At 57.6% G+C, this 223,138-nt stretch carries 229 protein-coding genes and 2 pseudogenes (2 of these 231 running past the window's edge); 104 read left to right on the top strand and 127 right to left on the bottom strand.

Annotated features, from left to right (window positions below):
• Positions 1-891 carry the 3' portion of a 2'-deoxycytidine 5'-triphosphate deaminase gene (locus tag ACR0DH_RS02560; protein ID WP_480546920.1) on the top strand. The gene continues 189 nt to the left of window position 1, outside the view, so only the last 891 of its 1,080 coding nucleotides appear in the window; its start codon lies beyond the left edge, outside the window; it ends in the stop codon at positions 889-891.
• 3 nt (positions 892-894) lie between these two features.
• Here ACR0DH_RS02560 and ACR0DH_RS02555 read toward each other — a convergent pair whose 3' ends face one another.
• The 6 genes from ACR0DH_RS02555 to argS all read right to left on the bottom strand — a co-directional run bounded on the left by ACR0DH_RS02555 (position 895) and on the right by argS (position 6,481).
• On the bottom strand, positions 895-1,122 hold the full coding sequence (locus ACR0DH_RS02555; RefSeq protein WP_480542578.1) for a hypothetical protein: 228 nt from the start codon (positions 1,120-1,122) through the stop codon (positions 895-897).
• Between the two features lie 64 nt (positions 1,123-1,186).
• Complete coding sequence (gene scpB, locus ACR0DH_RS02550) at positions 1,187-1,837, bottom strand: SMC-Scp complex subunit ScpB (protein WP_480546918.1); 651 nt, start codon at positions 1,835-1,837, stop codon at positions 1,187-1,189.
• The gene (locus ACR0DH_RS02545; protein WP_480546916.1) at positions 1,830-2,624 is read right to left on the bottom strand and encodes a segregation and condensation protein A; all 795 of its coding nucleotides are present in this window, start codon (positions 2,622-2,624) and stop codon (positions 1,830-1,832) included. Before ACR0DH_RS02545 ends, scpB begins: the two co-directional genes overlap by 8 nt.
• Positions 2,614-3,621 carry a beta-N-acetylhexosaminidase gene (gene nagZ, locus ACR0DH_RS02540; protein ID WP_480546914.1) on the bottom strand — a complete coding sequence of 336 codons (1,008 nt, stop codon included), beginning with the start codon at positions 3,619-3,621 and terminating at the stop codon, positions 2,614-2,616. The genes ACR0DH_RS02545 and nagZ overlap by 11 nt, the downstream gene beginning before the upstream one ends.
• The gene (locus ACR0DH_RS02535; RefSeq protein WP_480546912.1) at positions 3,618-4,649 is read right to left on the bottom strand and encodes an SPOR domain-containing protein; all 1,032 of its coding nucleotides are present in this window, start codon (positions 4,647-4,649) and stop codon (positions 3,618-3,620) included. The genes nagZ and ACR0DH_RS02535 overlap by 4 nt, the downstream gene beginning before the upstream one ends.
• A gap of 86 nt (positions 4,650-4,735) precedes the next feature.
• Positions 4,736-6,481, bottom strand: coding sequence for an arginine--tRNA ligase (gene argS / locus ACR0DH_RS02530; protein WP_480546910.1), 1,746 nt, complete (start codon positions 6,479-6,481; stop codon positions 4,736-4,738).
• Between the two features lie 133 nt (positions 6,482-6,614).
• Here argS and ACR0DH_RS02525 point away from each other — a divergent pair, with 133 nt between their 5' ends.
• Positions 6,615-7,166: a putative pterin-binding protein gene (locus ACR0DH_RS02525; protein WP_480546908.1), complete on the top strand. Its 552-nt coding sequence runs from the start codon at positions 6,615-6,617 to the stop codon at positions 7,164-7,166.
• Here ACR0DH_RS02525 and ACR0DH_RS02520 read toward each other — a convergent pair whose 3' ends face one another.
• Complete coding sequence (locus ACR0DH_RS02520; protein WP_480546906.1) at positions 7,167-8,309, bottom strand: deoxyguanosinetriphosphate triphosphohydrolase; 1,143 nt, start codon at positions 8,307-8,309, stop codon at positions 7,167-7,169.
• 76 nt (positions 8,310-8,385) lie between these two features.
• On the opposite strand from ACR0DH_RS02520, the gene ACR0DH_RS02515 reads away from it, so the two are divergent.
• Both ACR0DH_RS02515 and xth read left to right on the top strand, forming a co-directional pair.
• Positions 8,386-8,709, top strand: a complete 324-nt coding sequence (locus ACR0DH_RS02515; RefSeq protein ID WP_170530516.1) for a HesB/IscA family protein — start codon at positions 8,386-8,388, stop codon at positions 8,707-8,709.
• A gap of 206 nt (positions 8,710-8,915) precedes the next feature.
• Positions 8,916-9,695, top strand: a complete 780-nt coding sequence (gene xth / locus ACR0DH_RS02510; RefSeq protein WP_480546904.1) for an exodeoxyribonuclease III — start codon at positions 8,916-8,918, stop codon at positions 9,693-9,695.
• Positions 9,696-9,699: 4 nt separating this feature from the next.
• Here the strand turns inward: xth and ACR0DH_RS02505 are convergent, their stop codons facing one another.
• Complete coding sequence (locus ACR0DH_RS02505; RefSeq protein ID WP_480546902.1) at positions 9,700-10,851, bottom strand: FAD-dependent monooxygenase; 1,152 nt, start codon at positions 10,849-10,851, stop codon at positions 9,700-9,702.
• Positions 10,852-10,921: 70 nt separating this feature from the next.
• Entirely contained in the window at positions 10,922-11,344 is a 423-nt protein-coding gene (gene dksA, locus ACR0DH_RS02500; RefSeq protein ID WP_170450050.1) for an RNA polymerase-binding protein DksA, read from the bottom strand.
• Positions 11,345-11,722: 378 nt separating this feature from the next.
• On the opposite strand from dksA, the gene ACR0DH_RS02495 reads away from it, so the two are divergent.
• The 5 genes from ACR0DH_RS02495 to ACR0DH_RS02475 all read left to right on the top strand — a co-directional run bounded on the left by ACR0DH_RS02495 (position 11,723) and on the right by ACR0DH_RS02475 (position 15,846).
• Complete coding sequence (locus ACR0DH_RS02495) at positions 11,723-12,568, top strand: AAA family ATPase (protein ID WP_480497664.1); 846 nt, start codon at positions 11,723-11,725, stop codon at positions 12,566-12,568.
• Positions 12,569-12,726: 158 nt separating this feature from the next.
• On the top strand, positions 12,727-13,116 hold the full coding sequence (locus ACR0DH_RS02490) for an N-acetyltransferase family protein (RefSeq protein WP_480547300.1): 390 nt from the start codon (positions 12,727-12,729) through the stop codon (positions 13,114-13,116).
• Positions 13,116-14,480, top strand: a complete 1,365-nt coding sequence (locus ACR0DH_RS02485; protein WP_480547298.1) for a DUF2927 domain-containing protein — start codon at positions 13,116-13,118, stop codon at positions 14,478-14,480. The genes ACR0DH_RS02490 and ACR0DH_RS02485 overlap by 1 nt, the downstream gene beginning before the upstream one ends.
• 7 nt (positions 14,481-14,487) lie before the next feature.
• Positions 14,488-14,658, top strand: coding sequence for a hypothetical protein (locus ACR0DH_RS02480; RefSeq protein WP_480546899.1), 171 nt, complete (start codon positions 14,488-14,490; stop codon positions 14,656-14,658).
• Positions 14,659-14,661: 3 nt separating this feature from the next.
• Entirely contained in the window at positions 14,662-15,846 is a 1,185-nt protein-coding gene (locus tag ACR0DH_RS02475; RefSeq protein ID WP_480546897.1) for a vWA domain-containing protein, read from the top strand.
• An 86-nt stretch (positions 15,847-15,932) separates the two neighbouring features.
• Here the strand turns inward: ACR0DH_RS02475 and ACR0DH_RS02470 are convergent, their stop codons facing one another.
• A complete protein-coding gene (locus tag ACR0DH_RS02470; protein WP_480546895.1) occupies positions 15,933-17,063 on the bottom strand; it encodes a tetratricopeptide repeat protein in 1,131 nt (376 codons plus the stop codon).
• Positions 17,064-17,483: 420 nt separating this feature from the next.
• Here ACR0DH_RS02470 and ACR0DH_RS02465 point away from each other — a divergent pair.
• The 3 genes and pseudogenes from ACR0DH_RS02465 to ACR0DH_RS02455 form a co-directional block, all read left to right on the top strand.
• Positions 17,484-17,648: pseudogene (locus ACR0DH_RS02465) on the top strand (VWA domain-containing protein); the annotation flags it as partial.
• A 164-nt stretch (positions 17,649-17,812) separates the two neighbouring features.
• Entirely contained in the window at positions 17,813-18,526 is a 714-nt protein-coding gene (locus ACR0DH_RS02460; RefSeq protein WP_480546893.1) for an FkbM family methyltransferase, read from the top strand.
• Between the two features lie 103 nt (positions 18,527-18,629).
• Positions 18,630-19,325 carry a M48 family metallopeptidase gene (locus tag ACR0DH_RS02455; protein ID WP_480542552.1) on the top strand — a complete coding sequence of 232 codons (696 nt, stop codon included), beginning with the start codon at positions 18,630-18,632 and terminating at the stop codon, positions 19,323-19,325.
• A 63-nt stretch (positions 19,326-19,388) separates the two neighbouring features.
• Here the strand turns inward: ACR0DH_RS02455 and ACR0DH_RS02450 are convergent, their stop codons facing one another.
• The 5 genes from ACR0DH_RS02450 to ACR0DH_RS02430 are packed head-to-tail and all read right to left on the bottom strand — an operon-like array spanning position 19,389 to position 24,653.
• Entirely contained in the window at positions 19,389-19,931 is a 543-nt protein-coding gene (locus ACR0DH_RS02450; protein WP_480546891.1) for an RSP_2648 family PIN domain-containing protein, read from the bottom strand.
• Entirely contained in the window at positions 19,928-21,130 is a 1,203-nt protein-coding gene (locus ACR0DH_RS02445) for an RSP_2647 family RNA methyltransferase (RefSeq protein ID WP_480546889.1), read from the bottom strand. The genes ACR0DH_RS02450 and ACR0DH_RS02445 overlap by 4 nt, the downstream gene beginning before the upstream one ends.
• Positions 21,131-21,168: 38 nt before the next feature.
• Positions 21,169-21,441: a hypothetical protein gene (locus tag ACR0DH_RS02440; protein WP_480546887.1), complete on the bottom strand. Its 273-nt coding sequence runs from the start codon at positions 21,439-21,441 to the stop codon at positions 21,169-21,171.
• Positions 21,425-24,220, bottom strand: coding sequence for a [protein-PII] uridylyltransferase family protein (locus tag ACR0DH_RS02435; RefSeq protein ID WP_480546885.1), 2,796 nt, complete (start codon positions 24,218-24,220; stop codon positions 21,425-21,427). The genes ACR0DH_RS02440 and ACR0DH_RS02435 overlap by 17 nt, the downstream gene beginning before the upstream one ends.
• A 49-nt stretch (positions 24,221-24,269) precedes the next feature.
• Entirely contained in the window at positions 24,270-24,653 is a 384-nt protein-coding gene (locus tag ACR0DH_RS02430; RefSeq protein WP_480542542.1) for a DUF4440 domain-containing protein, read from the bottom strand.
• Between the two features lie 188 nt (positions 24,654-24,841).
• Here ACR0DH_RS02430 and ACR0DH_RS02425 point away from each other — a divergent pair, with 188 nt between their 5' ends.
• From ACR0DH_RS02425 to ACR0DH_RS02405, 5 genes are all read left to right on the top strand, one after another.
• Positions 24,842-25,519, top strand: a complete 678-nt coding sequence (locus ACR0DH_RS02425; RefSeq protein ID WP_480542540.1) for an SOS response-associated peptidase — start codon at positions 24,842-24,844, stop codon at positions 25,517-25,519.
• 235 nt (positions 25,520-25,754) lie between these two features.
• Positions 25,755-26,177: a DUF2852 domain-containing protein gene (locus ACR0DH_RS02420; protein ID WP_170530529.1), complete on the top strand. Its 423-nt coding sequence runs from the start codon at positions 25,755-25,757 to the stop codon at positions 26,175-26,177.
• Between the two features lie 65 nt (positions 26,178-26,242).
• Positions 26,243-26,674, top strand: coding sequence for an RDD family protein (locus ACR0DH_RS02415; protein ID WP_480542538.1), 432 nt, complete (start codon positions 26,243-26,245; stop codon positions 26,672-26,674).
• A gap of 75 nt (positions 26,675-26,749) precedes the next feature.
• Positions 26,750-27,574, top strand: a complete 825-nt coding sequence (locus tag ACR0DH_RS02410; protein ID WP_480542536.1) for an arginyltransferase — start codon at positions 26,750-26,752, stop codon at positions 27,572-27,574.
• A gap of 6 nt (positions 27,575-27,580) precedes the next feature.
• Positions 27,581-27,970: a VOC family protein gene (locus ACR0DH_RS02405; RefSeq protein WP_480546883.1), complete on the top strand. Its 390-nt coding sequence runs from the start codon at positions 27,581-27,583 to the stop codon at positions 27,968-27,970.
• 138 nt (positions 27,971-28,108) lie between these two features.
• Here the strand turns inward: ACR0DH_RS02405 and ACR0DH_RS02400 are convergent, their stop codons facing one another.
• The 3 genes from ACR0DH_RS02400 to ACR0DH_RS02390 all read right to left on the bottom strand — a co-directional run bounded on the left by ACR0DH_RS02400 (position 28,109) and on the right by ACR0DH_RS02390 (position 32,610).
• Positions 28,109-30,463: a TRAP transporter large permease subunit gene (locus tag ACR0DH_RS02400; protein ID WP_480546881.1), complete on the bottom strand. Its 2,355-nt coding sequence runs from the start codon at positions 30,461-30,463 to the stop codon at positions 28,109-28,111.
• A 17-nt stretch (positions 30,464-30,480) separates the two neighbouring features.
• The gene (locus ACR0DH_RS02395) at positions 30,481-31,407 is read right to left on the bottom strand and encodes a TRAP transporter small permease subunit (protein ID WP_170530534.1); all 927 of its coding nucleotides are present in this window, start codon (positions 31,405-31,407) and stop codon (positions 30,481-30,483) included.
• Between the two features lie 120 nt (positions 31,408-31,527).
• Positions 31,528-32,610: a TRAP transporter substrate-binding protein DctP gene (locus ACR0DH_RS02390; protein ID WP_170530535.1), complete on the bottom strand. Its 1,083-nt coding sequence runs from the start codon at positions 32,608-32,610 to the stop codon at positions 31,528-31,530.
• 250 nt (positions 32,611-32,860) lie between these two features.
• On the opposite strand from ACR0DH_RS02390, the gene ACR0DH_RS02385 reads away from it, so the two are divergent.
• Together ACR0DH_RS02385 and ACR0DH_RS02380 are read left to right on the top strand one after the other, a co-directional pair.
• Positions 32,861-34,294: a cache domain-containing protein gene (locus ACR0DH_RS02385; protein ID WP_480546879.1), complete on the top strand. Its 1,434-nt coding sequence runs from the start codon at positions 32,861-32,863 to the stop codon at positions 34,292-34,294.
• The gene (locus ACR0DH_RS02380) at positions 34,291-34,929 is read left to right on the top strand and encodes a response regulator transcription factor (protein ID WP_170530537.1); all 639 of its coding nucleotides are present in this window, start codon (positions 34,291-34,293) and stop codon (positions 34,927-34,929) included. The genes ACR0DH_RS02385 and ACR0DH_RS02380 overlap by 4 nt, the downstream gene beginning before the upstream one ends.
• 80 nt (positions 34,930-35,009) lie before the next feature.
• Here the strand turns inward: ACR0DH_RS02380 and ACR0DH_RS02375 are convergent, their stop codons facing one another.
• Positions 35,010-35,393: a bleomycin resistance protein gene (locus tag ACR0DH_RS02375; protein WP_170530538.1), complete on the bottom strand. Its 384-nt coding sequence runs from the start codon at positions 35,391-35,393 to the stop codon at positions 35,010-35,012.
• Positions 35,394-35,439: 46 nt separating this feature from the next.
• Positions 35,440-36,285, bottom strand: a complete 846-nt coding sequence (locus ACR0DH_RS02370) for a HalD/BesD family halogenase (RefSeq protein WP_480542526.1) — start codon at positions 36,283-36,285, stop codon at positions 35,440-35,442.
• Positions 36,286-36,705: 420 nt separating this feature from the next.
• Here ACR0DH_RS02370 and ACR0DH_RS02365 point away from each other — a divergent pair, with 420 nt between their 5' ends.
• The 4 genes from ACR0DH_RS02365 (at position 36,706) to ACR0DH_RS02350 (ending at position 40,103) form a co-directional block, all read left to right on the top strand.
• Positions 36,706-38,457, top strand: coding sequence for an acetolactate synthase 3 large subunit (locus tag ACR0DH_RS02365; RefSeq protein WP_480546877.1), 1,752 nt, complete (start codon positions 36,706-36,708; stop codon positions 38,455-38,457).
• Positions 38,458-38,523: 66 nt separating this feature from the next.
• Entirely contained in the window at positions 38,524-39,084 is a 561-nt protein-coding gene (gene ilvN / locus ACR0DH_RS02360; protein WP_170530541.1) for an acetolactate synthase small subunit, read from the top strand.
• A gap of 72 nt (positions 39,085-39,156) precedes the next feature.
• Positions 39,157-39,453: a hypothetical protein gene (locus ACR0DH_RS02355; protein ID WP_480542524.1), complete on the top strand. Its 297-nt coding sequence runs from the start codon at positions 39,157-39,159 to the stop codon at positions 39,451-39,453.
• Positions 39,396-40,103, top strand: a complete 708-nt coding sequence (locus ACR0DH_RS02350; protein ID WP_480546875.1) for a helix-turn-helix domain-containing protein — start codon at positions 39,396-39,398, stop codon at positions 40,101-40,103. The genes ACR0DH_RS02355 and ACR0DH_RS02350 overlap by 58 nt, the downstream gene beginning before the upstream one ends.
• Before the next feature lie 31 nt (positions 40,104-40,134).
• Here the strand turns inward: ACR0DH_RS02350 and ACR0DH_RS02345 are convergent, their stop codons facing one another.
• From ACR0DH_RS02345 to prfB, 3 genes are all read right to left on the bottom strand, one after another.
• On the bottom strand, positions 40,135-40,911 hold the full coding sequence (locus ACR0DH_RS02345) for a DUF2189 domain-containing protein (RefSeq protein WP_480546873.1): 777 nt from the start codon (positions 40,909-40,911) through the stop codon (positions 40,135-40,137).
• Positions 40,912-40,936: 25 nt separating this feature from the next.
• Positions 40,937-42,337: an amidase gene (locus tag ACR0DH_RS02340; protein WP_480546871.1), complete on the bottom strand. Its 1,401-nt coding sequence runs from the start codon at positions 42,335-42,337 to the stop codon at positions 40,937-40,939.
• Positions 42,338-42,524: 187 nt separating this feature from the next.
• Positions 42,525-43,649: a peptide chain release factor 2 gene (gene prfB, locus ACR0DH_RS02335; RefSeq protein WP_480546869.1), complete on the bottom strand. Its 1,125-nt coding sequence runs from the start codon at positions 43,647-43,649 to the stop codon at positions 42,525-42,527.
• A 77-nt stretch (positions 43,650-43,726) separates the two neighbouring features.
• Between prfB and ACR0DH_RS02330 the strand changes: the two genes are divergently transcribed.
• Positions 43,727-44,560: an aminoglycoside phosphotransferase family protein gene (locus ACR0DH_RS02330; RefSeq protein WP_480546867.1), complete on the top strand. Its 834-nt coding sequence runs from the start codon at positions 43,727-43,729 to the stop codon at positions 44,558-44,560.
• Here the strand turns inward: ACR0DH_RS02330 and ACR0DH_RS02325 are convergent.
• From ACR0DH_RS02325 to ACR0DH_RS02315, 3 genes are all read right to left on the bottom strand, one after another.
• Positions 44,554-47,043, bottom strand: a complete 2,490-nt coding sequence (locus ACR0DH_RS02325) for a penicillin-binding protein 1A (protein ID WP_480546865.1) — start codon at positions 47,041-47,043, stop codon at positions 44,554-44,556. The genes ACR0DH_RS02330 and ACR0DH_RS02325 overlap by 7 nt on opposite strands.
• A 94-nt stretch (positions 47,044-47,137) precedes the next feature.
• On the bottom strand, positions 47,138-48,358 hold the full coding sequence (locus tag ACR0DH_RS02320) for an N-acetylmuramoyl-L-alanine amidase (protein WP_480546863.1): 1,221 nt from the start codon (positions 48,356-48,358) through the stop codon (positions 47,138-47,140).
• Positions 48,359-48,424: 66 nt separating this feature from the next.
• Positions 48,425-49,588, bottom strand: coding sequence for a pyridoxal phosphate-dependent aminotransferase (locus ACR0DH_RS02315; protein WP_480546861.1), 1,164 nt, complete (start codon positions 49,586-49,588; stop codon positions 48,425-48,427).
• Here ACR0DH_RS02315 and ACR0DH_RS02310 point away from each other — a divergent pair.
• Together ACR0DH_RS02310 and ACR0DH_RS02305 are read left to right on the top strand one after the other, a co-directional pair.
• Positions 49,587-50,972: a M48 family metalloprotease gene (locus ACR0DH_RS02310; protein ID WP_480546859.1), complete on the top strand. Its 1,386-nt coding sequence runs from the start codon at positions 49,587-49,589 to the stop codon at positions 50,970-50,972. The genes ACR0DH_RS02315 and ACR0DH_RS02310 overlap by 2 nt on opposite strands.
• On the top strand, positions 50,969-51,727 hold the full coding sequence (locus tag ACR0DH_RS02305; protein ID WP_480542505.1) for a DsbA family protein: 759 nt from the start codon (positions 50,969-50,971) through the stop codon (positions 51,725-51,727). The genes ACR0DH_RS02310 and ACR0DH_RS02305 overlap by 4 nt, the downstream gene beginning before the upstream one ends.
• 55 nt (positions 51,728-51,782) lie before the next feature.
• On the opposite strand, the gene ACR0DH_RS02300 is transcribed toward ACR0DH_RS02305, so the two are convergent.
• The 4 genes from ACR0DH_RS02300 to hemA all read right to left on the bottom strand — a co-directional run bounded on the left by ACR0DH_RS02300 (position 51,783) and on the right by hemA (position 56,414).
• Positions 51,783-52,628: an SDR family NAD(P)-dependent oxidoreductase gene (locus tag ACR0DH_RS02300; RefSeq protein WP_480546857.1), complete on the bottom strand. Its 846-nt coding sequence runs from the start codon at positions 52,626-52,628 to the stop codon at positions 51,783-51,785.
• Between the two features lie 32 nt (positions 52,629-52,660).
• The gene (gene ispG / locus ACR0DH_RS02295) at positions 52,661-53,782 is read right to left on the bottom strand and encodes a flavodoxin-dependent (E)-4-hydroxy-3-methylbut-2-enyl-diphosphate synthase (protein WP_480546855.1); all 1,122 of its coding nucleotides are present in this window, start codon (positions 53,780-53,782) and stop codon (positions 52,661-52,663) included.
• 71 nt (positions 53,783-53,853) lie between these two features.
• Positions 53,854-55,059 (bottom strand): helix-turn-helix domain-containing protein, encoded by a 1,206-nt coding sequence (locus ACR0DH_RS02290; protein WP_480546853.1) that lies wholly within the window; start codon positions 55,057-55,059, stop codon positions 53,854-53,856.
• Between the two features lie 131 nt (positions 55,060-55,190).
• Positions 55,191-56,414, bottom strand: coding sequence for a 5-aminolevulinate synthase (gene hemA / locus ACR0DH_RS02285; RefSeq protein WP_170531660.1), 1,224 nt, complete (start codon positions 56,412-56,414; stop codon positions 55,191-55,193).
• Between the two features lie 331 nt (positions 56,415-56,745).
• Here hemA and ACR0DH_RS02280 point away from each other — a divergent pair, with 331 nt between their 5' ends.
• On the top strand, positions 56,746-58,131 hold the full coding sequence (locus ACR0DH_RS02280; protein ID WP_480546851.1) for a dipeptidase: 1,386 nt from the start codon (positions 56,746-56,748) through the stop codon (positions 58,129-58,131).
• Positions 58,132-58,263: 132 nt separating this feature from the next.
• Here the strand turns inward: ACR0DH_RS02280 and lpdA are convergent, their stop codons facing one another.
• Positions 58,264-59,658 carry a dihydrolipoyl dehydrogenase gene (gene lpdA / locus ACR0DH_RS02275; RefSeq protein WP_480546849.1) on the bottom strand — a complete coding sequence of 465 codons (1,395 nt, stop codon included), beginning with the start codon at positions 59,656-59,658 and terminating at the stop codon, positions 58,264-58,266.
• Between the two features lie 215 nt (positions 59,659-59,873).
• On the opposite strand from lpdA, the gene ACR0DH_RS02270 reads away from it, so the two are divergent.
• Positions 59,874-60,308, top strand: a complete 435-nt coding sequence (locus ACR0DH_RS02270) for a hypothetical protein (protein WP_480546847.1) — start codon at positions 59,874-59,876, stop codon at positions 60,306-60,308.
• Here the strand turns inward: ACR0DH_RS02270 and ACR0DH_RS02265 are convergent.
• From ACR0DH_RS02265 to ACR0DH_RS02250, 4 genes are all read right to left on the bottom strand, one after another.
• Entirely contained in the window at positions 60,305-60,880 is a 576-nt protein-coding gene (locus tag ACR0DH_RS02265; protein WP_353006581.1) for a DUF924 family protein, read from the bottom strand. The genes ACR0DH_RS02270 and ACR0DH_RS02265 overlap by 4 nt on opposite strands.
• A 109-nt stretch (positions 60,881-60,989) precedes the next feature.
• The gene (locus ACR0DH_RS02260) at positions 60,990-62,261 is read right to left on the bottom strand and encodes an MFS transporter (protein WP_480542489.1); all 1,272 of its coding nucleotides are present in this window, start codon (positions 62,259-62,261) and stop codon (positions 60,990-60,992) included.
• Between the two features lie 113 nt (positions 62,262-62,374).
• Positions 62,375-63,421, bottom strand: coding sequence for a tRNA preQ1(34) S-adenosylmethionine ribosyltransferase-isomerase QueA (queA, locus tag ACR0DH_RS02255; RefSeq protein WP_480546845.1), 1,047 nt, complete (start codon positions 63,419-63,421; stop codon positions 62,375-62,377).
• 44 nt (positions 63,422-63,465) lie between these two features.
• A complete protein-coding gene (locus ACR0DH_RS02250; RefSeq protein ID WP_480546843.1) occupies positions 63,466-66,852 on the bottom strand; it encodes a YhdP family protein in 3,387 nt (1,128 codons plus the stop codon).
• A 68-nt stretch (positions 66,853-66,920) separates the two neighbouring features.
• Between ACR0DH_RS02250 and ACR0DH_RS02245 the strand changes: the two genes are divergently transcribed.
• From ACR0DH_RS02245 to ACR0DH_RS02215, 7 genes are all read left to right on the top strand, one after another.
• Positions 66,921-67,382, top strand: a complete 462-nt coding sequence (locus ACR0DH_RS02245; protein ID WP_480546841.1) for a peroxiredoxin — start codon at positions 66,921-66,923, stop codon at positions 67,380-67,382.
• Positions 67,383-67,469: 87 nt separating this feature from the next.
• Positions 67,470-68,288 carry a ferritin-like domain-containing protein gene (locus ACR0DH_RS02240; RefSeq protein WP_480547296.1) on the top strand — a complete coding sequence of 273 codons (819 nt, stop codon included), beginning with the start codon at positions 67,470-67,472 and terminating at the stop codon, positions 68,286-68,288.
• A 175-nt stretch (positions 68,289-68,463) separates the two neighbouring features.
• Entirely contained in the window at positions 68,464-69,792 is a 1,329-nt protein-coding gene (locus tag ACR0DH_RS02235; RefSeq protein ID WP_480546839.1) for a DUF5930 domain-containing protein, read from the top strand.
• Positions 69,782-70,282, top strand: coding sequence for a bactofilin family protein (locus ACR0DH_RS02230; protein ID WP_170530561.1), 501 nt, complete (start codon positions 69,782-69,784; stop codon positions 70,280-70,282). The genes ACR0DH_RS02235 and ACR0DH_RS02230 overlap by 11 nt, the downstream gene beginning before the upstream one ends.
• A 110-nt stretch (positions 70,283-70,392) precedes the next feature.
• Positions 70,393-71,202, top strand: a complete 810-nt coding sequence (locus ACR0DH_RS02225) for a M90 family metallopeptidase (protein ID WP_480546837.1) — start codon at positions 70,393-70,395, stop codon at positions 71,200-71,202.
• Positions 71,203-71,316: 114 nt separating this feature from the next.
• Complete coding sequence (gene aqpZ, locus ACR0DH_RS02220; RefSeq protein ID WP_170530563.1) at positions 71,317-72,006, top strand: aquaporin Z; 690 nt, start codon at positions 71,317-71,319, stop codon at positions 72,004-72,006.
• Between the two features lie 148 nt (positions 72,007-72,154).
• Entirely contained in the window at positions 72,155-73,444 is a 1,290-nt protein-coding gene (locus ACR0DH_RS02215; RefSeq protein ID WP_480546835.1) for a hypothetical protein, read from the top strand.
• 36 nt (positions 73,445-73,480) lie between these two features.
• Here the strand turns inward: ACR0DH_RS02215 and ACR0DH_RS02210 are convergent, their stop codons facing one another.
• A complete protein-coding gene (locus tag ACR0DH_RS02210) occupies positions 73,481-74,038 on the bottom strand; it encodes a peptidylprolyl isomerase (RefSeq protein ID WP_480542476.1) in 558 nt (185 codons plus the stop codon).
• A complete protein-coding gene (locus tag ACR0DH_RS02205; protein ID WP_480546833.1) occupies positions 74,031-74,537 on the bottom strand; it encodes a peptidylprolyl isomerase in 507 nt (168 codons plus the stop codon). The genes ACR0DH_RS02210 and ACR0DH_RS02205 overlap by 8 nt, the downstream gene beginning before the upstream one ends.
• A gap of 135 nt (positions 74,538-74,672) precedes the next feature.
• Here ACR0DH_RS02205 and ACR0DH_RS02200 point away from each other — a divergent pair, with 135 nt between their 5' ends.
• The 6 genes from ACR0DH_RS02200 to ACR0DH_RS02175 all read left to right on the top strand — a co-directional run bounded on the left by ACR0DH_RS02200 (position 74,673) and on the right by ACR0DH_RS02175 (position 80,672).
• Complete coding sequence (locus ACR0DH_RS02200; protein WP_480546831.1) at positions 74,673-75,863, top strand: phosphoglycerate kinase; 1,191 nt, start codon at positions 74,673-74,675, stop codon at positions 75,861-75,863.
• A gap of 149 nt (positions 75,864-76,012) precedes the next feature.
• Positions 76,013-76,312, top strand: a complete 300-nt coding sequence (locus tag ACR0DH_RS02195; protein WP_480546829.1) for an FtsB family cell division protein — start codon at positions 76,013-76,015, stop codon at positions 76,310-76,312.
• A gap of 176 nt (positions 76,313-76,488) precedes the next feature.
• Entirely contained in the window at positions 76,489-77,478 is a 990-nt protein-coding gene (gene pdhA / locus ACR0DH_RS02190) for a pyruvate dehydrogenase (acetyl-transferring) E1 component subunit alpha (RefSeq protein WP_480546827.1), read from the top strand.
• 15 nt (positions 77,479-77,493) lie between these two features.
• Entirely contained in the window at positions 77,494-78,867 is a 1,374-nt protein-coding gene (locus ACR0DH_RS02185; RefSeq protein ID WP_480546825.1) for a pyruvate dehydrogenase complex E1 component subunit beta, read from the top strand.
• Between the two features lie 3 nt (positions 78,868-78,870).
• Positions 78,871-79,356 (top strand): hypothetical protein, encoded by a 486-nt coding sequence (locus tag ACR0DH_RS02180; protein WP_480497565.1) that lies wholly within the window; start codon positions 78,871-78,873, stop codon positions 79,354-79,356.
• A 14-nt stretch (positions 79,357-79,370) separates the two neighbouring features.
• Positions 79,371-80,672, top strand: a complete 1,302-nt coding sequence (locus ACR0DH_RS02175; protein WP_480546823.1) for a pyruvate dehydrogenase complex dihydrolipoamide acetyltransferase — start codon at positions 79,371-79,373, stop codon at positions 80,670-80,672.
• 70 nt (positions 80,673-80,742) lie between these two features.
• On the opposite strand, the gene cysE is transcribed toward ACR0DH_RS02175, so the two are convergent.
• Positions 80,743-81,552, bottom strand: coding sequence for a serine O-acetyltransferase (cysE, locus tag ACR0DH_RS02170; protein ID WP_480542464.1), 810 nt, complete (start codon positions 81,550-81,552; stop codon positions 80,743-80,745).
• A gap of 84 nt (positions 81,553-81,636) precedes the next feature.
• On the opposite strand from cysE, the gene ACR0DH_RS02165 reads away from it, so the two are divergent.
• Positions 81,637-81,975 (top strand): TraR/DksA family transcriptional regulator, encoded by a 339-nt coding sequence (locus ACR0DH_RS02165; protein ID WP_480546821.1) that lies wholly within the window; start codon positions 81,637-81,639, stop codon positions 81,973-81,975.
• On the opposite strand, the gene ACR0DH_RS02160 is transcribed toward ACR0DH_RS02165, so the two are convergent.
• The 19 genes from ACR0DH_RS02160 to ACR0DH_RS02070 form a co-directional block, all read right to left on the bottom strand.
• On the bottom strand, positions 81,956-82,252 hold the full coding sequence (locus ACR0DH_RS02160) for a DUF7742 family protein (protein ID WP_480546819.1): 297 nt from the start codon (positions 82,250-82,252) through the stop codon (positions 81,956-81,958). The two genes, ACR0DH_RS02165 and ACR0DH_RS02160, sit on opposite strands and share 20 nt — an antisense overlap.
• 9 nt (positions 82,253-82,261) lie before the next feature.
• Positions 82,262-86,206 carry a baseplate multidomain protein megatron gene (locus ACR0DH_RS02155; protein WP_480546817.1) on the bottom strand — a complete coding sequence of 1,315 codons (3,945 nt, stop codon included), beginning with the start codon at positions 86,204-86,206 and terminating at the stop codon, positions 82,262-82,264.
• Positions 86,206-86,649: an NlpC/P60 family protein gene (locus ACR0DH_RS02150; protein WP_480546815.1), complete on the bottom strand. Its 444-nt coding sequence runs from the start codon at positions 86,647-86,649 to the stop codon at positions 86,206-86,208. The genes ACR0DH_RS02155 and ACR0DH_RS02150 overlap by 1 nt, the downstream gene beginning before the upstream one ends.
• Positions 86,649-87,536, bottom strand: a complete 888-nt coding sequence (locus ACR0DH_RS02145; protein WP_480546813.1) for a DUF2163 domain-containing protein — start codon at positions 87,534-87,536, stop codon at positions 86,649-86,651. The genes ACR0DH_RS02150 and ACR0DH_RS02145 overlap by 1 nt, the downstream gene beginning before the upstream one ends.
• Positions 87,536-88,168: a phage distal tail protein, Rcc01695 family gene (locus ACR0DH_RS02140; RefSeq protein ID WP_480546811.1), complete on the bottom strand. Its 633-nt coding sequence runs from the start codon at positions 88,166-88,168 to the stop codon at positions 87,536-87,538. The genes ACR0DH_RS02145 and ACR0DH_RS02140 overlap by 1 nt, the downstream gene beginning before the upstream one ends.
• 15 nt (positions 88,169-88,183) lie before the next feature.
• Positions 88,184-88,846, bottom strand: a complete 663-nt coding sequence (locus tag ACR0DH_RS02135) for a phage tail tape measure protein (protein WP_480546809.1) — start codon at positions 88,844-88,846, stop codon at positions 88,184-88,186.
• Positions 88,833-89,042, bottom strand: coding sequence for a rcc01693 family protein (locus tag ACR0DH_RS02130; RefSeq protein WP_480546807.1), 210 nt, complete (start codon positions 89,040-89,042; stop codon positions 88,833-88,835). The genes ACR0DH_RS02135 and ACR0DH_RS02130 overlap by 14 nt, the downstream gene beginning before the upstream one ends.
• Positions 89,039-89,359 (bottom strand): gene transfer agent family protein, encoded by a 321-nt coding sequence (locus ACR0DH_RS02125; protein ID WP_480546805.1) that lies wholly within the window; start codon positions 89,357-89,359, stop codon positions 89,039-89,041. Before ACR0DH_RS02125 ends, ACR0DH_RS02130 begins: the two co-directional genes overlap by 4 nt.
• A gap of 4 nt (positions 89,360-89,363) precedes the next feature.
• A complete protein-coding gene (locus ACR0DH_RS02120) occupies positions 89,364-89,777 on the bottom strand; it encodes a phage major tail protein, TP901-1 family (RefSeq protein WP_480546803.1) in 414 nt (137 codons plus the stop codon).
• A gap of 20 nt (positions 89,778-89,797) precedes the next feature.
• On the bottom strand, positions 89,798-90,211 hold the full coding sequence (locus ACR0DH_RS02115; protein ID WP_480546801.1) for a DUF3168 domain-containing protein: 414 nt from the start codon (positions 90,209-90,211) through the stop codon (positions 89,798-89,800).
• Positions 90,208-90,546 (bottom strand): phage head closure protein, encoded by a 339-nt coding sequence (locus tag ACR0DH_RS02110; protein ID WP_480546799.1) that lies wholly within the window; start codon positions 90,544-90,546, stop codon positions 90,208-90,210. Before ACR0DH_RS02110 ends, ACR0DH_RS02115 begins: the two co-directional genes overlap by 4 nt.
• Positions 90,543-91,142, bottom strand: a complete 600-nt coding sequence (locus ACR0DH_RS02105) for a head-tail connector protein (RefSeq protein WP_480546797.1) — start codon at positions 91,140-91,142, stop codon at positions 90,543-90,545. The genes ACR0DH_RS02110 and ACR0DH_RS02105 overlap by 4 nt, the downstream gene beginning before the upstream one ends.
• 175 nt (positions 91,143-91,317) lie before the next feature.
• Complete coding sequence (locus tag ACR0DH_RS02100) at positions 91,318-92,496, bottom strand: phage major capsid protein (RefSeq protein WP_480546795.1); 1,179 nt, start codon at positions 92,494-92,496, stop codon at positions 91,318-91,320.
• 34 nt (positions 92,497-92,530) lie between these two features.
• A complete protein-coding gene (locus ACR0DH_RS02095) occupies positions 92,531-93,076 on the bottom strand; it encodes an HK97 family phage prohead protease (protein WP_480546793.1) in 546 nt (181 codons plus the stop codon).
• A gap of 26 nt (positions 93,077-93,102) precedes the next feature.
• The gene (locus ACR0DH_RS02090; protein ID WP_480546791.1) at positions 93,103-93,321 is read right to left on the bottom strand and encodes a GTA head formation protein, RCAP_rcc01685 family; all 219 of its coding nucleotides are present in this window, start codon (positions 93,319-93,321) and stop codon (positions 93,103-93,105) included.
• Complete coding sequence (locus ACR0DH_RS02085; RefSeq protein ID WP_480546789.1) at positions 93,314-94,474, bottom strand: phage portal protein; 1,161 nt, start codon at positions 94,472-94,474, stop codon at positions 93,314-93,316. The genes ACR0DH_RS02090 and ACR0DH_RS02085 overlap by 8 nt, the downstream gene beginning before the upstream one ends.
• A gap of 168 nt (positions 94,475-94,642) precedes the next feature.
• The gene (locus ACR0DH_RS02080; protein WP_480546787.1) at positions 94,643-95,293 is read right to left on the bottom strand and encodes a hypothetical protein; all 651 of its coding nucleotides are present in this window, start codon (positions 95,291-95,293) and stop codon (positions 94,643-94,645) included.
• A gap of 88 nt (positions 95,294-95,381) precedes the next feature.
• Positions 95,382-96,668, bottom strand: coding sequence for a DNA-packaging protein (locus ACR0DH_RS02075; RefSeq protein ID WP_480547294.1), 1,287 nt, complete (start codon positions 96,666-96,668; stop codon positions 95,382-95,384).
• A 535-nt stretch (positions 96,669-97,203) separates the two neighbouring features.
• Positions 97,204-97,671 carry an Lrp/AsnC family transcriptional regulator gene (locus tag ACR0DH_RS02070; protein ID WP_480542428.1) on the bottom strand — a complete coding sequence of 156 codons (468 nt, stop codon included), beginning with the start codon at positions 97,669-97,671 and terminating at the stop codon, positions 97,204-97,206.
• Positions 97,672-97,780: 109 nt separating this feature from the next.
• Here ACR0DH_RS02070 and phhA point away from each other — a divergent pair, with 109 nt between their 5' ends.
• On the top strand, positions 97,781-98,581 hold the full coding sequence (gene phhA / locus ACR0DH_RS02065) for a phenylalanine 4-monooxygenase (RefSeq protein WP_480546785.1): 801 nt from the start codon (positions 97,781-97,783) through the stop codon (positions 98,579-98,581).
• Between the two features lie 331 nt (positions 98,582-98,912).
• Positions 98,913-100,175, top strand: a complete 1,263-nt coding sequence (locus ACR0DH_RS02060) for a DEAD/DEAH box helicase (RefSeq protein ID WP_480546783.1) — start codon at positions 98,913-98,915, stop codon at positions 100,173-100,175.
• A 49-nt stretch (positions 100,176-100,224) separates the two neighbouring features.
• Here ACR0DH_RS02060 and mltG read toward each other — a convergent pair whose 3' ends face one another.
• The 7 genes from mltG to fabD all read right to left on the bottom strand — a co-directional run bounded on the left by mltG (position 100,225) and on the right by fabD (position 106,478).
• On the bottom strand, positions 100,225-101,382 hold the full coding sequence (gene mltG / locus ACR0DH_RS02055; RefSeq protein WP_480546781.1) for an endolytic transglycosylase MltG: 1,158 nt from the start codon (positions 101,380-101,382) through the stop codon (positions 100,225-100,227).
• Positions 101,383-102,648, bottom strand: coding sequence for a beta-ketoacyl-ACP synthase II (gene fabF / locus ACR0DH_RS02050; RefSeq protein WP_480546779.1), 1,266 nt, complete (start codon positions 102,646-102,648; stop codon positions 101,383-101,385).
• A 123-nt stretch (positions 102,649-102,771) separates the two neighbouring features.
• A complete protein-coding gene (locus ACR0DH_RS02045) occupies positions 102,772-103,515 on the bottom strand; it encodes a 1-(5-phosphoribosyl)-5-[(5-phosphoribosylamino)methylideneamino]imidazole-4-carboxamide isomerase (protein WP_480542418.1) in 744 nt (247 codons plus the stop codon).
• A gap of 121 nt (positions 103,516-103,636) precedes the next feature.
• Entirely contained in the window at positions 103,637-104,176 is a 540-nt protein-coding gene (locus ACR0DH_RS02040) for a GNAT family N-acetyltransferase (RefSeq protein WP_480546777.1), read from the bottom strand.
• Positions 104,177-104,315: 139 nt separating this feature from the next.
• Positions 104,316-104,549 carry an acyl carrier protein gene (locus tag ACR0DH_RS02035; RefSeq protein ID WP_008756330.1) on the bottom strand — a complete coding sequence of 78 codons (234 nt, stop codon included), beginning with the start codon at positions 104,547-104,549 and terminating at the stop codon, positions 104,316-104,318.
• 210 nt (positions 104,550-104,759) lie between these two features.
• Positions 104,760-105,497 carry a 3-oxoacyl-[acyl-carrier-protein] reductase gene (gene fabG, locus ACR0DH_RS02030; RefSeq protein ID WP_480542415.1) on the bottom strand — a complete coding sequence of 246 codons (738 nt, stop codon included), beginning with the start codon at positions 105,495-105,497 and terminating at the stop codon, positions 104,760-104,762.
• Between the two features lie 42 nt (positions 105,498-105,539).
• Entirely contained in the window at positions 105,540-106,478 is a 939-nt protein-coding gene (gene fabD, locus ACR0DH_RS02025; RefSeq protein WP_480546775.1) for an ACP S-malonyltransferase, read from the bottom strand.
• 166 nt (positions 106,479-106,644) lie between these two features.
• On the opposite strand from fabD, the gene ACR0DH_RS02020 reads away from it, so the two are divergent.
• The gene (locus tag ACR0DH_RS02020) at positions 106,645-107,871 is read left to right on the top strand and encodes a cytochrome b/b6 domain-containing protein (RefSeq protein WP_480546773.1); all 1,227 of its coding nucleotides are present in this window, start codon (positions 106,645-106,647) and stop codon (positions 107,869-107,871) included.
• Between the two features lie 64 nt (positions 107,872-107,935).
• Here the strand turns inward: ACR0DH_RS02020 and ACR0DH_RS02015 are convergent, their stop codons facing one another.
• Together ACR0DH_RS02015 and ACR0DH_RS02010 are read right to left on the bottom strand one after the other, a co-directional pair.
• Positions 107,936-108,508: a YceI family protein gene (locus tag ACR0DH_RS02015; RefSeq protein ID WP_480542409.1), complete on the bottom strand. Its 573-nt coding sequence runs from the start codon at positions 108,506-108,508 to the stop codon at positions 107,936-107,938.
• 129 nt (positions 108,509-108,637) lie between these two features.
• Positions 108,638-109,156 (bottom strand): hypothetical protein, encoded by a 519-nt coding sequence (locus ACR0DH_RS02010; protein ID WP_480546771.1) that lies wholly within the window; start codon positions 109,154-109,156, stop codon positions 108,638-108,640.
• Between the two features lie 282 nt (positions 109,157-109,438).
• Between ACR0DH_RS02010 and rpsF the strand changes: the two genes are divergently transcribed.
• From rpsF to ACR0DH_RS01980, 6 genes are all read left to right on the top strand, one after another.
• Entirely contained in the window at positions 109,439-109,792 is a 354-nt protein-coding gene (gene rpsF, locus ACR0DH_RS02005; RefSeq protein ID WP_170530602.1) for a 30S ribosomal protein S6, read from the top strand.
• Positions 109,793-109,819: 27 nt separating this feature from the next.
• Complete coding sequence (rpsR, locus tag ACR0DH_RS02000) at positions 109,820-110,047, top strand: 30S ribosomal protein S18 (protein WP_005608650.1); 228 nt, start codon at positions 109,820-109,822, stop codon at positions 110,045-110,047.
• A gap of 12 nt (positions 110,048-110,059) precedes the next feature.
• A complete protein-coding gene (gene rplI, locus ACR0DH_RS01995; protein ID WP_480546769.1) occupies positions 110,060-110,683 on the top strand; it encodes a 50S ribosomal protein L9 in 624 nt (207 codons plus the stop codon).
• A 150-nt stretch (positions 110,684-110,833) separates the two neighbouring features.
• Positions 110,834-111,319, top strand: coding sequence for a transglycosylase SLT domain-containing protein (locus ACR0DH_RS01990; RefSeq protein WP_480542404.1), 486 nt, complete (start codon positions 110,834-110,836; stop codon positions 111,317-111,319).
• Between the two features lie 237 nt (positions 111,320-111,556).
• Positions 111,557-112,258 (top strand): LuxR family transcriptional regulator, encoded by a 702-nt coding sequence (locus ACR0DH_RS01985; protein WP_353006449.1) that lies wholly within the window; start codon positions 111,557-111,559, stop codon positions 112,256-112,258.
• A 107-nt stretch (positions 112,259-112,365) separates the two neighbouring features.
• Positions 112,366-113,220, top strand: coding sequence for an acyl-homoserine-lactone synthase (locus ACR0DH_RS01980; RefSeq protein WP_480546767.1), 855 nt, complete (start codon positions 112,366-112,368; stop codon positions 113,218-113,220).
• 99 nt (positions 113,221-113,319) lie between these two features.
• On the opposite strand, the gene tig is transcribed toward ACR0DH_RS01980, so the two are convergent.
• The 3 genes from tig to ACR0DH_RS01965 all read right to left on the bottom strand — a co-directional run bounded on the left by tig (position 113,320) and on the right by ACR0DH_RS01965 (position 117,965).
• Positions 113,320-114,651: a trigger factor gene (gene tig / locus ACR0DH_RS01975; protein WP_480546765.1), complete on the bottom strand. Its 1,332-nt coding sequence runs from the start codon at positions 114,649-114,651 to the stop codon at positions 113,320-113,322.
• Between the two features lie 185 nt (positions 114,652-114,836).
• The gene (locus ACR0DH_RS01970) at positions 114,837-115,961 is read right to left on the bottom strand and encodes a porin (RefSeq protein WP_480546763.1); all 1,125 of its coding nucleotides are present in this window, start codon (positions 115,959-115,961) and stop codon (positions 114,837-114,839) included.
• Positions 115,962-116,258: 297 nt separating this feature from the next.
• Positions 116,259-117,965 carry an NAD(P)H-hydrate dehydratase gene (locus tag ACR0DH_RS01965; protein ID WP_480546761.1) on the bottom strand — a complete coding sequence of 569 codons (1,707 nt, stop codon included), beginning with the start codon at positions 117,963-117,965 and terminating at the stop codon, positions 116,259-116,261.
• A 169-nt stretch (positions 117,966-118,134) separates the two neighbouring features.
• Between ACR0DH_RS01965 and ACR0DH_RS01960 the strand changes: the two genes are divergently transcribed.
• From ACR0DH_RS01960 to ACR0DH_RS01940, 5 genes are all read left to right on the top strand, one after another.
• Positions 118,135-118,473 (top strand): P-II family nitrogen regulator, encoded by a 339-nt coding sequence (locus ACR0DH_RS01960; protein WP_050602105.1) that lies wholly within the window; start codon positions 118,135-118,137, stop codon positions 118,471-118,473.
• 33 nt (positions 118,474-118,506) lie between these two features.
• Positions 118,507-119,913: a type I glutamate--ammonia ligase gene (glnA, locus tag ACR0DH_RS01955; protein WP_170530610.1), complete on the top strand. Its 1,407-nt coding sequence runs from the start codon at positions 118,507-118,509 to the stop codon at positions 119,911-119,913.
• Between the two features lie 102 nt (positions 119,914-120,015).
• Positions 120,016-120,660: an MSMEG_1061 family FMN-dependent PPOX-type flavoprotein gene (locus ACR0DH_RS01950; RefSeq protein WP_480546759.1), complete on the top strand. Its 645-nt coding sequence runs from the start codon at positions 120,016-120,018 to the stop codon at positions 120,658-120,660.
• A 63-nt stretch (positions 120,661-120,723) separates the two neighbouring features.
• Positions 120,724-121,515 carry a lytic murein transglycosylase gene (locus ACR0DH_RS01945; protein ID WP_480546757.1) on the top strand — a complete coding sequence of 264 codons (792 nt, stop codon included), beginning with the start codon at positions 120,724-120,726 and terminating at the stop codon, positions 121,513-121,515.
• A 199-nt stretch (positions 121,516-121,714) separates the two neighbouring features.
• Positions 121,715-122,638, top strand: a complete 924-nt coding sequence (locus ACR0DH_RS01940; protein WP_480542389.1) for a hypothetical protein — start codon at positions 121,715-121,717, stop codon at positions 122,636-122,638.
• 36 nt (positions 122,639-122,674) lie between these two features.
• On the opposite strand, the gene ACR0DH_RS01935 is transcribed toward ACR0DH_RS01940, so the two are convergent.
• Positions 122,675-123,418: a heme-dependent oxidative N-demethylase family protein gene (locus ACR0DH_RS01935; RefSeq protein ID WP_480546755.1), complete on the bottom strand. Its 744-nt coding sequence runs from the start codon at positions 123,416-123,418 to the stop codon at positions 122,675-122,677.
• Positions 123,419-123,541: 123 nt separating this feature from the next.
• Between ACR0DH_RS01935 and dddP the strand changes: the two genes are divergently transcribed.
• Positions 123,542-124,882 carry a dimethylsulfonioproprionate lyase DddP gene (gene dddP / locus ACR0DH_RS01930; protein WP_480546753.1) on the top strand — a complete coding sequence of 447 codons (1,341 nt, stop codon included), beginning with the start codon at positions 123,542-123,544 and terminating at the stop codon, positions 124,880-124,882.
• Between the two features lie 8 nt (positions 124,883-124,890).
• Here dddP and ACR0DH_RS01925 read toward each other — a convergent pair whose 3' ends face one another.
• Positions 124,891-125,085, bottom strand: coding sequence for a hypothetical protein (locus ACR0DH_RS01925; protein ID WP_480546751.1), 195 nt, complete (start codon positions 125,083-125,085; stop codon positions 124,891-124,893).
• Between the two features lie 250 nt (positions 125,086-125,335).
• Here ACR0DH_RS01925 and ACR0DH_RS01920 point away from each other — a divergent pair, with 250 nt between their 5' ends.
• Positions 125,336-126,553: a bifunctional alpha/beta hydrolase/OsmC family protein gene (locus tag ACR0DH_RS01920; RefSeq protein WP_480546749.1), complete on the top strand. Its 1,218-nt coding sequence runs from the start codon at positions 125,336-125,338 to the stop codon at positions 126,551-126,553.
• A 50-nt stretch (positions 126,554-126,603) separates the two neighbouring features.
• Complete coding sequence (locus ACR0DH_RS01915) at positions 126,604-127,413, top strand: glycosyl transferase (protein ID WP_480542379.1); 810 nt, start codon at positions 126,604-126,606, stop codon at positions 127,411-127,413.
• 101 nt (positions 127,414-127,514) lie between these two features.
• Here the strand turns inward: ACR0DH_RS01915 and ACR0DH_RS01910 are convergent, their stop codons facing one another.
• From ACR0DH_RS01910 to ACR0DH_RS01900, 3 genes are all read right to left on the bottom strand, one after another.
• Positions 127,515-128,102 (bottom strand): biotin transporter BioY, encoded by a 588-nt coding sequence (locus tag ACR0DH_RS01910; RefSeq protein WP_480542377.1) that lies wholly within the window; start codon positions 128,100-128,102, stop codon positions 127,515-127,517.
• A gap of 75 nt (positions 128,103-128,177) precedes the next feature.
• Positions 128,178-128,600 carry a DUF6314 family protein gene (locus ACR0DH_RS01905; RefSeq protein WP_480542375.1) on the bottom strand — a complete coding sequence of 141 codons (423 nt, stop codon included), beginning with the start codon at positions 128,598-128,600 and terminating at the stop codon, positions 128,178-128,180.
• Positions 128,597-128,929, bottom strand: coding sequence for a hypothetical protein (locus ACR0DH_RS01900; RefSeq protein ID WP_480546747.1), 333 nt, complete (start codon positions 128,927-128,929; stop codon positions 128,597-128,599). The genes ACR0DH_RS01905 and ACR0DH_RS01900 overlap by 4 nt, the downstream gene beginning before the upstream one ends.
• Before the next feature lie 89 nt (positions 128,930-129,018).
• On the opposite strand from ACR0DH_RS01900, the gene purB reads away from it, so the two are divergent.
• From purB to ACR0DH_RS01880, 4 genes are all read left to right on the top strand, one after another.
• Positions 129,019-130,323, top strand: a complete 1,305-nt coding sequence (gene purB, locus ACR0DH_RS01895) for an adenylosuccinate lyase (RefSeq protein WP_480546745.1) — start codon at positions 129,019-129,021, stop codon at positions 130,321-130,323.
• Between the two features lie 370 nt (positions 130,324-130,693).
• Entirely contained in the window at positions 130,694-131,233 is a 540-nt protein-coding gene (locus ACR0DH_RS01890) for a tetratricopeptide repeat protein (RefSeq protein ID WP_480546743.1), read from the top strand.
• Between the two features lie 154 nt (positions 131,234-131,387).
• A complete protein-coding gene (locus ACR0DH_RS01885) occupies positions 131,388-132,482 on the top strand; it encodes a flagellar motor switch protein FliG (RefSeq protein WP_480546741.1) in 1,095 nt (364 codons plus the stop codon).
• A 126-nt stretch (positions 132,483-132,608) separates the two neighbouring features.
• Positions 132,609-133,532, top strand: coding sequence for a lysophospholipid acyltransferase family protein (locus ACR0DH_RS01880; RefSeq protein WP_480546739.1), 924 nt, complete (start codon positions 132,609-132,611; stop codon positions 133,530-133,532).
• On the opposite strand, the gene ACR0DH_RS01875 is transcribed toward ACR0DH_RS01880, so the two are convergent.
• Positions 133,533-134,234 (bottom strand): DUF1223 domain-containing protein, encoded by a 702-nt coding sequence (locus ACR0DH_RS01875; RefSeq protein ID WP_480546737.1) that lies wholly within the window; start codon positions 134,232-134,234, stop codon positions 133,533-133,535.
• Between the two features lie 227 nt (positions 134,235-134,461).
• Between ACR0DH_RS01875 and acnA the strand changes: the two genes are divergently transcribed.
• Positions 134,462-137,152, top strand: coding sequence for an aconitate hydratase AcnA (gene acnA / locus ACR0DH_RS01870; protein ID WP_480546735.1), 2,691 nt, complete (start codon positions 134,462-134,464; stop codon positions 137,150-137,152).
• 150 nt (positions 137,153-137,302) lie between these two features.
• On the top strand, positions 137,303-137,995 hold the full coding sequence (locus tag ACR0DH_RS01865; protein WP_480546733.1) for an SDR family NAD(P)-dependent oxidoreductase: 693 nt from the start codon (positions 137,303-137,305) through the stop codon (positions 137,993-137,995).
• On the opposite strand, the gene ACR0DH_RS01860 is transcribed toward ACR0DH_RS01865, so the two are convergent.
• The 10 genes from ACR0DH_RS01860 to yajC all read right to left on the bottom strand — a co-directional run bounded on the left by ACR0DH_RS01860 (position 137,990) and on the right by yajC (position 144,984).
• Positions 137,990-138,532 carry a DsbE family thiol:disulfide interchange protein gene (locus ACR0DH_RS01860; protein WP_480542359.1) on the bottom strand — a complete coding sequence of 181 codons (543 nt, stop codon included), beginning with the start codon at positions 138,530-138,532 and terminating at the stop codon, positions 137,990-137,992. The genes ACR0DH_RS01865 and ACR0DH_RS01860 overlap by 6 nt on opposite strands.
• A complete protein-coding gene (gene ccmD, locus ACR0DH_RS01855; RefSeq protein WP_480497463.1) occupies positions 138,525-138,683 on the bottom strand; it encodes a heme exporter protein CcmD in 159 nt (52 codons plus the stop codon). Before ccmD ends, ACR0DH_RS01860 begins: the two co-directional genes overlap by 8 nt.
• On the bottom strand, positions 138,680-139,453 hold the full coding sequence (locus ACR0DH_RS01850; protein WP_480542355.1) for a heme ABC transporter permease: 774 nt from the start codon (positions 139,451-139,453) through the stop codon (positions 138,680-138,682). The genes ccmD and ACR0DH_RS01850 overlap by 4 nt, the downstream gene beginning before the upstream one ends.
• 61 nt (positions 139,454-139,514) lie before the next feature.
• Positions 139,515-140,171, bottom strand: a complete 657-nt coding sequence (gene ccmB, locus ACR0DH_RS01845) for a heme exporter protein CcmB (RefSeq protein WP_480542353.1) — start codon at positions 140,169-140,171, stop codon at positions 139,515-139,517.
• Positions 140,168-140,782 (bottom strand): heme ABC exporter ATP-binding protein CcmA, encoded by a 615-nt coding sequence (ccmA, locus tag ACR0DH_RS01840; RefSeq protein ID WP_480547292.1) that lies wholly within the window; start codon positions 140,780-140,782, stop codon positions 140,168-140,170. Before ccmA ends, ccmB begins: the two co-directional genes overlap by 4 nt.
• Positions 140,783-140,929: 147 nt before the next feature.
• Complete coding sequence (locus ACR0DH_RS01835; RefSeq protein WP_480546731.1) at positions 140,930-141,283, bottom strand: Mth938-like domain-containing protein; 354 nt, start codon at positions 141,281-141,283, stop codon at positions 140,930-140,932.
• Between the two features lie 9 nt (positions 141,284-141,292).
• Positions 141,293-142,039 (bottom strand): TSUP family transporter, encoded by a 747-nt coding sequence (locus ACR0DH_RS01830; RefSeq protein ID WP_480542349.1) that lies wholly within the window; start codon positions 142,037-142,039, stop codon positions 141,293-141,295.
• A complete protein-coding gene (secF, locus tag ACR0DH_RS01825; protein WP_480542348.1) occupies positions 142,032-143,000 on the bottom strand; it encodes a protein translocase subunit SecF in 969 nt (322 codons plus the stop codon). The genes ACR0DH_RS01830 and secF overlap by 8 nt, the downstream gene beginning before the upstream one ends.
• 1 nt (position 143,001) lies before the next feature.
• Positions 143,002-144,663 carry a protein translocase subunit SecD gene (gene secD, locus ACR0DH_RS01820; RefSeq protein WP_480546727.1) on the bottom strand — a complete coding sequence of 554 codons (1,662 nt, stop codon included), beginning with the start codon at positions 144,661-144,663 and terminating at the stop codon, positions 143,002-143,004.
• A gap of 33 nt (positions 144,664-144,696) precedes the next feature.
• Complete coding sequence (gene yajC, locus ACR0DH_RS01815) at positions 144,697-144,984, bottom strand: preprotein translocase subunit YajC (protein ID WP_170449793.1); 288 nt, start codon at positions 144,982-144,984, stop codon at positions 144,697-144,699.
• 200 nt (positions 144,985-145,184) lie between these two features.
• Between yajC and ACR0DH_RS01810 the strand changes: the two genes are divergently transcribed.
• Both ACR0DH_RS01810 and serS read left to right on the top strand, forming a co-directional pair.
• On the top strand, positions 145,185-146,846 hold the full coding sequence (locus ACR0DH_RS01810) for a mechanosensitive ion channel family protein (protein ID WP_480546725.1): 1,662 nt from the start codon (positions 145,185-145,187) through the stop codon (positions 146,844-146,846).
• An 86-nt stretch (positions 146,847-146,932) separates the two neighbouring features.
• Complete coding sequence (gene serS / locus ACR0DH_RS01805) at positions 146,933-148,225, top strand: serine--tRNA ligase (RefSeq protein ID WP_480546723.1); 1,293 nt, start codon at positions 146,933-146,935, stop codon at positions 148,223-148,225.
• Positions 148,226-148,279: 54 nt separating this feature from the next.
• Here the strand turns inward: serS and ACR0DH_RS01800 are convergent, their stop codons facing one another.
• The 5 genes from ACR0DH_RS01800 to ACR0DH_RS01780 form a co-directional block, all read right to left on the bottom strand.
• Positions 148,280-148,867, bottom strand: a complete 588-nt coding sequence (locus ACR0DH_RS01800; RefSeq protein WP_480546721.1) for a helix-hairpin-helix domain-containing protein — start codon at positions 148,865-148,867, stop codon at positions 148,280-148,282.
• Positions 148,868-148,953: 86 nt separating this feature from the next.
• A complete protein-coding gene (locus ACR0DH_RS01795) occupies positions 148,954-149,940 on the bottom strand; it encodes a fatty acid desaturase (protein WP_480546719.1) in 987 nt (328 codons plus the stop codon).
• Between the two features lie 162 nt (positions 149,941-150,102).
• Positions 150,103-151,566, bottom strand: coding sequence for a ribosome biogenesis GTPase Der (der, locus tag ACR0DH_RS01790; protein ID WP_480546717.1), 1,464 nt, complete (start codon positions 151,564-151,566; stop codon positions 150,103-150,105).
• A gap of 48 nt (positions 151,567-151,614) precedes the next feature.
• Positions 151,615-152,937, bottom strand: coding sequence for a PQQ-like beta-propeller repeat protein (locus ACR0DH_RS01785; RefSeq protein ID WP_480546715.1), 1,323 nt, complete (start codon positions 152,935-152,937; stop codon positions 151,615-151,617).
• Between the two features lie 39 nt (positions 152,938-152,976).
• Positions 152,977-153,648 (bottom strand): hypothetical protein, encoded by a 672-nt coding sequence (locus ACR0DH_RS01780; protein WP_480546713.1) that lies wholly within the window; start codon positions 153,646-153,648, stop codon positions 152,977-152,979.
• 226 nt (positions 153,649-153,874) lie between these two features.
• On the opposite strand from ACR0DH_RS01780, the gene ACR0DH_RS01775 reads away from it, so the two are divergent.
• On the top strand, positions 153,875-155,101 hold the full coding sequence (locus ACR0DH_RS01775; protein ID WP_480546711.1) for an efflux RND transporter periplasmic adaptor subunit: 1,227 nt from the start codon (positions 153,875-153,877) through the stop codon (positions 155,099-155,101).
• Positions 155,098-158,865, top strand: coding sequence for an efflux RND transporter permease subunit (locus ACR0DH_RS01770; RefSeq protein ID WP_480546709.1), 3,768 nt, complete (start codon positions 155,098-155,100; stop codon positions 158,863-158,865). The genes ACR0DH_RS01775 and ACR0DH_RS01770 overlap by 4 nt, the downstream gene beginning before the upstream one ends.
• 63 nt (positions 158,866-158,928) lie before the next feature.
• Here the strand turns inward: ACR0DH_RS01770 and ACR0DH_RS01765 are convergent, their stop codons facing one another.
• Together ACR0DH_RS01765 and ACR0DH_RS01760 are read right to left on the bottom strand one after the other, a co-directional pair.
• On the bottom strand, positions 158,929-160,734 hold the full coding sequence (locus ACR0DH_RS01765; protein WP_480546707.1) for an ABCB family ABC transporter ATP-binding protein/permease: 1,806 nt from the start codon (positions 160,732-160,734) through the stop codon (positions 158,929-158,931).
• A 74-nt stretch (positions 160,735-160,808) separates the two neighbouring features.
• A complete protein-coding gene (locus tag ACR0DH_RS01760; protein ID WP_480546705.1) occupies positions 160,809-162,125 on the bottom strand; it encodes a LysM peptidoglycan-binding domain-containing protein in 1,317 nt (438 codons plus the stop codon).
• A gap of 127 nt (positions 162,126-162,252) precedes the next feature.
• On the opposite strand from ACR0DH_RS01760, the gene ACR0DH_RS01755 reads away from it, so the two are divergent.
• Entirely contained in the window at positions 162,253-162,801 is a 549-nt protein-coding gene (locus ACR0DH_RS01755; protein WP_480852335.1) for an LOG family protein, read from the top strand.
• 43 nt (positions 162,802-162,844) lie between these two features.
• Here ACR0DH_RS01755 and ACR0DH_RS01750 read toward each other — a convergent pair whose 3' ends face one another.
• Together ACR0DH_RS01750 and ACR0DH_RS01745 are read right to left on the bottom strand one after the other, a co-directional pair.
• Positions 162,845-163,306: a baeRF12 domain-containing protein gene (locus ACR0DH_RS01750; protein ID WP_480546701.1), complete on the bottom strand. Its 462-nt coding sequence runs from the start codon at positions 163,304-163,306 to the stop codon at positions 162,845-162,847.
• Positions 163,307-163,575: 269 nt separating this feature from the next.
• Positions 163,576-164,175 carry a superoxide dismutase gene (locus tag ACR0DH_RS01745; RefSeq protein WP_480546699.1) on the bottom strand — a complete coding sequence of 200 codons (600 nt, stop codon included), beginning with the start codon at positions 164,173-164,175 and terminating at the stop codon, positions 163,576-163,578.
• 101 nt (positions 164,176-164,276) lie between these two features.
• On the opposite strand from ACR0DH_RS01745, the gene ACR0DH_RS01740 reads away from it, so the two are divergent.
• Together ACR0DH_RS01740 and ACR0DH_RS01735 are read left to right on the top strand one after the other, a co-directional pair.
• Complete coding sequence (locus ACR0DH_RS01740; RefSeq protein WP_480546697.1) at positions 164,277-165,038, top strand: FkbM family methyltransferase; 762 nt, start codon at positions 164,277-164,279, stop codon at positions 165,036-165,038.
• A gap of 99 nt (positions 165,039-165,137) precedes the next feature.
• Positions 165,138-165,530 (top strand): hypothetical protein, encoded by a 393-nt coding sequence (locus ACR0DH_RS01735; protein WP_480546695.1) that lies wholly within the window; start codon positions 165,138-165,140, stop codon positions 165,528-165,530.
• A 42-nt stretch (positions 165,531-165,572) separates the two neighbouring features.
• Here the strand turns inward: ACR0DH_RS01735 and ACR0DH_RS01730 are convergent, their stop codons facing one another.
• The 4 genes from ACR0DH_RS01730 to ACR0DH_RS01715 all read right to left on the bottom strand — a co-directional run bounded on the left by ACR0DH_RS01730 (position 165,573) and on the right by ACR0DH_RS01715 (position 170,849).
• Positions 165,573-166,139, bottom strand: coding sequence for a sarcosine oxidase subunit gamma (locus tag ACR0DH_RS01730; protein WP_480546693.1), 567 nt, complete (start codon positions 166,137-166,139; stop codon positions 165,573-165,575).
• Entirely contained in the window at positions 166,132-169,146 is a 3,015-nt protein-coding gene (locus tag ACR0DH_RS01725) for a sarcosine oxidase subunit alpha family protein (RefSeq protein WP_480546691.1), read from the bottom strand. Before ACR0DH_RS01725 ends, ACR0DH_RS01730 begins: the two co-directional genes overlap by 8 nt.
• 67 nt (positions 169,147-169,213) lie before the next feature.
• Positions 169,214-169,543 carry a sarcosine oxidase subunit delta gene (locus ACR0DH_RS01720; RefSeq protein WP_480546689.1) on the bottom strand — a complete coding sequence of 110 codons (330 nt, stop codon included), beginning with the start codon at positions 169,541-169,543 and terminating at the stop codon, positions 169,214-169,216.
• A gap of 61 nt (positions 169,544-169,604) precedes the next feature.
• Complete coding sequence (locus tag ACR0DH_RS01715; protein WP_170530698.1) at positions 169,605-170,849, bottom strand: sarcosine oxidase subunit beta family protein; 1,245 nt, start codon at positions 170,847-170,849, stop codon at positions 169,605-169,607.
• A 176-nt stretch (positions 170,850-171,025) separates the two neighbouring features.
• On the opposite strand from ACR0DH_RS01715, the gene ccmI reads away from it, so the two are divergent.
• The 3 genes from ccmI to ACR0DH_RS01700 are packed head-to-tail and all read left to right on the top strand — an operon-like array spanning position 171,026 to position 172,967.
• The gene (gene ccmI, locus ACR0DH_RS01710; RefSeq protein WP_480546687.1) at positions 171,026-172,255 is read left to right on the top strand and encodes a c-type cytochrome biogenesis protein CcmI; all 1,230 of its coding nucleotides are present in this window, start codon (positions 171,026-171,028) and stop codon (positions 172,253-172,255) included.
• Positions 172,252-172,716: a Holliday junction resolvase RuvX gene (gene ruvX, locus ACR0DH_RS01705; protein ID WP_480546685.1), complete on the top strand. Its 465-nt coding sequence runs from the start codon at positions 172,252-172,254 to the stop codon at positions 172,714-172,716. The genes ccmI and ruvX overlap by 4 nt, the downstream gene beginning before the upstream one ends.
• 17 nt (positions 172,717-172,733) lie before the next feature.
• Complete coding sequence (locus ACR0DH_RS01700; RefSeq protein ID WP_480542303.1) at positions 172,734-172,967, top strand: DUF1289 domain-containing protein; 234 nt, start codon at positions 172,734-172,736, stop codon at positions 172,965-172,967.
• Between the two features lie 4 nt (positions 172,968-172,971).
• On the opposite strand, the gene ACR0DH_RS01695 is transcribed toward ACR0DH_RS01700, so the two are convergent.
• The 6 genes from ACR0DH_RS01695 to ACR0DH_RS01670 all read right to left on the bottom strand — a co-directional run bounded on the left by ACR0DH_RS01695 (position 172,972) and on the right by ACR0DH_RS01670 (position 177,627).
• The gene (locus ACR0DH_RS01695; protein ID WP_480546683.1) at positions 172,972-173,193 is read right to left on the bottom strand and encodes a hypothetical protein; all 222 of its coding nucleotides are present in this window, start codon (positions 173,191-173,193) and stop codon (positions 172,972-172,974) included.
• 302 nt (positions 173,194-173,495) lie between these two features.
• On the bottom strand, positions 173,496-174,224 hold the full coding sequence (locus ACR0DH_RS01690) for a SpoIIAA family protein (protein WP_480546681.1): 729 nt from the start codon (positions 174,222-174,224) through the stop codon (positions 173,496-173,498).
• A gap of 35 nt (positions 174,225-174,259) precedes the next feature.
• Positions 174,260-175,045, bottom strand: a complete 786-nt coding sequence (locus tag ACR0DH_RS01685; RefSeq protein ID WP_480546679.1) for a hypothetical protein — start codon at positions 175,043-175,045, stop codon at positions 174,260-174,262.
• On the bottom strand, positions 175,039-175,863 hold the full coding sequence (locus ACR0DH_RS01680) for a sulfite exporter TauE/SafE family protein (protein ID WP_480546677.1): 825 nt from the start codon (positions 175,861-175,863) through the stop codon (positions 175,039-175,041). Before ACR0DH_RS01680 ends, ACR0DH_RS01685 begins: the two co-directional genes overlap by 7 nt.
• 37 nt (positions 175,864-175,900) lie before the next feature.
• A complete protein-coding gene (gene dusA, locus ACR0DH_RS01675) occupies positions 175,901-176,998 on the bottom strand; it encodes a tRNA dihydrouridine(20/20a) synthase DusA (RefSeq protein WP_480546675.1) in 1,098 nt (365 codons plus the stop codon).
• Between the two features lie 20 nt (positions 176,999-177,018).
• Positions 177,019-177,627: a TetR/AcrR family transcriptional regulator gene (locus ACR0DH_RS01670; protein WP_480546673.1), complete on the bottom strand. Its 609-nt coding sequence runs from the start codon at positions 177,625-177,627 to the stop codon at positions 177,019-177,021.
• A gap of 136 nt (positions 177,628-177,763) precedes the next feature.
• On the opposite strand from ACR0DH_RS01670, the gene ACR0DH_RS01665 reads away from it, so the two are divergent.
• From ACR0DH_RS01665 to ACR0DH_RS01635, 7 genes are all read left to right on the top strand, one after another.
• On the top strand, positions 177,764-178,228 hold the full coding sequence (locus ACR0DH_RS01665) for a (2Fe-2S)-binding protein (RefSeq protein WP_480546671.1): 465 nt from the start codon (positions 177,764-177,766) through the stop codon (positions 178,226-178,228).
• Positions 178,229-178,230: 2 nt separating this feature from the next.
• A complete protein-coding gene (locus ACR0DH_RS01660) occupies positions 178,231-180,417 on the top strand; it encodes a xanthine dehydrogenase family protein molybdopterin-binding subunit (protein WP_480546669.1) in 2,187 nt (728 codons plus the stop codon).
• Between the two features lie 150 nt (positions 180,418-180,567).
• Complete coding sequence (locus tag ACR0DH_RS01655; protein ID WP_480546667.1) at positions 180,568-181,887, top strand: glutamine synthetase family protein; 1,320 nt, start codon at positions 180,568-180,570, stop codon at positions 181,885-181,887.
• Between the two features lie 60 nt (positions 181,888-181,947).
• Entirely contained in the window at positions 181,948-182,628 is a 681-nt protein-coding gene (locus ACR0DH_RS01650; RefSeq protein WP_480542285.1) for a type 1 glutamine amidotransferase, read from the top strand.
• A complete protein-coding gene (locus tag ACR0DH_RS01645; RefSeq protein ID WP_480546665.1) occupies positions 182,628-183,986 on the top strand; it encodes a glutamine synthetase family protein in 1,359 nt (452 codons plus the stop codon). Before ACR0DH_RS01650 ends, ACR0DH_RS01645 begins: the two co-directional genes overlap by 1 nt.
• Positions 183,987-184,005: 19 nt before the next feature.
• Positions 184,006-185,310, top strand: a complete 1,305-nt coding sequence (locus ACR0DH_RS01640; protein WP_480546663.1) for an NAD(P)/FAD-dependent oxidoreductase — start codon at positions 184,006-184,008, stop codon at positions 185,308-185,310.
• 116 nt (positions 185,311-185,426) lie between these two features.
• Positions 185,427-186,641 (top strand): DegT/DnrJ/EryC1/StrS family aminotransferase, encoded by a 1,215-nt coding sequence (locus ACR0DH_RS01635; RefSeq protein WP_480546661.1) that lies wholly within the window; start codon positions 185,427-185,429, stop codon positions 186,639-186,641.
• A 48-nt stretch (positions 186,642-186,689) separates the two neighbouring features.
• On the opposite strand, the gene phaR is transcribed toward ACR0DH_RS01635, so the two are convergent.
• From phaR to ACR0DH_RS01620, 3 genes are all read right to left on the bottom strand, one after another.
• A complete protein-coding gene (gene phaR, locus ACR0DH_RS01630; protein ID WP_170530730.1) occupies positions 186,690-187,241 on the bottom strand; it encodes a polyhydroxyalkanoate synthesis repressor PhaR in 552 nt (183 codons plus the stop codon).
• Positions 187,242-187,377: 136 nt separating this feature from the next.
• Positions 187,378-187,824, bottom strand: coding sequence for a phasin family protein (locus tag ACR0DH_RS01625; RefSeq protein ID WP_170530732.1), 447 nt, complete (start codon positions 187,822-187,824; stop codon positions 187,378-187,380).
• A 130-nt stretch (positions 187,825-187,954) separates the two neighbouring features.
• Positions 187,955-189,757, bottom strand: coding sequence for a PHA/PHB synthase family protein (locus ACR0DH_RS01620; RefSeq protein ID WP_480546659.1), 1,803 nt, complete (start codon positions 189,755-189,757; stop codon positions 187,955-187,957).
• Between the two features lie 112 nt (positions 189,758-189,869).
• On the opposite strand from ACR0DH_RS01620, the gene phaZ reads away from it, so the two are divergent.
• Entirely contained in the window at positions 189,870-191,141 is a 1,272-nt protein-coding gene (gene phaZ / locus ACR0DH_RS01615; RefSeq protein ID WP_480542275.1) for a polyhydroxyalkanoate depolymerase, read from the top strand.
• Positions 191,086-191,730, top strand: coding sequence for a DUF6151 family protein (locus ACR0DH_RS01610; protein WP_480542273.1), 645 nt, complete (start codon positions 191,086-191,088; stop codon positions 191,728-191,730). The genes phaZ and ACR0DH_RS01610 overlap by 56 nt, the downstream gene beginning before the upstream one ends.
• Here ACR0DH_RS01610 and ACR0DH_RS01605 read toward each other — a convergent pair.
• From ACR0DH_RS01605 to ACR0DH_RS01585, 5 genes are all read right to left on the bottom strand, one after another.
• Positions 191,721-192,437 (bottom strand): alpha/beta fold hydrolase, encoded by a 717-nt coding sequence (locus ACR0DH_RS01605; protein WP_480546657.1) that lies wholly within the window; start codon positions 192,435-192,437, stop codon positions 191,721-191,723. The two genes, ACR0DH_RS01610 and ACR0DH_RS01605, sit on opposite strands and share 10 nt — an antisense overlap.
• Before the next feature lie 85 nt (positions 192,438-192,522).
• Positions 192,523-193,137, bottom strand: coding sequence for a hypothetical protein (locus ACR0DH_RS01600; protein WP_480542984.1), 615 nt, complete (start codon positions 193,135-193,137; stop codon positions 192,523-192,525).
• A gap of 20 nt (positions 193,138-193,157) precedes the next feature.
• Positions 193,158-193,583, bottom strand: coding sequence for a VOC family protein (locus ACR0DH_RS01595; RefSeq protein WP_480542269.1), 426 nt, complete (start codon positions 193,581-193,583; stop codon positions 193,158-193,160).
• Positions 193,583-194,575 carry an alpha/beta hydrolase gene (locus tag ACR0DH_RS01590; RefSeq protein WP_480542267.1) on the bottom strand — a complete coding sequence of 331 codons (993 nt, stop codon included), beginning with the start codon at positions 194,573-194,575 and terminating at the stop codon, positions 193,583-193,585. Before ACR0DH_RS01590 ends, ACR0DH_RS01595 begins: the two co-directional genes overlap by 1 nt.
• The gene (locus tag ACR0DH_RS01585; protein ID WP_480546655.1) at positions 194,575-195,318 is read right to left on the bottom strand and encodes an alpha/beta hydrolase; all 744 of its coding nucleotides are present in this window, start codon (positions 195,316-195,318) and stop codon (positions 194,575-194,577) included. Before ACR0DH_RS01585 ends, ACR0DH_RS01590 begins: the two co-directional genes overlap by 1 nt.
• A gap of 125 nt (positions 195,319-195,443) precedes the next feature.
• Here ACR0DH_RS01585 and ACR0DH_RS01580 point away from each other — a divergent pair, with 125 nt between their 5' ends.
• From ACR0DH_RS01580 to ACR0DH_RS01550, 7 genes are all read left to right on the top strand, one after another.
• Entirely contained in the window at positions 195,444-196,187 is a 744-nt protein-coding gene (locus ACR0DH_RS01580; RefSeq protein ID WP_480546653.1) for an ArsR/SmtB family transcription factor, read from the top strand.
• The gene (locus ACR0DH_RS01575; protein ID WP_480546651.1) at positions 196,187-196,597 is read left to right on the top strand and encodes an MAPEG family protein; all 411 of its coding nucleotides are present in this window, start codon (positions 196,187-196,189) and stop codon (positions 196,595-196,597) included. The genes ACR0DH_RS01580 and ACR0DH_RS01575 overlap by 1 nt, the downstream gene beginning before the upstream one ends.
• Before the next feature lie 160 nt (positions 196,598-196,757).
• Positions 196,758-198,701, top strand: coding sequence for a threonine--tRNA ligase (gene thrS, locus ACR0DH_RS01570; RefSeq protein ID WP_480546649.1), 1,944 nt, complete (start codon positions 196,758-196,760; stop codon positions 198,699-198,701).
• Positions 198,702-198,922: 221 nt separating this feature from the next.
• Positions 198,923-199,225 carry a BufA1 family periplasmic bufferin-type metallophore gene (locus ACR0DH_RS01565; protein WP_480542258.1) on the top strand — a complete coding sequence of 101 codons (303 nt, stop codon included), beginning with the start codon at positions 198,923-198,925 and terminating at the stop codon, positions 199,223-199,225.
• Between the two features lie 71 nt (positions 199,226-199,296).
• Positions 199,297-200,154, top strand: coding sequence for an MNIO family bufferin maturase (gene bufB / locus ACR0DH_RS01560; protein WP_480546647.1), 858 nt, complete (start codon positions 199,297-199,299; stop codon positions 200,152-200,154).
• Positions 200,151-200,912 carry an HvfC/BufC family peptide modification chaperone gene (locus ACR0DH_RS01555; protein ID WP_480546645.1) on the top strand — a complete coding sequence of 254 codons (762 nt, stop codon included), beginning with the start codon at positions 200,151-200,153 and terminating at the stop codon, positions 200,910-200,912. The genes bufB and ACR0DH_RS01555 overlap by 4 nt, the downstream gene beginning before the upstream one ends.
• On the top strand, positions 200,909-201,427 hold the full coding sequence (locus ACR0DH_RS01550; RefSeq protein ID WP_353006255.1) for a DoxX family protein: 519 nt from the start codon (positions 200,909-200,911) through the stop codon (positions 201,425-201,427). Before ACR0DH_RS01555 ends, ACR0DH_RS01550 begins: the two co-directional genes overlap by 4 nt.
• 1 nt (position 201,428) lies before the next feature.
• Here the strand turns inward: ACR0DH_RS01550 and ACR0DH_RS01545 are convergent, their stop codons facing one another.
• Positions 201,429-201,797: a hypothetical protein gene (locus tag ACR0DH_RS01545; RefSeq protein ID WP_480546643.1), complete on the bottom strand. Its 369-nt coding sequence runs from the start codon at positions 201,795-201,797 to the stop codon at positions 201,429-201,431.
• Positions 201,798-201,838: 41 nt separating this feature from the next.
• Positions 201,839-202,156, bottom strand: coding sequence for an ArsC/Spx/MgsR family protein (locus ACR0DH_RS01540; RefSeq protein ID WP_480546641.1), 318 nt, complete (start codon positions 202,154-202,156; stop codon positions 201,839-201,841).
• A 214-nt stretch (positions 202,157-202,370) separates the two neighbouring features.
• On the opposite strand from ACR0DH_RS01540, the gene ACR0DH_RS01535 reads away from it, so the two are divergent.
• Entirely contained in the window at positions 202,371-202,577 is a 207-nt protein-coding gene (locus ACR0DH_RS01535; protein WP_008758035.1) for a cold-shock protein, read from the top strand.
• Positions 202,578-202,662: 85 nt separating this feature from the next.
• Here the strand turns inward: ACR0DH_RS01535 and ACR0DH_RS01530 are convergent, their stop codons facing one another.
• Together ACR0DH_RS01530 and thyX are read right to left on the bottom strand one after the other, a co-directional pair.
• Positions 202,663-202,971, bottom strand: coding sequence for a hypothetical protein (locus ACR0DH_RS01530; RefSeq protein WP_480546639.1), 309 nt, complete (start codon positions 202,969-202,971; stop codon positions 202,663-202,665).
• A gap of 56 nt (positions 202,972-203,027) precedes the next feature.
• Positions 203,028-203,939 (bottom strand): FAD-dependent thymidylate synthase, encoded by a 912-nt coding sequence (gene thyX, locus ACR0DH_RS01525; RefSeq protein ID WP_480546638.1) that lies wholly within the window; start codon positions 203,937-203,939, stop codon positions 203,028-203,030.
• Positions 203,940-204,115: 176 nt separating this feature from the next.
• Between thyX and ACR0DH_RS01520 the strand changes: the two genes are divergently transcribed.
• Both ACR0DH_RS01520 and ACR0DH_RS01515 read left to right on the top strand, forming a co-directional pair.
• The gene (locus ACR0DH_RS01520) at positions 204,116-204,544 is read left to right on the top strand and encodes a VOC family protein (RefSeq protein ID WP_480546636.1); all 429 of its coding nucleotides are present in this window, start codon (positions 204,116-204,118) and stop codon (positions 204,542-204,544) included.
• Positions 204,541-205,344 carry a DUF1194 domain-containing protein gene (locus tag ACR0DH_RS01515; protein WP_480546634.1) on the top strand — a complete coding sequence of 268 codons (804 nt, stop codon included), beginning with the start codon at positions 204,541-204,543 and terminating at the stop codon, positions 205,342-205,344. The genes ACR0DH_RS01520 and ACR0DH_RS01515 overlap by 4 nt, the downstream gene beginning before the upstream one ends.
• Here ACR0DH_RS01515 and ACR0DH_RS01510 read toward each other — a convergent pair.
• The 3 genes from ACR0DH_RS01510 to ACR0DH_RS01500 all read right to left on the bottom strand — a co-directional run bounded on the left by ACR0DH_RS01510 (position 205,283) and on the right by ACR0DH_RS01500 (position 206,505).
• Positions 205,283-205,780, bottom strand: coding sequence for a MarR family winged helix-turn-helix transcriptional regulator (locus ACR0DH_RS01510; RefSeq protein WP_480542239.1), 498 nt, complete (start codon positions 205,778-205,780; stop codon positions 205,283-205,285). The genes ACR0DH_RS01515 and ACR0DH_RS01510 overlap by 62 nt on opposite strands.
• Before the next feature lie 78 nt (positions 205,781-205,858).
• Positions 205,859-206,116, bottom strand: a complete 258-nt coding sequence (locus ACR0DH_RS01505; protein ID WP_480546632.1) for a succinate dehydrogenase assembly factor 2 — start codon at positions 206,114-206,116, stop codon at positions 205,859-205,861.
• The gene (locus ACR0DH_RS01500; RefSeq protein WP_480546630.1) at positions 206,113-206,505 is read right to left on the bottom strand and encodes a helix-turn-helix domain-containing protein; all 393 of its coding nucleotides are present in this window, start codon (positions 206,503-206,505) and stop codon (positions 206,113-206,115) included. The genes ACR0DH_RS01505 and ACR0DH_RS01500 overlap by 4 nt, the downstream gene beginning before the upstream one ends.
• 90 nt (positions 206,506-206,595) lie before the next feature.
• Here ACR0DH_RS01500 and ACR0DH_RS01495 point away from each other — a divergent pair, with 90 nt between their 5' ends.
• Positions 206,596-207,798, top strand: a complete 1,203-nt coding sequence (locus ACR0DH_RS01495; RefSeq protein ID WP_480547290.1) for a pyridoxal phosphate-dependent aminotransferase — start codon at positions 206,596-206,598, stop codon at positions 207,796-207,798.
• Between the two features lie 12 nt (positions 207,799-207,810).
• On the top strand, positions 207,811-208,212 hold the full coding sequence (locus ACR0DH_RS01490; RefSeq protein WP_480546628.1) for a hypothetical protein: 402 nt from the start codon (positions 207,811-207,813) through the stop codon (positions 208,210-208,212).
• 3 nt (positions 208,213-208,215) lie between these two features.
• Here ACR0DH_RS01490 and ACR0DH_RS01485 read toward each other — a convergent pair whose 3' ends face one another.
• Together ACR0DH_RS01485 and ppk2 are read right to left on the bottom strand one after the other, a co-directional pair.
• Positions 208,216-209,580 carry an MATE family efflux transporter gene (locus tag ACR0DH_RS01485; RefSeq protein ID WP_480547288.1) on the bottom strand — a complete coding sequence of 455 codons (1,365 nt, stop codon included), beginning with the start codon at positions 209,578-209,580 and terminating at the stop codon, positions 208,216-208,218.
• A gap of 121 nt (positions 209,581-209,701) precedes the next feature.
• Positions 209,702-210,622 carry a polyphosphate kinase 2 gene (gene ppk2, locus ACR0DH_RS01480; protein ID WP_480546626.1) on the bottom strand — a complete coding sequence of 307 codons (921 nt, stop codon included), beginning with the start codon at positions 210,620-210,622 and terminating at the stop codon, positions 209,702-209,704.
• 123 nt (positions 210,623-210,745) lie between these two features.
• Here ppk2 and ACR0DH_RS01475 point away from each other — a divergent pair, with 123 nt between their 5' ends.
• Positions 210,746-211,621: an alpha/beta fold hydrolase gene (locus ACR0DH_RS01475; RefSeq protein ID WP_480546624.1), complete on the top strand. Its 876-nt coding sequence runs from the start codon at positions 210,746-210,748 to the stop codon at positions 211,619-211,621.
• A gap of 4 nt (positions 211,622-211,625) precedes the next feature.
• Here ACR0DH_RS01475 and ACR0DH_RS01470 read toward each other — a convergent pair whose 3' ends face one another.
• Positions 211,626-212,234: a carboxymuconolactone decarboxylase family protein gene (locus ACR0DH_RS01470; protein ID WP_480546622.1), complete on the bottom strand. Its 609-nt coding sequence runs from the start codon at positions 212,232-212,234 to the stop codon at positions 211,626-211,628.
• 168 nt (positions 212,235-212,402) lie between these two features.
• Between ACR0DH_RS01470 and ACR0DH_RS01465 the strand changes: the two genes are divergently transcribed.
• From ACR0DH_RS01465 to ACR0DH_RS01455, 3 genes are all read left to right on the top strand, one after another.
• The gene (locus tag ACR0DH_RS01465; protein WP_480546621.1) at positions 212,403-213,395 is read left to right on the top strand and encodes a Hint domain-containing protein; all 993 of its coding nucleotides are present in this window, start codon (positions 212,403-212,405) and stop codon (positions 213,393-213,395) included.
• Between the two features lie 160 nt (positions 213,396-213,555).
• A complete protein-coding gene (parE, locus tag ACR0DH_RS01460) occupies positions 213,556-215,514 on the top strand; it encodes a DNA topoisomerase IV subunit B (RefSeq protein WP_480546619.1) in 1,959 nt (652 codons plus the stop codon).
• A complete protein-coding gene (locus ACR0DH_RS01455; protein WP_480546617.1) occupies positions 215,511-216,383 on the top strand; it encodes a hypothetical protein in 873 nt (290 codons plus the stop codon). The genes parE and ACR0DH_RS01455 overlap by 4 nt, the downstream gene beginning before the upstream one ends.
• A gap of 128 nt (positions 216,384-216,511) precedes the next feature.
• Here ACR0DH_RS01455 and ACR0DH_RS01450 read toward each other — a convergent pair whose 3' ends face one another.
• Complete coding sequence (locus tag ACR0DH_RS01450) at positions 216,512-217,351, bottom strand: EamA family transporter (RefSeq protein WP_480546616.1); 840 nt, start codon at positions 217,349-217,351, stop codon at positions 216,512-216,514.
• Positions 217,352-217,442: 91 nt separating this feature from the next.
• Complete coding sequence (locus ACR0DH_RS01445) at positions 217,443-218,213, bottom strand: alpha/beta hydrolase (RefSeq protein ID WP_480546614.1); 771 nt, start codon at positions 218,211-218,213, stop codon at positions 217,443-217,445.
• 104 nt (positions 218,214-218,317) lie between these two features.
• Here ACR0DH_RS01445 and ACR0DH_RS01440 point away from each other — a divergent pair.
• A pseudogene (locus ACR0DH_RS01440) lies at positions 218,318-219,064 on the top strand (hypothetical protein); the annotation flags it as partial.
• 7 nt (positions 219,065-219,071) lie between these two features.
• On the opposite strand, the gene ACR0DH_RS01435 reads toward ACR0DH_RS01440, so the two are convergent.
• A complete protein-coding gene (locus tag ACR0DH_RS01435) occupies positions 219,072-219,746 on the bottom strand; it encodes a TIGR04283 family arsenosugar biosynthesis glycosyltransferase (RefSeq protein WP_480546612.1) in 675 nt (224 codons plus the stop codon).
• 73 nt (positions 219,747-219,819) lie between these two features.
• Here ACR0DH_RS01435 and ygfZ point away from each other — a divergent pair, with 73 nt between their 5' ends.
• Positions 219,820-220,557, top strand: a complete 738-nt coding sequence (ygfZ, locus tag ACR0DH_RS01430; RefSeq protein ID WP_480546610.1) for a CAF17-like 4Fe-4S cluster assembly/insertion protein YgfZ — start codon at positions 219,820-219,822, stop codon at positions 220,555-220,557.
• A gap of 111 nt (positions 220,558-220,668) precedes the next feature.
• Positions 220,669-221,610, top strand: a complete 942-nt coding sequence (locus tag ACR0DH_RS01425; protein WP_480546608.1) for an ABC transporter transmembrane domain-containing protein — start codon at positions 220,669-220,671, stop codon at positions 221,608-221,610.
• 62 nt (positions 221,611-221,672) lie between these two features.
• Here the strand turns inward: ACR0DH_RS01425 and efp are convergent, their stop codons facing one another.
• The gene (gene efp, locus ACR0DH_RS01420) at positions 221,673-222,236 is read right to left on the bottom strand and encodes an elongation factor P (RefSeq protein WP_480542209.1); all 564 of its coding nucleotides are present in this window, start codon (positions 222,234-222,236) and stop codon (positions 221,673-221,675) included.
• A 218-nt stretch (positions 222,237-222,454) separates the two neighbouring features.
• Here efp and ACR0DH_RS01415 point away from each other — a divergent pair, with 218 nt between their 5' ends.
• A complete protein-coding gene (locus ACR0DH_RS01415) occupies positions 222,455-222,775 on the top strand; it encodes a DUF6280 family protein (RefSeq protein ID WP_008757056.1) in 321 nt (106 codons plus the stop codon).
• 78 nt (positions 222,776-222,853) lie between these two features.
• Here ACR0DH_RS01415 and ACR0DH_RS01410 read toward each other — a convergent pair whose 3' ends face one another.
• Positions 222,854-223,138 carry the end of a cobalamin biosynthesis protein CobQ gene (locus tag ACR0DH_RS01410; protein ID WP_480546606.1) on the bottom strand. 285 nt of this gene lie beyond the right edge of the window, so 285 of the gene's 570 nt are visible here — the last part of the coding sequence; its start codon lies off the right edge, out of view; its stop codon occupies positions 222,854-222,856.

The raw sequence follows: 223,138 nt of genomic DNA, 5'->3' as shown, positions 1-223,138 counted from the left end.
GAGTTCGAGATGCATCGGATCGACATCACCAACGGGGCCGTTCTGGAAAAAGGCTGCGTCTATCTGGTGCCGCTGATGGAATCACTGGACCTGCCCGGCCATACCAGCGCCGTGGCCAATGCCAAAAGCTCGACCGGGCGGCTGGACCTGCTAACCCGCACCATCACCGATGGCGGGACCGAGTTTGACCGTATTCCGGCAGGTTATACCGGGCCTCTTTATGCCGAGATTTGCCCTCGTTCCTTCTCGGTCCTGGTCCGCCCAGGCATGCGTCTGAACCAGATCCGATTTCGTCACGGTCAGGCGGTTCTAACCGACGCCGAACTGAACGATCTGCATGCTGAATCGCCGCTGGTCGATGGCTCTGCTGTCATCCAAGATGGGCTGGGTTTCTCGGTTGATCTGCAACTGCCGGATACTGATCTGGTCGGCTATCGTGCCAAGCCGCATACGGGCGTTATCGATCTGGACCGGATCGGCGAATACGACCCGCAGGAATACTGGGAAGAGGTGCGCACAAAGGATGGCCGCATCATTCTGGATCCCGGTGCCTTTTACATCCTTGTCAGCCGCGAAGCGGTGCATATCCCACCAATGTACGCCGCCGAGATGGCCCCTTATCTGGCCATGGTCGGAGAGTTCCGTGTGCACTATGCAGGCTTCTTCGATCCCGGTTTCGGCCATGCCGAGGCTGGCGGTGCCGGATCACGCGGTGTGCTTGAGGTTCGCTGCCACGAGGCGCCCTTCGTGCTGGAACATGGGCAGGTCGTCGGTCGATTAGTCTATGAGAAAATGACTGAGATGCCCACACAGCTATACGGCGCTGGCATCGCATCGAATTATCAGGGACAAGGCCTGAAACTGTCCAAGCATTTCAAGGCGATAAGCTAGACTTCAGAACTTCATGAACCGGCGCATCTGGCGCGTTACCCGATGTGCTTGCCTTAGGTTCTTCGCGTGACGCGGCGCACTGGCATTCTTCGGCGCGCCCGTATTCGAGGGTGCCTGATCCGGGTTCCCGCCACGACGACTGGCCATATCGATGCCCTTGTCGATTCCTTTGTTCACTAGGCGCCGCATGACCTGTCGCACGATCATGTCGATGATCCGATTGGCGTTCATTGCTCAACTCCGTTTCTTCTGCCTCAAGATAGCGTTCATCTGCGGCAACAAAAGGGCCGCTTGATCAATCTTCCTCGAACAGTTCGGTTTGATCCTCGTCTTCTGCCTCGTCCTGCCCCTCGCCCAGTGGCATTGCACTCGGTGGTGGGCGGTTTTCGAGCAGCCCGGCGGCGCGCAATTCCTTGAGGCCTGGAAGATCACGGGCGTTTTCCAACCCGAAATGGTCCAGAAACTCTGGGGTCACCACAAAGGTCACCGGACGGCCCGGCGTCATGCGCCTGCGACCCAATCGAATCCACTCCATCTCTAGCAGTTGATCAATCGTCCCGCGCGATACGGAAACCCCGCGAATCTCTTCGATCTCGGCCCGAGTGCAGGGCTGGTGATAGGCCACGATGGCCAGCGTCTCAATCGCAGCGCGGCTCAGCTTGCGGGTTTCAACCGTTTCCTTCTGCATCAAAAATCCGAGGTCGGGAGCGGTGCGGATCGCCCAGGCCTCACCCACCTTGACCACGCGCACGCCGCGCCCTTCGTACCGTTTCTGAAGCAGTTCAACCGCCTGCGCCGCATCGCTGCCATGCGGCATCCGCGCTTCGAGATCGGCAACCGTCACTGGCGCGGCGCTGGCAAACAGCACTGCTTCGACCATGCGTTCCTGCTCGGCCAGCGGGGGCGCTTCAAACAGGGTACCGGTCTCTTCGGGTGTGTCAGTCACGTGTTTCGGTCCTCTTGCGCAATTGGATCGGAGCAAAGGTCTCGCTTTGCTTCATTTCCATGTGTCCTTCTTTCACCAATTCCAGCGAGGCCGCAAAGGTCGCCGCTGTGGCCGAGCGGCGGCGAACTGGATCAGCCTCCCACCCCTCCGGCAGGTAGGTCTCCATATCGGTCCAAGCCCCGGCGAACCCGATCAGCGGGCGCATCCGTTCCAATGCTTGTTCCATGGTAAACACGGCATCACGGTCCATTACAAAGGGCCGGAACTCGTCCCGTGTGCGGATACGGGCATAACCCTGCATCAGGTCCAGCAGCGTCGCGGAATAGGTCACCGTGCGGATGCGGGTGACGTCCTCGCTCTGCCCGCGCTTGAAGAAATCACGCCCCAATTGGTCTCGTGCCATCAGACGTGCAGCAGCATCTCGCATGGCTTGCAAGCGTTCCAACTGGAACGCCAGATGCGCGGCCAGTTCCTCGCCCGAAGGGCCTTCGTCATCCGGGTCCGGTGGCAGCAACAAGCGGGATTTCAGAAAGGCCAGCCAAGCGGCCATGACCAGATAATCCGCCGCAAGTTCGATCCGTAGCGCGCGGGCCTTTTCCACGAAGGCAAGATATTGCTGCGCCAATGCCAGAACCGAGATTTTCCGCAGATCCACCTTTTGAGTGCGCGAGAGGGTCAGCAGCACGTCCAACGGGCCTTCGAACCCGTCGACATCAACGATCAACGCCTCGGCTGCCAGTCGATCGGCGACCGAGACCGGGTCTTCGCTGAAAAGGTTATCGTTCATATACCTGCCCGCCCATTAGGGCAGATAGTTCCGCTTCGGTGGCCTCGATGTCAAGTTCCTGCGGGGGTTTGCGCATCGCCAATGCCCGATCGGCACGGGCCTGAGCAAGATCGGTCATCTGGCCGGCGGCCTTAAGCACCTCGGCGCGTTCCATCAAGCTGGCATTGCAGTGCAGAACCACGTCGCACCCGGCCTCTATCGCCTGACGCGACAGCTCAGCCGCCGAGCCGCTCAGCGCCTTCATCGAGATATCGTCGGTCATGATCAGACCATCAAAACCAATAACGTCTCGGATCACCGTCATCATTTCGGGCGAGATGGTCGCCGGGAGCGGGTCAATCTGCCCGAACACCAGATGCGCGGTCATGCCCATCGGCAGATCGTTCAACGCGCGAAACGGTGCGAAATCAGTCTCTTTCAGCTCCTCCAAAGGCAGATCGACCAGAGGCAATTCAAAATGAGTGTCCAGCGTTGCACGTCCGTGACCCGGCATGTGTTTAACCACGGGCAGAACACCGCCATCCAGATGCGCCTGCGCCACGGCACGTCCGATCTTGCCGATGGTGTCCGCATCTTCGCCGTAACACCGGTTGCGCAGAAACGCATGAGTCTCAGCCCGGGCCAGATCCAATGTGGGTGCGCAGTTGCTATCGATCCCGAGCTCGAACAGCTCATGTGCGATCAGGCGATAGCGCAAATACATGGCCCGATCAGCCTGTTCTCCGGCCCGCTCTGCATGATCCAGCGGAGGCATCCACTCGCGGGCCAGAGGCGCGCGCAGGCGCTGAACGCGCCCGCCTTCCTGATCTATGGTGATCAGACAATTACGTCCGACCGCCTCGCGGAAATCATCGCATAAAGCCCGGACCTGATCGGCGCTGTCGATGTTACGGGTAAACAGGATGAACCCAAACGGGTTCATCTCGCGGAACAGGGCCCGTTCGTCGTCGGTTAGCCGCAGTCCCTCAGCATCGGTGATCGCAGCGCCAAATGTCACCGGACGGCGACCGGGATGCAGTCAGCACCTTGTGCAACGAGTGCGGCACAGAACTGACGAGAATCGCTCAGATCCTCGAACCCCAGAACGCGCAGCCGATAGAAGGTGCGTCCTCCGCTTGAGGTTTTCTGGATAACACGCTGTTTTCCATCCATATACTCACCAAATTGGCCGCTCAGACGCTCCCATTCGGCTTTTGCCACATCCGGGCTTTCAAAGGCGCCCAACTGGGCCAGACGGGTTCCTTTGCTCAGCGTATCGGGGTCGATATCCAGGCCAACAGCCGCCTTCACAGCCGCATTGATCGACGCCTCGGAGGTATCGACAGCAGGCGCGCGACGCGCCGGGCGCGTATGCGGGCGCAATGACCGGCGCACACCGGGCAGTTCCGCAATCGCCGGGTCCGGCAGTGCAGCGGCCAGATCGGCCGGGTCGATGGCGGGTTCTTCCTCGGGCGCGGCAAGGGATGCAACCTGCACACCCGGTGCGGCCTCTTGATCGGCACGGGCCGCCTCGCCTGCCAGTTCCGCCACCAGAGCATCAACCGCGTTTTGCCGTAGCGCTGCAGCCTCTTGGTTCGAGATCGGTTCTTCCACCACGTGAAGTGCCGGAGTGGGCTTCAATTCGCCTGCCGGTAGGTCTTCGTCCGTCAACGAGACTGGACGCGGTGCAAGGATCAGGCGATCCGCAGGGGCCGCAGCCGTACCTTCGGCAGCCACGGCGTTCACCGCAAGCCCCTGATGATCGGCAGGTCGTCCGCCTGGATTTTCAGGCTGGATACGCATCGGACCTTCAGCGGCCCGCACGACCGGTACACCGCTGACATCGCGCATCACCAGCTTGTAGCTCCAGACACCAACACCGGCGACCAAGGCCAATGAAGCCACCGCCCCCAGAACATTCACCATCCGCGCGAGGCCGAAGGCGCCACGTGGTTCATCCTCGAGATAGACATCCTGAGCCTGTGATTGATTCGGATAATGCATATGCTCGGGGTCGTGATGCCCCGAGTAATCGTAACTCGCCATGTTGCCTCACCGCCCGATTGCGCCTGAAATCAAAGCGCGCGGGTCATTTCTTGTCTGCCTCAGACCGGCGGTTCGGGCGGTATTGATTACCGCATCTCCTGCGCCGGAGTAACGCCAAGAATACCCAAGCCCGCTGAAATCACAACAGAAACGGCACGGGCCAGTGCGATTTTCGACTGGCTTGTGGCAACATCGCCATCCTGAATGAAGCGCAGTTGGGTTTCTTCGTTGCCCTTGTTCCACAACGCGTGGAAATCCCCAGCTAATTCATAGAGATAGAAGGCAACCCGGTGCGGCTCATTGGTCCGCGCAGCAATCTCGATCAGCCGTGGCCATTCCGCCAGTTTCTTGGCGACGGTCAGCTCGGAGGCGTGATCGTTTTTGCTAAGATCCGCGTTCGACAGCGCCGCATCATCAGCAGCAATCTCGGCCTCGGCGGCGCGACGCAGCACGCTCATGACTCGGGCATGCGCGTATTGCACGTAGAACACCGGGTTCTCGCGGCTCTGCTCCAGCACCTTGTCGAAATCGAAATCCAGAGGCGCGTCGTTCTTGCGGGTCAGCATCACGAACCGGGTCACATCCGGTCCGACCTGATCGACCACATCGCGCAGGGTTACAAAGTTCCCGGCCCGTTTGGACATCTTGAACGGCTCGCCATTTTTCCACAGCTTCACCAGCTGGGTCAGCTTGATATCCAGGGGCACTTTACCGTCAGACAGTGCCGAGACGGCTGCTTTCATCCGCTTGACATAGCCACCGTGGTCCGCACCAAACACGTCGATCAGCGCGTCAAAACCACGGCTGACCTTGTCGTAGTGATAGGCGATATCCGGGGCGAAATAGGTCCAGGCGCCATCCGATTTCTTGACCGGGCGATCGACGTCATCGCCATGCTCGGTCGATTTGAACAGGGTCTGCTCGCGCGGCTCCCAATCCTCGGGCTTTTTGCCTTTGGGCGGCTCCAGCACGCCTTCATAGATCAGACCCTTGTCGGTAAGCGACTGCAGTGCGGCCTCGATCCGGCCTGTGCCATAGAGCGATTTCTCCGAGAAGAACACGTCCATCTCGACGCCCAGCGCCTTCAGGTCAGCGCGGATCAGGTCCATCATCGCGTCGGTCGAAAACTCGCGCAGATCTTCCAGCCATTCGCTCTCGGGCTTGTCGATCAGGCTGTCGCCGTATTTCTCTTTCAGCGCCTCACCGATCGGGATCAGATAGTCACCGGGATAGAGCCCCTCAGCAATTTCGGGGCTCAGACCATTGGCTTCGCGGTAGCGTTCGTAGGCCGAGCGCGCTAAGACATCCACCTGCGCGCCACCATCGTTGATATAGTACTCACGCGTCACGTCATGACCTGAATAGGCCAGCAGGCTCGCCAGAGCATCCCCGAACACCGCGCCCCGCGTATGGCCCACATGCAGCGGGCCGGTCGGGTTGGCGGAGACATATTCCACGTTGACCTTCTGCCCCTGCCCCATGCTCGAGCGACCATAGTCAGTGCCCATCTCCAACACGCGCGCAAGCACACCCTGCCAGACACTCGCAGCCAGACGCAGGTTTAGGAACCCTGGCCCCGCAACTTCGGCGCTGGTGATCCGGTCATCGGCGGCCAGCTTGACCGCCAAAGCATCCGCAATGTCACGCGGCTTCATCTTCGCCGGTTTCGCCAGCACCATCGCCGCATTGGTCGCCATATCGCCATGCGCGGCATCGCGCGGCGGCTCGACCGCCACGTTGTCAAAGCTCAGCCCTTCGGGCAGCGCGCCTTCGGACTGCATCTGCGCCAGCGCGTCCAGTACCAGGGCGCGGATCTCGGAAAACAGGTTCATTACGGATGTCCTTTTGCTTGCCGGGCGGTTTACCACGCAAGGCGTGAACGTCAATGGATCGCACAAGTTTGCGCTTGGCTTCAATCCATAGCCCGCTAGTCTCGATAGGGCCTGATCAACCGGAGACTACCTTATGCGCCTTGCCTTGCCCCTTGCCCTGCTGCTGACAACCTCGCTGCCTGCGGTGGCTGAGATGCCCAGCCCCACCGGTCACGTCCTACTGACACTTGGTGGCGCGGTGACCGAAACCAATCTGCCACCCCGTGGCGAGAATGACGGCGGTCTACTCGGCTTTCTCGATGTTCAGCACGACGGCGCCGCCGGGTTCGACGCAGTGACACTGGACAGCATGAAGCAGGTCGAGATCACTATCCCCTATGGCCCCGAAGGCAATCAGAGAGAGATCGCTTTTTCCGGACCTCTTTTGGCGGATGTCATGACATTAGCAGGCGCCGTCGGCAAGACCGCAAAACCCATGGCTATGGACGGCTATCAGGCAGAGATTCCGTGGGACAGCATCACCACACATCAACCCATCTTGGCCACTCATGCTGACGGGTCCCCAATGGGGATCGGCGGCTATGGCCCGACAATGATCGTGTTCCCTCCGACAGATGATGAAGATCTCGCGCAAGAACAAGCCGGGCAACAGGTCTGGGCGCTGGCTTACATCGAAGTTGAATAATCAACGCCCGGTCAGCCGGGCGTGATCTTGCAGCGCGAACCGATCCGTCATCCCGGCGATGTAATCTGAAACGATCCGGGCCAGAGCTGTTTCATCCTGCGCAGCCTCGATATCCCCATGCCAGCGCAAAGGCATCTGCTTGGGATCGTTGAGATAAATGGGGAACAGATCCTCCACGACCGCGCTGACCTCGGCCCGAACCTGCATCACGCTGGAGGCGCGGTACATGCGCGCAAACAGGAAGGCGCGGATCTCTTTCAGTTGCGCCCAGAGCGCAGTCGAGAACTGGACAACCGGATGGCCGAGATGGCGGATATCTTCAACCATTTGTGCCCCGGACTTGGCGATCAGGTCCCGCGAGGTGTCGATCACATCCGAGACCATCACCCCAAACACCCGCCGCAATGCCTCGTGCCTGCGGCGATACGGGTCCAGACCCGGATATTTGCGATCCACCTCAGCATAGCAATCCCCCACGATGGGCAGTTGCTGAATGTCCTCATCCTTGAAGAGATCAGCTCGTAAGCCATCCAGAAGATCATGATTGTTATAGGCGATGTCGTCTGACAACGCGGCGACCTGTGCTTCGGCACTGGCATGAGTGTGCAGTTCCAGATCGAAACCGGCATTGCATTCTGCTAAGGCCCAGGGCAGCTCTCCAACAACCGGCCCGTTATGTTTGGCAATGCCTTCCAGACATTCCCAAGTCAGATTACAGCCATCAAACTCAGCATAGTGCCGCTCCAGCCGTGTGACGATCCGAATGGCCTGCGCGTTGTGGTCAAAACCGCCATAAGGCTGCATCAACGCATGCAAAGCGTCTTCGCCGGTATGCCCAAACGGTGTATGGCCCAGGTCATGGGCCAGCGCCACCGCCTCGGTCAGTTCCGGGTTTAGACCAAGCGCACCGGCAATCGTACGCGCCACCTGGGCGACTTCGATGGAATGCGTCAACCGGGTGCGATAGCTATCGCCTTCGTGTTCAACAAAGACCTGCGTCTTGTGTTTCAGCCGCCGAAAGGCGCTGGCATGAATAATCCTGTCCCGATCACGCTGAAAGCATGATCGGAAACTGCTTTCTTCCTCTGGCACAAGCCGCCCCCTGGCGCGGCCTGGATCCGAGGCAAAACCCGCTCTGTCCAAAGGTCTTGTCCTTGTCGCCCGTCCTTTGGTTGCATATATTGCAGCGCGAGAAGGAAATAAACCTTTGGAGTCTGGCATGAATCTGCCCCCAACAGTGACTGAACGCGCCTTTGAGCGCCTCGCCGAAATCGGCGCGGCGGATCAGGGGCAAGCATTGCGCGTCGCAGTGGAAGGCGGCGGATGTTCCGGTTTTCAATACGAAATTGCGCTGGACCAACCCAAAGAGGACGATCTGGTGCTGGAAGGCAAAGGGCAAAAGGTGATCGTAGACTCGATCTCTCTGCCGTTTTTGGAAAACGCTGTCATCGATTTCACCCAGGAACTGATTGGCGCGCGGTTTGTGATCGAAAACCCAAACGCAACCTCCTCTTGCGGATGCGGCACATCATTTTCGATGTAACTTAACATATGGGGGCTCTGCCCCCGCCGCGGCAAGCCGCGCCTCCCCCGAGGTATTTTCAAACAGAAGAAGTATGAGAAACCGCCCACCTTCTTCTGTTCCCAAATACCTCGGAGCGCGAGGCAGAGCCTCGCAACCCTACCCTCCATCTTGCCGTTGGGCCGGTTCTGCGCGATAGGTTGCCCTGAGGCATCGGAGGACCGCGTATGAAAATCGCCACGTTCAACATCAACGGCATCAAAGCGCGGGCCGAGGCCCTGCCCCGCTGGCTGGATGACGCGCAGCCCGATGTGGTTCTGTTGCAGGAAATCAAATCCGTCGATGAGAACTTCCCGCGCGAGATGTTTGAAGACCGGGGGTACAACGTCGAAACCCATGGCCAAAAAAGCTTTAATGGCGTTGCCATTCTGTCCAAGCCACCGCTCGAGGACGTCTCGCGCGGCTTGCCTGGCGATGAAGAAGACGAACAGGCGCGATGGATCGAGGCCACTGTTGTCGGCAAGCAGGCGATCCGGATTTGTGGGCTCTACCTGCCGAATGGAAATCCGGTGCCGGGGCCTAAATACGACTATAAGCTGGCCTGGATGGAGCGTCTCTATGCGCGCGCCAAAGACCTTATGGCAAGCGAGGAGCCCGCATTGATGGCGGGCGACTACAATATCATCCCGCAGGACGAGGACGCCAAACGCCCCGACGCGTGGCGCGAGGATGCGCTGTTTCGTCCAGAAAGCCGCGCGGCGTTTCGCAAAATTCTAAATCTTGGATTTACCGAAGCCTTTCGCGCCCGCACGCAAGGTCCCGGGCATTATTCATTTTGGGATTATCAGGCCGGTGCTTGGAATCGAAATGACGGCATCCGGATCGATCATTTCCTGCTCACCCCGCAAGCGGCTGATCTAATGCGCGATTGCCAGATCGACACCGATATACGCGGGCAGGAAAAACCATCAGATCATGTTCCCGTCTGGGTGGATCTGGACATTTGACCGCTCAGGTCGTCACATCGTGGCTGTAAACCCATTCATATCGGCGTGACAGATGCAGGCCGATCACTGAAAGCGCTAGCTGCGCAGTGATCCTTTTGGGGCCTTTAAGGTGAAAGTTGCGGGCATTTGCAGCTGCAGCCGCAACGACGCGCTCAGCGCGCGGCAGACGCGCCGCCTCATAGGCCGCCAGAGCGCTGCTCATCTCTGAATGATCGTCAAAGCACCGGGCCAAAACCCATGCGTCTTCAAGCGCCAAGCACGCCCCTTGCGCCATGAAGGGCAGTGTTGGATGCGCGGCATCGCCCAACAGAGCCATGCGGCCGTCCTGCCATGTGCGTGCAACCGGTCGCAGGTAAAGCGCCCAAAGATGTGCCTCTGTCACGTCGGCGAGTATGTCGCGCACCGGCCCTCCAAAATCCGCGAAACGGGCGCGCAGATCATCTGGATCGCCTTGCCTGCGCCAACCTTCTTCTTGCCAGTCTGATCGCTCTTCGATCGCAACAATATTCATCAAGCTCTGGTCGCGCAGCGGATACGTCACCACATGGCGGCCTGGGCCCATCGTGAGTGTGGCGCGCGGTTGGGCCTCGGCCCCCTTCCATGGAACTGTCGCGCGCCAAGCAATCTGATGAGTGAATACGGGTGTCTCTGGCCCGTTCAAGCTGGGCCGGAGCGTACTGTGCCCGCCATCGGCGGCGATGACGCAATCGGCGCGCAGATGCGCGCCGCTTTCAAATACAAGTTCGACCTCTGTCGGGTTTTTGCGCAACTCAACGACACATGAGCCCAAACGGATATCGACCCCGGCGGTTTGGACAGCTTGAAGTAGCAGCCCCAAAAGATCGGCGCGATGATAGTAAAAGGTTGGCCCGGCCTTCGGACCCGGCAAACGGCTGATCACTCGACCCTTGCGGTAGTCGCGAAGCACGGTTCCGTAGGACCTTTGGCCCAATGCCGGTGTATCGGACACGACACCCAATGCGCGCAGTACACACATCCCGTTTGGGCTGATCTGCAAACCCGCACCCACCTCAGATAGGGCGGCGGCCTGCTCAAATACGGTTACCCGCGCCCCGCGTTGCTGCAAGGCAAGCGCGGCGGCCAGACCACCTATGCCACCGCCCACAACGCAGAATGTCAGCCCGTCGAGTTTCATCCCTAGGGCTTAACGCAAAAACGCCGAGGCGACAGGCCCCGGCGTTCCGATTTTTTGCGATTTTCAGCGATCAATCGTCGCGGTGAACCTTCTCGCGGCGCTCGTGACGCTCTTGCGCTTCCAGTGTCATGGTTGCGATGGGTCGCGCATCCAGACGCTTCAACGAGATCGGATCACCGGTCTTTTCGCAATACCCATACTCACCCTCGTCGATACGGCGCAGGGCCGAGTCTATCTTGGCGACCAGCTTGCGCTGGCGATCCCGTGTGCGCAGTTCCAGCGCGCGGTCGGTCTCCTCGCTTGCGCGATCAGCGACATCGGGAATGTTTCGGGTATTGTCCTGCAGCCCTTCGATCGTGTCGCGGCTGCCTGCAAGTAACTCTGTCTTCCAATCCAGCAGCTTGCGTCGAAAATACTCAAGCTGACGATCATTCATGAAAGGCTCATCTTCGGCCGGGCGGTAATCATCCGGCAGAAAAACTTCCTGCTTCATATCTGCTCCCTCGGTATGGCCAGAAACGTCGGTCGCGGTTGTATCACCTGACATTTGGCACCCCCTTCTGCGCAGCGTTTATCCGACGGGCACGGGATTGTCACTACACAAACTTAGGTCAGGCGCGCCCAACGCTTGACTGGTCTAAATGTGATACTTGAAACGGAAAAAACGCGTTTTTCGGTGAACTTCTGTGGGTGATTTTGTGGCAGTTCACAATCAGTGAAGCAGAAATATCGCCGCGAATCGCGTTAGGCGATGGCGTTTGCACGGCAAATTGCGGTTGAGTCGACGCAGCGACCCGGGTTGTCAAAATCACTGGCTCTCTGTAACCGGGATTGCACCACGCGCAGCCGCGCGCAAGAGCTTGAGGGGCCCATGACTGCACGTTTCCAAGGCACAGCCGAATATGTTGCCACCGACGACCTGACCATCGCTGTAAACGCGGCCGTGACGCTGGAACGCCCCTTGCTGGTCAAAGGTGAACCCGGCACCGGCAAGACCGAGCTGGCCAAACAGGTTGCAGGTGCTTTGGGCCTGACGATGATCGAGTGGAATGTGAAATCCACCACCCGCGCACAGCAGGGCCTGTACGAATATGACGCCGTCAGCCGACTGCGCGACAGTCAGTTGGGCGATGAGCGTGTGCATGATGTGTCGAACTATATCCGCAAGGGCAAGCTTTGGCAGGCCTTTGACGCCGATGAAAAGGTCGTGCTGCTGATCGATGAGATCGACAAGGCCGATATCGAGTTTCCCAACGACCTTTTGCAGGAACTCGATAAGATGGAGTTCCACGTCTACGAAACCGGTGAAACGATCCGGGCCAAGCATCGCCCGATCGTCATCATCACGTCGAACAACGAAAAGGAACTGCCCGACGCCTTCCTGCGCCGCTGTTTCTTTCACTATATCCGCTTCCCGGACGAGGCGACGATGCGCCGGATCGTCGAAGTGCATCATCCCGGGATCAAAGATGCCTTGCTGACCACGGCCCTGACCCAATTCTACGAAATCCGCGAGACTCAAGGCTTGAAAAAGAAACCTTCAACCTCTGAGGTTTTGGATTGGCTGAAATTGCTGTTGGCCGAGGATCTGACACCTGAGGATCTGAAGCGCGACGGGGCAAATGCGTTGCCCAAGCTTCATGGGGCGTTGCTGAAGAACGAGCAGGACGTTCATCTGTTCGAGCGGCTGGCCTTTATGGCACGCAGCAAACGTTAGCCTGCTGTTGAATAGGTTGTGAACGCGGCTTGCCTTGGGGCGGGTCGGATGTCAGCATCGGGCAACCGGGGCTCAGTTTATCAATAGGGACGTATCGCTTGGCCAATGCAGCAGAAATTCGCCCCTTGCGGGCCGCGGACAAGGATCAATGGGCCGAGATGTGGCAGGCCTATCTGGACTTCTATGAAACGACTCTGCCTGCTGAGATTTATGAATCGACTTTTGCACGGTTGCTTGGGGACGATCCGCAGGATTTTTCCTGTTTCGTTGCCGAACAGGACGGCGTGTTGGTTGGGTTAACGCACTATCTGTTTCACCGCCATGCCTGGAAAGTGGAGCGGGTCTGCTACCTGCAAGACCTCTATGCCCGCCCCGAGGCGCGCGGGACCGGTGTAGGGCGCGCATTGATCCAGGCGGTGTATGACGAGGCCGACCGGCAGGGTGCGCCAACGGTCTATTGGTTGACGCAGGATCATAACCAGACAGCACGCCAGCTCTATGACCGGATCGGCACGCTGACGCCCTTTATCAAGTACAACCGCTCATGATGCGATGGGGCGCCCTTGCCGCGGTATGCCTGCTCTCGGCCTGCGCATCGGTCGAGCGGATTGAACTGCCGGGCAATGTGACAACCATTGAACAGGCCTTGCCCCCGGTCAACAGCTTTACGACGTCTCGGCCGACCCCTCCGGCCAGGTCCAACACGAACATAGCAGCAGATTTCCTAGATCTGCACTTTGCCCTGGAAAGTGGCACACAGCTGCCCGTTTTCACCCGATTTGAAACCCCGGTCACGGTGCGGCTGACGGGCAAACCCACCCCCAGCATGCAGAGCGATCTCGCCCGATTGCTGACCCGATTGCGGCGCGAAGCGGGGATCGATATCCGGCAAGTTTCCGAAGGTCAGGCCAATATCACCATCGAGGCCGTCAGTCAGCGCGACATTCACCGTATCTTGCCGAATGCTGCGTGCTTTGTGGTGCCTAATTCCTCCAGCCTGGAAGAATACCGCCGGGATCGTCGCAAGGCAAAAAGCAGCTGGACCGAACTGCGACAACGGGAACGCCTGGGCATATTCATTCCCTACGATGTCAGCCCACAAGAAATGCGCGATTGCCTGCATGAGGAGCTGGCGCAGGCGCTGGGGCCGCTGAACGACCTGTATCACCTGCCCGATTCCGTGTTCAACGACGATAACATCCATACAGTCCTGACCGGCTTTGACATGTTGATCCTGCGGACGGCCTATGCGCCCGAGTTGAAAACAGGCATGACGCGCGAACAGGTTGAAGCCGCCCTTCCCGCAGTGCTGAGCCGCCTGAACCCGCGTGGAGACAGGTTGCCAGCTCAACCCTTCACGACAACACCTCGCGCGTGGATTGACGCGATCAACAAAACGCTTGGCCCCGGCCCCGGATCACCCCGACAATTCCGCTTTGCGCAGAAGGCCGCAGAGATTGGCCAGCAACAGGGTTGGACCGACCACCGCCGTGCCTATCCGCACTATCTGATGGGGCGCATGATCCAGTTCCGCGATCCCGCAGCAGCCCTCCAGCAATATCAGATCGCCCTACAATTCCTGAATGCAACGCCGGGAACCGAGGTACATCGCGCCCATGTCACAGCACAAACCGCGTCTTTCGCGCTGGCTCAGGATCAAGGCCCTAACGTGTTGCCTGATCTGGATAAGGCCATAGATGTAATGACGCGAGCCGAAAACGCTTCGCTTTTGGCGACGCTCCTCTTGTTGAAATCCGAAGCGCTAATGCAGGCCGGGCAGGTTCAGCAGGCACGTGCCGTCAGACTGGACAGTCTGGGGTGGGCGCGATACGGGTTTGGCGCAGATGTGGTGGTGAAATCCCTGGCAGAAAGCCGCGCGACCAGATCAGCCGGTAACAATATAGGCGGATGACAAATATATGCTGGTAGTTCTGGGAATGGCTGTTTTGGGTGCGTTACTTGGCGCTTGGAACGCGCGCAAACGCAACGGGAACGGCGCCGATATCGCTCAGTATGCAGCTGTTTACGGCATTGCCTTTGCCTTGCTGGGACTTGTGATTTCGCTGATCCTGGTCCGACTGGTGATCTGACCGATGTTCCTGCCCTTTTATGAGAACCTTCGTAAGGCTGGCATACCCGTTTCTCTGCGGGAGTATCTGACCTTTCTGGAGGGGATGAAAAAGGGTCTGGCCACCTATGATGTCGAGGCGTTCTACTACCTCGCCCGTGTGTCGATGGTGAAGGATGAGCGCAATATCGACAAGTTCGACCGTGCCTTTGCCGCCAGTTTCGAAGGGTTGGGTGAGATCAGCTTTGATCAGGTTCTGGAGGCGGTCGACATTCCCGCCGACTGGCTTGAGAAAATGGCCGAAAAGCACCTGTCTGAGGAGGAAAAGGCCGAGATCAAAGCGCTTGGCGGGTTCGACAAGCTGATGGAGAGTCTGCGCGAGCGTCTGAAGGAACAACAAGGCCGTCATCAGGGAGGCAATAAGTGGATCGGCACCGCCGGAACCTCTCCGTTTGGGGCCTACGGTTACAACCCCGAAGGGGTGCGGATCGGCCAAAAGGAAAGCCGCCATCAGCGCGCAGTCAAGGTCTGGGACAAGCGTGAATTCAAGAACTTGGACGACACAGTTGAACTGGGTACGCGCAACATCAAGGTCGCCCTGAAACGCCTGCGCCGCTGGGCGCGCGAGGGCGCTGCCGAAGAACTTGATCTCGACGGCACGATCCGCGCCACGGCGGAACATGGCTATCTGGACGTCAAGACCCGGCCCGAACGTCACAACGCGGTCAAGGTTCTGCTGTTTCTGGACGTTGGCGGGTCAATGGACCCACATATCAAAGTGGTCGAGGAACTGTTTTCCGCTGCGCGGACCGAGTTCAAGCATCTGGAGTACTACTACTTCCACAATTGCCTCTATGAGGGCGTGTGGCGCGACAATCGCCGCCGCTGGGACCAGCAGACGCCCACACATGAGGTACTGCGGACCTACGGCCCCGACTACAAATGCATCTTCGTCGGCGACGCCTCGATGAGCCCTTACGAGATCGCCTATCCTGGCGGGGCCAATGAGCATTGGAATCAAGAGGCGGGTCAGGTTTGGTTGCAACGCGCACGCGAAAAATGGGCGTCAAACCTGTGGATCAACCCGGTGCCCGAGAAATACTGGGAATATACCCATTCCATCGGCATGATCCGCGAGATTTTCGAGGATCGAATGGTGCCGATGACTTTATCCGGCCTAGAACAAGGCATGCGCGAGTTGACGCGGTAGGCCGCAAGATTTGCTTCGAGACTAAAGCCATCTTCACTGGCATGCATTACGATAGAACGACATTTCTTAGCCGGTGTTTTTTGTGTTCAGTCAAGGCACTCAGGGTCTGACGCGCATTTTGACAGCCCATCCAGCAACGCATCACCGATTTCACCATCTGGCCCGCCCGCATAGTGACCGGCGGATTGAAGGCGAAGCTGCCAGAGCGAAATGTCTTCTGAACTTGCGCTTTCCAAACCTCTGTGCCATGCGGCAAGCGCAGCTTGCGGGTCCCCAAGACGATGGTGAGAAAAGCCGAGTTTCGTGTATTGACGATCAATCACCTCGTCCGAGATTTCATTGCCCTCTTCCCGTTTCGATGCAACTTCAAAGAAATCATTAAGTGAGCTGATTGCCGCTTCGTCGTCCCCGAGATCAAAATAGACATCTGCTTTCCCGGCATGTGCAAAAGCATTGTCCGGCAGATTCGCAAGAACCGTGTCGAATTCGGCAAGCGCGCGCTCCGGCTCATCAAGATCTGCAAAGCTTCGAGCCAGCAGTGTACCAAAAGAAGGCCCAGCAATCTCGCGAGCAGCGGGTGTACTCAGCCTTTCGCTCCTTGCTATTGCTTCGTCAGTTTCCCGTACAAACCGCTCTGCAGTACGGAGCGCGAAGTCGTATTCCGGTTTGATTGCCAAAGCACGTTCAATCGCCGTCTCAGATTCTGCGTATCGACCAAGTCGCAGCAGGACATCACCAAGGACGGCCCATGCAACGTGGTCATTTGGGTATAGAGCCAAAACATGATTCAGGTCGACTTCTGCGTGATACGGCAGTTCAAGATGCTGGTAGTATAGCCAGGCGCGATCCAGTCGCACTAGAGCGTAGTTGGTGTCGAGCAAAACGGTTCTGGAGTATGCCTCAAGCGCCGCATCATAATCCTCAAGCTTATCCAGAATTCGCCCTTCGCGATGCTGATTTAACACTGAGTTCGGAACGGACGCGAGAACAAACCTCGTATCTGCCAACGCTTCCGAATACCGCTTCATTTCATAGTATGTGCTCGCCCGACTGCTGTGGCCAAAATCAGATGCCGGGTCAACCTCCAGAAGATGATTGAACAACGACAAGGCTTTATCATACTCATCCCTTTTCAAGTAGATCAGACCCAGATTGTGTAGAGGCGCTGTCCAATCTGGCGTGATTTCAAGAGCTGCAAGATAGTCGACCTCGGCCAAACCGGGATCTTGTTTTGCCAGAAACAGAGCGCGGTGAAACAGGGCCTGCGATCGAGTGTGTTCTGGAATATCGTCATAGGACAGAAGCGATGTGCAACCAGCGATGCGCTGCGCATCGGATTTGCCTTTCGAGAAGCATTTCTTGGCTTGCGCTTCAACGCCAAAAGGCGCGGAAACCACTAGAACAACGGCGGCCAGAGCGATACCGACAGCGGCCAGTCGAATTTTGTTCATGAGAGACTTTCAAAATATCGGATGCGGTAGAATAACCTTTTAGAGTTACATACATTCTCAGTATCGCGCGTCAATCACGAGAGGCAACCTGCGTTACTTCATGCGTCCCTAAACAAGGGACCTTGCAGTGCCTAACAATCAGAGCAGCCGTTTGTTGCCTCCGTAGCCTTCTCTTTTCAGGAGTGCAAAACACACCAACAATGGGCGTCAAACCTGTGGATCAACCCGGTGCCCGAGAAATACTGGGAATACACCCATTCCATCGGCATGATCCGCGAGATTTTCGAGGATCGAATGGTGCCGATGACCTTGTCCGGCCTGGAACAGGGCATGCGGGAACTGACTCGGTAGGAGATGCTCCTTGAGGTCATCGCGCTGATGGTTCGAGGGCTAAAGGCCGTTGATCTTTAAGGTTTTACAACCCGGCCACTCCGACTAATGTGCATTCGGAAAAGTGGAACTTACGCCTGCGTTTCTGGGCGTTCGATACTCCAAACCAGATCTGAGGTTTATTGATGTCAGAAGAGTTCTTTGAAGACGATGGCTCGGTGTCTTATCGCGGGGTCTGGATTCAAAAGGCGCCCGGATTGTTCACACGTCGAATTTTGAAATCTATGAGGTTGGGGCGGTACGAAACCGCAGAATTGCGTCATGCCGAGCGGTGCATCGAACAAGGCGAGCGTGTTCTGGATATCGGGGCTGGAGTTGGTTTCTTGTCGACCAAGATCGCGCAGATCGAAAAGGTGGATAAAGTTGTATCAGTCGAAGCAAACCCCGCATTGATTGACGTAATACGCACGACGTTTGAAGGAAACGGGGTTTCCCTTAAGGCCGAGTGTCTTCATGGCATTCTGGGTCAATCCTCAGATGGCGACACAGTCGATTTCTATATTAGAAAGAACTTCTGGGCGTCGTCGCTGAATGGTGACGAACGCGCCTTCATTGACAAAGTCGAAGTACCGATTTTGGATTTCGATGCGTTAATTGCAAGGTTTGCCCCGACGATGATCATTTGCGACATCGAAGGTGGTGAGTTGGAGCTTTTCCAGAAATGTCACCTCCGCTCTGTACCTCGCCTTGTGATTGAAGTTCATCCGGGAATTTACGGTCAAACCGGACTGGCCAAGGTGTTTCAGGCCGTGATGGATCAGGGGTTTGTTCTGGATATCCGTGCTCCACGTGCCGGTGATGTACTCACATTTCTGAACATGGATCACTTGGCGGAGTGAGACCGAGGGATCCGGGTGATGGGCCTGTGTATCTGTTTCTCGGGCATTTGATCTGCTGAAGAATTATGTTGCCCTGCTGCTGCGGCGCCCCCATATCTGAGCCATGTTGCGTTTCACCCCGATCCTGCTGGCCATTGCTTATGGCCTTGTGATGTACCGGATTTCCGTCTGGCGCACCCATCGTGAGCTGGATCAGAAATCAACCGAACTGGCCGATCCTGTATTGAAGAGGATGACCGACCGGTTGGCCGCCGCTTTGGATATCGCGCGGGTTCCGGTTTATATCTATGAGATCGATCCTGTGAATGGGTTGGCCGCACCCGATGGGCGCATTTTCATCACCCGCGGGTTTTATCGCAAGTTTCGAAATGGAGAGGTTTCAGCCGAGGAAATGGCCAGCGTGATCGCGCATGAGCTGGGGCATGTGGCATTGGGTCATGCCAAGCGGCGGATGATTGATTTTTCCGGCCAAAACGCGATGCGTACAGCGCTGATTATGGTGCTGAACCGGTTCATTCCCTTTATCGGCGCGATGATCGCCAATGCGCTGACCTCATTGCTGGCTTCGCGCCTGTCACGCCAGGATGAATATGAGGCCGATGAATACGCCGCCGCTTTGCTGACCAAGGCTGGGATCGGGATCGAACCGCAAAAGTCCTTGTTTCACAAGTTGGAGGACCTGACCCAGCAAAGGGCTGGAATGGTGCCAGCCTGGTTGATGAGCCATCCGAAGACACGAGAGCGGATTGCAGCGCTGGAAGCACTAGAGCAGCGTTGGAGTGCGGGCGGCCAGGCTTAGGCAGCGAGGGGCCAGCCCCTCGCGCTCCCCGGGATATTTGTAGCCAGGTGAAGGGGATCGCGCCTATTGGGAAAGGGCTTTGCCCAGGCGTGGGAGGCGCGCCTTTTTCATCAACGCGCGCAGGGTCCATTGGTCGCCAGAGAGGCGGTTGGCTTCATCAAGAACGCGGTTGGCGATGGTGGCCATACCGTTGGGGTCCGAGAGCCAGAAACCGTGCAGCAAGCCATCGGGATCACGGCGGTCGAGCCCCTCTTCTGCCAGGATATTTTTCGGGAAATCCTTTGCGTTGACCGTCACGATAATGTCGGCTGAAGCGGCTATCGCGGTTGCCAGAACGTGGATATCTGCAGCATCAGGCAGCCAAAGGCGGTTTTCGAGCCCTTGTGAGGTCGCGCGTTCGGCTTGTGGCCAGTGCGCCTGCGTCAGCGCGATTTCAGCGCGGGCTTGCGCCTCACCCTCGGGACCCAGCTTGCGGGCGGCGCGGGCCCATTCTTCGAGAATACGGGCGGACCAGATCGGGGTGAAATGACCCAGGCTGGCTGCGCCCAGCAGCATCTCTCGCATCACTGTCGGGTAGATGACGCAGGTATCGAGAACCGCCCTCACAGACGGTAGAACACGGCTTTGAGGTAACCGCTTTCTGCCAGCTGTGGCAGTTGTGGGTGATCGGGACCTGCGAAACCAGTGTGGATCAGCTGTGCCTGCCGGCCAGCGCGGCCAATCCCACGCGAGGACGCATCACGAAACCGGCCCAGATCGGCAGCGTGTGAGCAGGAGCAGAGGCCCAGATAACCACCGGGTTTGACCAGCGGGGCCGCCAGACGTGCGATACGTTCATAGGCGCGAAGGCCTGCATCTAATGCTTGTTTTGAGGGTGCAAAGGCGGGCGGGTCGCAGATGACCACATCGAATAGTGCGCCCTCATCGCCCAGCTGGGTCAGCACATCGAAAGCGTCGCCTTGGCGAGCCTGAAAACGGTCGGCGCAGCCTGTGGCTTTGGCCCCTTTGCTTGCCAAATCCAAAGCGGCGGCAGAGCCATCGACGCAGGTTGCTTGTGCAGCCCCACCGGCCAACATGGCAAGACCAAAGCCGCCCACATGGCTGAACACATCCAGCACTTGCGCGTCTGGATGGACCAGACGGGCCGCAAAAGCGTGGTTGGGGCGTTGGTCATAGAACAGGCCGGTTTTCTGGCCGCCGGTCAGATCGGCCATATAGCTCGCACCATTCATCGGCACCGGCAGCGGCGCGTCCGGCGCTGTTCCGCGCAGGGTTTGGTTCACGTCATCCAGCCCCTCCAGCCCGCGGGTGCGACCTGAGGCGTTTTTGAGGATAGTCGCTACTCCGGTAACGCTGACCAAAGCGTCGGTGAGCGCGTCCAAATGCGCTTCTGCCCAGGCGGCGTTGGGCTGGATCACGCAGGCATCGCCGAAACGGTCGATGATCACGCCGGGAAAGCCATCGGCCTCGGCATGGATCAGGCGGTAATATGGCGCCTCGAACAGGCGCTCGCGCATCTCAAGCGCGCGTTGCAAACGGGTTTCGAACCAGTCGGCGTTCAGATCGGCATCAATGTCGCGATCCAATACGCGACATATGATTTTTGAGTCGGGGTTCACCGCGACCAAAGCGATAGGTGCGCGCTTTTCATCCTCAAGCACGGCCAGCGCTCCGGCCGGGATTTTTCGAGTGCGGCGGTCGGTGACGATGTCATTCGCATAGACCCAGGGAAACCCATGTCGCAGGCCGCGCGCATTGGCTTTGGGTTTCAGACGGATACGTGGGTGATCAGTGGTATTGGTCATGGCCCTCTATTAGTGATGCACGCGCCGGGGGAAAAGCCCTAACGCGGGCGCGAGCGCCAACCGCCACGTCGTTTAGGCGCTTGTGAAGCTCGCAGCCCCTCGGCCATGACCTGAGTCATCGGGTGGTCGGCATCCTGCGCAGCATAGGTGGCGTGCAGGGTGGTCAACGCCTGCTTCTGGTCCTGCCCCTCCGGCAGGCTGAGCGCCCAATCGAGGAAGATGCTGCGGCATTCCTGCAAAGCGATGCCCTCGATATTATAGGCTTCGCGGATCAGGCCCTTGGGGTCGTTGGGATCAGTGCTGCGTGCCATCTTCGCCCTCTTTGATGACGCTGCCGATGATTTCGGCAGCGGTCGCGTAAGTGTCTTGTAGCGCGGATTGCAGTTGCTCAACCTGTTCAAACCCAGTGGCCCTGCACAGGAACGCCGCACCTCCCTCACCAATCTTGTCAGCCTCGATCACCTTGCCCGAAAGCAGCCGCGCTGCGCATTGCACGGACCAGCATAGATCGTAGCTGTCTTTCAGAGTTTGCGCCTGCGCGACATCCAGCAACTCGGCAACGACGGCGCCATCAAGGCCGGAGGGCACATCGCGATCCGCGAGACCTGCCATCAACGCGCCGGTTTGCGCCATCAGTTCGATATCCATCAAACGGCCGGGGCCATTTTTGGCATCCCAAACTCCGGCAGGGGCTTTCGCGGCGGCAAGCCGCGTGCGCATTTCGGCCACTTCGTGCAAAACCTTCTTCATATTGCGCGAACGCGACAGGAAATCAGCCCGAAAGGCTTCGATATCCATGGCCAGCCCCGCGTCACCCGCCACCAAATGCGCGCGTGTCAGGGCAAGGTGCTCCCAAACCCAGGCTTCGTTCTGCTGGTAATTGGTGAAGCTGGCCCAACTGGTCGCCACCGGCCCCTGATTGCCTGACGGGCGCAAACGCATGTCGACTTCATAGAGCCGCCCCTGAGACATCGGGGCCGAAAGTGCCGTGATCAGTGCTTGCGTGAACCGCGCATAGTAGGTGCGGGTAGCCAGTGGGCGCGGACCTTCGGACATCTCCTGTTCCAGCGGGTCGTAGATCACGATCATATCCAAATCGGATTGCGAATTGATCTGCCCTGCCCCAAGCGACCCCATACCCAGAATGGCAGCACCACGCCCCGGAGCGGGGCCATGCTTGCGGGCGAAATTCTCGGTCACATGAGGCAGGATCGAAGCGATAACAGCCTGCGCCAGTTCTGCATATTGGCGACCCGCTTGTGCGCCGTTGATCAGCCCGCGCAAATGGTGCACCCCGACCCTGAAATGCCATTCCTTACACCAGTGCCGCGCCAGATCAAGCTGGGTTTCGTAGTCCGACTCGGCCGCCAAAGCCTGTTCCAGCTCGGCCTGCAGATCTTGCTGCCCGGGCCAGTCAGCAAAGAAACTGCCGCCTATGACCGCATCAAAGACCGAGGCATTGCGGGACAGATGCGAGGCCAGCGCGTGGGACGTGCCCACGATATCAATCAACAAATCGATCAGCTGCGGATTGGCCTCGAACAGGGAAAACAGCTGCACCCCGGCGGGCAGCCCGGCCAGAAACCCGTCAAGCGCCACCAAGGCCTCTTCCGGTTGTGCTGTCTTGGCGAGGCGCGACAGGAGTTCAGGTTTGAGCCGGTCAAAGATGCGCCTGCCCCGTTGCGAACGCAGCGCCGGGTAAGAGGCCCAGCGGGCCAGGATGCTTTTGTCGAACGTAACCTCTTGCTCGGGCGTCGGGGTCGCACCAGGACCGGGGGCAAAGAACCCCTCGGTCAAGTCATGCACCTCGGTCAATCGGCGGGTCAGGTCGGTCGTCAGCTCGGTACTACTGATCCCCATCAGGCAGGCCACACGTTCGATACCGTCCTGGGATTGCGGCACTTTGTGGGTCTGAGCATCATGGATCATCTGAATCCGATGTTCGACCTCACGATGCGCGCGATAGTGGTCGGTTAGCTTTTGTGCGACCTCTTCGGGCACCCAGCCTTTTGCAGCCAAAGCAGCCAAACCGGGAACCGTTCCGCGCACGCGTAGGTCCGGGTCGCGCCCACCGGCGATTAATTGGCGGGTTTGGGTGAAGAACTCAATCTCCCGAATACCGCCCTGCCCCAGTTTCATATCATGGCCAGGGATTGAGAGGCTGCCACCCGTCCCCTTATTCTCACGAATGCGCAGGCGCATGTCATGGGCGTCCTGAATGGCGGCAAAATCCAGATGCCGACGCCAGACAAAGGGGCTCAAAGTTTCCAGAAACCGCTCTCCGGCAGCGATATCGCCCGCACAGGCGCGCGCCTTGATATAGGCGGCGCGTTCCCAAGTTCGGCCAAGGCTTTCATAGTACCGCTCGGCCGCTTCCATCGCCATACAGACCGGTGTCACCGCCGGATCAGGGCGCAGGCGCAAATCGGTGCGAAAGACATAGCCATCAGCGGTTTTGTCGCTGAGCGTTGCGCAGAAGTTGCGCGTGGCGCGGACCATCCCATGCCGTGCATCGTAGAAGTCATCCGGGTCATAACGTGTTTCATCGAAAAGCACGATCAGGTCGATATCCGAGCTGTAGTTCAGCTCATGCGCCCCCATCTTGCCCATCGCCAAAATGACCATCCCGGCAGCGGTTTCGACATCATCTTCGATCATTCCGGGCAGTTTCTTGCGTCGAATCAAGGCGGTGATCTCAGCCTTGGCCGCGACATCCGCCGCCAACGCTCCGAAATCAGTCAGTGCGGCGGTCACTTTTTCCAAAGGCCACGCGCCCGAGATATCGGCCAGCGCTGTCAGCAACGCCATTCGGCGCTTGGCGAGCCTCAGACCCCGCTTCAGCTGATCTGGGGCCAAAGCCCGCGCCACATCCATAAGCTCAACCATGGCCTGATCCGGCCCGGACAGCGCTTGTGGCAGCCAGTCTCTCTCGCGCTCAATCAACCCTTTCAGATAGGGACTGGTTCCGGCGGTTCCGGCGATCAACTCCCCTTGTTCAGGCGTCAAATCCGCCAGCAAATCACGTGTTTCATCGCCCAAAGACGGGTCGAACGCGCGTGGCAAACGGGTGATGGCCAAACTGTCACTCATATCGCGACCCTGCGCATTGCCTCACCCCAAGGTCAATGGGTCAAACGCATCACGCGTTCTGAACCGGCGTGTCCTGACTGAAACTGTTGACCCACTTGTCATGCCGACGCTCCCACAGCGAGGAAATCAGCATCGCCTCCCACCTGGCTGCACCAGGCCGCACGTAGTCGGCGCGATAGGATAGCAAGACGATGTCCGCCGTCAGAACCCGCAGCTTTTCCTCGCTCAGTCTGAATTCAGCCATCGTCGGCGCATCGGCAAATTGACCAACGTGATCGTCCCGATTGGCAAAGCCCGACGGGTAGACACCCAGAAAGTCGGCGCTCAGAAGCGCGCGATCCGCGCTGGCATCCCCGACAACCAGCGCAGTCCAAACCTGCTTTTCCAGATCCAGTATTTCGGCAATCGAAGGGGCGGTGTTGTTTTCATCCATAGTCATAATCGTTTGTTACGCTAATCTGCGGCTGCACGAAAGAAGGCGAATGTGCAGCTACGAACAGCGATCAAAGATATTTTTTAGGCAACATGTCAAAGGTCACAAGCCTGAAGAACGATCAACAAAGCCCGATGCGGCATACGCTCAACCTTGCCTCGGTTTTTGAACCAAAATAGGCTCATTCCATGTGTGGTAAGTTTGCAGCCGGTCACCTAACGCAGAAACAGATGCTCGCGACTCTGGAGTACTTTCTTTATGGAAAAGTCTCTCCCGATCTACCCAAGCCGCTGCCCTCTGGGGGCTATAACGTCTCACCGACCGATCAGGTCAATATGATCCGCTGGGATGGCGACACTGCCGAACTCACGTCCGCCCGCTGGCAGCTAAAGGATCCGCGCAGTCAAAAGCCCATGATCAATTCCAAGATCGAGAATGTCGCGTTCTGGCAGGACTATTGGAACAACGGCCGGTGTCTTATCCCGGCGCTTGGATACTATGAATGGCAAAAGGATCAGGGGCATGGCTGTCCGACCTATGTCACAGTCAAACGTAATGAACCGCTTATGTTCTTTGCCGGGTTCTATCGAACGCAAGATGGGCGGCACAGCTGCACCATCATGACACGTAAACCAAGCCCCCAGATAGCGCACATCCATAATCGGATGCCGGTCATTCTGACCCCTTCAGAGATCGAGACTTGGTTAAACGGCATCACAACACCACAAGAGGCGCAAGAGACGCTTGGTACGGGATATGAGGGGCGATTTGAATATCATACTGTGAAGCCGATCAAACGCGCATCCGACGGCGAAGACCTAATCGAACCCTACACGCCCCCGATCCAGAGCAAGTTCGACTTCTGAAAACGATAGAACGCGCACGCTGCTCAGCCCTGTTCTGTCGATGCTGCAAACATCCGTTCAATAAATTGAATAAAACACTGGCGCGCTACAATAGCTGCGTTCTGTGAGGGTACAGGTTCCCGGTCATCCGACTCGAAAAAATGTAAATCTTTTTCACATCGCCCCTTGCAACCATCTGTAGGCTTCCCATCTAGACAATGTGAAAGGAATTTACATCAACCCCTGGAGAGACCAAATGACCGCATTGTCCGAACCTACCGTCCCTGCAAACCCGGGATGGCTGCACCGCGCCGAGGCCTGGATGGACGACAAAGGCAAAGGTGCCTGGATCGCCGCCATGGTCCTTGGTTTCATCTTCTTCTGGCCTGTGGGCCTGGCCCTTCTGGCCTATATGATCTGGAGCAAACGCATGTTCAGCAAATCTTGCAGCCGCCGCAAATCCTGGCACAGCCACATGAGCGCAATGAAACCTTCGGGCAACACAGCATTCGACGCCTACAAGGCCGACACGCTGGCCCGCTTGGAACGTGAGCAGCAAGATTTCGAAGCCTTCCTGCATCGCCTGCGCGAAGCCAAAGACAAGGCCGAGTTCGACCAGTTCATGGATGAACGCGCCCGCGACAACCACGAAGAGGACGGTAAAGGCGAACCTGCCTGATCCCCCTTGCCCTGTCCCGACCTTCGGGACAGGGTAACGCGACCTTCATTTTCGGAAATCTGTTTATGACCCACCTGCCCAACCCTGACACACAACCCGAGTTTTATCAGTCCGTCACATCCAAACGCTTTGTCGCCTGGCTGTTCGATATCGCGCTGATCTCGCTGCTGTGTATTGTTCCCGTCTTTTTGACCTTTGGCGCAGGGCTGTTTTTCCTGCCCCTGATCTATGCGGTCATCAGCTTTGTCTATCGGGTCATCACCATCTCAAACGGCTCGGCCACGCTGGGCATGCGTTTCATGGGGATCGAATTGCGCGATGCATTTGGCGAACGTATGGATATGGGCAAAGCCCTTGCGCATACCGCCGGGTATTTCATCAGTATGGCGTTTTTCGTAGTCCAGATCATCTCGATCATCATGATGCTGACCAGCGCGCGCTGTCAGGGTCTGACAGACGCCTTCCTCGGCACCGTCATGATCAATCAACGGGCCTGACCACCCATCGCGTGAATCACTTGGCGGCGCCAAAAACCGTTGCTATCATCAGGTCCGAGGCTACATGGGACCTTCATGCGACATACGCTGCCAATTGCGCCACAATTCTATGTGACGGCCCCCCAACCCTGCCCTTACCTTGAGGGCAGGCTGGAGCGTAAGCTGTTCACCGCCCTGCAAGGCGAAGGTGCAGACCAGCTGAACAATTCCCTGTCCCAACAAGGGTTTCGCCGGTCTCAAAACGTACTCTATCGCCCGTCCTGCACTGATTGCGCGGCCTGCCTGTCCGCTCGGATCGATGTTGCTGCCTTCCGCCCAACCAAAAGCCAGAAACGCGCCGCAAAACGGAATTCCTACCTGCAGCGGCGCGCCACATCGCCCTGGGCTACGGACGAGCAGTACGAGCTGTTCCGCCGCTACCTCGACACCCGCCACGCCGATGGCGGCATGGCCGATATGGATGTGTTCGAATTTGCCGCGATGATCGAGGAAACCCCCATCCGCAGCCGCGTGGTGGAATATCTGGACCCCGAAACCGGTGACCTGATCGCCGTCAGCCTGACCGATGTGCTCGATGACGGGCTCAGCATGGTCTATTCCTTCTACGACCCGCAGCAACCGCAGAACTCTCTGGGCACCTATATGATCCTGGATCACATCGACATCGCGCGCGAGGCGGGCCTGCCTTATATCTACCTGGGCTACTGGGTGCCCGGCAGCCCGAAGATGGGGTACAAGGCCAAATTCTCAGGCCTCGAAGCCTATGTTCAAGGGCAATGGCAAAAGGTTCAGGACCCTGCAACGTTCTCTGATGAGTCGCATCATCCGCTCTCTGCGGCCCCTATCGCGGAACAGGTTGCCAATATTCAGTTACCCGACCGCCACCCCACCAAGGGTTGATCTGATATGAAACAAAGCCTGCATGCCGTCACTCTTGTGGTGCCGGATTATGACGCGGCGATCGCCTTCTACACCGAAACGCTCAGCTTCACGCTGGAGCAAGATATCGATCTGGGCGGAGGCAAACGCTGGGTGCGGGTGGTCCCACCCCGCAGCAACGGCGCCTCGCTTCTGTTGGCCAAAGCCGTTGGTCCTGATCAAAACGCCGCCATCGGCAACCAGACCGGAGGCCGCGTCGGCTTCTTCCTGCAAACCGATGACTTCCAGCGCGACCATGCCGCGATGCGCGCAAACGGTGTGCACTTCGAAGAAGAACCTCGCACCGAACCCTATGGAATTGTCGCCGTCTGGCGCGACCCGTTCGGCAATCGATGGGATCTGATCCAGTTCACCTGATCCACTCTTCATCTGGCCAGAAAATATCCCGGGGATGAATTGGCCGCAGGCCAAGAAGGGGCTGGCCCCTTACCCCCCAACATAAAAAGCAAAAGGGGGCCATCAGGCCCCCTTTTTCAATTTGATTACTCAATCCGATCAATTCGGAATCAAATCCGGGACAATGGTTACAATCGCCGGGAAGAACCACAGGATTGCGATCCCAACCACCTGGATGACCACAAAAGGTGCAACCCCTCGGTAGATATGTCCGGTCGTCACCTCTTTTGGCGCGACACCCCGCAGATAGAACAGCGCAAACCCAAAGGGCGGCGTCAGGAACGAGGTCTGAAGGTTCACCGCCACCATGATCGTCACCCATTTCGGATCAAACGACCCGCCATAGATCACCGGGCCCACAATCGGGATCACAATGTAGATGATCTCGAGGAAATCCAGCACAAAGCCCAGAATGAACAGCACCAGCATCACGATCAGGAAGACCGTGAACTCGTTGTCAAAGCTCTTCAGGAACTGCTGGATATAGTGCTCACCCCCGAACGAGATCACCACCAGGTTCAGCAACTGCGAGCCGATCAGGATGGTGAACACCATCGAGGTCACCTTGGCCGTTTCCCGTACCACAGGGGTCAAAACCCCGCTCGAAAACAGCACCCAGCAGCCATACAGCAGGCCAAACAGCGCATAGAGATAAGCCGAATAGGCCAGACCAAAGGCGATCCAGGTTTCGGCGTTTGCTCCGCTCTGGCTCACCCGCAGGTCAAAGTTCACACCCAGCAACAGGCAGATAATGACAGCGAAGGTAGACCAGATGATCACACCGCCTGACTGACCCTGCTCACGCAATTTACGATAAGCAGCCAGCATGATCGCGCCACCGGCGCCAAGCGCGGCCGCCGGTGTCGGGTTGGTGATCCCGCCCAGGATCGAGCCAAGAACGGCAATGATCAAAACCAGCGGCGGAAAGACCACGCGGATCAGATCATTGGTCGCGCAACGCGCAGCCGCTTCCTTACAGCCATAAATCGCAATAGCAAACGGGATGGCCAAGAGCAGGAAGGTGGCGCCGGACGAGGTGATTGGTGAGATCAGCAGGATATCAACCAGCAACATCAGCAACAGACCGATCGCCCCAACGATCAGGGGCTGAGGGGAACGCGATGGCGCAATACCGCGACCCAGAACCAGGGTCAGGGCCAGCAGCACAACGATGATCGTGACACCGGTCCCAATCGGCGCGGCACCGGCAATCTTGGCCTCACGCGCCGCGGCGATTTCTTCCTCGCTCAGACGTTCGGCATTGGCAATTCCACCGGCTGCATCAATCTCCTGTTGCTCGATCACAGCCTGATCCCAGGCCGCCTGACCATGCAGGTCGATCATCGAGGCTTTGCATTCCTCCGACACATTTGTCCTCAGCGATGCATCCTGCCCCACATCCGAGAAGGCCGAGACCGAGATATTCTGGCTGCCAATGATCCCGGCACTGCCCAGAAGCATTGCGCCAACAATAATAGCAACCGGCGAGCCCAGCAGCCATGTCAGACCTTCGGATCGTGTGATGGTCTCACCTGACCCGCCCGACAGTTCGACGGCAGGTGCCTTGTCCGGATTCAACAGCGCATAGCCAAAGGCGTAAAGCGCATAAAGAAGTGCCAACATGATCCCCGGCAGCAGCGCGGCCTGGAACAATGTCCCCACCGAGACCACCGCTGGCTCACCCAGATAGGTCAACGCATCGGTACATCCCGCTGCAACAGCTCGACTTTCCTGAGCTGTGGAATACAGATCTCCTGCCAGTGTGCCCAAAAGGACAATCACAATCGAGGGCGGAATGATCTGCCCCAAAGTGCCCGACGCAGCAATCACACCGGTCGCAAGCTCTGGCGAATAGTTGTTTCGCAACATGGTCGGCAGTGCCAACAATCCCATGGTCACCACGGTCGCACCAACAATCCCGGTTGAGGCCGCCAGAAACGCGCCAACAACCACAATCGAAACCGCCAAACCACCCGGCAGAGGGCCAAAAACGCGCGCCATCGTGGTCAGCAGATCATTGGCAATCTTGGACCGCTCCAGCGTAATGCCCATCAGAACGAACATCAGCACCGCCAGCAGGGTCTCAATCGACTGCCCCGCCAACACACGCTCGTTCATACGGTTCACGATGAACGAGACGTTGCGATCCAGCGCGGTTTCCCAACCCGAGGGGAAGACCGGCTCGCCGATCCTTGGCAAATCCGGGTATCGGAACACCGAAACTGAATCGGGTTTCACCCCCGTCGCAACCAGATCCCGGTACATTTGCGAACTGGTATCGATTGCCTGATGGATCAATAGCCCGGCACTGTCCAGCGCGGCAATGATCCCGAAGGATATGACCCCGGCCCCACCAATGGCAAAGGCCACCGGGAAACCAGAGAGGATGCCTCCGAAAAGGCAGAAAAATACGATAATGAGGCCTATCTCGACGCCATCAAGTCCGAATAGCATTGTCTGGGTCTCCGTCCCTAATGTGCGCCTTCATAGGCTTCTTCACCTGCGCCAAGGCTGTCCTTGTCGAGGTATTTTCCGGCGCTCTCGGGCCCTTCCACATATTCCAGATACGATCGGTAAAGGAACGCAATCGCATGCAGGAACACCATGCCTGCAAATAGGACAAGCAGGATTTTGAACAGGAAATATGCGTTGAAACCGTTGGGGCTGAAGCCGATGGTTTCCACATTCCACCGCAGCGCGCGTGATTTGGCAACCAACCGGTCCAGAGTATCACTGGCCGATGGTTTCGGCACGATCAGATGCCGCCACATGAAATACCAGCCATACATCCAAGTCAGCACCGCCATCGGCATCATGAACAATAGCGCACCGCACATGTCGACCACACGCTTGGCGCGGTGGCTTATGCCTGCGTAGATCAGGTCAACCCGCACATGTCCGCCTTGCACAAATGTGTAGGTACAGCATAGGCAGACCACCATGGCGTTATATAGTTTAAGTTCTTCTGCGAACCAACTGATATCCTTTTGAAAAGGAATACCAAACCCGAACGCCATATCCGCGCGCGTAAAGACACGCTGCATGAAAACGATGATGATCTGCTGAAGCACCATCAGCAAACCGGCCCAGGCAAAGAACCGCCCGGTGATGTTTGCGAACCCTTCCAGCCCGCGAACCATGCCCCACATGAAATTCCGGTAGTAGAGGCCAATGGCCGTCAGCACCAGAAACAGGGCAAAAATCACAAAGAAGAACTCGACCGACCCGCCATAGTAGACAAAGCGCATCACAGCTTCATTGTCCGACCAGTTCAGCCACAGTTGCGGATGCGTGATCGCATATCCAAAATTATAGAAGGCTTCGGCAATGCTCTGAATGAACCAGATCAGTCCATTCCACAGGGCGCCGAAGAACGAGATACCGTTTTCGTCCTGCATGTTGTCCCCAGGTCGCGTCGGTTGCACTGCCTATTGGTGCGGCATGATGGGTCCGCGCATGTGCAACAGGAAAGGTTTCCCCGCGCCTGCGGGGAAACCGTTTGGTCTGATGATCAGGGCTTAGCCGCGCACGCGGTCGCGCTGAGCGGTGTAAGCACCAGACGACAGGTTCAGCCAGGCCGAGGACGATGCCATCGACGCCATCGCGCTGTCGTGGATCTTCTTGAACAGCTCGTCGCCCATGTTCTCGTCCAGAACTTCTTGGCTGGCCTGACCGAAGGCATCCCAAACGCTGTCCGGGAATTCCATGACCTTGACGCCACCCGACTGCAGACGCTGCAGGGCTGCACCGTTGTTGGCCAGGAATTGCGCCAGGTTCCACTGGTGCGCTTCGGCAGCTGCGATCTCGATGATCTTCTGCTGGGCCGGTGTCAGCTCGTCAAACACGTCGCGGTTGGTCGCCAGCGACAGACCTGCGCCCGGCTCGTGGAAGCCCGCGGTGTAGTAGGTCTTGGTGATTTCCTGGAAACCAGCTTTTTCGTCCGCCCAGGGGCCGATCCACTCGGTGCCGTCAATCGCACCCGAGGACAGCGCCTGATACACCTCTGAGCCCGGAATGTTCTGAACGGATGCGCCCAGTTTGCCCAGCGCCTGGCCACCCAGACCCGGCATACGGAACTTCAGACCCTGGAAATCCTCGGGGCCGTTGATCTCTTTCGAGTACCAGCCACCAGCCTGCGCACCAGTGTTACCGGCCAGGAAGGATTTCAGGCCGAAGATCGAGCCCAGCTCGTCATGCAGCTCCATACCGCCATCGTGGTAGTACCAGTTCACCAATTCCTGCGCGGTCATGCCGAAGGGAACAGCCGTGAAGAAGGCATAGCCAGGATGCTGACCCACAAAGTAGTAGTCTGCTGCGTGGTACATGTCGGCCTGACCCGAAGATACAGCGTCAAACACTTCAAACGCGCCAACCAGCTCGCCTGCGGCCTTGATGTCGACATTCAGGCTGCCGTCGGACATCGCATTGATGCTGTCGGCGCAGCGCTGTGCGCTGTCAAATACGCCGGCCAGACCACGACCCCACGAGGTTACCATCGTCAGGGTCCGCTGACCCTGCGCATAGGCCGGTGCCGCCAACGCGGTTGCCGCAGCTGCCGAGCCGCCCAGAGCAGATTTCTTTAGAAATGAACGACGATCCATATGAGTGTTCCTCCCCTTACATAGTCGTAACCCGGAAACACTCCGGGCCTGTCGCATTCAGTAGGCCGCAGGGTAATGCCGAAGATGTGAAAAGGAATACCTAGTACTGCGTAGAAACGCAGGTTTCTGACGGGTTTTTAAAGGAAAACAACCAACAAAAACGGCTCGAACCCCGGATTTTCGGTCGTTCCGGCCCTTAAGATGTCCATTCTTTTTGCATTTCTGCCGCCTGTTGCGTATCGATTCGACAATGCAGAGATTAAGAAATCTGGTTTCGCTGACCTATGCGCAGAAGCTGTCCCTTGTCGCCGCGATCCCCTTGGTTGTGGCCGTGGCAGCCATTGCCGTGCTGGTAGCCTACGAAGCGCGTGCGACAGCCGAGCGCGAAATCGAAGCGTTGGAGCGCAGCCTGATCGAGGCCAAGAAAGAAGAGTTGCGCAACTACGTCACGCAAGCCCGCAACGGATTTGCTTACATCTATGGTCGGGCGACACCTGATGACGAGGTGGCCAAGAACCTCGTGTCTCAGATCCTGTCGGCCATGATCTACGGGCAGGACGGGTTCTTCTTTGTCTATGACTATGACGGCAACAACCTTGTCAGCCCCAGGCAGACCGAATTCATCAACCGAAACTGGGAGGGCCTGACCGATAGCGATGGCACACCTGTTGTTGATGAGTTTATTCGCCTCGCCCGCCAAGGCGCAGGGTGGCACAGTTTCATGTGGCAAAAACCGTCTACCGGAGAAGAGGCGCAGATGATCGCCTATGTGGTCGGGCTGCAGGATTGGCGCTGGGTGGTCGGTACGGGCGTGTTCATCGACGACATCGTTGCCGCTGTTGCGAATGCACGCGCCGAGGTCGAAGCCCGCGTGCAGCGTACCTTTATGTATATCGGCGCCATTGTTGTGGCGGCTGTCCTGATCGTGTTTGCCTCGGGTATGTTGCTGAACATCCGCGAACGGCGGCTGGCTGACGCAAAGCTGAAAGAGCTGACGCAGCGTGTATTTGATGCACAGGAAGAAGAACGCGGACGAGTTGCGCGAGAATTACATGATGGGATCAGCCAGATTTTGGTCGGCGTCCGCTATGCGCTGGACACCGCCCGGCGGCGGGTATCTCGTGGGGATTTTTCAAATGCAGAGGACCCGCTGGACAAAGGGATCGAACATTTGGGCACCGCCATAACCGAAGTGCGCCGGATCAGTCGCGACCTACGCCCTGGTGTGCTGGATGATCTGGGTTTGGGCCCTGCTCTTAAATCGCTGACGGATGATTTTCGGGACCGCACCGGGATCGAGACCGAGTTCTCGACCGTTGTATTCCGCAACCGGCTGGATCAGGACAGCAAGATCGCGCTCTATCGAATTGCGCAAGAAGCGCTGACCAATATCGAACGTCATGCCGATGCGTCGCATGTTACCATCGATCTGCGTGGCCACAAGAAAGGTGCGACGATGCGGATCACCGACAATGGGCGCGGGTTGCGAAACGAACCGGGCCGTGTGGCCACCGGGATCGGGCTGCGCAACATGCAGGAGCGCATCGAACAGCTTGACGGAGCGCTGCGTATTCTGTCATCACGCGGCCCGCATGGCGGCACGGTGATAGAAGCCAGCTTGCCGCTGAGCCACCTGCTCCCACCGCAGGAAGACGCAACACCAAAGCGAAAGGCCGGGACATGACCATCCGAGTCCTTATTGTCGACGATCACCCGATGGTGGCCGAGGGCATTCAGTCGATCCTTGAAAGCTATGACGAGATTGAGGTGGTCGGTACGCTCAGCAGCGGTCAGTCTGCTGTGGATCAGGCCGCAAGCCTATCCCCCGATGTGATCCTGATGGATCTGAACATGCCGGGCCTGGGCGGCCTAAGCGCAACGGAAATGATCCTTGAACGTTTGCCTCAAACGCGCATCTTGATCCTGTCGATGCATGACAGCCCAGAATACATCTCAACCGCGCTCAGCCATGGGGCCAAAGGCTATCTGCTCAAAGACGTCCCAACAGACGAAATCAAACAGGCCATTGATGCCGTCATGGCAGACGAGCAATATCTTTGCACCGGAGCAAGCGGGTCGCTGAAACCCAAAGGCGACAGCACCCGAGAGGCCCTGACCGGCCGGGAACAGACGATCCTTCTGGAACTGGCGCAGGGCAAATCCAACAAAGAAGTCGCCCTGGCCTTGGATATCTCGGTTCGCACGGTCGAAACCCACCGCAAAAACATCAAGCGTAAGTTGGGTATTTCCTCCACCGCTGGGCTCACCCGCTATGCGCTGGAACATGGGGTTTTGCAGGGAACCGGCGTGGGGTTCTAACCCGACCGCGGCGTGGCACGCGCCGCCCGGCCCAACCAGACAAGACGCGCTAAAGACGCGTTGCCGAGGGGCGGGAGGCTTTAATTTCGAGGGCGAATATCTTCCCCGAAAAAGATCAAGGTCCCGTCCTCATCCAGGACGTGAAACTCGCGCTGTAGGTAGGGCTGATCAAAAGGTGGCCGCACGCGTCCCTCGGGCAGGTCGCTCAAACCATCTTTCAAACTGTCATAGAGCGCATCAATACCTTTCACATCGATGTAAAAGGACTGGTTATCACCCAAAGGTTTGCCATCGGTGCGTGGCGGGCATTCCAGCAACCGGACAGCAACTGACCCCCGCGACAGAAAGGCATAGTTATCCTGCTTGAATCCGCACTCAAACCCCAAACGTCGGCAATAGAAATCAATCTGCGCCTCCAGTGACGCGCAGAGAACAAACGGCGTAATCTGTAGCACTTCGGGCATTGGAACCTCCGGCCTGCTTCAGGATCATGCTACATGTTCTGCTGGCTCAATCCAGCAATTGATCCTGCCGTGTGCCTTCACGCTCATAATGATGCGGCAGGACGCGACCGTATAGCTGCCGGGTGCGCTCGACCCCGCCGCACATTCCTTCGGTTTCCACAAAGGAAAAGATGCCGACATATCTTTGGCGGGTCCCAAAAACCGGCGCGACCCGGTGCAGGGAATACCGCCCCTTGAAGATTTGCAGATCGCCTGGCTGCAGTTCCAACCGGCGCACGCGCGACATGTCGCCATCCAGAACGGCAGAGACTGCACCGAAATTCTCATCCTCCGAAGTCCGCAGGTTCGGCGCATATTCGAACGCACCCCCGTCTTCACCATTTTGAATGGCCAGAGTCACCGTGAAGTTGTTTGTGTCGAAATGCCAGGGAAAGCCCTGCCCCGCTTCCACGACATTGATGATCACATCCGCCAGCGGGTCGTCATAGCGAAAGAACCGATCCGCAGGCTCCTCCAGCGCGGTCCGGATGAAGGGCATGAACCCGTCAAACTCATAAATCCGTCGCAGGGGTCCGGATTTAGGGAAATTGTCCGCCGGGACAAAGGCATTCGATCGTTCATAGAAGCGGCGGATGGGATGGCCGATTCCGAACCGCGGATCATCTTTAGTGAAATAGGCGTTCGTTCGGTTGAAGGAGCGATGGGCCTGCGGCGACACCGCGTCGGCCTCTTTCACCAACAATTCGAGCCCGCCGGGATGCACAAAACCCGGCAATACCGCACAGCCATCTTCGCTCAGTTCGCGCTGAACATCATCAATCATCCGGTCATAAGCCTGTGAACCTGGCCGGTCGATGGGATAGCGGCCCAAATCCACCAGATCATGCAGCATGACATACCTCCCTCGTAGTCCCGTCTCTGTCAGCGTGACTCAGTTAAACCGCCCGATCATGCCCATTTTGGACATTTGCTTGACGCATTCAGACTGGCGAATATCCATCCCAACCGGCGCCCAAGACATCATTTTTCGCTAAAATTCCCAGCCTGCGGCAATCTGCGCAATAAAATGTCGCAAAATAACTTCTTGAAGATAGAAAATTGGTGCAATTGCCTGTTGACGCCCTTGCGCGCCGCTCATAATGTCCCTGCACGCAAAAAGGAGCCTCTGGCGATGAGAACGCTAGTCGTAATCGTGGGAAACAAGCGCATGGGCCGGTAACGGTAAACCATAATCGAACCCATGCGCCTCCGAAAACATCGGGGGCTTTTTTTTGTCAAACGCAAGACACATGTCGCGAACGGAGCAAAGCAGATGACACGTGAGATGACCGGCGCAAAGATGGTGGTTCAGGCCCTCAAGGATCAGGGCGTGGACACGGTATTCGGATACCCCGGCGGCGCCGTGCTACCGATCTATGATGAGATTTTTCTGCAAAACGACATTCGCCACATTCTGGTGCGCCATGAACAGGGGGCAGTGCATGCCGCTGAAGGCTATGCGCGGTCGACCGGCAAACCCGGCGTTGCGCTGGTGACATCCGGACCAGGCGCGACCAACGCCGTAACTGGTCTGACCGACGCGTTGATGGATTCGATCCCGATCATTGTCCTGACCGGCCAGGTCCCGACCTTCATGATCGGCTCGGACGCGTTTCAGGAGGCGGATACAGTTGGCATCACCCGCCCCTGCACCAAGCATAACTGGCTGGTGAAGGACACGGATTCGCTGGCTGCAACCATGCACGAGGCCTTTCATGTCGCCACCTCCGGCCGCCCCGGCCCGGTGCTGGTCGACATTCCGAAGGACGTGCAGTTTGCATCGGGTGAATACAGCGCACCTAAGCCGTCAACTTCGCACTACCAACCGGTTTTGAAGGGCGATCTGGAAGAGATCACCGAGTTGGTTGCGGCGATAGAGACGGCGAAAAAACCGGTGTTCTATACCGGTGGTGGCGTCATCAACTCGGGTCCTGCAGCCAGCCAGCTGCTGCGCGAGTTGGTCGATGCGACTGGCTTTCCGATCACCTCGACCCTGATGGGTCTTGGTGCCTATCCGGCTTCGGGCAAAAACTGGCTGGGTATGCTTGGGATGCATGGTCTCTATGAGGCCAATATGGCAATGCATGATTGCGATCTGATGATCAATATCGGCGCGCGGTTTGACGACCGGATCACCGGACGGATCGACGCGTTCTCGCCCAATTCAAAAAAGGCGCATATCGATATCGACCCATCCTCGATCAACAAGGTGATCCGTGTGGATATCCCGATTGTGGGCGATGTGGCCCATGTGCTTGAGGATATCCTCAAGATCTGGAAAGCACGGGGTCGCAAGACGGATGCGGCGAATGTCAAGCAATGGCAGGCGCAGATTGCGGATTGGCGCAAGGTGAACTGCCTGGCCTTCACCGCCAGCGAAAAGACCATCAAACCCCAGCATGCGCTGCAACGGCTTGAAGAACTGACCAAAAAGCATGACCGCTATATCACCACCGAAGTGGGCCAGCACCAGATGTGGGCCGCACAGTATCTGGGCTTTGAAGACCCCAACCGCTGGATGACATCCGGTGGTCTGGGCACGATGGGCTACGGTTTCCCCGCGTCGATTGGCGTTCAAATGGCGCATCCCGACGCGCTGGTGATCAACGTTGCCGGTGAGGCATCGTGGCTGATGAATATGCAGGAAATGGGCACCGCCGTTCAGTACCGCCTGCCGGTGAAGCAGTTCATCCTGAACAATGAACGCCTCGGCATGGTGCGCCAGTGGCAGGAGCTGCTGCATGGCGAGCGCTATTCGCATTCCTGGTCCGAGGCCCTGCCCGATTTCGTCAAACTCGCCGAGGCCTTCGGGGCCAAGGGTATCCTGTGTTCCGACCCCGCCGATCTGGATGACGCGATCATGGAGATGATCAACTACGACGGCCCGGTGATCTTTGACTGCCTTGTTGAAAAGCACGAGAACTGCTTCCCCATGATCCCGTCGGGCAAAGCCCATAACGAGATGCTGCTGGGCGAGGCCGAAACGCAGGGCGTGATCGATTCCAAAGGTTCGGTTCTGGTTTAACAACATTCGTCGGAATTGACCGGGCGCCCGACGCCCGGTTTTCGCAAGGTGATGAAAGGGACATAAATGTCTGCCCTACATATCAAAAAAGGCTCTACCCGCCATTCGGCCTATAACCTACGGCCCACATTTTCGGACGTGCAGGAACGGCACACAATCGCGGTTCTGGTCGAGAACGAGCCGGGCGTACTGGCCCGCGTGATCGGCTTGTTTTCGGGCCGTGGATACAACATCGAAAGCCTGACCGTGGCCGAGGTCGACCACACCGGCCACCTCAGCCGCATCACAATCGTCACCACCGGCACCCCGCAGGTGATCGAACAGATCAAGACACAGCTGGGCCGGATCGTGCCGGTTCATGATGTTCATGATCTGACGGTTGAGGGCCCCTCGGTCGAGCGCGAACTCGCGATCATTAAAGTGGTCGGAGAAGGTGACAAACGGGTCGAGGCGCTGCGTCTTGCCGATATCTTCCGCGCCAATGTGGTCGACAGCACGCTGAATTCATTCATTTTTGAGATCACCGGCGCACCCGACAAGATCGACGCCTTTGCCGATCTGATGCGCCCGCTGGGACTGATTGAAATTGCCCGCACCGGTGTTGCCGCCCTGCTGCGTGGCGATTGATTTTTCTTAAGCCCCGACCCTGCCTCCGAAAACTTCGGGCGGGGTCGATCTGAAATTGGTCGATTTCCACAGATGCTGGCAATCGAGTGGCTTTATGTGCGTTATTTTTACCATAACGCCCCTTCTCCTGAGAAAAACCTCAAACAAATTAAGATAAAGCCTATTGCTTTTGGCTTACGGCGCGTTAGCTTCGGCCCGCAACGCGATTTGGGGATGCGTTGTTTTGGTGATTTTTGTGATTTCTCAGTGCCTGCGGTGATCCGTAAGCCTGAACTTTTAACACGTGAAGCAATAAAGCGCCGGGGAAAAACATGGCCGATGACATTCGCAGCCCTGCTGAGCTTCGGGCTATGTTCGGCTCGAACCTAAGGCACCTTGCGCGCGACTACCCATCTGTCTCGGCCTTGTGCCGGAAGCTCGGCATCAATCGGACGCAGTTCAATCGCTACCTCGCAGGCGAGAGCTTCCCGCGCCCGGATGTTTTGGATCGGATTTGTCGGTTTTTTGATGTTGATGCAAGGATTGTCCTAAGCCCCTTAGGTGAAATTCCCGCTGTGACAGAACATCCTGCAAGTTCAATTCTGACACAGTTTCTAGGGTCCGGGTCTGAAGTTCGAGGACCAAAGAACTTTACATCCGGTTTCTACGCGGTCGCCGAAAGCCAGCCCTCGGCACCACAAGTGACATTGCTTTACGCCAAACGGCGACCTCAATGCACCTTGATACGGGGTTATACCCCCCGAGCCCACATGCCCGGCACATCACCTCAAGCGCGTGAAATTCAAGGAATTGCAGCGACCACTGGCGATCATGTCTACATTCTGACCTCACAACGCGGTGGCCATAACAGTAAGATATACTTGCTGAATCAGGATGCCGAAATTTGGCGCGGAACGGTTATTAAACCCTCTGAACCGCATCAGCCAAAGCCGGTTGTTCTGCGCCATCTCAAACAGAACGCCGAAACCGTGTTCCAAGCCGCGCGACGATCTGCAAAAACCGGTGGACCATCAGTCTAACACTCGCGAAACGGCGCTTATGCCAGATCGATCAATCTGGTGCGTCGTCACTGCAAATCCCTCGGTACAAATGCCAGCTTGCATGGCCCAACAAAGGCAGCACGATCAACAGGCCCAAAAACCAGGGAAGCATCGCAACAAAGGTCAAAACCGCGATAAACAGCCCCCAAGCCAGCATCACGACTTTATTTTGTGAGACATATGTAAAGCTGGCGATCATGGCGGTGACAAAATCGAGCTCTCGATCCAGCAGCATCGGGATCGACAGAACCGAAATCATGTAAAGCAGCGTTGCAAAAACCGCACCAACAGCCGTGCCGACAGCCAACATCATCAACCCGTTGGGGGTCAGAAAAACCTCCAACGAACTGGATATGTTCGTCATCGTCGAGAGCCCCATGAACAGGGCAAATATCATGTGGCCCAAAAAGAACCAGAACAAAAACACCACAACGATGATGGCGCAGATCGAGGGCAATTGGCGGCGGCTTTGCTGCAGCACCACGCCAAACACGGCAGGCATATCAAGGGGTTCCCCCTGTTCTAACCGACGAGAGACCTCGTAGAGGCCGACAGCCGCAAACGGCCCGATCAGCGGAAAGCCGATCGCGGCCAGAACCAGCCAGAAACTTGTACCAGTTTGCACGGTGATCCAGGCCATGGCCCAACCGGCCAGAACATAAACCCCCGCGAAGATCAGACCGAACACCGGCGCGCGGCGCAGATCAGCCCAGGCCTGATGCAGTGCCTGCCGTATCATCACGCGGTTCACCGGGCGCAGGTTCGGTACACCAAAGGGTCTATCCATCTCAACTCCTCCTCGCCATGAGGCGTTACTGCAAGGCGGGCCGCCTTTGGGGCCACTCTGTTGCCGCATGATAGGCCGCGCCAATGGACAACAGGCGGGCATCCGACCCACGCGGCCCGAACAGTTGCAGCCCCATCGGCAATCCTTGCGCCCCAAAACCAGCTGGAACCGCCAGGCAGGGCAGACCGATCAGGCTGACGGGCACGGTCACATGCATCCAGCGGTGATACGTATCCATGGCCCGCCCAGAGATTTCGGTCGGATATGGCAGGTTGACATCAAAAGGCCAGACCTGCGCCGCCGGCAGGATCAGGGCATCGTAGTGGTCAAAAACCTCGACTGCCTTTCGGAACCAATCGGACCGTACCACGCTCGCCTGATGCACTTGCAACGCCGACAGTGCCAGACCTCGATCCAGCTCCCACTGCGCGCTGTCTTTTAGGGCATCGCGGTTCTGGGACAACGGCTCCAGACCCGACGCAACAGACCAAGATCGCAACGTGATCCAACTGTCCCACATGGCTTCCGCATCAAAAGGCGGCGGTATACGCTCGATATGGGCCCCCAACTGCCCGAACACACCCAAAGCCGTTTCGCAAAGGTCCAGGACCCCCGCGTCCATCGGAAAGGCGCCTCCCCAATCCGCCAGCCAGCCAATACGCATCCCCGTCAAATCCAGGGGCTCAACCGGCGACACAGACCTATGGGGCGCGTTCAAGGGCAATCGCGGATCAGACCCCGCGATCACATCCAGCAACAGGCCAATATCCTCGGGGCTGCGCGCCATTGGTCCAAGCGTCGACAACTGGTGCAGAAAGCTGTCCCCAACCGGGTCTGAAGGCACAAGGCCCCAACTGGGCCGAAACCCGTAGACGTTGTTCCAGGCGGCCGGGTTGCGCAAGCTGCCCATCATGTCCGATCCATCGGCCAGAGTCACCATCCCGGTCGCCAAGGCCACCGCCGCCCCGCCCGAAGACCCACCGCAGGTCCGTGCGGCGTCGTATGGATTGCGCGTCGCCCCGTAGACCGGATTGAACGTATGTGATCCCAACCCAAACTCGGGCGTGTTGGTCTTGCCAATCAGGATCGCGCCTGCCGCCCGCATCCGCGCCGCGATCAGATCATCTGTTTCGGGCACAAACCCATCAAACAGAGGTGACCCCTGAGATGAGACTACACCCGCCACATTCACTAGATCCTTTACAGCCACTGGCACCCCATGTAGTGCCCCGCGTATTGGCCCGGTATCCATCGCACGGGCCTCGGCCAACAGCGCCTCTTCATTCCGTATCGCCACGATGGCGTTTACCACGCCGTTGACCTGCCCGATCCGCTCCAGCGTCGCGCGCATCACGCCTTCCGCAGATACCCGCCGCTCCGATAAGTCCGCGATCAGCATCCGCGCAGAATATTCTGTGATGTCCATTTAGGCTCCAGCGGCAGGGGTCGTGAATGTCACATCCAGCCTAGCCGGGCCACCAGATCATTAAAACCCACTGTTTCAATACATCTTTTCGGCCCGCGGACACGCACACCGGATCCACTTCATCTGGCCAAAAAATATCCCGGGGGAGCCGCGGCCTGCCGCGGCGGGGGCAGAGCCCCCTGCCGACTTACTCGCCTTGCGCCTCGGACCGGCTCTTGCCCGCCACGTTCAACGCCAGCGTCGCCGCCATGAACCCATCCAGATCCCCGTCCAACACCCCTTTGGTGTCCGAGGTCTCATGGTTTGTCCGCAGGTCTTTCACCATCTGATAGGGCTGCAACACGTAAGATCGGATCTGATTGCCCCAGCCCGCATCACCTTTCGCCTCATGCGCGGCGTTGATGTCGGCGTTCCGGCGATCCAGCTCTTGCTGATAAAGCCGCGATTTCAGCGCCTTCATGGCGATATCGCGGTTCTGGTGCTGGGATTTCTCGGACGAGGTCACAACAATTCCGGTCGGGATGTGCGTGATCCGCACTGCCGAGTCCGTGGTGTTCACGTGCTGACCACCCGCACCGGATGATCGGTAAGTATCGATCCGAATATCCGACGGGTTCACCTCAATCTCGATATTGTCATCCACGACCGGATAGACCCAGACCGAACTGAAAGACGTATGCCGTTTTGCCGCCGAATCGAACGGAGAAATTCGCACCAGTCGGTGCACGCCGCTTTCCGATTTCAGCCAACCATAAGCATTATGACCGGTGATTTTATACGCCGCAGACTTAATTCCAGCCTCTTCACCCGCCGTCTCCGATTGCAGCTCGACGGTATAGCCCTTTTTCTCTGCCCAGCGCACATACATGCGCGCCAGCATCGAGGCCCAGTCGCAGCTTTCCGTGCCACCCGCACCTGAATTGATCTCAAGAAAAGTGTCGTTGCCGTCAGCCTCGCCATCCAACAGCGCTTCAAGCTCTTTCTTGGCAGCCTTCGAGCCCAGCTTGGCGATGGCTTCTTCGGCGTCCTGAACAACCTCGTCATCCTCTTCCATCTCGCCAAGTTCGATCAGCTCAATATTGTCGCTAAGGTCAGTTTTGATGGATTCGTATGTCTCAATGGCGTCGACCAGCATCTGCCGCTCGCGCATCAGTTTCTGCGCGTTTTCAGGGCTGTCCCACAGGTTGGGGTCTTCGACCCGCGCATTGAACTCCTCAAGCCGGTGAGGCGCGGTTTCATAGTCCATACGCTGCGCCAACAGCTCCAGCGACTTTTCGATTTCCGCCACGATATTTTGGGTTTCGGCGCGCATGGTGTTGTCCCAACTTGCTCAATCAGGCCTGCGTGATAGCAAGAGGTGGAGGCCACCACAAGACAGGCGCATCGGGAATGCAGGACCCACCACAAGAGATTCTGGATCAATGGCAGCTGACCTTGATTGCGCAGGTTGCTGAAACCGGCGCGGCCCGTGTTTGGAAGGTTCTGGATGTCGAAGGTATAGCAGCCGCCCTGAAGCTCTATCACCGCCCGGATCGCGGCAACGAAGCGCCGGGAACCAAAATCCTGAGTGCCTGGCAAGACCGGGGTGCCGTCAGGATTCTGAAAGAAACCGAAACCGCGATCCTGATGGAGTGGCTCGAAGGCCCCACGCTCGGGGACATCGCGCGGCGGGGAGAGTATGATCGGGCCCTGATCACCCTGGCAGAGACGGCCAAACGCCTGCACGCCAAGCCCACCTTGCAGATTTCGGGGTTGCGCCCACTGACCGAGGTGTTCGGCCCCTTGCTTGAATGCCAGTTCGCCCCCTCCTGCCCGACCGATCTGTTTCGGGATATGCAACAGGCCATTGGGTTGGCGCGAAGCCTATTGGACAGTCAGACAGCGATGACCCCGCTGCACGGCGATCTGCACCCCGACAATGTCATCCTCAGCAGCGCGGGTCCGCGTGTCATCGACGCCAAAGGCTATCTGGGCGATCTTGCCTTTGAATTGGCCAACACAATCCGGCATCCCAAGGGTATGCCAGAGCTCGTGCGCCAACCGGATCACATGAACAAATGCCTTTCACTCTATGCAGATACTCTCGGCGTTGACCGAAAGCGCCTGGCCCAATGGGCCGCCGCCAAATGCGCGTTGTCGATCTACTGGAGGGCAAACGGCCCCCTTGCACAAGACAAAGAGGCCGATTTGTTGCGCTTGCTGCTTAACGCAGCAAATCAGTAAAGACCGCCCGTGCTCAAATCGCCTTGCGAGGCTTTTGGGCCGACGGTGACCGTTTCACCTGTTGAAGTTTGCACCTGTACACCTGCGCGCTGAACCTCTTCGAACAGCGGCAAATCTGATCCGATGGCAAAGCCGCCATCATAAATCCGGTCGATAAAGCCATCGACACCATCGCGGAAGTATTCAGCCACGACATAATCGCCAGTCGCCTCTGCGGGCAGACGCGCGCCGCTGAACCGGTCAATCTTGATAAAGTGACCACCGGGCGGCACGTCGAACGGGCCCCCGCCATATTTCTCAACCGCTTTTTCCATGAAGCTCTGGAACACCGGGCCGCACATGGTGCCACCATAGGCCCCCCGGCCCATCGGGCGCGGACGGTCATAGCCGATATAGCAGCCCGCCACGATGTTCGAGGTAAAGCCGATGAACCAGGCGTCTTTCGAGTCGTTGGTCGTTCCGGTCTTACCCGCGGTCGGCACCGGAAGGTTCACAAAGCGCGAGGCCGTACCCCGGTCGACAACGCCCTTCATCATTGAGGTCAACTGATACGCCGTAATCGCATCCATCACCTGCGAGCGGTTGGTCTCAATCGTGGGCGATTCATCCGGCTCCAGCCAGCTGGAGTTACAATCCAGACATTGCCGATCATCATGGCGATAGATCGTCTTGCCGAACCGGTCCTGAATACGATCGACCAGCGTGGGCTCTACCCGTTCACCTCCATTTGCGAACATCGCGTAAGCCGCGACCATCTTGTAGAGCGTCGTCTCTTCGGACCCAAGCGAGCTGGCAAGGAAAGCGCCCATGCGGTCATAGACGCCGAATCGTTCTGCGTAACCCGCAACAACGGGCATCGTCACCTCTTGCGCCAGACGGATGGTCATCAGATTTCGGGATTGTTCGATCCCGGTGCGCAGCGGCGTCGGGCCATAGAACTTGTTGGACGAGTTCTTGGGCCGCCACAGACCCTGCGGCGTGTTCACCTCAATCGGCGCGTCCACAACGATGGTTGCCGGGCTATAGCCGCTGTCCAGCGCAGCCGCATAAACAAAGGGTTTGAATGAAGACCCCGGCTGACGCTGCGCTTGCGTCGCGCGGTTAAACACCGTGTCCTGATACGAGAACCCGCCCTGCATCGCCAGAACGCGGCCCGAGTTTACATCCATCGCAACAAAGCCGCCTTGCACTTCGGGCACCTGACGGGCGGACCACTGCCCCTCTTCCCCGGCCATCACAAGGATCACGTCACCGCGTTTGAAATTGTCGAAGAAATTGCCCTGCATCCACTTGATGTCAGAACGCGGGATGATGCCGTCGGACGGACCATCCTCGATCCCGACGGTCAATTGCTGCTCGGCCACGTCCAGCACCACAGCCGGATACCATTTGGTCGGCAGCACCACGTCGCGGGGGATTTCCATCAGCGAAAGCGCCTCGCGCCACTGCGCCTCATCCGCCAGCGCATCTTCGGCGATCACCTCACCGGTTCCGCGCCATTTGCCACGGGACAGGTCGTATTTCTGCAATGCGGTGCGCAGGGCCTTGGCGGCCTCGACCTGCATTTCCTCATCAACCGAAGCACGGACGGTGAAACCGCCGGTAAAGAACTCGCCCTCACCGAAATCTTCGCTCAACTGACGGCGGATTTCATCGGTGAAATAGTCGCGCGGTGGCAGCGCGGTGCGGAAGCTTTCGAAATCGCCGTTCTGCACCGACCGCAGCGGCATCTCAACCTCGGCCTCATAGGTGGCCTGATCAATATAGCCGTTCTGGTTCATCTCACGCAGCACATAGTTGCGGCGTGCAAGCAGGCGTTCTTTTTGCCGAACCGGGTGATAGTCAGACGGCGCCTTGGGCATCGAGGCCAATGTCGCGGCCTCATGTGGGGCCAGTTCCTGTAAGGTCTTGTTGAAATAGGTCTGCGCCGCCGCCGTCACGCCATAGGAGTTCTGACCCAGGAAAATCTCGTTCATATAAAGTTCGAGGATTTGCTCCTTGTCCAATGTATCCTCAAGCCGGGTGGCGAGGATGATCTCTTTGATCTTGCGCTCGGCCCGACGGTCGCCCGACAACAGGAAGTTCTTCATCACCTGCTGCGTAATGGTCGAGGCCCCGCGCACGGTTTCACCCTTTGACCGCACCGCCTCAACACCCGCTGCTATGATCCCGCGCGGGTCATAGCCCTGATGGCTGTAGAAATTCTTGTCCTCGGCGGAGATAAAGGCCTGCTTCACCAGATCCGGGATCTCCTCTGACGGGGTGAACAGACGACGTTCCTGCGCGAACTCGTCGATCAGCTGGCCTTTGCCGGAATAAATCCGGCTGATCGTCGGGGGCTTGTATTGGGCCAATGATTCATGGCTGGGCAGGTCGCGGCCATACATCCAGAACACGGCACCAACCACCAGCGCCGCCATAAAAATACCCAAAGTCACGAGGCTGAAAATCGCCCCGAAAATCGAAAGAACAAACCGGATCACGTTACTGCCTTTTTTTCGCGCTGCCGCCTATATAGGGGCGCACCGCCCAAGGGTCAAAACCACAGGCGCATTCTAGCCGTTTTGAGGCGTTAGGTCACTGTCCAATCAGGGACCGCCTGATCACATCCTGCTGGTTCCAGTCCTCAAGCCCCTGATAAATCCCAAAGGCCATCTTGGCGCGCCAATCGGGGTTCTTGATGTTTTCCAGGTCTCGGGGGCTCGACAAAAACCCCAATTCCACAAGAACCGAAGGTATATCTGCGGCCTTCAGCACTGAAAAGGACGCGGTGCGCAAGGGCTTGCGATTCATCGGCCCCCCCTGCTGCGCCATACCGTTGACCAGAGCTTGCGCCAGCGCGTCTGTGCGGGGTTCTGTCTCTTGCCGAGCCAGATCCAGCAGGACGTCCGTGACCTCATCATCCGCACCTTTCAGATCGACGCCCGCCAGCAAATCCGCGCGATCGTGACGTTCGGCCAGCTTTGCACTGGCCACGTCCGAGGCCTCATCCGACAGGGTATAAACTGCCGCGCCATGCGCCTGCCCCTCGGACAGCGAATCCGCATGCAGCGAGATGAACACATCTGCGCCCGCCCGATGGGCCAGCGCGATGCGACGTTCCAGCGAAACAAACTGATCGTCAACGCGGGTCATCACCACCTCATACCCGCCTGAACGCAACAGCATTTCCCGTAGTTCGCGCGCAAAGGTCAGCATCATGTTTTTCTCGGTGATCCCCCCAACCTCGGCCCCCGGATCGATACCGCCATGTCCGGGGTCCAGCATCACGCGTAATGGTCCATCTGACTTGCGAGGAGTCGCCTGACCGGTCAGCGAAGGTTCGGGAAGATCCCAACCCGGATTCTTGGGCTCACCTGCCGAGGCGTTGAACACGTCGAAATCAACGCCCTTGAGGTTGAGCGTCAGCAAGGCCGTGCCAGCATTCGGATCGATCTGCATCTCGGCGGTGTCCACGGCCATCGGTGCACCAAGTTCCAGCACCAATCGAGACCAGCCAGGAACATAAGCGCCAAACCGAACGCCGCTGATCAGCTCGGATTGCAGGAAGTCTGAACTGCTCAGGCCACTCCAGTCGACCTCTTGGAAATCCATCACCATCCGGTAGGGATCGCGCAGAGTGAAGATGCGGTACGGCACCCCCTGGCTAAGGCCAAGATCGACCTGCACACCGGTGCGTCCCGTGTCGACAATGCGGCTTTGATCCGGCTGAATGCGTGCAAGGGCGCTGAAATCCTGCGCGACAGCAGCACAAGACAGCGCCCAGATCAGCGCGATACAATAGAAAATCCTGCTCATGGCCTCAAGTTATCCCGAGATCGTTTGGCGGGCAGCCTATACCAATCCGCAACTTTTGTGAACGGGTCAGGCGCGCTGATCCAGCCCGTGACGTTCCGACATGAAAGCCCGCAGTCGCTTCAATCCCTCTTCGATATCGGCCGTGGCGCGCGCGTAAGAGAACCGCAGGGTCGTGTGTCCACGCACTGGGTCGAAATCCAGCCCCGGCGTGACTGCAACGCCCGCTTTATCCAGAATCTCAGCCGCAAAGGCGCGACTGTCATCGGTCAGATCCGAGACATCGGCGTAGACGTAAAACGCCCCATCAGGCGGGGCGATATTGGTGAAGCCAGCGCTGGGCAGACCGTCCAGCATCAAAGCCCGGTTCCGGCGATAGACATCCAGATTGGCTTGTAGCTCATCCTCGCATTCCATCGCAGCCAAGGCTGCCACCTGACTGGCATGGGGGGCGCAGATGAACATGTTCTGGGCAATGCGTTCGACCACGCGCACCTGATCCTCGGGCACCACCATCCAACCGACCCGCCAGCCGGTCATCGAGAAATACTTGGAAAATGAGTTGATCACATAGCACTCATCCGTCAGTTCCAATGCGGTGACGGCTTTGGCCTCATATTCCAGCCCGTGGTAGATTTCATCGCTGATGAAGGATGCGCCCTGCCGGCGCGCTGCATCGATCAGCGCGCCCATGGCTGCGCGATTCAACATGGTACCGGTCGGATTGGCGGGTGACGCCACCATCAGACCCTGCAGGTCCAGCCCTGCGAAATCGGATGGCACAGGCTGCAATCGGTTCTCGGGCGCGGTTGGCAGATCAACGGGAACCAAGCCCAGCGCTTTCAGAATCTGTCGGTAAGACGGATAGCCCGGCGCGCCGATACCCACACGGTCGCCGCTGTCGAACAGCGCCGTGAAAGCCAGCAGAAACCCGCCCGAGGAGCCGGGTGTGATCAGCACCCGTTCGGGGTTCAGATCGACATTGTACCATTCGCCATACATCTGCGCGATCCGCTGGCGCAGTGCGGGCAGGCCCAAAGCCACCGTATAGCCCAACGGGCCCTGCTGCATCGCGTGGGCCAAAGCCTCGGTCGCGCCTTTCGGAGCGCCGGTTCCGGGCTGGCCGACTTCCATATGAATGATGTGACGTCCGGCCTCTTCCGCCCGACGCGCGGCCTCCATCACGTCCATCACAATAAAAGGATCGACCCCGGATCGGGTTGAGTTTCTCATGCCCATCTCCCATGTTGCAGCCATGGCTTTTGAACGCGTATCCCGGCTGGCGTCAATCCCAGCCCTGATACTGGCGGCTGTCCTGTGGCTGACGGCGGCGGTGCAGAGCCATGCGCAAAGCCTGATCCGCGACCCCGATATCGAATACGGCCTGCGAGAACTGGCCTTTCCCGTGCTCCGCGCAGCCGGGCTGAACACCAACCGGGTTCGAATCCTGGTGGTCAATGACAGCACGTTTAACGCCTTTGTGATCGACTATAACGCGATCTACTTGAACTATGGCCTGATCCTGGGCGTCGACAGCCCCGAAATGCTGCAGGCGGTGATCGCACACGAAGCCGCGCATATCGCCAACGGGCATCTGGCGCGGCGTTCAGAGAATCTGCGTGCGGCGAACCGCAATGCAGGCCTTGGCACCGCATTGGCGCTGATCGCAGCTGCGGCGGGCGGCGGAGAAGCCGCCGCCGGGATTGCCGCGGGTGTACAGGGCTCTGCGCTGCGTAGCTTTCTGGGGCATACACGGGCCGAAGAGGCCTCCGCCGACCGCAGCGCAGCCAGCTACTTGCGATGGGCCGGTATCTCTCCCAGCGGGATGGTCACGCTTCACCGCAAATTCGCTGGGCAGGAACTGCTGAGCACGGTAAATCAGGACCCCTATATGCGGTCGCATCCCACCAGCCGCGAACGCCTGCGCGCCGCCGAGGCGTTTCTGGAGGAATTCGGCGACAGGGCCCAGCCCAACGCAAATGCCGACTACTGGTTTGCGCGTGTCAAAGGCAAGCTGTCGGCCTTTTTGCGCACCCCATCCTGGACCCTGCGCCGCGCCAAAGAAGAGACCGATCGCGACATCCGCATGATGCGAGAAGCCTCGGCCCACCACCAAAACCGCAATCTGGCCAGTGCGCGCGCCGCGATTGACGAGGCGCTGGCCATCCGCCCGGACGATCCGTTCTACTATGAGCTCAAAGGTCAAATCCTGTTGGAAAACAGACAACTGGCTGAGGCAGTTCAAGCATATGGTCAAGCGGTTGAAATGGCACCGAATGACTCGTTGATCCTGGCAGGCTATGGGCGTTCCCTTTTGGCGCAAGGCAAAACCAAAGACGCCCTGCACGTGCTTGAGAAGGCACGCGCCCGCGATTTTCGCAATGCCCGCCTGATGCGGGATTTGGGACTGGCCTACGCACAGGTCGGCAACAATGGGATGGCCTCGGCCGTCACCGCTGAACGATATGCCCTACAAGGCCGGCTGGCAGATGCAGGGATCCACGCAAGGCGCGCAGTCGGGCAATTGCCCGAAGGATCTCCGGGTTGGCAAAGGGCACAGGATGTGTTGATTGCGTCGGAACGCGCAAAGAAGAACTCAAAAAGGAAACGGAAATGATCCTCAGACATGCAGCCCCCGCCCTTCTGGGGCTTTCCCTGATTGCAGGCCCAGTACAAGCACTGGACCTGAACGCCATGAGCGATGCGGAACGCGCCGAATTTGGTGCGCAGGTGCGCGAATACCTTCTGGAAAACCCCGAGGTTATTCTGGAAGCGATCAATATTCTGGAACAGCGCAACGCCGCGGCCGAAGCCGCCGCAGACAAGGATCTGGTCGCCGCAAACGTGGATGAGCTGTTCGATGACGGCTACAGCTGGGTCGGCGGCAACCCGGATGGCGATATCACCCTAGTCGAATTCATGGACTATCGCTGTGGCTATTGCCGCCGCGCGGTTCCTGAGGTCGCGCAATTGCTGGAAGCCGACGGAAACATCCGTTTGGTGATCAAGGAATTCCCGATCCTTGGCGATGCCTCGGTACTATCGTCGCGCTTTGCAGTGGCCACCAAACATGTGGCCGGGGATGATGCGTATAAGCAGGTGCATGACGCCCTGCTGGAGTTCACCGGAGAACCCAGCGAAGTCACCCTGCGCCGCATCTCGGACGGTCTGGGCCTTGACAGCGACGCCATCATCGCCGCGATGGAAAGCGAGCAGGTCACCGATGAGATTACCCGCACTCGCGCGCTGGCGCAACGGATGCAGATCTCGGGCACACCGTCTTTTGTTCTGGGCACCGAGATGCTGCGCGGCTTCCTGCCTGCGGATCAGATGCAGCAGATTGCGGACGGGGTACGCGCGGATCGGGGCTAAACCTCGGGCGTGATCATCAGACACGAAAAAGGCCGCATTTGCGGCCTTTTTTGGTCTATTTGCCGGTCTTCTCAAAAATGGCAAACTTCGCTTCATAGTCCGGATGCCAGCGAGAAAGCGGAGGCCGATTTTCTATCAGATCAACTGCATTCCACTCGATCCGTCGGTTGTCGCGCGTGCTATCCACGTCATTGTCAGGACAAAGAATATAGAACTCACCCTTCGACATGCGATCAACGAAATGGTCAACTGTCTGTTCGCTCGTCCAAGCAGCTGCAGGCTTCTCGGGAAAGAACGAAGCAGTCATACCAGTGTAGGTGAAGCCGGGAACGAACAGGTGAACCGAGATTGGAGCCTCCGCCTGCCGCAGTTCATGGGCCAATTGTTCACTGAGTACGCGCACCGCTGCTTTGCTGACGTTGTAACCCGGATTACCAGGCGGTGTAGTGATGCCCTGTTTGGAACCTGTATTGATCACCACAGCAGGGCGATCTGCCTTTATCATGCGTGGTACAAACGCTTGAACGCCGCGGAGAACACCGAGCAAATTGACGTCTAATATTTTTTGCCAATTCTCCCATTCGGACCAAGTATTGGTCGGCAGACTGATCCCAGCATTGTTCATAAGAACGGCGACAGGCCCTGCTGCGAATGCCTTGTCTGCCAACGCATAGATATCTTCCTGTTTAGTGACATCGGTAGGAACGCCAAAGACTTCAGCACCGCCTTTTGCTTGAGCCCGAACCTCTTCAATTGCCTCTTCCAAAGCAAGACCGTCAAGGTCGGCAAGAACAACGCTCAGTCCCGCCTGCGCAAACCGGTTCGCCGCGACGCGACCTACGCCGCTGGCAGCTCCGGTGACAACGGCGACACCGCCTTGTTCGATTGCCTTGAGATACATGCCGAGCCTCCCCAAGTAGGTTTAGTGTGGTGTTACTCTGCTGCCTCAGCCGCGGCGTCCAGTTCCGCCGCTTTCTTTTCGACCTCTTCCACGATGTGATCGATCATCTGGTCGTTCGACATCTTGTGGCTGGCCTTGCCCGCCAGATACACCATACCGGACCCGGCCCCACCGCCGGTAAAGCCCACATCGGTCATCAGCGCCTCGCCTGGGCCGTTAACGACGCAGCCGATGATCGACAGGGACATCGGCGTCTTGATATGTTCCAGCCGCTGTTCCAGCGCTTCAACCGTCTTGATCACGTCAAACCCCTGCCGCGCGCAGGACGGGCACGAGATGATGTTCACGCCGCGATGGCGCAGGCCCAGAGATTTCAGAATCTCGTAGCCCACCTTGACCTCTTCCACCGGATCGGCAGACAGGCTGACGCGGATTGTGTCGCCGATCCCCATCCAAAGCAGGTTGCCCAGACCAATGGCGGATTTGATGGTGCCGCTGACCAGCCCTCCGGCCTCGGTGATGCCCAGATGGATCGGCGCGTCGGTGGCCTCGGCAATGCCCTGATAAGCCGCCGCCGACAGGAACACGTCGCTGGCCTTTACGCTGATCTTGAAATTATGAAAGTCATTGTCTTGCAGAATGCGGATATGCTCCAACCCGCTTTCGACCATCGCCTCGGGGCAGGGTTCGGCATATTTCTCAAGCAGGTGCTTTTCCAGACTACCCGCATTCACGCCGATCCGGATGGAACATTCGTGGTCGCGCGCGGCCTGAATGACCTCTTTGACGCGCTCTTCATTGCCGATATTGCCCGGGTTGATCCGCAGGCAGGCGGCACCTGCCTCTGCTGCCTCGATCCCGCGACGGTAGTGAAAGTGGATGTCGGCCACAATCGGCACAGGGCTTTCGCGTACGATCTCTTTCAGAGCTTTTGATGATGCCTCATCCGGTACCGATACGCGCACGATATCGGCCCCTGCCTCAGCCGCCGCCTGAACCTGCGCCACCGTCGCCGCCACATCCGTGGTCAACGTGTTGGTCATGGTTTGAACCGCAATCGGGGCATCGCCGCCAACCGGCACGTTCCCCACCATGATCTGACGAGATTTACGACGATAGATGTTCCGCCAGGGGCGTACATGATTGAGGGACATGGGGATCGGTCCGCATCTGCCTGAGTTGCGTCTTTAGATAGTCCGCCAACAGGGGTACCGCAATGGCTAGATCACTCAGAGGGCTTTTCTGTGACGTCTGTCTGCAGCTCAGCGACCAACTGCTTAAGGGCGCTGTTCTGTTCCGCCTCAAGATCGGCCACGGCATAGGCTTCTGACACGGCATCCTTGGACAGAACCACACCCTTGGCAACTGTTCCGGGGGCACCTGCCGGGCCAAAATGCTGGCCATCCATCGAGAAATACACCGAACCAGACGCCCCGGCCCGCAGTTGCGGCGGTTCTTCGGTCAATGGAACCTCGAACACGTTTCCCTGTTCGACTGTGCCCAGCGTGCCTTCGAAGATCACGCTGCCATCGGCCGCCGTAACGCGCATCCAAGCTGGATCAACGGCCACGATTTTCAGAGTTGTGTCGATCTGTTCAACAACCTGCGGCAAGCTTGGGCGTTCAACGGTATGAATGTCTGCCACGACAACTTCGGGCAATTCCGGTGGACGGAAGGTTCCCACATCACGCGGGTCGAGCGTTGATATAGGCGCATCGCGCGCAACCAGAACAGGGACATCCAAAGCCTGTGGGCGATACAAACGGTCCAGCGCTTCGGTGTTGGCCGCCGCCGTTTCAATCTCGGCTGTATTGGTCCGGGCCGCATCCAGAGGATCCAGATCTGACAGAACGACCGGTGCCTGTTCAACCGGGCTGACCTGGACCTGTTGAATCTTGTTCAAAACAGACCAGCCGCCATAGCCGATGCCGGCAATCACAGCCAACAGCACCAAAGACGAGCCAATCGCGCGCGGTTCAATCTGGCTGACCAGAGATTCCTTGCCCGGAATATATGGGGTGTTTGGCGAAATGAACGGGTCGCGTCCCATCGGACCGCGCGACAGCACATCACCTGAAGGCTTGCGTACAACTGAGGCCTCAGCCGACATCCCATGCGCGACTTCAAAACCGCTTTCTTCGCAGAAGCTGGCAAAAGTCTCATCCGGGTTCATGCCAAGATAGCGAGCGTAGGAACGCACATACCCGGCGATGAAGCCGGGTGTATCAAACGCGTCAGGATCGGCGTTTTCGATGGCAGCGATGTAGTTGGCCTTGATCCGCAGCTCTCGCTGCACATCTAGAAGCGACTTGCCCATGGTGGCGCGCTCACCGCGCATCTGGTCACCCAGACGCACTTCGTAGTCGTCAAAACCCTTTGGTCTGAACTCCAAGCCTTCTTCAGATTCGCGCTGTGATCTGCGCCCAATCATGCCTGCCGCCCCATTCTGCCTGTCACGCGTTTTGCGCTAACGCCGAATCGTCCCCCATAGACGATTCGTCCGCTTCTTTTGTTAGCGTAAGCTTAACACGTGGCAAATAAGTTGCACACTTTAGCGTAAGGTTATCCGGCAAGTTCGGCGCGATTTAGCGCACAATGTGACCAAAGTTCGTCCATCGCCTGAACCAAGCGGTTCATTTCGCCCGGTCCATGCACCGGAGACGGCGTAAACCGCAACCGCTCGGTCCCGCGCGGAACGGTCGGGAAGTTGATCGGTTGCACATAAATGCCATAGTCATCCAGCAACCGGTCGCTCAGAATTTTCGTATGGACCGGGTTGCCCACGATCACGGGCACAATATGGCTGCCATGATCAATCAGCGGCAGCCCCATCCCCTTTAGACGCAGTTTGAGGATCTTGGCCTGGGTCTGATGCTGCTCGCGCAGCTCGGGCGCCGTTTTCAGATAGGCCACCGAGGCAGCAGCCCCCGCGGCAACTGCAGGCGGTAGTGACGTGGTAAAGATGAAACCCGGTGCATAAGAGCGCACCGCATCACACATCTTTTCGCTGGCGGCGATATAGCCGCCCATCACGCCATAGGCCTTGGCCAGCGTGCCGTTGATAATGTCGATGCGATGGGCCAGACGATCCCGCTCGGTCACGCCACCGCCACGTGGGCCATACATGCCAACCGCATGCACCTCATCAATGTAAGTGAGCGCACCGAATTCATCGGCCAGATCGCAAATCTGTTCGATGGGTCCAAAATCTCCATCCATCGAATAGACCGATTCAAACGCGATCAGTTTGGGTGCTTTGGGATCGTCGGCTTCCAGCAACTCACGCAGATGTTCCACATCATTGTGGCGGAAGATGCGCTTAGACCCACCGTTGCGGCGTACGCCTTCGATCATCGAGGCATGGTTCAGCGCGTCGGAATAAATAATGAGGCCCGGGAATAGCTTTGGCAAAGTGCTGAGTGTTGCGTCATTTGCAATATAGGCACTGGTGAACAGCAGCGCCGCTTCTTTGCCATGCAGATCGGCAAGCTCGGCTTCAAGCCGCTTGTGATATACGGTGGTGCCCGAGATATTGCGGGTGCCACCTGAACCTGCGCCAGCAGCATCGACGGCTTCGTGCATAGCATCCAAAACCACCGCATTCTGCCCCATGCCGAGATAGTCATTGCCACACCAAACAGTGATATCCTGCGTTGACCCATCCGGACGCGTCCGCACCGCATGGGGGAAGTGCCCCTTGCGACGTTCGATGTCGATGAAAGTCCGGTAACGTCCTTCGTCATGCAGCCTGGCAATCGCTGTATCGAGCTGAGCAGTATAGTCCAAAGGACCCTCCTTGGCCGCCCGGCAAACGGTCTGGGAACCGGGCTATTCTTTCCAGCGTCACAGCTTTCACTGTTTAAGACGCGTATGCATTCACCTGTTATTCGGCCTATCGCCAACGGGTAAACCCAACTTTGATTTGCATCAAATACAGCCTTGTTCCCGCCCCGACAAGTAAAGTTGCGGATATCTGGCGCGAGGAAACGACGCAGGCGAAAGTCGATGTTTCAAATAAGTTCCAATACAATACTCAGTTTACTAACTCCGCCGACTGGACCTTGGCGACAACGCTGATAGGTTTCGGCCAACACAGTCTACCACAAAGGAATCCTTCATGTCTTTAGACCCTGTGCTCAGTCGGATTGATGATGACCTGCAAAGCGCGATCGACCGTTTGATGGAGCTGCTGCGCATCCCGTCGATCTCAACCGATCCTGCCTACAAGGAACAGGTTGATCAGGCCGCCGATTGGTTGGTCGGGGATTTGCAAAGCATTGGTATTCAGGCCGAAAAACGCGAAACACCAGGCCATCCGATGGTTGTGGGCCATGTGGGCGAAGGCCAAGACGGACCCCATGTTTTGTTCTATGGCCACTACGACGTGCAGCCTGTCGATCCGCTGAACCTGTGGAATCGTGATCCGTTTGATCCGGCAATCGAGGATACCGAGCATGGGCAGGTCATTCGCGGGCGCGGGTCCTCGGACGACAAGGGCCAGTTGATGACATTTGTCGAGGCCTGCCGCGCCTGGAAAGCGGTTCACGGCACCCTGCCTTGCCGCATCACGTTTTTCTTCGAGGGTGAAGAGGAATCCGGTTCACCCTCTCTGGTGCCGTTTCTGGAGGCCAACAAAGACGAATTGCGGGCCGATCTGGCGCTGGTCTGCGATACGTCGATGGTGTCGCGGGGGGTGCCGTCGATTGCTTCGCAGTTGCGCGGTATGCTCAAGGATGAGTTCACCATCGTCGGGCCGCGCATCGACTTGCATTCAGGCCACTATGGCGGCCCAGGCCTGAACCCTCTGCGTGAGCTTTCGAAAATTGTGGATTCATTCTACGACGATGAAACCGGCCGCGTTGCCGTGGAAGGCTTCTACGAAGGCGTCCACGAAGTGCCTGCCGAGCAGTTGCGCCAATGGCAAAATTGCGGGTTTGACGAAGCCGAGTATCTGAATTCGGTCGGCTACAGCCAGCCGCATGGGGAAAAGGGCTATTCCACACTTGAACAGCAATGGGCCCGGCCAACGCTCGAGGTGAACGGGCTCTGGGGTGGCTACAACGGTGCAGGGTCGAAAACGGTTATCCCATCCGAGGCGCATTGCAAGATAACCTGTCGCCTTGTGGGTGACATGGACCCGGACGCGCTGCGTGACAAAATCCGCAAACATGTGGAAGATCACCTGTCACCAGATGCCAAAGTCGTATGGGACAACGACCTAGAAGGATCGCCAGCCTCGGTCATGAATCTGAACCGGCCTGAATTCGAAGCAGCGCGCGGTGCGCTATCTGACGAATGGGGCCGCGAGGCGGTGTTTACCGGCATGGGCGGCTCTATCCCCGTTGTCGGTTACTTCAACACCGTGCTTGGGCTGGATTCCATGCTGGTGGGTTACGCCAATGACGATGACGCCATCCACTCGCCCAACGAAAAGTATGACGTCAAAAGCTTCCACAAGGGCATCCGTTCCTGGGCCCGCATTCTAGACGCTTTGAATAAGTAAGTCTTTTGCGAGGCTCTGCCTCGCGCTCCGAGGTATTTGGGAACAGAAGAAGTTCGGATGCCCTGCTTCTTCTGTTTGAAAATACCTCGGGGGAGTTGCGGCTTGCCGCGACGGGGGCAGAGCCCCCTAACCTTACATGTGGATTACGCGCCCATAGGCATCCAGAACGGCTTCGTGCATCATCTCTGACAGGGTCGGATGCGGGAAGACGGTGTTCATCAGGTCCTCTTCGGTGGTCTCCAACTGGCGGCCAACCACATAGCCCTGAATCAGTTCTGTCACTTCCGCACCTATCATGTGCGCACCCAAAAGCTCTCCGGTCTTGGCGTCAAAGACGGTTTTGATCAGACCTTCAGGCTCGCCCAGCGCTATGGCCTTGCCATTGCCGATGAAGGGGAAGCGACCGACTTTGATATCATAGCCAAGTTCCTTTGCCTTGGCTTCGCTGTACCCGACTGAGGCGACCTGGGGCTGGCAATAGGTGCAACCTGCGATGCTCTCGGGCTTGACTGGATGCGCGTGTTTCCCGGCGATCAGATCCGCGACCATGACGCCTTCGTGGCTGGCCTTATGCGCCAGCCAGGGGGCGCCTGCGATATCACCAATGGCATAGAGCCCATCGACGCCGGTATGGCAATATTCATCCGTGACTACATGGGTTCGGTCAATTTTCACGCCCAGAGCCTCAAGCCCCAGGTTTTCGACATTGCCAACGATGCCGACAGCGGAAATCACGGTATCGAAGTCGTGTTTTTCGATTTTGCCCTTCACCTCGATATGCGCGGTGACTTTGCCCTTGGCGCGGTCCAGTTGTTTGACCATCGCCTTTTCCATGATGGTCATGCCTTGTTTGGTAAAGGCCTTCTTGGCAAAGGCGCTGATCTCTGCATCTTCGACAGGCAGCACGCGGTCCATGACTTCGACCACGGTCGTATCCGCGCCCAGCGTGTTGTAGAAACTGGCGAATTCGATACCAATTGCACCCGAGCCGATCACCAATAGCTTCTTGGGCATCCGCGGCGGTTGCAGCGCGTGTTTATATGTCCAAACCAGATCGCCGTCAGCTTCCAGCCCCGGCAATTCACGCGCCCGCGCGCCGGTGGCCAGAACGATGTTCTTGGCGGCCAGTTCTTCGGTGCCTTTGTCTGTTTTGACCGTAACCTTGCCTTTGGCCGGGATCGTTGCCTCGCCCATCACCACGGTCACTTTGTTTTTCTTCAGCAGGTGTCCGATGCCACCCGAAAGCTGCCCTGCTACACCGCGTGAGCGTTTGACGACCGCGTCCAGATCATATCCGACCTTATCCGCCTTCAGGCCGAAATCCTTGGCGCGCTCCATCAGGTGGAACACTTCGGAAGAGCGTAGCAGTGCCTTGGTCGGGATACAGCCCCAATTCAGGCAGATCCCGCCCAGATGCTCTCGTTCAACCACACAGGTTTTTAACCCCAATTGCGCGGCGCGGATTGCAGCGACATAGCCCCCCGGACCAGCCCCGATAACGATCAGATCAAAAGATTGTGCAGCCATGTGTCCCTCTCGGCGCAGGTCGAACGAAATTTAGTTTACCATTAAACTACTTTTCAGAGCGCATCAACACAGCACATCCGCGACAAAAGCGACGCGAGGAACCAGCAGCGAAAAGGCGCTGTTTTCAACCTATACCCGGGACTGCCCAAAGGCTAGAACAGAAGAGCCTTAGGCGATTTCATAGTCTCAACCCCAGTTTATTCGAAAGGCTTACCATGGCCAAAACATTGAAAGATCTTTTGCTCGCGCTGCTCAATGCCACCCTGATCCTGGTGGCCCTTTGCCTATTTCTTGGCTGGAAACTAGGGTCGAGTGTGGAGAGTATCTCGGCTAATTTTTCGAATGTCATTCAAGTCGTTGCCCCCCTGCGCGACGAAGCCCAAGGCATTCGCGGAGAGCTGACTGCCCTGCGTAGCGAACTGGCTTCTCTGCCAACCGATGGCAGCGCATTGGATACGGCCACCGCGCAGCGTATTTCCATGACGCTGAATCGTTTGGACGCGATTGAAGACAGTTTGAAATCTGCTCAGACCCGGTTCTCCGACCTGGCCGAAGAGCCTGATGTGTTGGTGGAGACGGCCATCACCACCGCTGGCGATGTGATCGCCGAGAAGGTTCTGGCCATTCGCGGATGCGTGCCCGAGGTTTAACCCCCGGCCTGCAATTCCCGCACCGTCGAGCCATAGCCGCCCATGCTGACATACGCCATTTCATGTTCGGTGGAATGGCGTGACAAAGCCTCATTCCGGTAGGGGAACCGGCCGAATTTGCGGATCACCTCACGGTGGGCGCGTGCATGTAGCAGGTTGCTGGGCTCGCTGCTGAGGTTTTGGCAAATCAAGCGGACACAGCGTTCCTGATCGCACAGGTTTTCTGAATGCATCATCGGCAGATAGAAGAACTGCCGCGCCGGTTCATCGATCTTAAGGTCCCAGCCTTTGTCGACCGCACATTTAGCTGCGGCCAGCGCAGCCCGGTCAGTTGAGAATGCCCGCGCACTGCCCCGGAACATGTTGCGTGGAAATTGGTCGGTCAGAATGATGTATGCCAAGGCACCGCTGGGATATGTCAACCAAAGCGAGAACTTGCCTTCGGTCGATGCTTCCCAGGTTTTCAGAAAACGATCACGGATTTTTGCATCCAAGGCATCATCCTGCAGATACCAACCGTCTGGACCAACTTCATCCAACCAAAAACTCAGTACGTCTTCAGGCCCTACCATTGCCCTAAACTCCGTCTTGTGCCCTCCCCAGGGACGTAACGTCATTTATTGCCATTTTACAGATTTGTTACAGTAAAATATTGCAACAATATCGACATATTTTCGTGTCTTAAGCCGTTTCCTGCGCATCCTGCTCGGCTTCGGCCGCCTCGATAGCAACTTCCTGCGCCACCTCAAACGCCACAGGCGAGGCTGTGGGGTAAAGCGGCGACATCGTACCGGTCTCGTCAACAGGAACCGTCGGACGCTGCGTGGTCCGATACAGCGCATAAATCGCAGTCATGAACAACAATGCGGCGAGGAACAGGAAAAAGCCCTGCGGGCCAAAGACCTCATCGCCCATTAACCAACCCGTGATCAGTGGACCCGCAATGGCGCCCAAGCCGTTGATGAACACCAATCCACCTGAGGCTGCGGCCATATCCTCGTGATCAAGAAAGTCGTTCGCATGCGCAATCAGCAATGAATAGAGCGGGTTCGACAGACCTCCGATGACAAAAGCTGACCCCAGCAAAACAGGATAGGTCACGCCATAGATCATCCCGACCACGGCACCAACGCCACCTGCGACCGAGACCAGCGTGATCAGCAGGCGGCGGTCCATTCGGTCCGAGAACCAACCCAGCGGATATTGAAAGACAACCGCTCCGATATAAAACGCGGCCACAAAGGTCGAAATCTCGAACAGCGACAACCCGGCCCGGGCGCCGTAAACCGCCGACATGCCGAACTGAGCCGAGAACACACCGCCCAGAAAGAACATACCAACGCAAGCCAAGGGCGATTTATCCAGCAACTCGCGCAAAGTCATCGGCTTGGTTGAATCGAATGCTGGGGTTGGCGAGATGGACAGCAAAATCGGCGCGAATGAGATCGAAACCAAAATCGAAGCAATGACAAAGGTCTGATAGCCAGCCGGGTCCCCGAGCAAAACCAAGCCCTGCGCGCTGATGATCCCGGTCATCTGAACGATCATATAGAGCGATAGAGCCTGGCCGCGGTTTTCATTGCTGGCTGCGTTATTCAGCCAGCTTTCTGCGGTCACGTATACGCCCGAGAAACAGAATCCGATCACGACACGACCCAGCACCCAGGCTATCGGGTCGGTCAGCATCGGATACATGATCATGACAGCCGAGATGAACGAAGCCAGCGCCGCAAAGACGCGTACATGGCCAACGCGGCGGATCATCTCGGGTGCCAGACGTGATCCGCCCAGAAAGCCGACGAAATAGGCAGACATCACAAAGGACATCTCAAGCGTCGAGAACCCTTCGATTTCACCACGCACACCCAGGATAGTGCCCTGCAGGCCGTTGCCGACCATCAACAGCCCCATTCCCAGCAACAACGCCCACGCGCTGGACAGAACCTGAATCATTGGGGCCTCCGGTGAAATGCCGATCAGAATACGGATTCGTTGGTGCGATCAAAAACCGCCTCGGTCGCGCTTGTCTACGACATTCCTGTCGTTCGCCGCCTGAAACGCGGCCCTCACGGGATCAAAAGCGACGAATCTCCATATGAGAAGAAGCGATATTTTTGAGCGATTGCATGATCATAGAGCTGCCGCATCCGGTCCTGCCCCATCAGGGCGGACACCAGCATCAACAAGGTGGATTTGGGCAGGTGGAAATTGGTCATCAACGCATCGGTTACGTGGAACTGAAAGCCGGGATAGATGAAGATATCAGTTTCACCTTCCCAGGCTTCGATCTGCCCCCCGCGCGCAGCGCTTTCGATCAGGCGCAGCGCTGTGGTGCCAACCGGGATGACGCGTCCGCCTGCGGCTTTGGTCGCCCTGATCTCAGCAGCGGCTTCGGCGCTGACCCGGCCCCATTCAGCATGCATTTTATGAGTGGTTACATCTTCGACCTTCACCGGCAGAAATGTGCCTGCGCCCACATGTAATGTCACATGGCTGAAGGTGACCCCGCGCGCGGCCAAGGCCTGCATCAGCGCGTCGTCAAAATGCAGCGACGCCGTTGGTGCGGCCACAGCACCTGCGTTTTGGGCCCAGATGGTCTGGTAGTCGGTCTTGTCCTGTTCGTCCGCAGGGCGTTTGGCGGCAATGTAGGGCGGCAAAGGCATCGCGCCTGCCTGTTCCAACGCCGCATCGAAATCATCACCAGTCAGGTTGAAGCGCAGAAAAGCCTGACCGTCCTCGACCCGATCCAATACTGCTGACAGATCATCTGAGAAGACAATATCCTCCCCTGGCTTCACCTTTTTCAAAGGTTTGACCAAGGCGGTCCAACAGCCATCTGACTGCGGCTCTAGCAAGGTTGCTTCGATCGCGGCAGAGACTGGGCCCTGCGCGCTGTTACGGTGTCTGCGTCCGCTCAACCGTGCTGGGATCACCCGTGTGTCGTTCAACACAAGGCGGTCGCCGGGTCGCAACCAATCGGGTAGATCGAAAACGTTGCTGTCGGTGACCCGATCCCCGTGCGCGACCAGTAAACGAGCCGAGGATCGCGGATTGGCGGGCCGCGTGGCAATCAGCTCTTCGGGCAGATGGAAATCAAAATCGCTGAGTTTCATGGCCGCGCCTTACAAGGCTAGGATAGATTCGGCCATATCCCGGTTCAATTGTCCCGAGGCGGTGATCCAAAGGTCCGCTTTGGCTCATCCGGTTTCTGGCGCTGCGCATTCGGCCCATCCGAGACGGTGGGTGCCGGTGGGCGCAACAGATTGCGCAGGAACAACGGGGCCAATCCGGACAGAGGGTTCACCGATACTTTAGGTGCGCTCAGTGGGCCAGTGAGAGAATAGTTAAAGCCGATGATCCCCTCACCCTTGCGGGTCAGCACGCTGCCGATGGCATTCACCAGGTAGATTGGCGAGATCGCACCACGTAGATCGAGCCTGCCGTTCACCGTATCAATAATGCCGTCGAAAGACAGACCCATCGACGGGCCAACGGCGCTGCCGCTTAGCACTTTGATTTCGGTCGGTGTGAGCCTCATGCGGCTGTCGATGGATGAGAAAAAGATCCCCTGCCCAGCCATCTCATCCAGTAGACCCACAAGGCTGATGGCATTTAACAACGCCGCCATGGCCGGAGCGTCGGTAATGCGGGTATTTATGATCTTGAGGATCACGTCATAGCTGTCGGGCGCGGTTACTGGCTCAAGTTGCAAATCCAGATCGCCCCCTTTTGCCTGTGTCAGCACCCCGGCAGCGCGCAAAACCGCCCCTGCGTCGCCAGAGGTCAGGCTCACAGCGCTGCGATTGCCACGCGGCGTCACCTGACCCTGAACCGCAGCCTCCCCATTCACGCGCGCCCGAAAGCTTCCATTGACCCCGCCCGTGGTTTGAAACACCCCCTGAAATCCCGTCAACGCTACGGTTTCGGTGACCTGCAGCCGATCCAGCGTCACGTCCACCTGCGATCCTTGGCCCGAGCCGCCTGCGCCCCCGTCGCCCTCGCCAAATTGCGCGCGGCCCAGGTTCAGCACGCCCCCCAGCACGCGAATATCGGGCGGTCCCGACTCGCGCCCAATCAATACTGCCGGGACGGCCAGCCAATCGCCCAGATCAAATGAGCTAAAGCTGACGCGATCAAACGCCCCGTCTTCGCGGAAGGAAATCGCGCCTTTGGCCCGCAATCCAGCCACGTTCAACTGTAAGCTATCGACACTGATCTGATCTCCCAAGGTTGCTTCTGCACTCAGCGTACCAGTGCTGCCCGCAGCTTTGCGCCAACTGAGTTCCGGGATGGCGAGTGCAACCCCCCGCAAATCAGACTGGGCCGATAGATTCGGCGGTTCCCCTGCACCGATCCCCAGCGTGATATCGGCCGTGCCTTTCCCCGTTAGCATCCCGCGCGGTAGACCCGCCTTCAGCGTTTCCATCAGCTTGGGGGATAGTTCAATCTGACCGGTCAATTCGCCGCGCTGCGCCGTTTCTCCATCGATGGGTTGCCGCCAAGTGGCCTCGATGGGCACATCACCGAAAAGGCCCTGCCCTGCGATCTGCACGCCGGTTTGATCGCCGCTCAGGCGCAGGGTGTCAGCGGTAACGGAAAATCCGGGTACCAGCCTGTCGCTGCTTAGGTTGTCTAGATCGCCATCAAAATGGAACTGGGTCTCCTGAAACTTCAGCTTTTTCTTTAGCGGCAAGGATAACGTGCCACTCAGTGCAACGGTACCATCAGCCAGATCAACTGGCAGATTGGCTTTGCTAAGCAAGGATAGCGGCGGTCGATCCAGCAGCGACAGCGCGGCTGTCACACTGCCTGATGCCTTGATCCGGGCAATGGCCGGGGCGGATTTCTTGATATCCGTATCCGGGATAATGAAGGACGTCCCCGACGCGTCCACCGGACCGCCAGCATCTGCAACAACAATCCCGTTCTGCGCCGTTGCCGTGAACCTGTTGTTGATCAGGCTGGCCTGACCTTGCGCGTTTTCAATCGGGGGCAGCGTTTTGACAAACCGGATCGTTGCGTCTTCGAACCCGAAATCCAGATAAAGATCGGGTTTCGATCCGGGCCGCAGGCGCAAGGCGAAATCCATGTCCGACAGTTTGCCCTGATAGAGGTTCTTCGTGACCCATTCGCGCGGCTTCGGGGCCAGTCGTTCAGGCCAATAGCCAAGCACCTGATCTGAGGTCATGCGATCCAGATGGGCATCCAGATCGACGGACCAACCGTCTTCCAGCCCGAGCAACTCACCCGATGCGCTTACACGATGTTCGCCGTCTTCGACGGTTATCTGCCCAAGGCGCAGCTTGAACGGAGCAAAGGTCATTTTGAAATCAAGATCCGCCTGCCGCAGCTTCAAAGCCTCGGGGAACAACCCCGCCGGATTGGCATCGATACCGGTGAATCGAAGCTGCGCGTCAAGGCTGTCCAGCGTTCCATTTTCGACGCCCTGCAAATAGGCTTTACCGGACGCCTGCACCGCCCCCCAAGCCGAGACAACCGATACTTCGTTAAAATCGATCTCCTGACGTGTGGGCTCATAGGTGAAATAGGTCCGAGCCGAATCAAACGGCACCGGGCGCGTCTCGGGCGTCGGCTGCACCACACCGGCCCCCAGATTGAGCGTTGCAAACAGCGGACCGACCGCGCCTTCGCCATCGATGCTGCCCCGCAACGCGCCAGAGATTGGCGTACGCAGAACTTGCAACCATGCCAACGCAGGGCTTTGGCCGTAGACATCCTCGGCAGGTAAATCCGTGATCGTGACCCCGAACCGCGCCTCGGGCGTGCCCAGAACGCTGGTGTAATTGGCCTCGATCCCGCTGACAAAATCGCGCCCCGAGAGGACCGAGAAGCCGGTTGCCAGTCGCATTTCGTTGTCGTTACGTGTGATCTGGATATGCCCGCCATCCATGATCCATGACCGACCCAGTCGCAGATCGCGGTAGTCCAGCGTGATCGCGTCCAGCCGGACGGATGTCAGCGCCGAGAGCATCGGAGACAAAAAGATATCATCCGAGGTTTCGATCAGCTGCGCCAGGTTGGGGGCCTGTTGAACCGGCGAACTGTCAGTGCCAACCGTGAGGGTCAGCGCCCCGTCCAGGCCCCGGGTCAACGAAATCTGGGCACCGCTCAGCAGGATGCGCTTGGGGCGTACGTTGCCGCGCAGCAAGGGGCGCATCGCAAGGCTCGCCCGCATGTCCGACACCTGCGCGATTTGCTGGCCCGCAGCATCCGCGATGCTGACATCTGTCAAACGCAAGCGTGGGCGCCAGCCTTCATTGATGATAAAACTGACATCGCCAAACCGAACCTGTAGCCCGCCAAAGCTCTGTTCCAGCCGCGCCTCGACCCGATCCCGCACCCAGGCCGGGGCATGCATGCGCTGGCCGATCAGCATGAAACCCGCAATCAGCGCCAGCACCACCAGCAACACGGCCCCGCGCATGGCCCAGAGCCCTGCAACCCGGCGGCGCGAGCGGCGACGCGGGGCAGGTTCCGGCGGATCGCCCCCTTGCTGTTCCTGCTGCGCCAATTTGCTGTCCACGCCTTTTAACCCGCTGATATCGCCCTATGATGTCGGGCAGCCCTTAAAACCCTATTGCGGAGTATCCAATGCCCGACATTTCAGACATGGCCCCCGATTTCACCCTGCCTCGTGACGGAGGTGGCGAAGTCACCCTATCGGACCTGCGTGGCACAACCGTCGTTTTGTTTTTCTATCCCCGCGATGATACGCCGGGCTGTACCAAGGAATCCATCAGTTTCTCGGAACAACTTCAGGCCTTTGCCGATGCAGGCGCTCAAGTTTTCGGCATCTCGCGCGACAGCGTTGCCAAACATGACAAGTTTGTCGCCAAGCATGGGCTGACCACGCCGCTTTTGTCAGATGAAAACTCGACCGTCTGCGAAGACTATGGCGTCTGGGTCGAAAAGAACATGTATGGCCGCAAGTCGATGGGAATCGAACGGTCCACTTTCATCATCGACGGCGAAGGCCGCATCGCGCAGCTTTGGCGCAAGGTCAAGGTGCCTGGCCATGTTGATGCCGTGCTGGATGCTGTGAAGGCGATGTAAACCCCTCGACCCCGGCGTCCATCCGGTTTATTCCGCAGCCTTGCATTAAACAGGCGGAGCGTATCTGTGCCCACAACACTGACCCAGATGGCCACCGAGGTTCTGACAACAGCGGACGGGCGGGAAAAAACCGCCCTTTCGAAACGCCACTCCGCCGCATGGTTTGCCGCCCGCAAAGGTGAAGCCGAGGCGATCGAGATCGGCACCGCGACGCCCCCCTTGCAACCCGCGCGCCCGGACAAACCCGAGCTGCTGTCGCCGCGCGAAGTGCCCAAGCGCAAACCGGGAACCGAGGCTGGGCGGATCGCTCTGCTGCACGCCGTTGCCCATATCGAACTTAATGCGGTCGACCTGCATTGGGATATCATCGCCCGGTTTGGGCATGTCCCTATGCCCATCGGATTCTATGACGACTGGGTTAAATGCGCCGAGGAAGAGTCGCGCCATTTTGAGATGGTCTGCGACTGCTTGGAACAGATGGGCAGCTCTTACGGTGCCCTGCCCGCACACGCAGGTATGTGGCGTGCGGCCGAAGACACGGCAGAGGACTTAATGGGGCGTCTGGCCGTCGTGCCTATGGTACTGGAGGCCCGCGGGCTGGACGTCACACCCGGCATGATCAACATTTTTCGGAAGGCCAAGGCCGATCAGGCCATTGCGGCGCTGGAAGTCATCTACGCAGAAGAGGTCGGGCACGTGGCCTACGGGTCCAAATGGTTCCATTTCCTGTGCGGACGCGAGAATGCCGATCCCAAGGATGTATTCCACGACTTGGTGCGGCGCTATTTCCATGGCGTCCTGAAACCGCCCTTTAACGAAGAGAAACGCGCCGAGGCCGGATTGCCGCCAGATTTCTACTGGCCCCTCACCGAAGACCTACCACAGCCCGGCACCGTCTCAGATTGATCCAAATAGGTTAATTTAGGCGAATTCCTGCCGATGACACAGGGTAATTTCGCAAGCTTCGCGTCAAATTGGTCAGCAAACTTGCCCGATGTCCCAGTCCGCTTTATGAAATCCCCCCAAGGGACGGAGATTGCACCACGACCGGTCCCGATCTTGGGGATGAGAGGTAAGACGCGTGAGAACACGTCTGGCAATAAAGTTTCACTCATGGCTTGAACGCCGTTTCCCGGAACGCCGGGTTTTTCTTAAATCAGATCAGGACACCCGGTTCATCCGGCTCAGCTCCGAGACGCAAGTGGTCGCTGTTGCCGGTGTTGCGGTGATTGTTGGCTGGACCGCGCTTTCGACCGCGATCCTGCTGATGGACAGCATTGGGTCAGGCAACTTCCGGGAACAGGCGAAACGCGATCAGGCGACCTATCAGGAACGGCTAAACATATTGTCTGCCGAACGGGACGCCCGCGCGCAGGAAGCGCTGGCCGCACAGGATCGGTTCAATGCAGCCCTTGCGCAGATTTCGGCAATGCAGTCGGAACTGCTGGCCTCGGAAAACCGCCGCCGCGAGTTGGAAACCGGGATCGAGGTGATCCAGACCACGTTGCGCACAACCATGAAACAACGCGAAGAGGTCCGCACCGAACTGACCGAGCTGAAGCAGGACAGCGACGGATCGGGCATGTATCTGGCGTCGGTCGGCGATACGGCGCAGATGGAGTTCATGACCGACGCATTGGCGCGCACCGCCGAAGAACGCGACCAGATCGCCGCCGATGCGCAGACCGCGCTGGATCAGCGCGACGAATTGGAGCTTGAAATCCGCCTGATGCAGGAACGTAGCGACGAGATCTTCCGGCAATTGGAAGAGGCGATGGTGATCTCGGTCGAGCCATTGGACAAAATGTTCCGTCAGGCAGGTATGCCAACAGATCGTATCATCGAAGAGGTCCGGCGCGGATATAGCGGTATGGGCGGTCCGCTGACCCCTTTATCCTTCAGCAGCCGCGGCGATGAAGAGCTGACGGCTGACGAAATCAGGGCCAACAAACTGCTGCAGCAGATGGATCAGCTGAACCTGTACCGTCTGGCTGCCGAAAAGGCCCCCTTTGCCAATCCTGTGCATTCTGCCGTGCGTTTTACCAGCGGCTTCGGCTCGCGCCGCGACCCGAAAACCGGCGGTCGCCGGATGCATAACGGCGTCGATTTTGCGGGTCCGCAAGGCACCGATATCTTTGCAACTGCCGATGGTGTGGTCAGCCATGCCGGGTGGCAATCCGGCTTTGGTCGCCTTGTGAAGATCAAACATGCCTTCGGGATTGAGACACTTTATGCTCATAACACCAAGATCAACGTAAAGGTCGGCCAAAGGGTCTCGCGCGGGGATCATATTGCTGATATGGGTAGCACCGGACGGTCCACCGGCACGCATTTGCACTATGAGGTGCGCGTGAACGGAAAACCCGTAAACCCAATGACTTACATCAAGGCTGCGAGAAATGTTTTCTAAGAGCAAAATGAACGAGCCCGGATCCAAGGAAACTGAGGCGGCAAAACCTGCTGCTCCGGCGACTCCGGCGGCCCCTGCCCCATCCGAGACCAAGGCCAGCACCGCGCCCAAGCCAAAGCCGCCCGCATCGGTTCTGTCTTCGGACTTGCACATCACCGGCAATATCAAGACCACTGGCGACATTCAGGTTGAAGGCACTGTCGAAGGCGACATTCGCGCGCATTTGCTGACCATCGGCGAAACCGCCACGATCAAGGGTGAAGTTACCGCCGATGACGTTGTGGTCAATGGCCGTATCGTGGGTCGTGTGCGTGGCCTGAAGGTGCGCCTGACATCGACCGCACGTGTCGAAGGCGACATCATTCACAAGACCATCGCCATCGAAAGCGGCGCCCATTTCGAAGGCTCGGTCCAACGTCAGGACGATCCGCTGAACCCCGGTCGCAGCGGTAAATCCGGCGGCAACCCTGCGGCGGACGTCAAGCAGTAAGCCAAACGCGAAGCAGATTTCTGAAACGCCGCAGGACAATCCTGCGGCGTTTTTCTTTCGACACTCGATTTGCGTTTCCCGCCAGGCAGGAACTGGCATAGGGTCGGATCATGTTGATATTCCTCAGCCTTGTCGCCCTGATCGCCTGTGCCATCGCCTACTACCTGTGGTCGCGCCGTCAGGCCCGCGCCCGGTTGCTGGCCACCACGCTAAAAGCTTCGGAACGTCAGGTGGTCGAGACCATGGTGCCGATCGTTCGGCGGTTGCCACCCGATTTGCGCAGCAAGTTGGACGGTAAGATGACCCTGTTTCAGGATCAGGTCCGCTTCTTTGGCTGTGATGGGCTTGAGGTCACAGAAGAGATGCGCCTTTCGATCTCGGCTCAGGCCTGCCTTCTCGTTGTGAACACGGACATGTGGTTCGACAATCTGACGACCATTCTGATCTATCCGAACGCGTTCAAATCCCGCCAACAAAGGCGAAGCGGCTATGTGGTGACCGAAAAGGAAATCATCCGCACCGGAGAAAGCTGGAACCGAGGCCCGGTGATCCTATCCTGGGCGCATAGTCGGCAAGGGGCCCTGAACGACCACGACGGGCACAATGTTGTCTTTCATGAGTTTGCGCATCAGATCGATGATCTGTCCGGCGGCACAGATGGCGTACCCGTCTTGAATCGAGCGCAGAGCTATGCCGATTGGGAGCGCGTTTTTGTCGCCGCTTACGATGCCCATGTCCATGCAGTTGAAACCGGTAGACCCACTGTCATCGATCCCTACGGCGCCGAAGGACATGAAGAGTTTTTCGCCGTCTCAGTCGAGGTGTTCTTTGAACGCCCAAACGCGCTGAAAGACAGTGTGCCCGAAGTTTATGAACAGCTCTCACTGCTGTTTCAACTGGACCCGGTCAGCTGGACTTAACGCAATACGCGTTAGCTGTGACACGTCCCACGGAAAACTCCCCGTGCCTGCAAATTTAACAAAAGGCATCTTCTGAACTAAACTCAAACCCATTGGTTTATCGGAGGAGTTTTCATGTCATCAAAACTTATGGCCGAGTTTTTCGGCACATTCTGGCTGGTTCTGGGCGGATGCGGCAGTGCGGTTCTGGCCGCTGGTGTGGCAGATGTGGGCATCGGATGGCTGGGTGTATCCTTCGCCTTTGGCCTGACTGTCCTGACCATGGCTTATACGGTTGGCCATATCTCGGGCGGGCATTTCAACCCGGCGGTCAGCCTGGGGCTGATGATCGGCGGGCGGTTTCCAGCCAAAGACCTGTTGCCCTATTGGGTCGCTCAGGTCATCGGCGCCATCGCGGCAGCCGTGGTCCTTTATCTGATCGTCAGCGGAGCGCCCGGCTTTGAGGGCGTCGGTGGATTTGCCTCAAACGGATATGGCGACGCCTCACCTGAGGGATACTCGCTGATGTCCGCTTTGGTGATCGAAATCGTGCTGACCGCGTTCTTCCTGCTGGTCATCCTGGGTGCGACCTCAAGCGGCGCCCCGGCCGGGTTTGCCCCGATTGCGATCGGTCTGTGCCTGACGCTGATCCACCTGATCTCGATCCCGGTGACCAACACATCAGTGAATCCGGCACGGTCGACCGGTGTTGCGCTGTTTGCCGATGGCCCGGCCCTTGCTCAGTTGTGGCTGTTCTGGGTGGCGCCGCTGATCGGTGCTGCAATTGGCGCACTGATCTGGAAAGTGATGTCTCCCGACGATTAACCTGATCAAAACGGCGCAGCCAAAGGGTTGCGCCGCTTGATCCGATACAAGACACACATTCCGTCGGAATTCCCGCCCTGATAACTGCCAGGTTGAATTCCGCCCGAAAGCCGCGAATATCGCTGCGCATGTGTAAGAGTTTTTGTTCATGACCTCGCGAACCGGCTTTAAGCGTCCTGCATCGGCCATCCCGGCCTCAACCGGGTTGGTCGCGATCTTCAGTATCCCGATCCTGCACTACCTGTGGCCCGCGATGCCCGGTGTTTCAGACCGCGATCAAACCGTGCTGTTCGCCCTGACCGTATTTGGTTTGATGGTCGCGTCAGAATTCGCCTTTGCCAAGCTTCACCGCATGCCCGGCAGCGGGCTGGTTTTTAAGGCGCAGAACTTTCGTGATGCCTCCTATATTCAAGATTTTCAGGTCAAGCTGGTTGGGTTGGTCGCAAGTGCGGGTCTACTTGCGCTGTTCTACTGGTCGGCAGACCTCTATCGCGGGGATTGGTATTCACCCTTCTTTTCGCTGCTCGCCGACTACTGGTGGCAAATATTGGCCATCGTTCTGGCGGTCGTGACTTCGGTGCATTTCATGATGCGGCATCCGCGGGATGGGATGTGGCATCTGGGGCGCGTGGTTATGACCCTTGGACACCACTCCACCCGTGCGCGTGGGCTGAAGGTCTATCTGCTGGGTCTGCTGGTCAAAGGCTACTTTCTGCCCCTTATGTTCTGTTATCTGGTCTATGACTGGACGTTCTTTCAGTCGCGATCCTTGTGGGAGATGACAAGCTTCCCACAGGTCTATGAATACCTGTTCCGCTTCTCCTTCTTCCTTGATCTGACGGTTGTTGTCATCGGCTACGCAACGGCCACCCGGCTGCTGATGTCCCATATTCGTTGGACAGAAACCACCGTCAGCGGCTGGCTGGTCTGCCTGGCCTGTTACGCGCCGTTCTGGCAGGTGCTGTCGCGGGACTACTTCAACTACACCCAAGAGGGCTTCGCCTGGGGTGCGTGGCTGTGGGATTATCCGGTTCTCTACACGATCTGGGGCTGCACGATCCTGTTTTTCCTTGGGATATACTGCCTAACAGCCGCCCGTATGGGGTTAAGGTTTTCGAACCTCACCTATCGCGGGTTGGCCTGTGATTTCCCCTATAATCTAAGCAAACACCCCTCGTACATCAGCAAGAACATCAGCTGGTGGCTTGTCTCGATCCCGTTCATCGCGGTGGATTTCTGGACCGGAGTGGCCAATTGCATGGCTCTGCTGGGGGTGAACTTCATCTATTTCATGCGCGCCTGGCATGAAGAACGCTGCCTGTCGCAGTCGCCATCCTACAGGGCCTATCAACAGCATATCAGGGAAAACGGGTTGCTGGCCCGGATCAGGCGCGTTGTATTCACAACAACGCAGCGGGCGTCAGAAAAGCTGAACTAGGATGGACCCGGCGCTTTGGCGCGCCGGGCGAAACGTTTATTCGGTTACAGTGACGGTTTTCATCACATCCGGTTGGCCGGAAACAGCACCCGATTCAGGATGACCACGCTTGATCGCATCAACCACATCCATGCCTTCGGTGACCTGACCGACAACCGTGTACTGACCATTTAGAAACGGCCCCGGTTCGAACATGATGAAGAATTGCGAGTTTGCGCTGTTGGGGTCCTGCGACCGTGCCATGCCAACGACACCACGATCAAAGCTGACATCCGAGAACTCTGCCGGTACGTCCGGGCGATCCGACCCGCCACGGCCCGCATAGCGCATGTCAAACGCCTCATCGCTTTGATCGCCATATTGCACATCGCCGGTTTGAGCCATGAATCCATCGATCACGCGGTGAAACACCACACCGTCATATTGGCCTTCGCTGGCCAGAGCGGTGATCTGTTCAACATGTTGCGGGGCGACGTCTTCGAACAGGTCGACAAGAATGGTGCCGTTGGCCCCTTCCCCTTCGACCTCGATCTGCAGGCCTGTGGCCAAGGCCGGGCTGGCCAGCAAAGTGAGAGCGACTGCCAGCTTACGCATCTGCGGCCACTTTCACGCTGATCATGCGATCGGGCTGCATCGGCGGCTCACCCCGCACGATGGCGTCCACATGTTCCATACCGTCAATGACACGGCCATAGACGGTGTACTGGCCGTTCAGAAAATGATTGTCCTTGAAGTTGATGAAGAACTGCGAGTTTGCCGAGTCCGGATTCTGCGACCGCGCTGCACCCAGAGTACCCCGGTCATGCGGCAGCTTCGAAAACTCTGCCGGAACGTTCGGCAACGACGAACCGCCGGTACCTGCCATACGCAGGTTGAACCCGTCTTCCATATCGCCATGCTGCACGTCGCCGGTTTGTGCCATGAAGCCGTCGATCACACGGTGGAAGGCCACGTTGTCATACTCGCCACCACGAGCCAGTTCCTTCATCCGCGCGCTGTGTTGCGGGGCGACGTCGGGCAGCAATTCGATGACTACGTTGCCGTCTTTCAGCTCGATGATGATGGTGTTTTCGGGATCCTTGATTTCGGCCATCTGGCCCTCCTGTCGTTTTGTCTTGCGCAAATACCTATGCGCAGGGCGCGTGAAAGCCAAGTGACGCATTGACCTGAGGGCAAAATGAAGGAAAGAACCGCCTAAATCGGTAACAAACGCATGAAGGAATGCACGATGGGCTGGAAAACGCTGGACGATATGGACCTGAACGGCAAACGCGTTCTGGTGCGCGTGGACATCAACGTGCCCGTCGTGGACGGTGTCGTGACGGACGCCACCCGCATTGAGCGGATCGTGCCCACCGTGCGCGATATTCTGGCTGCGGGTGGTAAGCCGATCCTGCTGGCGCATTTCGGGCGACCGGGCGGCGAGCGGCGCGAGAACCTGTCGCTGAAACAACTGGTGCCAACACTGGAAAGCGCCTTTGGGACATCGGTTCTGTTTGCCGCTGATTGCGTCGGCACCGAGGCCGAACTGGCCGCAGAGGCCCTGCAACCGGGTCAGGTCTTGCTGCTGGAAAACACTCGCTTTCACGCAGCAGAGACAAAGAATGACGCTAGTCTGGCCGCGGGTATGGCCAAGCTGGGCGACATCTATTGCAACGACGCGTTTTCAGCCGCACACCGCGCCCATAGCTCGACCGAAGCGCTGGCCCGCCTTCTGCCCGCCTGCGCAGGCCGCCTGATGCAGGCCGAGTTGCAGGCACTGGAGGGCGCTCTGGGTGCCCCGAAACGGCCCGTGACGGCGGTTGTAGGCGGCGCGAAAGTGTCGACCAAGCTGGAACTGCTGGGCAACTTGATCGACAAGGTAGACTATCTGGTGATCGGTGGCGGCATGGCCAACACCTTCCTCGTCGCCCAAGGGATCAGTGTCGGCAAATCACTGGCCGAGCGCGATATGAAAGACACCGCAGCTGAGATATTGGCAAAGGCCGAAACCTCGGGCTGCACCATCGTCCTACCCACTGACATCGTTGTGGCGGAAAACTTCGCGGCCCATGCGCCGCATCAGGTGCTGCCCGCCGATCAATGCACCAAAGAGGGCATGATCCTGGATGCCGGTCCCGAAAGCGTTGCGGCTATTTCCGAGATCTTCGCCAACAGCCAAACCTTAATCTGGAACGGCCCACTTGGTGCGTTTGAACTGGAACCGTTTGATATGGCCACAAACGCAGCCGCACTGAAAGCGGCCGCGCTAACACGCGCAGGCCAGTTGGTGTCGGTTGCAGGCGGGGGCGATACGGTTGCCGCCCTGAACGCTTCCGGCGCTGCCGCGGATTTCTCGTATATCTCGACAGCAGGTGGCGCGTTTCTGGAATGGATGGAAGGCAAAACCCTGCCTGGTGTTGCCGCGCTGGAGCAATAACGCGGTTTGGCGGCAGTCGTATAATCTAGCCCGTCCGCAAGATTTTGCGAATCAGGGGATTCACAAGCCGAATCACCTGTGACATAGTGCTGCCAGAGGTTCGCAAAGGACCCGTTATTGAGGCAAGTTTTCATACGGCGGTAAACAGAGTGTCCCGTTCCAATCGCCCCGGTTTGGGCTCAGTCGCATTTTTCTCGGTGGCTTTCATGCTGGGTGTCTATTTCACCTTTGCCGCCGTGCAGGGCGACTATGGCCTGTTCCGACGGGTCGAGATTGCAGCGGAACGTGACGCTCTGTCACGCGACTTGGTCAAGCTTGAAACCGAGATCGTCGAGATGGAAAACCTGACGCGTCGCCTGTCAGATACCTATCTGGATCTTGATCTGCTGGATCAACAGGCACGGTCAATCCTGGGCATGATCCGCGCAGATGAGATTGTCATCCGCTAAGGCGGACCAAGCTATCGTCAAATTCCCTGTCTTTCTCCGCAAACAAACCGGTTACGCCCTAGCCGGTCGCTACGCCGTGCGATGCTGCGTCAGATTTCCCCTCGCCAGAAAGCCCGAAATGCTTTAAGAGATAGTTTAACGCTAAACTATCTGTCCGAAAGGGAGAGGTCGCCAAGATGGCTGCGCGAAAAACCACAAAGAAACCAAATGTTTCTGCGGAAGAACTCAAGACTTACTACCGCGAGATGCTTCTGATCCGCCGATTCGAAGAAAAGGCTGGTCAGCTTTATGGAATGGGTCTGATCGGTGGGTTCTGCCACCTCTATATCGGACAGGAAGCGGTTGTTGTCGGTCTGGAAGCAGCGGCCAAGGAAGGTGACAAGCGGATCACCTCGTACCGCGATCACGGTCACATGCTGGCATGTGGCATGGAACCGGGCGGCGTGATGGCCGAACTGACAGGGCGCGAGGGCGGTTTGTCCAAGGGCAAAGGCGGCTCGATGCATATGTTCTCGAAAGAGAAGCATTTCTACGGCGGCCACGGTATCGTTGGCGCGCAGGTGCCGCTGGGTGCGGGTCTGGCTTTCGCAGATAAGTACAAGGAAAACGGCGGCGTCACTTTCACCTATTTCGGTGATGGCGCAGCCAACCAAGGTCAGGTTTATGAGACGTTCAACATGGCGGCCCTCTGGGAACTTCCCGTTGTATTCGTGATCGAGAACAACCAATACGCCATGGGCACCGCGCAGGCGCGCTCGACCTCGTCTGCTGACATCTACCATCGCGGTCAGGCCTTTGGCATTCCCGGTGAAATGGTCAACGGTATGGATGTTCTGGCGGTCAAGGAAGCGGGTGAAAAGGCTGTTGCCCACTGCCGCGCCGGCAAGGGGCCTTACATCCTCGAGGTCAAAACCTACCGCTATCGCGGCCATTCAATGTCTGACCCGGCAAAGTACCGCACCCGTGAAGAAGTTCAGAAGGTCCGCGAACAAAGCGACCCGATCGAACATGTGCGCGAGTTGCTGCTGACCGGCAAACACGCGACCGAGGACGACCTGAAGGCGATCGACAAAGAGATCAAAGAGGTCGTCAACCAGGCCGCTGAATTCTCGAAAGAAAGCCCCGAGCCGTCGCTGGACGAGCTCTGGACAGATATTTACGCCTGAGAGGACGAATAAGACATGGCAACCGAAATTCTCATGCCCGCCCTTTCGCCCACAATGGAAGAGGGCACGCTGGCCAAATGGCTGGTCAAGGAAGGCGACACCGTATCCTCGGGCGACATCATGGCCGAGATAGAAACCGACAAGGCGACGATGGAGTTTGAGGCCGTTGACGAAGGTATCGTTGGCAAAATCCTGATCGCCGAAGGCACCGAAGGGGTCAAGGTCAACACCCCCATCGCGGTGCTGGTGGAAGAGGGCGAAGACGCCTCCTCCCTGCCCGCGGCTGCGCCCGCAGCCGCAGCGGTGGCAGAGGCCGCCCCTGCGGCGGTTGAGGCCCCCGTTCCCGCAGCTGCCGCCCCGGCCGCTCCGGTTGTGGACCTGTCGCCCGATTGGCCAGCCGACGCGGAAATGAAAACCGAGACTGTCCGCGAAGCCCTCCGCGATGCGATGGCCGAGGAAATGCGCGGTGACGCAGACGTTTACCTTATGGGCGAAGAAGTCGCCGAATATCAGGGCGCATATAAAATCAGCCAAGGTCTTCTGGACGAGTTTGGCCCCAAGCGCGTGATCGACACCCCGATCACCGAGCATGGCTTTGCTGGTATCGCGGTTGGTTCAGCGTTTGGTGGCTTGAAACCCATCGTCGAGTTCATGACCTTCAACTTCGCCATGCAGGCGATTGACCAGATCATCAACTCCGCCGCCAAGACGCTCTATATGTCTGGCGGTCAGATGGGCTGCCCAATCGTGTTCCGTGGCCCCAACGGTGCCGCCGCCCGCGTGGCCGCGCAGCACTCGCAAGACTACGCGGCATGGTACATGCAGATACCGGGCCTCAAGGTCGTCATGCCCTATTCGGCGGCCGACGCCAAAGGCCTGCTGAAATCGGCAATCCGAGACCCCAACCCGGTGATCTTCCTGGAAAACGAAATCCTCTACGGCCGGTCCTTCGACATGCCGCAGGTGGATGACCTGACCATCCCACTGGGCAAGGCCCGCATCTGGCGCGAAGGCTCGGATGTGACCATCGTCAGCTTCGGCATCGGCATGCAATATGCACTCGAAGCCGCCGACAAACTGGCGGAAGAGGGCATCAGCGCCGAGGTCATCGACCTACGCACCATCCGACCGATGGACACAGGCGCGATCATCAACTCGGTGATGAAGACCAACCGTCTCGTGACCGTCGAAGAAGGCTGGCCACAGGGGTCAGTCGGCAGCTACATCAGCTCGGTCGTGATGCAAGAAGCGTTCGACTATCTCGACGCCCCTGTCATCAACTGCACAGGCAAGGATGTTCCGATGCCCTATGCCGCGAACCTGGAAAAGCTGGCACTGATCACCACCGATGAGGTCATCGCGGCGGTCAAACAAGTGACCTACCGATAGGCAATGACCCCCGGGAACGTACATAATCCTGCGGGTGTGGACTGGCTTTTCGAAAGCCTCGTCTCCGCGCGCAAGGATAACAACCGCAACCTGCTTTATGTCTGTGCGGCGTTCCTGGTGGTTTCCTTTGTCAGCATCGCGTTCAATCTGGAGGCCTTCGACCAGATCTCGTTCGATCTGTTATCGGTCGAAGGCAGCCTGACAAGCGCCTGGCCCATCCGAGCCATGCTGTGTGTAGCCTGCGTCGTCTCATACGCTTCGGTCATTTACATCGTGCTCGAGCAGCAACGCCTGCAATTGGGTATGGATTATCTGGCCGCAGTGGAACACAGCGATGCCGCTGCCCTGGGCCAGTTCACCGAGTGGCTTGAAAAGAACCATCCGCGTGTCTCAAAGGCGCGCTCTGTGGTCGTGGGGGTGTTCGTCACCTTTTGCGCGGCCATCCTCCTGATCGATATCGCAACGCTGATTTACTCATTTTCGAAGTAAGAGGACATGAAGACATGCCCACCGAAATCCTGATGCCCGCCCTTTCGCCAACCATGGAGGAAGGCACCCTTGCCAAATGGCTGGTCAAGGAAGGCGACACCGTGTCGTCCGGCGATCTGCTGGCCGAGATCGAAACCGACAAAGCCACGATGGAGTTCGAAGCCGTTGACGAAGGCACCATCGGCAAGATCCTGATCCCCGAAGGCTCCGAAGGGGTCAAGGTCAACACTGCCATCGCCGTTCTGCTGGAAGATGGCGAAAGCGCGGATGATATCGCCGCTGCGCCTGCCAAGGCCCCTGAGGCGGCCCCAGCCGCCGCGGGCAACGAGGCTGCCGCGCCAGCGGCATCCGAGGCGCCCGCCCCTGCCCCGGCAGCACCGATGAAGGCCGAAGGCGGTCGTATCTTCGCTTCGCCCTTAGCCCGTCGGATCGCTGCACAAAAAGGTCTGGATCTGGCGCAAATCGCTGGCTCGGGCCCGCATGGCCGCATCGTCAAGGCGGACGTGGAAGGTGCTACCGCGACGGCTCCGGCTGCTGCACCTGCGCCTACGGCCCCTGCAGCCCCAGCTACTGCTGCTCCGACCGGCCCATCCGCCGATATGGTTGCGCGGATGTACGAAGGGCGCGAATACGAAGAAATCAGCCTCGACGGAATGCGCAAAACCATCGCCGCGCGCCTGTCCGAAGCCAAACAGACCATCCCGCATTTCTACCTGCGCCGCGATATCAAACTGGATGCACTCCTCAAGTTCCGCAGCCAGTTGAACAAGCAGTTGGAAGGCCGAGGCGTCAAGCTCAGCGTCAATGACTTCATCATCAAAGCCGTCGCCAACTCACTGCAACAGGTTCCGGCTTGTAATGCGGTCTGGGCAGGTGATCGTGTGCTGCAGTTGAAACCCTCGGATGTGGCCGTTGCGGTTGCCATCGAAGGCGGTCTGTTCACACCCGTCCTGCAGGACGCCGACACCAAGTCGCTGTCAGCGCTGTCGACCGAGATGAAAGACCTCGCCGGTCGCGCTCGAGAACGCAAGCTGGCACCGCATGAATATCAGGGCGGAACTTTCGCGGTTTCTAATCTTGGCATGTTCGGCATCGATAATTTCGACGCCATCGTGAACCCGCCGCATGCTGGTATTCTGGCCGTCGGTTCGGGCGTCAAGAAACCAGTTGTTGGTGAGGACGGAGAGCTAGCGGTTGCCACCGTCATGTCGGTAACCATGTCTGTCGATCACCGGGTCATCGATGGGGCGCTTGGGGCAGAGCTGTTGCAAGCTATCGTCGACAATCTGGAAAATCCGATGGTCATGCTGGCTTAAATACAGCCAACCACAAAAACAAAGGCCGCCTCTGTAACCGAGGCGGCCTTTTGCGTTTATCTATATCCAACTACTGATCTTTGCCGAGCATGTGATCCATCGAGATCGAAGGTTGATCACAACCAGCCTCGCCTACGATCTTGGCAGGTATGCCAGCAACGGTTTTGCAGGATGGAACAGGCTGCAGAACCACAGACCCGGCAGCAATGCGGCTGCAATGTCCGACCTCGATATTACCCAGAACCTTGGCCCCGGCACCGATCAGAACGCCATCACCAATCTTGGGATGGCGCTGCTCCTCTTCCTTGCCGGTCCCGCCCAGCGTCACCGAATGCAGCATCGAGACGTTGTCGCCAACAATCGCAGTCTCACCAATGACGATCGAATGGGCATGATCGATCATGATCCCTTTGCCGATTTTGGCGGCCGGATGAATATCGATCCCGAATATCTCGGATGACCGCATCTGGAAGAAATACGCCAGATCATGCCGCCCTTTCCGCCACAGCCAATGCGCCACGCGATAGGCCTGCATTGCCTGATAGCCTTTGAAATACAAGATCGGCTGCAACAAGCGGTGGCAGGCCGGATCACGTTCATAAACCGCCATCAGGTCGGCCCGCGCGGCCTCAAGCAGAGACGGATCATCGGCATAAGCCTCATCCACGATCTCGCGCAGCACCATCATCGACATCTCGTTCGAACACAGTTTGGCCGAGATACGATAGGACAAAGCCCGCTCAAGACTGCGGTGATGCAACACACAAGCATGGACGAGCCCGCCCATCAGCGGCTCTTTTTCCACGGCCTCGGTCGCCTCTGAGGTGATGCGGGTCCAAACCGGATCGACCGGCGTTACATGGCTGCGCTTTTCAAACATGGCTTTTGATCCTCTGCTGCGCCTAGAATGCCATTTAGTGACAAAAACACCAAACGCAAACCCGTGATCGGGTCATCAACAAAAATGAATGAAACAGAACGAAGCGATTTCGACACCCTGATCCGCGCCCGTTTAGAGGAGCTTACGGCGCTATCTGCCTCCGCTGAGCAGTCGCAGGCTGTGGTCGAATTAGATCAACAGGCCGTGGGACGCCTCAGCCGCATGGATGCCTTGCAAAATCAGGCGATGGCCAAAGCGCAGCAAACGAACCGGAGTATCGAAACGCACCGCCTCAAAGCGGCGTTGCAACGTTTGGAAGACGGCGAATATGGATATTGCGAGGATTGCGGCGACCGAATTCCCGATGGCCGTCTAAAACTGGACCTTGCGGCCAGCAAATGCGTCAGCTGCGCCTCTGGCTAAGGTGAAAGCGGACCAGTTGACGCAGAACCAATTCAAAACATTGGCAATAGTTCACGTCGTCAAAGCCGGGCTCGCCCACCAGTTTTCGCTTTCGCGCGGCCGCAATCAGCGAGCCATTGCCATACAGCGGATGCAAGCGACCGGAGGCTCTGACATGCGCGTCGGCCAGTTCCGCCTCTGCGATCATCTTCAAACACAGGCTCTTTCGCTGAGACTGCGGCACCGCCAACAAGGCGCGTGCCGCAGCGCTAAGGTCCCCATGAAACAAAGATCGCATCGGAACGGCCTACCCGACCATCACACGGGCCGAAGCACCCGGTCCGTAGATGGCGGAAACCTGAGCGACTTCTACGTCAAACGGACCGGATACCCCATCTGCCACCTGCATCGCGGCTGTGTAGGCCCAGCTTGGTTGGGTCACCACCTCTTCGCGCAGAACCGTTGAGCCGGACCATGCCCGCAACAGATACGCTTCCGCTTCTTCACCGAGCGGTACATCCAGACCGGACCAGTCATCGCCATCTACACGGGTGCGACGCACCCAGCTGACTGCATAACCATCGGTAACTGCCCTTGCCGTCAGATGTGCCGGCGCATACGGTCGAAGCCCATTGCCCTCAAATGCCTGCACCAGATGCGTATAAGATGGATCGTCATACCCTCGGGTCGCGGGTCCGATGCGATAGTGCTTGTCTATCCGCCGCTCAGTCCGCAGCAGGTTGATCTGCGAGACACTGGCGTTCAGCAGCACAAAAACCGATCCGTCTGGCCAGGCATCGGGCATCAGGGCATCCGTCCCTAACTGCCCGCGCAGTCGCCCTGACAGCGCGTAGACACCGGGGCTTTCCAGCATCGCATTCGAAAACTGAAACACTTCCCAATTGCCGGTTGTTCCATCGCCAATGGCCGCAAGGTTCAACCCGTTCAACAGCGCCTCGCGCGGTTGCGATTCCAGCTGACCCTCAATCAACCTGACCCGAAGGATCGGGCCATCGTCCCAAAGCCCAGTGCTGGCGCGCAGCAGTGGCGTTTCGGTTCGGCCAATGGTCGCAGGTGCGGTGATCACATCGCTGAGCGTATAGCCCTGATCCGTCGTCGAACTATAGACCACCGCGTTGCCCGGCCATGGATCAGCCGAAACAGCCAGATAAGGCGCATGCGGCACCTCCGCCCCTGTGATCAACGGCAAATCCATAAAGACCGGCAGTACCGGAACAGGCGCTAGATAGGGCTTTACCGAGATAGGATCTTCTTCGATATCCGACAGTTTATAGACCCCAGGCTCAACCCGAATTGCGTCTGCAAGTTGCAGTTCTGCCGTCTCCATCCGGTCAATCCGATAGAGCGCACCTTTGGCCTCACCCGACAGGCGCACGACATCCCCGGCCCCCAGATGCAGCATAGACGGGGGCAGCGCAAACCGGGTGCTGTCGCGCGACACGCGCGCCTCGCTGAGCCAGCGTTCTGCTGTTTGCCTTCCCTCACCGCGCGTCATCGACAGGGGCATCTCATTGACCGAAACGGAATGGGTACTGACATCGGGCAACACAGCCTCTTCGGCGACGAAGTCGTGGTCTGCATCGGACTGGACAAAGCGCAGGCGCACGCGCCCGGTCATCTCGGCTTCGGCCTCACGACGGTATTCGACAGTGCCGTCCAGATCGGGGCTGACCGCCAGACGATCCGGGTTCAGATCAACAGCGCCATAGCCATCCCGCATCTGAAACCGCAACACACCGTCACGTTCGATGGCGTCGAACCCGTAGCGCAGCATCAGTGGTTGCAAGGCGGACCGCGCATTGGTGACGTCTTCGATGACATAGCCGCGTACAACGCCATATAGGCCCGATACGTCGATATCAGTCACCCCGGCGCCATAGCAGATTTCAGTCACGACCGAGGCCAGCGTGCGTGCGCCTGATCGCCCGTTCAGCCAGTGACCGCGCGCATAGTTGCCGCCGTCACTCCATTTAACGCCCTGGTTCGGGAACGCCGGAAACGGCCGCGCATCCCAGGCCCAGACATAGGCGTTGGACATATCCAACATCGGACCGCCGTAGACTGTTGAGGTCGGGTTGATCTGCGGATCACACCAATAGCTCAGCATCGCCCTAAGATACTGAACCTGAATGAAATCATCACGCATGCCGTTGGAATAGGCAGGCAGCTGGGACTCAGACGATTTGGGATCCAGAAACTTGTTTGGCTGATTGGTGCCCTTGTCGATGGCCGCACAGCCCAGTTCGGTGAACCAGATCGGCTTGGACCCGGGTATCCAATCCGTCGGATTGGCCTGCCGCACGCCGCCTATCCGATCGTGATGGGTGTTCAACCACCAATTCCGCAGGTCTTTGTAGCGCCAGATCCAAGGCTCGTCATACGCGCCATCTTCGATCGGAGCTCGGATCTGCGCCTCTGCTTCCTCGGGTGAGGCATAGTACCAGTCATACCCTTCACCGCCCTCGATGTTGCTGCGCAAATAGTCCAGATCATAGATCGAAGGTGCGCCCGCGGCGGCATCCAGATGAACCTCGCCATCGCGCCAATCGGACAGGGGCATGTAATTGTCGATACCGATAAAATCGATATTCCCATCGGCCCATAATGGATCGAGGTGGAACAGCCGATCATTGGTACCGGACGGTTGATAGCCGAAATATTCGCTCCAATCCGCTGCATAGCCGATTTTGGTATCGGGCCCCAAAATGCTGCGCACCTCAGCCGCCAGCGCCCGCAGACGTGCAACAGCCGGGAAACCGTTCGCACCGCGTATTTGCGTCAACCCGCGCATCTCGGATGCGATACAAAACGAGCTGACCCCACCCGCAGCCTTGCACAAGGCGGCATAATGCAGAATGAACCGGTTCAACCCCCATTCTTGCGGGCCCGTATAGCTGACAGTGCCATTGCCGATCACAAAGTCACTGGCCTTTGCAGTCCCAAAAAACGCAGTAACCTGCGTGTCGGCATCCGCAGTGCCATCGGGGGAACCCGTGCGCCCGGGGGCCTCGCTCAACGTGATCCGTCCACGCCAGGGCAGATGCGGCTGATCGGCTGCATCAGACCAAGGGTCAGGCAACCCGTTGCCAGCCAATTGCTCCATCAGGATGAACGGGTAAAACATGACCCGCTTGCCCCATAGCTTCAGATGCCGGATCGCCTCGACTACCGAGGCATCCGTGGGCGTCCCGCCATAGACCGGGCGATCATCCTCTCGCGCTACCAGCTGCGCCTGACTGCGCGACAGCCCGGACACGTTCCAAGGCATCCCCTGTCCATCCGCGTCGCGGCGTTCAACCTTGGGGCGGATATCACAGGACCCGCAGCGCAGATCATCGCCGAACCATGACACGATCAACGAGGTTGCATCGCAGTGCGGCAACTCCCAAGACAACGCGCGGGTCGAGGTCACCAGATCCGTCCAGCCCGAGGCTGAGCTGGCATTGGCCGGAGCGCTTTTGCCATAGCCAAGCGCATAGTTCACCTGTGAGCTGGCCAAGGCGTATTCACCTGATCCAGGCATAATGGCGACGCCCCGCACCAATTCCTGGACCGAAGTTTCGCGATCGGGCAGGTCTTTTTGCGGTGGGCGCACGACTTCGAAGGAAAACTGCGGAACGCGATTTCCGAAGTTCCCAAGCTGGAAGTCTTCGATTACCACGTAGGCCGTACCACGATAGCCTGGCACCTGACCCGCACCTTCGATGGATTCGATCAGAGGGTCCGGCAATTGATCATCCGATCCATGATAGATGCGCATGTTCAGGCTGCTCAGTTCCTGTTCTTCCCCATCGGCCCAGACGCGGCCAACATCCGCGATCTGACCCGAGCCAACGGCAATCGCCAGCGAGATGGAGTAGCTGTAGGTAACAGTCGTCACCTTGGGAGTCTTCGGCTTGCCTTTGCCGCCTCCGCCTTCGGTGGTCTCACTGCGCGTTTCTAGGAAGTCCGAGGCCCAGATCACCTGCCCTCCGACCCGCATCCGCCCAAATACCGTCGACACCGGCGCGCCTTCGCCCGTCTCTGTCAGACGGAACCGGTCCATCCGCCCGGTTTCGACAACGTCACTGCCGCCGCCCATCACGGATTGGCTGAGAAGACGCTGGTCAATTACCCGCCCGATGGTCGCACCCACCGCGCGACCGATAATGGCGGTCGACAGGCCAGCAATCGTGCCACCGATTGATCCACCCAGTGCAGCACCGGCTGCAGAAAGAACTATCGTCGCCATCAGCGGACCTCCAACGGGAATTCAAAACAAGCCACAATCCGGCGGCGCCACGGCTCGCTCAGGGCGTTTTCGACAACGCCGTGCCCGCTATAGGCATGCACAAAACGCGGGACTGCACCGATGCTGGTCACAATCCCCAAATGCTTGGCGATGCCGCTGTCGCGCATGCGAAACAAAACGACATCACCCGCCGAAAGATCCGCGCTTGGCTTTTCGATCAAATGACGTTGCGCAGCGGCCCACATTCGCTCCTCGCCCTGAGGTTCGGACCAATCCATCGTATAAATGGGCACTTCTTCGGGTTCGTGACCGATTTGCGCGCGCCAAACGCCGCGCAGCAGACCCAGGCAATCCGTGCCTGCCCCCTTGGTCGAAGCCTGATGGACGTAAGGAGTGCCGAGCCAACTGCGCGCCTCGTCCACGATATCCTGTCTGCGTGGCATCACCGTCTGCTTCCCCCGTTGTTCGGATTGGTTTTCTTAGGCACCGCCATCATCCAATCTTCACCCGGAAGATCGGGGAAACCCTGAAAATTCAACAGATTGTTAAACTTTTCTCGACAGGTCGACATGCGCTTGTCGCAGCCTGCGGTCAGCCGAACCCGGTCGCCAACCGACAGCCCTCCGCCAATACCGGACCACAAGGTGACCTTGCGCCCGCCATCATCCCTGTGATCCGCTTTGATCGAAGACCAAAGCCCGCTGGCCGAGCCGGACAGCACGTCCAGACGACCCCGCTCAAACCAAGCCGCAGCCGCGTTTTCACCACCGTCCACATGGATCAATGTGCTACCGTCAAACGCCACGATCTCAGCCTCGACCGAGAACCCTTCGGCATTTGTGTCGAACTGGCACACCTTGTCGCCCAGAACTGCAGTACAGGGTTTCTGATAGATACGCCCAAGCGGACGGTTCAGCAGATCGGTCAGCCCGCGCAGCTCGGCGTGAAATGCACCGCCCGAGCGGCGCAGCTCTCCAATCGATCCGCGAAACTGCAGGATACGCTGATCCAGATCGGCCCAGTTGACCAACCAAGCCCGCACCTTTGCGCCATCGAACCGGCCCGCTTCGATATCTTCCTCGCGCACGGCGGCGTCAGACAGCGCGCCCATTGCTTCGGTGTTATCAATCGACAGCCCGGTGGCCTGTTCAATCGCCGCAGCGGTCAGGCCGGTACTGGCCTTGAAGGTCACGCCTTCGAATTCCAGTTCCCGGTCGTGATCCGTAAAGCCATATTCCTGCCCATCCGCGCGCGTGATCGCCCAACAACGGCATACAGTGGTCAGACCGGTCTGAAGATGGGCGTGCAGCCCCTGAACATCCCCGGCCATCAGACACGCACCTCGACCACTGGAACACTTGGCGCGTCACCGGCCTGAAAGCTGGCAACACTGGTCTGAATCTTGTCGGTATCGAACCGCACTGGCACGTCGAACTCGTACCCGGCTGTAATCTCGACACCTTCAGGCGGCGGATCCGCGAACACGACTGCGCCTGTGGTCAGATCAACCTCAAAATCTACGCCTTCTCGGATTTCATCCTGATCTAGCCCCAAGACCACCGTGCCCAACGCTGGCTTGGTAATCGGGCGCACATAGCTGACACCGCCCGATGTGTAGGTCTTGACCAGCTGAAATTCAGTGCGCACACCATCGCCCAGCGCTATGACCTGATCCCCACGTTCCACATCGGCCGAAGCCAGACCCGATTTGAAATCAGACCAATCCTTCCAGCGGAAACCGAACATCTGCCCCTGCCGCGCCTCGAAGAATGAAATCAGCGTCTCAATATCGTCCAGCGACCGCATCCCGAGCCCCGCGTCATAGCGACGGCGCGAATGGGCCCAAGGGGTGTTGCGTTCTTCGAACCCGTTGGCCAGCGTCACGATATCCGTGCGCCGCTCGGGACCGCCGACCGAGCCAAAACTCAGGCTGGCCGGAAATCTGACCTCGTGAAAATTCATGACCTGCTCCCGGTTTTATCTGTTGCGATTGCCGCGCCCCAAAGCACGGCTCATCTGTGCTGCGATCTGGCCCTGGCTGCGGCGGAACCCTTGAACATCGGGTGTTGAGATGTTCATGACGACGTTGACCGCACCCCCGCCGCCCGAACTGCGAACCCCCAGTTTTCCATCCGCCCCGCGTGCCAATGGCATGATCGCCTCGGGGCCCGCCTCGCCCATCAGGCCGGTGCCGCCGCGCATCGGAAAGGTTGTGGGGCCGCTGATCACACCGCCATTGGCAAAGGGCATCACGCGCCCTTGGCTGAAACTGCCGCCATCGGCAAACGGCAGAAGACCCTGCACAAGACCACCAACCGTACCGGACAACAGCCCACCAAAGTGATCCGTTACCGGCTTGATCGCAGCCGAATAGGCCGTCTGGATCAGCGAGTTCTTCAGAACGTCCAGCGCATCAGACAGGCTCTTCCCATCCAGCACCACACCGTCGAAGGCTTTGCGCAGCCCACTGGACATTCCCCGCTCCAGCGTGGCGACATCCTTGCCCGTTTCCTCAAACGCAGCGCCGATCCGCTTCATCTGACTGTCAAAAGCCGCCGCCATGCTGGCCGCATCACTTAACGAGTCGCCCAGCGCCTCGCCCCGCTCCTGCAGGTCGTCAAACCCATCACGATCCGTCATCACGCTCTCCTTGTTCTGTGTCCGGATATGCTGCCAACAGCGCATCCAGCCCGGCCCGGTTCATCGCCGGTATTCCGGCACTCTGCCCCAGCAGCAGCCGCAACTCGGCCGGGGTCAGACGCCAGAACTGATCCGGCGTTAGGCGCAGCCCGAGGAACCCGGCCCGCATCAAAGCAGGCCAGTCGAACCCGCTCATGCGCCACCCGGCACCATGAAGGCCCGCGCCAGCAACTCAGCCGCAGCCCTTGCACCGGCCAAAGGGCCCCCTTCGATCTCCGCATGCATCACGTCAGTACGGGACACATCCGCCCCGCCGCCCCGCAGTCCCGCCACGATCAGCGCAAGCACATCGTTGCTGGAATAGCCGCCACCTTCGAACCGCTGGACCAGCTCAACCAATGACCCGGTATCCAGTTCCTGTTCCAATTCCGCCAAAGCACCCAACGTTAGCTTGAGTACCCGCCGCTCCCCATCGATGGTCAATGCCACCTCGCCCGTCCACGGATTGGCCATCGGATTACAGCGCGGTAAAGGTCAGCGCACCGGCGCTTGCCAAGCTCATCTCATAGGTCGCCTCGCCATTGTGCGAGCCCGCATATTCAATGCCGGTCACCTGAAACGGCCCCTCGACAATGCCGAAATCGGGGATGATCACCTGAAAGCCCGGTGTCTCGCCATCAAAGAACAACTGCCGCGCGCGCTCGTCGGTGCCTTCGTCCTTGAATACGCCCGAGCCCGAGATCGCGGCCGATTTGACTCCTGCCCCTGATAGCAGCTCGCGCCAGCCTCCCTGGCTCTCCAGGGTGGTCACATCCACGCTTTCGGCGTTGAAACTGATCCGCGTGGCGCGCAGGCCAGCGATGGTTTCGAACAGGCCCGTGCCGTTCATATCAACTTTGACCAAAAGGTCTTTTCCGTTCTGGGCAGCCATGTGCTCTCTCCGTTGATTGCTTAGTCGTCTTCCACGCGGGCGCGGAATCTCAGGTCGATCTGGCGGATTGCACCGCCGGTTCCGGTGCGCCGGGCGCTGGCGCGTTCGAACCAAAGCCCCACTAGGCGGCCCCGATCCAAACTCAGCCCCACGCCGTCCAGCGCGTCACACACGGCACCGGCCAGTGATTTTGCGGCGCCAAATCCTGCGGCCTCGGACACAACCGAGATCGTGAACCGATGCAGCGCACCTGCGCCGGACCTGTCCGACGCTTCGCGGACCTCTTCCGGGCCCAGCGTCACATAGGTGGTTGGAACCGGCCCAGTCGGCACCGCATCAAAGATTGCGCCACCAGATTGCGCGCTGACATCAGCGTCAGCTGAAAGCCGCTGAAACACCGCCGCCTGCAACGCGGCTGCTACGCCATAGCTCATGCCGCCACCTCTTCATCTGCGAAACAGGTCAGATACTGACCGCGCGGATCGCGATCCGCGACAGCGCGGATTACGAAACGCCGCGTGCCTTCGACAAAACGCTGATCCGGTGTTGGCCTCATCGACGATCCCTCGGGCGCGCCCCGCACCACAATGCGATAGCCCACCCGTGATACCGGCACCCCTGCGATGGCCCGCTCGGACCCGCTGCGCGCCGTAACCTCTGCCCAAATCGTGCCCAGCACCGCCCAGGTCTCAACGAACCCGCCCGCACCATCGGCCGAACGATCCGGCGTTTCCAGCACCAGCTTGCGGTTCAAACGGGGCGCCTTCATTGCGCCATTCCCGAACCAAAACGCACCATACGGTAGCGCTGAATCAGGCTGGTAACCCCAAAGGGCATGCATCCATCGCTCAGCGACGTCTCATCGCGATATTCGTAGTAATGTGCCGCCAGCAGCAGCACAGCCTGTCCCAGATCGGCAGGCAGACGATCCCAACCCGCGGCCATACCGGCGGTAAAGGCAATCTTCACTGATCCGCCCGTTGGAACATTTGGTAAAGACACTATCACAGGCCGCAACCGCGGGCGCTGACTATCACGCTCCAACCGATAGGTGCTGACATCAAGATCAGTGTCCGCCCCCGTCGCATCTGTCATCGTGACCGTATCAATTGCTGAAACCGGGGCCACAGGCAGTACTTCACCCGCCGGGTCGCGCCAACAGCTGAGGCTCCAGGAAAAGGCCCGCTCGATCAGCACTTTGCCGGTTCTGGCCTCGATTGCCGCGATGGCGGCACGCAAGAAGCCTTTCAGCACCTCATCCTGCACATCACTCTCGGCAAACCCCGTGCCCATCCGCAAATGCGCTTTGAACTGATCCACCGGCAGCGTCGCATCCGCGATGGCGGTTTCTTCGATCAACATCATCCATTCACTCCGCAATCTCGGACCCCTCCGGGGCCGTAGTCTTGAAAATGACGGGCACGCGCCGCCCCACGTTGCTCGGACGGAGGGGAGCAGCTAGACAACGCGGGGGATCTCACCCCGGCCCGTACCCGCCGCCCGAAGGACCGGTCTCCCGGCCCCTCGGATCCGTCACCGCTTAGGCGGTGCCGAATTTCAGAAGCTTGATCGCCGCAAAGTCGCTGACGTCGCCGCCCACCCGCTTGGTCGCGTAGAACAGAACATGCGGCTTGGCACTGAACGGATCACGCAGCACACGCAGATCGGGGCGCTCGGCAATCGTGTAGCCAGATTGGAAATCGCCAAAGGCGATCGAGAAGCTGTCCGATGCTGCGTCTGGCATATCCTCGGCGATCAGAACCGGATAACCCATCAGGCGCGCAGGCTCACCCGCGGCCAGACCATCCGACCACAGGAAGCGGCCATCGCTGTCTTTCAGCTTGCGGATCAGGCCAGCGGTTTTCGAATTCATCACGAAGGTGCCGTTGACGCGGTACTGTGCGCCCAGCGCATAGACCACATCGACAATCGCATCCGCGTCTATACCACCATCGATACCGGTGGCGACGTAACCAAGGCTGCCCCAGGACCAGCCATCATCCGGCACCGCGCGGTGGATCATCAGCCCCTTGGGCTTGTCTACACCATCGCCATTGATAAACGCCGCCGCTTCGGCGCGCGCGAATTTGTCGGCGATACGACCGGCCAGCCAGCCTTCGACATCAAACGCACTGTCATCCAGCAAGCGCTGCGAGGCCTTGGGCAACGCGCTCAGCTCGTGCAGCGGGATCGAGATACGGTCAATCGACGGGGTGCTGGTTTCTGCCGTGGCCGAATTCTCATCGGCCCAACCCGCGCCCACATCCGTATGGTCGATCAGCACGTCAAACGAGTTCGCCTCGACATTCACAACCGAAGCAATCGAACGGATCGACGCGGTTGAATTCAGAACCGACTTGATCGCCTCCGCAGTCTGCGGATCAACCAGGTACCCGCCTTCGCTGTTCACAGCGGTCGACAGCGATTTGGCCTCGATCTCCAGCCCGCGCAGCCCGTCATCCTCGCCCGAACGCACGTAAGCATCAAAAGCTTTCTGATGCGGGGCACCGTCCTCGTTCGAGGCTGCAAGATGCGGGCGCGCCGCGATGGTTGATTTACGATCCAGCATGGTCAGTCGCTCTTCTGTCTGTTGCAATTTGGTTTTCACTTCAGCCTTCAGGCCCTTGAATTCATTCACGAAGCCAGCCATCGCCTGCTTCACCTCCTGAACCAGGGGCGCACCCTCTCCGGTCAAGGCCGGGGTCTCGGTCTTGCTCATCAGCTTGTCCTGTTCTGAGTGGGTTTGAGGCGCGCTAGGTCCGCGCCAGCTCCTGCCGGGCATGGTCAAACACCTCGGCAATACTGCGCCAGGTGTTCTCGGCCTCAGGGTCCACACCCTTGGCCGCCACCCGCGCACTGGGCAGCATCGGGAAGGTCACCAAAGACACCTCCCACAGCTCCAGTTCGGTCAGGACCCGCTGGCCCTTATCATTCTTCACGGCGCGCTTGGTGCGATAGCCGATCGACAGGCCATCCATGGCCCCCGCCCGGATCAGCTCGGCCGCCTCTCGGCCCTTCTGCGTGCTTTCCAGCAGACGGCCCTTGACCCACAGGCCCTTGTCGTCTTCACGGACCTCATCCCAAACACCGATAGGCTGCGCCGGATCGTGCTGCCACAACATCTTGACCCGTTGGCCCAGCTTGGTCAGCCCAGCCAGCGAACCGCGATACGCGCCGCGCTGCACCACATCGCTACCCTGATCGACCTGACCAAACAGGCTGGCATAGCCTTCGATCACAGCATCCTCGGATACCGACAAACCATCTCCAAACCGCGCGAATTTATGTTCCAAATCCATGAACTTCTCCATGTAACTAACTGAAATCAAGGCGTTACCACCAAAAGAGACTGAAAGGCTTGCGCCAGGATCACCGCCGCCACGCCATAAACGGTCAACCACAACCGTTTCTCCAGCCGCTCCATCATCTCTTCAATCTGGTCCAGCCGCCTGCACAGATGCGCATGCTGGATCTCGGCCACCCGCTCATGCGCGGCCAGCCGCAGGCCCGGCGCACATTCGAACGGAGGATACGGATCAGCCATCCGCACGCTCCGGCAGCCCCAACAACGCGCGCTTCTCGGCATCACTCAGGAAATCGGCCCCATTGACCCGCGCCCATTGCGCATCCCGTTCCGCCGACAGAGCCGGGACCTGATCCAGATCGGGCTTCAGCACCAGTTCCTCGCCGGTAAAGCCCATCAGCCAATCCGACACCGCCGCCGCCACCCGCGTCACCAGGGGCAATACAGTCAAGCGATAGAACGCCCGGTTGGCCTCCTGATAGTTCGAATAGGTCGCATCACCTTGGATTCCCAGCAGCATCGGCGGGACCCCAAAGGCCAGCGCGATCTCGCGGGCGGCGGCTTCCTTGGTCTTTTGAAACTCCATATCGGACGGAGAGAACCCCATCGGTTTCCAATCCAGCCCCCCTTCCAGAACCATCGGACGGCCAGCATTCCGCGCCCCGCGATAGTTCTGCTCGATCTCATCGGACAGGCGGCGGAACTGATCCTCGGCCATCACCCCATGGCCATCACCCTTCCAGACCAAAGCGCCAGAAGGCCGCGCGGCATTGTCCAGCAGCGATTTCGACCATCGAGACGCGCTGTTATGCACATCAATCGCCATCGCCGCCGCCTGCATCGGCGAGAACCCATAATGATCATCCTGCGGGTGGAACGACTTGATATGGCAGATATTTTCCGCCGCAAACCGGTGCTTCTTGCCGCCGACCGCATAGTCATACGCCTTGGGCCACCCATCCGCCCCCGGCACCACGCTCATCCGGTCTGATCGCAGCACATGCAACTCAACCGGCAGGCCTTCCTCAGCCTGAACCGCCTCGACATAAGCGTTGCCCGACAGTAGCAACTGCCCGAACAGAGCCTCCATCAACTCCGCCCGCCCCTGCGCCGCATTTGGACGGCGCATGAGGCTCAGGATCGGATGCACATCAAACCGCTGCGCCTGATCCTGCAACACCAAGGGCAACGCCGCCGCCGCCTCGGCAATCAGCTTGACGGACCGAAACCCCACCGGGTTCCCCGAAAACCCCGTCCGCGTCAGCGACACCGCATCCCGAGGGCTCCACGCCACACGCCCGCCCGTCTGCCACGCCACCACAGGCCCCGCCGCGCTCGCCTTCGCCTCGGGCGCTGCCTCAGCCGATCCACGACGCAAGAAATCGAATACCATCTGTGCTCCTTTCTGCCGCCGCTCTGCCCGGCTTGTTGAAAGGAGTTATGACGGAAAGAAGTTTAAGGCTTGGGAATGGGGCGTACGGGGGGTGGGCAACGGTGGTAACAGGACGAGCAACAAACCCCTAAAATTCCAACGGCCCTCTAACAGAAATGACCTTGGAGATCAGGCGTCGTTAGCCGCCTTTCGATCCTCTGCACAAGACCTTATCATCACAAGCAACTGTTCTGAGTTTGCCAGATAGTCCAGGAAAATCGGTTGAACACCACGATCAAACCGTTCCGGATGACCTGGATGCGACAAACCAAACCCTAGGAATTGAACCTGTTGTTCTGAAAGCAGGGTTCCTACCCTTAGGGACGGATAAGGCCGGGTAGGTAGAACCTCGTATGGAAATGTTTTTGAATGTTCGCACGAAACGACAAATAGCCGGGTGCCAAGCCTCCAGTTTCTTCCCAAACGACAGATGATTACACGTGTATCGGTCACGTAGTAGATTAAATTGCTCAAAACGAACTGGCGCTGAGAGGCGAGGTAGGCCGAAAACGAAAGCAAGGCTACCGTTGCAATGCCATACACAAACAGCGCCTTAAATCGACCGAAGCGTGCATCTGGGTCAGCATCAATTAATGGTAGCGTTGCCCAAAGCGCAATAAGTGCCACCAGAATAAACACTTGCAACTTCTGTTCTTCGCCTACAGCTTGAAAAAACTTCAAGCCAAAACCCGGACGTCCTGACCAAAGCAAGCGCTCTTTTGGAGTCAGAATTTCTTCCAGATCAGGCGCACGAAGAGCAGTAACTGAAACGAATGACATGCGATTTTCCATACCGCGCGTAAGCCCCTGAAACCAGATAAAATTGGTGTAAGACGCATCAGCAACCACCCACCAAAGAAGTAGCGTTTCACAAACTCCGCACCCTCGGCCTTCTAAACACCCCCGCAGGCCCCACGACCAGTTCATGCAGCGCCCAGACCAGAGCATCAACCCGGTCGGGCGAGCCCTGCCCCTCGAACCCGCGCGCGGTCATCTGGCACATCTGCTCCTCCAGCGCGTCCAGCCCGGCCACATGGCTCACCCGCCCTTGCTCATATAAAGCCGCCACAGGCTCGGCCCGCGCGACCTTGCCGCGTGAGGCCCTCACCGCGCGATAAGGGACCAGAGGGTCCACCTGCCGCACCACCTCTTCCACCAGTTGCCCGCCCTGATTGACCTCGGCCACCAGCCGCTCGGCCCCAAACTTGTCCATCGCGTCAATTGCCGCCTGCGCCCAGCCCGCCGGGCCAACGCCCTGCACCGTCCGGTCAGCCAGCACATAGGCCCGCCACGCCTCGGGCGGCCCCTGTAGCTGAGCACCCACGACCACGATCCCGCAAGCATCCGCATCCGACCCCGCCGTCACCGCCGGGTCCAGCGCCACCACGACGCGATCCAACGCGGGCACCTGCGCACAGCGCGCCGCCTCTAGCATCGAACCGGTCCACAGCGCGCCTTCGGCATCCGACAGCAGCACCCCGTCCAATTCCTGCCGTCCCAGCCGCGTGCCCGCATAGCGCGCACGGACCTCCTGCAAGAACGACTCCGCCAGATTGGCCCGGTTCGCTTCGGTCGGCGCATGGGTCTGCACGGTGGACGGAGACGCCAGCAAGTCCTTCAAAACCTTCACATTGCGCGGCGTGGTCGTCACACAGACCCGAGGACGATCCCCCAACCGCAACGCAAATTGCAACATATCCCAGGTCTCGCCCGCCTTCTTCCACTTGGCCAACTCATCCACCCAGGCCGCATCGAATTGAGGGCCGCGCAACCCCTCAGGATCATGCGCCGAAAACGCCTGCGCCTCGGCCCCGTTGGGCCATATCAGCTTGCGTTCCGATGCCTTCCACGTAGGTCGCCGATCCGGCGGCGAGCACTGCAATATCCCGCTATCGCCAAAGATCATCACATCGCGTACCTGATCAAAGGTCTCACCGACCAATGCCACACGACAGGTCTCGCCGCGCTCCAGCGGCAAAGATCCTTCAACCATCGACCGCACCCATTCCGAGCCTGCGCGCGTCTTGCCCGCCCCGCGCCCGCCCATGATCACCCAGGATCGCCAGTCGCCCTCGGGCGGCAACTGATGCGGCAGCGCCCAGAACTCGAACAGGAAAGGGAGGGCACACAGCCCCCCCTCCCCGATCTCACTCAGAAATCTGTCCTGCACCGCAGCAGGCGCGGAGGCGAGCCAGCCTGCACCCGATCTCAGATCGTGCCCGATCAAGGTCGAGCGCGTACCCTCCTTGGGCAATACCGGCTTGTCTGTGATTTTGTTCGACAAAGCTTGTCTCCACTTTCTGACAACTGCGGATCAGCCCCTCTAACTGCCCGAGTTGCTTAGCTGAACCAGCAAGATCTGCATCCTCCCCGGCCCCAATTTGCTTGCGCAGGTCTTCCGCCGCTTGCCGCAAACTGCGAATGGACGCCTCAAGCGACCGCAACAAATCGGCCGTTTGGGAGATCCGCTCTTCCGGGGTAATTAACGTCATGTTTGCTTGTGACCTCATGCGTGAGTTTTCTCCGCACGACAGAAACGAAAAACGGCCGCCGGGTCGCCCCGGGGCCGTTGCCCACTTCTTCTAGCATGACACAACTAATACGCGATACCGCGCGCAAAGTCAATGTTGCACGCAACGGCCCGCAACACCTAACGCACGGAAATTGTTAATTTTTCTTAAGATTTAGACTTACAAGATCGGTAGAGGCCCACGCGTTTTGGTCTGACGCAAAACAAAGTTGCTGCGCGTGTCGCGTACCAGCCCTGATTTCAAAAGCCGCTGCATGATAAAATGCTCCAGATCTTCGGGCGTCTTCGCGTAAACCTTGAGAATGAAATCATGATCCCCTGTAATCGAAGCGCACTCAACGATCTGCGGCTCTGATTCAACCAGGCGCAGGAACGAGGAGATGCTGTCTTCCTGATGATCCTGCAAGGCAACATGTATATAAGCAATCGCGTTCAGACCCACCGCCTTGGCTGTAACTTGCGCGCGATACCCCGATACGACACCCGCAGCTTCAAGATCACGAACCCGCCGCCAGCATTGCGACGCGGACAGGCTGGTTCGTTCCGCCAATTCCTGCATCGACAGACGGCCACTGACCTGCAGCTCCCGCAGGATTGAAATGTCCGAGGACTGAAGTGTTTCTTTCACTTTTGGCTCTCTTCTGAATTGTTCATCTCAATTCTGGCGAGATTTCCACGAATTTCAAAGATTTTTCTTGGCACGACACCTCTAGACTCGTTGTAGGAGGATGCCCGAGATGCCCAAATCAACCAAGTACACTGCAAAATGCGCCGATGCGCAGGGTCACATTGACTATTCCGCAGAAGAAGACGCTGTCTGGGCCGATCTCTATGCCGCTCAAGAACCGAACATTCGCAGCTTCATGGCCCGGGAATATCTGGATGGTTTGGACCGTTTGAACCTTCCCAAAACCAAAGTCCCCTCATGTGCAGACGTCTCGGACCGACTGCTCGACTTGACCGGCTGGCAGGTTCAACCCGTTCCGGCCTTGATCGGTTTCAAAGAGTTCTTTGGAATGTTGGCTAACAAGGTCTTTCCTGCCGCGTCTTTCATCCGCTCTCGCGAAGATTTCGACTACATCGAAGAACCAGATATCTTTCACGAAATCTTCGGACACACTCCCCTTCTCAGCGACCCGCGCTTTGCAGCGTTCAGTCACGCAATCGGAGCGGCCGGAACACGGGCAGATGCCTCCGACTACATTTGGTTGATCCGCCTCTACTGGTTCTCGATCGAGTTTGGCTTGCGCCGCCAGAACGGGCAAATCAAAGCGCTCGGATCTGGTCTTGCATCCTCGCCAACCGAACTGATTTATTCTGTGTCCAGTGATGTTCCCGACCGCGATCCGTTTGATGTTCTGACTATTCTGCGCACACCATATCGAATTGACATGCATCAGATGGGATATTTCGTTTTGGACGATCCCGAAGAACTCTTCGCCGCTGCAGAACGTGATCTCCTTGCCGATGTGCATCAGGCGCGTTCGTTGGGCCTGTTACCAAACAAGTTCCCACCAAAGGCCACGGCTGCCGAATGAAGCATCAAAATCGATTTGTCACCTGCGGTCAAACGGCCACTGGCCGGTAGTTCGCATGGTTCATGGCTTGACAATCCTCTCTCGACACCGCATGTGCCCCTCAAACAGCGCTGATGCGTGAGCACAGGCGGGCCTCACCCGCCTCACAGCGCCCTACAAACACTTCTCCAGTTCCCCTTCACGCAGGGTTCTTGATGCGACGGCCAGATAGTACAGGGTGCGCCTGTATATCCCGAGGTCACGCAAAACCCCTGCCGGTTGCGCGGTTGCCGCGCGACCTGTTTCAATTGCGCTCCTGCCAATGTGGCCCGGGGCCAAAAAAGGATAGACATTGTTCGACTTCGATATGCTGGGCCTGGCGCCCGCGCTGAACGACGCGCTGAAACGCGCAAACTTTTCTGAACCGACCCCGATCCAGAATCAGGCCATTCCATTGGCCCTGAACGGGCATGACATCCTCGGCCTGGCTCAAACGGGAACCGGCAAAACGCTGGCGTTTGGCCTGCCTTTGATCAATCAACTCTTGGCCCAACCGGGCAAGCCCGACCCCAAAACCGCCAAGGCCCTGATCCTTGCCCCGACGCGCGAGCTGGTAAACCAGATCGCCGACAGCCTGCGCAATCTGACCAGAAAGACAAAGCTGCGCGTCGCCACTGTTGTGGGCGGCCAATCGATCAACAAACAGATCGCCTTTCTGGCTCGCGGCACAGACATTCTGGTGGCGACCCCCGGTCGTCTGATCGACCTGATGGAGCGTGGGGCCGTAGATCTTGGCGCTGTGCGCCATCTGGTACTGGACGAGGCCGACCAAATGCTGGACTTGGGCTTTATCCACGCACTACGCAAGATCGCGCCTGCTCTGGGCACTCCGCGCCAGACCATGCTGTTCTCGGCCACCATGCCCAAGCAGATGGAAGAGCTTAGCCGAGCGTATCTGACCAACCCGCAGCGTGTGCAGGTGTCGCCTCCGGGCAAGGCCGCAGACAAGATCACCCAATCGGTCCATTTCGTCAGCAAGCCGGAAAAGCCCCGAAAGCTGCGTGAAATCCTGTCGCAGGATACTGATGCGCTGACGCTCGTCTTCTCGCGCACCAAACACGGGGCCGAGAAGCTGATGAAAGGCCTTGTCGCAGATGGCTACAACGCGGCCTCGATCCATGGCAACAAAAGTCAGGGGCAACGAGATCGCGCGATCAAGGCCTTCCGCGCTGGTGAAATTACGGTGCTCGTCGCAACGGATGTGGCCGCACGCGGGATCGACATTCCCGGCGTGGCTTATGTTATCAACTACGACTTGCCCGAGGTACCCGACAACTATGTCCATCGCATCGGGCGCACCGCCCGCGCCGGACGCGAAGGCGAGGCTATTGCCTTCTGTTCCCCGGAAGAGGTTGACCTGCTGCGCCAGATTCAGAAGCTCATGAAAATCGACATCCCCTTCGCCAGCGGTGAGATGCCCGAGGCCGTCCAAATGGAACGCCCCGGTCGGCGACAAGGCAACAGACGCCGCAGCTTCAAGCCGAAACCAGCAAACGGGACGTCAAAGCCTTCGCAATCCAAGCGTCGGCGCCCCCGCCGCAAACCGGCAGCTTGATCGAGACAAAAAAACAGCGCCCTAATCGGCGCTGTTTTTTCTTCTTAGTTTAGTTGCCCGAATTCCGCTCGGCCTCAATCTCGCGCCATTTGGCGACATTGCGGTTATGTTCTTGCAACGTCTCAGCAAAGGCATGACCACCTGTTCCATCGGCAACAAAGAAAATGAAATCCGTGTTGTCCGGGGACACGGCTGCCTCAAGGCTCGCCTGACCGGGGTTCGCAATCGGTGTAGGTGGCAAACCATCAATCTGATAAGTGTTCCACGGCGTTGGGCGGTTCAATTCGCTGCGACGCAGCCCACGTCCCAACGTCCCCTGCCCCTTGGTGACACCATAGATCACAGTCGGGTCCGTTTGCAGCCTCATGCCCTGATTCAAACGGTTTACAAACACGCTCGCCACCTGCCCGCGTTCACCGGCGACGCCGGTTTCCTTCTCGATGATCGACGCTAGGATCAGCATCTCTTCGGGGCTTTGCAGCGGCAGACCATCCTGACGGCTCTCCCAGGCTGCATTGATACGCAGCTGTTGCTTGTCTTGCATCGCCTTAAGGATTTCGTTCCGGTCCTGCCCGGCGTCAACATCATAGCTGTCCGGCGCCAACGATCCTTCGGCAGGAATTTCAGTCACCTCACCGCTCAGCGCTTCAAAACCCTTCAATGCCTCGACCACCTGCCACGAGGTCACACCCTCGGCCAGCGACACACGATAGCGAGTATCCGCTTCGCCACGTTTCTCAGTGTAAGCCTCAGGCGTTTCTTCTTCCGCAGCATCAAATGACGCGATTTCGTCGAAATCCAGCGTTGCCGGATTCAGTTCACGCACCCGCGTCTGGGCACGGGTCACACCGATCCGGTATTCTATCTCAGACCCACAGGTGCTGGCGCCGCTGCTGGTGATTTCGTCGATGATCTCCTCCATCGACGCACCTTCGCGCACCAGAAAGCTACCAGCCTTCAACTGTTGCGACCGGTCGGTGTAATCCGCCGCCATACGAAAGATCGTGGCACTGCTGATGGCGCCCTGATCCTCTAGCTCACGGCTGACGCGGGTCATGTTCGATCCGCCTGCAACCTGCAGACAGATCGCAGTTTCTAACGGGCCTTCGGCCTTATACTGGCTCTGGCCCCACAGGATCAGACCGCCCATCAGAAACAGGCCGACCACCAGAATGGTCAGCGCGTTTGATGCAATGGCCCGCCACATTTAACTGACTTTCCCGAAGATCACGCTGGCATTGGTGCCGCCAAACCCGAACGAGTTCGACAGGGCTACATTGATCTCACGCTCACGCTTGGCATTCGGTGCCAGATCAATCGCGGTTTCAACCGCAGGGTTGTCCAGGTTGATCGTCGGCGGGGCCACCTGATCCCGGATCGCCAGGATCGAGAAGATCGCCTCAATCGCGCCTGCAGCGCCCAACAGGTGCCCTGTGGCCGATTTAGTCGAGGTCATCGTGGCATTCGCGGCATGCTCACCCAATAGCCGCTCAACCGCGCCCAGTTCGATTGTGTCCGCCATGGTCGAGGTGCCATGTGCGTTTATATAGTCCAAATCCTTCGGCTCAAGACCTGCGCTGCGTAGCGCGGCCTTCATCGAACGCTCGGCACCGTCTCCATCCTCGGACGGTGCTGTGATGTGATAGGCGTCACCCGACATGCCATAGCCCAGCACCTCGGCATAAATCTTGGCACCGCGCGCCTTGGCGTGTTCATAGTCTTCCAGCACCACGATGCCCGATCCTTCGCCCATGACAAATCCGTCGCGGTCGATGTCATAAGGGCGGCTGGCTTTCTTCGGATCGTCGGCATATTTGGTCGACAGCGCTTTGCACGCGTTAAAACCCGCAATTCCGATCTCACAGATACAGCCTTCGCCGCCGCCTGCGATCATCACATCCGCATCCCCTGCGCGAATGATCCGGCTGGCATCACCAATTGCATGAGCCCCGGTCGAACAGGCTGTCACAACGGAATGGTTCGGCCCCTTGAACCCAAACCGGATCGATACCTGCCCCGAAGCCAGGTTGATCAGAGCACCCGGAATAAAGAAAGGCGACACGCGGCGCGGTCCCTTGTCACGGATCAGATTGGCGGTTTCGGCAATCGAGCCCAGACCACCAATTCCGGACCCAATCAGAACCCCAGTCCGCAGGCGATCTTCCTCACCTTCCGGGGTCCAGCCTGCATCCTTGCACGCCATTTCGGCTGCAGCGATGGAATACAGGATAAAATCCTCGATCTTGCGCTGTTCTTTCGGCGGCATCCAATCGTCAGGATTGAATGTGCCGTTTGTTCCGTCGCCACGGGGAACTTCGCATGCATATGTCGTGGTGACACCGCTTGCTTCGGCATCAAACAACGTGATGGGGCCTGCGCCGGACTCACCGTCCAACAGGCGCGACCAGGTTTCTTCGACCCCGCTGGCCAAAGGAGTGACCAATCCCAGACCGGTTACGACGACTCTGCGCATGTAGTGCCTCTTGCCTGCTTGCTGTTATGAGAAACGCTCATACCCCGGCCCGGGGTCCGGGGGCAAGAGCAAGGCGATAATCGGCGCAAGCGACTTACCGCCTTGCTGTCAATCTTTGCGGTACTACTGAAACTGCGCGACGGGTTCCCGCGCCGAGGCGGCAACGTCAAGCACATCGGACAGATCCACGGTCTTGCGGAACAATGCGCGGCCCACCAAGGCCCCCGCGATGTTAGGTATATAGCTAAGGCGCGAGATATCGTCGGCCGTGCGTACAACCCCACTGGCAATGACCGGTGTCCGAGAATGCTGCGCCAGCCCAGAGATTAATCCAAGCTGCGCCTCGACATCTTCCACATCGCTGTCAATATCGGTGACGAGAATGGCGGCAAAAGGTGTGCCATCAAACGCGTCGATGAACGCCTCAGGCGTGAATGCACTTTGGCTGCGCCACCCTTCGGTCATGACGAACCCTTTCCAGACATCCACCGCCAGAACGATCTGGTCCGGATAAAGCTTCGCCAGTTCCTTGACAAGGTTCGGGTCCCGGGCTGCTAGGGTTCCGATAACGATCCGACCGGCCCCTTTGTCGATCCAGTTTTCAACCTGCTCGCGGTTTCGCATGCCACCGGCCAGTTGCACCGGCATCTCTGCGGTACGGATCAATTCTTCGACCAGGTCGAAATTGGTATCGCGCCCTTCGATCGCATCGAAATCCGTCAGATGCATCCACTCAGCACCCGCTGTTGACCAGCCGCGTGCCGTTTCAACCGGATTCACATGCCAGATCATCGCCTCATCCAGACGGCCCTTGTCCAGTGTCACACACCGGCCGTTCTGCAATTCCATAGTGGGGTAAATCCTCATGAGCACGCTCCTTCGCCCAATCGCTCTAAAACACAGTGTAGCATAAAGGCAGGAACCGCGCCGGTTCGACCGGGATCGGCAAAGTTTGGTCGATTTGCGGCATCTGTGGTTTTCGGCGTATTTACGCCCGCGCAGGAGGGCCGTTGCGGCGCAGCAGATGAACATCGGCGCCGTTGAACTGCGCCGCGCGCATCCGCACATATCCAAGCTTCTTAGCCAGCTTCTGCGAGGACTCATTGGCGGCATTCACCATGGCCACCAACGGGCCCGGCATAATCCTGTCAAACCAGTCATGTGCGGCCAAAGCCGCCTCATATCCCAATCCCTGCCCTTGGGCCTCGGTGGCCAAAACCCAACCTGCTTCGGGACAGGCATCGAAATCCTCACCGAGCCCGCGATTTCCATAGAAAAACCCGGCCTGACCAATCAGCTTACGATTCGATTGCTGCAGAATGCCCCACTGGCCAAAGCCAGCCATCTGCCAATGCCCGGCGTTTCGTAAAAACGAATCCCAAGATTCCCCACGTGAGCGCGGCGAGCCGCCGATATGTTCGACCACACAGGGATCACGCCAGATTTCGGCAAAGCGCTCAAAATCCTCAGGCCGCATCGCACACAATGTCAGCCGCGCTGTATTGATCATAGGAGTGGATCTTATCATAGCCTGCCCACTTGGAATTATGCCTCAGTGGAAACAGTGATCAGCGAATGGCACTGGCGCAAGACAGAATTGCTGGCAGACAATAAAAAACGGCGCCTCCGTTGCCCGGAAGCGCCGCTTTTGATCAGAAATGAAACGCTTAGGACGCTTCGCTGATGAATTTGACCGCGTCGCCGAAGGTCTGAATGGTCTCGGCTGCGTCATCAGGGATCTCGATGCCGAACTCTTCTTCGAAGGCCATAACCAGTTCAACAGTGTCCAGGCTGTCTGCGCCCAGATCGTCGATGAAGGACGCGTTTTCCGCAACTTTGTCCTCTTCAACACCCAGGTGCTCAACAACGATCTTTTTAACGCGATCTGCGACGTCGCTCATGTCTATTCCTCATTCCTATTCAGGGCGGTTTGCCCGGTTCTGCCCTTGCCCGCTCAGGCTGGCCTTAATTTGCCCATTCCGGGCGGTTTGGGTCCCGGTGCACCGGGAAAGTAGAAGGCCGATCTGAACAACCGGCCTCTGCATAGATGCGCCGCCTATAACATAGTCGGCGCACAAGGCAAACGCTTTCGCGCCTGTCCTGTTATGCGCTCACAACATGGCCATACCGCCATTCACATGCAAGGTGCTTCCCGTGACATAGCCCGCTTCGGGGCTGGCTAGGTAAAGAACCGCCGCCGCGATTTCCTCGGGATCGCCCATCCGACCAGCCGGAACCTTAAGCAGCAGCCCCTTTTTCTGCTCCTCGGTCAGCTTCTCGGTCATGGCCGTGGTGATAAAGCCCGGGGCCACCGCGTTTACGGTAATACCGCGCGTTGCAACTTCATGCGCCAAGGCCTTGGAAAAGCCGATCATTCCGGCCTTCGACGCTGCATAGTTGGCTTGCCCCGGATTGCCGATCGCAGCCACAACGGACGAGACATTCACGATCCGGCCCCACCGCGCCTTCATCATGCCCCGGATAACGCCTTTGCACAGTTTCATGGTCGAGGTCATGTTCACGTCGATGACGCTCTGCCATTCCTCATCGGACATACGCATAAACAGATTGTCCCGGGTGATCCCAGCGTTGTTGACCAGAATATCCACCGATCCCATGGCCTCGGCTGCCTGTTTCGGCAGGGCCTCTACGGACTCGGGGTCACTCAAGTTGCAAGGCAGAACATGTGCACGCTCGCCCAGCTCATCTGCCAACGCTTTCAACGGCTCTACCCGTGTGCCGGACAGGCCAACCGTGGCCCCCGCACCATGCAGCGCGCGCGCAATGTAGCCTCCGATCCCGCCTGACGCGCCCGTGATCAGCGCATTCTTACCAGTCAAATCAAACATTCTGTTTCCTTCGTGAGGCGCCCTTGCGGGCGCATTCTATGCTTACGATTCGGCGCCAATGGCCTTTTGGACATCGTCAGGTGTGCCAACCGCCTTGCCGACTATGTCGCGGTTGATCTTGCGCACCATGCCTGACAGCGCCTTGCCTGCGCCGATCTCCCAGGTTTCGGTCACCCCTTGCGCTGCCATATACTGCACGCTTTCACGCCAGCGCACGGAACCGGTGACCTGTTCGACCAGCAACTGCCGGATCAGATCAGGGTCCGAGACCGCCTCGGCGCGCACATTGGCGACCAGAGGCACTGCCGGAGCTTTGATCTCAACCGCCGCTAGGGCCTCTGCCATTACATCTGCAGCAGGTTGCATCAGCGCACAGTGAAATGGAGCACTTACAGGCAACAAAATCGCACGTTTTGCACCCTTTTCTTTGGCAATCTCTGCCGCACGTTCGACGGCGGCCTTTGCGCCGGACACAACAACCTGGGTCGGATCGTTGTCATTGGCCGCCTGACAAACGTCACCCTGTGCGGCCTCTTCAGCCACGGCACGCACGCCTTCCAGGTCAAGACCAAGGATTGCAGCCATCGCGCCTTCGCCGACGGGAACCGCACTTTGCATCGCCTGCCCGCGCTTGCGCAAAAGGCGGGCGGTATCGGCGACCGACAATGCACCTGCAGCCGCCAGCGCTGAATATTCCCCCAGCGAATGCCCTGCCACAAAGGCCGCATCGGTGACCGAGACACCCTCAGCCTCCAACGCGCGCATTGCGGCCAGCGAGGTGGCCATCAGTGCGGGTTGAGCGTTCTGCGTCAGAGTGAGATCAGCAATGTCACCTTCCCAGATCAGATGGCTCAGTTTTTCACCCAGTGCGTCGTCGACCTCATCAAAAACGGCTTGGGCGGCCGGATAGGTTTCGGCCAGTGCTTTGCCCATTCCGATGGTCTGGGCACCCTGCCCCGGGAAAACGAACGCGCGTGTCATTGCAACCTCATAGATGACGTTAGGTTGCGGCGGGGTGTAAACTGACAAGGGGCGCGGCACAAGTAGGGTGCACAGCGGCACTGGGTATGTGCGCAAGCTGTTACTTGCACGCACGCCCGGTGGCTTTAGGTTGGACACAGCCAAACAAGTCCGGAGTTCCCATCCGATGCCCGCAAATAACACGTTCTCAAGCTATGGCAGTGTAACCAAAGCCTTTCACTGGCTGACCGCTCTGCTGATTTTTACGGCACTGCCTTTGGGATGGTTCGCAAACCAACTGGCCCACGCGATCTACGACCCCTCTATCCCGACCACAGAAGAGGATATCGCCCGCGCTGCTCAGATATTCTCAATTCATAAGACCGTTGGGATCGCAGTGTTCTTTGTCGCGCTGGGGCGCATCCTCTGGGCCGTCACGCAAACCAAACCCGGGCTGCTGAATGCCGAAAACAAGCCCGAAGCCTTCGCCGCCGAGACGGTGCATTGGATGCTCTATGCCTCTCTGGTTCTTGTCCCGCTGACGGGCTGGATACATCACGCCGCTGCCGAAGGATTTGCTCCGATTTTCTGGCCCTTTGGCCAAAACCTGCCCTTTGTTCCCAAATCGCCCTATGTGGCAGAGGTTACAGCCGGGCTGCACTGGCTGTTCATTTGGGTTCTGGCGGGGTCATTGGCACTGCACATCATGGGCGCTTTGAAGCACCATGTCATTGATAAGGACAGTACCCTGCGTCGCATGTTGCCCGGCCACTCTGACGCCCCGGAGCCCCCGGCCCAACACCACTCGATCCTGCCCGCCTTCGCAGCGCTGTGCCTCTGGGGCGCGGTTCTGATCGGCGGCGGGATGATCGGCATCTTTGCAGATCACTCCAAGGCACATACCGACACGACAGAGCTGGCTGAGGTGCAATCGGACTGGCGGGTGCAAGATGGCACCCTGTCGATCACGATCACGCAGCTAGGCAGCCCGGTCACCGGTGGTTTTGCGGATTGGACGGCAGCCATCGCTTTCGAGGACCCATCTGAGCCCGGTCTGGCCGGATCGGTTGATGTAAATGTATCTATCGGATCGCTTACCCTTGGAACGGTCACGGATCAGGCGATGGGCGCTGATTTCTTTGACAGTAGCCAGTTTCCAACCGCGCGGTTTGCAGCCGACCTGTATAAAACCGAAACCGGGTACGAGGCCCGCGGTCCCCTAACCATTCGAGACAAGACGCTGGATGTGGTTTTGCCGTTCGACCTGGAGCTTCAGGACAACACGGCTAACGTTGCAGGGCGGCTAGAGCTAAACCGTCTCGATTTCGATATCGGCGCGACGATGCCAGCCGAGGATTCGCTGGCCTTTGCCGTATCGGTTGCGATTGAACTGACCGCGAGCCGGGCCGAATAAGCCTACAAAAAAACCGCCGGAGCAAAGGCCGCCGGCGGTTTCTTTTCCAGAGTTAGTTCAAATCTTAGTCTGCTTTCTGCGCTTCGACCGAGATCTGAACCTCCACTTCATCGCTGACGAACGGGGCGAACTGGCCCAGATCGAACTCGCTACGAACCAGCGTTGTGGTCGCGTTGAAACCTGCCCATGGCTTATTAGCCATTGGGTGCTGATCCACTTTGTTCAGCTTTGCATCCAGAACAACCGATTTGGTGACGCCGTTCATGGTCAGATCACCTGTGATATTGGCTGTACCTTCGCCGGTGACTTCAATACCGGTCGAAGTAAAGGTGACCATGTCGCCCTCGGAGGCACCAAAGAAGTCTTCGGTCATGAAGTGATCTTCGCGCGCTTCCCAGCCGGTGAACATCGACATCACAGGCATGGAGACCGACACAGTCGAGGCTGCGGGGTCTTCCTGATCAAACATGATCTCGCCCTCAAAGCCCGAGAACATGCCATAGGTGGTCGAGAAACCAAGGTGGTCATAGCTGAAGATCACCTGGCTGTGGCTTGGGTCCAGAACGTATTTCTCGGCACTGGCGAACGCTGTGGTCGCCGACAGTGCAAGCGCGGCGGCAAGAAGTGTGGATTTCATGACAGTCTCCGGGTTTATGAACACTATGCAAACTAGTGCGTTTGCTCGGAAACAAAAATGTGCCGCCAAACGGCGGCACACAAGTCATTTTGATTCACAAACTCTGTTCCTTTTTGAACAGAATAAAAATCAAGCGAAAATTGTTACTGTTTGGCTCAATTGCGCTTTGAGCGCTCGGCTAACATCCGCCGATTGCAAGGGCAGCTTCATCAAAAGACTGCCATCGACGTCATAGAGTTCCACCTCATCGTCCTCGAAACGTGCTCCACCCAACGTGTCATAGCTGCGGCGCAGTACGGTCTGTGGGCGACCGTTTTCATTCTTTTGAAGAATGCGCACTTCGCGGCGGATTGGATCAAAATAGGCGTCTGGACGCGGGTCCATCAACTCGATCGTCAGTAGGCTGACCCCGATCATCAGGAACAACATGGATGCAGCCAGTTTGATCGGCCAGACCTCAGCGCCAATCACCGACCCGGGCATCAGCCACATGGAAAAGGCAGAGACGATCAGAAACGCGCCAACAACCCGCGCTAGAATGATCCGCGCCTGCCAATTCGCCTTGAACGCGATCTTGACCGGCACCGAATGCTCAAAGCTCGCGCTGGGGGTCTGCTTGGTAAGTGTGTTTGTGTTCATCGCGGTCATAACATATTCACCCTGAATAGGTTGCCTTTCTCGGCTAACTGTCCGGCTCATCTCCGGTTTGGTAAACAACCTTGAGCCGAAAAGCGTCAGGAATTGGGCGCAGCAAAGGAAATTGGGCGACTTCACCAAGGCATCTATGGCAGGTCTTGCCCCGCGCGCTGAAACGTGTATATCGGGCCATCCTTCGCATTACGTATGAATCGCGCAGCCTCTCGTGGCAGGGTCGCGAAGGACCAGATGGCCCCGCCTTTGAAATGCGCCTTGATATAAACAGGAGTGAACATGCCACTTTATGAGCATGTAATGATCGCGCGTCAGGATCTGTCCAACGCGCAGGCAGAAAGCCTTGTCGAACACTTCGGCACCGTTCTGGCTGACAATGGCGGCAACGTCATCGACAGCGAGTACTGGGGCGTTAAGACAATGGCCTACAAGATCAACAAGAACCGCAAGGGTCACTACTCTTTCCTGAAGACCGACGCCCCCGCCGGCGCCGTTCAGGAAATGGAGCGCCTGATGCGCCTGCATGATGACGTGATGCGCGTTCTGACCATCAAGGTCGACGAGCACGCCGAGGGCCCCTCGGTCCAGATGCAGAAGCGCGACGAGCGCGAAGGCCGCCGCGAGCGCCGCTGATCAACGCCTGACGAAAGGACATAAACCATGGCCGCAAAACCATTTTTCCGCCGCCGCAAGGTCTGCCCGTTCTCGGGTGAGAACGCGCCGAAAATCGACTACAAAGACACCCGTCTTCTGCAGCGCTACATCTCTGAGCGTGGCAAGATCGTACCTTCGCGCATCACCGCCGTTTCGGCGAAAAAGCAGCGTGAACTGGCCCGTGCTATCAAGCGCGCCCGCTTCCTCGCCCTGCTGCCCTACGCCGTGAAGTAAGGAGAGACTGACATGCAAGTTATCCTTCTGGAACGCGTTGCGAAACTGGGTCAGATGGGCGACGTCGTTGACGTCAAGCCCGGCTACGCCCGCAACTTCCTGCTGCCCCAGGGCAAAGCCCTGAGCGCGTCCGAGTCGAACATCGCCTCGTTCGAAGCCCGCAAGGCGCAGCTTGAAGCGCACAACCTGGAAACCAAGAAAGAAGCTGAAGCGCTGGCTGAAAAGCTGGATGGTCAGCAGTTCATCGTGATTCGCTCGGCATCGGATTCGGGCGCTCTCTACGGCTCGGTCACCCCGCGTGACGCCGCAGACGCCGCAACCGAAGCAGGCTTTACCGTCGACAAGAAACAGATTGCCTTGATCGCACCGATCAAGGAATTGGGTCTGCACGCGCTCGCCGTAAAGCTGCACCCCGAAGTTGAAGTCGAAATCAAGATGAACGTTGCCCGTTCGGAAGAAGAAGCCGAACTGCAAGCTTCGGGCAAATCGATTCAGGAACTGGCTGCCGAAGAAGAAGCCGCTGCTGAATTCGAAATCGCCGAACTGTTCGACGATATCGGCTCGGCCGCATCGGATGATGACGAACTGGTTGCCGACGCAGCACCCGCTGCTGAAGAAGACGAAGCAAAAGCCTGATCAGGCCTCGCTGAACACAACAAAGGGCTGCGCCTTCCGCGCGGCCCTTTTTTTATTTTCCAACCAGCAAAATTCGGCCCAAATTCAGGGATACGGTTGCGACACCCAATGCGATCCATATCATCGCAGTTCTGAGCTTGGAGTACATAAATGGCAGTCTTCTCCCGTCGTGGCCTCATCACCTTGATCGCGATCTCAGCCCTAAGCGCGTGTAGCGCCGCCGAGGTATCGCGGAACGACACCGAAGCATTCGATCCTCCGCTCTACCCCAATGAAACTCCAGAACTACGTGCATCCATCAACAATTGGGCTGATCACTACGACCTGCCCCGCGAACTCGTTCACAAGCTAGCGATCCGTGAAAGTACGCACAGACCGTGGGCTGTGAACCGACCGTATTACGGACTGTTGCAGATTCTGCCGGCCACAGCGCGCTCAATGGGTTATCAGGGCGACGCTCAGGGCCTTCTGGACGCGGACACCAATCTGGAGTTCGCTGGGAAGTACCTACGGGGTGCATGGCTGCTATCCGATGGTGACCAGCAACGAGCGATTTTCCTGTACGCCAAAGGCTTCTATCCCGAAGCAAAAGCGCGCGGAATGCTGGTTGAAACAGGCCTGAGACCGGCCCCCTGACACCGTGCCATTTCCGGGACACCGCCTGTGGATTTGGAATTTGGCAATAGTGATATAAATGTTCTAATCTACGCAAGTTATACTCAAATGTGCAGACAATTGGCACCTCGCCTTGTCATATTCTCAAAAGTATGTTGTCCTTTCTAATGTGAGGTAATTTGGGTTCCGCTCTAAGTTTACTACTGGTCCGAAGACACCATCGGGCTTGTGGGATGGGCCGCAGTTGGTAGACGCCGCATGGAAATTGTTGATCTGAGCACTCTGCCGGATGCAGAAACTCGGTACACCGAGTTTCTGAAACAAGTGTGCGAAAAGCATGATATGGATCATGCCGCCTATGCAGGCATGAACCCTGCGTCTGGCACGGTTGCGGGCTTTGTAACCTATGACGATGCTTGGACCGAACATTATCAGAACCAGGGGCTGATCATGATCGACCCCACGATCCACATGGCCCGCCGCAGTATTGCACCCGTTGATTGGAGCCGGTTGGAACGCGGCCCTGAATTTCAGCGCATGTTCAATGATGCCAGTGAATTTGGTATATCAAACCAAGGCGTTACGATACCTGTCCGCGGGCCGTTCGGGGACATCGGGTTGCTAAGCGCCTCGCGCGACTGCAGCAAGGAAGAGTGGCGCAAGCTCTACACCCATGTGATTGGTGACTTGCAATCCATGGCTGTACATATTCACGACCATGTCGTGTCTTCTGATGAGGTCACAAGTGCGCTCTACCATCCCAACCTTTCGACACGTGAAGTCGAGATTCTGCAATGGGTTGCAGCGGGGAAATCGCAACAGGATATCGGCGATATTCTATCGATTTCACATCGCACGGTTGAGGTTCATCTGCGATCCAGCCGCGAGAAACTCAGCGCATTGACAACGCCACAAGCGGTTGGTCGAGCTATTGCCATTGGCCTCATTACGCCTAGTTAACCACAAAAAACCCCAAATTCTGCCAAAATACGGGAAACCCCCAATAGAAAACCCCCGACAAAACGGTAACGTCTAGTTTACCGAACAACCACTCGAAGGGGGAAAAAATGATTGTTGTTGTTGATGGGCTGAACAGACACCTGTTCGGCGAAGTTCTCGACGAAATGTTTGAACTGCGCGCGCGCGTTTTCGGCGGGCGCCTTGGATGGGACGTAAAGATCGAAGACGGGAAAGAGATTGACGAATTCGATCATCTGGACCCGGCATACGTGATCGGACTCGACGACGGGGGGAATGTCGTCGCAGCCGTGCGTGCCCTACAGACCACCGGACCTCACATGCTGGCTGATGTTTTCTCAGCCATTCTCGACGGAGAAGCTCCGATCCGTAGCGCAAGAATGTGGGAATCCACACGCTTCTGCGTCGACACTCAAAGGCTCAGCCGCGGGAAAGAGAAAAACTCGGTCTCTTATGCGACCTGCGAATTGATGATTGGCTCGCTAGAATACGCCAAGAATGCTGGCATGGAAGACATCATCACTGTCATTGATCCGGTCATGGACCGGGTTCTGAAACGCTCGAATTGCGCGCCGTACGACTATGTGGGCAAAACCGTTCCGATGGGCAAAGTGTCGGCTCTGGCCGCACTGCTGGATTGTACTGACGAACGTATCCAAGGCATTCGCGAATTCGCCGGTATACACGAGGACGTGTTCTTGGAAGAAGAAGAGGCGCTGGCCCTGTTCAACTCGAAGAAAACCATCGAGCAGCAACCCGCGAACCGCGATCACAAACCGCTCACCGATCTTGAGAAATACTTTGTCGAGCAGATGAGCGCAGCGCGCACCGAAGAAGAACGTCAAGATGTTCTTCGGTTGATCGAAACGCTGACCGATACCTTCACGCCAGAGCAAAGACATGCTCTGCTAGATACCCCCCGTGCTTTTGCTCATGAGGCCTGACCCCCTCACCTCATAATACAAAAGCCACCCACGCGGAGCCGCCTTATTCAAAGGCGGCTCCGCTCTATTTTCAGCCCCCACAAAAGGGGGGGAAGAGGATTATTCCTCTTCCAGTGCCTCAACTGCTTTTTGCAGATCGTCTTTGCTGACTTCTTTGTCCGCAACCGTGGCCAGTTCGAACACGTAGTCGACAACCTTGTCCTCGAAGATAGGCGCGCGCAGCTGCTGCTGCATCTGGGCGTTCTGCTGCACAAACTCAAAGAACTGGCGTTCCTGACCCGGGTACTGACGCGCCTGGTTCATGATGGCCTGGGTCATCTCGGCATCGGTCACTTCAACCTCAGCCTTTTGGCCCAGTTCAGCCAACAGCAAGCCCAGACGTACGCGGCGCTCGGCCAGCTTGTTGTGCTCGTCGGTCGGCTCAACCTCGCCGTGGTCGTGGCCTTCCACATCCGGGTTTTCTTCGTGGAACAGCTGATGGGCGATCTGCTTGGCCTCGGCCTCAACCAGCGACGGGGGCAGGTCAAACGAGACTTTCTCGTCCAGCACATCCAGTAGGCCGCGCTTCATAACAGCGCGCGAGGCGCCCGCATATTCAGCTTCCAGACGTTCAGAAATCTGACCTTTCAGGGCGTCCAGATCTTCAGCACCGAATTTCTTGGCCAGCTCGTCATTCAGCTCCGCAGCAACCGGTTCTTTCACTTCTTTGATTGTGCAGCTGAAAACCGCATCTTTACCGGCCAGGTGTTCCGCGCCGTATTCTTCTGGGAACGTGACGTTCACGTCCTTTTCTTCATCGGCCTTCACGCCAACCAGCTGCTCTTCAAAGCCGGGGATGAAGCTGTTCGAGCCCAGAACCAGCGGGTAGTCCTCGGCCGAGCCACCTTCGAACTCTTCGCCATCGACCTTGCCGACAAAGTCGAACACGATCTGATCGCCATCCTTGGCTTTCGAACCCTTGCGACGTGCTTTGAAGTCCTGCGCGGTTTCCGCCAGGTTGTTCAGCGCTTCTTCAACGGCTGCGTCATCGGCTTTGACAACCAGCTTTTCCAGCTCAACCGATTTCAGATCAACTTCTGGGATTTCCGGCAGCGCCTCGTAGGACATTGCGACCTCGACATCGTCGCCTTCTTTCCAGTCCTCGTTGGTCATCTTGACCTCAGGCTGCAACGCAGGGCGCTCACCGCTGTCTTCAAAGTGCTTGTTCATCGCACCGTCGATGGTTTCCTGCATCGCTTCGCCCAGCAGGCGCTGGCCAAATTGCTTCTTCAGCAGCGCCATCGGCACCTTGCCTTTGCGGAAGCCCTTCATCTCAACTTCGGGCTGCGCCTCGGTCAGCTTCTCGTTGACCTTGTCGTCCAGCTCGGCTGCGGTCACAACGATGTTGTAGCCGCGTTTCAGACCTTCGTTAAGCGTCTCGGTAACCTGCATTATGGTAGTCCCCATAGGATTCGGGGCGCGCAACACGGGCGCGCCGGGCAAATTTGACGCCTTCTATTTGCACAGCCGCCCGCGTGCAAGGGGTCAAAGGCCCGATAACTCCGGTTTTAGGGTGTCTGCAACGAAAAAACGCTCAGTATCAAAGCTGGGCCCGTGCGTTCCTTCAGAACATGCAATTAGAACCGCCAGCGCGCGCCCAGAACCCAAGCCGCATTCTTGTCGAACGAAGTCCCGTCATCAAAATCGTGATTGCGGTATTTCAGGTAGGCATCGGTATTGATGCTGTCGATCCGCTGAACCACAGCGATCCCCCAGGCCTGGGTACTAGAACCGTCAGTCTCGAAGTCCGAGCCGTCATAATAGTCGATACCGACACCGGTTTTTCCCCAGGCTATCCAATCGCCTTCATATGACAGCTTCCCATACCAGAAACTGGGATCCGAGACGCCAGCCTCATCCTCATCCCGGGTACCAGCCGCGAATGTAACGCCTAACCCGCTGGGCAACAGAACCGAGGCGGATCCGATCGTATCCTTGCGGTCCCCGGAATTGTCATCACGCGACCGCACGGCAAAGGCCAGCGCGGCTTTGAATTCAGCGCCGCCAGCAAAGGTGGATTGATATCCAAGGCTGATATCGTAGTAGTCATCATCATCACTGCTGGACAGAATGTTCTGACCATAGGCGATGGCGGCTGAAAACCCGTTGAAATCTGGCGTGTCATAGCGAATGCGGCCGCGCCGGGACCCATCGAAGTTGCTGCTACTGTCTCCGATTGTGATGTCACTCAGAACGCCATCAGTACCACGATAAAAGAAGCTGGAATTCTCATCATTGGTAAAGGAATAAAGCGCCGTACCAACATAGGTCAGGTCCACCTCAGCCGCCCCGTCCGAGGCCATGCTGCCCTGTCCGGCCGAGAATTTGCCCCATCCCCCTTTCAGCGCGAAATCCACATGTCGGATATCCTCACGCGACCACCCATCGCTGTTAGTGCCGAACTGATCAGCTGATGCCGATCCGGGCAAACCTAACCCGGTTTCAAATCGGAACGTGAATTCGTTGGTCCCGAAGGGCTGCATCAGACGCAGGCCAACCCGGCTGTTGGACAGATCATTGTCGAGCACGCGGGTTTCGGTTTCCTGCCCATCGTCGACTGAGATCAGCGCCGGGTTGAACTGACCATACAGTTCGACATAACCGCCACTGTTGTTTTCATACTTCAATTCGGCGAACGCCGAGGTCGCAGTGGCTGTGACCAAAATGGCGGTCGCAGATGTTGGTTTGAAATAAGAGTTCATATCAATCACCATCAATGGCTTAGGTTTTGGTACTGCCCAGACAATCACAAAAACATGTGTTTCCTGTGATGCAGGTTCCGGGTCGCCCGCCGTCGATTCAGCTGCCAAATCCCACGGATGTGGGCATAAACATTGTTTTGATCACTAGCTTGGAATTGCGTGGTGTCTCTTTTGATCCACCAAGGCAAGTTTGCACCTTTGGCGTGACTCTTGCAAATCCCAGGCATCGCCCAGCGATCGGCAGCGATATAAAGCCTCTATTTCTTAGCGATCTCGGCCAAAACCCGCTGATTGCCTTCACGTCTCCAGTGTCCGAAACACGGCCGGCAGTTGCTCAGGCAAGTCCTCGGCAATCAAGCCCGGCCCGAACTGTCGGGCACATTCCACATGCAGCCAGGCTGCGCTTTCTGCGGCCTGCATCGGGCCAAAACCGCGCGCAAGCAAACCAGTGATAAACCCGGCCAGTACATCGCCCGACCCGGCTGTTGCCAGCCAAGGGGCTGCACGTTCATAGACCGCAGCATTGATCGAGCATCGCCCGTTCGGGTCGGCAATCACCGTGTCTGGCCCTTTGAACAGCAAAACGCACCCTGCCCGTTTGGCAGCCTCTCGCGTTGCATCGACCTTGGAATAGGCCGGGCCTTTGGTTGGCACAACGTTCAGTTTTTCCGAGATGTCCGGAAACAGTCGCGCGAACTCGCCCCCATGTGGGGTCAGCACACAGTGCTTGTGCAGTTGGGCGAACAGCGCGGCTGGGTCATCTGCAAAAGCAGTCAAAGCATCAGCATCCAGAACCGTCGCGCGCCCGGCTTCCAAGGCAACCGGCACGAGTTCGCGCGCACGTTCCAAACCCAACCCGGGTCCAAGACACAAGGCGTTCAGCCGCTCGTCCAGCAATACTTCGGACAACCCGTCTGCACCTTCAACCCGCTGCAACATGATCGCCGTGACTTGCGTCGCAACCTCCATCTGCGCCGATGGAGGTACACCCAGCGTCACCAGCCCTGCCCCAATCCGCAAAGCCCCCCGCGCCGCTAACCGGGCTGCGCCGGTTTTGCCGGGACCGCCGGACAGGATCAGTGCATGGCCGTGAGAGTACTTGTGAGTACTGTCCGTTTTGCTCAAGGCACTGGAAGGACTAACAAGCTTTGCAATCGCCCTTCGATGGCTATCTGCCTGGTTTTGTTCTTTTCTGAAATCTTCCACATTCGTCCGCACTCGTGCCGGGTCATTCACATACGCAATCAATTCGTCAGTTGACTCGAAAACCGGCACAGGCAAACCGATCTCTTTGACCACAACGCGGCCCGACCGCTCTGGTCCTTCACTCAAAAAATGACCCAGCTTTGCATTGTGAAACGTGACCGTCAGGTCGGCCTTACCCGATACGCCAATCGGACGGCCGCTGTCGGCGCACAGCCCCGAGGCGATATCGACCGCGACCGCAACAAAATGCGGATGCCGCTTATGAAGGTATGAAAGCGAATAAGATACTTTCTCAGATACGCTTCGCGTCAACCCCGTGCCAAATAGTGCATCGACATGGAGATCGCACTGAGGCAACCAGAAGCCTTCGGGAAGCGGAGACACATCCCCAAACTCCACCCACCGCTCATAATTCACCCGCGCGTCCGGAGGCAGTTTCTCGGGATCGCCATATAGAAAAACTTCGACCTCCCATCCCCGCTCTCGCAACAACCGCGCCACGACAAACCCGTCACCGCCATTGTTCCCCGGCCCGCACAGAACCACCGCACGCAGGGGATCCCCTTCATCTGGCCCCAAATCTCTCGGGGAGCGGTCTTGATCGTTTGCGTCGTCGGTTCGAACAACCGATGACGACGGGCCGGCCCCGCGATCCTTCAACTCCGGCCATTCCTCAAAGATCGCCTCGACAACGCCCTGCCCTGCGCGCTCCATCAATTCCAATCCGGTGACTTCGCCGGACTCGATCGCCGCCTGCTCAACCGCCTTCATCTGCGCCGCTGTCAGCAATTCCACCATCCCGAACCCTCACGCGATTCAATTTCGATTATTTTTTGTGCAACATGCGCAAAAATTAACCCGTGACAGGATTTCCATCCATCCGGCACAGGCCATATCCGCAATCACATTGCCCCCCTGATTTAGACGTGATCACTGCGGGTCTGACAACCATGCGAGGTGAGCCGGGATGAAAAAGATCGAAGCGATCATCAAGCCGTTCAAACTGGACGAAGTTAAAGAGGCATTGCAGGACGTCGGCGTCCAGGGTCTCAGCGTGATCGAGGTTAAGGGCTTTGGCCGTCAGAAAGGTCACACGGAACTGTACCGTGGCGCTGAATATGTGGTCGACTTCCTACCCAAAGTGAAGGTCGAGGTGGTGCTGGACGACGATCAAGTCGACGCCGCCATCGAAGCCATCGTTTCGGCCGCAAAAACCGACAAGATCGGCGACGGTAAAATCTTTGTCTCGCCCGTTGAACAAGCCATTCGCATCCGTACCGGCGAAACCGGCTCGGACGCGCTGTAACACACCCATCTTCAAACCAGAGGAATAGATAGTATGAGCAAGGACGCAGTTCTTCAGCTGATCCGCGATGAAGACGCAGAATATGTCGACATCCGCTTCACCGACCCGCGCGGCAAACTTCAGCACGTGACCGTTATGGCCGATCAGGTTGACGAAGACTTCCTCGAAGAAGGCTTCATGTTCGACGGGTCGTCCATCGCGGGCTGGAAATCAATCGAAGCATCTGACATGAAACTGATGCCCGACACCGACAGCGCTTATGTCGATCCTTTCTATGCGGAAAAGACCATCTGTCTGCACTGCTCGGTTGTGGAGCCCGACACTGGTGAAGCGTATGAGCGCGACCCGCGTGGCACCGCTGAAAAAGCCGAAGCCTACCTGAAATCTTCGGGCATCGGTGATGTGGCCTATATGGGCCCCGAGGCCGAATTCTTCCTGTTTGACGATGTCCGCTTCTCGAACAGCATCAACAAGGTGTCCTACGAAGTGGATGCGACCGACGCGTCCTGGAACACTGACACCGAGTACGAAATGGGCAACATGGGCCATCGTCCGGGCGTCAAGGGCGGTTACTTCCCGGTCAACCCGATTGATGAAAGCCAGGACCTGCGTTCGGAAATGCTGTCGACCATGAAACGTTTGGGCATGAAGGTCGACAAGCACCACCACGAGGTTGCGTCCTGTCAACACGAGCTGGGCCTGATCTTCGACAGCCTTACCAAGCAAGCCGACGAGCTGCAGAAGTACAAGTACGTCATCCACAACGTGGCACATGCCTACGGCAAATCGGCCACCTTCATGCCGAAGCCGATCGCAGGTGACAACGGCACCGGTATGCATGTGAACATGTCGATCTGGAAAGACGGCAAGCCTCTGTTCGCTGGCGACAAATACGCCGATCTGTCGGACGAAGCGCTGTACTTCATCGGCGGTGTTCTGAAGCACGCCAAGACCCTGAACGCCTTCACCAACCCGTCGACCAACAGCTACAAACGTCTGATCCCGGGTTTTGAGGCCCCTGTTCTGCGCGCCTACTCGGCCCGTAACCGTTCGGGCTGTGTCCGTATTCCGTGGACCGAAAGCCCGAAGGCCAAGCGGGTCGAGGCTCGCTTCCCTGATCCGGCAGCGAACCCCTATCTGGCGTTTGCCGCTCTGTTGATGGCCGGTTTGGACGGCATCAAGAACAAGATCGATCCGGGCGAAGCCATGGACAAGAACTTGTACGATCTGCCTGCCGAAGAACTGGCCGACATCCCAACCGTTTGCGGTTCGCTGCGCGAGGCTCTGGAAGCTCTGGCATCCGATCACGACTTCCTGCTGCAGGGCGACGTGTTCACCAAAGACCAGATCGACGGCTACATCGCACTGAAGATGGAAGAGGTCGAAACCTACGAGCACACACCGCACCCGGTAGAATACGGCATGTATTACAGCTGCTGATCCTGCACTGGGTTACATCTGCAAGGGCGTCCATTCGGGCGCCCTTGTTTCGTTTGGCGTGATCTTTCAAACTGGCCGTCAAAACAGGTTGGGAGAGAGCATATGTCATCCGATGACCCGTTCGCGCAATTCACGGACTATGTGACCTCGGCTGAACAGCTGGAAGGCATCACCGGCGCTCCATTGCCTCAGATCATCGCAAAGGAGTTGTCGGCTCTGGATCAGATGTGCAGGGACTTCATCGACAGGTCCACCTTGTGCCTGATCGCATCAGCCAACCCGGACGGGTATCTTGATATCTCGCCTCGTGGTGACCCCGAAGGGTTCGTGCATGTCATCTCGGACGACTTGCTCGCAATCCCCGATCGCCCTGGCAATAAGCGCGTTGATACCTTTCACAATGTTCTGAAGGACCCACGCGTCAGTGTGATCTTCTTTGTCCCCGGCAAGATCGAGACGCTACGCATTCGCGGCACGGCGCGTATCTGTGCGGATGAGACGCTATTGGGGCCCATGGCCGTCAACGGCAAAGCGCCCAAACTGGCGCTGCTGGTGCATGTCGACACCGCCTTTGCCCACTGCCCCAAATGCGTCATCCGCGCCAACCTCTGGCAGCCGGAGAATTGGCCGGTCTCCTCGGACCTGCCAAACATGAACGCGATGATGGTCAAACACGCCAAGATCGGCAAAACGCCTGATGAATGGTTCGAAGACCTCAAGCAAGCAGGCGAGTTGGACCTGTATTAAAGCCTTTGCCATGGAACGGTTGGCGTTTAGCCTTGGTGCAGATTGTACAAAGGAATTGACTTGATGTTGCGCATTCTAAGCCTCACGCTCGCCCTTTCTGCACCGATGCTTGGCCATGCGGCCCCTTGCGGAAATACCAGTGCTGGGTTCGAGGTCTGGAAGGCTGATTTCGCCAGGGAGGCCCGCAAGGCAGGAGTGAAAAAGAAGGGCCTTCAAGCGCTGGCCCAGACGCAATATGCCATCAGAACGATCGCCGCGGACCGAAATCAGAAGAGTTTCAGATACTCGCTGGACAAGTTCATGCGTGTGCGCGGCGCAGACACGATTGTCGCCCAAGGACGCAAACGCAAATCGCGGAACCCGCAGTTTTACGCTGCGCTTGAACAGCAATACGGCGTGCCAGCAGGTGTTCTGATTGCCATCCACGGCATGGAAACCGGCTTTGGCAATTTCATGGGCGACAGCCAGGTTGTGTCAGCAATAACCACTCTGGCCTATGATTGTCGCCGATCCGAGTTCTTTGTTCCCCATGCAATTGGGGCACTGAAACTGGTCGATCAGGGCAGTATCACCATGGCGACAAAAGGGGCAAAACATGGCGAGCTGGGCCATACCCAGTTCCTGCCAGGCAATGCTCTGAAATACGGTGTGGATGCCACTGGGGATCGCCGCGTGGATTTTTACAACCTGACGGATGCAATGGCCTCAACCGCCAATTTCCTGCGCAAAAAAGGGTGGAAACCGGGGCGCGGCTATCAGCCGGGGCAACCCAATTTCGCCGTTATCGAACAGTGGAACGCGGCCACGGTTTATCAGCAATCCATCGCCATCATGGCCGCCCGAATCGACCAATAGCCCAGTCATGTGCGCAACACGTGATTTACGCAATTTCGCCACAATGTCGCCACAGCGGTCGCAAAAACCCCTTATTTTATTGGTTTCCAAAGCGTAATCAATCATCCGGTTTTCTGATTTTTTTGCACTTTTCGTCAAATTCTACCCAAAAACGGTTGTTAACCTTTGATTTGCAACGAAAGCGACAAAGGAAACTCCCGTGGCTCAGAACCGCAGTTATCATGGCGGCCTGCAATTCGATGGCGACGCCGATGGCGCAATCGAACGGTTTAGTTCGATCGTCGCGACAACACTTGAGGATTACGGTCACCTGATCGAGCGCAAAGCGATGCTGAATCACACAGAGGCCAGCATCGTCTCAAGCCAGTATCTGGTGCGCCTGACGCTCAAACGCGAGGCGGCGAACGCGGACACCCATCATGACCGCCTGGATCGGGTGGTGGGGCTGAAAACAGCACCGCGTCGCCGCATTGCCACGCGCCCGCAGAACAGGATGCAGATCACTGTCTCGCCGGTCTCTCCTGTACTGGATGATCCGGAGATTTCAGAACTGATGCTAGCGGTCATGCTATATCGCATGGTCGATATCTGCTCAACCCGTCGCGTCGAATGGCTATCGCCGCGTACTGTTTTGACCCTTGAACAATTCATGAGTGCGTTTGACACTCTGGCGCCCGGAAAATCCCGAGACAGAAAACAGATTTTCCAATCAATATCCGGCCAATTCGCGGGGGTGGATATACCCGAGCCCGACGAACAGATCGCGGTCTCGAACCCGTCTGCTCGCCCGATCCAGCTGACCGATGACCAGCTACTGAGCATCGCGTTTCGCGCAGATGAGACGCTGGAACCACCATCAAACGAAAACAAACCTTTTGAGCAGATCCAAGACAATACCGAAGACGAAGACCGCCCAAGCGACATCCTGCGGCTCAGCAGTTGGTGTGTAACGGGCGTGATCGCCAGCGTTTCCATGCCCATCGCCTGTTCGATGGCAGCCGTCAATCTGATCCGGGGTGAAGATTTCCGGCTGAACACGCAGGTTTTGGTCTTTTCCTCTGCCATTGTCGCGCTGAACACCAGCAATGCCTTTGCCGACGTGGCCAACGTCCTGGGCATGTAACCGAATTACCGAAGACCCTCCTTGGAGGCCCCGCCGTCAGGCGGGGTTTTCCATTTTTGGCAGGCTGTCTGCGGCCAGAACATAGGTGTGGATCGAAAACACAACCGCCTCGGTGCGCGGCAAACGCAGTAAGGTTTGGCGTTCGCTACGTAGGTACGAGGTTGTCCCCTCCTCGGGCTTTTCACGCGGGGTGCTGGCGCTGCGGGGCTGGTAAAGCTCGGGGTCTTCATACCAAAGCGCATTGAAGCGCCACAGCGGTCGGTCAGGCTTTATCCCATCAAACAGACGCTGAACGCGCCGCGCAATGTTGTCATCATAGCTGTCAACGGGGATATGAATATCCACCAAAGGCCGCATGAACTTTTCCGAAAGGCGCCAGCTGGCCGGAAAGCACAGAATCGCGCCGGTTAGCACGTGTTCGTTCCCATGCTTTTGAAGGATGCAGAAATCCTCTTGCACCAGCAGGCAGAGCGTATCCATCGGTCGTGCCGTGTCAATTTCGACGCGCACCCCATCAGGCCGCATTACGTGGTCAGTTGCGCCGGGGTAAGCCGTTGCAAGAACCAGTGCCAACAACTCCTGTGCGACCTCTTCGGCCTGCGGATCCAGCGCCAGCACATCGTCACGACGTCCACTCAGCAGCGCCGCACGTCTATTCATCTGCGCCGCAAATGCATCATCCTGATACAGCCAATCCTGCATCTGTGTCGGTTGGATGCCCGGCAAGGCGCGTAAGTCCGTCGGATCGTAAGGAATTTTCTTTTGCAGGATCACGCTCATAAAAACCAGCTATCATTGAAGTTCCCGAATGTCGGTCAAAAAACGACAAGCGGGCGGTCGCAATCTTCTGCGACGTCTTTCGAGCGTCTTAACAAGATTGCCTCAATCTGAGGGAGGCGCGTTGTGAATCAACACTATCGGGATACCCGTAAAATCGACCCAACCCGTGGCGAAACGCTGGGCGATGGCACACCGAACGACAACGATAGAATCGAGATCGGGCCCACTCAACTGGCCTTTGACGAATGGTCAGCCGCAGGACTCGCGCTACCCAATCTGGACCAGATGCGCGCGTTTCGGTGGAAACGCCTAACCCAGGCTATCGTAGATCGCGGTTATGGAGGTTTGCTGATTTTCGATCCCCTGAATATCCGCTACGCGACCGACAGCACCAATATGCAGCTGTGGAACACCCACAACCCATTTCGTGCAGTCTTGCTATGTGCCGATGGCTATATGGTGATCTGGGACTACAAGAACTCCCCCTTCCTCTCCACATTCAATCCTCTGGTCCGCGAACAGCGGTCGGGCGCGGATTTGTTTTACTTTGACCGTGGCGACAAGGTGGATGTGGCCGCCGATGTATTCTCGAACGAGGTGCGGGTCCTGATCGAGGAACATGGCGGCGGCAACAAACGTCTAGCCGTCGACAAAATCATGCTGCACGGGCTGCGCTCGCTTGAGGCACAGGGTTTCGAGATCATGGAAGGCGAAGAGCTGACCGAGAAAACCCGCGCCATCAAAGGACCCGATGAAATCCTGGCCATGCGCTGTGCCAGCCATGCCTGTGAAACCGCCGTGGCCGAGATGGAAGCCTTTGCGCGCGCCAATGTGGGCGATGGAAAGACATCCGAAGATGACATCTGGGCCGTTCTGCATGCCGAAAACATCCGCCGCGGTGGTGAGTGGATCGAGACGCGCCTCTTGGCGTCAGGCCAACGCACAAACCCTTGGTTTCAGGAATGTGGTCCCCGGATCACTCAGCAGAATGAAATCATCGCATTTGACACCGATCTGATCGGTTCCTACGGGATTTGCGTCGATATTTCACGCACTTGGTGGATCGGGGATCAGAAACCGCGTGCCGACATGATCTATGCGATGCAACATGCACATGAGCATATCATGACCAATATGGAGATGCTGAAACCTGGCGTCATGATCCCCGAGTTGACAGCGAATTCGCACCGGCTGGATGATAAGTTTCAAGCCCAGAAATATGGCTGCCTGATGCACGGCGTTGGCCTGTGCGATGAATGGCCTCTGGTCGCCTACCCGGACAAGGCGGTTGCAGGGGCTTATGACTATCCGCTGGAACCCGGCATGGTTTTGTGTGTCGAGGCCGCGGTTGGCGAGGTGGGCGGCGATTTCTCGATCAAGTTGGAAGATCAGGTTCTCATAACCGAAGATGGCTATGAAAACCTGACGCGATATCCGTTTGATGCCCAGCTTATGGGTTTGTAGTAACCCGGTTAGTCAGGCCAGGTCGACCGCCGCACGTTGCCATGCCAGTCTTCGACGGGCGGGCTGATTGTATCAGAGTGCTCATTCTCGCTAAGTGGCAAGGACTGGCCCAGTGCGAACCCCAAGACGACGGCCAGAATAAGTGCGACCAGCCGTTCCATGCCAACCCAGGGTGCATTTGGCTTTGCTGTAATATCTACCATGTTTCCCTCCGGCTATGGTTTCGATAGCGGGAAGATGGGTCTTTATGTGAAATAATTAAAACGAATGTTTGACTGACTATACATCACAAAACAGAATGAATGACTTATCTTCCGGTTTCGATGACGGACCACAAACCCGTCACCAACCTTACGGCAGTCCCTCACCTTACCGTGACGCCTTTGACATATAGGTTGTGGCAGGCCCCGCATGATCGCAATATTGCAAACGCCCCCAATGGAAGGAGCCGAAATGCCTACGGAACGCATCACCTTTGCCGGTCATGATGGCGGCCAACTTGCCGCTCGGCTGGATTTGCCCGATGGTCCGGTTCTGGCGACGGCCCTGTTTGCCCATTGCTTCACCTGTTCCAAAGATATCCCTGCCGCGCGCCGTATCTCAGCCCGATTGGCGGCGATGGGGATCGCTGCGCTTCGGTTCGACTTTACAGGGCTTGGGCATTCCGAGGGTGAGTTTGCCAACACCACTTTCACATCGAATGTCGAAGACCTGATTGCGGCGGCGACCTATCTGGCGGACCGAAATATGGCCCCGGCCCTGCTGATTGGCCATTCGCTTGGGGGAGCCGCTGTGCTGCGCGCCCGCGCGGGTATCCCATCGGTCAAAGCGGTGGTCACGCTTGGGGCCCCTGCTGATCCTAGCCATGTTTCGCACCATTTCGAACAGGCTTTGACCGAGATACAGAAGGAAGGCAGCGCCGAGGTCTCGCTGGGTGGTCGACCATTCCGTATTGGCAAAGCGTTTGTAGACGACATCGCTGAGACGGCCCTGACACCCTCAGTGGCAGAGTTGAAAGCCGCCCTGTTGATCCTTCATGCACCCTTGGATGAAACCGTCGGTATCGACAACGCCAGCACCATTTTTCTGGCCGCCAAGCATCCCAAAAGCTTTGTAACGCTTGATAACGCCGATCACTTGATCACCCGTGCCGCAGATGCGGAGTATGCGGCGGATGTGATCGCTGCGTGGGTATCGCGATACGTGCCCCTGCGCCCCCCGGCCCCGCCCCCTGGCGCACCCGAAGGCGTTATTCGCGTGACCGAAGCAGACCCGGATGGGTTTTTGCAGGATATTCAGGCCGGACCCCGCCATCACGCCGTGGCGGATGAACCTGTCTCATATGGAGGAACGGATCGCGGCATGTCGCCTTATGGGTTCGTTTCGTCCGGGCTTGGGGCCTGCACCTCGATGACCATTCGCATGTATGCGCGTCGCAAACGGTGGCCCCTGACCGGGGTCAGTGTGGACGTGTGTCATGACAAAGTTCATGCACAGGATGCAGGGCTGGCAAACGAAGGTAAAGTGGACCAGTTCAACCGGAAAATCCGATTGCAGGGCCCATTGACCCAGGAACAAAAGGAACGGCTGCTGGAAATTGCCGACAAATGCCCGGTGCACAGAACGCTGGAAGGCTCGGCACTTGTCACGACCATACTGATTGACAACTGATTGGAATAGCTGCCACAAGGCCGCTTTATTGTGCAGTGAGCGGCAGGCGCATGGACAAACAGATCGTTTGCATAAACTGGGGCACGCGCTACGGTGCCCCCTATATCAACCGTCTGTACCGGATGGTCTGCGCCAACACGACGCCGCCCTTCCGTTTTGTCGCCTTTACAGACACACGCGAAGGGGTCGACCCCGGCGTTGAATGTTTTGACCTGCCTGAAATGCCGGGCTTCATGCCCGAACGCACCATCGGCCAATGGCCGAAATCCAGGCTTTGGGCTGCTGAACTGGCCGACCTAAAGGGGCCATTTCTGTTCCTGGATCTGGATGTTGCGATCACAGGTTCTTTGGACCCGTTCTTTGAGTTTGGTGATCCTCAGGATGTCGTCCTGGCGCGCAACGTGGCCAAACCGTTGAACCGGTTGGGTCAAACCTCGATCTACCGCATGCCTGTTGGTGCCCTTGCCTCGCTTCAGGATATCTTTGCAGCTGACCCTCAGGGCGTGGCCGACAAGTACCGGTTCGAGCAGCATTTCGTCACGAAAAATGCACCAAACGGTATAAAGTTCTGGCCAACCGGATGGGTGCGCCATTTCCGGATCGAGTGCATTCCGACTTTCCCACTGAACTACTTCAAGGACACGTGCCCGCCCAAAGGAACTCGCGTGGTCATCTTTGCCGGATCGTTGAACCCGCCGGACGCGATCAAAGGGCAATACAACGACGCGGTTCCGCACCTGCCTCCGAAACAGCATATCCTGAGGGCGCTCAGGTCAAAGCACAAACTCCGCGCGATGCGACAGTACTTTCGACCTGCGAACTGGGTGGCCCGAATCTGGGATCAGGCCGAACGCAACTAGTTTCGACCCGCTTTCGTAACCCAGGCAAAATCTCAAAAACAAAAAAAACCGCGCCGGATCTCTCCGGCGCGGGTCACTCAGATTGAAAATGACAATCGCGGTCAGCCGCGCGCGTTTCCGACCAGTTTCCAAACCGCAGGGATCAGCAGTGCAGCCAAAGCCAGCTTGATCGCATCCCCTGCCAGGAACGGTGTCAGACCCCATTCAAGGATCGGCTTATCCCAACCATACAGTTGGCCCAGCCACAGCAGGCCGGGAACATAGATCAGCACGTTGGCCAAAAGCAGTGCGAATGCCAGTTTGCCGACCGAACGGTCCCAACCGCGGGCAGCCAAAGCGCCCAGCATGACGGTGGCAAGCAGATAGCCAACCAGATAGCCGCCCGTGCCGCCCATCATGTAGGTCAGGCCAAATTTCTCAGCCGACGAACCGGCAAAAACGTCAAAGCCCAAAGCACCGACCAGCAGATAGCCCATCATGGTGACCAGACCCAGACGCGCGCCATAGGCTGTGCCGATGGTCAGAACGGCAAAGGTACCCATTGTCATCGGGACCGGCCACATTGGCACTTTGATCTTTGCGGCGATAGCCAGAGCGGCGGCACCCAAGACAACCAGGGCCACCTGCTTGACGCGCAGCGCCGTCCCTTCGCGCGGGCCAAATGCGTTGGCCAAAACGTTTGCGTTCATCTCATATCTCCACGTTCGGATTTATTTGCACCTGCAGCAATGCCTGTTCCGGGCGTCTGCTGCAAGATGATTACGCTATCGCAGCGTGTATTTGGTCTCCATTTCATAAGATTTTCGCGGCCCAGACACGGTCCAACAGACTGTCCAGATCGGCCATCCCGAGAAATCGTAATCTGCATCATAGCTGTCAGGGGGGCAATCATGATGGTCGATCACCGTGGTTTCGCCAAGTTTCAGCGTATGAAAATACCGCCCATCGTCAAAATAAACGGAAATGCGATCCGCATCTGACCGCCAAAGATAGCGACGGGTGCCTTTCATCGGCGGCTGACCTGGAACACGCACCGTCACCTCTTCGCTATAGGTCAGACCGTTGGCATCTGGCACTAGATCGGCGATGCCATCGGCCTGCACAATCTGCCCGGCCTTGTTGTCGCGGATTTTTCGCGTCAGAAGCCAGGTCCCGGCGAAATCCGTCAAATCGCGTGGCAGAATCATTCCGCAAACACGCCATCTGTTGCATTGCCAGCGTCATCAATAAACCGGATCGTCTGACCGTTTTGTTGAACGTCGTAACAGGCCCAGAGGTCCGACGGCGGCCAGTACGAACAATAGCGATCATCCCGAACGGCCCAGCTGCCCGCGCTGGGTCCGCCCGAGAAATAGTTGGTCAGCATCGAGCCCTCGAAGGTTTGCCAGACACCGCCGCCATAATCCAGCTTTCGCTCGGTTAATGCCGCCAGTATTTCAGGGCCTGACAGCTCTCTGAACTCGCTTGCAGACAAAACACCCGGCCAGATCGCTAGAATCAGGGCAAACCGTCTCATATTTGCACTCTCGTCTTGTTCCTGTGGCTGCTCAGGTTTAAACCCCGCGGCATCACCCACTGCCCAATCACAATAAGGCGATGCTGCCAATGATTCCACGTTATTCCCGCCCCGATATGGTCGCCCTCTGGTCGCCTAAATCCAAATTCCGCATTTGGTACGAGATTGAGGCACATGCCTGCGACGCCATGGCCGATCTGGGCGTGATCCCGCGTGAGAACGCCGAGGCCGTGTGGAAAGCCAAAGACGTGGAATTCGATGTGGCTCGGATTGACGAGATTGAGGCCGTCACCAAGCATGACGTCATCGCCTTCCTGACCCACCTGGCTGAACATGTCGGCAGCGAAGAGGCACGTTTTGTGCATCAGGGCATGACGTCTTCGGACGTGCTGGACACCTGTCTCAACGTGCAACTGACCCGTGCCGCCGACATTCTGATCGCAGATCTCGAAGGACTGCTGGCGGCCCTGAAACGCCGCGCGATCGAGCACAAACATACCGTTCGCATTGGCCGCAGCCACGGCATCCATGCCGAGCCGACCACGATGGGCCTGACCTTTGCCCGCTTCTACGCCGAGATGGACCGCAACCTGTCCCGTATGCGCGACGCCCGTGCAGAAATCGCCACCGGCGCGATCAGTGGCGCGGTTGGCACTTTTGCCAATATCGATCCGCGTGTCGAAGAACATGTCTGCGACCAGTTGGGGCTTGTGCCAGAGCCGATCAGCACGCAGGTCATCCCGCGCGACCGTCACGCAGCCTTCTTTGCGACACTGGGCGTCATCGCCAGCAGCATCGAAAACATCGCCATCGAAATCCGCCACATGCAGCGGACCGAGGTGCTGGAAGGGGCCGAGTTCTTCTCGATGGGGCAAAAAGGCTCCTCAGCCATGCCGCACAAGAAAAACCCGGTTCTGACCGAAAACCTGACCGGTCTGGCTCGTATGGTGCGCGCGGCTGTGATCCCGGCGATGGAGAATGTGGCGCTTTGGCATGAACGCGACATCTCGCATTCCTCGGTCGAACGTATGATCGGACCCGACGCCACAATAACGCTGGACTTTGCTCTGGCCCGTCTGACCGGCGTGATCGACAAGATGCTGATCTTCCCGGAAAACATGCTGGAAAACATGAACAAATTCCCCGGACTGGTCATGAGCCAGCGCGTTCTGCTGGCCCTGACCCAGGCAGGTGTCAGCCGCGAAGATGCCTATGCCATGGTTCAGCGCAACGCGCTGAAGGTCTGGGAACATCGGACCGACTTCAAAGAAGAACTGCTGGCGGACGCCGATGTCACCGCTGCGCTGAGCGCCGAGGAAATCGAAGAGAAGTTCGACCTCGGCTATCACACCAAACATGTCGATACGATTTTCGAGCGAGTGTTTGGCGAATAAGCGCCTGCGACAACTCAGAAAAAGCCCGGCCAGCCTGATGCTGGCCGGGCTTTTTGGTGAATCCACGGGAATCGGGTAGTCTGGTGAAGATACTTCCGCGAAAAGGACAGATCATGATCAGAACCGTATTTTGCTCAATCGCACTTGTTTGCATGGCCTCAGCTAGCCTGGCCTGCAGCGGCCATAGCAAACAAACCCAGTCCTGTATCGAGGGGACAACCTGGGACCAGGAAACCCAAAGCTGCCTAAAAATCATCAACAGCTGAAAAATTTCTTTCCTGTTTGTGAATAAATGCGACCGATCCGGTGTTAGCTTTTTGGAAGATCACACTATGATTTCAAAAAGCAGACCTGAGAACGGAGTCGAATAATGCGCCTTGTCTTAGCATCCGCAATCGCGTTTCAAGCCTTTGCCTTTGCCCCTGCCGTCCATGCCGCTGGCGGTGATAGCAATCCGCCAAAACCCACGAACACCACTAAGAAGTGCCTGTTCGGCCGCGTGTATGACGAAGCGGCCGGCAAATGCGTAAAGCCGAACAAAAGCAATTTCTCTGACGATCAGCTTTACGATGCGGTTCGTGAGCTGGCCTATGACGGCCAGTACAAAAACGCTCAGGGTATCCTGCGCATCATGGATCAGGGCGACGATCGTGTTCAGACCTACTGGGGCTTCACCTACCGCAAGATGGGTGAGCTTGAGCTGGCGAACCTGTTCTATGAAAAAGCCATTGATGCCAACCCTGACAACATTCTGGCCCGCAGCTATATGGGGCAGGGTTTTGTAGCCGAGGGCAAAACCGATCTGGCCATTGAACAGTGGCGCGAGATCAAGGCCCGCGGCGGCGAAGGCACCTGGGCCGAGGCCTCATTGCGCGAAGCCATCCGGACCGGGCTGACGTACAGCTACTAAAGCCTTTGAACAGCGGCACATCGCCAGCATCCCGGATATGCAAAAACATCCGCCGGGGCTGGCGATGCGTTTGTTTTAGTGCATTGGGCTTCAGCCTTTCTTTACCCGACACTTGCTATCCTGCCCGTGGAACTGACTACGGCTCGGCAGGCACATGCAGGATACAAACGCACTGATACAAATGGCACCGGGGGGGACGCCGCCCGCTGCGGGCACTGAAAGCAACGCTGCCAAGATCGTCCCCAGATCGCTGAGCAGTTTGCAAAAAGCGGCCGTTGTTGTGCGGCTGTTGCTGAACGAAGGCGCGGATATCCCGCTGGAGGAACTGCCAGACGATCTGCAGGAAAGACTTACACATCAGCTTGGCCAGATGGGTTTGGTGGATCGCGTGACACTGGATTCTGTTGCGCGAGAATTCGGTGATGCGCTTGATAACATTGGGCTGTCCTTTCCCCACGGGCTGGCAGGCGCGTTGGATGCCATAAACGATAAAATTGCCCCTGCGACGGCAGCACGCTTGCGCAAGGTCGCCGGTGTTCGGCAGATCGGGGACCCTTGGCAGCGGTTGCGGGAAATCCCAACCGAAGAACTGGCAGGCATGGCGCAAGCCGAAAGCACCGAGGTGGCCGCAGTGATGCTGTCCAAGCTCGATACGGCGCAGGCCGCGCAGCTGCTGGGTCACCTGCCCGGCCCGGTCGCGCGCCGCATCACCTATGCAATATCGAAAACCGCCAGCGTCACACCCGAAGCGGTGGAACGTATCGGGTGGTCGCTGGCCTCACAATTGGATCAACGCCCGGCCCAAGCGTTCAGCGATGGCCCGGGCGCGCGTGTCGGGGCCATCCTGAACCAATCCGCTGCTGCAACCCGCGACGGTTTGCTGGATGCTTTGGATGCCGAAGATGCCGATTTCGCCAGCGTTGTTCGTCAATCCATTTTCACCTTCGCGCATATCCAGACCCGCATTCAGGCACGCGATATCCCAGCGGTCTTGCGCGAGGTTGAACAACCGGTTCTCATCACCGCCTTGGCGGGCGCTGCGGCAGATGATGACAAGGCATCGGTTGAGTTTCTGTTGTCGAACATCTCCGCCCGCATGGCCGATAACCTGCGCGAAGAAATGGGTGAACGCGGGCGCGTCAAACAGGCCGAAGCCGAAGAGGCAATGACCCAAATCGTCGGCGCCGTGCGGACGCTGGTTGACGCAGGCACGATCGTTCTGGTCGAAACCGAGGACGAGGACGAATAGACCCTGTGCCCTGCAAACCCGGGTGTAACCAACCGGTCCGTATCAACCGCGGCTGACCGCTTGAGCTTGCGGGTTTTGACCTATATGTCTGATCTCAAAATTCGCAAAACGCGGTGAGACGCATTCATGCCCGTCGAAAAGTCAAGGCTCAGCCGAAGTGAGCTTGCAAAATACTATGTCGCCAATCTGTTCCTGAAGGGGGTCATCGGTACCATGCGCCTGCTGCCTTACGAGCGGCGCATCCCCGCAATGGGCGCGATCGTGCGCGGCCTTGCCCCCATTGTCGGCTTTCGCCGACGGGTTCTGCGAAACCTGAACCTCACCTGCCCAGAACTTTCGGAAGCCGAGGCAAGAAAGATCAGCAGCGATGTCTCTGACAATGCAGGGCGTGCGATCATGGAGCATTTTTCGCCCGAAGGGTTCGTTGAACGTCAGAAACACGCAAAAATAAGCGGGCCCGGTATCGAATCCTTTGACGCAGCGATTGCCGAAGGTCGTCCGGTCATGATGATCACCGCGCATTTCGGGCACTACCTGGCCGCGCGCGTTGCTTTGCAGCACCGCAGCGACAAACCAATTGGCTGCCTGTATCGCCGGATGGCAAATCCTTACTTCAACGACGCCTATGTCGAAGCCTTCTACAAATCCGGCTCACCTATGTTCGAACAAGGTCGGCGCGGCATGGTGGAAATGGTCAGGTCCCTCAAGAATGGCGGTATTATCGCCATCGTCTCTGACCTGCATTCGCAAGGTGGCGAACAGCTACAATTTTTTGGCAAACCGGCGATCACATCGGTCCTGAATGCTGAACTGGCGATAAAATACAAAGCGGTCCTGATCCCCTGCTACGCGGTTCGTCAGCCCAACGGGCTGGATTTTGAGATCATTCTGCACGACCCCGTTCCGCACACGACCCCGCAAGAGATGACGCAGTTCACCAACAATGATCTGGAACAGATCGTTCGCCAGCATATGGGCCAATGGTTCTGGATTCACCGCCGCTGGAAACACTGGAACGGCCTGGGCGTCAGCCTTGAGGAAATGCCCTGATCATTTCACATGGGTGGCGGCGACAATGGGGCCGTGACCAACCTGTTGCACCAGCACGACGGCAGGAAAATCTGCAGTCAAATGAGCCTCGAAACTCTGCGGCGCTGTGCCATCCCACTGACCTGCGATCTGCCAGCTTTCAACAACGTTGGCATAGTCTAGGTCATGGCCTGCCAGTTCACCCCGACGGATCGAAGCATGCCGCATCGGAGAATATTGAACCACCCGCACATCATATATCTGCCCATCGGACAATGTGACCGGGGAAACATCGACCAGTACAGCATCCCCATCACGACGGGCCCGAACCGTGGCCTGGGGCACGGCAGCCAAATGCGCCTCGATCAGCTGGTTCAACTCGCCTGCTTTGGCACCGACCACATCCTCTTGCCCGTTGATCACCATCTGAGGTGTATAGATCATCGACCGCCCGCCCTGACGCGCATAGGCGCGCTGTCGCACCGTGTGATCAGGATCCGCGTATTCATCTTTCCAGCCGATATAGTCCCAATAGTCCACATGCAGCGCCAGACCGATCACATCGTCGCGTTTCACGAGTTCTTGCATGATCCGGTCAGCTGGTGGACAGGACGAACACCCCTGCGAGGTAAACAGCTCGATCACAACCGGGTCTTCTTCGGCCGCAGCGTGGGCCGCGAGCAGAAGGGAAAGAGCGGTTGTGACTATAGTGGCTTTAAACATCGGTAGGCCTTGGCTAGTTTGGGCTGCTCAGAAGGTTTAGCTGCTTTGACGTTCAACCTCCAATCAAGGTTTCTTGAAACGCGGTAAGAATGCCCTTGGGTTATTGTGTACAATAGTATACAAAATACACATCAAACGCGCTGATCGCCCTTGAACCGACAGCCCTAGTGATGCAGATAAAGCGTAGCGACCCCATAATCCAAGTCATTTGAGAGGGAGGCCAGAAGATGCCCATCAAAGTCGGACAGGACACCGCCAAAACCCGCCGCAGCCTGAGTGTGAATGGCACATCCATTTCCTACTATTCGATCCCAGCCGCGCAAGAGGCCGGTCTCGGCGATTTCTCGAACCTGCCCGCCGCGTTGAAAGTAGTGCTCGAAAACATGCTGCGGTTCGAGGATGAGGGTTTCTCGGTCTCGGTCGATGACATCAAAGCCTTCGCCGAATGGGGTGCGAACGGGGGTAAAAACCCACGAGAGATCGCTTATCGCCCTGCCCGCGTTCTGATGCAGGATTTCACCGGTGTTCCGGCGGTCGTCGACCTTGCCGCGATGCGCGACGGGATTAAGGGCTTAGGTGGCGACGCACAAAAGATCAACCCGTTGAACCCGGTCGATCTGGTCATCGACCACTCGGTCATGATCGACGAGTTCGGCAACCCACGCGCCTTTCAGATGAACGTGGACCGCGAATATGAGCGCAACATGGAACGGTACCAGTTCCTGAAATGGGGTCAAACCGCGTTCAACAACTTCCGCGTTGTGCCCCCCGGCACTGGTATTTGCCACCAGGTGAACCTTGAGTATCTGGCCCAGACTGTCTGGACCGATACCGATCAAAACGGCGATGAGGTCGCCTATCCTGACACGCTGGTTGGTACCGACAGCCACACCACCATGGTCAACGGCATGGCCGTGCTGGGCTGGGGCGTCGGCGGGATCGAGGCCGAAGCCGCGATGCTCGGTCAGCCTATCTCAATGCTGATCCCCGAGGTTGTGGGCTTTGAGCTGACAGGCTCCATGGTCGAAGGCACGACCGGTACGGACTTGGTTCTGAAAGTAGTCGAGATGCTGCGTGAAAAAGGCGTCGTCGGCAAATTCGTTGAATTCTACGGCGAAGGTCTGGACCATCTGCCGCTGGCGGATCGCGCGACCATAGCCAATATGGCGCCTGAATACGGTGCGACCTGTGGCTTCTTCCCCATCGACGGAGAGACCCTGCGCTATATGCGCAATACGGGCCGTGATGAGGACCGGATCGCGCTGGTCGAAGCCTATGCCAAGGAAAACGGGTTCTGGCGCGGGGCGGATTATGCGCCGATCTACACCGATACATTGACGCTAGATATGGGCACCATCGTCCCTGCCATCTCGGGCCCGAAACGCCCGCAGGACTATGTTGCGCTGACCGACGCCAAAGCCGCCTTCACAAAGGAAATGGCCGAAACATTCAAACGCCCGATGGGTAAGGAAGTCGCTGTCAAAGGCGAAGACTATAAGATGGAATCGGGCAAGGTCGTGATCGCCTCGATCACCTCCTGCACCAACACCTCGAACCCCTATGTGATGATTGGTGCCGGTCTGGTGGCACGCAAGGCGGCTGCGCTGGGTCTGGATCGCAAACCTTGGGTCAAGACCTCTCTGGCACCCGGTTCGCAGGTCGTTTCGGCCTATCTTGAGGCTGCTGGCTTGCAGGATGATCTGGACAAGATTGGCTTTAACCTTGTGGGCTATGGCTGCACCACCTGTATCGGGAACTCGGGCCCAATCCAGAAAGAAATCAGCGACGCCATTGCCGAAGGTGATCTGGTCGCCACGTCGGTTCTGTCGGGCAACCGCAACTTTGAGGGCCGTATCTCGCCTGATGTACGCGCCAACTATCTGGCCTCGCCGCCGCTGGTTGTGGTCTATGCGTTGGCCGGTACGCTGGATATTGACCTGACTTCGGACCCCATCGGTCAAGACAAGGATGGCAACGATGTCTACATGAAAGACCTTTGGCCCAGCCAAGCTGAGATTGCGGAACTTGTTCAGGCGACCGTGACCCGCGAGGCGTTCCAGTCTAAATATGCGGACGTCTTCAAGGGCGACGAGAAATGGCAGAGCGTTGAGGTGCCGCAACAAGAAACCTATGACTGGCCCCCAACCTCAACCTACATCCAGAACCCGCCTTACTTCCAGGGTATGGGGGCTGAACCGGGCACCATCTCGAATATCAATGGGGCCAAGGTGCTGTTGATACTTGGGGACATGATCACCACTGATCATATCTCGCCCGCCGGATCTTTCGCGACCACCACCCCTGCCGGGAAGTATCTGATCGAACGGCAGGTGCAGCCACGCGAGTTCAACTCGTATGGATCACGCCGCGGCAATCACGAGATCATGATGCGCGGTACCTTTGCCAATATCCGCGTCAAGAACGAGATGCTGGATGGCGTTGAAGGCGGGTACACGAAAGGACCTGATGGCCAACAGACCTCGGTCTATGAGGCGTCGATGGCCTATCAGGAACAGGGCACGCCCTTGGTGGTATTCGGCGGCGAGCAATATGGCGCGGGCTCGTCCCGCGACTGGGCAGCCAAAGGGACCGCCTTGTTGGGTGTGAAGGCCGTGATCGCGGAAAGCTTTGAGCGCATCCACCGGTCAAATCTTGTTGGCATGGGTGTTATTCCGCTGGAATTCACGGGCGGGGACACACGCAAAACACTGGGCCTGAAAGGTGATGAGACAGTGTCGATTCATGGGTTGGATACGGTCGAGCCGTTGCAAGAGGTACCCTGCACGATAACCTATGGCGATGGGTCCGAGAAGACCATCACCCTGAAGTGCCGGATCGATACCGCGCCCGAGATTGAATACATCGAAAATGGCGGTGTGTTGCATTATGTGTTGCGAAATCTCGCCAAGGCTGGCTGAGGCCGCTTTGTTCGTGGCCGTAAAAGGACGCCTACGGGCGTCCTTTTTGCATTTTTTAGCGAGGCTCTGCCTCGCGCTCCGAGGTATTTACGAACAGAAGAAGTTGAATATCGCCCATAATCCGGGTCTGGTCAGCGCAAGGAGGCTGGTATGGATAAAGTGGCATTGATAACAGGCGGCGCGCGCGGAATTGGGCGCGCAATTGTCGACGAATTGCGCGGCGACCACCATGTGGCGTTCACTTGGTTGGCGAGCGAACCCAAGGAGAAAAGCGAGTGTCTGGCCTTGCGTTCTGACCTAACAGCAGAAGGGCAGCCCGAGGCGGTTATTCAGCAGGTCATAGAAAAGTTTGGACGTCTCGATCTGATCGTGAACAATGCCGGAGCGGTTACGATGACCCCGAAAGACGTGTTCGATAAGGATGATCACCTCTCCATATTAGACCTGAACCTGCTGGTGCCCGCCGCTTTGCTGACCGCAGCTTTGCCGCATCTGAAACCGGGCGCCGCGATTGTCAGCATCTCTTCGATGAATGCCGTTCTGCCGCCCAAGGATGCGGTGACCTATGGGGCCAGCAAAGCCGCACTGAACTTGTGGACGCGTGGTATGGCCAAAGAACTGGGGCCCAAGGGTATTCGTGTGAACGCCGTGGCCCCTGGCGCGATCAACATCCCCGAGGCGCCGCGCCCGGATGACCTGACCGCCTTATTCGTCAAGGATACCGCAGTTGGACGCGTAGGCCGGCCAGAAGATATTGCAAAGACTGTTCGGTTTTTGGCCTCGGATGACGCCAGTTTCATTACGGGTGAAGTTCTGGGCGTTACCGGCGGGTATCGGTTATGAGCCGCCTGCCGCCTGGTCCAGAGCAGGCCGGATCGTGCTTTCGATGACACGCCGCGTGATCGGCCCGGCGAAGCGTAGGATCACGGTACCCTCGCCATCGATCACATAGGTCTCGGGCACGCCGTAGAGGCCCCAATCCAGAGCCATACGCCCCTGCTCGTCTCGGCCTATGCCTGAATAGGGATCGCCTAGTTCTTGCAGAAAGCTTTCGGCATTATCCAGCTGATCTTTGTAGTTGATGCCGTAGACGGGGATGCCTTCGGCAGACAGCGCTTCGAGGTTGGGATGCTCGGCCCGGCAGGGCGCGCACCAGCTGGCCCAATAATTGACCAGCTTAACCTTGCCATCCCTTAGCGTTTCATCGTTGAACAAGGTTTTGCCGGGAAACTCGGTCAGGACGACAGGTGGTGCAGGCTGTCCTTGCCGCGCCGAAGGCAGCGCGTCGGGATCCTCACGGAACATGCCAATCCCGGCAAGAACCGCAAATGCGCCGAAGATCAGGGGTGGCGCGATCATAAGGGGCGAAATCTTAGCCATTGCGCGTCACTCTTTGTTCAACCTTTTCCATCTCGGTCCGTACTTTGCGGCCGCGCATCACGCTGATCGCGACAAGCGCCAGCAGCAAGCCGATTGAAACGGCATAGGACCACAGAACAGCATCTGCATATTTTCCAAGATCGGGGATCATCCGCCCACCCTTTCACGTGCCAGCAGGGCCTTGACGCGCCGCGCGCGGATTTCGGTGCCTGTGCGGTAGAGAACCAGCGCGATGAACAGCAAAACAAAGCCGATGATGCAGATCAGAAGCGGGTAAAAGAAGATGTTACTCACCTTCTCCTCGGTATCTGTGCCTGTGATGGCTCCGGCCCGCATAACGGATGCGCCCTGATGCAGGCCTTGGTTCCAGAAATTCACTGCATAGCGGCTGAGAATGGCGAAGACCGAGCCCACTAGACACAGGACCGATGTCAGGTCGGCCGCCGTATCAGGGTCTTCTATTGCTTCCCAAAGCGCCACATAGCCAAGGTAGAACAGAAACAGGATCAGGAATGAGGTCAAGCGCGGATCCCACGCCCACCAGGTGCCCCACATGGGCTGGCCCCAGATGGCTCCGGTTGCCAATGCAATCAGAGTCATGACAATGCCCACTGGGGCTGCGGCTCGGGCAGCCAGAGCGCTGACATGATGGCGGCGCACCAGCCAGATCAACGAGGTTACCAGCATCATCAGCCAGCAGTTGATGGCCATCAATGCCGCAGGAACATGCAGATAGATGATCTTGACGGTCGATCCCTGTTTGTAATCGTCCGGCGTGAAGAAAAAGCCCCAGACAAGCCCGACCATCAGACACAATGCTGAGGTGATCCAGAAAAACGGCAAGATGCGTTCGCTGGTGGCAAGAAATTTGCGCGGATTGGCATATTCCCAAAGGGCGTTGGCTCTGGCTGCGATTGTCATGGCTGATATCTAGTCTGAAACCGGCAGTTTCTCAATTGACCTCCGTCAAGAATGTGGCGCTTCACCGCAGATTGATCCGTAGCACAGCCGCGCTGGCAAATGGCAGCAAGGCAATCGTGGCGGCGGTAATCCCGGCCAGCATCAGCAGCGGGGTCTGTGTGTCCATTCCGGTCGCACCGCGACGGGCGACCTCTGCCCCGAAAATCAGAGTCGGAACGTAGAGCGGCAGCACCAAGAGCGAAAGAAGTAACCCCCCACGTTTGAGCCCAACGGTCAAGGCCGCGCCGAAGGTGCCGATCACGCTCATGGCCGGGGTGCCCAGCAGCAGTGAGATCACCAGCCCAAAAAAGCCCGGTGCTGGCAGGTTCAGCAAGATGCCTAGAAAAGGCGCAGCCAAGACCAATGGCAAACCCGTGGTGATCCAATGTGCAAGCGCTTTGATCGACACAATGGCTTCGAGCGGCAACGGGGCCGTTGCGAGAAGATCCAGTGATCCATCCTCCCAATCCAACGCGAGGAGACGGTCGAGCGAAAGCAGACAGGCCAGGAGCGCACCGAGCCATAGAATGCCGGGTGCGATGGTGGACAGCAGCGCCGACTGCGGGCCAACTGCAAAGGGCACCAGAACCGTCACGATCAGGAAAAAGGCCAGCCCCAGACCAAAGCCGCCCCCGGCCCGGAAGGCCAGTTTCAGGTCGCGCAGCAGCAGAGCGATCACAGGAACCCTCCGTCCAGGTCATCGGTCAGGTCAAGACGGGCTTTGTAGGGACCGACATCCAGTATTTCAGCTTCAAGACCCAGATCGATATGGGTGGCGATCAGGGCGGAGCCGCCCTGCCCCAGATGTCTTTGTACGGTTGACGCGAACATTTGCACCGCGCTTTGGTCCAGGGAAACGGTCGGCTCATCCAAGGCCCAGATTGATCGGCCCGTCACCAACATGCGCGCCAAGCCCAGCCGCCGCTTTTGACCTGCTGACAGATTGCCCGCGTGGCGATCTGCAAGCGCGTTCAGATGAAAGGCATCCAATGCGGGCTGGATGTCATGCGTTCCGAAGACCTCAGCCCAAAAGGTGAGATTCTCGGTCACGGTCAGGGTTGGTTTCAACCCGTCTGAATGAGAGGCGTAGGCGATCTGATCCTCGGCCCCGTCGATACGCCCGGACAGCGGTGGTTGCAGACTTGCCAAAGTGCGCAGCAGCGTTGTCTTGCCGATGCCGTTCGGTCCGCGAACGATCAGAGCCTGACCGGGGGCAAGCGAGAAGCTCAGCCCTTCGAGCACGGGAATGCCGCCACGCGCAATCGCCAGATTTGTCACCGTGAGTGTCATATCCATCGCTTATCTGATTGGAGAGGCGGGCAAAAGGATGGATTTGCCGCAGGGTTCATAGGCCTGTTCATATGGTGAGTGCGGGAGCGAGAGGCCAGCCTCTCGCGCTCTCCGGGATATTTTTTGGCCAGATGAAGGAGGATCCGTTTACACGGGGATCAAGGCAAGCGCGATGCGGCGACCTTCAGAGAGCAGCACGTTATAGGTGCGGCATGCGGCGGGTGAATTCATGATCTCGACACCAAGGCCCGCCTCTTCCAAAGCGTTGCGCAGGTCTGCTGGAATATGGGATAGCTCAGCGCCTGTACCAATGAACAAGACATCGACCACATCTGCAAGTGCCAGCAGATCGTCGACCTGTGCATAGCCGTCCCAGAGTGTTGTTCCTGTTGGACCGGTCAGGATGCCGCCGTGATGCAACTGACCACCAATGCGAAAAAAACCGGGGCCATAGCCATCGACTGGCTGGGCATTTGTATAGGTGATCTCATTCAATCGCATGCGTGTCTTTTACCCCCAAAGCGGCAGGCCGGACAAGGCGGCAAAGGCAATCGCCAGATAGGCTGCGTTGCGGTAGATGCGCTCGCGCTCAGGTCGGAATAGCCAGCCGCCCAGCCAATTGCCCAGCAGGTTTGGTATCGCAAGCGCAAGCCCCAGACCTGCGGTTGCATAGGTGACTTGCCCCATTGCCGTCAAAAACCCCAGCAGCAGGAAGTCGAACGCTAGAAGGAACAACAAGATGGTTGCCCGGATCACCTCGACCGGCAGCGGGCGTGACATATAAAAAAGAATGACAGCTGGCCCCGGGAGGCCCGCAACGCCGCCCAGGAAACCCGCTGCGGCACCGATCGCGTTGACCATCATGTGGCTGACGTGACCGTGATAGCGCAGGCCCAGGATCAAGATGGCTAGCATGGCCAGCGCAAGGCCGCTGACCGCGTAGCGGAACACATCTGGGTCGACTTGGGTAAGAAGCCACAGGCCTACGGGCAAGACCAAGGCGCAGCTTATTACCAAGCGCCACAGGTCGGCCTGATTCACAGACACCCAAGCCCTTCGCAGGTTGGGCAAAGGGCCGAAGACATCCATGATGGTTAAACCGATCAGGGCACCAAACGGACCCAAATGCGGCGTTGCAAGGGGAAGGAAGATCAGCGCAGTTCCAAAACCTGAAAACCCGCGCACAACGCCGCTGAGACCTGCGGCAAAGACAATGATGGCCAGCCCCTGAGGGGACTGGCCGAAAAGCTCAGGCATCCACGTTGGCAAACTGGTTGCCCGCGTTGTTTGATGGCTTGGACCAGTCTCGCTTAACCCCCAACCACAACAGGATGGTTGAGGCCACGAAGACCGACGAATAGGTCCCCACGATCACGCCCCAGATCATCGCGAAAACAAAACCGCGGATCACGTCACCGCCCAAAACATAAAGCGAAATCAGCGCCAGAAGGGTGGTAACCGAGGTCATCACCGTCCGGCTAAGCGTTTCGTTTATCGAGATGTTGAGCACCTCTTTGAGGTCTTTCTTTTTGTATTTCCGCAGGTTCTCGCGCACCCGGTCGAACACGACCACGGTATCGTTCAGCGAGTAGCCGACGATGGTCAGCAGTGCAGCGATGATGGCCAGATCAAAGCGGATTTGGAGTTCCGAGAAGATACCGATGGTCAGGATCACATCGTGCACAAGAGCCGCGACCGCGCCCAGTGCGAATTGCCACTCAAAGCGTAGCCAGATGTAGACAAGCACCGCCCCGATGGCCAATGCCACGGCGATGATCGCCGTTTGGATCAATTCGCCAGATACCTTCGGGCCGACCGATTCGACTGAGACAAACTGGATATCCGGGATCACGGTTTTTAACGCCTCTTCGACGGCGGTGATTGTCGCCGCCTCAACCGCTTCGGCATCAGCCTGCGCCTGAATGCGGATCATCGCAACGTTTTCGTCCGGGCCAAAGGTCGGATCAAAAATCTCGGTGATCGTCACATCGCCAAGCCCCAAAGGCGCGATGGCATCGCGATAGGTGCCCACGTCAATTTCAACCGCACTTTGGGTCCGAATGGTCGTGCCACCGCGGAAGTCGATACCAAAGTTCAGCCCCTGCAAAAGGAAAGAGGTGAAGGCGATGACCATCATCAGGCCCGAGATACCCAGCCAGAGCTTCCAGCGGCTGAAGAAATCGAACGAGGTGTTCTGGGGTACGAGTTTCAGTCTCATGTCAAACCTCGATCGTTTTCGGGCGGCGGCGTTCGAACCAGATCACAACCAACAGTCGCGTGACGAAGATCGCCGTAAAGACCGAGGTCAGAATACCCAACCCCAGTGTAATCGCGAATCCGCGTACCGGCCCGCTGCCCATGGCAAACAGGATCACGGCGGTGATGAACGTGGTGACGTTGGCGTCCACAATAGCTGACAGCGCCTTTTCATAACCCAGCTCGATCGCGCGTGCCGGGCCTTTAGCGGATTTCAGTTCTTCTCGGATTCGTTCAAAGATCAGCACGTTGGCGTCAACGGCCATACCAACTGTTAGAACTATGCCCGCGATGCCTGGTAGAGTTAATGTAGCTCCGATGAGGGATAGAAGGCCGAACAGAAGGCCCACGTTGATGATGAGCGCGACATTGGCGAAGAGACCAAACAACCCGTAGCTGAGCGCCATGAAGGCCAGCACTGCCACAAATGCCACAATGGTTGCGACCTTACCTGCATCGATACTGTCTTGGCCCAGCTCTGGTCCGATTGTGCGTTCTTCCAGAAAGACCAACTCTGCCGGCAGGGCACCCGCGCGAAGCAAGATTGCAAGGTTAGTGCTTTCCTCAACGGTGAAATTTCCGGTGATGATCCCAGACCCACCCGGGATATGGCTTTGGATAACAGGGGCCGAGATGACCTCATCATCCAGCACAATCGCGAACGGCGCGCCGATATTGTCGCGAGTGTAGTCACCAAACTTCCGGGCGCCCGAAGTGTTAAAGCGGAAGCTGACAGCCGGGCGGCCATTTTGGTCAAAAGAGGGCTGCGCATCCACCAGTTCCTCACCGGTAACCACCGGAGCGGATTCGATGATGTAGAAGATACCGTTTTCATCAATCGACGGCACCACCTCTTGACCGATGCCAGCGACGGCATCTGGATCGGTGCCGCGATTGATCACGGGGTTAAAGGTCAGCTGCGCCGTGGTTCCTATAATATCCTTCAGCTCTCCAGCGCTGCCGATCCCCGGCACCTGGATCAGGATACGATCCGAACCCTGACGTTGGATGGTTGGTTCACGCGTACCAACCTCATCAATCCGGCGGCGCACGATTTCCAGCGCCTGACGTACCGTTCGGTCATCCGAGGCAAGCTTCTCGGCTTCAGACAGTTGAACGACGATCGTGTCCCCATCGGCGCGGGCTTCAATATCCGTGGCACCAACCCCGGTTAGGGTTTGTACCTGACGGGCAAGCCCTCGAACAACCTCAAGCGCGCGGGGCATGCCTTCGGGCTGGCTGATGCGCACACGAATCTCACCGGGTGCTGCGTCCTGCCTGCGGATCGTACCCACTGTGGACCGTTCATCCCGCAACGCGTCGCGGATTTCCGGCCACATCGCCTCCATCCGCGCTTCGTAGACATCTTCTACCTTTACCTCGGCCAGCAGATGCGCGCCGCCCCGAAGATCAAGGCCCAGATTAACTAGCGAAGATGGCAGCCAGTTCGGCCATAACGCGGCCTCGGCCTGATTTTCTGGCGTATCCGCGCCCAGCTCAATCGCAGCTTTGGCGTCGTTCGAAAGCTCGACCCGCGTGTAAAACGCATTCGGCAGGGCCAAGAGCAGGCCGGTCACGCAGACCAGCCAGATCAGAACCCGCTTCCAGGTATCAATTTGCAGCATTACCCTGCCTTTTCAAGGAATTGTCAGGCGAAGTTACTTCGCAGGTTCGGTCTTGTTCAGAACTTGAGCGATGGTTGATTTGACCACGCGAACCTTGACACCCTCGGCGATCTCGACCTCGATCTCGTTTTCGCCTTCCTTGACCTTCGACACTTTGCCGATCAGACCGCCTTGGGTAACAACTTGATCACCACGGCGCACCGCTTCGACCATGGCCTGATGTTCTTTCATCTTCTTTTGCTGCGGACGGATCAACAGAAAATACATGATCGCGAAGATCAGGATCAGCGGGAGAAACTGGGCGATTGCGCCACCTTCCATGGGATATTCCTTTGCTTTGTGCTGCGGTTTGGTTCCGCAAATTTGGCGGGAACCTATGCGCTGATATGCCTGTTTGCAAGCAAAGGCGGCGGTGTGACCCACCTGCACCGCTCCGAGGCACTCAAAGACGGATCAGAGCGTTGCAGATATGCCCTATGAACACGGATCATCTTGGGTATAGTCGGCCTTATGGGGGCGTGATGAGAATTCTCTACAAACATTTGCAGATATTGAAGCTTTGGCTGTCGGCTCTGGTGCTGTTGGCTGCGCTAACAACATCGGCCCAAGCTCAGGAAGCGCCCCCTGAGCCGTCCGAGACTGAAGCTGCTGACTCTGATGTGTTCAAAGCGCCCGTGGTGATCGACGGTGATCCGCTCTTCTTCCTACGTGGTTCCTCTGCTCTGCCTGCCAATGAACGGGCTGAACGGGTCCAGAACAGGATCATTGAAATCGCTGAATCATCAGAAAGCCTGAATGTCGAGATCACCTATCGGGACAGCGAGCTCGGAACAGAGATTCTTGCAGATGGTGTTGTTGTGTCCGTGGCAACCGAGGCGGATGCCGAACTAGACCAGATGGAGATCGATATTATCAGCGTGTTGCAGGGAGATGCGATCCGCGAAGCAATCGTCACCTACCGTGCCAACCGAAGCGACGAGGCCCGCGTATCCGGCGCAATCGAGGCCGCTGGTTGGACCTTTGGGTTTGTGGTCTTCATCGTGCTGATCCTTTGGCTGCACCGACGGATCAAGCGGCGCACGCTGGAAATCGTTCAAGGCTATTTGAAAGACGTTGAAACCGTGACGGCCAAAAGCGTCCAGGCCGAAGCGATTGCCGCCCTGATCCGCTATGGGCTCAACTTTATCCTGCTGATCCTCTTCTTTTTGGGTTTCTATTACTACCTGTCCTTCGTGCTGCTGTCGTTTGCCGAAACTCGGTATTTTGCCCAATTGCTGCTAACCTACCTGACCGAACCGGTCCTGCTGATCTTCCGCGGCATTGTTAGTTACATCCCCAACTTGATCATGCTGGCGCTGATCACATGGATCACGCTGTATATCATCCGGGGAATGCGAGTATTTTTCGACGCGGTCGAGGCCGGGTCTTTTGAGATGCGGGATTTCGAAAGGCACTGGATCAATCCAACCTTCAACATCGCCCGGGTTGTCGTCGTTCTAATCGCCCTTGTATTTGCGGTGCCTTACATTCCGGGCTCGGACTCGGCAGCCTTTCAGGGGCTGACCATCCTTGTGGGGGCTATGCTGTCGCTAGGCGCGAACTCGGTTGTGTCGAACATGCTGGCTGGCTTGTTTGTGATCTATCGCCGATCAACCTCGATTGGGGATCGCATTCAGATCGGCGATCACATCGGCGACGTGGTGCAGATCAAGCTGATGGAGACCCATCTGAAATCCATCAAGAACGAGTTGATCTCAATCCCAAATTCCCAGTTGATGAATTCGGACGTTGTGAATTTCTCGAAGAAAACCGATGGCAGCGGCTTGTTGCTGCACACAACGGTTGGCATTGGTTACGAGGAGCCACCTGAAAAGATCGAGGCGATGCTGATCGAAGCCGCGCATCGCACCAAGAGCATCAAGACCAAACCAGAACCCTTCGTTTTGTGGACTGCGTTGGCTGACTACGCGATCAACTATCAGATCAACGGATATACCACTCGAGGCAGCATCATTCCCAAGATCAAATCTGATCTGCACCGTAACATCGTGGCCGTGTTCAACGAGAACAACGTCCAGATCATGACGCCGTCTTACATCGCCGATCCGCCAGAGCCCAAAATTCCGACTGAAGGTTGGGACGGCCATCTGGCGCATGAAGTTGAAGGGGATGAAAAGGCCTAGGCGGAAATCGCTTAACGGGTGCTACACCCTTGCTGCCATATGGTGCATAAGCGGCTTTAGTGATTCACGCATTAAGGATCTGAACCATGCACGACATCCGCGCCATACGCGAAAACCCTGCCGCCTTTGACGCCGCCCTTGCGCGCCGTGGGGATGCGCCGGTGTCGTCAGATCTGCTGCGGCTGGATGAAAGCCGTCGCGCCAAGATTCTGGCCGCTGAGACCGCGCAGGCCGAACAGAACAAGGCCAGCAAAGAGGTCGGCGCCGCCAAGGGTCGCGGGGATGAAGCCGAGTTCGAACGACTGCGCGCGCTTGTGGCGCAGAAAAAGGCCGAAATCGCCCAGATGCAGAACGAGGCCAAGGACCTTGATGCGCTGCTGACCGACCAACTGGCGCGCATCGCCAACCTGCCCGCGGACGACGTACCCCAGGGTGCGGATGAAGAGGACAATGTCGAAGTGAACCGCTGGGGAAATCCCCGCATCTTCGAGTTTGCCCCGAAGGAGCATTACGACATCCCCGCCGTTGCCGCAGCGATGGATTTTGAAACCGCCGCCAAGACCAGCGGTAGCCGCTTTGTGAACCTGTCAAAAGGCGTTGCGCGCATTCACCGGGCACTGGCCCAGTTCATGCTTGACACACATATCGACAAGAATGGTCTGACCGAAATGCAAACCCCCGTTCTGGTTCGGGATGAGGCGATGTACGGCACCGACAAGCTGCCGAAATTCGGCGATGACAGCTATCAAACCACCAATGGTTGGTGGCTGATACCCACCTCCGAGGTGACGCTGACCTATTCGGTGGCCGGTGACATTCTGGATGAAGCCGCCCTGCCCATCCGCATGACGGCCCACACCGCCTGTTTCCGGTCCGAGGCCGGTAGTGCGGGTAAAGACACCGCCGGTATGCTGCGGCAGCATCAGTTCGAAAAGGTCGAGATGGTCTCGATCACTCATCCGGACAAATCGGATGAGGAACAAAAGCGCATGCTGCGCTGTGCCGAGGACTTGCTGGAACAGCTGGGCATCCCCTATCGCACCGTCGTTCTATGCACTGGCGACATGGGCTTTGGCGCGCGCCGCACCTTTGATATCGAAGCCTGGTTGCCGGGTCAGAATACTTATCGCGAAATCAGCTCGGTCTCGACCACCGGGGATTTCCAAGCCCGCCGCATGAACGCCCGGTTCCGCCCAGAAGGCGGCGGCAAGCCGGAATATGTTCACAGCTTGAATGGCTCGGGTCTGGCTGTGGGGCGCTGCCTGATCGCCGTACTTGAAAACGGTCAGAACGAAGATGGTACCGTGACCCTGCCCGAGGTACTGAGCCCCTATCTGGGCGGTAAGCTGACGCTTCAAACAGACGGTACACTAACATAAGAAAACCGGCGCTTCGATCAGCGCCGGCTTTTCAGACAATGGGGCAAAGATAGGTTACTTCTTCGCCTTTTTCTTATCTTTTTTCTTTTCTTTCTTCTTGCTGTCTTTCTTGCCAGCGTCTTTCTTTTTATCGTCCTTTTTGGACTTCTTGTCCTTTTTAGACTTGGCCTTCACCTTGTCCTTGGCTTTCGAAAACGCGGCCTCCATCTCGGCGCGTTTCTTGGCAGCCTTCTCAGCCTTTGCTTTGGCTTTGGCCTTCTTCTTGGCCTTCGCTTCGGCAGCTTCAGCAGCAGCTTTTTCCTCTGCGGCTTTCTTCGAGGCTTCTTCCGCGCGTTTTTCGGCTGCAGCGGCAGCAACTGTTTTGCGCGTAGTAGTTTTTTGGGTCGCGGGTTTGCGGGCCGCCGGTTTGCGTGTCGCAGCACGCCGCGTTGCCGGGGCGCGCTTCGCGGTGGCGGGTTTCGCGGCAATTGCTTCTTTGGCGGCAGCGATCAGGACAGCCGCGCGCGCCAGACCAATTCTGGGAACCTTGACCAAATCTTCGGGCTTGGCCTTTGCCATGGCTTCTGCTGTCTTAAAGCCATTGGCGGCCAAAGCTGTGGCGAGCACGTCTCCCACACCTTTTACGTTGGTCACTGCGGTCATTGTTGGTCCTTTCTCTCATTCCCTGCATCTACGTATATACACTGAATATACAGACCTTCAAGTCACGAGGCCCACTTGCTGCGATCTTAACTGCTATGGGCCAAATTGGCCGTGCGCCCCTTTTTCGGAAAAGGCACCAGACGCTTTGCATCTTCGTCCCAAAGTTTGAGGTTCAGCGCTGCCATAGCCTCAGGAAACTTGATCCGACGCGGGGTGTATTCAGGCGGCAGGTTATAGTGGCATGCACGCAGCCTGTAAGACGGGATGCGGGCATTGAAATGGTGGATATCGTGCAGGGTGATACAGGCCACCGCATTATCGAACCACCATCCAAAGTCCAAAGCCGAAGATCCCTGTAGCGCTGCGATTTTAGGATCGAGATCAGGCCGCCTGTCCCAATAGGTGTCTTCAAAGTTGTGCTGAAGATAGACAAGGAACACACCCAGCATTCCGCCGATAAACGAAAACACAAGCCAGACCAGAATGCCCGTTGTCCCCGCGATCAGCCAGAGCAGCCCCAGAAACACGATGATCGACAGGTTGTGCAGAAGAACACCGGCAACGCCGAATCGGACCGTGTTCTTGGGCCAGCGATAGCGGATGAAATAGGTGAACAACGCCCCAACGGGCACAAGGATGAACGGATTGCGATACAGGCGATAAAACAGGCGTTTCTTCCAGTCTGCCTCAGACCATTCCCGCAGGGTCATGGTGTGGATTTCACCGGTTTCACGGTGTTCCAGATTGCCGATCCCCGAATGATGCAGATTGTGGTTCTGCTTCATCACCTCGAACGGCGCGAAGGTAAACGGCGACAACCCATGCCCCGCCCATTCATTCTGTTGCCGTGTCTCAAACAGCGAATGGTGCCCACAATCGTGTTGCAACACGTAAAGACGTACGGCTGAGAAAGCAAAAACGATGCCAGCCGGAACCATGATATACCAGCGATCCACGAACGCGATCGCCAGAGCCAGCGATGCAAAATACACCGCAAAAGTTCCGAAATAGCTTAGCGCTGCCAGCCTGTTATCCTGAACTGCGTATTGTCTTGTATATTCCCTAAGATCCATCCAATGCGCTCCCCACGAGGCCTGGTTAAATTGAACCAAAAATAAGCGCGGATTGCCCGCGTACAAGCCGCGCGCATGAAAACATATGCACGCAGACGAATGCTAGCGCGGGGAAAAGGCGCTGTCACGCCCCAAGGCTAAAAACGCTGAAAATTGGCGCAGTTACGCCTTACCCTTGAGATGCTTGGCCAAAGCACCGGCATTTTTCTTGCGCCGTCCCTTATACGGGTTCTTGTCGCCTTGCCCCCGCAGGGTCAGGCGGATCGGCGTGCCGGGCATGTCAAAATCTTCGCGCAAACCATTCACCAGATAGCGAGTGTAGCTGGCGGGCATCTTGTCGGGATGTGAACACATCACCACAAACCCCGGCGGGCGGGTTTTGGCCTGGGTCATGTAGCGCAGTTTGATCCGACGCCCTTGGGGTGCTGGCGGCGGGTGCTGTTCCAGCATTGCGGTCAGCCAGCGGTTAAGCGCAGCCGTGGGCACGCGGCGATTCCAGACGTCATGCGCACGTAGTATCGCAGCACGCAAGCGTTCGAGCCCGCGACCCGTCTTCGCCGATACAGTGATCAGAGGTGCACCGCGCAGTTGCGGTAGCAAACGCTCAAATGACTCCTTAAGGTCACGCAGTTTTTCCTGCTTGTCCTCTTCGATATCCCATTTGTTGACGGCAACCACCACGGCGCGCCCTTCACGCTCAGCCAGGTCAGCGATGCGCAGGTCCTGCTGCTCGAAGGGAATCGCCGCATCCAGAAGGACGACCACAACTTCGGCAAACTTCACAGCGCGCAGGCCATCTGACACCGAGAGTTTTTCAAGCTTTTCCTGAACCTTGGCCTTTTTGCGCATCCCCGCCGTGTCGAAAATCCGCATAGGAGTGCTGTCGCCATCGGGATCGGCCCAGTCGATCCGCAAGCTGATCGCGTCGCGGGTAATCCCGGCTTCGGGGCCGGTTAGTAGACGATCTTCTCCGATGATCTTATTGATCAGTGTGGATTTACCAGCATTCGGTCGGCCTACGACGGCAACCTGCAAAGGTTTGGCCGCGGTAATCAGAGGAGTTTCGCCCTCGCCATCCTCATCAAGTTCAATATCGACGACGGGCGCGTCATCCTCGGCCTTTTCATCAGCCGCATCTGCCAAGGGCATAAGTTGAGCATAGAGATCCGTCATCCCCTCGCCATGCTCTCCCGACATACGCACAGGTTCGCCCAGACCCAGATTGTAGGCCTCAAGCACACCGGCATCCGCCGCCGAGCCTTCGGCCTTGTTGGCAGCCAAAATCACGTGTTTCGAGCGTTTGCGCAGGATCTCGGCAAACATCTCATCCGTTGGGGTTAGCCCGGTACGCGCGTCTATCATGAACAGGCACACATCGGCCATATCCACCGCACGTTCGGTCAGGCGGCGCATTCTGCCCTGAAGGCTGTCATCGGTCGCATCCTCAAGACCCGCCGTATCAATCACGGTGAACCGCAGATCGCCCAGCCGCCCTTCGCCTTCGCGCAGGTCGCGCGTCACGCCGGGCTGGTCATCAACCAAAGCCAGACGTTTGCCCACAAGGCGGTTGAACAGGGTGGATTTGCCCACATTCGGGCGCCCCACGATGGCGAGGGTCAGTGACATGTTCTCAACTTTCAAGACTCAAGATGCGCCCTTTAGCGTATCTTTGGGTCAACGAAAAGCGTGTAGATCACCCTTGGTCGAGACGACATATAATGTCTGGTTAGCCACAACAGGCGTTGTTGTTGCGCCGCCCGGCACCTCGACCTGATTGATCAGCGATCCGTCAACCGGATTGAAGAAGCGCAGATAGCCATCATTGGACGCCACCACAAGACGCCCACCCGCCAAAATCGGGCCATAATGGGCCACAATCGGCCCGCGCCGTCCTGGTCGATCTTTTACAAAACCTGGCAGGTCCTGCGCCCAGATGACGGACCCGTCAGCCGCACTCAGGCGTACCAGCTGGCTACGATCACTGATCAGGAAAATGCTGTTACCTGCAGGCCAAACCGTATCGACCGCGCCTTCATCTGCGGTCCAATTTCGCTCACCCGATGCAGCGTCAAACGCAACGGTGCGGCCCGAGTGGTTTCCGATGTAGATCGTATCGCCGACCACCATCGGGGAACCCGTGACATCCACGATCTGGGCGGCGGCCCGCCCTCGACGCCCACCAGCAACCGAGGCGTTCCAACGTCGAATCCCACCACGACGGAAAGTGGCAGCGATGTCCCCCGATCCGAACGCAAATACCGAGAGGTCCGAGGCAATGACCGGCGCAGGCGCACCCAGGACATTGCCGACGCTCGGGGTGCCTTCGATCTGCCAAGCGATGCGCCCGTCCTTGGTCGTGATGGCCCAGCCGGTCTCGTCGCCCGCGACCAGATATAACAGCCCATCCGACACCAAGGGCGATCCACTGCCTGTTGCGTTCAGGCGATTCTGCCAGCGAATGGCACCAGTTTTGGCGTCCAACGCGGTCAGACGGCCAAAACCCGATGACACATAAAGAACCCCATCCGCATAGGCCATGCCACCACCTGTGGCATCACCGTCTTTGTCCGTGGCAGGGATAAGATCCGCAGTCCATGCAACCTGCCCCTGAGGCGTCACCGCCGAAACGGTGCTGGCCGCATCAAGCGTGTAGATCAGGCCACCGGCGACAACGGGCTCAGCAGTGATGCGCTGCTTGCGCGAGTCGCCTGCACCGATCGAAGCCGACCAGACCCGCTGCGGCGCAGCCCGCAACGCGGCATGGGTTGTTCTGAAGGCAGGCGTACCGGGGCTTTGTGACCAGCTGCTGTTCGCAGTTTGCGCCGGCAGGCTGATGGGCTGCGACCCTTGCGTTTCCACAGTCTCGGTATCGGATGCGGGTCGGATGTCTTCGCGTGCGCCGGGAAGTATAACCTCGGGCTCTTGGCAGGCAGCCAACGTGGTCAGGGCAATCGCCGCAGCGGGCAGCCCCATGCGGGAGAATACATTTGTTACCATATCAATCCGAACTCGCCTGTCCTTTGTCTTCCCGTCAGCTTAGCCTTGTTGTGCCACTAACGGGTCCGGCTCGCCACCCAAAGCGGTGATCAGTTGCGCGGCACGCTGCTGCATATCGATCCCGATCTCGGCATCTTGTCGCAGCGCTTGCAGACGATCCAGGGCCGCATCCACATTGCCTTCGGAAATGTCGATGAGCGCCAATTGTTCTTCCGCCAGCAGACGCAGCGGTGCACCAGGGGCGGCCAGCGCCTCAAACTGCAAGCGCCGATCTGCAACTGGCATCGTATCTGTCTGCAGCAAAAGCGCTTTGAAGCTTGCAATCGCGCGATAGACTTCCGGCAGATCCCCCTGCACAGCGATTGCATTCAGGCTGGCTACTGCATCCGGCTCCGAACCGGCTTCGATCTGCGACGCGGACAGCAACATGTTCAGAACCGCCTCGCCACCCGCAGATTGGGTCTCAATCCCTTGCAAACCAGCAGCCCGTGCGGCGGAATCATTCTCGGACAATGCCGCGAGAATCTCATCCCCGAGCGACTGTGCCCGTGCTGTTTCGCGCGCTTTGCGGACCTCATTGAAGGCCGCGCCACCTACGATCAGGATGACCGCAACAACACCAACCCAGCCCCAGCGGCGCAACAGCAGGTACATCCGGTCGCGCCGGACTTCTTCTGTGACCTCATCGATGAAACTGTCGGTATCGCTCATCCCTGCCCCCGGGCTGTTCTGTCTTGCATTCGTGCGCCATGTCATACCCCGCCGCCACGGCCAAGCCAAGAGCCGGATTTCGCACGATCTTGATGCCAGAGTCCGCCCTTGCGAAAAAAAGTGAACCGAACTATTCAGTTCAGCGTAGAAAATCCACATGCCGAACCCCATCTACAGGCATGAATGTCAGATATTTTCTGATACGGAACTCTGGGAGTACCACTTTATGCGGTTGATTTCATTCATCAACGCCCTTCTGGTGATTGTTGCTTTGTATTTTCTGGTTTTTGAGCGCGACTCGCTATTTGCATTTGCCGGGCGCGACGACGCGGATGCGCCTGCCGCCGCTGAGGGTGAAAACCCGGACGCCGCAGCCGAAGACGCGGTGCGCGTGGTGGCTATTCGCTCACAAGCGCGCGAGATCGACAGCGCCGTTCTGTTGCGCGGTGAAACACAAGCAAACCGTCAGGTTGAAGTGCTGGCCGAAACCACATCAACCGTTGTGTCAGAACCCAAGCGGCGCGGCGCCTTTGTCGAAAGCGGCGATCTGCTGTGCGAACTTGATCCCGGCAGCCGTCCCGCCAGCCTCGCCGAGGCGATGGCCCGGAAGCTGGAAGCGGAAAGCCGTATCCCTGAATCCGAAGCGCGCCTGGAAGAAGCGCACGCCCTTGTTGCTGAGGCACAGATCAATCTGACGGCGGCTCAGAAGTTGTCAGAAACCGGGTTCGGATCAGAGACCCGTCGTATTTCCAGCGAAGCTGCGATGAGTACCGCCGAAGCCGGTATCAAATCCGCCGAAGCGGGGTTAGAAGCCACCCGCGCGGGTATCGAGGCAGCCGCGGCAGAGGTCGAAGCCGCTCAGCGTGAGATCAACCGCCTGACCATAAACGCCCCGTTCCGAGGTCTGCTGGAAAGCGACACGGCAGAATTGGGCAGCTTGATGCAGCCTGGCTCTCTTTGTGCCACGGTAATTCAGCTGGACCCGATCAAGTTGGTTGGATTTGTACCCGAGACCGAGGTCAATCGCGTACAAGTCGGTGCTGAAGCATCTGCACAATTGGTCACGGGTCGACAGGTTGAAGGCCGCGTGACATTCCTCAGCCGTTCAGCGGATGAAACCACCCGTACCTTCGAGGTGGAAATCACCGTGCCCAATGCGGACCTGACCATCCGCGATGGACAAACCGCCACGATTCGCATTGCTGCCGAAGGGGCCAAGGCACATTTGCTGCCTCAGTCAGCATTGACGCTGAACAACGAGGGTCAATTGGGCGTTCGGACGGTTGGAGCGGGGAATATTGTCGATTTTGCACCCATCCGCGTGCTGCGCGACACGGCCGAGGGCGTTTGGGTTGGCGGATTGGCAGAAACAGTTGATATTATAGTCGTCGGACAGGAATTCGTGATCCGGGGCGTCACTGTCGCCCCAACCTATCAGGAAGCGTCGCAATGACAGGTGTTGTCGCATGGGCCGCTGATCGGGCCCGAATGGTTCTGGCCTTTATCGCCATTTCGCTGGTCATTGGCGGCTTTGCCTATGTGAATCTGCCGAAAGAAGGCGAGCCGGATATTGAAATCCCGGCCCTGTTTGTGTCGGTCCAGTTTCCGGGCATTTCCGCCGAGGATTCCGAGAACCTTTTGGTCAAGCCAATGGAGACGGAACTCGCTGATCTTGACGGTCTGAAAGAAATGACCGCCACGGCTGCCGAAGACTATGCCGGTATCGCGCTCGAATTTGATTTCGGATGGGACAAGACCGCGATCATGGCAGATGTACGCGATGCCATGAACAGTGCGCAGGCCGAGTTCCCGGAAGGGGCCGAACAATACTCGCTGTTCGAGATAAACTTTTCCGAATTCCCGATCGTGATCGTCAACCTGACCGGCGCTGTGCCGGAACGCACGATGGCGCGCGTCGCCAAAGACCTGCAGGACGAGCTGGAGGCACTGGATTCAGTGCTCGAGGCCGGGATCGCCGGCAATCGGGACGAGCTGCTGGAAGTCATCATCGATCCGTTAAGGCTTGAAGCCTATAACGTCACCGCAGCTGAGTTGATTGATGTTGTTCGCAACAACAACCAACTGATCGCAGCCGGTGAAGTTGATACTGCACAGGGCACATTCTCAGTCAAAATCCCATCATCATTTAAAACCCCAAGCGACGTGTATGGCCTTCCGATCAAGGTCAATGGCGACCGGGTTGTAACCTTGGGCGAGTTGGCCGAGATCAATTACACCTTTGAAGATCGCGAAGGCACGGCCCGTTTCGACAATGTACCAACCGTCGCTTTGCAGGTAGTGAAACGCAAAGGGTTCAACCTGATCGACACGGTTGAGCAGGTCAAAGCAACAGTGGCCGAAGCGCAAAGCAAGTGGCCGCCTGAACTGCAGGCGGCTGTCGATGTGGGCACGTCAAATGATCAGAGCCGCATAGTCGGTTCGATGGTCAGCCAGTTGGAAGGCTCGGTTCTGACGGCGATTGCGTTGGTGATGATCGTTGTTCTAGCTTCGCTAGGTTCGCGCGCAGCTTTGCTGGTGGGCTTCGCGATCCCTACGTCGTTCCTGCTGTGTTTCGCTTTCCTTGCGGTCATGGGCGTGAGTATTTCGAACATCGTGATGTTCGGTTTGATCCTGGCCGTGGGCATGCTGGTGGACGGCGCAATCGTGGTTGTCGAATTCGCAGACAAGCGCATCAAAGAAGGGGTTGGGCCGATGCATGCCTATGTGCAGGCTGCGCAGCGCATGTTCTGGCCTATCGTCTCGTCAACCGCCACCACACTTTGCGCATTCCTGCCAATGCTGTTCTGGCCCGGCATTCCGGGTGAGTTCATGGGGATGCTTCCGGTTACCCTGATCTTTGTTCTGTCCGCTTCGCTCATCGTTGCGCTGATCTACCTGCCGGTCATGGGCGGCGTGTCCGGACGGCTGAGCCGTGTCTTCGACCGTTCGTCGAACTGGTTGCGCGCACGCACTCCATGGTGGTTGCGTGCCGTATTGGTGGCACCGTCGTTCTACCTTGTTTTCCTGGGTGCGATGCAGGTCCTGAATCCGGGATATTTGCTACCGGTTGGTGGATCATTTGCGGGCGCTGTGCTGATGATCTTCGGCGCATTTGCCGGGTCGGTAACCCTGGGCGCCGCCAAAATCGAACGCGCGCCAGATACCACCGTTCATACAGCGAAAGAGCACACGCCTTTCGGATATGCGATCAAGTTTCTGGTCGGCAATCCAATCATGCCAATCGTTTCAATCGTCGCTGTGGGGTTTGCCGTTATTTCGGTTGTTACATATTTCGGGGAAAACAATCGCGGAGTTGAGTTTTTCGTCGAAAGCGAGCCGGAACAGGCCACCGCCTATGTGCGCGCCCGCGGGAACCTGTCGCTTGATGAAAAAGACGCCATGGTGCTGGCAGCAGAACAGGTTATTGCCGCGCATCCAGCAGTTATCAATGTGTTCTCATTTGCGGGCGAAGGCGGTCTGAATCAGAACAATGGAGGGGCCGAAGCCCCGGCAGACACGGTTGGTCGTGTCCAGTTCGAGATCATCCCATGGGAAGATCGCCCCAATGTACACGAACCCATTCTGGGTGGCTTGTTTGATCGCCATTCCGTCGCCCCCGAGTATGACGGCGACTTTGTCCTGGAAGAGCTGGGGGCTCAACTGGCCGAACTGCCGGGGTTTGTTGTCGAAATAGCGGCGCTAGAACAAGGGCCCGCCTCGGCCAAGCCCGTGCATCTGCGGATCAAGGGTGACAATTGGGACAGCTTGACCGCAGCCACCGACGCCGCACGCGCGCAGTTCGATACGACACCCGGCCTGATCAAGGTTGAAGACACCCTGCCCCTGCCCGGCATCGACTGGCAGATTGATGTGGATGTTGCCAAAGCGGGCCGTTTCGGCGCCGATGTGGCGACCGTTGGTGCGATGGTTCAACTGGTCACACGTGGCATTCTGCTGGGAGAGATGCGCCCTGATAGCACGGATGAAGAAATCGAAATTCGCGTTCGCCTGCCCGAGGAAGATCGGGTGCTGTCAACGCTGGATACCTTGAAAGTCCGCACACCTGACGGGTTGGTGCCCTTGTCGAACTTTGTCACACGCCAACCGGTGCCCAAACTGGCCGAGATCAACCGCATTGATCAGGAGCGCTACTACGATGTAAAAGCGGATGTTGAACCGGGCCTGAGCAAGCTGTTTGTGAACGGCAGTGACGGCACCGAAGAGCGTCTGGCCGTGGTCCGCGCGCTTGAGGACGGCACAGAGCCCACCGCATCAACCCTGACCATGCCGGATGGCAAGCAGTTCGATCTGGTGATGCTGACGGGTGCAGCTTCGATTGACGAGCTGCGCACAGCCATCGACGATGGTGATGCGCGGACCAGCCTGATCAACCCGAACGAGCGGATCGCTGTTCTGACCGAGTGGCTGGACACCAGCCCCTTCGACCCCGCGATCAGCTGGGAATGGACCGGCGATCAGGAGGATCAGGCCGAGTCCGGGGCCTTCCTGATGAATGCCTTTGCCGGTGCGTTGGGCTTGATGTTCGTGATCCTGCTGGCGCAGTTCAACAGCTTCTACAACTCGATCCTGGTTCTACTGGCCGTGGTCCTGTCCACCACCGGGGTGTTGATCGGGATGCTGGTGATGGAGCAACCCTTCTCGATCATCATGACCGGCACCGGGATCGTGGCGCTGGCGGGGATTGTGGTGAACAACAACATTGTTTTGATCGATACCTATCAGGAATACAGCCGCTATATGCCGCGTATTGATGCGATTGTCCGCACAGCCGAAGCCCGGATTCGCCCGGTTCTGCTGACCACCCTAACCACCATGGCGGGCCTGACGCCGATGATGTTTGGCCTGTCTCTGGACTTCATCAATGGCGGCTACACAATCGACAGCCCGACCGCATTGTGGTGGAAGCAGCTGGCAACTGCCGTGGTCTTCGGGTTGGGCATCGCAACGGTTCTGACGTTGATTGTCACGCCCTCGATGCTGGCTCTGCGCGTTTGGGTGACAACCTACGCGATCTGGTTCGGCAGGGTGCTGGCACGCGTCACCGCAGGCCGCTCTAGCCAGATCGCGCAGGATATGGCCATCGGGCGCAGCGCGCGGGCGATGCAAGCGACCGAGCTTGTTTGGACAGATCCACCCGCAGCAGCGGACAAAACGCCAGACGCACCACCCGGTGCACCATTGAAAGCTGCGGAGTAAATTAAAAGGGCCGGATCAAACGGCCCTTTTTTCACCTCGAACAACTACTGAAAAAAAATCAGTTCAAGCTGCCTGAGTATCTGATTGCTGGCGGCTCCAAAGCTGCGCATAACGCCCCTCTTGCGCCAACAATGCATCATGCGTGCCTTGTTCGATAATCTCGCCGCTTTCCAGAACCACGATCTGATCCGCCTCAGCAATCGTGCTCAGCCTATGGGCAATGGTGATCACCGTACGCCCCTCACCTGCGCGGGCCAGGGCATCCTTGATCTCCTGCTCGGTGTCAGTGTCCAGCGCCGAGGTCGCCTCGTCCAGCAGCAGAATAGGTGGGTTCTTGAGTAGCGTCCGGGCGATGCCAACGCGTTGCTTCTCACCGCCGGACAGCTTCAACCCGCGCTCACCAACCTTGGTATCGTACCCCTCAGGCAGAGAGGTGATAAACTCATGTATCTGCGCTGCGCGTGCGGCCTCTTCTACATCCGCCTGCGTCGCGCCATCCCGACCATAAGCGATGTTGTAACGGATGGTGTCATTGAACAGGACAGTATCCTGCGGCACCACACCGATAGAGGCATGCAGGCTGTCCTGCGTCACATCACGCACATCCTGGCCATCAATCTTCAGCGATCCGCCGGTGACGTCGTAAAAGCGAAACAGCAAACGCCCGATGGTCGACTTACCTGATCCGGTCGCGCCAACGATGGCCACTGTCTGTCCGGCGGGGACGGTCAAGGACACACCTTTGAGGATTTCGCGCTCGGCCTCATAGCCGAAACGCACATCCTGCAAGGTAACCTCACCCCCGTTGACCTGAAGGTCGGGCGCCGCGGGCTTGTCTTCAACCTCGGCAGGCTGTTCCAACAGATCAAACATCTGACCCATATCAACCAAAGACTGCCGGATTTCGCGGTACACTGTGCCCAAAAAATTCAGCGGCACGGTGATCTGGATCATGTAGGCATTCACCATCACAAAATCACCCACGGTGAGTGAGCCATTTTGCACCCCGATGGCGGCCAACACCATGACACCGATCAGGCCACAGGTGATCAGGAAGGACTGGCCGAAATTCAGAAATGCCAATGAATAGGCTGTTTTCAAAGCCGCCCCAGCATAGGCTTTCATCGAGACATCGTATCGTTCTGCCTCACGCGTTTCGGCATTGAAGTACTTGACGGTTTCGAAGTTCAACAGGCTGTCGATGGCGCGCTGGTTCGCTTCGGTATCCTGATCGTTCATTTCGCGCCGCAGTTTCACGCGCCATTCGGTAACCGCAAAGGTGAACCAGATATATAGCGTGATCGTCGCCGCCACGACGACCAGATACCAAACGTCAAACAGCCACATCAGGATGATGGCGATCAGCAACAGTTCCAAGATCAGCGGTCCGATTGAGAACAGCAAGAACCGCAGCAGAAAGTCGACCCCTTTGACGCCACGCTCGATAATCCGGCTAAGCCCACCGGTACGGCGAGAGACGTGATACCGCATCGAAAGCTGATGGATATGCTGGAAGGTCTCTAGCGCCAGCGCGCGCAGGGCCCTCTGACCCACTGGTGCAAAGGCTGCATCCCGTAGCTGCTGAAACCCCACTGTCATCATCCGCGCGACACCATAAGCGACGGTCAAACCGACTGCGCCCAGCGCCACGGGCGGCACCCCTTCGCCGGCCAATGCATCGACCGCCCCTTTGTACAGGATTGGCGTATAGACAGCGATCAGCTTGGCAAGGACCAGCATGGCCATCGCAATCACCACCCGGCGTTTCACCCAGGGCTCATCCTCGGGCCACAAATACGGCGTCACCTTGCGGATCGTTCGCCAGCCCGAGCGGCGTTCGTCGATCTCGGCCAATTCGTCAGAAGTCATCGGGACCGTCCGTCTCATCACGTGCCTTATCTGCGGTCAGAGATATCGTCTGGCCCTCAAAGGGCCAGAAGTTTTTATTCGGGGATCGTGAAAATCTGCCCCGGATAGATCAGATCAGGATCACGGATCAGATCGCGGTTGGCATCGAACAGGCGCACATACAGGACACCATCACCAAAGCGTTCGCGCGAAATCGCCCAGAGCGTATCCCCCTTTTGCACCGTGACCTGGCGTATAGGGGGTGTTTCAGCGGCGGCGTCCGCGGTTGACGCGGTGTCTGCCGCTTGCAGAACCTCGACAGGCTCACGCTTGAACGGCGTCTCAAGGCGACTGACAACGGTACCATCGGTGCCGACCTCATCAACGCGCAGGGTGTAAACACCGGGTTCAATCCCCTGCAACTCACCTCTCCAATTGCCACCTGTCTCAGGCGTAACATCCGCAACCAGACGGTTGTTCAGATAGAGGCGCACAGCCGAACCTTCGGTGACCCGGCCCGTCAATTGAACATCGCCCGTATCCGAATAGCCGATCGTATCCAGTTCCACTTGCTCGGGCTCTGTCGGCTCCGTCGATGGAGATTGAACCAGTTCGACCCCTTCTTCGCCCGAGCGCAGCACCGCCACTTGCTGATCATCTGATGTGGCTTCAGCCGGTGATGCGCTTTCGGCCGGAGCCTCAGCAACCTCAGTATCCGCAGGCTGTTGGGGCTGTTCCCCAGCGTCTGTGGTGCCAGAGGCGTCAGACGGGGCAGCAGTGTCAGACTCGTTATCCTCGGGTGTTACGGAAGGATCGGCGCTGGCGACCTGCTCTTCTTCAACAGGTTTCGGCAGGGCCGCAATCAGGTAGTCATCGGATTGGGCAGTCACCTCACCATCAGACGTTTCCAACACCAATCCCCGCGCAACCTCACTGAACGGGATCGAAACAAACTCGGCAAACTGTCCGGTATTGTCGACCGTAAAGCTGTGCACAGCTTCGCCATCCAGCAAAACCCGAATCTCACTCCCGGGCGCAGCTTCACCCGACAGCAACGCATTGCCATCTTTTTCGACGAAGATCTGATCCAAAACCGCAGCGGTTATCTGAGGTGCTTCCGTCACCTCCTGAGCGGGTTCATCCGCGTCGGCATCCGCATCGACCTCTGCCACAGTGTCTGGTTCCGCGTCGGCTGGAGCGTCGGTCTCGGTGTCCGCCGCCTGTGCGCTCGGCTCTGATGCTTCGGGCGCAGGCGCAGCTGCAGTTTGTTCCTGAGGCGCATCCGCTTGGTCCGGCGCGCTGTCAAATGCACCAGACAGGTATGCCCCGCCCAAGCCCAACAGAGCGACTATTGCGGCAACGACTCCCCATACGAAGTTGCTCGAACTTCCGTTTCCCGACTTGGCGTCCATTGTTTTCCTTTCACCCCGCAGCACAAACACATGGTTTCTGAATGTGTTCAGGCGGACAGTTGAGCCAATTTATCAATCCCGCTATCACGGGTCAAAACCTCTGACACAACCCCGGAGCGTCAAATTCATGTCTCACAAGTCTGTCTGTGTGTATTGCGGGTCACGCGATGGCGCTAACAAAGCCTATGCCAGCGCGGCCAAATCGCTTGGGACTCTGCTGGCGCGCGAGGGCTGGCGGCTGGTCTATGGCGCGGGTGATGTCGGCCTGATGGGAGAGGTTGCGCGCGCCGCTCAAAACGCGGGCGGAGAGACGTTTGGAGTCATACCCGTGCATCTGGTTCAACGCGAGGTCGGCAAGACCGACCTGACCCATTTCGTGATCACCGAAACAATGCACGAGCGCAAGAAAGTCATGATCATGAATGCTGACGCGGTGGTTGTTCTACCCGGTGGCCCCGGATCGCTGGACGAGCTTTTCGAAGCACTCACATGGCGGCAGCTGGGCTTGCACTACAAGCCTATTGTCGTGGTGAATGTTGACGGTTATTGGGACGCTTTAAAAACATTGCTGGATCAGGTCGTTGATCAGGGTTTTACCGAACAGTCGCTTGCTGCGTTTGTCACCTGGGTCGACAGCGCCGATGCAGCAATAGCAGCCTTGCGCACAAATATCTAACCGCGCGCGGTACGGCTGGGCGGCATGTGCCGCCCAAACAGGGTTAAGCTAAACGGTGTGTGGGCTTAAGACGCTGCCTTAAAACCTGTTCGACCTTGTGGAGCGGGTGGTTCGTTAGCGTCTTATCGACCTCAGCCACAACTTTGGCCAGCACCTCACTGTGCAAACGCCGGCGCAGCAATCCCAGAACATGCGGGCTTGCGACCAGAATAAGGCGCTTATAGGCACCCTTCAGCCCCTTGCGGTTCAGCAAAGTTGCCAATTCCTGCACAAACAGAGACTTGGCATGGGCCTTCCAAGACGGATCATTCAAGGCTGACTTCTGGTTCGGTCCGCCATCATTGCGCCGCCCCGCCCGGTCAGAAGGTTGTGCAGCTGGCATGTCTGTTTCTTCGACTGAAACAACAACCAGATTGGGGTCTTCGGCATCAGTTATGTTTTCCATGAACAATGCCTTCTCTCCATCTGCGACAATGACCCAAGTTCCCTGTGAAAGTGCGACCATCGAGATCTCCTGTTATGACGTTTTTAGACGCATCCCTCGTCAATCAGGCGGGGTTGGTTCCCACGTTGCCGGACGCATCCGACGCTTTGCCTGTCTGTTGGTATGTGGTTTGCGGCTCTCCCGGTCCGCTTCACCTTAGGTAAGCATTGAAGGGCCGCATTCAATCCCGTCTCAGCATGAAACTTCGTTTATGAACGGTTGTTCGCAGCAAAAAGGCCTGCCAGCGTCTCCGCCAGCAGGCCCTTATAGACCCGTAGTCGGGTCAGATACTACATGCGCGATGCAACGTTTTCCCAGTTTACCAGATTGTCGAGGAAGTTCGACAGGTAAACCGGACGCTTGTTGCGGAAGTCGATGTAGTAGCTGTGCTCCCACACGTCACAGCCCAGCAGCGCGGTCTGACCAAAGCACAGCGGGTTCACGCCGTTCTCGGTTTTGGTCACGGCCAGCGAGCCGTCTGCGTTTTTCACCAGCCACGCCCAGCCCGAGCCGAACTGACCGGCACCCGCCGCGCTAAACTGCGACTTGAACTCGTCGACCGAGCCAAAGCTCTCGGTCAGTGCTTTTTCCAGCTCACCGGGCATCGCGTTGTCGCCGGGACCCATCATCTCCCAGAACTGGTTGTGGTTCCACAGCTGGCTGATGTTGTTGAAGATACCGTTCTGCGCCACGGCATCGGCGTCATAGGTGCCGACGATGATCTCTTCCAGCGTCTTACCGTCCCACTCAGTGCCCGCGATCAGCTTGTTGCCGTTATCGACATAGGCCTTGTGGTGCAGGTCGTGGTGAAATTCCAGTGTTTCAGCGGACATACCCTTGGCTGCCAGCGCGTCATGTGCATAAGGAAGATCAGGAAGTTCAAAAGCCATGTCGGCCCCCTGTTGAAATGAATGTTGCGGTTTCCAAAGGTTAAATGCTTTGGCAAGCGCCGCAGGTCAAGGGCCGCGACAATAAAACCGAAAGGTCCGCGATGCGAACAAAGGCACGCAAGATGTTCTACCGCGCGCGCGGATACTATACAGGCAATCTGAATAGTGAGGCTTTTCGCCTTGATCCGTACCATTCCAAGTTCTGGCGCGAAGCAGGCGATGGAACATGGGAACCTGAAACGTTCAAGGTTCTCGACAAATTTCTGACGCCCGATAGCGACTACCTTGATATCGGGGCCTGGATCGGCCCGACGGTTCTGTATGGGGCCCGCAAAGCCCGGCATGTCTATTGCTTTGAACCTGATCCAGCGGCCTATCGGTTTCTGGCGTGGAATCTGGACTTGAACCAGATCAGAAATGTCTCTGCTTTCGGTGTCGCCTTGTCCGACACGTTTGGTGTGGCCAGAATGGCCTCGGTCTGGGGCGAGCCCGGGGATTCAACCACGTCCCTGCTGCACGACGAAGCGCATGGGAATGACGCGCTGACGATCACATGGGAGCAATTCCAGTCGACCTGTGATCTGTCGAAGGTTTCACTGGTCAAAATGGATATTGAAGGGGCCGAGTTTTTTGTTCTGCCGACGTTGATTGCTTGGCTAGAACGACAAAAACCAGCGCTGTATTTGTCACTTCACGCACCACTATTGGCCGAAGATGAAAGGCTTGAAGCTACACAGAGCCTGCTGAACTCATTGAGTTTTTACTCCAATCTCAGCGACGAGAACTTTGATCCAGTTACGATCGAGCAACTGCTGAAGCCCGAGGCACTTTCTAGGTTTCAAACGGTTCTGTTGCACGCATAGACGCGTCAATTGAGTTTCTTGTTAATCGAGCAATTTAACTTGCCTTTTCGCGCTTAAGGTGCTGCCTTGGCGACACCAAATCAATCACGACAGGCATTCATGAAACATCTTACTATCGCATTGTTCACACTAATTGGCACACAAGTCGCAGCCACAGAATCCGTTAACTATGTCTGCAAAATGACCAAGCAGGATAGCCATGGCTGGATCGCGTCAGAATATTCGTTCCGCATCGATCCGGCCGCGACGTCCGCAATGGCAGCAAGCTCTTATCAGGACTGGGCAGAAGCCAAATTCAAAAATCGTGGTTCCAAGGGTTATCGCCTTGTATGGAACATCGACGAAACAATGGCCGCCGGCGGAAATGTCCGCGTTCGATACCAGGCTAACCTGAATCCGTCAGATAACTCAGTCAAAGTTCGTATGGCATTTTTGCAGGGCAACTTTGCGAACAAACCCTATGGCGTAGGGACTTGTTCGTCTAACAAATGATACAACAAGGCCCCGTCTAAGTCGGGGCCTTATTAATGCAAATCAGTAAACCCCAACCTCACTGCCGGGCTGCGCCGCCACCTTGAGCAGTTTGAACACGTAATCCGCCGCTGAGCGGAAGCAGACCACGCGGAAGCTGTTGGCGTCATCCATCCAGAATGCACCTGCCACCTGGGCAAGGCGCGAGCGGCGGATTTGGCCGGGTTGGAACGCGTCGCCCGAGAAATCGACCGGGGCAAGTTTGCCCATCACCTCGCGTGCGGTCGCACCGGACACGCGAAACACCGCACGGGCATCCGAGACGTTGACAGCTAAGGCATGCGTTCCACCCAGCGCATTGGTCATGGCGGCCAGTTTGGCTTCGACCTCAGCATACGGGACCAGCACCAGCAACTCGTCCGGGGACATCCAGCAGACGCCAGTATCGCCACTCACCAATGCCTCATGCTGACCGGGCACTTTTTGCCCGGTGGCGTCTTTGATCGCTTTGGCCAGCACCTTGTCGGATTGGTTGCCGCGCAGGGTGATCATGCCCTGAAGTCCGCATTCCTCGATCTTAGCGATGCCGTCATAGCTTGCGTAATTCAGGGCGCTGATGGGTTCAGACATTCTGCTTCTCCCCGTCTTTGTCATAAAAGATCGGATCTACGATCTTGGCTTTGTAGGTTTTGCCATCGGTACCCGGGAACTCGACAATCTCTCCCATCCGATCGGGCCCATGCTTGATCAGACCCATGGCGATACCTTTACCCAGATTGGCCGAGTAGTAGGTCGAGGTGACACGCCCGATCATATTGCGCTGACCATTGGCGTTGACGCCCTCGCCCACCGCATAAGCGCCATCTGGGATGACGGAACCATCCACAGTCTCCAGCCCGACCAATTTCCAGCGATCCGGGTCGGCCATGTGGCTGCGCGAATGGGCGCGTTTGCCCAGATAGTCCTCTTTCTTCTTGGACAGCGCCCAGTGCAGCCCCAGATCCTGCGGGATCACGGTGCCGTCGGTCTCGTCCCCGATCATGATAAAGCCCTTCTCGGCCCGCAGGATGTGCAGACATTCGGTGCCGTACGGCATCACTCCGAACTCTTTTCCTGCCTCCATCAAGGCATCCCAGAACGCCTGACCCTGGCTGGCGGGAACCGCAATTTCATAAGACAGCTCGCCCGAGAACGAAATGCGGTAGGCCCGGCAATCGAAACCTCCGATCTTGCCATCGCGCCATTCCATGAAGGGCAGCGCCTCGCGGCTGACATCCATGCCGCCCAGCTTTTCAAGCACCTTGCGGGCGTTTGGGCCGACCACGGCGACCTGCGCGTATTGCTCGGTCACGTTGGCAACATAGACTTTCCAGTCCCACCATTCGGTCTGAAGCCATTCTTCCATGTGACCATGGATACGCTCGGCCCCGCCGGTGGTGGTGTGGCACAGCCATGTATCCTCATCGATCCGCGCGACAACGCCGTCGTCGATCAGGAAGCCGTTTTCCGAACACATCAGGCCATAGCGGCATTTCCCGATCTTCAACGTGGACATCATGTTGGTATACATCATGTCCAGGAACTTGCCTGCATCCGGGCCTTTGACGATCAGCTTGCCCAGCGTCGAGGCGTCCAGCAGGCCGAGGTTCCCGCGGGTGTTCTTCACCTCACGGTTCACGGCGTCATGCACAGATTCACCGGGACGGACATAGGCATAGGTCCGGCGCCAATGGCCGACTGGTTCCCAATCGGCGCCGTTCTTGTCGTGCCAATTGTGCATCGGGGTCTGACGGATCGGTTGGAAGATTTCGCCACGTGCTTCACCACCAATCGAGGCCAGCGAGATAGGCGTGTAAGGCGGGCGGAAAGTGGTGGTGCCGACCTTCGGAATCTCCGAATCCAGCGCATCAGCAAGGATCGCCAGACCGTTGATATTGCTCAGCTTACCCTGATCGGTCGCCATGCCCAGCGTGGTGTAACGCTTGGTATGCTCAACGCTTTCATATCCTTCGCGCGCGGCCAACTGAACGTCCGAGACTTTGACATCATTCTGGAAGTCCAGCCAGGACTTGGCGCGCAGTTGGATTTCTGCATTGGCTGGCATCAGCCAGACCGGTTCCAATGGCGCCTCGGCGGTGGTTTCACCTGCCGGAGCCTTGGTGCGTTTGGGTTTGTGCCCGGCCGCTTTCGCCGCCGCTTTGCCCGCTGCATCCGCGTCGGTCAGAACATCGCCCAGTGCAAGCGGCCCGTTCGAGCTACCTGCGGCCAAAACGAAACCTTCACCATCGGCTCCGCGCGGAGGGCGCGCGGGATCGGGGCGGAAATGGGCATTTGCCTCATCCCAAATCAGCTTGCCGCCGCAATGCGACCACATGTGCACAACCGGGGACCAGCCACCGGACATGGCGACCGCATCGGCCTCGACCTCTTCGCGAGCGCCGCCGATGCCTTCTTGATTGCAGATGGCGACTTTCTTGACACGCTTGCCGCCTTTGACCTTGGCAATCGCCTTGCCGGGATCCACACGAATACCCAACTGGCGCGCCTCCTCGGCCAGCGGACCTGCCGCGGCGCGGGCATCGACCACGCGTAACACATCAACTCCGGCCTGTTTCAGGATAATCGCGGTTCGGTATGCATCGTCATTGTTGGTGGCCACGATCACGCGCTGGCCTGGGGTCACGCCCCAGTTCACAACGTAATCGCGCATGGCCGAGGCCAGCATCACACCCGGCACGTCGTTGCCCGCAAAGGACAAGGGGCGTTCAATCGCACCCGTCGCAGTCACTACCTGCTTGGCGCGGATGCGCCACAGGCGATGGCGCGGGCCCTGGGTGCCGGGTTTGTGATCAGTCAGACGTTCATAGCCCAGCACATAACCATGGTCGTAAACCCCCGCGCCCATACAGCGGGTGCGCATGGTGACATTGTCCATCGTTTCGAGTTCGGAAACCAATTGTTCCACGAACTTATCCACAGACTCACCATTGATCGAACCGCCATCAACCGGAGCACGACCACCCCAATGGGCTGTCTGCTCGATCAGCATGACTTTGGCGCCAGACGCAGCCGCCACTTTGGCCGCTTGCAGGCCTGCGACACCACCGCCGATCACCAACACATCGGTGAAGGCGTAGAAATGCTCATAAGTATCCGCATCGCGGCTGTCCTTGTCGGGCGCTTTGCCCAGACCTGCAGATTGGCGAATGAACGGCTCGTAGACGTGTTTCCAGAACGGTTTCGGATGGATGAACGTCTTGTAGTAGAACCCGGCAGGCAGGAACCGTGCCAGAGCGGTGTTGACCGCACCAATGTCGAATTCCAGGTTCGGCCAGTGGTTCTGCGAGGTTGCGGTCAACCCGTTGAACAGCTCGGTCGTGGTGGCGCGCTGGTTCGGCTCGAACCGGTTGCCCTGCCCCAACCCGACCAGCGCGTTCGGCTCTTCCGCGCCGCTGGCGACCATGCCGCGTGGACGGTGGTACTTGAACGACCGACCCACCATCATCTGGTCATTGGCCAGCAGGGCGGAGGCCAGCGTATCGCCCTCAAAGCCCTGCATAGAGGTGCCGTTGAAGGAAAAGGTAACCTTTTTCGACCGGTCAATCAGCCGGCCTTGTTTTGCGAGACGGGTGCTCATTGTGCGGACCTTTCGCAGGTGGAAGCGTCAGGACTTCCGGCGGGAGTATTTTTGAACAGGTGATGCATCAGGAGAACTCTCTCCACGACCATCCGGGGCGTTTGGCTGTGATGGCGTCCTTAACCTCTTGCGGCGGTTCAGTGGTCTGCGCCGGATAAGTTCCGTAGACCTCAAGCGTGTCCGTATCGCGGGCCGCAATGAACCATTTACCAATGCCATAAGCATGCAGCCAAAGTTCGAAATGCACACCACGCGCGTTTTCACGGGTGAACATGTAGCTTTCGAACTCTTCATCCGAAGAACCTGGGCCGAAACGCTTACGATGCGCCTCGCCACCACAATGGAGTTCGGTTTCATCCAGCATGGCGCCGGTGAAGGGGCATTTGAGTGTCAGCATGATGCGATCTCCTTGAAGACGCAGAGGTGAGACATCAGGATTTCGGTGAACTGTGAACGCATCAGTGCGCCACCCCGGCGGCGACGCTTTCGTCGATAAAGCGGCCCTCTTTGAAGCGGTCCATCGTGAAAGCTTCGGTCAGCGGCGAATGACCTGTGGCCATCAGCTGCGCCATGCCCCAACCCGAGCCGGGAATGGCCTTGAAGCCGCCAGTGCCCCAACCGCAGTTGATAAAGCAATTGCCCAGCGGCGTGGTTGACAGAATGGGTGAACGGTCGCCGGTCATGTCCACGATCCCGCCCCACTGACGCAGCATCTTCAGGCGTGAGATCATCGGGAAGGTTTCGATCAGCGCGCGCACGGTTTCTTCGATATGGTGGAAACTGCCGCGTTGGGTGTAGTTGTTGAACCCGTCAGTGCCGCCGCCAATGACCATCTCACCTTTGTCGGACTGGCTCATATAGCCATGCACTGTGTTGGCCATCACGACCACGTCCATGCAGGGTTTGATCGGCTCGGACACCAGCGCCTGCAGCGCCACCGCTTCCAACGGCAGACGGAAACCCGCCATCTCGGCCAGCTGACCGGAATGCCCTGCAACCACGATGCCCAGCTTGTCGCAGTCGATCGCACCTTTGGTGGTGTCGACACCAACGACGCGGCCGTTTTCCGACCGAACCCCGGTGACCTCGCATTTTTGGATGATGTCCATGCCCATGGCCGAGCAAGCACGCGCATAGCCCCAGGCCACCGCATCGTGGCGCGCGGTACCACCGCGTTCCTGCCAGAGCGCGCCCAAAACCGGATAGCGCGGGCCATCGATATTGATGATCGGCACCAGCTGCTTGACGCGTTCAGGGCCGATCCATTCGGTTTTGACCCCTTGCAGGGCATTCGCATGCGCCGTGCGCTGGTAGCCGCGAATTTCGTGTTGGGTCTGCGCCAGCATCATCACGCCGCGCGGGCTGAACATGACATTGTAGTTCAGGTCCTGGCTCAGATCCTCATAGAGGCTGCGTGCTTTTTCGTACAAAGCGGCCGATGGGTCCTGCAGATAGTTCGACCGGATGATGGTCGTATTCCGGCCGGTGTTGCCACCGCCCAGCCAGCCCTTTTCGATGATCGCGATATTCTGGATGCCGTAGTTCTTGCCCAGATAGTAGGCCGTCGCCAGACCATGCCCCCCTGCACCAACGATAATCACGTCATAACGTTTCTTGGGTTCAGGAGACCGCCACGCGCGTTCCCATCCTGTGTGATAGCGCAACGCTTCGCGCGCAACAGCAAAGGCTGAATAGTGTTTCATATGCGAATCCATCCGGTTCGGTGATTGGGCGCAGATATGCCTTGAAGCCGCAGAATATCTCTGCCGCACAACGCCGCAATATCGCACTATTGCGACATGTCGTCCATTCGCGGCCATTTGTCCCTTTTGTCAAACGACTGGCGGGTCTAAGTCAGATCAGCTACTTCGGAGGAGCCATGACGTTCTGGGTTCTGATACTGTCCATCGCGCTGCTGATTGCAGCCTTTCTAAGCTACAGCTTGCTCCGTGGTCGCCGCGATGCAGAGCCCGCCGCAGCCTATGACCTTCGTGTCTACCGGGAACAACTGGTGGGCGTTGACCGCGATCTGGCCCGCGGCGTGATCGGCGAGGCAGACGCCGAGAGGGTGCGCACCGAAATCTCTCGCCGTATTCTGGCGGCAGATGCCCAGATGAACAAAAAGACTTCCGAGGTCGGCCCTTCGCGGGTCGTGTCCTTGATTGTGATTGGCGGGCTGGCACTGATACTCGTCGGCGGTGCGGCGTTTATGTATCAACGTCTAGGTGCCGTAGGTTTGCCGGATATGCCGCTTCAGGCGCGGATCGAACTGGCGGAAGACGTCCGCGAGAACCGGCCCTCGCAAGCCATCGTCGAAGAAATGACGCCTGCGCCTCCGCCAAGGCAGTTGGATGAAAGTTATGCCAGCCTTCTCGGTCAGTTACGTGAAACAGTTGCAGCGCGCCCTGACGATCTGCAAGGGCAGATGCTGCTGGCGCAACATGAAACAAATGCCGGGAATTTTCGCGCGGGGTATGCAGCGCAGCAACGGGTGATTGAACTGTCAGGCGACGCGGCAACAGCTGACGCTTATGCGGATCTTGCTGAAATGATGATTTTGGCAGCGAATGGCTATGTCTCACCCGAGGCCGAACAGGCCCTTTCGCACGCCCTGGATCGCGATCCGAACCACGGCCCCGCGCGATACTACTCTGGTCAGATGCTGGCACAGATCGGTCGCCCGGACATCGCGTATCGCGTCTGGATCGAAACCTTGCGCGATGCCCCTGCGGGCGCGCCATGGGCCGAGGCGATCCGGACCCAATTGGATGACCTTGCCTGGCGCGCAGGTGTCTTCAATGCCCCCGAAACTGCCCCTGTACCGGGACAATCTGGTCCCAGCCAGCAGGATGTGGCTGCTGCTGCCGATATGACGCCAGAAGAACGGCAGGAGATTATACAAGGCATGGTGAACCAACTGTCGGATCGTTTGGCGACCGAGGGCGGAACCCCCGAAGAATGGGCGCGCCTGATCGCAGCACTCGGCGTTCTGGGACAAGCCCAACGCGCCATCGATATCCGCGACGAAGCCGTGACCGTATTTGCTGGCAACACCGCCGCCCTGCAACTGATCGACGCCGCAGCGCTGCAGGCGGGTATTGCCCAATGATCCATGATACGTTCGAAGAATTTGCTGCCACTCTGGCACCGATGACGGCGCTGATGGGTCTGGACCTAGGCGAAAAGACGATCGGCGTTGCCGTGTCAGACCGAATGCGCGGCGTGGCAAGCCCGCTTGAAACCGTGCGCCGCAAAAAGTTCACCCTCGATTCCGCCCGATTGCTTGAATTGATCGCCGATCGTGAGATCGGTGGCATCATTCTGGGCCTGCCGAAAAACATGGACGGAACCGAAGGGCCCAGGTGCCAATCGACCCGCGCCTTTGCCCGCAACCTGTCGCGTCTGACCGCATGCCCCATCGGGTTCTGGGATGAACGCCTCAGCACAGTTGCGGCAGAAAAGGCACTGTTAGAGGCGGATACGACACGAAAACGTCGCGGACAGGTTATTGATCATGTCGCAGCGGGTTATATCCTTCAAGGAGCGCTCGACAGGTTGCGCTTTTTGTAACGGGTCGGAGACCGCACATGACAAACATGGTTTGGAAACGGAACGAGGTGGAAAGCCCCTGTATCCAGATCTGTGTCGTACACCCGACAGAGCGTATTTGCACCGGCTGCTACCGCACGATTGATGAGATCACCCGCTGGTCCAAGATGGACAGCTCAGAGCGCGCGGAAGTCATGGAAGACCTGCCCAACCGCAAGCCGCGTCTTGCGAAACGTCGGGGCGGTCGGGCCGCGCGTCTGAACGGGTTGTAACTCATCAGTTCGCTGTGTCGTGATGCTCTGGCAGTTTTGTACGTGCTGCATCGTGAATTGGATGGCGGCCACGCAATTCCTCGGCAAATAGACCTGCGATCTCGGATTGGCTGGTTTTGAGTTGATCTGGGGTCGTGACCTCATGATCCTCAGCCAGATCACCGGGCAAAGTCTGAACAACGCCGCGGGCGGAAAAGATTTTATTTAAGACAGTCCTGAACGTCATTTCGAGCATCCTTTAGTGAATTAAATAATCAGTGCCGCCGCGGGCAGCGTTCGAGCTGAGAGGGGTCGTGCTCAAGAACGTTTCCGGCGTGAGTGGCAACCCGCGGCGACAGCGCCGAGGTAGCCAGTTCGATCCTCAATTTTACGGGGAAAACTCTCAAATTTTGATCGTTTTTGAGTACAAAACTGGAATTTCCAACAAATACCCACAAATTCCCTTACGTCACAAACGACGCCTATCGGCACTAAACGCGCCAATACGCGCACTCCAATGCCCGTGTTCGAATCGAGTTTGTGCAGATTTCAGCCAGCAGCCAGCCAGGATTTGGCGTTTTCCACCTCGGCCGAGGGGAAAAACTGCGTGCGAACGCCCAGGATATGACGCGCCACGCGCTGTGCGATATGCTGCCAGGCTGCATCACCAACGATGGCCGCGCGATCTAGCAGGCGGATGTGATTTCGAGCCAGACGGAAATGCGCAGCCAGTGCCGATAGACCTTGCCAGCCGTCAAACTCGCGCAGGTCAATCAGCAACCGAAAGCTCTCGCGCCCTTGCAGAACAGCGTCCAGTGCTTCCTCGGCCTTGCTGTATTCGTCTGGGTCCAGCTTGCCCAACAGACTGATCTGAACACAGGGTCCGCCCAGATCGGTGACATGGATCGATCCCAGAGACTCACGCATCCATCGCCGTGCAGCTTCCAGTTCTGCCATCTCGAACACCTGCGTCGGACAGGGTAGGATCGGGGCGGCCAGACGGATACTGGTTTGCACCCAACCCTGATCGGCGACAACCGCGATCCGGTCAAACCCACGCCAGTGGCTGAGCCCCAGCTTGGTATCGGACCAGGCGGCCCCCAAATCATAGCCTTTGAACTCGGGCTGAACGATGACCAGCAATCTAACCGCTTCATGCTTGGCCAAGGCAGCCTCGATCGCAGGAACCAGTGTCTGGGAATAGTCTGCGCTGGTGACTTCACCTGACAGTTCGACTTCTATCAACGCACCGTCTGAATTCGTGTGAACCGTAATCATGGTTCAAAACCTCCACTCAAAACAATGATTGAAGGTTATGGGGATTCGATCCATTCGGCCACTCCCCCCGGATATTCGGGGCGGAAATAGGCGATCATCCGTCCATCTGGCGCGGCCGAGGCCCCATCACCCCATGGGGCAACCCCATGCAGGCAGTGGCGGTGCAACACATAGGCCTCACCCGGTTTGGCAGGCAGAGTGATCCGGGGACAGGTTTCAAACACAGTGCGGCGTGTGGCCTGATAGATATCGGTGATATCAACCGTGTGCAAAACATCGCCCGCGTGGTCCGCCAGCGCATCCCGAAAGGCTGCGCCCATTGCCTTGTGGCTTTCATCCCAAACAACCAATGGCGCAGCCTCATCGCTGGCCTCGGTCAATGGGATGCCCAATATCCACGCGTGAGGTTCGTCAATCCGGCGTCGGCGATCCCGCCCCATGGGGCGCAATCCATCCACATGGGCCGCATCCCGATTGCGCCTATACCGCGCGGCAGCCTCGCTTTCGCCCCGTCGGGCGCGCGGGTATCCGGGATGGATGACCGAGACCTGACCTCGGTGTAATGGCAACTGGCCAAAGTGATCCTGCAAGAAAGTGGCGGCCTTGCCCGCCAGTGGCGCTGAGTTCCCAACGCGACCCCCAGTATCATTCGGTAGCGCATCAACGCCAACAAACCATGTGCCTTCGCAATCTAGCCATTCTGCAAAAGCTGGATCGCGCACCGACTGCTGTGCGGCCGGTAGGGCGTGTTCGACCCAATCAGCCAACACCGGATCATAGGGGAACTTTACCCATCCACGCGACCAGAAATCACCTACCATCCCAGCGCCTTGCGCAACATGTTCAGCGCTACCAGCGTCAGAAACACCGCAAAAACGCGTTTTAGCGGCTTCGGGTCCATCGCGTGGGCCAGCTTTACCCCCCAGGGCGCGGTGATCATAGTCATCGCCACGACGATGCCAAAGGCGACAAGGTTCACCGCGCCGATGGTCAATGGGGGCCGATGTTCCGGTGCAATGCCCAGGAACAAAAACCCAAGAACGGAAGGTACAGCAATGATCACGCCAAACCCGGCTGCCGTTGCAACCGCCCTGTGGATAGGCATGTTGTAAAGGCTCATAAGTGGTACACCGAAACTGCCCCCTCCGATCCCCATCAGGACGGACAGAAACCCAACCGATGGTGAAAGAGCCGCGCGTTTAATCCCTTTGGGCATTGCATCCCCCAGGCGCCATTCGGATTTTCCCAGACCCAGATAGGCACCAATCACCATGCCCAGCACCCCAAAAAGCGCCTGCAGCGCTTCGGTGCGCAAGGCTGACGCGACCAGAACGCCAAAAACCGCCCCCACAGCGATCCCTGGGCCCCAACCGCGCAGGATATCCCAATCCACCGCGCCCTTTTTGTTGTGGGCCAGGACCGAACGAATAGAGGTGACGATTATCGTCGCCAAAGACGTGGCAAGGCACAGCTGCATCAACTGTGGTCCGCCATATCCTAGTGTTTGGAAGGCGTAGAAGAACGCCGGCACCAGCACGATGCCGCCACCTACCCCCAAAAGCCCGGCCAGAACGCCTGCAAACGCTCCGATCACAAGCAAAAGACCCAGCATCTGCGCCAGCAACATTGTATCGGGCATATTTCCCCCAAGAACCGGCGGTGCCGGTGTTACCTTCCTAAGCCTCTGCCATAGGTGCGACACGGTCCAGGGCCTGTAACATCACTTCCGGCCCGGCCCCGTCATGCACCGCCCCTTCGGACAAGGCCCGTCGCCATGCCCGAGCCCCCGGGCGGCCAGCGAACAGGCCAAGCATATGCCGGGTGATCTGGTGCAAACGCCCCCCATTGGCAAGGTGGCGTTCGACATATGGCACCATGTCCTGAACAACTGCAATTGGATCCACAGCTGCGCCGGTCTGGTAAATCCTCATATCCGCCTGAGCCAGAATATCGGTTGGCTGGTGGTAGGCTGCGCGCCCGATCATGACGCCATCTAGACCAGCCTCAAGATGCGCCTGTGCCTGATCCAGCGACGTGATCCCGCCATTGATCGAGATATGCATATCCGGGAAGTCCGCCTTCATCTGATGCACCAGATCATAATCAAGCGGAGGGATATCCCGGTTCTCCTTTGGGCTGAGCCCCTGCAACCAAGCTTTTCGGGCGTGGATCGTCACCCGCATACATCCTGCCCTGCGGATTTGGGTCAGGAAATCTGGCAGAACCTCTTGAGGCTGTTGATCATCGACCCCGATCCGGCACTTGACCGTCACGTCAACATCGACCGATGCCCGCATCGCCGAAACGCATTCGGCCACACGGCCCGGTTCTTTCATCAAGACCGCACCAAAGGTTCCGGATTGCACTCGGTCTGAGGGGCAGCCGCAGTTCAGATTGATCTCATCATAGCCCGCATCTGCCCCAAGCCGCGCCGCCTGTGCCAGCTCCTCGGGGTCAGAACCGCCAAGTTGCAGGGCCACCGGATGCTCTTCGGGGTTGTAGTCCAGCAGATGCAGCGCCCCACCCCGTACCAGAGCGGGCGCAGTCACCATTTCTGTGTACAACAAGGTCTCACGACTGAGCAGCCGATGAAAATACCGGCAGTGACGATCGGTCCAATCCATCATCGGCGCAACAGACAATCGCGCTGCACTTACTGCCTTGCCTGTCACAGCAAAACCCCCGTCTAACTCTGTAGGCCAGGCATTGGAAATACGAGCATGCGCACGGCCCGCCGGGTCTAACCTGTATTTATCCGGATTGCCATCGGACATCTAACCGCCTCAGAAGGCCCTTAGCTAGGAAGCCCATATCGGCTGATCATCATCTCGACGCTGTTCCCAATTGTCTCGGCCATCTCGGCCTCGCTGAGCACCGAACCACTGAACAGCAAGGGCCAGAACGCACGCGCCTTGATCAGGCCGATGAACTCCTTGCCCGCCTGTTCAGGGTCATCAATTTTCAGTTTTCCATCCTCCGCCGCGCCTTTCAGCATGTCGACAAAGGCAGCTGTCTTGTCCAGTTTGCCCTGCGCTTCGGCGGCAAGCATCGGGTTGCGCAAAGTTTCGCTTATCACCATGCGCGACATGGCGATAACCTCGGGCAGCATCAGAATACGCCCCTCGGCCCAGGCCAGCTCTGTCATCTGTTCGCGTATGTCCCGATTTGAATCGTACTTGATTTCGACCACTTCCGCGAACCTACTCGATAACTCCACGACAATGGATCGAAAGAGATTTTCCTTGCTTTCGAAATACTTATAAAGTGTCCGCTTGGAAACTTCAGCCCGAGCTGAGATGCGATCCATACTGGACGCGGCAAATCCCTTTTCAAGGAACTCGGCTACGGCTGCGTCGATGATCTGCGCGTATTTTGACGCATTCGGCGCGCTGCATTCGTTCATGGCAGAGCTATAGACCCATTGACCTGCGCAGGTCAAACACTACGTAAACTTACCAGTTTACAGAGAGCACTTCCTGTGCCACATGTAAACGCGCCAGTTTACCGATTCAGGTAACAGCCAACAGGAGACGACCCCCATGGCCCTTTCACTAAAACTGAACGGCGAGACCCACACGGTTGACGCCGAACCCGGCACCCCCCTGCTGTGGGTGATCCGGGATGAGCTCAAGCTGACCGGAACCAAATTCGGTTGCGGCGTTGCCTCATGCGGCGCTTGCACTGTTCACGTCAACGGCGAGCCTGTCCGGTCGTGCCAGACCTATATCGAAGATCTGGAGGATGCCGAGATCACCACCATCGAAGCGATCGGCGACGACAAAATCGGCGCGGCCGTGCAGCAAGCCTGGGTCGAGCTGGATGTGGTGCAATGCGGATACTGCCAATCCGGTCAAGTGATGTCAGCTGTGGGTCTTTTGTCTGAAAACCCAAAACCCAGTGCTGAAGAAATCGACGAATACATGTGGGGCAATGCCTGCCGCTGCGCCACCTATCAACGCATCCGCGCTGGTGTTCAGCGCGCATCTGAGATTCTGGAGGCCTGATCATGACCATCAACACCTCCCGCCGTGGATTTTTGAAAGGCGCAGCAGCAGCCAGCGCCGTTTTGATTATCGGTGCCCGCCCCGATGGCGTGCTTGCCGCCGCATCCTCGGACAGCGCCCAGCTCAATCCGTTTGTGAAAATAGATGCGGATGGCACCGTGACCGCAATCGTCAAGCATTTTGAGATGGGTCAGGGCCCAGCAACCGGTCTGCCAACCATCATCGCCGAAGAGCTTGGCGTGACGATGGATCAGATCGAATACGAATTCGCACCATCTGATCCGCAGGTTTACAATAACCTTCTGTTCGGCCCGTTCCAGGGAACTGGCGGTTCGACTGCGATTGCAAATTCGTGGATGCAATACCGTCAGGCAGGTGCCTCCGCGCGCGATATGCTAATCAATGCTGCCGCCCAAAGCTGGGGCGTCAACCCAAGCGGTGTCACGATCGAGGATGGGATCATCACTGCTGGTGACAAAACCGCCCCAATTGCAGAATTTGTGGCCGCCGCATCTGCACTGGAGGTGCCTGCAGAGCCCCGCCTGAAAGACCCGTCAGAGTTCCGATTGATCGGAAACGAGAGCGTGCGCCGCAAGGATTCGGCGATCAAGGGCAACGGCCAGGCGAAATTTGCGATGGATGTGCATCTGCCCAACCAGATGGTGGCCATGATCAAGCGGCCAGAGTCGCGCGGTGGCATCGCTTTGGGCTTTGACGACAGCGCATCGAAAGAGATCAAAGGCTATATCAACGCGGCTATTCTACCCAATCAGGCCGGTGTTGCGGTTTATGCCGAAAATACATGGGCCGCGATTCAGGCAAGAGACATGCTTGAGGTCGAATGGGACATGTCAGCGGCAGAAACCCGTGACTCGGACCAAATCAAAGCCGAGATCATGGCCGCGCTGGACGCAGAGCCAGAGTTCAACGTGAACCAGGCGGACGCCGCAACGGTCGCCGCAGCCATTGATGGTGCGGATACTGTGATCGAACAGTCGTTCTATTTCCCCCTGCTGGCCCATGCGCCGATGGAACCGCTGAACTGCACCATCGAACAGACCGCAGAGGGTGACATCATTCTGCATGATGGCGCGCAGATGCCGACCGGTCCGCACATGGCCTACCAGCAGATCTTCCAACTGCCACCAGAGAAAATCCAGATCAAGACAATGCTGGCTGGCGGGTCCTTTGGACGCCGCGCAACGCCGGATGCAGACTATCAGGTCGAAGCTGCGCTGGCCTTTGTGGTCACAGACCGGTCGCGCCCTGTGAAGCTGGTTTGGACGCGTGAGGATGACATCCGCAGCGGATACTATCGCCCGGCCTTTGGTCACAAAGCGCGGGTTGGTCTGGACGCGGATGGCAATATCGTCGGATGGCAGCATCAGGTGGCCGGTCAGTCGATCATGAAGGGAACGCCGTTCGAATCCTTCTCGGTTCATGACGGCGTCGACCACAGCTCGATCGAGGGTATTGCAGACAGCCCCTACAATATTCCCGGTATGGCGCTTGGTCTGACGGATACGCCCAAGGCAACTTCGGTTCTGTGGTGGCGGTCGGTGGGGCACACTCACACCGGTTACGTCATGGAGGTCATGATGGACCTGGCGGCTAAGGCAGCGGGTCGTGACCCGGTTGAATTCCGTCTCTCTTACCTGGCTGATGGTGATGATCCAGATCAGTCGCGCAAAGCAGGCGTATTGAAACTGGCGGCTGAGAAGGCCAATTGGGGCAATCCTGCTGAAGGACGGGCTCAGGGTATCGCTGTGCACAAATCCTTTGGATCCTATGCCGCTCAGGTCGTCGAAGTCTCTGGCGACCCTGAATCGGGCATCAAGATCGAAAGGGTGACCTGTGCAGTGGATTGTGGGATTGCGGTTAACCCTGATGTTGTCCGTGCCCAGATGGAAGGTGGCATCGGTTATGGCATCGGTCACGTGATGCGCGGTCAGATCACGCTGACCGGTGGCGCTGTAGATCAATCGAACTTCCCCGACTATGAGCCGCTGAGGATCGGTGATATTGCCGCCATTGATGTCCATATCGTGCCATCGGCCGAAGCGCCCACCGGGGTGGGTGAGCCAGGAACGCCCCCAGCGGCGCCTGCTTTGGCCAATGCGATCAACACTCTGTCCGGCGTGCAGATTGCGGCGCACCCGATGACAGAGGATGGCATCAGCTTCGTCTGATCTAGTGGATCCCATAACGCAAATTGCGCCGCCCCTTTGGGCGGCGTTTTTCTTTGCAGAAGGCTCCTTATGAATAATTTGATCAAATTTCGTGACTTCGAGGGCCTGCTTCGATACATCTCAGTTAATCGGAAGAACGGAACCTGAAAAATGGACCTGAGTACTTTGCATAATTTTCGCGTCGCAGCCTGCGATCTGAACGGTCAACTGCGCGGCAAACGGGTTCCACCAAGTTATGCGGACAAACTCTCAAAGGGTGCGGTACGTATGCCGTTCTCGGCCCTGAATGTGGACCTGTGGGGTGCGGATATCGACGGCAGCCCCTTGGTGTTTGAAAGCGGCGATGCAGATGGCGTTCTGCTGCCAACGGAACGTGGGCCTGTTCCGATCCCATGGCTGGGCGCGGAAACCGCATTGGTTCCCATGTGCCTTTATGACGATGCCGGTACTCCGTTCGCGGGCGACCCACGGCATGCCCTATCGGCCACATTATCCCGTTACGCCCAGCGCGGCTGGTCGGTGGTTGCCGCGACTGAACTAGAGTTCACCCTGCTGGACGCTTCCGGCCCCCACCCCCAGCCCCCTCTGAACCCAGTGACCGGTCGTCACCTGACGGACGAAGCGGTGTTGTCGGTCGCGGAAATGGATGCGTTCGAGGCGTTCTTCTCTGATCTCTACGATGGCTGCGCCGTGATGGGCATTCCGGCGCAAACCGCCATATCCGAGAGCGGTATCGGCCAGTTCGAGATCAACCTGAACCATCAAGATGCGATGCGCTGTGCAGATGATACATGGCTTTTCAAGGCGTTGACGCGCGGTCTGGCCCGCAAATACGGGTTTGCTGCAACATTCATGGCGAAACCTTATGCAAATGATGCGGGAAACGGGATGCATGTGCATTTCTCGGTCATCGATGCCGACGGGCGAAACGTTTTTGATGATGGTAGCCCCGAAGGCACCGACCTGTTGCACTCTGCCGTTGCGGGCTGTCTAGTGGCCATGCCAGCCAGTAGCCTGATTTTCGCACCACACGGCAATTCCTATGCACGACTGGTGCCCGGTGCACATGCACCCACCGGCGCAAGTTGGGCCTATGAAAACCGAACAGCGGCCATCCGTATTCCAGGGGGCGCACCGGCCGCCCGGCGTATCGAACATCGTGTTGCCGGCGGTGATATCAACCCTTACCTTATGCTGACCGCCGTACTGGGTGCGGCACTGATCGGGATCGAAGATGATATGAAGCCGCCCGCCCCGATCACCGGGAATGCCTATGAGGTAGACGGGCTGCCGCAGCTTGCGAGCAATTGGTCCGAAGCGATTGACCAATTCGAGGCCGACCCAATCATGACCCGCCTGTTCCCAGCTGAGTTGATCCGCAACATGGCCCTGACAAAACGGCAAGAGATCGCGCGCTTTGCAGATCGTCCTGAAGACCAGCATTGGCTGAGTTATTTAGAAGCTGTTTGACCCCCCTTGCCCGGCGTTCGCGACTAGGGTATTTCTGAATTTGATCAAATTCGGTGACTTATGAAAATCGGTATTCTACAAACCGGCCACACCCCCGACGTGCTTAAAGACGAATTCGGAGATTACGACTCGTTATTTCCCGCCCTCCTGAAAGGCCACGGGCTAGAGTTCGAAACCTTTGCCGTTGTGGACGAGGTTTTTCCAATCAGTGCGGACGAGGCTGACGGGTGGTTGATTACAGGTTCCAAATATGGCGCCTATGAGGACCTGCCGTGGATCCCGCGACTCGAAGAGTTGATCCGCCAAATCCACCACAGCGGCAAACCCATAGTTGGCGTCTGTTTCGGCCATCAGATCATCGCGCAAGCCCTTGGCGGCAAGGTCGAAAAATTTGATGGCGGGTGGTCAGTTGGACGCACCGAGTATGACTTTGAGGGCGAAAAGGTCTGGTTGAACGCCTGGCATCAGGATCAGGTGGTTGGCCTGCCCGAAGGGGCCAAGGTCACAGGCCACAGCGACTTCTGCCAGAATGCGATGCTGCAATATGGCGATCAGATATGGACCGTTCAGGCACATCCCGAGTTTTCCAATGACTTTGTAACCGGGCTGATGCGCACGCGCGGCAAGGGTGTGGTACCCGACGATCTGATGCAGGCCGCTGCGAACCGGCAATCGGCACCAGATCACAATGATCAGATCGCGCATCTTATGGCGAATTTCCTGAAGAAAGCGAGGGCCTGATGGCCGATTGGACAGATGCACTGCCTCCGGCAGCACAAGCTTACATCGAAGGGCACCGGCTGGATGAGGTTGAGTGCATCATCTCCGATTTGCCCGGCATCGCTCGCGGCAAGGCTGTTCCCGCGTCGAAATTTGCACGGCAATCCTATTTCCACCTGCCCGACAGTATCTTTTATCAGACAATCACCGGGGATTGGGGCGAAGCTGCGGGCGAAGACGGGTTCATTGAACGGGATATGATCCTGAAACCTGACTTCTCAACCGCGTCCGCCGCGCCCTGGACCGGGGATTGGACGCTACAGGTGATCCACGACGCCTATGACCGGGATGGCGAGCCGATCCCGTTCAGCCCGCGCAACGTGTTGAAACGTGTTGTACAGCTCTATCACGACAAGGGCTGGAAGCCCGTTGTCGCCCCCGAGATGGAGTTCTTTCTGGTTGCCCCAAACGTGGACCCGGCGCAGGGCATCAAGCCAATGATGGGCCGCTCAGGCCGCCCGGCAGCAGCACGTCAGGCCTATTCAATGACCGCAGTCGATGAATTCGGTCCGGTGATTGATGACATCTACGACTTTGCCGAACATCAGGGGTTCGAAATCGACGGTATCACCCAGGAAGGTGGCGCCGGGCAGCTTGAGATCAACCTGCGCCATGGCGATCCGGTGAAGCTTGCGGATGAGGTGTTCTATTTCAAACGCCTGATCCGCGAGGCTGCGCTGCGACACAATTGTTTCGCCACGTTCATGGCCAAACCGATCGAGGATGAGCCCGGTTCCGCCATGCATATCCACCATTCGATCATCGAGATGGAGACAGGGCAAAACATCTTTTCAGGTCCGCAAGGCGGCGAGACGGATGCGTTCTATCACTATATCGCGGGACTACAGAACCATCTGCCCGCAGGTCTGGCCGTAATGGCACCTTACGTGAATTCCTATCGACGCTATGTCAAAGACCATGCCGCGCCGATCAATCTGGAATGGGCGCGCGACAATCGCACTACCGGGATCCGCGTACCCCTGTCCGGCCCCGAGGCGCGGCGGGTTGAAAACCGCATCGCCGGCATGGATTGCAACCCCTACCTGGGCATCGCGCTGTCGCTGGCCTGCGGCTATCTGGGTCTGACCCAGCAGGAACGCCCCCGTCGTCAGTTCTATGGCGATGCGTATGAAGGCGATGGCGATATCCCGCAGGTCATGGGCAATGCGCTGGATCTGTTTGATGAAGCCACGGAGCTACACGAAGTTCTCGGCCCGGATTTCGCCCGCGTCTATGGCATCGTGAAGCGGGCTGAATACGAGGAATTCCTGCAGGTGATCTCTCCTTGGGAGCGTGAGCATCTGTTGCTGAACGTCTGAACCAGCGGAGCCGGTCGCTATGAACCTTCTGTATTCCAACGACCGCAAGGCTGAATATCCGTCAAGCTGGTATGCTGCGACGGCCAATACTCTGGCCCCGTTCCCTGCTTTCGAAGGCGAAACCCGCGCCGACGTCTGTATTGTCGGCGGCGGCTATACCGGGTTGTCAGCCGCGCTGCACCTGGCCGAGGCTGGGCTGGATGTTGTGCTGCTTGAAGCGCACCGCGTCGGGTTCGGGGCTTCGGGTCGCAATGGCGGGCAGTTGGGCAGCGCCCAGCGCATGGATCAGGAAAGTCTCGAGCGATTGGTCGGGCAGGATGATGCCAGAAAGCTGTGGGATTTGGCCGAGGATGCAAAGGGTTTGGTCAAATCCCTGATCGCCAAACACCAGATCAATTGCGATTTGAAACCCGGTGTGGCTGACCTGGGGCTGTCGATCTCGGACCAGAAAGAGCTGCACGCCCATGCCGAGCATCTGTCGAACACATATAGCTACGATCAAATAGAGCTTCTGGATGAGGCGGCCGGGCGTACGCTGTGCCCTTCGCCCACCTACAAGGGTGGATATCTGGATAAGGGCGCCGGGCATTTGCATCCGCTAAACTATGCGCTGGGGCTGGCGCGGGCGGCGCAAAACGCAGGTGCGCGCATTCACGAAAGAACCGAGGTTCTGGGGATCGAAGAGGGCGATCCAGTGGTCGTGCGCACCGAAAACGGGACGGTACGCGCCCAACATCTAATACTGGCCTGTAACGGCTATCTTGGCGCGCTGAACCGGCAGGTGGCATCGCGGGTCATGCCGATCAACAACTTCATTGCAGCGACAGAACCACTTGGCGATGACGCCGCCCGCGTTTTGACCCGTGATGTCGCCGTAGCGGATACAAAATTCGTGGTGAACTACTTCCGTCTCAGCGCAGACAAGCGACTTTTGTTTGGCGGCGGCGAGAGCTATGGCTATCGCTTCCCATCCGATATCGCCGCCAAAGTGCGCAAGCCGATGGTTGAGATTTTCCCACATCTGAAAGACGTGAAGATCGACTATGCATGGGGCGGCACGCTTGCGATTACGATGCGCCGGATGCCCTATCTTGCGCGACTTGCACCCAATATTCTGTCAGCCTCCGGCTATTCCGGCCACGGGGTCGGGACTGCGACGCATGCGGGGCAACTTATGGCTTTGGCCGTTCAAGGACAGGCCGAGGGGTTTAATACCATGTCCCGTGTTCCGGCCCTGCCCTTTCCGGGTGGGCCGGCCCTGCGCAGCCCCCTGCTGGTGCTCGCGATGACCTGGTTTGCGATGCGGGATCGCCTGGGCATCTGACCCCTGCTTTGATTGCGACAGTTTGGTGAAATTTTGCCGATCCATCGATTGGGGGCTTGGCACGACCCGTCTGCTTGATTTAAATAAACGAAAGTTAGAATTCGGGAATTCCAAATATGACGCTGCCCCCCAACGTCCATGACGCCGAACCAATCCCCACCGCCGCAAGAGATGCCATCGACGCCCTGATGCAATCGGGTGATCTGTTTCGGTATACCGCACCACAAGACGCGCCGGTTGCCCTGCTGGAGGCTGAGTTTGCGGCTCTGCTGGGCACCAAATATGCGCTTGCAGTCTCCTCCTGCTCGGCTGCGTTGTTTCTGTCGTTGAAGGCGCTGGACCTGCCGCGGGATGCACGGGTGCTGATCCCGGGCTTTACCTTTGCCGCTGTTCCATCCTCGGTCGTGCATGCAGACTGTATTCCGGCTCTCTGCGAGGTAGGCGAGAACTACCGCATCAATATGGATGATTTCGCGGCCAAACTGGAGGATATACAAGCCGTTATCATCAGCCATATGCGCGGCCACACCTCGGATATGGACGCGATCATGGAGCTTTGTGATGCGCGCGACATCCCGGTGATCGAAGACGCGGCGCATTCACTGGGAACAACTTGGCATGGCCGGAACATTGGCACCATTGGCAAGATCGGGTGCTTTTCGTTCCAGTCTTACAAAATGATCAACGCCGGCGAAGGTGGCATACTGATCACAGATGACGCCGATCTGGTCGCACGCGCTGTGATCATGTCGGGTGCGTATGAACACAACTGGAAAAAGCACAAAACCCAACACGGCGACAACTCACCTGAGCTAGAGCAGGCCTTTGCCCGCTGGCAGAACCAACTACCGCTTTATAACCTACGGATGAGCAACCTGAGCGCTGCCGTAATTCGGCCGCAGATCCCCGAGCTGGCGCGCCGGGTTCAAGACGGGCTGACGAACCATGACTATGTGGCGGAACGCCTGAACAACTCACCCTATGTCGACGTCCCTGCTCCACTGTCGCCGGAACGCCGTGCGCCGGATTCGATCCAGTTCAATCTGGTCGGCATGGATGAGGCTGAAATCCGGGCCTTCGCGGCTGCGTCTGAGGCACGTGGTGTCAAGGTTCAGGTCTTTGGCCTGAGCGAAGATAACGCCCGCGCGTTCTGGAACTGGCAATTCCTGCCCGAAAAGTTCGACCTGCCGCAGACACGCGACATGTTGATGAAAGCCTGTGATGTGCGGCTGCCCGTACGCCTGACGCGCGATGAATTGGACGTGATCGCCGATATCCTGCTGGCTTCAGTCGGTGAAGTGACAGGTCCGGTTCCGGCATATGGAACCTGACATGAAAAAGGCCCGCGCAAAGCGGGCCATCTTTTCCATGGTTCAAGATCAGTTCAGTTTGGAAAGCTTGTTCTGTAACTCGGCCAGCTGCTTTTTTATGTCGTCCAGATCTTCGTTTGCTTCGGGCTTTTTCTCTTCCTGATCCGGCCCGGACCAGCCGCCGGATAAGCCACCTGTCATGGCCTTCAAAAACGCCTGTTGCTGCGCCTGCAATGCGTCGAACCCCGGTATCTGCGACATCGGGTTCATCGCGTTCATGTTTTCCATCATTTTGCTTTGGCTTTCGCGCAGCATCTCGAACGAGCTTTGCAGGAACTGAGGCATCATGCCCCCGCCTGGCACCATATAACTGCGCACAAGGTCATTCAGCACATTCACCGGCAGAACATTCTCACCCCGGCTTTCGTGTTCAGCAATGATCTGCAGAAGATACTGCCGCGTCAGGTCGTCGCCGGTTTTCAGGTCGATGATCTGAACTTCGCGCCCGTCCCGGATAAAACCTGCTATGTCTTCTAGCGTCACGTAGTCGCTGGTCTCGGTGTTATACAGCCTGCGGCTGGCGTAGCGCTTTATCAGCAGCGGTTTTTCGTTGTCCGACACCTAGTACCCTCCCCAAGGATGATGCGTTGCAGCACAGGTTATGCGAGTGCAGCACAAAAAGAAAGGGCAGGTCAATGGACCTGCCCAACGCGAAAGCACCTTTTGGGAGGAATAAGGTGCGTGTATCGCGAAGCTCTTACTTGGCGGCTGCGGCTTTCTTGGCGGCAGTCGTTACGTCGTTGGTTGCTTTCTTGACAGCTGCGGTTGCTTCTTCAGCAGCGTCTTTGCCAGCGGCCATCAGCAGCTCAACGGTTTCGGTCTGAACTTTTTTCGCGATTTCAGCGAAAGCGGCCAGGTTTTCAGCTGCAACTTCAGCCGACGCGCTTGCGAAATCGGTTGCCGCTTTGGCGTAGTCAGCAGGCTCTGCCTTGGCTTTAGACATCTCGGTCATCTTGGCCAGGGTGTCCTTGGTCCATTTGTTCGAGATCTCAGCCGATTTTTCAGCCGCTTCCAGAGCAACGCCCGACAGCTTTTCGTTCAGCGAAGCGGTCGATTTGAATGCGCCTTCCAGCGCGGTGGTGTCCACAGGGAACGCGCCCATCATGTCTTTCATGATCGCGGAAAAGTCTTGAGTCTTTGCCATCGTTCTAATCCTTTTGCTGAGCCGGGCCCACCCCGGCTTTCGTCAGCTTGAGGACAATATGGTTTCTGCATTGCAGCATTGCAAGCTTTTTCTTGCTGCAATGCAGAAAAACTGTAGTTTCAAAATGAAATCAGACGTTTGGATTGGCGACTACATAGGTCCCGGGAGCCGGTGCAAGGCTTGGATGGGTCGAATCGCCTGTCTTCCGTGCTGGCACCTGTTTGCCCGATCGCTTCTTCAGCCAGGCCTCCCACATGGGCCACCAGGATCCTTCGTGGAAATCCGCCTCTTTCAACCAGATGTCTGCATCTGATTTCAGATCGGGGTTTGTGTAATGGCCATACTTCTTCTTGCTGGGCGGGTTCACGATCCCTGCTATATGACCGGACTCCGAGACAACAAAGGTCTTTGAGCGTGACCCCATCTTTTGCACACCGCGATAGCAGTCTTTCCAGGCGGCGATATGATCAGTTTCGCAGGTGATCGCCATCAAAGGGACATCCACATCGGCCAGCGTCAGCTTGTGCCCCAAAAGTTCGATCCCGTCCGAGGCAAATTCGTTGCGTTGGCAGAGGCCCCGCAAATAATCGACCGACATCTTCGCAGGCAAATTCGCGCCATCACCATTCCAAAACAACAAATCGAAGGCCGGAGGCACCTCACCCATCATATAGCTGCGGATGGCCGGGCCGTAGACCAGATCACGTGAGCGTAGGAATGACATCGTGCGCCCCATGATCCATGAGCGCAGAACACCCTCTTTTGTTACCTCTTCTTCGATCCCGTCGATGAAGTCATTTTGCAGAAACGGTGTGAACTCTCCCTGTTCCGAGAAATCCGTCAGCGCGGTGAAAAGCGTTGCCGATTTTATCGACTTATCGCCCCGTTGTTTCATCAAGGCTAATGTCAGGCTGAGAGTCGTGCCCGCAATGCAATAGCCAATCGCGTTGACCTGTTTGACCTTGCAGATATTCTTTGCGACCTCGATGGCAGCCAGGAAACCGTCCTGAATGTAATCCTCCATCCCAGTTTCGGCGTAGCTTGGATCCGGGTTGACCCAGCTGACAACAAATAGCGTATAACCCTGTTCCGTGATCCATTTGATCAGGCTGTTCTGGGCCTTCAGGTCAAGAATATAAAACTTGTTGATCCAGGGTGGGAACAACACAATCGGTGTTTCATGCACCGTTTCGGTCGCTGGCTTGTACTGGATCAACTCCATCATGCGATTGCGAAAGATCACGTCACCCGGGGTAGTCGCCAGATTACCGCCAACCTCAAACGCATTTTCATCGGCCAACTTGACCACCAGCTCACCATCGTTTGCTTCAAGGTCTGACACCAGGTTTTCCAACCCGTCGATGAGCGACTGGCCCTCGGTTTCCACCGCCTTTTGCAAGGCATCCGGGTTTGTAGCCAGAAAATTGGTCGGCGCCATCATGTCAATGATCTGTTGCGAAAAATAGCTAAGGCGCCGCTTGTCCTTGGCGTCCAGATCATCAACCGAAGCCACGGCCTGAGTGATGGCCTGTGCGTTGGTCTGGTACTGCTGGCGGATGAGGCGGAAATAGGGGTTGGTGTCCCACATCGGGTTGGAAAAGCGTTTGTCGGCGGGCACGTCATGTTCGTCATCCACCTCACCGGTGGTCAACGCTTGCTGCGCTTCGGCAAAGTTCAGAACCGATTTGCCCCAATACTCAATCTGCTGCTCCAGCAGCTTGGCGGGGTTTTGCCAAGCCTCTGCGAAATAGACAGTTGCTGCTCGTGCGAAAAGCTCTTGATTCGGACCGTCCAGCGCAGAGGTATGAGGCTTTTTCGACGCCATAACTTCGACAAGCCGCTTGGATAGGGTTTCGACCTTTTCCATATTTTCTTTAATTCGTTCAATATGTTCTTCTGTCACTTCGGGCATTTGGTCTTCACTTGTTGTCATTTTAACAATTCCCCCCTAACCTCGCTGCTATGCAGAATAACGTCGTGGGTGTCGGGGGACAAAGCGGCGAATGGTCCGAACCGAACAGCCTTAGACTCTGGAGGCCGCTTCCATGCGCTACATGATGACCTACGACTTGATGGAGACCATGCGCAACACGAACCAATGGCTTGGTTCGACTGCCAGCGCGATGGCGTCCTACCCGTTGTTTTCGATGGTTCCAAACCCGGCCTTCAGTTGGATGGCCGCCTGGGGTGAGGTGACCGAGCGCACCTTCCAGCGCATGGTTGTTAAACCCGACTGGGGCATTCGTACGTTTACCTGCGAAGACGGCAAAGATCATCTGGTTGATATTACCACGGTTCTGGAACGTCCTTTTGGCGATCTCATCCATTTCAAGGTAAATGGACGAGAAAAGCAACCGCGCAAGGTTTTGCTGGTTGCGCCGATGTCGGGGCACTATGCGACATTGCTGCGCTCGACCGTCAAAAGCCTGCTTGTTAATTGCGAAGTTTATATCACTGACTGGCATAACGCGCGCGATATTCCTGTGTCTGCAGGCAAGTTCGATGTCGAGGATTACACGCTTTATCTTGTCGATTTCATGAAAGAGCTGGGGCCAGACACCCATGTTGTTGCTGTTTGTCAGCCCGCACCGCTGACTCTGGCCGCAACCGCTTATCTGGCTGAGCTCGAACCTAAGGCGCAGCCCAGCACCCTGACACTGATCGGTGGCCCGGTTGACCCAGATGCGACACCGACTGATGTCACGGATTTCGGTCGCCGCGTGACAATGGGCCAGCTGGAAGAAACCATGATCCAACGGGTTGGTTTCAAATACAAAGGTGTAGGCCGCATGGTCTATCCCGGCCTACTGCAACTGGCCTCTTTCATGTCGATGAATGCCGAGCGGCACTCCAAGGCGTTTTCAGACCAGATCCAGCGCGTGATCCGGGATGAGGCGTCCGATCATGATGCACATAATCGCTTCTACGATGAATACCTGGCCGTCATGGACATGACCGCCGAGTTCTACCTATCCACAGTGGAACGTATCTTCAAAGGGCGTGAGATTGCGCGCAACGAATTTGTTGTAGCAGGTCACAAAGTCGACATTAGCAAGATCACCGATGTCGCGGTCAAAACCGTCGAAGGCGCGAATGATGATATCTCGGCCCCGGGCCAATGCATTGCCGCGCTTGATCTGTGCACCGGCCTGTCGGACAGCAAAAAGGCCAGCCATGTTGAGCCGAATGCAGGCCATTACGGCATTTTCGCCGGCCGCAGCTGGCGCGACAATATTCGTCCGCTTGTGATTGATTTCATGAATGAAAACAGCCGCAAGCCGCTGCGCCGGGCAGCGAACCGAAACAAAGTGGCCTGAGACGATGGGCGAGAGCGATCAATCCGGTCTCGCGTTCTCTTGCACCTGCGGTCAGACTACAGGGCGCATCAAGCCACAGGGTCTCAAACATGGCTCGCATGCCGTGTGCTTTTGCGCCGATTGCCGCGCAGGACAATTGTATTTTAAACAACCCGACCCAGCGCCCGGCCCTGTTGAAGTGTTTCAGATTGCCCCGCACGAGCTCATTTTTGAAACAGGTAGTGAGAATCTGGCCGCGATAAAGTTGAGCCCAAATGGCATGCTGCGTTGGTATGCGACATGCTGCAACGCGCCGCTTGCGGCAACGCCAAACACGCCGAAATTCCCATTTGTCGGTTTCATTGCGGCCCGTTTCAGCGACACTACGGCCCTGGGCCCCATCACAACACGGGCCTACATCCCCACATCGGGTGGCAAACACAAGCACGCAGGCATTCGCGCGGCAATTGTCGCAATGCTCAAGCGTGTTGCCAAATCGCGCCTGTCCGGCAAGTGGAAGCAAACACCATTCTTTGACGTCGCAACCGGTGAGCCGGTGGTCAGCCCCAAGCTGATCGACAAATCCGAACGCGATGCTCTTTACCCGTAGCTGGGTCTTGGGTTGAAGTTCAACCAGCCCTGCAAGGCTGCATTCAGCACATCCGGGTTTTCCAACGTCGGAAGGTGACCTGCACGTTCAATCATCTGCAATCGGGCTTCGGGGATCATCTCGGCCATAAACTCATGCTTACGCGCCGGGATAAGTGTATCATGTGTTCCGCCAAGGATCAGACCCGGAACTTTGACCCGGCAAAGGATGCTTTGTTGATCCGGTCGTCGTTGCAAGGCCCGCATTTGACGCACAAATACATCGGGGCCCAGATCGATAGCCATGGCAAAGAGTTGATTCAAAATCGGGATACGTTGTGGCCCTGGGGCCAGCGCATCCGACCCGATCACCTTGCGCATCACTTCTTCCAATCGCCCGGCTTGCGCACCAATGATCAACTCCTCGCGTGCGGCGGCCATCTGCGGCGTGTCGGCCTGCGCATCGGTCGAAATCAGGCAGAGGCGTGACACCCGATCCGCCGCGCGCCTTACGATCTCAAGCGCGACAACACCGCCCAGACCTACCCCCGCCAGGGCAAAACGATGCGGCAGCTGATCGAGCAGGCCAGATGCGATCTCTTCGATCCGTTCGCCTGATGAAATCGGCGCAAACATCACAGCCCGATCGCGCGACAGCGCGTCGATCTGAGGATGAAACAATCGGGCGTCACACATAAAACCGGGTAGCAATACCAGCGGCTCGATCACGCGGGGCCTCCATCAGTTCGGGCTTCCGAACCCCTTCTTTTTCTTCGCAGGATGAGAGTTTTGTCCGGCCCCGGCAAGCAGAAACTTACGGATAGCGGATACCGCGAAAAGCTGGGAAATCGGCGTATCGGGCCTGTCTGGCCGTTTGGCTTTCGCCCGGCTCGGCCCCGGGGCGTAACAAACACCCCCGAGGTGCGATGTAACTATCGATCCGGCCTACCGGTTCGGGCCGCCAAACTAGATTGAAGGCGCTGAGCTTGGGAAAGAACCAGATTTCGGAATAGTCCAGATGATCATGCATCCACCACGCAAGATCGCGCCAATCCCGGCCTTGCTCATATTGATCCGCGAACCACGGGATCACAATCGACGCCCCAGCGATGCGCGCGTCTCCAACGCCTCGATCCCAGATGTGACATTCCAATGGGTTATCGTTGCGCGCGCAATTCAGCCGGTTTTCGTTACCGAACTGGTTCAACGACGGCGAGCGATAGCCCGAGCGGACAGCAACGCGCCCAAATGTCTCCTCAAGCGGGTCCAGCAAAGTCTGGCAAAAGGCACGACCGGTCTCAATCGCAAGATCAGGGTTTTCAGGGATGTTCTGGTGTTGGTGGAAATTCCCGATCTCGGAATACAGAAAATCCCGCATGAAAAAGTGCCGTGACAGGCGCACGCGGCCAAGCGTTTCAAGGCTCCACATGCTGCCCGGTTTGCGCATCCTCAGTATCCTGTCCAGCGAAAGGCCCCGTCCGAGCGAAGCGTGGAAAAGGGGTTGAAAGCAACCTCCCAGATCGTTCCGTCCGGAGTGCGGAAATAGCCGTGATGCCCGCCCCAAAATACATCCGATGCGGGTTTCAGGACCGTAGCGCCTGCCGCCTCGGCATCGCGCAGAACCTGCGCCACCTCTTCTTTCTGTCGGCAATTATAGCTCAGCGTGATCGCACCGCGGTTCAAACTATCTTTGGCGACGCCGATCTCATCGGCTAATGCGGACAAAGGGTATAGACCAAGCGTTTGACTGATCAGATCAAAGGCGATCACACCATCCGGGCTGTCGACACGGTTCCAGCCCATCGCCTCATAAAATGTTGCCGCAGCTTCAGGGTCTTCGACCCCGACAGTGATTAGGCTGACTCGCTGTTCCATCACTCCACGCCCTGGGTTTTCAACCAGTCCAAAATGCCAGAAACTGCCGCGTCAGTCTGCCCGGGCGACATCAAACGCCCAGCGACCACATGAGACATCGGATCATCCCCCTCACCCATTGTGACCAGCTGCACCGTTGCATCAGCCCCCCAGCTCTGCGCCACTTTGTGTGTCCGATCCGGGCGGACGACTTGATCGTCATCTGAAAACCAGAACAAGGCCGGCACCTGTGCGCCTTCGAAATCCAGCGCGTAGATCGTATCCACCAGTACTGTCATGGGCACGACAGCGACCCACGGGTAAACCGAGGACCAGTATTTGTTTTTCTCGGGGTCCGGGCCCGACACGTCCCGTTCCTCTCCCATCAGCAGAGGCAACCAGGACCGGGCCCATGGCAGGCCAGGAATAAAGGCGACCGGTGTATTCACGCCAAAGTTTGGCGAGACGAAGACCATGCCAACCACGTCTGTGCTAAGGTCAGGGTCAAGGGCGGCTGCTGTGACCAGTGTCCCACCGGTTGAGGTAGACATGACCACAACCTTGTCGCCCACGGCCCGTGCGGCAGCCAACCCTTCGGCCAGATCCTGCATCCAACCCGAGGCTGTTGCCTCGCCCATCGCGGCACCATTGCGCCCGTGACCTTGCAGACGGGTATAAACCAGATTGGCGCTCAGCGCGTCCGCGACCCTATCGGGGACTGGTCTGATTTCTTCGGAACTGGCCGAAAAGCCATGCACATACAGAACCGAATAAGGCGTGCGTTGCTCTTTGTAGCCGTCCTGCCAGATCACACGCTTTTCAACACCGGGCACGATGTCATCAAAGGCGGATTCGGTGCTTTCGAAGTAATCCTGCACCCCTTCTCCGAATCTGGCGTTGTCGAAGCGCGGATGAAGATCGACCTCTTCACGCGGACCGAACCAATAGACCAGAGCACCAACTACGATCAGCGCCAGCAGAAAACGCCCGAGGTACAATCCAAACTTCCGCATCAGCCTTCTCCCATCACGTCCAGAATTGCACGCTCGATCAATGACAGGCACAGTTCATCGGAGAATCTGTGGTCGGCATCTTTAACCAACAACAGTCGCATATCAGGCCCTGAGGCATGATCCAGCAAGCGTACCGCCGTTTCAGTCGATACAGCGGTATCCGCAGTGCCCTGCAGAAAACGTGTTGGGAAAGGTAGATCCAGCGCTTCTCTCAGCACAAGATTCTGACGCCCATCGTCAATCAGGCGCTTTGTGATGATGTAAGGCTCCATATAGTCCGACGGCAACTCGACCTGGCCAACTGTTTCCAGCGTTGCCTTCTGCGCATCTGTAAACGACGCCCAATACCCATCTTCCGTAAAGTCCGGAGCGGCGGCGATTGTGACCATCCCCACGATGCGATCTGCGAGGGTTTTGGCGAGCAACAAGGCCTGCCAGCCCCCCATGGAAGAACCCACGATGATCAAAGGCCCCTGCGTCAGCGCGGACACTGCGGCAACTGTGTCTTCGTGCCAATCTCCGATGCTGCCTTCGGTAAACGCACCCGAACTTTCACCATGGCCGGAATAGTCAAACCGCAAGAATGCTTGCCCGCGCGTTTTGGCCCAAGCCTCTAGATGAATGGCTTTTGTGCCTTCTTTGTCTGATTTTAGACCTGACAAAAACACGATGGTCGGGCCTTGGCCTTCGCTCAGATCATAAGCGATCCGCCGCCCCTGATCGGTTATCAAAAAAGCGCTCATCTTGCCGCCCTTCATATTTTGATTTGTGACACCCTAGCCCGCGCGGGCTGGGAGTTTAAACCTGATTTCAGATTTTTTAGGTTACCATATTGTCACGTGACTATCGAATCACATATAAGACAAATATGGACATGCTATTCAAAGCTCTGAATGACCCCGCTCGCCGAGAGATTCTGGACCTGCTGCGACAGGAAGATGGTCAATCTCTGTCGCAGTTAGAGGCACATTTCGACATGACCCGCTTTGGCGTCATGAAGCATCTGAAACTACTGGAAGATGCTGGGCTGGTCCTGACCCGCAAACATGGGCGGTTCAAATATCACTATCTGAACCCCTTGCCCCTGCAGGACATGCTGGACCGTTGGGTCGCCCCTTTTCTTCAACCGCAAGCCAGCGCGGTCAATGCGCTGAAACTAAAATTGGAAACGGAGACTCGTATGGGAAAACCAGATTTTATGATGCAGACCTTTATCCGCTGCACACAGGACGCGCTGTGGGATGCATTAACCAAGCCAGATCAGATGGCAGCCTATCACTTCCTGTGCAACGAAGTACGCGGAGAGGTCTCGCCTGGTGCAACAGTGCATTTCATTACCCCTGACGGCAATGAGATGCTGCGGCAGATGACGCAAAAGCTGGACCCAAAAACCCGGATCGAGATGGGGTTCGAGCCTCTGTTCATGGGCCCTGACGCCCCGCAATCAACAATGGTTTATCTGATCGAACAACAAGGTGATGTCTGCAAGTTGACCATCGAACACTATGACCTTGCAGTTGGTCAGGAAGGCTTTGCCGAAGGTTGGGCGCGCCTGGCAGCCTCACTCAAGAGCTGGCTGGAGACCGGTGACGCTCTGAAGGAGAGCGCATAATGGCTGAGTTTCCAACTGAACTGGGCGTACTGACATGCCTAATGCTGCTCGCTGTTTCCATGTGGATTCCATACGTGGTTGGCGTTTCGACCGACCCCTCGGGCGAGGAAGCCTTTGCCCGACCTGCACAGATTCCAAACCTGCGCCCCTGGGTGCAAAGGGCACATCGCGCGCAGTTGAATCTGCTCGAACAGGGTATGCCGTTTGCCGTTTTGGTTCTGATCGTCAACACGTTGGACGGCTTTACGGTGCTGACCTATTGGGCTGCCGTTGTGTTTTTCTGGGTGCGCGTCCTACACGCCATCGGTATGATCACGGGCATTGCGCGCATGCCTCTGCGGCCCATTCTGTTCACAGCTGGATGGGTGTGCTGCCTGATCATGGGCTACGCGGTTTTTGCCGCTGCCTGAACGCCCGACACCGTGCCACGCGATCCTCTGGTTGCGTGGTGCTTTTCGCATTTGCGCTCAAAGCGGTTGACTTCACGCCGCGCCAGTAGCACATAGCCAAAACACCATAACCCGCAACCGGGCGTTCAGTGGGCGCCAAACCGACGAGGAGAGCCAGACCATGGCCCTGGATTCAAAATCCGTCTCACTCACCTTCCCTGATGGCAATGCACGTTCCTATGACGCTGGTGTCACGCCTGCGCAGGTGGCTGCCGATATCTCGACTTCTTTGGCTAAGAAAGCGATCTCGGCCACCGTCGATGGTCAGCACTGGGACCTGCAATGGCCCATCGATGCCGATGCGCAGATCGCCATCCACACCATGAAGGATGAGGCGCAAGCCAATGAGCTGATCCGTCACGATCTGGCCCATATCATGGCGCGCGCGGTGCAGGAGATCTGGCCCGACACCAAGGTCACTATCGGCCCGGTGATCGATAACGGTTGGTATTACGACTTTGACCGATCCGAGCCGTTTACGCCCGAAGACCTCGGCCTGATCGAGAAAAAGATGAAGGAAATCATCAACAAGCGCGATCCCGTGACCACCGAGGTCTGGGACCGTCAGCGCGCGATTGATTTCTATACCCAGAACAATGAGCCCTACAAAGTTGAGCTGATCGAATCCATTCCGGGCGACGAATCGCTGCGCATGTATTGGCATGGCGATTGGCAGGATCTGTGCCGTGGGCCGCATTTGCAGCACACCGGTCAGGTGCCGGGCGATGCGTTCAAGCTGATGTCGGTTGCGGGCGCATACTGGCGCGGCGACAGTGATCGCCCGATGCTACAACGTATCTATGGCGTGGCCTTCACCGGCAAGGAAAAGCTCAAGGCGCATCTGCATATGCTGGAGGAGGCCGCCAAACGCGACCACCGCAAGCTGGGCCGCGAGATGGACCTGTTCCATTTTGAAGAACATGCACCGGGGTCTGTCTTCTGGCACCCCGCCGGTTGGCGCGTATTCCAAAACCTGATCGCCTATATGCGTCGCCGCCAGGAAGCGGCTGGCTATGTCGAGGTGAACACCCCCGACATCATGGACCGGGCCTTGTGGGAAACCTCGGGCCACTGGTTCAACTACATGGAGAACATGTTCCTCGCCAAAACGCATGACGAACGGGACTATGCGCTCAAGCCGATGAACTGCCCGGGGCACATGATGATCTACAATCACAGCCTGCGCAGTTATCGCGAGCTGCCGATGAAGATCGCCGAGTTCGGCAAAGTGCATCGGTACGAGCCTTCGGGTGCGTTGCATGGCCTGTTGCGCGTGCGTAGCTTTACGCAAGACGATGCACATATCTACTGCACACCCGAGCAGCTGACTGACGAATGCCTGAAGGTCAACGACCTGATCCTGTCGATTTACAAGGACTTCGGCTTTGAAGACGTGCATGTCAAACTGTCGACCCGCCCTGAAAACCGGATCGGTAGCGACGAAAGTTGGGACCTGTCCGAGGGCGCGTTGAAAACCGCGCTTGATCGAGCCGGGATGAACTACACGATCTTCGAGGGCGAAGGTGCGTTTTACGGGCCCAAGCTAGAGTATGTTTTGCGCGATGCTATCGGCCGCGACTGGCAGTGCGGCACCCTGCAGGTTGATTACAACCTGCCGGAACGGTTTGGCTCGACCTATGTCAGCCAGTCCGGCGAGAAGCTGGCACCGGTCATGTTGCACCGTGCGCTCTTTGGCTCGCTGGAACGGTTCATCGGCATTCTGATCGAGAACTGGGAAGGCAAGCTGCCGTTCTGGTTGGCCCCACGCCAGGTTGTGGTCGCCTCGATCACCTCGGACGCTGACGCCTATGTACAAGAGGTTGTCCAAGCGCTCAAAGCAGTGGGCGTTCAGGCCGAAGCTGACATTCGCAACGAAAAGATCAATTACAAGGTCCGCGAACATTCGCTGGCCAAAGTCCCGGTGATCCTGGCCGTTGGTCATCGTGAGGTCGAAGACCGCACCGTCAGTGTTCGACGCCTTGGCGAAAAACAAACGCAGGTTCAGCCGCTTGAGGCTGTAACAAATGAGTTGTCGCAGGCCGCGACCCCACCCGACCTGTTGTAACATTCGGCACCATCTCGCCGGAAATCCGACCCCGGAACAGGGGTCGGATTGAAACACACTATCCTTTTCCCTTCAAAAACAGTAGATTACCTTACAAGGGCGCGCCCCGCGCCCTGACGCGCTTGTGAGACACGGGCTCGTGAATTTAACAATAGCCAACTTGCCCTTACCTTTGTCATTGTCACAAGCAGACATACCCAGTCATCAAGAGGATTTCCGAGATGTCGAACACAGCAAAGTCCCTGGTTATCGCAACCGCAGTCGCAGCCGCCGTATCGGGTGCAGCAACCACCGCAAGCGCTCAAGCCAAAGAAAAGTGCTATGGCGTTTCGCTGGCCGGTCAGAATGACTGCGCAGCAGGCCCCGGCACCACATGCGCGGGCACCTCAACCGTTGATTATCAGGGCAACGCCTGGACCCTGGTTGACGCAGGCACCTGCGGCGATATCGAACTGCCTGCAGAGGCAGACGGCACACCGCGCAAAGGTTCGCTGGAAGAGCTGAAGCGCGACCTGCCAGCATAAGCGTCGAGCAAACGACTTTAGGGGGCGGGCACCTTCGCCCGCCCTTTTCTTCGATCAGAAGGAGCGTGCAAATGCTGGATGATGCCCTCAGATCCAATCGTCTGCCCGCAGCGCCAGGTGTTGGTTACAAACCACAGCATTTTTCGCAAATACTGGAGCACGCCCAACCTGTCGCCTGGCTAGAAGTTCATGCCGAAAACTACATGGGAGACGGCGGCCGCCCATTGGCTCAACTGCGCCATCTTGCAGAACAGTTTCCGATCTCCGTTCACGGCGTCGGCTTGTCCATCGGTGGCGAAGGCCCGCTAGACCCCGATCATCTGGCCCGGCTCAAACATCTTGTCGGCTGGCTGAGCCCAGCCAGCTTCTCAGAACATCTGGCCTGGTCGACCCATGACAGCCATTTCTTCAACGATCTGCTGCCCCTGCCCTACACCGATGCCACTTTGGCGCGGGTTTGTGCACATATTGATCAGGTGCAAGAAACGGTGGGCCGTCAGATGCTGCTGGAGAATCCCTCCAGCTATCTGGCGTTCGAAGAAAGCACATGGTCGGAACCCGATTTCCTGCACGAGATCGCCAAGCGTACAGGCTGTGGCTTGTTGCTGGATGTGAACAACGTCTTTGTCTCGGCCACCAATCTGGATTTCTCACCCCAAGGTTACATCGATGCATATCCGCTGGATCAGGTAGGCGAGATTCACCTGGGTGGTCATGATGAGGACGAAGACGATCACGGCCATCCCCTGCTGATCGACAGCCACGGCCGCGAGGTTGTGGACCCGGTTTGGGCGCTGCTGGACTATGTGCTGGAACGGTCAGGCCCCAAACCTGTGTTGGTTGAGTGGGATACAGATGTCCCCGATTGGCCGGTGCTGCGCGCCGAAGCGGAACGCGCACAATCCGCATTGGAACGGGTTCCTGCATGAGCGTTTCGCAAACCGAATTTCACGCGGCCTTGCTGGATACGAAAGCACCAGTTCCCGAGGGTTTGAAGGACGCAGACGATCAACCAGCGGGTCGCCGGTTCAGCGTCTATCGTAACAATGTCGCGGTATCGCTGACCGAGGCGATGCATCAGGCATTTCCTGTTATCACCAAGCTGCTGGGCACTCAGAATATGGACGGGTTGTCCGGCATTTTTCTGCGCCAGCACCCTCCGACCTCACCGTTGATGATGTTTTATGGTGAGGCGTTTCCCGACTTTCTGGCCAACATGCCACAACTGTCTCATCTGGCCTACCTGCCCGATGTGGCCCGGTTGGAACTGGCCCTGCGCCAGTCCTACCACGCCGCAGACAGCCGACCTGCGCCCGCGGATGCACTGGCTGTCTCACCCGAAGAGATTCTGCGCGCCCGGTTGGAATTCGCACCTTCGATGCAGGTCATCCGGTCGGATTGGCCTATTCATGCGATCTGGCGCTTCAACACTGAGGCTGACGCGCCCAAGCCCTCAACCGGGGCCGAGGATGTGCTGATCACCCGACCAGAGTACGATCCTGCCCCTCACTTGCTGCCAGCGGGCGGCGCGGATTGGATTGCCTACATACAATCAGGGGACACCATCGGCGAAGCCTTCGAAAAAGCCGCCGCTGACACTCTGGACTTTGATCTTGGACCCACACTGGCATTGCTGTTGCAAGGCGGTGCCATAACTTCTGTGACTATCGAAAGGCTGGAAACATGACTGCCCTGATCTCAATCCACAACAACGTTCTGGGCAAGGCGGACCATGCGTCCGGCTGGCTGACCCCCACGCTTGCGCGGCTGGTCTTTATCGCTGTGCTGCTGGTCTACTATTGGAACTCGGCCATGCTAAAGATCGATGGGTCGATCTTTTCACCATCCAGCGGAGCATTTGGACAGATATTCCCCAAAGCGGCCGAGGCTGTTTTATGGGACGTCACGCAGATGACCTTGTACCAGCGCGTAGTGGTTTTCCTTGGCACCGTGGCTGAGTTTGTTCTGCCCGCCTTGTTGCTGGTCGGCCTGTTCACCCGTCTGGCTGCACTGGGCATGATTGGCTTTGTCTGGGTTCAGACGCTGGTTGATGTGACCGGCCATGGCGTGAAGTTGGGCAGCCTTTTCAACGCAGCCCCGGACATTCTGGACCAGCGAGTTTTGTGGACCTTCCTGTTCCTCGTGATCGTGCTCAACGGCGCGGGCCCTCTGTCGCTGGATCGCCTATTGAAGCTGAAATGAGCTAGAAATGCGCCTTGGGTTCGTCCGGTTTTCCAGCGGCGAGCCCAAGCACCCCGGCAACGCCGGCAAATGCAATCGGGAACATAGTAAAAACACCAAATCCGAACGCGTAATACATCCCCGCCGCAGACACCAACAGCAAGATGCCTGCGATCAGAGCACGCGCATGGGCCATCGCACCCCCTGCGATCGCCAGCAACGGCGCAATGATCGAAGCGGCCTGGATCAGGCCGGGGTTATCGACCTGCTCGGCAATGCCTTCAATATCGCCGAAATGCTTGATCGCCTCGACATACCCGTACCCAAAGAACCCAACAATCATCCCGATCAAACCGGCGATGACACCCAAAATCATTGCGGCGTTTCGCATAAACTATCCTCGCAGTTGCGTTAGATCAGATAAGCATCTGATCAGGTAACGCCAAGCGTTGACCGCGTTTCAGCTGTCCAACCCAACGTCAACGAACCATCTTTTTCAATCAGTGGACGTTTCATCAGGGTCGGATGTTCTTTCAACAACTCCATTGCGGGGCGGGAACGCTGCACATCCTCCAAACCACGCCAGGTTGTCGAACGGGTATTGAGCAAAGCCTCGCCGAACGTGGCAAGAGCCTGCGACAACAGATTTTCCGGAACGCCATCTGCGCGCACATCCACAAACTCAGCATTAGGAAGAGATTTCAAGGCCTTGCGGCACGTGTCACAATTTTTTAGCCCATAAAGACGCATGTTTGTCCTGCTTCGGTATTTGTTTCAATTTTAGGCGAACCAACCGGTTTCCAGCGGTTATTCTTGATTTTTTACTTCACCGTGCAATGTTGAAAAAGGTGAAACATGCAAAATCGGCTGTCGTCAGCATTGGAAACAGTCTGCTTTTGCGGTTCTGCCAACCACCGCCCCACCAATTTGTGGGACAATGCGAAAGTAGAAGGAGACACGGGAGATGCCAACTGGCACCGTGAAATGGTTCAATACCACCAAAGGCTATGGGTTTATTGCCCCTGACGAAGGGGGCAAAGATGTGTTTGTGCATATCTCGGCCGTAGAACGGTCCGGACTGACCGGACTCGCAGACAATCAGAAAGTCTCGTATGAGTTGCAGGACGGACGTGACGGCCGCCAGATGGCAGCTGATTTGAAACCGTTGTAACGACGCCCCCGCCCCGCGCGGGGTTTTCCAATTAAGGTTGACGGCCAATTTCCGGCCGTCACCCGCCCCCTATCCGGCAAATGCCCTATCCCCGTGCTGGCTTATCCTCAGCATGCGAATACCAGTCTTGTCCCATCGCAACGATGCAGGATGTACCGGTGGCATAGGTCACAACCATGGTCCAATCGCCCCGATCACTACTCCAGACCTCCATGATCTGTTCAGGCCCGCGCATGCCCGTTGCAATACGGGCAGAGCGAAATTGAGCCTGCAACTTGTCATGCAATCTTTGCGTTGGTTCACACAGAACCTCGGCAATTGGGTTTTTGGCAACAGCCGGTCCGGCCAGCGCCGACACCAGACCAAGAACGGAAAAAAACGAAGCATAGGTCATGGAACCAAAGTAACAGTTTCATGACGGTTTGTATAGACAATCGCTATGCTTTTGAATCAGTTTTCCTTGATGATGGCCTCGAACTCACGCCATTCCCGCGCTGTCATGCCTGAACTTTCCTGAGTGACGCTTTCACCAGCCAGCATCCGGCGCAGGCTGTCGACCATCTGAGCGGAAAGGTTCACAGCGCCAAGGCGGTAATCTTCGAACGCGCGATAGGCAAAGGGCACCCAATCGGCCACGATCTTGCACATGGCATCGGCATAGACCCGGATCTCGTATTGCGCATGTGGATCGGCGCGCAGGCGCAGGAAATGGAACAGGTTGTGCAGATCAACCTTCCAATACCATTGCGTATAGATATTGGCTGGCAAGTTCATCCGTGCCAATTCACGCGCCAGCCCCTGCTGCCCGTCCTGGCTGATCATCGCCTCATAATTGTCGTAGCAGCGAGTGCTGTCCGCCTTGAGCATTTCCAGAACCCGCGCGGCCTCTTCCCCTTCCAGAGCTGATCCGCGGCCTTGATTGTTCACTTCTGACTGCGCGGCGACATGTTCGGGCGCAGGGATGTAGAACTCACGATCCAGAATGGAATAGCGCGCCGAGTATTCGTTCACATTTGCAGTCCGGTGGCGAATCCACTGGCGTGCAACAAAAACCGGAAGTTTAACGTGCAGCTTGACCTCGCACATCTCGAACGGGGTCGAATGCCAGTGCCGCATCAGATAGCGGATCAGCCCTTCGTCATTCTGAACCGACTTCGTGCCCTTGCCATAAGACACGCGTGCCGCCTGACAGATGGCCGCATCATCGCCCATATAGTCGATGACGCGGACAAAGCCATGGTCCAGCACCTGGTGCGCAGTATACAGGTGATCTTCCATCCCCGTTGCAACGACACGGCGTGTTTGATGCGACTGCGCGCGCTGCGCTTCGATCTCGGCCTGTTGGTCGGCAGACAGGGGCATGAAAACTTCCTTTCGATACTGAGTCGCCAGCCACTATATATCGTCAGATCATCCGCTGGAACCGCAGGATATGGCCTGATGCTCGGTTTTTCGGAATTGTGTTCCCTGCCCCCTCGACACGTCCCGGCAGCGCGCTAAGCTGAGGGCGAACTCATTCCAATAGAAGGATTGCCGAGATGGGGCTGACATATCTTCACACCATGGTACGCGTGAAGGATCTTGAGAAATCCATGGCGTTCTATGAACTGCTTGGCCTGAAAGAAACCCGCCGGTACGAAAGCGAACAGGGCCGGTTCACCCTCATTTTCATGGCACCGCCGGGGCAAGAAGATCGACCTATTGAGCTGACTTACAATTGGGATGGTGACGACGCATTGCCAAGTGACAGCCGCCACTTTGGCCACCTGGCTTACGGCGTCGACGACATCTATGCGACCTGCCAGCACCTTCAGGACAATGGGGTGGTCATTAACCGTCCGCCGCGTGACGGGCGCATGGCTTTTGTCCGCTCGCCCGACAATATCTCGGTCGAGTTGCTACAAAACGGCGACGCGCTGGAACCGGCAGAGCCCTGGGCCAGCATGGAAAGCACCGGGCACTGGTGATCCGCACCCTTGTAGCATTAGGTCTGGCCGTCCTGGCCAGCCCTGTTCAGGCAGAGCCCTGCCGTCTGGCGCTGGCGTTGGCGCTGGATATCTCTGTTTCGGTGGACGAGGCAGAAGACGCTCTGCAACGGCAAGGCCTGGCGGCCGCCCTGCTCGCCCCCGAGGTTCATGACGCCTTCTTTTCCTCGCCAATGCCCGTCGCGCTTGCGGTCTATGAATGGAGTGGACGGTCCGTCCAACATATCATCCTGGATTGGCGGATGATCGAAAACAGTGGCGATGTTCTGGCCGCCGCAACACAAATCAGCCAGTCCAAGCGGTCGGACACCCAATCCGCCACTGCGATGGGATACGCATTGGCCTTTGGCGCCGCCTTGTTGGAACGCGCGCCCCCTTGCCTATTCAAGACCATTGACCTGTCAGGGGACGGTTCGAACAATGACGGCTATGGCCCACAAAACGCCTATCGGCACTTCCCATTCAATGATGTCGTGGTCAACGGGCTGGTCATCAACGCAGCCGATTTCGAAGGCGAGCTGTTCCTGATCCCGTTCTTCGAAAACAATGTTTTGCACGGGCCGGGCGCGTTTCTGGAAGTAGCGCAGGGTTTCGAGGATTTTGAGCGCGCTATGCGCCGAAAGCTGGAACGCGAGCTCAGCGGTTTACAACTCGGAGGTCTTCCTTCGACTAACCCAGCACATGGTCTGACGCACCCGCCAGAAAACAAATCGTCGCGTATCAGTAGATATAGCGTATCTGGTCCGTCCAATACCGCTCAACCCGGCGCAGTGATCCAGTAATATCTTCGATCCCCTCTTGCGCCAGCACACCACGGTTTTGCAACCCGTCCGCATGGCGCGCAAAAAGCTCAGATACGATATCGCGGATATCCCGACCGCGTGGCGTCAGCCGCACCCGGACAGAGCGACGGTCGATTTCGCACCTCTGGTGGTGCATATACCCCATTTCAACCAGTTTCTTCAGATTGTAGCTGACATTGCTGCCCTGATAGTATCCACGGCTTTTCAACTCGCCCGCCGTCACTTCATGATCGCCGATATTGAACAATAGCAGCGCCTGAACGGCGTTGATTTCCAGCACGCCGACCCGCTCGAACTCATCTTTGATCACGTCCAAAAGCAGCCGGTGCAGCCGTTCGACAAGCGCCAACGCCTCAAGGTAGCTATTCATGAACCCTTTGGCGCCCGATGCCGAGACCTGCAATTCCATACTCATCCGACCCTCCGATTCAGTCGCGTTCTTTCCGCCACGATGAACCGAAATCCCGAAAAATCAGTTAAGCTGGAATTATCCTTACTTTTGAAAGGTCTGAGCGATGTCAGCGATCAAGTCGGACAGCGCGTCGGGAGCAGAGACCTGCCCAGTCACCCATTGATACAAGTCCTGATCGTTTTCGTTCAGTAAGGCGTCATACTGATCCAGACCCGCCACATCCATCGCGTCCAGATTACGATCAGCATAGGCTGACAGGATCAGGTCCATTTCCTTGATGCCCCGCCGCATCGACCGCATCTTCATGCGTTTGATGCGAATATCGCGCGCCTCGGTCATTGGCCTGCTTCCAGCATCAGCCGCAGCTTTTTTTCCAGCCGCGCGGCGCGTTCCGAACAGGCGCGCATCTCGCCGCGAATTGCGCGCAGCTCGGCGGCGGCTCCGGCAATATCCAGATTACTGCTATCTGCATCTACGGGCGCATCCATCCCTTCGCCTTCGCCGGTGAGCAACCATTTGATCGACACGTTGACCATGCCCGCCATCATCGAAAGCCGGTTCGCACGCGGTTCAGACAAGTCGTTTTCCCAATCGGCAATCGTCGATTTCTTGACACCCAGGCGACGGGCCAATTCTGCCTGGTTCATCCCTGCCGCCTCGCGCGCGCCTGCCAGCCGATCCCCAAATGTCGCCGCGTCTGGTCCAAACCAATCGTATTCGTCGCTCATTCAGGTCTCCGCTTTCCGATTTCATATCGCTTGATCGTCGTTCGGGCGCACCCTATGACAGTCAGGCTGAACATACAAACCGAGGCCGCCATGAGTTTCCTGTCTGCGACATTGTCCCGCGTCAAACCTTCCCCAACGATTGCGATGACAGCCAAGGCGGCCGAACTGAAAGCCGCCGGGCGTGACATCATCGGCCTGAGCGCTGGTGAGCCGGATTTCGACACGCCGCAAAACATCAAGGATGCTGCCGTTTCGGCCATTGCAGCGGGGAAAACGAAATACACCGCGCCTGACGGCATCCCCGAGTTAAAACAGGCCGTTTGCGCCAAGATGAAGCGCGATCATGGGCTCGACTACACTCCCGCACAGGTTTCGGTAGGTACGGGTGGCAAACAGACGTTATACAACGCGCTGATGGCAACCCTGAATGAGGGGGATGAGGTCGTCATTCCTGCCCCCTACTGGGTCAGCTATCCGGATATGGTTCTGCTGGCGGGCGGAACTCCGGTGATTGCAGAAACTTCGCTTCAGACGAATTTCAAGCTGACTGCCGATCAACTTGAGGCTGCGATCACACCCAAAACAAAATGGCTGATCTTCAACTCTCCGTCGAACCCGACTGGTGCAGGCTACAGCCAGGCGGAACTGAAAGAGCTTACCAATGTTCTGCTGCGTCATCCCCATGTCTGGGTGATGACCGACGATATGTACGAACATCTGGCCTATGACGGGTTTGAGTTCTGCACGCCTGCGCAGGTCGAGCCCAAGCTTTATGATCGCACGTTGACCTGCAACGGCGTGTCCAAGGCCTATGCAATGACAGGGTGGCGGATCGGCTACGCTGCCGGGCCCGAGCCGCTGATCGCCGCAATGCGCAAAGTACAGTCGCAATCCACCTCGAACCCCTGTTCAATCAGCCAATGGGCCGCGGTCGAGGCGCTGAACGGCACGCAGGATTTCCTAGCCCCAAATAACGTGACCTTCAAACGCCGCCGCGATCTGGTTGTCGATATGTTGAACGCCATCGATGGCATCAGCTGCCCCACCCCGGAAGGTGCTTTTTATGTCTACCCGTCCATCGCGGGGCTGATCGGCAAGACAACCCCTGCCGGGACAGTCATTGAAAACGACGAAGCCTTTGCAACGGCTCTGCTGGAAGAGGCCGACGTAGCGGTGGTGTTCGGCGCAGCCTTTGGCCTGTCGCCCAATTTCCGGGTCAGCTACGCGACTTCGGATGAGGCGTTGAAAATAGCCTGTACCCGCATTCAGCGCTTTTGCGCGGCCCTGATCTGAACGGAGGCCTTGATGACAGCGGAACTGCCCGAATATTACTTTCGTGTCCGCGAGAATGGCGCGGCTGTGTTCAAGGTCGACACCGAAAACCGCCAGCGGCGGATCGAGATGGACCAGATCGCGGTGATCAACATCCGCAACGGTGAGGTCAAGCCGCATGGTCAGCGCAGCCTGACCGATGCCGACAAGGCTGAGATTGCGCGATGGATGGATGATCGCAAGGCCCTGCTGGCCCGGCGTGACATAGATGATATCCACCGGGCGGTTGATTATCTGAACGTGACAACGCAATGGGCTCAATCCAAAGCCACCGACGACCAATTGGACGACGTCACCGACCGGCTCTTGATGGCGATGCACGATCTGCGATCTGTGCTGGTTCGAAAAAAGGCGGATCGACTGGAAAAGGGCTAACAGTTACTCAGCCGGAACACCCACTTCACGCACGGATCGCATCCAGAACCGCGCCATCAGCAGTATGGCTGCACATGCAAGCCCCAGAACCAGGCCCATCCACACGCCAATGCCATCCATGCCTCGGACAAAACCAAAGTAATAGGAAGATGGAAGGCCAACGACCCAGTAGCTCAGCCCGGCCATGACCATAGGAATCTTGGCATCCTGCAAGCCACGCAGCAGGCCCAGCGCAATGACCTGAGCGCCATCGACCAGTTGAAACAGCGCTGCCATGGCGAGCAACCCAGTTCCGATGGCCAGTATCTGGCCACGCTGTGGGTCATCAGATTCCATAAACAGGGAAATCAAAGGCTCGGCACAGGTGAGGAACAGGATCACCGTCATAACGGACATAACCAGTGACATGATGGTCACTGCGATGGCGCCTTTTTCAAGATGCGCACGATCTCGCCGCCCCAGAGCATTGCCAGCCCGAATGGTAGCCGCGTTCGATAGACCCAGATGCACCATGAAAGTGGCAGATGCGAGGTTCAACGCAATCCCATGCGCCGCCAGAGGCACTTGACCCAGCCATCCCATCATGACCGCCGAAGTGGCGAACAGTGTGACCTCGGCCAGCGTTGTCAATCCGATCGGTACGCCAAGACGCAGAACGCTTCCAAACATCTCCCAATCCGGGCGCCAGAAGCGCTGGAACAGGTTGTATTGAGGCAATACGTAAACCGCATAGGCAACAACCGCGACCAGCGACACAATCTGAGTGACCACTGATGCAATGGCCGCGCCCATCACCCCAAGCTCTGGCGCGCCCCAGTTCCCGAAAATCAAGGCATAGTTGGTCACGCCATTCACCAGGGCAGCAACAACCGTGATCCACAGGACGATCTGGGTGCGTTCCAACGCCGCTAAATAGGATTTCAACACCATGACCAACAGCGCCGGGAACAGCCCCCATCCCGCCACGCGCAGGTATTGTGCGGCAGTTTCAGCCACTTGTGGCTCTTGCCTCAAGGCAATCAAGATCGGATAGGACCACCACAGTAATGGCATAACGAGCGCTGCATAAAGCAGCGATAGCCACAGCCCCATGCGTGTCGAGCGACGGATACTGGTTTCATCCTCTTCGGCTGCCGCAGTGGCAACCATTGGCATCACAGCCCAACCAAACCCGGCCCCGAACAGGAACAGAACAAAGAAATAGCTGCTGGCCAGCGTCACCGCCGCTAGGGCCTCGACCCCGTACCAGCCCAGCATGACAGTATCGGTCAAACCGATGGCAAACTGCGCCAGATGCCCGCCGATCAACGGCAAGCCCAGCAAAGCGATGGCCTTGAAATGGGCCGGATATGTCATCACCTTGTTCATCCGACCAGCCATATGCGCGGCCCGAAGCCGGGGCAAGAGCGGATCAGATAAATATCGTCATGAGACTTATTCGCTGATGCATGGCTGTGGGCTTCACAACCTCAAAACCTATTCTGTAATTTCATGAGCCGGGATGCAGCGAGGCACCCAGAATATGTTCGGACTGGTGAATCACGTGATGGGCTTGACCGACAATCAGAGGGTCGGGCTCACCAACGATCGCTTCGTTTTTCTCGGGATAGTCAAGCGTCGCCAGAAAGTGGCGCATGCAATTCAATCGCGCGCGTTTCTTGTCGTTCGATTTGACAATGGTCCAGGGCGCATCGGCAGTGTCAGTATAGAAGAACATCGCCTCTTTCGCCTCGGTATAGTCGTCCCATTTGTTCAAGCTGGCCTTGTCGATGGGCGACAATTTCCACTGTTTCAACGGATCGGTTTCGCGGCTTTTGAACCGGCGTTGTTGTTCATCCTGCGTGACCGAGAACCAGTATTTGTACAGCTGAATACCCGACCGGACCAGCATCCGCTCCAGATCCGGTGTCTGGCGCATGAATTCCAGATATTCATTCGGCGAGCAAAACCCCATCACACGCTCAACCCCGGCCCGGTTGTACCAGGACCTGTCATAGAACACCATTTCCCCGACTGTCGGCAGCTCCTGGACATAGCGTTGATAGTACCACTGACCTTTTTCTTCCCAGGTGGGTTTGTTCAAAGCCACAACGCGCGCCTGCCGCGGGTTCAAATGCTCCATGAATCGCTTGATTGTACCGCCTTTGCCAGCCGCATCGCGCCCTTCGAATAGCAGCACGAAACGCTGCCCCGTTTCCTGGGCCCAAAGCTGTACTTTCAGAAGCTCCGCCTGCAACAAAGCCTTCTGCGCCTCGTAGTCCTTGCGCGCCATCTTTTGCCCATAAGGGTATCTGCCACTTTCAAACGCCTTGCGTATCTTCTCGTGACTGGGTTGAGCAGCCTCCTGCTCCGGCTTTGAGACAATTTTGACAGAAGATTGCTTTCCTTCGCGTGCTGCTACGGCGTCCATGCAGTGTTTCCTTTCCCTCGTTGTTCCCGCACGGCTAGCAGAAAACAAGGAATTGCGCTTTGATCGGCATCAAATAGATGTGAGGAAAACCCATCATATCGCAGTTCAACAATCGGGGTAGAAATGGATACGGAATTCGCGGACCTGAACGGCCACCCCTTCCTATTGCGTCACTGGGGTGAAAGCGACAAACCACCATTGCTGATGTTGCATGGGTTTCCGGAATATGGCGGGGCTTGGAGCGATCTGGCCCCGCACCTATCCCACCGCTTTCATTGCATCGCCCCAGACCAGCGCGGTTACGGGCAAAGCTGGTGCCCTGAGGGTGTTGGCAACTACACCTTGTCCCAGTTGGTGTCAGATATGGTGGCTTTGATCGAACAACTTGGCGGTCCTATATGTGTCATAGGCCACGATTGGGGCGCGTCGGTGGCCTATGGGTTGGCGATGTTCCGCCCCGATCTGGTCAGCCGACTGATTATCGCAAACGGCGTCCACCCTGTGCCGTTTCAGCGCGCCATGGCGGCGGGTGGCGCGCAATCCAAAGCTTCGGCCTATATCAACGACCTGCGCGCGCCCGACGCAGCGCAGCGATTTTCCGCAGACCATTTCGCGCGCCTGGAACGTTTCTTTCGGTTCGGCATGGGGCTGGACTGGTTGTCTGATGCGCGGATGCAGGACTATCGCACAGAATGGGCCCGGCCCGGTCGGCTTGAGGCGATGCTGAACTGGTATCGCGCCTCACCACTTGTGGTCGCTAACCCAGGAGAACCGCGCGCTGACCTGCCCGAACTGCCCCTGGATCGCTTGCAGGTTCAATGTCCACATCTGTTGCTTTGGGGGTCGGATGACAAAGCGTTGTTACCCGAATCCACGGCCGGGCTTGAGGCCTTTGCCCCGGACCTGACCCGCATCGATATTCCTGACACAGATCACTGGCTGCATCACCAGCGGCCCGAGGTTGTTGCCCAGTCCATACTGGATTGGATCGCAGACTGAGCCCCTAGGTATGGCCCCAATCTTCGGGATCATCCGAGTTGTTTGGAGACAACCCGAGTACATCGCCATCGGTCGAGCAGCCCAGCCCCAAAACCGTCCGGTTAGCGTAGGAGAAATAGGCACAGACCTGATTGATCTCTAGTATTTCACCATCCTTCCACCCGGCATCGCGCAGGGCAATCACATCCGCTTCGACCATGTCCCCCGGCGCTTCGGTCAGTTTCCGGGCATAGTGCATCGCAGCAATCTGAGCCGGGTCCAAAGGCGCATCTTCGGCACGCCGCGCCTCAATCGCTGCACGAATAGCGTCCCCGCGCGGCGCATCGCGCAACAGTCGCTGCAAACCGCTGAAATGATGTTCAACGCAATAACCACAGCGATTGAGAGAACTGACCCAAACGCCCAAAACCTCAAGAAACCACTTTGGCACCGTGTTTCTGGAATGATGCAACACGGTCTTATAGATCGCCATATGGCCTTCCATCGAATGCGGGCGCAGGGAATGCACCATCATGATGTTATCCACGTTGTTGTTCGGTCCGGTCACCCGGTCATAGAGTTTTCGCAGCCGCCCTGTGGCCTGCTCAAACGGTACGGTTTTGATCCAGCTCATACGCAACCTGCCTAGTTGATCCCGCCTGCAGGTTACTCGTAAATCTCTGAGCTATCGAGAGAAACCGGAATTCGCTGCGCTTGTGTTGAACATCATTATGCTTTTGCACCTATTTCGTGTATGATGAAGTTATACTTTCATTAAAGTTGTTTATCGCGAGTAAATCAGATGAAATTTGTCACGATACTCGAAATCAATGTCGACCCGCTGAGCTCGACCAATGTTACGGTTCTGAACGCGTTTCAAGTCGCGGTCATCGACAATGACGACACCTTGGAAGATCCCGATGCCGATGGTGGCCCGCAGCTGGATGTTTCAGGTGTCCCCGGCTTTATAGGCAACTCGACCAACTTTCAGACCTTCGAGACCTATAGTGGCACAGTCGGCGGTTCACCCGTCACGTTCACGCTGCTTCAGTTTTCGAACCCGCAATACATCATCGTCACCTCTGGTACGGCAAATGTTGGCGATACAATCGCAAACACCAACAACAGCATCGTCACCGCTCCGCCCGTCGACTACGACACACTGCCATCCTTTGTTTGCTTTACCGCCGGATCTTTGATCCTGACCCCATACGGCGAACGGCGCATTGAAACCCTCAGGCCCGGAGACCCCGTCATCGTCGCAGATGGCAGCAGCCGTCCTGTGCGCTGGATCGGTCGGCGGCGTCTCTCCTCGGCTGAGTTGAGGCAATCCCCAAGATTCTGCCCGATCCGCATAGGTAAAGACAGTTTATCGCCGGGATGCCCTGCGCGCGACCTGCTGGTTTCCCCGCAGCATCGGATCGTCGTGTCCTCACACCAGATGCAACTGTATTTTGGAGATAGGGTGATGCTTGCGCCGGCCAAAGGGCTTGTTGACGGGCAATCTGTTACGCAGGATCCGCCAGATCAAGACGTCGAGTATATCCATATCCTGTTTGACCAACATGAGCTGGTTCAGGTCGAAGGCCTTTGGTCTGAAACCTTTTTCCCCGGGGACACCAGCCTGGACGCGATGGCGCGCGAAACCAAGCGAGAGCTCTTTGAACTGTTTCCCGAACTGATGTCTCGCGATGGGCCATTCGGCGAAACGGTCCTTCCGGTTTTGAAACCGCGGGAAGTGCAGATGTTGCACCCCACACTTCGTGCCCCTGCAGGAAATCCCATCGCCTTATAGCGGTAGAACCAATAAAGTCCGCGAACGCGACCCGGTTGCTGCAGAACGGCATGATAGGTCAATTGAGGCGTGCAAATTGCACACAACACCTCGTGGCCCTCTTCCCCCGAACCACATCCCCTGCCATAATGGGGGAAACTCAAGAACAAGAGCAGCACCCATGCCCGACGATCTGTTGACGCCCGAAGCAACCACCACCTATGACGCCTCCTCGATCGAGGTGCTGGAAGGGCTGGAACCTGTTCGCAAACGCCCCGGTATGTATATCGGCGGGACCGATGAGCGCGCGTTGCACCATATGGTGGCCGAAATCCTCGACAACTCGATGGATGAGGCGGTCGCAGGCCACGCGAACCGGATCGAGGTTGAACTGCACGCCGATTACGCCCTGACCGTGCGCGACAACGGGCGCGGCATTCCGATCGACCCGCACCCGAAGTTCCCCGATAAATCGGCGCTTGAGGTTATCCTGTGTACCCTGCACGCGGGCGGTAAATTCTCGGGCAAGGCGTACCAGACTTCGGGCGGTCTGCACGGCGTGGGGGCTTCGGTGGTCAACGCGCTGTCGGATTCCATGGTCGTTCAGGTGGCCCGCGACAAGACGCTGTTTGAACAACGCTTTTCACGCGGCATTCCCCTTGGCCCCGTCGAAAAGGTCGGCGCGGCCCCCAACCGACGCGGCACAACTGTCACCTTCCACGCCGATGCCGAGATCTTCGGCCATCACAAGTTCAAACCGGCCCGGCTGTTCAAATCCATCCGCTCCAAGGCCTATCTGTTCTCGGGCGTGGAAATCCGCTGGAAATCTGCCATTGATGACGGCGAAACGCCGACCGAAGCCACGTTCCACTTCCCCGGCGGCCTGTCCGATTACCTCAAGGAAACGATGAACGGCTCGTCCACCTATGCCGAGCAGCCCTTTGCGGGCACCGTGGACTTTCAGGAAAAATTCGGCACCCCCGGCAAGGTCGAATGGGCGATCAACTGGACACCCTCGCGCGATGGGTTCATCCAGTCCTACTGTAACACCGTGCCAACGCCCGAGGGTGGCACACATGTTGCGGGGTTCTGGGCGGCGGTCCTCAAGGGGATCAAGGCTTACGGTGAGCTGATCAACAACAAGAAGGCCGGACAGATCACGCGCGACGATCTGGTCACCGGGGGCTGCGCACTGGTGTCCTGTTTTATATCAGAACCAGAATTTGTGGGTCAGACCAAAGATCGCCTTGCCACGGTCGAGGCACAGCGACTGGTCGAGAATTCTGTCCGCGACCATTTCGATAACTGGCTGGCCGCGGACACGAAATCCGCCGGCGCGATCCTGGATTTCCTCATCCTGAGGGCTGAGGAACGCCTGCGCCGACGGGCCGAGAAGGAAACACAACGCAAGTCCGCCACTAAGAAACTTCGTCTCCCCGGCAAGTTGGTGGACTGTAGTAGTTCAACACGCGACGGAACGGAATTATTCATCGTCGAGGGCGATTCTGCGGGCGGATCTGCAAAAATGGGTCGCGACCGAAAAACACAGGCCCTGCTGCCCCTGCGCGGCAAAATCCTGAACGTGCTGGGCGCGGCCAGTTCCAAGCTGGGCACCAATGCCGAGATCAACGATCTGACCCAAGCACTGGGTGTGGGCCTTGGCACCAAGTTCAATGTCGACGACCTGCGCTATGACAAGATCATCATTATGACCGACGCGGACGTGGACGGGGCGCATATCGCCTCATTGCTGATGACGTTCTTCTTCACCCAGATGCGGCCCATGATCGATGCGGGCCACCTGTATCTGGCCTGCCCGCCTCTGTACCGCCTGACCCAGGGCGCCAAACGCGTCTATTGCCTGGACGAGGCCGAGCGTGACGAGTGGCTTGAGAAAGGCCTGGGCGGCAAGGGCAAGATCGACGTCTCGCGCTTCAAAGGTCTGGGCGAAATGGACGCCAAGGACCTGAAAGAGACCACGATGGACCCGGCGTCTCGGAAATTGATCCGCGTCACGATTGATGAGGACGAACCCGGCGAGACCGGCGATCTGGTCGAGCGCCTAATGGGCAAAAAACCCGAACTGCGGTTCCAATACATTCAGGAGAACGCGCGGTTTGTGGAGGAGTTGGATGTTTGAATGACATCTATGAAAGACTTTTTGAAAGTTCAAAGTTCTTCGGAACCGAAGCCGTAATAAACGCAGTAGATGCTCACTCATGTGATGCCACCAGATGGCCATTGGCGATGTTGCACTTGGTAACAAGCTTCGAATTGGCAGCAAAGGCGCTACTAGCTAAACAGCACCCTGTATTTGTAGACGAGCGAATTGAAGGAGGAGAGAAGACAGTCACCATACATGGAGCTTTTAAACGGCTCCAAAGAGCAGATATCTATGGACTTCACCTTTCAGACAAAGACAAGAAGCGAATTGAAAGCGCGGTCAAGATACGCAATGGCATTGCCCACGGACTAGGAGCAACGAACAATACGTCTACTGAAGCAAAATTCTTTGAAGTGTTTGCCTATTTGCGTGATTTTCACAGGCTTCATCTGAAACACAACATCTTGGATGAAGTAGATATAACAACTACCGCGAGATTGCTCTCAATTAAGAAGCAGGTCTACGAAATTGAAAAACGTGCTTCTGACAATCTGAATCCAAAAGAAGCGGTTTGGTACTGTCCTGAGTGCGACAAAGAATACACCGTTGAAAGAGACGGTGAATTTATCTGTCTTTATTGCCATTTAGAGTCTCCCTCTTTTGCGTGCCAACGTTGCTCGGAAACGCTTCCAGAGTGGGAGGCACTCAACACAGAGGAGCTATTTGAATGGGAGTTCTCGGAAGGCAGGGCAGACCTAGTAACCAACTACGGTATCGGAGAGGAAAAAGTCTGCCCAGACTGTTTTAATGAATTGCAGGAGGAGGTTGACGAAATTGCTCGTGAAGACGAATGGCGGCAGGCTGAAGAAGAATACCAATACTATATGTTAAACCAACCACAGTAGGAGCATGGTAAGTGCTTGAAACTAGTTCAGATCGGGTGCATTCTTGATGCTTTGCATCAAGCAATAGGTGGACAATCGCGCAGGGCGTTTCCACACCCCATAGGCCGGGCTTCAGCCCGGCACACCCCTCACACCGCCAACCCGATCAGGGCCACTCCGCCCGCCATCAGGACCGCAGCCCCCAGACGGCGCATCCAGTTGCCCTCGTGCAAAAACACAAACCCGATCAGCGCCGCGAAGATCACCGAAGTTTCGCGCAAGGCCGACACGGCCCCCAAAGGCGCAAAGTTCTTGGCATAGAGCACCAGACCATAGGCCGTCATCGACACCAGCCCTCCAAGGATGCCGATCATCCAGACCTTGGCGGGCAGCGCCGCCAGCGTGTCTCGCTTGCGCACCCCCACGAACCCCGCGATGAACAGGTGCAGGAACGCGCCCCAGGCCCAGTAGCTGAGCGTATTGCCCGACAGCCGCACACCGATCCCGTCGACCACCGAATAGATCGAGATGCAGAACCCCGTGCCCAGCGCAAAGCCCAGCGCGCTGCGCCCAACGCCGGATCGCAGGGCGCTCCAACTGCTCAGCTGGATGCCCAGCGCGATCAGGGCGATCCCGCCCCAGGCTTGCAGGGGCAAAACCTCACCCACCAGCAGCATGGCCCAGAGCGAAACCAGTGCAGGCACGATGCCGCGCGCGATTGGGTAAACGACGCTGAGGTCGCCGTGCTGATAGGCTTTGCCCAGCATGAAATAATAGCCGAAATGCACAACGGTCGAGAGAGCGATGTAGATGAAGCTCTCAGCGCTCGGTAGTGGCAGCAACAGGATCATCACCGAGGCTGGGATGACATGCCCAAACGCCACAAGACCCAACGTCGTCGTCCGGTCCGCAGCCGTTTTGACAATGGCATTCCAGACCGCGTGCAGCAAAGCCGCCGTAAGAATGATGAGGATGACAAACAGGGTCACGCTTGTGCCTTCCGCGCTGAATATTCGCCCTGATAGGGTCAGCACCGCAGGTTGCACAGTGTTCAGGCGATCTCAATACGGGATGTGTGGCTTAACCCAGCTTTTCCTGAAGCCAATCGGCAATTTGGGTGGCTGGCCCCTCCCACCCAGGCTCCATGAACAGGAAGTGCGCGTGGTTTTCGACCGGCAGGAAGGTCGCGCGATCCCCGTAAAGTTTCGCCAGCGCGCGGCAGGTGTTGGGGTTCACGGCCCGGTCCTCGGTGCCGGAAACGATCAGCACCGGGCAGTCAACCTTGTCGATATCCACCTTCATCGCGTGGTGATCATCGAACATCCAAAAGAACATCTCGAACATTACGCGACCGCTTTCCGCGCCCAATCGGTCGAACACCTCATGCTGCTGCGCCTCGGGCATCTTGTTCAGTGCAAAGGGGGCCATCAGGTCGAACTCGACCCGCATGGGCTGTTTCCAGAACGCCCCGCCCTCCATCAAAGCGCGTGGCACGGCGCGTTCGTCATCGGTTTCAGGCAACGTCCCCCACGCCGCGTTCGGGTTGATCAATATAATTGCGCTGGCCAACCCACGTGCTGCGACCTGCTGCGCCACAACACCTGCAATGGCGTGCCCTAGAAGGACAGGTTTGCTGTCCAAACCTTCGACAAATGCTGCGATGTCATCTGTGTAGTCCGCGACGCTGGTGTCGATCAGTCCCGGATCCGGCTCGTCCTGTGGATTGCCGCCGTGATACCGCAGAGCCGGAGTATGGACCGTCCAACCGCGCGCACGGAAGAAATCGGCGTAATCCTTCATGCACCACGGACCCGCAAACGCGCCATGTATCAGAACAATGTCGTTGGTCACGAATACCTCCTGACTGCTTAGGTCCAGTATGAGCATCCTGTAAGACGAAACAACTGCATGTGATCCCGGTTGCGCAGCGCATTGCAGCGCCTAAACTTGGTATCATGACATTTGTGACCGAAAACCAGTTGCCCCTGCTTATCCTGTTCTTTGTGCTGGGACTGGTCGGAACCGGCTTTCTGTTCCGCAAACCCGCAGGTCACCGGGCGTGGAAACTGGCTGATCTGGTCTGGGTCGTGCTGGGCGGTATCGGTGCTTTGGTCGCTGTTCTGGCGGGTCTTTATACGGCCGATAGCTCTCGTCTGGATCGGCAGATTGATGTGGCCTATGCAGCCTCATCCGCCTTTGATCGCGATGCGGCGCGCTTCAGGTTGCGGTTCTGCGATCCCGCTTATGACCCCGACACGGGCGTTCTGTGCGAAAAGGTCGAGTTTCTGTCGGCCTCCACCGCCAGCAATGCCGATCTACCCCTTTTCATCGAGGTCACAAATGAGGTCGCCCCCCTGCAAGGGCTGCATTTCCTGTTTGGGCGGCAAGAGAAGGATGAGATGGAGCAGATGTCAGCAAAGGCGGATGCGTTCGACATCGATCAGTTCCTGGTTTTCACGTCATTGGACGACGACACGCAGACCGCGATTGACAACATGCGCCGCAAAGTGCCTGCGATTGCAGGAGACTACCTGATCCTCGCTCAGAGTTATGATGATCTAATCGAGCAAGTCGGCAAGTTGAAGGACGAATGGGAGTATTTGCAGTCCAACGCACATATTCTGGTGCTTCAGATCGTTGCGTTGTGTCTGGTCAGCTTTGCCGCGCCCTTCAGGCTGGGCAAATCTATTGTCGAACTGCGCACTTCCTTTAGCGCCGATACATCTGAGCAAGATGTTCCGGATCAGCCCCAAGAAGATAGCGCACCAGGGTCCACAGATTCCGACTCCCCCGCCGCAGCCAACCCGACCGCTCATAACGCTCCGCACTCGTGACGGCGCAGGCCTGTAGCAGCGTGATCCGAGGCAGCGCGCGCGCAAGAGCCACGTCCTCCATCAATGGCTGGTCCTTATAGCCCCCGGCACGCAGATAGACATCGCGCGGAACCAACAAACCCTGATCGCCATAAGGCAAGCTGAACAAGCCGCTGCGCAGGTTGGCCCAACCGGCGACCCAGCGCGGGGCCAATCCCTTGGTGCGAAATGACAGCCGAAACGCCGCTGGGGATTGTAAAGCCAGATGGTCCACCACGGGTTTCGTCCAACCTGGTTCCAGCACAGTATCGGCGTGCAAAATCAACACCCAATCACCCCTGGCCAGGGCACAGCCACGCCGTAACTGTCCCCCGCGCGAGGCGGGTCCGTCGACCAGCTCTGCCCCGGCTTCTTCAGCGATCTTCGGTGTTAGATCGGTCGAGCCACCATCGCTGATGATCAGTTCACGGATCAAGCCTGCATGCAGCCCCTCCATCAGGGCCTGCAAACAAGCGGGCAGCGTTGGTTCTGCATTCAATGTCGGGATCACGATGCTGATCGGCGCGGGCACAGCTGATAACCTCTGGTCTTGGCAGCAGAACTTCCTATATCACGAGGCCAGAGCAAATGACGAGGACCCTGCCATGCCCAATCGCCGCATCCTGCGCCTGACCGGCTCGGACACCGAGAGTTTTTTGCAGGATCTGATCACCAACGATATTGGTGGACTGGAGGCCGGGCTGGTCTATGCGGCGCTTCTGAACCCTCAGGGCAAGTATCTGGCTGATTTCTTTCTCAAGCGAGACGGTGACGCCGTACTGCTGGACGTTGCGGAAGAATTGGGCGACGGGCTGGCAAAACGGCTGGGCATGTACAAGCTGCGGGCAGATGTGGCGATTGAGCCCGCGGGCTTGAACCTCCAGCGTGGCACGGGGCCTGCGCCCGAAGGCGCCCTGCCCGATCCGCGCGATGCGGACATGGGCTGGCGCGTTTACACCGATGGGCCCGAAGGTGATGACGGGACCGATTGGGATGCCATCCGTGTGCGTCATTGTATTCCCGAAAGCGGGATAGAACTGCATCCGGACAGCTACATCCTTGAGTCGCGTTTCGAAGACCTGAACGGCGTGGATTTCAAAAAAGGCTGCTATGTCGGGCAAGAGGTTACCGCCCGGATGAAACACAAGACCGAGCTACGCAAAGGACTGTGCCGGGTTCGGGTTGAAGGTAGCGCGCCAGCAGGAACCGAGATCAAAGCTGACGGGAAACCGGCGGGGATTCTGTTCACTCAATCCGGGGCGCATGGGATCGCACATCTGCGCTTCGATCGTGCCAAAGGCGAAATGCGTGCCGAGGGTGCAGTGATCACACGCGCCGACTAGACCCGCGCTGTTGCCGATGCGTTACGCTTGAACGCGGCTCAGCCGCGGACAGGTTTGATCTGCTGTCCCGCACTGCCAAACTGAGGGCGTCGAAACCATCCGGGTGCCGTCATGCTAAAGCTCTACACCGCAATCTGGCGCGCTAGCGCAGGGCGGCAGATTATTCTGATCCTGCTCTCACTGGCCGTTGCTGCACTGGCTGCGGTTCCACTGGAGTTTCAGCGTGACATCATCAACCACCTGACCTCGACCGATGTGGGGATCGAGCGGCTGGTTCTGTTGGGCCTTGGCATGATGGGTGTCATTCTTCTAAGCCTCGCGCTGAAATGGGTCTTGGGGTACCGTGCCGGAACCCTGGGCGAGGACCTGATCCGCCTGATCCGCCAGCGCCTTTTGTGGCGTTCGACTGATTTGAACTCATCAGGTGAAACCGTCCGCAAGGGCGCAATGAGCACCGCGATATCGGCCGAGGCCGAGGAGCTCGGGAAATTTGCAGGTGGTGCGTTCTCGGATCCGGTGGTGCAGATCGGCACCCTGATCAGCGTGATCGGCTATATCTCCTCGACTCAACCAGGGCTTGGGATGATTGCGTTTTCGATGATCGTGCCACAAATCGTTATCGTCTTGATGTCGCAACGAAAAGTGAACGTCTTTGTCGCTGAACGTGTCCGTGTTCTGCGACAGGCCACTGACACTCTGACCACTGATGATTTGAAAGCGGCCGAACATGATATCAACGCAATGTTTGACGACATATATGAAACGCGGCGGCGAATGTTTCTGTGGAAACTATCAGCCAAATTTCTCCTGAGCGTCATCAACGGTGCAGGTACTGTCGGCGTTCTGATGCTGGGCGGCTGGTTGGTGCTTCAGGGCCGAACCGATGTGGGCACCGTGGTGGCCGCCACCAGTGGGCTCAGCCGAATTCAGGGGCCAACGTCGTTCCTGATCGCCTTCTACCGGCAAGTTAGTGCGAACCGTATCAAGTATGAGCTGATGCTTGAGTTGTTCGGCCCTGACCCGTCGCACTATCGTCGGATACACAAACCATAAGAAAAGACCGCGCAGCTGGTGCTTGCGCGGTCTTTTGGGTCCATGGAACGCTTGATGCAGTGTTACGCGCGTTCGGAGTATTCCATGGTCTCGGTGTTTACGATGATCATCTCATCCTGCCCGACAAAGGGCGGCACCATGACCTTGACACCATTGTCTAAAATCGCCGGTTTGAACGAGTTCGCTGCGGTCTGACCTTTGACCACCGGCTCGGTCTCGACAATCTTGCAAGTCACCTTTTGCGGCAGCGTCGCGTTCAACGCCTCGCTTTCATAAAATTCTACAACGATTGTCATGCCGTCCTGCAGAAACGGGCGCCGTTCGCCCAGCAGGTCAGCTGGCAGTTCGATCTGTTCATAGGTCTCGGCATCCATGAACACCAGCATGCCATCGGACTCGTACAGGAACTGCTGATCCTTCTGCTCAAGGCGCACGCGTTCGACCTTATCCGCAGAACGGAACCGTTCGTTCAGCTTGGACCCATTGCGCAAGTTGCGCAGCTCGACCTGAGCAAAAGCGCCGCCTTTACCGGGCTTTACGTGGTCCACCTTTACAGCTGCCCACAGCCCGTCGTTATGCTCAAGCACATTGCCGGGGCGAATTTCGTTCCCATTTATCTTGGGCATTACATATTTCCTTCACAAACGGTTGATGCGTCAGTTGCCGTCCCTATATCTGGCAGGACCAACCCTGACAAGACAACGACACTTAGTGCTGCACCCGCAGCAAGCTATGCACACGACGCAACGCAACTATGCATTTTAGGTGTATCCGAATCGCACCTAATAGGTCATAAGGACCGTCACGCCGAAAATGCAAGAGCAAGAACAACAAGGAAGACGAGATGAGAGATTTCGTTGACGGCACTGCCTTTAACAATGAGCAAGGCAATCGTGCTCGCAAACTTTTTGCAGCCGTTGTGTTGGCTGCGCTTGATGATGCTATCGCCGATGACAAGAAATACGGCAATGGCCCCGAACAGATCGCCCGCTGGGCCCGTTCGCGTGATGGGCGCGAAGTTCTATCCTGTGCCGGTATCGACCCCAACGAGCGGGTTGTCGGTGGCTTGATGGAGTTCGTCGGTCGTGGCGTGCGCACCTCTGTGGCGCTGTCGCGCGAAGAGAGCGAGCGTCGCAACGCCGCTCAGCAGGCCGAAGCAGCCTGAACCTGCAAATTGCCGGTTTGAAAAAACGCGCCCCTGTCACCGGGGCGCGTTTTTCTTTGTGTGATCAGAAGAATGCGGTCAGAAAAACCGCAACCATTGCCAAGCAGTCCAAAATTCAGCGCCCAGCAACACAGTGAAAAATACCTTGGCCGTGATCGAAAGGCCCCGGCGCCACAAAACCGCATAAGCGGCTGCGCAGATGAGGGTCGAGATCGGCACAACCCAGAATGCGTGATGCGTACTGTCCCAATAGCTGACTGGGCTATGAAAGACCCAGTCGCTGAGCGGCCAAAATTGCGGGCGCCCATCACCGGCGTGAAGCAGGAAATCCGTTGCCAGATGTAGCGATCCAGCAGAAGCCAT

It is taken from the genome of Ruegeria sp. I1 (assembly GCF_056532675.1).
The sequence above is the reverse complement of the archived record's forward strand: the minus strand, read 5'-3'. Positions and strand labels throughout refer to the sequence as shown.

Coding starts and splice junctions, on each gene's coding strand:
- ACR0DH_RS02555 (WP_480542578.1), bottom strand. CDS start 1,122: ATGAACGCCAATCGGATCATCGACATGATCGTGCGACAGGTCATGCGG.
- ACR0DH_RS02545 (WP_480546916.1), bottom strand. CDS start 2,624: ATGAACGATAACCTTTTCAGCGAAGACCCGGTCTCGGTCGCCGATCGA.
- ACR0DH_RS02535 (WP_480546912.1), bottom strand. CDS start 4,649: ATGGCGAGTTACGATTACTCGGGGCATCACGACCCCGAGCATATGCAT.
- argS (WP_480546910.1), bottom strand. CDS start 6,481: ATGAACCTGTTTTCCGAGATCCGCGCCCTGGTACTGGACGCGCTGGCG.
- ACR0DH_RS02525 (WP_480546908.1), top strand. CDS start 6,615: ATGCGCCTTGCCTTGCCCCTTGCCCTGCTGCTGACAACCTCGCTGCCT.
- ACR0DH_RS02515 (WP_170530516.1), top strand. CDS start 8,386: ATGAATCTGCCCCCAACAGTGACTGAACGCGCCTTTGAGCGCCTCGCC.
- xth (WP_480546904.1), top strand. CDS start 8,916: ATGAAAATCGCCACGTTCAACATCAACGGCATCAAAGCGCGGGCCGAG.
- ACR0DH_RS02505 (WP_480546902.1), bottom strand. CDS start 10,851: ATGAAACTCGACGGGCTGACATTCTGCGTTGTGGGCGGTGGCATAGGT.
- dksA (WP_170450050.1), bottom strand. CDS start 11,344: ATGAAGCAGGAAGTTTTTCTGCCGGATGATTACCGCCCGGCCGAAGAT.
- ACR0DH_RS02495 (WP_480497664.1), top strand. CDS start 11,723: ATGACTGCACGTTTCCAAGGCACAGCCGAATATGTTGCCACCGACGAC.
- ACR0DH_RS02490 (WP_480547300.1), top strand. CDS start 12,727: ATGTGGCAGGCCTATCTGGACTTCTATGAAACGACTCTGCCTGCTGAG.
- ACR0DH_RS02485 (WP_480547298.1), top strand. CDS start 13,116: ATGCGATGGGGCGCCCTTGCCGCGGTATGCCTGCTCTCGGCCTGCGCA.
- ACR0DH_RS02480 (WP_480546899.1), top strand. CDS start 14,488: ATGCTGGTAGTTCTGGGAATGGCTGTTTTGGGTGCGTTACTTGGCGCT.
- ACR0DH_RS02475 (WP_480546897.1), top strand. CDS start 14,662: ATGTTCCTGCCCTTTTATGAGAACCTTCGTAAGGCTGGCATACCCGTT.
- ACR0DH_RS02460 (WP_480546893.1), top strand. CDS start 17,813: ATGTCAGAAGAGTTCTTTGAAGACGATGGCTCGGTGTCTTATCGCGGG.
- ACR0DH_RS02455 (WP_480542552.1), top strand. CDS start 18,630: ATGTTGCGTTTCACCCCGATCCTGCTGGCCATTGCTTATGGCCTTGTG.
- ACR0DH_RS02445 (WP_480546889.1), bottom strand. CDS start 21,130: ATGACCAATACCACTGATCACCCACGTATCCGTCTGAAACCCAAAGCC.
- ACR0DH_RS02440 (WP_480546887.1), bottom strand. CDS start 21,441: ATGGCACGCAGCACTGATCCCAACGACCCCAAGGGCCTGATCCGCGAA.
- ACR0DH_RS02435 (WP_480546885.1), bottom strand. CDS start 24,220: ATGAGTGACAGTTTGGCCATCACCCGTTTGCCACGCGCGTTCGACCCG.
- ACR0DH_RS02430 (WP_480542542.1), bottom strand. CDS start 24,653: ATGGATGAAAACAACACCGCCCCTTCGATTGCCGAAATACTGGATCTG.
- ACR0DH_RS02425 (WP_480542540.1), top strand. CDS start 24,842: ATGTGTGGTAAGTTTGCAGCCGGTCACCTAACGCAGAAACAGATGCTC.
- ACR0DH_RS02420 (WP_170530529.1), top strand. CDS start 25,755: ATGACCGCATTGTCCGAACCTACCGTCCCTGCAAACCCGGGATGGCTG.
- ACR0DH_RS02415 (WP_480542538.1), top strand. CDS start 26,243: ATGACCCACCTGCCCAACCCTGACACACAACCCGAGTTTTATCAGTCC.
- ACR0DH_RS02410 (WP_480542536.1), top strand. CDS start 26,750: ATGCGACATACGCTGCCAATTGCGCCACAATTCTATGTGACGGCCCCC.
- ACR0DH_RS02405 (WP_480546883.1), top strand. CDS start 27,581: ATGAAACAAAGCCTGCATGCCGTCACTCTTGTGGTGCCGGATTATGAC.
- ACR0DH_RS02400 (WP_480546881.1), bottom strand. CDS start 30,463: ATGCTATTCGGACTTGATGGCGTCGAGATAGGCCTCATTATCGTATTT.
- ACR0DH_RS02395 (WP_170530534.1), bottom strand. CDS start 31,407: ATGCAGGACGAAAACGGTATCTCGTTCTTCGGCGCCCTGTGGAATGGA.
- ACR0DH_RS02390 (WP_170530535.1), bottom strand. CDS start 32,610: ATGGATCGTCGTTCATTTCTAAAGAAATCTGCTCTGGGCGGCTCGGCA.
- ACR0DH_RS02385 (WP_480546879.1), top strand. CDS start 32,861: ATGCAGAGATTAAGAAATCTGGTTTCGCTGACCTATGCGCAGAAGCTG.
- ACR0DH_RS02380 (WP_170530537.1), top strand. CDS start 34,291: ATGACCATCCGAGTCCTTATTGTCGACGATCACCCGATGGTGGCCGAG.
- ACR0DH_RS02375 (WP_170530538.1), bottom strand. CDS start 35,393: ATGCCCGAAGTGCTACAGATTACGCCGTTTGTTCTCTGCGCGTCACTG.
- ACR0DH_RS02370 (WP_480542526.1), bottom strand. CDS start 36,285: ATGCTGCATGATCTGGTGGATTTGGGCCGCTATCCCATCGACCGGCCA.
- ACR0DH_RS02365 (WP_480546877.1), top strand. CDS start 36,706: ATGACACGTGAGATGACCGGCGCAAAGATGGTGGTTCAGGCCCTCAAG.
- ilvN (WP_170530541.1), top strand. CDS start 38,524: ATGTCTGCCCTACATATCAAAAAAGGCTCTACCCGCCATTCGGCCTAT.
- ACR0DH_RS02355 (WP_480542524.1), top strand. CDS start 39,157: ATGCTGGCAATCGAGTGGCTTTATGTGCGTTATTTTTACCATAACGCC.
- ACR0DH_RS02350 (WP_480546875.1), top strand. CDS start 39,396: ATGGCCGATGACATTCGCAGCCCTGCTGAGCTTCGGGCTATGTTCGGC.
- ACR0DH_RS02345 (WP_480546873.1), bottom strand. CDS start 40,911: ATGGATAGACCCTTTGGTGTACCGAACCTGCGCCCGGTGAACCGCGTG.
- ACR0DH_RS02340 (WP_480546871.1), bottom strand. CDS start 42,337: ATGGACATCACAGAATATTCTGCGCGGATGCTGATCGCGGACTTATCG.
- prfB (WP_480546869.1), bottom strand. CDS start 43,649: ATGCGCGCCGAAACCCAAAATATCGTGGCGGAAATCGAAAAGTCGCTG.
- ACR0DH_RS02330 (WP_480546867.1), top strand. CDS start 43,727: ATGCAGGACCCACCACAAGAGATTCTGGATCAATGGCAGCTGACCTTG.
- ACR0DH_RS02320 (WP_480546863.1), bottom strand. CDS start 48,358: ATGAGCAGGATTTTCTATTGTATCGCGCTGATCTGGGCGCTGTCTTGT.
- ACR0DH_RS02310 (WP_480546859.1), top strand. CDS start 49,587: ATGCCCATCTCCCATGTTGCAGCCATGGCTTTTGAACGCGTATCCCGG.
- ACR0DH_RS02315 (WP_480546861.1), bottom strand. CDS start 49,588: ATGAGAAACTCAACCCGATCCGGGGTCGATCCTTTTATTGTGATGGAC.
- ACR0DH_RS02305 (WP_480542505.1), top strand. CDS start 50,969: ATGATCCTCAGACATGCAGCCCCCGCCCTTCTGGGGCTTTCCCTGATT.
- ACR0DH_RS02300 (WP_480546857.1), bottom strand. CDS start 52,628: ATGTATCTCAAGGCAATCGAACAAGGCGGTGTCGCCGTTGTCACCGGA.
- ispG (WP_480546855.1), bottom strand. CDS start 53,782: ATGTCCCTCAATCATGTACGCCCCTGGCGGAACATCTATCGTCGTAAA.
- ACR0DH_RS02290 (WP_480546853.1), bottom strand. CDS start 55,059: ATGATTGGGCGCAGATCACAGCGCGAATCTGAAGAAGGCTTGGAGTTC.
- ACR0DH_RS02280 (WP_480546851.1), top strand. CDS start 56,746: ATGTCTTTAGACCCTGTGCTCAGTCGGATTGATGATGACCTGCAAAGC.
- lpdA (WP_480546849.1), bottom strand. CDS start 59,658: ATGGCTGCACAATCTTTTGATCTGATCGTTATCGGGGCTGGTCCGGGG.
- ACR0DH_RS02270 (WP_480546847.1), top strand. CDS start 59,874: ATGGCCAAAACATTGAAAGATCTTTTGCTCGCGCTGCTCAATGCCACC.
- ACR0DH_RS02265 (WP_353006581.1), bottom strand. CDS start 60,880: ATGGTAGGGCCTGAAGACGTACTGAGTTTTTGGTTGGATGAAGTTGGT.
- ACR0DH_RS02260 (WP_480542489.1), bottom strand. CDS start 62,261: ATGATTCAGGTTCTGTCCAGCGCGTGGGCGTTGTTGCTGGGAATGGGG.
- queA (WP_480546845.1), bottom strand. CDS start 63,421: ATGAAACTCAGCGATTTTGATTTCCATCTGCCCGAAGAGCTGATTGCC.
- ACR0DH_RS02245 (WP_480546841.1), top strand. CDS start 66,921: ATGCCCGACATTTCAGACATGGCCCCCGATTTCACCCTGCCTCGTGAC.
- ACR0DH_RS02240 (WP_480547296.1), top strand. CDS start 67,470: ATGGCCACCGAGGTTCTGACAACAGCGGACGGGCGGGAAAAAACCGCC.
- ACR0DH_RS02230 (WP_170530561.1), top strand. CDS start 69,782: ATGTTTTCTAAGAGCAAAATGAACGAGCCCGGATCCAAGGAAACTGAG.
- ACR0DH_RS02225 (WP_480546837.1), top strand. CDS start 70,393: ATGTTGATATTCCTCAGCCTTGTCGCCCTGATCGCCTGTGCCATCGCC.
- aqpZ (WP_170530563.1), top strand. CDS start 71,317: ATGTCATCAAAACTTATGGCCGAGTTTTTCGGCACATTCTGGCTGGTT.
- ACR0DH_RS02215 (WP_480546835.1), top strand. CDS start 72,155: ATGACCTCGCGAACCGGCTTTAAGCGTCCTGCATCGGCCATCCCGGCC.
- ACR0DH_RS02210 (WP_480542476.1), bottom strand. CDS start 74,038: ATGCGTAAGCTGGCAGTCGCTCTCACTTTGCTGGCCAGCCCGGCCTTG.
- ACR0DH_RS02205 (WP_480546833.1), bottom strand. CDS start 74,537: ATGGCCGAAATCAAGGATCCCGAAAACACCATCATCATCGAGCTGAAA.
- ACR0DH_RS02200 (WP_480546831.1), top strand. CDS start 74,673: ATGGGCTGGAAAACGCTGGACGATATGGACCTGAACGGCAAACGCGTT.
- pdhA (WP_480546827.1), top strand. CDS start 76,489: ATGGCTGCGCGAAAAACCACAAAGAAACCAAATGTTTCTGCGGAAGAA.
- ACR0DH_RS02185 (WP_480546825.1), top strand. CDS start 77,494: ATGGCAACCGAAATTCTCATGCCCGCCCTTTCGCCCACAATGGAAGAG.
- ACR0DH_RS02180 (WP_480497565.1), top strand. CDS start 78,871: ATGACCCCCGGGAACGTACATAATCCTGCGGGTGTGGACTGGCTTTTC.
- ACR0DH_RS02175 (WP_480546823.1), top strand. CDS start 79,371: ATGCCCACCGAAATCCTGATGCCCGCCCTTTCGCCAACCATGGAGGAA.
- cysE (WP_480542464.1), bottom strand. CDS start 81,552: ATGTTTGAAAAGCGCAGCCATGTAACGCCGGTCGATCCGGTTTGGACC.
- ACR0DH_RS02165 (WP_480546821.1), top strand. CDS start 81,637: ATGAATGAAACAGAACGAAGCGATTTCGACACCCTGATCCGCGCCCGT.
- ACR0DH_RS02160 (WP_480546819.1), bottom strand. CDS start 82,252: ATGCGATCTTTGTTTCATGGGGACCTTAGCGCTGCGGCACGCGCCTTG.
- ACR0DH_RS02155 (WP_480546817.1), bottom strand. CDS start 86,206: ATGGCGACGATAGTTCTTTCTGCAGCCGGTGCTGCACTGGGTGGATCA.
- ACR0DH_RS02150 (WP_480546815.1), bottom strand. CDS start 86,649: ATGCCACGCAGACAGGATATCGTGGACGAGGCGCGCAGTTGGCTCGGC.
- ACR0DH_RS02145 (WP_480546813.1), bottom strand. CDS start 87,536: ATGGCCGGGGATGTTCAGGGGCTGCACGCCCATCTTCAGACCGGTCTG.
- ACR0DH_RS02140 (WP_480546811.1), bottom strand. CDS start 88,168: ATGAATTTTCACGAGGTCAGATTTCCGGCCAGCCTGAGTTTTGGCTCG.
- ACR0DH_RS02135 (WP_480546809.1), bottom strand. CDS start 88,846: ATGACGGATCGTGATGGGTTTGACGACCTGCAGGAGCGGGGCGAGGCG.
- ACR0DH_RS02130 (WP_480546807.1), bottom strand. CDS start 89,042: ATGAGCGGGTTCGACTGGCCTGCTTTGATGCGGGCCGGGTTCCTCGGG.
- ACR0DH_RS02125 (WP_480546805.1), bottom strand. CDS start 89,359: ATGGCCAATCCGTGGACGGGCGAGGTGGCATTGACCATCGATGGGGAG.
- ACR0DH_RS02120 (WP_480546803.1), bottom strand. CDS start 89,777: ATGGCTGCCCAGAACGGAAAAGACCTTTTGGTCAAAGTTGATATGAAC.
- ACR0DH_RS02115 (WP_480546801.1), bottom strand. CDS start 90,211: ATGAGCTATGGCGTAGCAGCCGCGTTGCAGGCGGCGGTGTTTCAGCGG.
- ACR0DH_RS02110 (WP_480546799.1), bottom strand. CDS start 90,546: ATGAAGGCGCCCCGTTTGAACCGCAAGCTGGTGCTGGAAACGCCGGAT.
- ACR0DH_RS02105 (WP_480546797.1), bottom strand. CDS start 91,142: ATGATGTTGATCGAAGAAACCGCCATCGCGGATGCGACGCTGCCGGTG.
- ACR0DH_RS02100 (WP_480546795.1), bottom strand. CDS start 92,496: ATGAGCAAGACCGAGACCCCGGCCTTGACCGGAGAGGGTGCGCCCCTG.
- ACR0DH_RS02095 (WP_480546793.1), bottom strand. CDS start 93,076: ATGGATTTGGAACATAAATTCGCGCGGTTTGGAGATGGTTTGTCGGTA.
- ACR0DH_RS02090 (WP_480546791.1), bottom strand. CDS start 93,321: ATGGCTGATCCGTATCCTCCGTTCGAATGTGCGCCGGGCCTGCGGCTG.
- ACR0DH_RS02085 (WP_480546789.1), bottom strand. CDS start 94,474: ATGGTATTCGATTTCTTGCGTCGTGGATCGGCTGAGGCAGCGCCCGAG.
- ACR0DH_RS02080 (WP_480546787.1), bottom strand. CDS start 95,293: ATGTCATTCGTTTCAGTTACTGCTCTTCGTGCGCCTGATCTGGAAGAA.
- phhA (WP_480546785.1), top strand. CDS start 97,781: ATGCCCAAATCAACCAAGTACACTGCAAAATGCGCCGATGCGCAGGGT.
- mltG (WP_480546781.1), bottom strand. CDS start 101,382: ATGTGGCGGGCCATTGCATCAAACGCGCTGACCATTCTGGTGGTCGGC.
- fabF (WP_480546779.1), bottom strand. CDS start 102,648: ATGCGCAGAGTCGTCGTAACCGGTCTGGGATTGGTCACTCCTTTGGCC.
- ACR0DH_RS02045 (WP_480542418.1), bottom strand. CDS start 103,515: ATGAGGATTTACCCCACTATGGAATTGCAGAACGGCCGGTGTGTGACA.
- ACR0DH_RS02040 (WP_480546777.1), bottom strand. CDS start 104,176: ATGATAAGATCCACTCCTATGATCAATACAGCGCGGCTGACATTGTGT.
- ACR0DH_RS02035 (WP_008756330.1), bottom strand. CDS start 104,549: ATGAGCGACGTCGCAGATCGCGTTAAAAAGATCGTTGTTGAGCACCTG.
- fabG (WP_480542415.1), bottom strand. CDS start 105,497: ATGTTTGATTTGACTGGTAAGAATGCGCTGATCACGGGCGCGTCAGGC.
- fabD (WP_480546775.1), bottom strand. CDS start 106,478: ATGACACGCGCGTTCGTTTTCCCGGGGCAGGGTGCCCAGACCATCGGA.
- ACR0DH_RS02020 (WP_480546773.1), top strand. CDS start 106,645: ATGCCCGCAAATAACACGTTCTCAAGCTATGGCAGTGTAACCAAAGCC.
- ACR0DH_RS02015 (WP_480542409.1), bottom strand. CDS start 108,508: ATGAAATCCACACTTCTTGCCGCCGCGCTTGCACTGTCGGCGACCACA.
- ACR0DH_RS02010 (WP_480546771.1), bottom strand. CDS start 109,156: ATGACCGCGATGAACACAAACACACTTACCAAGCAGACCCCCAGCGCG.
- rpsF (WP_170530602.1), top strand. CDS start 109,439: ATGCCACTTTATGAGCATGTAATGATCGCGCGTCAGGATCTGTCCAAC.
- rpsR (WP_005608650.1), top strand. CDS start 109,820: ATGGCCGCAAAACCATTTTTCCGCCGCCGCAAGGTCTGCCCGTTCTCG.
- rplI (WP_480546769.1), top strand. CDS start 110,060: ATGCAAGTTATCCTTCTGGAACGCGTTGCGAAACTGGGTCAGATGGGC.
- ACR0DH_RS01990 (WP_480542404.1), top strand. CDS start 110,834: ATGGCAGTCTTCTCCCGTCGTGGCCTCATCACCTTGATCGCGATCTCA.
- ACR0DH_RS01985 (WP_353006449.1), top strand. CDS start 111,557: ATGGAAATTGTTGATCTGAGCACTCTGCCGGATGCAGAAACTCGGTAC.
- ACR0DH_RS01980 (WP_480546767.1), top strand. CDS start 112,366: ATGATTGTTGTTGTTGATGGGCTGAACAGACACCTGTTCGGCGAAGTT.
- tig (WP_480546765.1), bottom strand. CDS start 114,651: ATGCAGGTTACCGAGACGCTTAACGAAGGTCTGAAACGCGGCTACAAC.
- ACR0DH_RS01970 (WP_480546763.1), bottom strand. CDS start 115,961: ATGAACTCTTATTTCAAACCAACATCTGCGACCGCCATTTTGGTCACA.
- ACR0DH_RS01965 (WP_480546761.1), bottom strand. CDS start 117,965: ATGGTGGAATTGCTGACAGCGGCGCAGATGAAGGCGGTTGAGCAGGCG.
- ACR0DH_RS01960 (WP_050602105.1), top strand. CDS start 118,135: ATGAAAAAGATCGAAGCGATCATCAAGCCGTTCAAACTGGACGAAGTT.
- glnA (WP_170530610.1), top strand. CDS start 118,507: ATGAGCAAGGACGCAGTTCTTCAGCTGATCCGCGATGAAGACGCAGAA.
- ACR0DH_RS01950 (WP_480546759.1), top strand. CDS start 120,016: ATGTCATCCGATGACCCGTTCGCGCAATTCACGGACTATGTGACCTCG.
- ACR0DH_RS01945 (WP_480546757.1), top strand. CDS start 120,724: ATGTTGCGCATTCTAAGCCTCACGCTCGCCCTTTCTGCACCGATGCTT.
- ACR0DH_RS01935 (WP_480546755.1), bottom strand. CDS start 123,418: ATGAGCGTGATCCTGCAAAAGAAAATTCCTTACGATCCGACGGACTTA.
- ACR0DH_RS01925 (WP_480546751.1), bottom strand. CDS start 125,085: ATGGTAGATATTACAGCAAAGCCAAATGCACCCTGGGTTGGCATGGAA.
- ACR0DH_RS01920 (WP_480546749.1), top strand. CDS start 125,336: ATGCCTACGGAACGCATCACCTTTGCCGGTCATGATGGCGGCCAACTT.
- ACR0DH_RS01915 (WP_480542379.1), top strand. CDS start 126,604: ATGGACAAACAGATCGTTTGCATAAACTGGGGCACGCGCTACGGTGCC.
- ACR0DH_RS01910 (WP_480542377.1), bottom strand. CDS start 128,102: ATGAACGCAAACGTTTTGGCCAACGCATTTGGCCCGCGCGAAGGGACG.
- ACR0DH_RS01905 (WP_480542375.1), bottom strand. CDS start 128,600: ATGATTCTGCCACGCGATTTGACGGATTTCGCCGGGACCTGGCTTCTG.
- ACR0DH_RS01900 (WP_480546747.1), bottom strand. CDS start 128,929: ATGAGACGGTTTGCCCTGATTCTAGCGATCTGGCCGGGTGTTTTGTCT.
- purB (WP_480546745.1), top strand. CDS start 129,019: ATGATTCCACGTTATTCCCGCCCCGATATGGTCGCCCTCTGGTCGCCT.
- ACR0DH_RS01890 (WP_480546743.1), top strand. CDS start 130,694: ATGCGCCTTGTCTTAGCATCCGCAATCGCGTTTCAAGCCTTTGCCTTT.
- ACR0DH_RS01885 (WP_480546741.1), top strand. CDS start 131,388: ATGCAGGATACAAACGCACTGATACAAATGGCACCGGGGGGGACGCCG.
- ACR0DH_RS01880 (WP_480546739.1), top strand. CDS start 132,609: ATGCCCGTCGAAAAGTCAAGGCTCAGCCGAAGTGAGCTTGCAAAATAC.
- ACR0DH_RS01875 (WP_480546737.1), bottom strand. CDS start 134,234: ATGTTTAAAGCCACTATAGTCACAACCGCTCTTTCCCTTCTGCTCGCG.
- acnA (WP_480546735.1), top strand. CDS start 134,462: ATGCCCATCAAAGTCGGACAGGACACCGCCAAAACCCGCCGCAGCCTG.
- ACR0DH_RS01865 (WP_480546733.1), top strand. CDS start 137,303: ATGGATAAAGTGGCATTGATAACAGGCGGCGCGCGCGGAATTGGGCGC.
- ACR0DH_RS01860 (WP_480542359.1), bottom strand. CDS start 138,532: ATGGCTAAGATTTCGCCCCTTATGATCGCGCCACCCCTGATCTTCGGC.
- ccmD (WP_480497463.1), bottom strand. CDS start 138,683: ATGATCCCCGATCTTGGAAAATATGCAGATGCTGTTCTGTGGTCCTAT.
- ACR0DH_RS01850 (WP_480542355.1), bottom strand. CDS start 139,453: ATGACAATCGCAGCCAGAGCCAACGCCCTTTGGGAATATGCCAATCCG.
- ccmA (WP_480547292.1), bottom strand. CDS start 140,782: ATGACACTCACGGTGACAAATCTGGCGATTGCGCGTGGCGGCATTCCC.
- ACR0DH_RS01835 (WP_480546731.1), bottom strand. CDS start 141,283: ATGCGATTGAATGAGATCACCTATACAAATGCCCAGCCAGTCGATGGC.
- ACR0DH_RS01830 (WP_480542349.1), bottom strand. CDS start 142,039: ATGCCTGAGCTTTTCGGCCAGTCCCCTCAGGGGCTGGCCATCATTGTC.
- secF (WP_480542348.1), bottom strand. CDS start 143,000: ATGAGACTGAAACTCGTACCCCAGAACACCTCGTTCGATTTCTTCAGC.
- secD (WP_480546727.1), bottom strand. CDS start 144,663: ATGCTGCAAATTGATACCTGGAAGCGGGTTCTGATCTGGCTGGTCTGC.
- yajC (WP_170449793.1), bottom strand. CDS start 144,984: ATGGAAGGTGGCGCAATCGCCCAGTTTCTCCCGCTGATCCTGATCTTC.
- ACR0DH_RS01810 (WP_480546725.1), top strand. CDS start 145,185: ATGAGAATTCTCTACAAACATTTGCAGATATTGAAGCTTTGGCTGTCG.
- serS (WP_480546723.1), top strand. CDS start 146,933: ATGCACGACATCCGCGCCATACGCGAAAACCCTGCCGCCTTTGACGCC.
- ACR0DH_RS01800 (WP_480546721.1), bottom strand. CDS start 148,867: ATGACCGCAGTGACCAACGTAAAAGGTGTGGGAGACGTGCTCGCCACA.
- ACR0DH_RS01795 (WP_480546719.1), bottom strand. CDS start 149,940: ATGGATCTTAGGGAATATACAAGACAATACGCAGTTCAGGATAACAGG.
- der (WP_480546717.1), bottom strand. CDS start 151,566: ATGTCACTGACCCTCGCCATCGTGGGGCGCCCGAATGTGGGCAAATCC.
- ACR0DH_RS01785 (WP_480546715.1), bottom strand. CDS start 152,937: ATGGTAACAAATGTATTCTCCCGCATGGGGCTGCCCGCTGCGGCGATT.
- ACR0DH_RS01780 (WP_480546713.1), bottom strand. CDS start 153,648: ATGAGCGATACCGACAGTTTCATCGATGAGGTCACAGAAGAAGTCCGG.
- ACR0DH_RS01775 (WP_480546711.1), top strand. CDS start 153,875: ATGCGGTTGATTTCATTCATCAACGCCCTTCTGGTGATTGTTGCTTTG.
- ACR0DH_RS01770 (WP_480546709.1), top strand. CDS start 155,098: ATGACAGGTGTTGTCGCATGGGCCGCTGATCGGGCCCGAATGGTTCTG.
- ACR0DH_RS01765 (WP_480546707.1), bottom strand. CDS start 160,734: ATGACTTCTGACGAATTGGCCGAGATCGACGAACGCCGCTCGGGCTGG.
- ACR0DH_RS01760 (WP_480546705.1), bottom strand. CDS start 162,125: ATGGACGCCAAGTCGGGAAACGGAAGTTCGAGCAACTTCGTATGGGGA.
- ACR0DH_RS01755 (WP_480852335.1), top strand. CDS start 162,253: ATGTCTCACAAGTCTGTCTGTGTGTATTGCGGGTCACGCGATGGCGCT.
- ACR0DH_RS01750 (WP_480546701.1), bottom strand. CDS start 163,306: ATGGTCGCACTTTCACAGGGAACTTGGGTCATTGTCGCAGATGGAGAG.
- ACR0DH_RS01745 (WP_480546699.1), bottom strand. CDS start 164,175: ATGGCTTTTGAACTTCCTGATCTTCCTTATGCACATGACGCGCTGGCA.
- ACR0DH_RS01740 (WP_480546697.1), top strand. CDS start 164,277: ATGCGAACAAAGGCACGCAAGATGTTCTACCGCGCGCGCGGATACTAT.
- ACR0DH_RS01735 (WP_480546695.1), top strand. CDS start 165,138: ATGAAACATCTTACTATCGCATTGTTCACACTAATTGGCACACAAGTC.
- ACR0DH_RS01730 (WP_480546693.1), bottom strand. CDS start 166,139: ATGTCTGAACCCATCAGCGCCCTGAATTACGCAAGCTATGACGGCATC.
- ACR0DH_RS01725 (WP_480546691.1), bottom strand. CDS start 169,146: ATGAGCACCCGTCTCGCAAAACAAGGCCGGCTGATTGACCGGTCGAAA.
- ACR0DH_RS01720 (WP_480546689.1), bottom strand. CDS start 169,543: ATGCTGACACTCAAATGCCCCTTCACCGGCGCCATGCTGGATGAAACC.
- ACR0DH_RS01715 (WP_170530698.1), bottom strand. CDS start 170,849: ATGAAACACTATTCAGCCTTTGCTGTTGCGCGCGAAGCGTTGCGCTAT.
- ccmI (WP_480546687.1), top strand. CDS start 171,026: ATGACGTTCTGGGTTCTGATACTGTCCATCGCGCTGCTGATTGCAGCC.
- ruvX (WP_480546685.1), top strand. CDS start 172,252: ATGATCCATGATACGTTCGAAGAATTTGCTGCCACTCTGGCACCGATG.
- ACR0DH_RS01700 (WP_480542303.1), top strand. CDS start 172,734: ATGACAAACATGGTTTGGAAACGGAACGAGGTGGAAAGCCCCTGTATC.
- ACR0DH_RS01695 (WP_480546683.1), bottom strand. CDS start 173,193: ATGACGTTCAGGACTGTCTTAAATAAAATCTTTTCCGCCCGCGGCGTT.
- ACR0DH_RS01690 (WP_480546681.1), bottom strand. CDS start 174,224: ATGATTACGGTTCACACGAATTCAGACGGTGCGTTGATAGAAGTCGAA.
- ACR0DH_RS01685 (WP_480546679.1), bottom strand. CDS start 175,045: ATGGTAGGTGATTTCTGGTCGCGTGGATGGGTAAAGTTCCCCTATGAT.
- ACR0DH_RS01680 (WP_480546677.1), bottom strand. CDS start 175,863: ATGCCCGATACAATGTTGCTGGCGCAGATGCTGGGTCTTTTGCTTGTG.
- dusA (WP_480546675.1), bottom strand. CDS start 176,998: ATGTCCGATGGCAATCCGGATAAATACAGGTTAGACCCGGCGGGCCGT.
- ACR0DH_RS01670 (WP_480546673.1), bottom strand. CDS start 177,627: ATGAACGAATGCAGCGCGCCGAATGCGTCAAAATACGCGCAGATCATC.
- ACR0DH_RS01665 (WP_480546671.1), top strand. CDS start 177,764: ATGGCCCTTTCACTAAAACTGAACGGCGAGACCCACACGGTTGACGCC.
- ACR0DH_RS01660 (WP_480546669.1), top strand. CDS start 178,231: ATGACCATCAACACCTCCCGCCGTGGATTTTTGAAAGGCGCAGCAGCA.
- ACR0DH_RS01655 (WP_480546667.1), top strand. CDS start 180,568: ATGGACCTGAGTACTTTGCATAATTTTCGCGTCGCAGCCTGCGATCTG.
- ACR0DH_RS01650 (WP_480542285.1), top strand. CDS start 181,948: ATGAAAATCGGTATTCTACAAACCGGCCACACCCCCGACGTGCTTAAA.
- ACR0DH_RS01645 (WP_480546665.1), top strand. CDS start 182,628: ATGGCCGATTGGACAGATGCACTGCCTCCGGCAGCACAAGCTTACATC.
- ACR0DH_RS01640 (WP_480546663.1), top strand. CDS start 184,006: ATGAACCTTCTGTATTCCAACGACCGCAAGGCTGAATATCCGTCAAGC.
- ACR0DH_RS01635 (WP_480546661.1), top strand. CDS start 185,427: ATGACGCTGCCCCCCAACGTCCATGACGCCGAACCAATCCCCACCGCC.
- ACR0DH_RS01625 (WP_170530732.1), bottom strand. CDS start 187,824: ATGGCAAAGACTCAAGACTTTTCCGCGATCATGAAAGACATGATGGGC.
- ACR0DH_RS01620 (WP_480546659.1), bottom strand. CDS start 189,757: ATGACAACAAGTGAAGACCAAATGCCCGAAGTGACAGAAGAACATATT.
- phaZ (WP_480542275.1), top strand. CDS start 189,870: ATGCGCTACATGATGACCTACGACTTGATGGAGACCATGCGCAACACG.
- ACR0DH_RS01610 (WP_480542273.1), top strand. CDS start 191,086: ATGAAAACAGCCGCAAGCCGCTGCGCCGGGCAGCGAACCGAAACAAAG.
- ACR0DH_RS01600 (WP_480542984.1), bottom strand. CDS start 193,137: ATGTGGAGCCTTGAAACGCTTGGCCGCGTGCGCCTGTCACGGCACTTT.
- ACR0DH_RS01595 (WP_480542269.1), bottom strand. CDS start 193,583: ATGGAACAGCGAGTCAGCCTAATCACTGTCGGGGTCGAAGACCCTGAA.
- ACR0DH_RS01590 (WP_480542267.1), bottom strand. CDS start 194,575: ATGCGGAAGTTTGGATTGTACCTCGGGCGTTTTCTGCTGGCGCTGATC.
- ACR0DH_RS01585 (WP_480546655.1), bottom strand. CDS start 195,318: ATGAGCGCTTTTTTGATAACCGATCAGGGGCGGCGGATCGCTTATGAT.
- ACR0DH_RS01580 (WP_480546653.1), top strand. CDS start 195,444: ATGGACATGCTATTCAAAGCTCTGAATGACCCCGCTCGCCGAGAGATT.
- ACR0DH_RS01575 (WP_480546651.1), top strand. CDS start 196,187: ATGGCTGAGTTTCCAACTGAACTGGGCGTACTGACATGCCTAATGCTG.
- thrS (WP_480546649.1), top strand. CDS start 196,758: ATGGCCCTGGATTCAAAATCCGTCTCACTCACCTTCCCTGATGGCAAT.
- ACR0DH_RS01565 (WP_480542258.1), top strand. CDS start 198,923: ATGTCGAACACAGCAAAGTCCCTGGTTATCGCAACCGCAGTCGCAGCC.
- bufB (WP_480546647.1), top strand. CDS start 199,297: ATGCTGGATGATGCCCTCAGATCCAATCGTCTGCCCGCAGCGCCAGGT.
- ACR0DH_RS01555 (WP_480546645.1), top strand. CDS start 200,151: ATGAGCGTTTCGCAAACCGAATTTCACGCGGCCTTGCTGGATACGAAA.
- ACR0DH_RS01550 (WP_353006255.1), top strand. CDS start 200,909: ATGACTGCCCTGATCTCAATCCACAACAACGTTCTGGGCAAGGCGGAC.
- ACR0DH_RS01545 (WP_480546643.1), bottom strand. CDS start 201,797: ATGCGAAACGCCGCAATGATTTTGGGTGTCATCGCCGGTTTGATCGGG.
- ACR0DH_RS01540 (WP_480546641.1), bottom strand. CDS start 202,156: ATGCGTCTTTATGGGCTAAAAAATTGTGACACGTGCCGCAAGGCCTTG.
- ACR0DH_RS01535 (WP_008758035.1), top strand. CDS start 202,371: ATGCCAACTGGCACCGTGAAATGGTTCAATACCACCAAAGGCTATGGG.
- ACR0DH_RS01530 (WP_480546639.1), bottom strand. CDS start 202,971: ATGACCTATGCTTCGTTTTTTTCCGTTCTTGGTCTGGTGTCGGCGCTG.
- thyX (WP_480546638.1), bottom strand. CDS start 203,939: ATGCCCCTGTCTGCCGACCAACAGGCCGAGATCGAAGCGCAGCGCGCG.
- ACR0DH_RS01520 (WP_480546636.1), top strand. CDS start 204,116: ATGGGGCTGACATATCTTCACACCATGGTACGCGTGAAGGATCTTGAG.
- ACR0DH_RS01510 (WP_480542239.1), bottom strand. CDS start 205,780: ATGAGTATGGAATTGCAGGTCTCGGCATCGGGCGCCAAAGGGTTCATG.
- ACR0DH_RS01505 (WP_480546632.1), bottom strand. CDS start 206,116: ATGACCGAGGCGCGCGATATTCGCATCAAACGCATGAAGATGCGGTCG.
- ACR0DH_RS01500 (WP_480546630.1), bottom strand. CDS start 206,505: ATGAGCGACGAATACGATTGGTTTGGACCAGACGCGGCGACATTTGGG.
- ACR0DH_RS01495 (WP_480547290.1), top strand. CDS start 206,596: ATGAGTTTCCTGTCTGCGACATTGTCCCGCGTCAAACCTTCCCCAACG.
- ACR0DH_RS01490 (WP_480546628.1), top strand. CDS start 207,811: ATGACAGCGGAACTGCCCGAATATTACTTTCGTGTCCGCGAGAATGGC.
- ACR0DH_RS01485 (WP_480547288.1), bottom strand. CDS start 209,580: ATGAACAAGGTGATGACATATCCGGCCCATTTCAAGGCCATCGCTTTG.
- ppk2 (WP_480546626.1), bottom strand. CDS start 210,622: ATGGACGCCGTAGCAGCACGCGAAGGAAAGCAATCTTCTGTCAAAATT.
- ACR0DH_RS01475 (WP_480546624.1), top strand. CDS start 210,746: ATGGATACGGAATTCGCGGACCTGAACGGCCACCCCTTCCTATTGCGT.
- ACR0DH_RS01470 (WP_480546622.1), bottom strand. CDS start 212,234: ATGAGCTGGATCAAAACCGTACCGTTTGAGCAGGCCACAGGGCGGCTG.
- ACR0DH_RS01465 (WP_480546621.1), top strand. CDS start 212,403: ATGAAATTTGTCACGATACTCGAAATCAATGTCGACCCGCTGAGCTCG.
- parE (WP_480546619.1), top strand. CDS start 213,556: ATGCCCGACGATCTGTTGACGCCCGAAGCAACCACCACCTATGACGCC.
- ygfZ (WP_480546610.1), top strand. CDS start 219,820: ATGCCCAATCGCCGCATCCTGCGCCTGACCGGCTCGGACACCGAGAGT.
- ACR0DH_RS01425 (WP_480546608.1), top strand. CDS start 220,669: ATGCTAAAGCTCTACACCGCAATCTGGCGCGCTAGCGCAGGGCGGCAG.
- efp (WP_480542209.1), bottom strand. CDS start 222,236: ATGCCCAAGATAAATGGGAACGAAATTCGCCCCGGCAATGTGCTTGAG.
- ACR0DH_RS01415 (WP_008757056.1), top strand. CDS start 222,455: ATGAGAGATTTCGTTGACGGCACTGCCTTTAACAATGAGCAAGGCAAT.